General features: G+C 52.9%; 203 protein-coding genes, 12 tRNA genes, 7 rRNA genes, 2 pseudogenes and 2 riboswitches (2 of these 226 only partly in view). Of the genes and pseudogenes, 136 read left to right on the forward strand and 88 right to left on the reverse strand.

What is annotated here, in order from left to right; all coding sequences use genetic code 11:
• From wzzE to AL515_RS01765, 16 genes are all read left to right on the forward strand, one after another.
• Window positions 1-436, forward strand: partial view of an ECA polysaccharide chain length modulation protein gene (wzzE, locus tag AL515_RS01690; protein ID WP_048214060.1) — the final stretch only. Its footprint begins 611 nt before the window's first position; 436 of the gene's 1,047 nt are visible here — the last part of the coding sequence; its start codon lies off the left edge, out of view; its stop codon occupies window positions 434-436.
• 55 nt (window positions 437-491) lie between these two features.
• Window positions 492-1,622, forward strand: a complete 1,131-nt coding sequence (gene wecB / locus AL515_RS01695) for a non-hydrolyzing UDP-N-acetylglucosamine 2-epimerase (RefSeq protein ID WP_048214061.1) — start codon at window positions 492-494, stop codon at window positions 1,620-1,622.
• A complete protein-coding gene (gene wecC / locus AL515_RS01700) occupies window positions 1,619-2,881 on the forward strand; it encodes a UDP-N-acetyl-D-mannosamine dehydrogenase (protein WP_048214062.1) in 1,263 nt (420 codons plus the stop codon). The genes wecB and wecC overlap by 4 nt, the downstream gene beginning before the upstream one ends.
• The gene (gene rffG / locus AL515_RS01705; RefSeq protein ID WP_061066912.1) at window positions 2,881-3,948 is read left to right on the forward strand and encodes a dTDP-glucose 4,6-dehydratase; all 1,068 of its coding nucleotides are present in this window, start codon (window positions 2,881-2,883) and stop codon (window positions 3,946-3,948) included. The genes wecC and rffG overlap by 1 nt, the downstream gene beginning before the upstream one ends.
• Before the next feature lie 33 nt (window positions 3,949-3,981).
• Window positions 3,982-4,863, forward strand: a complete 882-nt coding sequence (rfbA, locus tag AL515_RS01710; protein ID WP_048214064.1) for a glucose-1-phosphate thymidylyltransferase RfbA — start codon at window positions 3,982-3,984, stop codon at window positions 4,861-4,863.
• Window positions 4,841-5,518 carry a dTDP-4-amino-4,6-dideoxy-D-galactose acyltransferase gene (gene rffC / locus AL515_RS01715; protein ID WP_048214065.1) on the forward strand — a complete coding sequence of 226 codons (678 nt, stop codon included), beginning with the start codon at window positions 4,841-4,843 and terminating at the stop codon, window positions 5,516-5,518. The genes rfbA and rffC overlap by 23 nt, the downstream gene beginning before the upstream one ends.
• A gap of 4 nt (window positions 5,519-5,522) precedes the next feature.
• The gene (gene rffA / locus AL515_RS01720; protein ID WP_048214066.1) at window positions 5,523-6,653 is read left to right on the forward strand and encodes a dTDP-4-amino-4,6-dideoxygalactose transaminase; all 1,131 of its coding nucleotides are present in this window, start codon (window positions 5,523-5,525) and stop codon (window positions 6,651-6,653) included.
• A 1-nt stretch (window position 6,654) separates the two neighbouring features.
• A complete protein-coding gene (gene wzxE / locus AL515_RS01725) occupies window positions 6,655-7,905 on the forward strand; it encodes a lipid III flippase WzxE (RefSeq protein WP_061066913.1) in 1,251 nt (416 codons plus the stop codon).
• Window positions 7,902-8,981 (forward strand): TDP-N-acetylfucosamine:lipid II N-acetylfucosaminyltransferase, encoded by a 1,080-nt coding sequence (locus AL515_RS01730; RefSeq protein WP_061066914.1) that lies wholly within the window; start codon window positions 7,902-7,904, stop codon window positions 8,979-8,981. Before wzxE ends, AL515_RS01730 begins: the two co-directional genes overlap by 4 nt.
• Window positions 8,978-10,333 carry an ECA oligosaccharide polymerase gene (gene wzyE / locus AL515_RS01735; protein ID WP_048214069.1) on the forward strand — a complete coding sequence of 452 codons (1,356 nt, stop codon included), beginning with the start codon at window positions 8,978-8,980 and terminating at the stop codon, window positions 10,331-10,333. Before AL515_RS01730 ends, wzyE begins: the two co-directional genes overlap by 4 nt.
• A complete protein-coding gene (wecG, locus tag AL515_RS01740) occupies window positions 10,333-11,073 on the forward strand; it encodes a lipopolysaccharide N-acetylmannosaminouronosyltransferase (RefSeq protein WP_048214070.1) in 741 nt (246 codons plus the stop codon). The genes wzyE and wecG overlap by 1 nt, the downstream gene beginning before the upstream one ends.
• 278 nt (window positions 11,074-11,351) lie before the next feature.
• Window positions 11,352-12,737 carry a bifunctional threonine/serine APC transporter ThrP gene (gene thrP, locus AL515_RS01745; RefSeq protein WP_105242128.1) on the forward strand — a complete coding sequence of 462 codons (1,386 nt, stop codon included), beginning with the start codon at window positions 11,352-11,354 and terminating at the stop codon, window positions 12,735-12,737.
• Window positions 12,738-12,839: 102 nt separating this feature from the next.
• Window positions 12,840-12,916 (forward strand) — tRNA-Arg (locus AL515_RS01750).
• 56 nt (window positions 12,917-12,972) lie between these two features.
• A tRNA-His gene (locus AL515_RS01755) sits at window positions 12,973-13,048 on the forward strand.
• Window positions 13,049-13,068: 20 nt separating this feature from the next.
• A tRNA-Leu gene (locus AL515_RS01760) sits at window positions 13,069-13,154 on the forward strand.
• A 41-nt stretch (window positions 13,155-13,195) separates the two neighbouring features.
• Window positions 13,196-13,272, forward strand: a tRNA-Pro gene (locus AL515_RS01765).
• 456 nt (window positions 13,273-13,728) lie between these two features.
• Here the strand turns inward: AL515_RS01765 and hemY are convergent.
• The 4 genes from hemY to hemC are packed head-to-tail and all read right to left on the reverse strand — an operon-like array spanning window position 13,729 to window position 17,812.
• Window positions 13,729-14,928 carry a protoheme IX biogenesis protein HemY gene (gene hemY / locus AL515_RS01770; protein ID WP_061066915.1) on the reverse strand — a complete coding sequence of 400 codons (1,200 nt, stop codon included), beginning with the start codon at window positions 14,926-14,928 and terminating at the stop codon, window positions 13,729-13,731.
• 2 nt (window positions 14,929-14,930) lie between these two features.
• Window positions 14,931-16,112, reverse strand: coding sequence for a uroporphyrinogen-III C-methyltransferase (gene hemX, locus AL515_RS01775; protein WP_048214073.1), 1,182 nt, complete (start codon window positions 16,110-16,112; stop codon window positions 14,931-14,933).
• 21 nt (window positions 16,113-16,133) lie between these two features.
• Window positions 16,134-16,874: a uroporphyrinogen-III synthase gene (hemD, locus tag AL515_RS01780; protein WP_061066916.1), complete on the reverse strand. Its 741-nt coding sequence runs from the start codon at window positions 16,872-16,874 to the stop codon at window positions 16,134-16,136.
• A complete protein-coding gene (gene hemC, locus AL515_RS01785; protein WP_061068786.1) occupies window positions 16,871-17,812 on the reverse strand; it encodes a hydroxymethylbilane synthase in 942 nt (313 codons plus the stop codon). Before hemC ends, hemD begins: the two co-directional genes overlap by 4 nt.
• Before the next feature lie 389 nt (window positions 17,813-18,201).
• On the opposite strand from hemC, the gene cyaA reads away from it, so the two are divergent.
• Entirely contained in the window at window positions 18,202-20,748 is a 2,547-nt protein-coding gene (gene cyaA / locus AL515_RS01790; RefSeq protein ID WP_048214075.1) for a class I adenylate cyclase, read from the forward strand.
• Window positions 20,749-20,794: 46 nt separating this feature from the next.
• On the opposite strand, the gene cyaY is transcribed toward cyaA, so the two are convergent.
• The gene (gene cyaY / locus AL515_RS01795) at window positions 20,795-21,115 is read right to left on the reverse strand and encodes an iron donor protein CyaY (protein ID WP_003828967.1); all 321 of its coding nucleotides are present in this window, start codon (window positions 21,113-21,115) and stop codon (window positions 20,795-20,797) included.
• A 137-nt stretch (window positions 21,116-21,252) separates the two neighbouring features.
• On the opposite strand from cyaY, the gene lptM reads away from it, so the two are divergent.
• The 8 genes from lptM (at window position 21,253) to corA (ending at window position 28,173) form a co-directional block, all read left to right on the forward strand.
• The gene (gene lptM / locus AL515_RS01800) at window positions 21,253-21,456 is read left to right on the forward strand and encodes an LPS translocon maturation chaperone LptM (RefSeq protein WP_005133315.1); all 204 of its coding nucleotides are present in this window, start codon (window positions 21,253-21,255) and stop codon (window positions 21,454-21,456) included.
• A 36-nt stretch (window positions 21,457-21,492) separates the two neighbouring features.
• Window positions 21,493-22,317 carry a diaminopimelate epimerase gene (gene dapF / locus AL515_RS01805; protein WP_005133314.1) on the forward strand — a complete coding sequence of 275 codons (825 nt, stop codon included), beginning with the start codon at window positions 21,493-21,495 and terminating at the stop codon, window positions 22,315-22,317.
• Window positions 22,314-23,021 (forward strand): DUF484 domain-containing protein, encoded by a 708-nt coding sequence (locus AL515_RS01810; RefSeq protein ID WP_061066917.1) that lies wholly within the window; start codon window positions 22,314-22,316, stop codon window positions 23,019-23,021. Before dapF ends, AL515_RS01810 begins: the two co-directional genes overlap by 4 nt.
• Complete coding sequence (gene xerC, locus AL515_RS01815; protein ID WP_061066918.1) at window positions 23,018-23,920, forward strand: tyrosine recombinase XerC; 903 nt, start codon at window positions 23,018-23,020, stop codon at window positions 23,918-23,920. Before AL515_RS01810 ends, xerC begins: the two co-directional genes overlap by 4 nt.
• Window positions 23,920-24,636, forward strand: a complete 717-nt coding sequence (gene yigB, locus AL515_RS01820) for a 5-amino-6-(5-phospho-D-ribitylamino)uracil phosphatase YigB (RefSeq protein WP_061066919.1) — start codon at window positions 23,920-23,922, stop codon at window positions 24,634-24,636. The genes xerC and yigB overlap by 1 nt, the downstream gene beginning before the upstream one ends.
• A 64-nt stretch (window positions 24,637-24,700) precedes the next feature.
• Complete coding sequence (gene uvrD, locus AL515_RS01825) at window positions 24,701-26,863, forward strand: DNA helicase II (RefSeq protein WP_061066920.1); 2,163 nt, start codon at window positions 24,701-24,703, stop codon at window positions 26,861-26,863.
• 148 nt (window positions 26,864-27,011) lie between these two features.
• The gene (ysgD, locus tag AL515_RS23735) at window positions 27,012-27,068 is read left to right on the forward strand and encodes a YsgD/CorL family protein (RefSeq protein ID WP_212723238.1); all 57 of its coding nucleotides are present in this window, start codon (window positions 27,012-27,014) and stop codon (window positions 27,066-27,068) included.
• Between the two features lie 154 nt (window positions 27,069-27,222).
• Window positions 27,223-28,173, forward strand: coding sequence for a magnesium/cobalt transporter CorA (gene corA, locus AL515_RS01830; protein ID WP_003017920.1), 951 nt, complete (start codon window positions 27,223-27,225; stop codon window positions 28,171-28,173).
• A gap of 73 nt (window positions 28,174-28,246) precedes the next feature.
• Here the strand turns inward: corA and rarD are convergent, their stop codons facing one another.
• Together rarD and yigI are read right to left on the reverse strand one after the other, a co-directional pair.
• The gene (gene rarD, locus AL515_RS01835; protein WP_003841213.1) at window positions 28,247-29,140 is read right to left on the reverse strand and encodes an EamA family transporter RarD; all 894 of its coding nucleotides are present in this window, start codon (window positions 29,138-29,140) and stop codon (window positions 28,247-28,249) included.
• Between the two features lie 51 nt (window positions 29,141-29,191).
• Complete coding sequence (gene yigI, locus AL515_RS01840; protein WP_003017917.1) at window positions 29,192-29,659, reverse strand: acyl-CoA thioesterase YigI; 468 nt, start codon at window positions 29,657-29,659, stop codon at window positions 29,192-29,194.
• A gap of 289 nt (window positions 29,660-29,948) precedes the next feature.
• Here yigI and pldA point away from each other — a divergent pair, with 289 nt between their 5' ends.
• The 3 genes from pldA (at window position 29,949) to rhtC (ending at window position 33,420) form a co-directional block, all read left to right on the forward strand.
• The gene (pldA, locus tag AL515_RS01845; RefSeq protein ID WP_061066921.1) at window positions 29,949-30,818 is read left to right on the forward strand and encodes a phospholipase A; all 870 of its coding nucleotides are present in this window, start codon (window positions 29,949-29,951) and stop codon (window positions 30,816-30,818) included.
• An 88-nt stretch (window positions 30,819-30,906) separates the two neighbouring features.
• Complete coding sequence (recQ, locus tag AL515_RS01850; RefSeq protein ID WP_061066922.1) at window positions 30,907-32,736, forward strand: ATP-dependent DNA helicase RecQ; 1,830 nt, start codon at window positions 30,907-30,909, stop codon at window positions 32,734-32,736.
• A gap of 63 nt (window positions 32,737-32,799) precedes the next feature.
• Window positions 32,800-33,420 (forward strand): threonine export protein RhtC, encoded by a 621-nt coding sequence (rhtC, locus tag AL515_RS01855; RefSeq protein ID WP_016155134.1) that lies wholly within the window; start codon window positions 32,800-32,802, stop codon window positions 33,418-33,420.
• 38 nt (window positions 33,421-33,458) lie between these two features.
• Here rhtC and AL515_RS01860 read toward each other — a convergent pair whose 3' ends face one another.
• Together AL515_RS01860 and rhtB are read right to left on the reverse strand one after the other, a co-directional pair.
• On the reverse strand, window positions 33,459-34,331 hold the full coding sequence (locus AL515_RS01860) for an Rpn family recombination-promoting nuclease/putative transposase (RefSeq protein ID WP_061066923.1): 873 nt from the start codon (window positions 34,329-34,331) through the stop codon (window positions 33,459-33,461).
• 162 nt (window positions 34,332-34,493) lie between these two features.
• Window positions 34,494-35,114 (reverse strand): homoserine/homoserine lactone efflux protein, encoded by a 621-nt coding sequence (gene rhtB / locus AL515_RS01865; RefSeq protein WP_003828938.1) that lies wholly within the window; start codon window positions 35,112-35,114, stop codon window positions 34,494-34,496.
• A gap of 110 nt (window positions 35,115-35,224) precedes the next feature.
• Here rhtB and pldB point away from each other — a divergent pair, with 110 nt between their 5' ends.
• From pldB to AL515_RS01880, 3 genes are all read left to right on the forward strand, one after another.
• Entirely contained in the window at window positions 35,225-36,241 is a 1,017-nt protein-coding gene (gene pldB, locus AL515_RS01870; RefSeq protein ID WP_061066924.1) for a lysophospholipase L2, read from the forward strand.
• Between the two features lie 15 nt (window positions 36,242-36,256).
• Complete coding sequence (yigL, locus tag AL515_RS01875) at window positions 36,257-37,057, forward strand: sugar/pyridoxal phosphate phosphatase YigL (RefSeq protein WP_061066925.1); 801 nt, start codon at window positions 36,257-36,259, stop codon at window positions 37,055-37,057.
• 75 nt (window positions 37,058-37,132) lie between these two features.
• Window positions 37,133-38,032 (forward strand): carboxylate/amino acid/amine transporter, encoded by a 900-nt coding sequence (locus tag AL515_RS01880; protein WP_003017909.1) that lies wholly within the window; start codon window positions 37,133-37,135, stop codon window positions 38,030-38,032.
• Here the strand turns inward: AL515_RS01880 and metR are convergent.
• Window positions 37,920-38,873, reverse strand: coding sequence for an HTH-type transcriptional regulator MetR (metR, locus tag AL515_RS01885; protein ID WP_061066926.1), 954 nt, complete (start codon window positions 38,871-38,873; stop codon window positions 37,920-37,922). The genes AL515_RS01880 and metR overlap by 113 nt on opposite strands.
• Before the next feature lie 235 nt (window positions 38,874-39,108).
• Between metR and metE the strand changes: the two genes are divergently transcribed.
• On the forward strand, window positions 39,109-41,370 hold the full coding sequence (metE, locus tag AL515_RS01890) for a 5-methyltetrahydropteroyltriglutamate--homocysteine S-methyltransferase (protein WP_061066927.1): 2,262 nt from the start codon (window positions 39,109-39,111) through the stop codon (window positions 41,368-41,370).
• A 54-nt stretch (window positions 41,371-41,424) separates the two neighbouring features.
• Here metE and AL515_RS01895 read toward each other — a convergent pair whose 3' ends face one another.
• Window positions 41,425-42,231, reverse strand: a complete 807-nt coding sequence (locus AL515_RS01895) for a dienelactone hydrolase family protein (protein WP_048214087.1) — start codon at window positions 42,229-42,231, stop codon at window positions 41,425-41,427.
• 265 nt (window positions 42,232-42,496) lie between these two features.
• Between AL515_RS01895 and udp the strand changes: the two genes are divergently transcribed.
• The 9 genes from udp to tatD all read left to right on the forward strand — a co-directional run bounded on the left by udp (window position 42,497) and on the right by tatD (window position 50,438).
• Window positions 42,497-43,258 carry a uridine phosphorylase gene (gene udp, locus AL515_RS01900; RefSeq protein WP_003017903.1) on the forward strand — a complete coding sequence of 254 codons (762 nt, stop codon included), beginning with the start codon at window positions 42,497-42,499 and terminating at the stop codon, window positions 43,256-43,258.
• A 158-nt stretch (window positions 43,259-43,416) separates the two neighbouring features.
• A complete protein-coding gene (gene rmuC / locus AL515_RS01905; RefSeq protein WP_233605626.1) occupies window positions 43,417-44,829 on the forward strand; it encodes a DNA recombination protein RmuC in 1,413 nt (470 codons plus the stop codon).
• 94 nt (window positions 44,830-44,923) lie between these two features.
• Entirely contained in the window at window positions 44,924-45,679 is a 756-nt protein-coding gene (gene ubiE / locus AL515_RS01910) for a bifunctional demethylmenaquinone methyltransferase/2-methoxy-6-polyprenyl-1,4-benzoquinol methylase UbiE (protein WP_003017897.1), read from the forward strand.
• 13 nt (window positions 45,680-45,692) lie between these two features.
• The gene (gene ubiJ / locus AL515_RS01915; RefSeq protein WP_061066929.1) at window positions 45,693-46,298 is read left to right on the forward strand and encodes a ubiquinone biosynthesis protein UbiJ; all 606 of its coding nucleotides are present in this window, start codon (window positions 45,693-45,695) and stop codon (window positions 46,296-46,298) included.
• Window positions 46,295-47,935 (forward strand): ubiquinone biosynthesis regulatory protein kinase UbiB, encoded by a 1,641-nt coding sequence (ubiB, locus tag AL515_RS01920; protein WP_061066930.1) that lies wholly within the window; start codon window positions 46,295-46,297, stop codon window positions 47,933-47,935. The genes ubiJ and ubiB overlap by 4 nt, the downstream gene beginning before the upstream one ends.
• 78 nt (window positions 47,936-48,013) lie before the next feature.
• Window positions 48,014-48,268: a Sec-independent protein translocase subunit TatA gene (gene tatA / locus AL515_RS01925; protein WP_003017888.1), complete on the forward strand. Its 255-nt coding sequence runs from the start codon at window positions 48,014-48,016 to the stop codon at window positions 48,266-48,268.
• Between the two features lie 3 nt (window positions 48,269-48,271).
• Complete coding sequence (gene tatB, locus AL515_RS01930) at window positions 48,272-48,820, forward strand: Sec-independent protein translocase protein TatB (protein WP_061066931.1); 549 nt, start codon at window positions 48,272-48,274, stop codon at window positions 48,818-48,820.
• Between the two features lie 2 nt (window positions 48,821-48,822).
• Window positions 48,823-49,614, forward strand: coding sequence for a Sec-independent protein translocase subunit TatC (tatC, locus tag AL515_RS01935; protein WP_048214092.1), 792 nt, complete (start codon window positions 48,823-48,825; stop codon window positions 49,612-49,614).
• A gap of 41 nt (window positions 49,615-49,655) precedes the next feature.
• On the forward strand, window positions 49,656-50,438 hold the full coding sequence (gene tatD / locus AL515_RS01940; protein WP_061066932.1) for a 3'-5' ssDNA/RNA exonuclease TatD: 783 nt from the start codon (window positions 49,656-49,658) through the stop codon (window positions 50,436-50,438).
• Between the two features lie 10 nt (window positions 50,439-50,448).
• On the opposite strand, the gene rfaH is transcribed toward tatD, so the two are convergent.
• The gene (gene rfaH / locus AL515_RS01945) at window positions 50,449-50,937 is read right to left on the reverse strand and encodes a transcription/translation regulatory transformer protein RfaH (protein ID WP_005133248.1); all 489 of its coding nucleotides are present in this window, start codon (window positions 50,935-50,937) and stop codon (window positions 50,449-50,451) included.
• A gap of 166 nt (window positions 50,938-51,103) precedes the next feature.
• Here rfaH and ubiD point away from each other — a divergent pair, with 166 nt between their 5' ends.
• The 4 genes from ubiD to AL515_RS01965 all read left to right on the forward strand — a co-directional run bounded on the left by ubiD (window position 51,104) and on the right by AL515_RS01965 (window position 55,474).
• Window positions 51,104-52,597 carry a 4-hydroxy-3-polyprenylbenzoate decarboxylase gene (gene ubiD / locus AL515_RS01950; protein ID WP_040230095.1) on the forward strand — a complete coding sequence of 498 codons (1,494 nt, stop codon included), beginning with the start codon at window positions 51,104-51,106 and terminating at the stop codon, window positions 52,595-52,597.
• A gap of 40 nt (window positions 52,598-52,637) precedes the next feature.
• A complete protein-coding gene (fre, locus tag AL515_RS01955; RefSeq protein ID WP_048214095.1) occupies window positions 52,638-53,339 on the forward strand; it encodes an NAD(P)H-flavin reductase in 702 nt (233 codons plus the stop codon).
• A 229-nt stretch (window positions 53,340-53,568) separates the two neighbouring features.
• Window positions 53,569-54,477: an ROK family protein gene (locus tag AL515_RS01960; RefSeq protein WP_061066933.1), complete on the forward strand. Its 909-nt coding sequence runs from the start codon at window positions 53,569-53,571 to the stop codon at window positions 54,475-54,477.
• Window positions 54,478-54,493: 16 nt separating this feature from the next.
• Entirely contained in the window at window positions 54,494-55,474 is a 981-nt protein-coding gene (locus tag AL515_RS01965) for a LacI family DNA-binding transcriptional regulator (RefSeq protein WP_061066934.1), read from the forward strand.
• A gap of 178 nt (window positions 55,475-55,652) precedes the next feature.
• On the opposite strand, the gene fadA is transcribed toward AL515_RS01965, so the two are convergent.
• Window positions 55,653-56,816 carry an acetyl-CoA C-acyltransferase FadA gene (gene fadA / locus AL515_RS01970; protein ID WP_061066935.1) on the reverse strand — a complete coding sequence of 388 codons (1,164 nt, stop codon included), beginning with the start codon at window positions 56,814-56,816 and terminating at the stop codon, window positions 55,653-55,655.
• A gap of 9 nt (window positions 56,817-56,825) precedes the next feature.
• Complete coding sequence (fadB, locus tag AL515_RS01975) at window positions 56,826-59,015, reverse strand: fatty acid oxidation complex subunit alpha FadB (protein WP_061066936.1); 2,190 nt, start codon at window positions 59,013-59,015, stop codon at window positions 56,826-56,828.
• A gap of 189 nt (window positions 59,016-59,204) precedes the next feature.
• Here fadB and pepQ point away from each other — a divergent pair, with 189 nt between their 5' ends.
• The 9 genes from pepQ to rrf (AL515_RS02020) all read left to right on the forward strand — a co-directional run bounded on the left by pepQ (window position 59,205) and on the right by rrf (AL515_RS02020) (window position 68,765).
• Window positions 59,205-60,536, forward strand: a complete 1,332-nt coding sequence (pepQ, locus tag AL515_RS01980) for a Xaa-Pro dipeptidase (RefSeq protein WP_061066937.1) — start codon at window positions 59,205-59,207, stop codon at window positions 60,534-60,536.
• Entirely contained in the window at window positions 60,536-61,150 is a 615-nt protein-coding gene (locus tag AL515_RS01985; protein WP_048214101.1) for an IMPACT family protein, read from the forward strand. Before pepQ ends, AL515_RS01985 begins: the two co-directional genes overlap by 1 nt.
• Window positions 61,151-61,188: 38 nt before the next feature.
• Window positions 61,189-62,640 carry a Trk system potassium transporter TrkH gene (gene trkH / locus AL515_RS01990; protein WP_003017848.1) on the forward strand — a complete coding sequence of 484 codons (1,452 nt, stop codon included), beginning with the start codon at window positions 61,189-61,191 and terminating at the stop codon, window positions 62,638-62,640.
• A gap of 11 nt (window positions 62,641-62,651) precedes the next feature.
• Window positions 62,652-63,197, forward strand: coding sequence for a menaquinone-dependent protoporphyrinogen IX dehydrogenase (hemG, locus tag AL515_RS01995; RefSeq protein ID WP_005133225.1), 546 nt, complete (start codon window positions 62,652-62,654; stop codon window positions 63,195-63,197).
• A 375-nt stretch (window positions 63,198-63,572) separates the two neighbouring features.
• Window positions 63,573-65,114: ribosomal RNA gene (locus AL515_RS02000) — 16S ribosomal RNA — on the forward strand.
• A gap of 71 nt (window positions 65,115-65,185) precedes the next feature.
• Window positions 65,186-65,262: transfer RNA gene (locus AL515_RS02005), tRNA-Ile, on the forward strand.
• A gap of 105 nt (window positions 65,263-65,367) precedes the next feature.
• Window positions 65,368-65,443, forward strand: a tRNA-Ala gene (locus AL515_RS02010).
• A 206-nt stretch (window positions 65,444-65,649) separates the two neighbouring features.
• Window positions 65,650-68,556: ribosomal RNA gene (locus AL515_RS02015) — 23S ribosomal RNA — on the forward strand.
• 93 nt (window positions 68,557-68,649) lie between these two features.
• A 5S ribosomal RNA gene (gene rrf / locus AL515_RS02020) occupies window positions 68,650-68,765 on the forward strand.
• The 16S, 23S and 5S rRNA genes sit together here with 2 tRNA genes alongside, the layout of an rRNA operon.
• 147 nt (window positions 68,766-68,912) lie before the next feature.
• On the opposite strand, the gene mobB is transcribed toward rrf (AL515_RS02020), so the two are convergent.
• Both mobB and mobA read right to left on the reverse strand, forming a co-directional pair.
• Entirely contained in the window at window positions 68,913-69,422 is a 510-nt protein-coding gene (gene mobB, locus AL515_RS02025; RefSeq protein WP_061066938.1) for a molybdopterin-guanine dinucleotide biosynthesis protein MobB, read from the reverse strand.
• On the reverse strand, window positions 69,419-69,946 hold the full coding sequence (gene mobA / locus AL515_RS02030; RefSeq protein WP_230320601.1) for a molybdenum cofactor guanylyltransferase MobA: 528 nt from the start codon (window positions 69,944-69,946) through the stop codon (window positions 69,419-69,421). The genes mobB and mobA overlap by 4 nt, the downstream gene beginning before the upstream one ends.
• A gap of 126 nt (window positions 69,947-70,072) precedes the next feature.
• Here mobA and AL515_RS02035 point away from each other — a divergent pair, with 126 nt between their 5' ends.
• The 3 genes from AL515_RS02035 to dsbA all read left to right on the forward strand — a co-directional run bounded on the left by AL515_RS02035 (window position 70,073) and on the right by dsbA (window position 72,045).
• Complete coding sequence (locus AL515_RS02035) at window positions 70,073-70,342, forward strand: YihD family protein (protein ID WP_003028616.1); 270 nt, start codon at window positions 70,073-70,075, stop codon at window positions 70,340-70,342.
• Window positions 70,343-70,418: 76 nt separating this feature from the next.
• Complete coding sequence (locus AL515_RS02040) at window positions 70,419-71,405, forward strand: serine/threonine protein kinase (protein WP_105242130.1); 987 nt, start codon at window positions 70,419-70,421, stop codon at window positions 71,403-71,405.
• 16 nt (window positions 71,406-71,421) lie between these two features.
• Entirely contained in the window at window positions 71,422-72,045 is a 624-nt protein-coding gene (gene dsbA / locus AL515_RS02045; protein WP_061066939.1) for a thiol:disulfide interchange protein DsbA, read from the forward strand.
• 13 nt (window positions 72,046-72,058) lie between these two features.
• Here the strand turns inward: dsbA and AL515_RS02050 are convergent, their stop codons facing one another.
• Window positions 72,059-72,922, reverse strand: a complete 864-nt coding sequence (locus AL515_RS02050; RefSeq protein ID WP_225807937.1) for an acyltransferase — start codon at window positions 72,920-72,922, stop codon at window positions 72,059-72,061.
• On the opposite strand from AL515_RS02050, the gene AL515_RS23740 reads away from it, so the two are divergent.
• The 3 genes from AL515_RS23740 (at window position 72,807) to AL515_RS24045 (ending at window position 76,359) form a co-directional block, all read left to right on the forward strand.
• A complete protein-coding gene (locus AL515_RS23740; protein ID WP_225807950.1) occupies window positions 72,807-73,052 on the forward strand; it encodes a hypothetical protein in 246 nt (81 codons plus the stop codon). The two genes, AL515_RS02050 and AL515_RS23740, sit on opposite strands and share 116 nt — an antisense overlap.
• 306 nt (window positions 73,053-73,358) lie before the next feature.
• Complete coding sequence (gene polA / locus AL515_RS02055; RefSeq protein WP_061066941.1) at window positions 73,359-76,145, forward strand: DNA polymerase I; 2,787 nt, start codon at window positions 73,359-73,361, stop codon at window positions 76,143-76,145.
• Window positions 76,146-76,311: 166 nt separating this feature from the next.
• On the forward strand, window positions 76,312-76,359 hold the full coding sequence (locus AL515_RS24045; protein WP_071892919.1) for a spot 42 RNA, inhibition of DNA synthesis: 48 nt from the start codon (window positions 76,312-76,314) through the stop codon (window positions 76,357-76,359).
• Between the two features lie 119 nt (window positions 76,360-76,478).
• Here AL515_RS24045 and yihA read toward each other — a convergent pair whose 3' ends face one another.
• On the reverse strand, window positions 76,479-77,111 hold the full coding sequence (gene yihA / locus AL515_RS02060) for a ribosome biogenesis GTP-binding protein YihA/YsxC (RefSeq protein ID WP_003840416.1): 633 nt from the start codon (window positions 77,109-77,111) through the stop codon (window positions 76,479-76,481).
• Between the two features lie 209 nt (window positions 77,112-77,320).
• On the opposite strand from yihA, the pseudogene AL515_RS23745 reads away from it, so the two are divergent.
• The 3 genes and pseudogenes from AL515_RS23745 to hemN all read left to right on the forward strand — a co-directional run bounded on the left by AL515_RS23745 (window position 77,321) and on the right by hemN (window position 79,747).
• A pseudogene (locus AL515_RS23745) lies at window positions 77,321-77,506 on the forward strand (hypothetical protein).
• Between the two features lie 169 nt (window positions 77,507-77,675).
• Entirely contained in the window at window positions 77,676-78,185 is a 510-nt protein-coding gene (gene yihI, locus AL515_RS02065) for a Der GTPase-activating protein YihI (protein ID WP_239505706.1), read from the forward strand.
• 188 nt (window positions 78,186-78,373) lie between these two features.
• Window positions 78,374-79,747, forward strand: a complete 1,374-nt coding sequence (gene hemN / locus AL515_RS02070; RefSeq protein ID WP_061066942.1) for an oxygen-independent coproporphyrinogen III oxidase — start codon at window positions 78,374-78,376, stop codon at window positions 79,745-79,747.
• A gap of 90 nt (window positions 79,748-79,837) precedes the next feature.
• Here the strand turns inward: hemN and AL515_RS02075 are convergent, their stop codons facing one another.
• From AL515_RS02075 to glnA, 4 genes are all read right to left on the reverse strand, one after another.
• The gene (locus tag AL515_RS02075) at window positions 79,838-79,948 is read right to left on the reverse strand and encodes a YshB family small membrane protein (protein ID WP_086523820.1); all 111 of its coding nucleotides are present in this window, start codon (window positions 79,946-79,948) and stop codon (window positions 79,838-79,840) included.
• 112 nt (window positions 79,949-80,060) lie between these two features.
• Window positions 80,061-81,470 carry a nitrogen regulation protein NR(I) gene (gene glnG, locus AL515_RS02080; protein WP_048214050.1) on the reverse strand — a complete coding sequence of 470 codons (1,410 nt, stop codon included), beginning with the start codon at window positions 81,468-81,470 and terminating at the stop codon, window positions 80,061-80,063.
• A gap of 10 nt (window positions 81,471-81,480) precedes the next feature.
• Complete coding sequence (gene glnL / locus AL515_RS02085; RefSeq protein ID WP_061066943.1) at window positions 81,481-82,530, reverse strand: nitrogen regulation protein NR(II); 1,050 nt, start codon at window positions 82,528-82,530, stop codon at window positions 81,481-81,483.
• A 299-nt stretch (window positions 82,531-82,829) separates the two neighbouring features.
• Window positions 82,830-84,239 (reverse strand): glutamate--ammonia ligase, encoded by a 1,410-nt coding sequence (glnA, locus tag AL515_RS02095; protein WP_003028638.1) that lies wholly within the window; start codon window positions 84,237-84,239, stop codon window positions 82,830-82,832.
• Between the two features lie 379 nt (window positions 84,240-84,618).
• On the opposite strand from glnA, the gene typA reads away from it, so the two are divergent.
• Entirely contained in the window at window positions 84,619-86,442 is a 1,824-nt protein-coding gene (gene typA / locus AL515_RS02105) for a ribosome-dependent GTPase TypA (RefSeq protein WP_003028641.1), read from the forward strand.
• Window positions 86,443-86,512: 70 nt separating this feature from the next.
• Here the strand turns inward: typA and ompL are convergent, their stop codons facing one another.
• The 8 genes from ompL to yihU all read right to left on the reverse strand — a co-directional run bounded on the left by ompL (window position 86,513) and on the right by yihU (window position 96,152).
• Window positions 86,513-87,205, reverse strand: a complete 693-nt coding sequence (gene ompL / locus AL515_RS02110) for a porin OmpL (RefSeq protein ID WP_061066944.1) — start codon at window positions 87,203-87,205, stop codon at window positions 86,513-86,515.
• A gap of 66 nt (window positions 87,206-87,271) precedes the next feature.
• Window positions 87,272-88,693 (reverse strand): MFS transporter, encoded by a 1,422-nt coding sequence (locus AL515_RS02115; RefSeq protein ID WP_061066945.1) that lies wholly within the window; start codon window positions 88,691-88,693, stop codon window positions 87,272-87,274.
• 46 nt (window positions 88,694-88,739) lie between these two features.
• Window positions 88,740-90,122 (reverse strand): MFS transporter, encoded by a 1,383-nt coding sequence (locus AL515_RS02120; RefSeq protein ID WP_003028647.1) that lies wholly within the window; start codon window positions 90,120-90,122, stop codon window positions 88,740-88,742.
• Between the two features lie 45 nt (window positions 90,123-90,167).
• Window positions 90,168-92,204: an alpha-glucosidase gene (locus tag AL515_RS02125; RefSeq protein WP_061066946.1), complete on the reverse strand. Its 2,037-nt coding sequence runs from the start codon at window positions 92,202-92,204 to the stop codon at window positions 90,168-90,170.
• 48 nt (window positions 92,205-92,252) lie between these two features.
• On the reverse strand, window positions 92,253-93,095 hold the full coding sequence (locus AL515_RS02130) for an aldose-1-epimerase (protein WP_061066947.1): 843 nt from the start codon (window positions 93,093-93,095) through the stop codon (window positions 92,253-92,255).
• Window positions 93,096-93,113: 18 nt separating this feature from the next.
• Window positions 93,114-94,355 carry a sulfoquinovose isomerase gene (yihS, locus tag AL515_RS02135; RefSeq protein WP_061066948.1) on the reverse strand — a complete coding sequence of 414 codons (1,242 nt, stop codon included), beginning with the start codon at window positions 94,353-94,355 and terminating at the stop codon, window positions 93,114-93,116.
• Window positions 94,356-94,369: 14 nt separating this feature from the next.
• On the reverse strand, window positions 94,370-95,245 hold the full coding sequence (gene yihT / locus AL515_RS02140; protein WP_003028656.1) for a sulfofructosephosphate aldolase: 876 nt from the start codon (window positions 95,243-95,245) through the stop codon (window positions 94,370-94,372).
• Window positions 95,246-95,255: 10 nt separating this feature from the next.
• Window positions 95,256-96,152, reverse strand: a complete 897-nt coding sequence (gene yihU / locus AL515_RS02145) for a sulfolactaldehyde 3-reductase (RefSeq protein ID WP_061066949.1) — start codon at window positions 96,150-96,152, stop codon at window positions 95,256-95,258.
• 166 nt (window positions 96,153-96,318) lie between these two features.
• Here yihU and AL515_RS02150 point away from each other — a divergent pair, with 166 nt between their 5' ends.
• From AL515_RS02150 to fabY, 6 genes are all read left to right on the forward strand, one after another.
• A complete protein-coding gene (locus tag AL515_RS02150; protein WP_061066950.1) occupies window positions 96,319-97,215 on the forward strand; it encodes a sugar kinase in 897 nt (298 codons plus the stop codon).
• A 33-nt stretch (window positions 97,216-97,248) separates the two neighbouring features.
• A complete protein-coding gene (locus tag AL515_RS02155) occupies window positions 97,249-98,052 on the forward strand; it encodes a DeoR/GlpR family DNA-binding transcription regulator (protein ID WP_003847907.1) in 804 nt (267 codons plus the stop codon).
• Between the two features lie 105 nt (window positions 98,053-98,157).
• Window positions 98,158-98,757, forward strand: a complete 600-nt coding sequence (yihX, locus tag AL515_RS02160; protein WP_048214033.1) for a glucose-1-phosphatase — start codon at window positions 98,158-98,160, stop codon at window positions 98,755-98,757.
• Window positions 98,751-99,623: a virulence factor BrkB family protein gene (locus AL515_RS02165; RefSeq protein WP_048214032.1), complete on the forward strand. Its 873-nt coding sequence runs from the start codon at window positions 98,751-98,753 to the stop codon at window positions 99,621-99,623. Before yihX ends, AL515_RS02165 begins: the two co-directional genes overlap by 7 nt.
• Entirely contained in the window at window positions 99,620-100,057 is a 438-nt protein-coding gene (dtd, locus tag AL515_RS02170; protein ID WP_003028671.1) for a D-aminoacyl-tRNA deacylase, read from the forward strand. Before AL515_RS02165 ends, dtd begins: the two co-directional genes overlap by 4 nt.
• A gap of 44 nt (window positions 100,058-100,101) precedes the next feature.
• Window positions 100,102-101,043, forward strand: a complete 942-nt coding sequence (gene fabY, locus AL515_RS02175; RefSeq protein ID WP_048214031.1) for a fatty acid biosynthesis protein FabY — start codon at window positions 100,102-100,104, stop codon at window positions 101,041-101,043.
• Between the two features lie 11 nt (window positions 101,044-101,054).
• Here the strand turns inward: fabY and AL515_RS02180 are convergent, their stop codons facing one another.
• The 3 genes from AL515_RS02180 to AL515_RS02190 form a co-directional block, all read right to left on the reverse strand.
• Window positions 101,055-101,501, reverse strand: a complete 447-nt coding sequence (locus AL515_RS02180; protein ID WP_048214030.1) for a helix-turn-helix domain-containing protein — start codon at window positions 101,499-101,501, stop codon at window positions 101,055-101,057.
• Window positions 101,498-101,809 (reverse strand): type II toxin-antitoxin system HigB family toxin, encoded by a 312-nt coding sequence (locus AL515_RS02185; protein ID WP_061066951.1) that lies wholly within the window; start codon window positions 101,807-101,809, stop codon window positions 101,498-101,500. Before AL515_RS02185 ends, AL515_RS02180 begins: the two co-directional genes overlap by 4 nt.
• A gap of 85 nt (window positions 101,810-101,894) precedes the next feature.
• A complete protein-coding gene (locus tag AL515_RS02190) occupies window positions 101,895-102,824 on the reverse strand; it encodes an alpha/beta hydrolase (protein WP_061066952.1) in 930 nt (309 codons plus the stop codon).
• Window positions 102,825-103,028: 204 nt separating this feature from the next.
• Here AL515_RS02190 and AL515_RS02195 point away from each other — a divergent pair, with 204 nt between their 5' ends.
• Entirely contained in the window at window positions 103,029-103,271 is a 243-nt protein-coding gene (locus AL515_RS02195) for a CopG family transcriptional regulator (RefSeq protein ID WP_043018956.1), read from the forward strand.
• Entirely contained in the window at window positions 103,271-103,645 is a 375-nt protein-coding gene (locus AL515_RS02200; protein WP_061066953.1) for a type II toxin-antitoxin system VapC family toxin, read from the forward strand. Before AL515_RS02195 ends, AL515_RS02200 begins: the two co-directional genes overlap by 1 nt.
• Window positions 103,646-103,681: 36 nt before the next feature.
• On the opposite strand, the gene fdhE is transcribed toward AL515_RS02200, so the two are convergent.
• The 4 genes from fdhE to fdnG are packed head-to-tail and all read right to left on the reverse strand — an operon-like array spanning window position 103,682 to window position 109,205.
• On the reverse strand, window positions 103,682-104,611 hold the full coding sequence (gene fdhE, locus AL515_RS02205) for a formate dehydrogenase accessory protein FdhE (protein WP_061066954.1): 930 nt from the start codon (window positions 104,609-104,611) through the stop codon (window positions 103,682-103,684).
• Complete coding sequence (gene fdoI / locus AL515_RS02210) at window positions 104,608-105,243, reverse strand: formate dehydrogenase cytochrome b556 subunit (protein ID WP_061066955.1); 636 nt, start codon at window positions 105,241-105,243, stop codon at window positions 104,608-104,610. The genes fdhE and fdoI overlap by 4 nt, the downstream gene beginning before the upstream one ends.
• Window positions 105,240-106,142 carry a formate dehydrogenase O subunit beta gene (gene fdoH, locus AL515_RS02215; RefSeq protein WP_003028691.1) on the reverse strand — a complete coding sequence of 301 codons (903 nt, stop codon included), beginning with the start codon at window positions 106,140-106,142 and terminating at the stop codon, window positions 105,240-105,242. Before fdoH ends, fdoI begins: the two co-directional genes overlap by 4 nt.
• A gap of 12 nt (window positions 106,143-106,154) precedes the next feature.
• The gene (fdnG, locus tag AL515_RS02220; protein ID WP_105242133.1) at window positions 106,155-109,205 is read right to left on the reverse strand and encodes a formate dehydrogenase-N subunit alpha; all 3,051 of its coding nucleotides are present in this window, start codon (window positions 109,203-109,205) and stop codon (window positions 106,155-106,157) included.
• 194 nt (window positions 109,206-109,399) lie between these two features.
• On the opposite strand from fdnG, the gene fdhD reads away from it, so the two are divergent.
• Both fdhD and AL515_RS02230 read left to right on the forward strand, forming a co-directional pair.
• Complete coding sequence (gene fdhD, locus AL515_RS02225; RefSeq protein WP_071887305.1) at window positions 109,400-110,236, forward strand: formate dehydrogenase accessory sulfurtransferase FdhD; 837 nt, start codon at window positions 109,400-109,402, stop codon at window positions 110,234-110,236.
• A gap of 128 nt (window positions 110,237-110,364) precedes the next feature.
• Window positions 110,365-110,577, forward strand: a complete 213-nt coding sequence (locus tag AL515_RS02230; RefSeq protein WP_003825262.1) for a DUF1471 domain-containing protein — start codon at window positions 110,365-110,367, stop codon at window positions 110,575-110,577.
• A gap of 42 nt (window positions 110,578-110,619) precedes the next feature.
• Here the strand turns inward: AL515_RS02230 and AL515_RS02235 are convergent, their stop codons facing one another.
• On the reverse strand, window positions 110,620-110,943 hold the full coding sequence (locus AL515_RS02235; protein WP_061066958.1) for an AzlD domain-containing protein: 324 nt from the start codon (window positions 110,941-110,943) through the stop codon (window positions 110,620-110,622).
• A complete protein-coding gene (locus tag AL515_RS02240) occupies window positions 110,943-111,602 on the reverse strand; it encodes an AzlC family ABC transporter permease (RefSeq protein WP_048214023.1) in 660 nt (219 codons plus the stop codon). Before AL515_RS02240 ends, AL515_RS02235 begins: the two co-directional genes overlap by 1 nt.
• 101 nt (window positions 111,603-111,703) lie before the next feature.
• Between AL515_RS02240 and AL515_RS02245 the strand changes: the two genes are divergently transcribed.
• Window positions 111,704-112,252 (forward strand): helix-turn-helix domain-containing protein, encoded by a 549-nt coding sequence (locus AL515_RS02245; protein ID WP_003028726.1) that lies wholly within the window; start codon window positions 111,704-111,706, stop codon window positions 112,250-112,252.
• 84 nt (window positions 112,253-112,336) lie between these two features.
• Here AL515_RS02245 and rhaM read toward each other — a convergent pair whose 3' ends face one another.
• The 5 genes from rhaM to rhaB form a co-directional block, all read right to left on the reverse strand.
• A complete protein-coding gene (gene rhaM / locus AL515_RS02250) occupies window positions 112,337-112,651 on the reverse strand; it encodes an L-rhamnose mutarotase (protein WP_061066959.1) in 315 nt (104 codons plus the stop codon).
• Window positions 112,648-113,796 carry a lactaldehyde reductase gene (gene fucO / locus AL515_RS02255; protein WP_061066960.1) on the reverse strand — a complete coding sequence of 383 codons (1,149 nt, stop codon included), beginning with the start codon at window positions 113,794-113,796 and terminating at the stop codon, window positions 112,648-112,650. The genes rhaM and fucO overlap by 4 nt, the downstream gene beginning before the upstream one ends.
• Window positions 113,797-113,807: 11 nt before the next feature.
• Window positions 113,808-114,632, reverse strand: a complete 825-nt coding sequence (rhaD, locus tag AL515_RS02260; RefSeq protein ID WP_061066961.1) for a rhamnulose-1-phosphate aldolase — start codon at window positions 114,630-114,632, stop codon at window positions 113,808-113,810.
• A 143-nt stretch (window positions 114,633-114,775) separates the two neighbouring features.
• The gene (gene rhaA / locus AL515_RS02265; RefSeq protein WP_061066962.1) at window positions 114,776-116,035 is read right to left on the reverse strand and encodes an L-rhamnose isomerase; all 1,260 of its coding nucleotides are present in this window, start codon (window positions 116,033-116,035) and stop codon (window positions 114,776-114,778) included.
• On the reverse strand, window positions 116,032-117,501 hold the full coding sequence (gene rhaB / locus AL515_RS02270; protein WP_061066963.1) for a rhamnulokinase: 1,470 nt from the start codon (window positions 117,499-117,501) through the stop codon (window positions 116,032-116,034). The genes rhaA and rhaB overlap by 4 nt, the downstream gene beginning before the upstream one ends.
• Before the next feature lie 303 nt (window positions 117,502-117,804).
• Between rhaB and rhaS the strand changes: the two genes are divergently transcribed.
• Window positions 117,805-118,653 carry an HTH-type transcriptional activator RhaS gene (gene rhaS / locus AL515_RS02275; protein ID WP_048214016.1) on the forward strand — a complete coding sequence of 283 codons (849 nt, stop codon included), beginning with the start codon at window positions 117,805-117,807 and terminating at the stop codon, window positions 118,651-118,653.
• A 152-nt stretch (window positions 118,654-118,805) separates the two neighbouring features.
• Window positions 118,806-119,654 (forward strand): HTH-type transcriptional activator RhaR, encoded by an 849-nt coding sequence (gene rhaR / locus AL515_RS02280; protein WP_048214015.1) that lies wholly within the window; start codon window positions 118,806-118,808, stop codon window positions 119,652-119,654.
• Here the strand turns inward: rhaR and rhaT are convergent.
• Window positions 119,651-120,685, reverse strand: a complete 1,035-nt coding sequence (gene rhaT, locus AL515_RS02285) for an L-rhamnose/proton symporter RhaT (RefSeq protein ID WP_061066964.1) — start codon at window positions 120,683-120,685, stop codon at window positions 119,651-119,653. The two genes, rhaR and rhaT, sit on opposite strands and share 4 nt — an antisense overlap.
• A gap of 289 nt (window positions 120,686-120,974) precedes the next feature.
• On the opposite strand from rhaT, the gene sodA reads away from it, so the two are divergent.
• Together sodA and kdgT are read left to right on the forward strand one after the other, a co-directional pair.
• Window positions 120,975-121,595, forward strand: coding sequence for a superoxide dismutase [Mn] (gene sodA / locus AL515_RS02290; RefSeq protein WP_005121766.1), 621 nt, complete (start codon window positions 120,975-120,977; stop codon window positions 121,593-121,595).
• Window positions 121,596-121,831: 236 nt separating this feature from the next.
• Window positions 121,832-122,815: a 2-keto-3-deoxygluconate transporter gene (gene kdgT, locus AL515_RS02295; RefSeq protein WP_048214013.1), complete on the forward strand. Its 984-nt coding sequence runs from the start codon at window positions 121,832-121,834 to the stop codon at window positions 122,813-122,815.
• Window positions 122,816-122,857: 42 nt separating this feature from the next.
• Here the strand turns inward: kdgT and AL515_RS02300 are convergent, their stop codons facing one another.
• Complete coding sequence (locus tag AL515_RS02300; RefSeq protein WP_061066965.1) at window positions 122,858-123,754, reverse strand: dihydrodipicolinate synthase family protein; 897 nt, start codon at window positions 123,752-123,754, stop codon at window positions 122,858-122,860.
• A gap of 152 nt (window positions 123,755-123,906) precedes the next feature.
• On the opposite strand from AL515_RS02300, the gene yiiM reads away from it, so the two are divergent.
• On the forward strand, window positions 123,907-124,581 hold the full coding sequence (yiiM, locus tag AL515_RS02305; RefSeq protein ID WP_048214011.1) for a 6-hydroxyaminopurine reductase: 675 nt from the start codon (window positions 123,907-123,909) through the stop codon (window positions 124,579-124,581).
• Window positions 124,582-124,642: 61 nt separating this feature from the next.
• Here yiiM and cpxA read toward each other — a convergent pair whose 3' ends face one another.
• Both cpxA and cpxR read right to left on the reverse strand, forming a co-directional pair.
• Complete coding sequence (gene cpxA / locus AL515_RS02310; RefSeq protein ID WP_003840485.1) at window positions 124,643-126,016, reverse strand: envelope stress sensor histidine kinase CpxA; 1,374 nt, start codon at window positions 126,014-126,016, stop codon at window positions 124,643-124,645.
• Window positions 126,013-126,711, reverse strand: coding sequence for an envelope stress response regulator transcription factor CpxR (gene cpxR, locus AL515_RS02315; RefSeq protein WP_048214010.1), 699 nt, complete (start codon window positions 126,709-126,711; stop codon window positions 126,013-126,015). The genes cpxA and cpxR overlap by 4 nt, the downstream gene beginning before the upstream one ends.
• 150 nt (window positions 126,712-126,861) lie before the next feature.
• On the opposite strand from cpxR, the gene cpxP reads away from it, so the two are divergent.
• From cpxP to AL515_RS02350, 7 genes are all read left to right on the forward strand, one after another.
• Entirely contained in the window at window positions 126,862-127,362 is a 501-nt protein-coding gene (gene cpxP / locus AL515_RS02320) for a cell-envelope stress modulator CpxP (protein ID WP_005121753.1), read from the forward strand.
• A 147-nt stretch (window positions 127,363-127,509) separates the two neighbouring features.
• On the forward strand, window positions 127,510-128,412 hold the full coding sequence (gene fieF / locus AL515_RS02325; protein ID WP_048214007.1) for a CDF family cation-efflux transporter FieF: 903 nt from the start codon (window positions 127,510-127,512) through the stop codon (window positions 128,410-128,412).
• A gap of 184 nt (window positions 128,413-128,596) precedes the next feature.
• The gene (pfkA, locus tag AL515_RS02330; RefSeq protein WP_003028778.1) at window positions 128,597-129,559 is read left to right on the forward strand and encodes a 6-phosphofructokinase; all 963 of its coding nucleotides are present in this window, start codon (window positions 128,597-128,599) and stop codon (window positions 129,557-129,559) included.
• Between the two features lie 203 nt (window positions 129,560-129,762).
• Window positions 129,763-130,752, forward strand: a complete 990-nt coding sequence (gene sbp / locus AL515_RS02335) for a sulfate/thiosulfate ABC transporter substrate-binding protein Sbp (RefSeq protein WP_048214006.1) — start codon at window positions 129,763-129,765, stop codon at window positions 130,750-130,752.
• Between the two features lie 104 nt (window positions 130,753-130,856).
• The gene (locus AL515_RS02340; protein WP_048214005.1) at window positions 130,857-131,606 is read left to right on the forward strand and encodes a CDP-diacylglycerol diphosphatase; all 750 of its coding nucleotides are present in this window, start codon (window positions 130,857-130,859) and stop codon (window positions 131,604-131,606) included.
• Between the two features lie 73 nt (window positions 131,607-131,679).
• A complete protein-coding gene (locus AL515_RS02345; protein ID WP_061066966.1) occupies window positions 131,680-132,984 on the forward strand; it encodes an SLC13 family permease in 1,305 nt (434 codons plus the stop codon).
• Window positions 132,985-133,097: 113 nt separating this feature from the next.
• Complete coding sequence (locus AL515_RS02350; RefSeq protein ID WP_061066967.1) at window positions 133,098-134,570, forward strand: DASS family sodium-coupled anion symporter; 1,473 nt, start codon at window positions 133,098-133,100, stop codon at window positions 134,568-134,570.
• Window positions 134,571-134,611: 41 nt separating this feature from the next.
• On the opposite strand, the gene tpiA is transcribed toward AL515_RS02350, so the two are convergent.
• Window positions 134,612-135,379: a triose-phosphate isomerase gene (tpiA, locus tag AL515_RS02355; protein WP_003028783.1), complete on the reverse strand. Its 768-nt coding sequence runs from the start codon at window positions 135,377-135,379 to the stop codon at window positions 134,612-134,614.
• Between the two features lie 111 nt (window positions 135,380-135,490).
• Window positions 135,491-136,087, reverse strand: coding sequence for a YiiQ family protein (locus AL515_RS02360; protein ID WP_061066968.1), 597 nt, complete (start codon window positions 136,085-136,087; stop codon window positions 135,491-135,493).
• A gap of 100 nt (window positions 136,088-136,187) precedes the next feature.
• On the opposite strand from AL515_RS02360, the gene AL515_RS02365 reads away from it, so the two are divergent.
• Window positions 136,188-136,616 (forward strand): DUF805 domain-containing protein, encoded by a 429-nt coding sequence (locus AL515_RS02365; protein ID WP_005121733.1) that lies wholly within the window; start codon window positions 136,188-136,190, stop codon window positions 136,614-136,616.
• A 33-nt stretch (window positions 136,617-136,649) separates the two neighbouring features.
• Here the strand turns inward: AL515_RS02365 and fpr are convergent, their stop codons facing one another.
• The 4 genes from fpr to AL515_RS02385 form a co-directional block, all read right to left on the reverse strand.
• Entirely contained in the window at window positions 136,650-137,396 is a 747-nt protein-coding gene (gene fpr, locus AL515_RS02370) for a ferredoxin--NADP(+) reductase (protein ID WP_061066969.1), read from the reverse strand.
• 95 nt (window positions 137,397-137,491) lie between these two features.
• A complete protein-coding gene (glpX, locus tag AL515_RS02375) occupies window positions 137,492-138,502 on the reverse strand; it encodes a class II fructose-bisphosphatase (RefSeq protein WP_061066970.1) in 1,011 nt (336 codons plus the stop codon).
• 135 nt (window positions 138,503-138,637) lie between these two features.
• The gene (gene glpK, locus AL515_RS02380; protein ID WP_048213999.1) at window positions 138,638-140,146 is read right to left on the reverse strand and encodes a glycerol kinase GlpK; all 1,509 of its coding nucleotides are present in this window, start codon (window positions 140,144-140,146) and stop codon (window positions 138,638-138,640) included.
• Between the two features lie 21 nt (window positions 140,147-140,167).
• Entirely contained in the window at window positions 140,168-141,013 is an 846-nt protein-coding gene (locus AL515_RS02385) for an MIP/aquaporin family protein (protein ID WP_048213998.1), read from the reverse strand.
• A gap of 426 nt (window positions 141,014-141,439) precedes the next feature.
• On the opposite strand from AL515_RS02385, the gene zapB reads away from it, so the two are divergent.
• Window positions 141,440-141,685 (forward strand): septal ring assembly protein ZapB, encoded by a 246-nt coding sequence (zapB, locus tag AL515_RS02390; RefSeq protein WP_088732415.1) that lies wholly within the window; start codon window positions 141,440-141,442, stop codon window positions 141,683-141,685.
• Window positions 141,686-141,887: 202 nt separating this feature from the next.
• Here zapB and AL515_RS02395 read toward each other — a convergent pair whose 3' ends face one another.
• From AL515_RS02395 to priA, 8 genes are all read right to left on the reverse strand, one after another.
• Window positions 141,888-142,631 (reverse strand): SDR family NAD(P)-dependent oxidoreductase, encoded by a 744-nt coding sequence (locus AL515_RS02395; protein ID WP_061066971.1) that lies wholly within the window; start codon window positions 142,629-142,631, stop codon window positions 141,888-141,890.
• Between the two features lie 159 nt (window positions 142,632-142,790).
• Window positions 142,791-143,276, reverse strand: a complete 486-nt coding sequence (rraA, locus tag AL515_RS02400) for a ribonuclease E activity regulator RraA (RefSeq protein ID WP_008787034.1) — start codon at window positions 143,274-143,276, stop codon at window positions 142,791-142,793.
• A gap of 92 nt (window positions 143,277-143,368) precedes the next feature.
• Window positions 143,369-144,298, reverse strand: coding sequence for a 1,4-dihydroxy-2-naphthoate polyprenyltransferase (gene menA / locus AL515_RS02405; protein WP_061066972.1), 930 nt, complete (start codon window positions 144,296-144,298; stop codon window positions 143,369-143,371).
• A 67-nt stretch (window positions 144,299-144,365) separates the two neighbouring features.
• A complete protein-coding gene (gene hslU, locus AL515_RS02410) occupies window positions 144,366-145,697 on the reverse strand; it encodes an HslU--HslV peptidase ATPase subunit (RefSeq protein ID WP_003028803.1) in 1,332 nt (443 codons plus the stop codon).
• Window positions 145,698-145,706: 9 nt separating this feature from the next.
• Entirely contained in the window at window positions 145,707-146,237 is a 531-nt protein-coding gene (gene hslV / locus AL515_RS02415; RefSeq protein WP_003028805.1) for an ATP-dependent protease subunit HslV, read from the reverse strand.
• A gap of 92 nt (window positions 146,238-146,329) precedes the next feature.
• Complete coding sequence (ftsN, locus tag AL515_RS02420) at window positions 146,330-147,304, reverse strand: cell division protein FtsN (RefSeq protein WP_071887306.1); 975 nt, start codon at window positions 147,302-147,304, stop codon at window positions 146,330-146,332.
• A gap of 93 nt (window positions 147,305-147,397) precedes the next feature.
• Window positions 147,398-148,423, reverse strand: a complete 1,026-nt coding sequence (gene cytR / locus AL515_RS02430; RefSeq protein WP_003825179.1) for a DNA-binding transcriptional regulator CytR — start codon at window positions 148,421-148,423, stop codon at window positions 147,398-147,400.
• A 156-nt stretch (window positions 148,424-148,579) separates the two neighbouring features.
• Window positions 148,580-150,778 carry a primosomal protein N' gene (gene priA / locus AL515_RS02435; RefSeq protein WP_061066974.1) on the reverse strand — a complete coding sequence of 733 codons (2,199 nt, stop codon included), beginning with the start codon at window positions 150,776-150,778 and terminating at the stop codon, window positions 148,580-148,582.
• A gap of 204 nt (window positions 150,779-150,982) precedes the next feature.
• Here priA and rpmE point away from each other — a divergent pair, with 204 nt between their 5' ends.
• From rpmE to AL515_RS02450, 3 genes are all read left to right on the forward strand, one after another.
• Entirely contained in the window at window positions 150,983-151,195 is a 213-nt protein-coding gene (gene rpmE, locus AL515_RS02440) for a 50S ribosomal protein L31 (protein WP_003028810.1), read from the forward strand.
• A gap of 339 nt (window positions 151,196-151,534) precedes the next feature.
• The gene (locus tag AL515_RS02445) at window positions 151,535-152,215 is read left to right on the forward strand and encodes an oligogalacturonate-specific porin KdgM family protein (RefSeq protein ID WP_061066975.1); all 681 of its coding nucleotides are present in this window, start codon (window positions 151,535-151,537) and stop codon (window positions 152,213-152,215) included.
• Window positions 152,216-152,304: 89 nt separating this feature from the next.
• The gene (locus AL515_RS02450) at window positions 152,305-153,729 is read left to right on the forward strand and encodes an MFS transporter (protein ID WP_061066976.1); all 1,425 of its coding nucleotides are present in this window, start codon (window positions 152,305-152,307) and stop codon (window positions 153,727-153,729) included.
• Between the two features lie 59 nt (window positions 153,730-153,788).
• On the opposite strand, the gene metJ is transcribed toward AL515_RS02450, so the two are convergent.
• Window positions 153,789-154,106 (reverse strand): met regulon transcriptional regulator MetJ, encoded by a 318-nt coding sequence (gene metJ, locus AL515_RS02455; RefSeq protein WP_048213988.1) that lies wholly within the window; start codon window positions 154,104-154,106, stop codon window positions 153,789-153,791.
• A 265-nt stretch (window positions 154,107-154,371) separates the two neighbouring features.
• Between metJ and metB the strand changes: the two genes are divergently transcribed.
• Complete coding sequence (metB, locus tag AL515_RS02460; protein WP_005121701.1) at window positions 154,372-155,532, forward strand: cystathionine gamma-synthase; 1,161 nt, start codon at window positions 154,372-154,374, stop codon at window positions 155,530-155,532.
• Between the two features lie 2 nt (window positions 155,533-155,534).
• On the forward strand, window positions 155,535-157,967 hold the full coding sequence (gene metL / locus AL515_RS02465) for a bifunctional aspartate kinase/homoserine dehydrogenase II (protein ID WP_048213987.1): 2,433 nt from the start codon (window positions 155,535-155,537) through the stop codon (window positions 157,965-157,967).
• Window positions 157,968-157,993: 26 nt separating this feature from the next.
• On the opposite strand, the gene AL515_RS02470 is transcribed toward metL, so the two are convergent.
• Complete coding sequence (locus AL515_RS02470) at window positions 157,994-159,166, reverse strand: hypothetical protein (protein WP_061068787.1); 1,173 nt, start codon at window positions 159,164-159,166, stop codon at window positions 157,994-157,996.
• Window positions 159,167-159,299: 133 nt separating this feature from the next.
• Here AL515_RS02470 and AL515_RS02475 point away from each other — a divergent pair, with 133 nt between their 5' ends.
• Window positions 159,300-160,856, forward strand: coding sequence for a bifunctional metallophosphatase/5'-nucleotidase (locus AL515_RS02475; protein WP_061066977.1), 1,557 nt, complete (start codon window positions 159,300-159,302; stop codon window positions 160,854-160,856).
• A gap of 38 nt (window positions 160,857-160,894) precedes the next feature.
• Here the strand turns inward: AL515_RS02475 and AL515_RS02480 are convergent, their stop codons facing one another.
• Window positions 160,895-161,272 carry a carboxymuconolactone decarboxylase family protein gene (locus AL515_RS02480; RefSeq protein ID WP_048213984.1) on the reverse strand — a complete coding sequence of 126 codons (378 nt, stop codon included), beginning with the start codon at window positions 161,270-161,272 and terminating at the stop codon, window positions 160,895-160,897.
• 89 nt (window positions 161,273-161,361) lie between these two features.
• Here AL515_RS02480 and AL515_RS02485 point away from each other — a divergent pair, with 89 nt between their 5' ends.
• From AL515_RS02485 to katG, 3 genes are all read left to right on the forward strand, one after another.
• Complete coding sequence (locus AL515_RS02485; protein ID WP_061066978.1) at window positions 161,362-162,270, forward strand: LysR family transcriptional regulator; 909 nt, start codon at window positions 161,362-161,364, stop codon at window positions 162,268-162,270.
• Window positions 162,271-162,427: 157 nt separating this feature from the next.
• A complete protein-coding gene (gene metF, locus AL515_RS02490) occupies window positions 162,428-163,315 on the forward strand; it encodes a methylenetetrahydrofolate reductase (protein WP_005121692.1) in 888 nt (295 codons plus the stop codon).
• A 168-nt stretch (window positions 163,316-163,483) separates the two neighbouring features.
• Window positions 163,484-165,664 carry a catalase/peroxidase HPI gene (gene katG, locus AL515_RS02495; RefSeq protein WP_061066979.1) on the forward strand — a complete coding sequence of 727 codons (2,181 nt, stop codon included), beginning with the start codon at window positions 163,484-163,486 and terminating at the stop codon, window positions 165,662-165,664.
• An 85-nt stretch (window positions 165,665-165,749) separates the two neighbouring features.
• Here the strand turns inward: katG and gldA are convergent, their stop codons facing one another.
• The 6 genes from gldA to argE all read right to left on the reverse strand — a co-directional run bounded on the left by gldA (window position 165,750) and on the right by argE (window position 174,698).
• On the reverse strand, window positions 165,750-166,853 hold the full coding sequence (gldA, locus tag AL515_RS02500; protein ID WP_061066980.1) for a bifunctional L-1,2-propanediol dehydrogenase/glycerol dehydrogenase: 1,104 nt from the start codon (window positions 166,851-166,853) through the stop codon (window positions 165,750-165,752).
• A 12-nt stretch (window positions 166,854-166,865) separates the two neighbouring features.
• A complete protein-coding gene (gene fsa, locus AL515_RS02505; protein WP_061066981.1) occupies window positions 166,866-167,528 on the reverse strand; it encodes a fructose-6-phosphate aldolase in 663 nt (220 codons plus the stop codon).
• 247 nt (window positions 167,529-167,775) lie between these two features.
• Window positions 167,776-168,624: an AraC family transcriptional regulator gene (locus AL515_RS02510; RefSeq protein ID WP_061066982.1), complete on the reverse strand. Its 849-nt coding sequence runs from the start codon at window positions 168,622-168,624 to the stop codon at window positions 167,776-167,778.
• Between the two features lie 85 nt (window positions 168,625-168,709).
• Window positions 168,710-170,443 carry a phosphoethanolamine transferase CptA gene (locus tag AL515_RS02515; protein ID WP_061066983.1) on the reverse strand — a complete coding sequence of 578 codons (1,734 nt, stop codon included), beginning with the start codon at window positions 170,441-170,443 and terminating at the stop codon, window positions 168,710-168,712.
• 209 nt (window positions 170,444-170,652) lie between these two features.
• Window positions 170,653-173,304, reverse strand: coding sequence for a phosphoenolpyruvate carboxylase (gene ppc, locus AL515_RS02520; protein ID WP_048213977.1), 2,652 nt, complete (start codon window positions 173,302-173,304; stop codon window positions 170,653-170,655).
• A 242-nt stretch (window positions 173,305-173,546) separates the two neighbouring features.
• Window positions 173,547-174,698 (reverse strand): acetylornithine deacetylase, encoded by a 1,152-nt coding sequence (gene argE, locus AL515_RS02525; protein WP_061066984.1) that lies wholly within the window; start codon window positions 174,696-174,698, stop codon window positions 173,547-173,549.
• A 155-nt stretch (window positions 174,699-174,853) separates the two neighbouring features.
• On the opposite strand from argE, the gene argC reads away from it, so the two are divergent.
• The 4 genes from argC (at window position 174,854) to oxyR (ending at window position 179,326) form a co-directional block, all read left to right on the forward strand.
• Window positions 174,854-175,858, forward strand: coding sequence for an N-acetyl-gamma-glutamyl-phosphate reductase (gene argC / locus AL515_RS02530; protein WP_061066985.1), 1,005 nt, complete (start codon window positions 174,854-174,856; stop codon window positions 175,856-175,858).
• 10 nt (window positions 175,859-175,868) lie between these two features.
• Window positions 175,869-176,642, forward strand: coding sequence for an acetylglutamate kinase (gene argB, locus AL515_RS02535; RefSeq protein ID WP_048213974.1), 774 nt, complete (start codon window positions 175,869-175,871; stop codon window positions 176,640-176,642).
• Between the two features lie 108 nt (window positions 176,643-176,750).
• Window positions 176,751-178,124: an argininosuccinate lyase gene (gene argH / locus AL515_RS02540; protein ID WP_048213973.1), complete on the forward strand. Its 1,374-nt coding sequence runs from the start codon at window positions 176,751-176,753 to the stop codon at window positions 178,122-178,124.
• A gap of 284 nt (window positions 178,125-178,408) precedes the next feature.
• A complete protein-coding gene (gene oxyR / locus AL515_RS02545; protein WP_003028858.1) occupies window positions 178,409-179,326 on the forward strand; it encodes a DNA-binding transcriptional regulator OxyR in 918 nt (305 codons plus the stop codon).
• Here the strand turns inward: oxyR and sthA are convergent.
• Window positions 179,309-180,709: a Si-specific NAD(P)(+) transhydrogenase gene (gene sthA / locus AL515_RS02550; protein WP_040233022.1), complete on the reverse strand. Its 1,401-nt coding sequence runs from the start codon at window positions 180,707-180,709 to the stop codon at window positions 179,309-179,311. The genes oxyR and sthA overlap by 18 nt on opposite strands.
• A gap of 191 nt (window positions 180,710-180,900) precedes the next feature.
• Between sthA and fabR the strand changes: the two genes are divergently transcribed.
• Both fabR and AL515_RS02560 read left to right on the forward strand, forming a co-directional pair.
• Entirely contained in the window at window positions 180,901-181,536 is a 636-nt protein-coding gene (fabR, locus tag AL515_RS02555) for an HTH-type transcriptional repressor FabR (protein WP_003028862.1), read from the forward strand.
• 15 nt (window positions 181,537-181,551) lie between these two features.
• Window positions 181,552-181,911 carry a YijD family membrane protein gene (locus tag AL515_RS02560; RefSeq protein WP_003028863.1) on the forward strand — a complete coding sequence of 120 codons (360 nt, stop codon included), beginning with the start codon at window positions 181,552-181,554 and terminating at the stop codon, window positions 181,909-181,911.
• An 82-nt stretch (window positions 181,912-181,993) separates the two neighbouring features.
• Here the strand turns inward: AL515_RS02560 and trmA are convergent, their stop codons facing one another.
• On the reverse strand, window positions 181,994-183,094 hold the full coding sequence (gene trmA, locus AL515_RS02565; RefSeq protein WP_048213972.1) for a tRNA (uridine(54)-C5)-methyltransferase TrmA: 1,101 nt from the start codon (window positions 183,092-183,094) through the stop codon (window positions 181,994-181,996).
• 115 nt (window positions 183,095-183,209) lie between these two features.
• Window positions 183,210-183,406: riboswitch (cobalamin riboswitch) on the forward strand.
• 64 nt (window positions 183,407-183,470) lie between these two features.
• Between trmA and btuB the strand changes: the two genes are divergently transcribed.
• The 9 genes from btuB (at window position 183,471) to birA (ending at window position 193,855) form a co-directional block, all read left to right on the forward strand.
• Complete coding sequence (gene btuB, locus AL515_RS02570; RefSeq protein ID WP_061066986.1) at window positions 183,471-185,309, forward strand: TonB-dependent vitamin B12 receptor BtuB; 1,839 nt, start codon at window positions 183,471-183,473, stop codon at window positions 185,307-185,309.
• Complete coding sequence (gene murI, locus AL515_RS02575) at window positions 185,254-186,105, forward strand: glutamate racemase (RefSeq protein WP_048213970.1); 852 nt, start codon at window positions 185,254-185,256, stop codon at window positions 186,103-186,105. The genes btuB and murI overlap by 56 nt, the downstream gene beginning before the upstream one ends.
• A 355-nt stretch (window positions 186,106-186,460) precedes the next feature.
• Window positions 186,461-188,002 (forward strand): 16S ribosomal RNA (locus tag AL515_RS02580).
• 71 nt (window positions 188,003-188,073) lie between these two features.
• Window positions 188,074-188,150 (forward strand) — tRNA-Ile (locus AL515_RS02585).
• 108 nt (window positions 188,151-188,258) lie between these two features.
• Window positions 188,259-188,334 (forward strand) — tRNA-Ala (locus tag AL515_RS02590).
• 206 nt (window positions 188,335-188,540) lie between these two features.
• Window positions 188,541-191,447 (forward strand): 23S ribosomal RNA (locus tag AL515_RS02595).
• Between the two features lie 93 nt (window positions 191,448-191,540).
• Window positions 191,541-191,656: ribosomal RNA gene (gene rrf, locus AL515_RS02600) — 5S ribosomal RNA — on the forward strand.
• A gap of 211 nt (window positions 191,657-191,867) precedes the next feature.
• Window positions 191,868-192,896 carry a UDP-N-acetylmuramate dehydrogenase gene (gene murB / locus AL515_RS02605; RefSeq protein WP_061066987.1) on the forward strand — a complete coding sequence of 343 codons (1,029 nt, stop codon included), beginning with the start codon at window positions 191,868-191,870 and terminating at the stop codon, window positions 192,894-192,896.
• A complete protein-coding gene (gene birA / locus AL515_RS02610) occupies window positions 192,893-193,855 on the forward strand; it encodes a bifunctional biotin--[acetyl-CoA-carboxylase] ligase/biotin operon repressor BirA (protein WP_061066988.1) in 963 nt (320 codons plus the stop codon). Before murB ends, birA begins: the two co-directional genes overlap by 4 nt.
• A gap of 35 nt (window positions 193,856-193,890) precedes the next feature.
• Here the strand turns inward: birA and coaA are convergent, their stop codons facing one another.
• Together coaA and AL515_RS23750 are read right to left on the reverse strand one after the other, a co-directional pair.
• The gene (coaA, locus tag AL515_RS02615; RefSeq protein ID WP_043018507.1) at window positions 193,891-194,841 is read right to left on the reverse strand and encodes a type I pantothenate kinase; all 951 of its coding nucleotides are present in this window, start codon (window positions 194,839-194,841) and stop codon (window positions 193,891-193,893) included.
• Window positions 194,842-195,131: 290 nt separating this feature from the next.
• Window positions 195,132-195,212 (reverse strand): annotated as a pseudogene (locus tag AL515_RS23750) (hypothetical protein); the annotation flags it as partial.
• Window positions 195,213-195,231: 19 nt separating this feature from the next.
• Between AL515_RS23750 and AL515_RS02620 the strand changes: the two are divergent.
• From AL515_RS02620 to rpoC, 13 genes are all read left to right on the forward strand, one after another.
• A tRNA-Thr gene (locus tag AL515_RS02620) sits at window positions 195,232-195,307 on the forward strand.
• Window positions 195,308-195,315: 8 nt separating this feature from the next.
• Window positions 195,316-195,400, forward strand: a tRNA-Tyr gene (locus AL515_RS02625).
• A gap of 115 nt (window positions 195,401-195,515) precedes the next feature.
• Window positions 195,516-195,590: transfer RNA gene (locus AL515_RS02630), tRNA-Gly, on the forward strand.
• Window positions 195,591-195,595: 5 nt separating this feature from the next.
• A tRNA-Thr gene (locus AL515_RS02635) sits at window positions 195,596-195,671 on the forward strand.
• A 118-nt stretch (window positions 195,672-195,789) separates the two neighbouring features.
• Window positions 195,790-196,974: an elongation factor Tu gene (gene tuf, locus AL515_RS02640; RefSeq protein ID WP_003031109.1), complete on the forward strand. Its 1,185-nt coding sequence runs from the start codon at window positions 195,790-195,792 to the stop codon at window positions 196,972-196,974.
• A gap of 230 nt (window positions 196,975-197,204) precedes the next feature.
• The gene (gene secE, locus AL515_RS02645; protein ID WP_003033128.1) at window positions 197,205-197,588 is read left to right on the forward strand and encodes a preprotein translocase subunit SecE; all 384 of its coding nucleotides are present in this window, start codon (window positions 197,205-197,207) and stop codon (window positions 197,586-197,588) included.
• Between the two features lies 1 nt (window position 197,589).
• The gene (nusG, locus tag AL515_RS02650) at window positions 197,590-198,135 is read left to right on the forward strand and encodes a transcription termination/antitermination protein NusG (RefSeq protein WP_003033125.1); all 546 of its coding nucleotides are present in this window, start codon (window positions 197,590-197,592) and stop codon (window positions 198,133-198,135) included.
• A gap of 155 nt (window positions 198,136-198,290) precedes the next feature.
• Window positions 198,291-198,719, forward strand: coding sequence for a 50S ribosomal protein L11 (gene rplK / locus AL515_RS02655; protein ID WP_003033122.1), 429 nt, complete (start codon window positions 198,291-198,293; stop codon window positions 198,717-198,719).
• Between the two features lie 3 nt (window positions 198,720-198,722).
• The gene (gene rplA, locus AL515_RS02660; RefSeq protein ID WP_005132897.1) at window positions 198,723-199,430 is read left to right on the forward strand and encodes a 50S ribosomal protein L1; all 708 of its coding nucleotides are present in this window, start codon (window positions 198,723-198,725) and stop codon (window positions 199,428-199,430) included.
• A 418-nt stretch (window positions 199,431-199,848) separates the two neighbouring features.
• On the forward strand, window positions 199,849-200,346 hold the full coding sequence (rplJ, locus tag AL515_RS02670; RefSeq protein ID WP_005132895.1) for a 50S ribosomal protein L10: 498 nt from the start codon (window positions 199,849-199,851) through the stop codon (window positions 200,344-200,346).
• Window positions 200,347-200,412: 66 nt separating this feature from the next.
• Entirely contained in the window at window positions 200,413-200,778 is a 366-nt protein-coding gene (rplL, locus tag AL515_RS02675; RefSeq protein ID WP_000028882.1) for a 50S ribosomal protein L7/L12, read from the forward strand.
• A gap of 320 nt (window positions 200,779-201,098) precedes the next feature.
• Window positions 201,099-205,127: a DNA-directed RNA polymerase subunit beta gene (rpoB, locus tag AL515_RS02680; protein ID WP_003033111.1), complete on the forward strand. Its 4,029-nt coding sequence runs from the start codon at window positions 201,099-201,101 to the stop codon at window positions 205,125-205,127.
• 76 nt (window positions 205,128-205,203) lie between these two features.
• Window positions 205,204-209,427 (forward strand): DNA-directed RNA polymerase subunit beta', encoded by a 4,224-nt coding sequence (gene rpoC, locus AL515_RS02685; RefSeq protein WP_003033107.1) that lies wholly within the window; start codon window positions 205,204-205,206, stop codon window positions 209,425-209,427.
• Window positions 209,428-209,543: 116 nt separating this feature from the next.
• On the opposite strand, the gene AL515_RS02690 is transcribed toward rpoC, so the two are convergent.
• Both AL515_RS02690 and AL515_RS02695 read right to left on the reverse strand, forming a co-directional pair.
• Window positions 209,544-209,861 carry a PTS lactose/cellobiose transporter subunit IIA gene (locus AL515_RS02690; RefSeq protein ID WP_003033104.1) on the reverse strand — a complete coding sequence of 106 codons (318 nt, stop codon included), beginning with the start codon at window positions 209,859-209,861 and terminating at the stop codon, window positions 209,544-209,546.
• 4 nt (window positions 209,862-209,865) lie between these two features.
• Window positions 209,866-210,171, reverse strand: coding sequence for a PTS sugar transporter subunit IIB (locus AL515_RS02695; RefSeq protein WP_061066989.1), 306 nt, complete (start codon window positions 210,169-210,171; stop codon window positions 209,866-209,868).
• Window positions 210,172-211,264: 1,093 nt separating this feature from the next.
• Here AL515_RS02695 and cspE point away from each other — a divergent pair.
• Window positions 211,265-211,477, forward strand: a complete 213-nt coding sequence (gene cspE / locus AL515_RS02700; protein WP_048214120.1) for a transcription antiterminator/RNA stability regulator CspE — start codon at window positions 211,265-211,267, stop codon at window positions 211,475-211,477.
• A gap of 119 nt (window positions 211,478-211,596) precedes the next feature.
• On the opposite strand, the gene thiH is transcribed toward cspE, so the two are convergent.
• From thiH to AL515_RS02735, 7 genes are all read right to left on the reverse strand, one after another.
• Window positions 211,597-212,730 (reverse strand): 2-iminoacetate synthase ThiH, encoded by a 1,134-nt coding sequence (gene thiH, locus AL515_RS02705; RefSeq protein WP_061066990.1) that lies wholly within the window; start codon window positions 212,728-212,730, stop codon window positions 211,597-211,599.
• Complete coding sequence (thiG, locus tag AL515_RS02710) at window positions 212,727-213,497, reverse strand: thiazole synthase (RefSeq protein ID WP_061066991.1); 771 nt, start codon at window positions 213,495-213,497, stop codon at window positions 212,727-212,729. Before thiG ends, thiH begins: the two co-directional genes overlap by 4 nt.
• A gap of 1 nt (window position 213,498) precedes the next feature.
• Window positions 213,499-213,699 carry a sulfur carrier protein ThiS gene (gene thiS / locus AL515_RS02715; protein ID WP_003033088.1) on the reverse strand — a complete coding sequence of 67 codons (201 nt, stop codon included), beginning with the start codon at window positions 213,697-213,699 and terminating at the stop codon, window positions 213,499-213,501.
• On the reverse strand, window positions 213,680-214,438 hold the full coding sequence (locus AL515_RS02720; RefSeq protein WP_061066992.1) for a HesA/MoeB/ThiF family protein: 759 nt from the start codon (window positions 214,436-214,438) through the stop codon (window positions 213,680-213,682). Before AL515_RS02720 ends, thiS begins: the two co-directional genes overlap by 20 nt.
• Complete coding sequence (gene thiE / locus AL515_RS02725; RefSeq protein ID WP_061066993.1) at window positions 214,431-215,066, reverse strand: thiamine phosphate synthase; 636 nt, start codon at window positions 215,064-215,066, stop codon at window positions 214,431-214,433. The genes AL515_RS02720 and thiE overlap by 8 nt, the downstream gene beginning before the upstream one ends.
• Window positions 215,066-216,964 (reverse strand): phosphomethylpyrimidine synthase ThiC, encoded by a 1,899-nt coding sequence (thiC, locus tag AL515_RS02730; RefSeq protein ID WP_003842020.1) that lies wholly within the window; start codon window positions 216,962-216,964, stop codon window positions 215,066-215,068. The genes thiE and thiC overlap by 1 nt, the downstream gene beginning before the upstream one ends.
• An 82-nt stretch (window positions 216,965-217,046) precedes the next feature.
• Window positions 217,047-217,169: riboswitch (TPP riboswitch) on the reverse strand.
• Between the two features lie 51 nt (window positions 217,170-217,220).
• Entirely contained in the window at window positions 217,221-217,709 is a 489-nt protein-coding gene (locus tag AL515_RS02735) for an Rsd/AlgQ family anti-sigma factor (protein WP_005132871.1), read from the reverse strand.
• A gap of 96 nt (window positions 217,710-217,805) precedes the next feature.
• Between AL515_RS02735 and nudC the strand changes: the two genes are divergently transcribed.
• The 6 genes from nudC (at window position 217,806) to AL515_RS02765 (ending at window position 222,171) form a co-directional block, all read left to right on the forward strand.
• Window positions 217,806-218,579 carry an NAD(+) diphosphatase gene (gene nudC / locus AL515_RS02740; RefSeq protein WP_061066994.1) on the forward strand — a complete coding sequence of 258 codons (774 nt, stop codon included), beginning with the start codon at window positions 217,806-217,808 and terminating at the stop codon, window positions 218,577-218,579.
• Between the two features lie 50 nt (window positions 218,580-218,629).
• A complete protein-coding gene (gene hemE, locus AL515_RS02745) occupies window positions 218,630-219,694 on the forward strand; it encodes a uroporphyrinogen decarboxylase (RefSeq protein WP_057064651.1) in 1,065 nt (354 codons plus the stop codon).
• A gap of 9 nt (window positions 219,695-219,703) precedes the next feature.
• Window positions 219,704-220,384, forward strand: a complete 681-nt coding sequence (gene nfi, locus AL515_RS02750; protein WP_061066995.1) for a deoxyribonuclease V — start codon at window positions 219,704-219,706, stop codon at window positions 220,382-220,384.
• A 33-nt stretch (window positions 220,385-220,417) separates the two neighbouring features.
• Complete coding sequence (locus tag AL515_RS02755; RefSeq protein WP_003842015.1) at window positions 220,418-221,008, forward strand: YjaG family protein; 591 nt, start codon at window positions 220,418-220,420, stop codon at window positions 221,006-221,008.
• 186 nt (window positions 221,009-221,194) lie between these two features.
• Window positions 221,195-221,467 (forward strand): nucleoid-associated protein HU-alpha, encoded by a 273-nt coding sequence (hupA, locus tag AL515_RS02760; RefSeq protein WP_001044509.1) that lies wholly within the window; start codon window positions 221,195-221,197, stop codon window positions 221,465-221,467.
• Between the two features lie 11 nt (window positions 221,468-221,478).
• Window positions 221,479-222,171, forward strand: coding sequence for a DUF1481 domain-containing protein (locus AL515_RS02765; RefSeq protein WP_061068788.1), 693 nt, complete (start codon window positions 221,479-221,481; stop codon window positions 222,169-222,171).
• A gap of 61 nt (window positions 222,172-222,232) precedes the next feature.
• Here the strand turns inward: AL515_RS02765 and zraP are convergent, their stop codons facing one another.
• Together zraP and AL515_RS02775 are read right to left on the reverse strand one after the other, a co-directional pair.
• Window positions 222,233-222,676 (reverse strand): zinc resistance sensor/chaperone ZraP, encoded by a 444-nt coding sequence (zraP, locus tag AL515_RS02770; RefSeq protein WP_061066996.1) that lies wholly within the window; start codon window positions 222,674-222,676, stop codon window positions 222,233-222,235.
• Between the two features lie 18 nt (window positions 222,677-222,694).
• Window positions 222,695-222,883, reverse strand: a complete 189-nt coding sequence (locus AL515_RS02775) for a hypothetical protein (RefSeq protein ID WP_061066997.1) — start codon at window positions 222,881-222,883, stop codon at window positions 222,695-222,697.
• Between the two features lie 57 nt (window positions 222,884-222,940).
• Between AL515_RS02775 and zraS the strand changes: the two genes are divergently transcribed.
• On the forward strand, window positions 222,941-224,326 hold the full coding sequence (gene zraS, locus AL515_RS02780; RefSeq protein WP_061066998.1) for a two-component system sensor histidine kinase ZraS: 1,386 nt from the start codon (window positions 222,941-222,943) through the stop codon (window positions 224,324-224,326).
• A gap of 5 nt (window positions 224,327-224,331) precedes the next feature.
• Window positions 224,332-225,657: a sigma-54-dependent response regulator transcription factor ZraR gene (gene zraR, locus AL515_RS02785; protein ID WP_061066999.1), complete on the forward strand. Its 1,326-nt coding sequence runs from the start codon at window positions 224,332-224,334 to the stop codon at window positions 225,655-225,657.
• Here zraR and purD read toward each other — a convergent pair.
• Both purD and purH read right to left on the reverse strand, forming a co-directional pair.
• Window positions 225,654-226,943 (reverse strand): phosphoribosylamine--glycine ligase, encoded by a 1,290-nt coding sequence (gene purD / locus AL515_RS02790; protein ID WP_061067000.1) that lies wholly within the window; start codon window positions 226,941-226,943, stop codon window positions 225,654-225,656. The genes zraR and purD overlap by 4 nt on opposite strands.
• Before the next feature lie 15 nt (window positions 226,944-226,958).
• A complete protein-coding gene (gene purH / locus AL515_RS02795; protein WP_061067001.1) occupies window positions 226,959-228,548 on the reverse strand; it encodes a bifunctional phosphoribosylaminoimidazolecarboxamide formyltransferase/IMP cyclohydrolase in 1,590 nt (529 codons plus the stop codon).
• A 622-nt stretch (window positions 228,549-229,170) separates the two neighbouring features.
• Between purH and AL515_RS02805 the strand changes: the two genes are divergently transcribed.
• A 16S ribosomal RNA gene (locus AL515_RS02805) occupies window positions 229,171-230,686 on the forward strand; it runs 26 nt beyond the window's last position.

Here is a 230,686-nt window from a genome sequence, read left to right on the forward strand (position 1 = left end):
AATGAAAGCGCAGGTCAAACGGCAGGAAGAGGTAGCAAAATCGATTTTCTCTCGCCGTGTTCATAACATTGAACAAGCGCTCAAAATTGCTGAGCAGCATAATATTTCGCGTACTTCTACTGATGTCCCTGCTGAAGAGTTGCCTGATTCTGAGTTGTTTTTACTCGGACGCCCTATGCTGCAGGCGCGACTCGAAAACCTGCAATCTGTTGGCCCAGATTTTGATATGGACTATTTTCAAAACAGAGCCATGCTGAACACGCTGAACGTAGGACCGACCCTGGATCCGCGTTTTCAGACCTATCGTTATTTGCGGACGCCGGAAGAACCGGTAAAACGTGATAGCCCACGTCGTGCCTTCCTGATGATTATGTGGGGCATCGTTGGGGCCCTGATCGGTGCTGGTGTCGCGTTAACCCGTCGCCGTTCGATTTAGCAATACCGTTGCAGTGAGGGGCTGGGCTCTCACTGCCAATCCGAAGAGAATCGATGTGAAAGTACTGACTGTATTTGGTACGCGACCGGAGGCCATTAAGATGGCTCCTCTGGTTCATGCGCTGGCTAAAGATCCTGATTTCGACGCGAAAGTTTGCGTCACTGCACAGCATCGGGAGATGCTCGATCAGGTATTGCACCTCTTTTCCATCGTACCTGACTACGATCTCAATATTATGCAGCCAGGTCAGGGACTGACAGAAATTACCTGTCGAATTCTGGAAGGATTAAAGCCAATCCTCGCTGAGTTCAAACCTGATGTGGTGCTAGTCCACGGTGATACAACAACAACCCTTGCGACCAGCCTGGCCGCGTTTTATCAGCGTATTCCGGTGGGGCATGTTGAGGCTGGGTTGCGAACTGGCGATCTCTATTCTCCCTGGCCGGAAGAGGCAAACCGTACACTGACCGGGCGCCTGGCAATGTATCACTTTTCCCCAACTGAAAATTCACGCCAAAACCTGTTGCGTGAAACCATTCCGGATGACCGTATTTTTGTCACGGGGAACACGGTTATTGATGCGTTGATCTGGGTTCGCGATCGTGTACTCGGAAATGAAGCACTGCGCGCTGAACTGGCTGAGCGCTATCCTTTCCTGGATGCGGATAAGAAGATGATCCTGGTAACCGGTCATCGTCGGGAAAGCTTTGGTCGCGGCTTTGAGCAAATCTGCCATGCACTGGCGGAAATTGCCGCGGCTAATCAGAATGTACAGATTGTCTATCCCGTACACCTGAACCCCAACGTTAGCGAGCCGGTAAATCGTATTTTGGGTCATGTTGAGAACGTGATTCTGATTGAGCCACAGGACTATCTGCCATTCGTCTGGCTGATGAATCATGCCTGGCTTATCCTTACCGATTCCGGCGGGATTCAGGAGGAAGCCCCTTCTCTGGGCAAACCTGTGTTGGTGATGCGAGAAACAACGGAGCGGCCAGAAGCCATTACCGCAGGCACAGTACGTCTGGTTGGGACTGACCCTCAGCGTATTGTGGCAGAAGTCACGCGCTTGCTGCATGACGAAAATGAATATCAGACCATGAGCCGCGCCCATAATCCGTATGGTGATGGGCAGGCGTGTGGCCGCATTTTACACGCGTTAAAAAATAATCGGATATCGCTATGAGTTTTACGACCATTTCTGTCATTGGGCTGGGTTATATCGGACTGCCGACGGCGGCCGCTTTTGCTTCCCGTCAAAAACATGTTATTGGCGTAGATGTAAATCAACATGCGGTGGATACCATTAACCGCGGTGAAATCCACATCGTTGAACCTGATTTGGGTGCTGTGGTGAAAACAGCAGTCGAAAATGGCTTTCTGCGTGCGGTTACGACACCTGTTGAAGCAGACGCTTATCTGATTGCTGTGCCGACCCCCTTCAAGGGGGAGCATGAACCCGATATGGTCTATGTTGAAGCCGCAGCGAAGTCGCTTGCGCCGGTGCTGAAAAAAGGGGCGTTGGTGATCCTTGAATCGACGTCACCCGTCGGGGCAACGGAGCAGATGGCAGCATGGCTTGCAGAAATGCGCCCTGATCTGACTTTCCCGCAGCAGGCGGGGGAACAGGCTGACGTGAACATTGCTTATTGTCCGGAGCGCGTGCTGCCAGGCCAGGTGATGGTTGAACTGATTAAAAATGACCGTGTGATTGGCGGAATGACCCCCGTTTGTTCTATGCGCGCCAGCGAACTGTACAACATCTTCCTCGAAGGTGAATGTGTGGTGACTAACGCCCGCACTGCAGAAATGTGCAAGTTGACCGAAAACAGCTTCCGCGATGTCAATATCGCCTTTGCTAATGAACTGTCGCTGATTTGCGCCGATCAGGGGATTAACGTCTGGGAACTGATCCGTCTGGCGAACCGTCACCCGCGGGTTAACATTTTGCAGCCTGGACCTGGTGTTGGCGGGCACTGTATCGCGGTCGACCCGTGGTTTATTGTGGCGCAGAACCCGCAGCAGGCGAGATTGATCCGCACCGCGCGCGAGGTAAATGATAGTAAGCCTCATTGGGTTGTCGATCGGGTAAAAGCCGCTGTAGCGGATTGTCTGACGGAGACCAATAAACGTGCCAGCGACGTAAAAATTGCCTGTTTTGGTCTGGCGTTCAAACCGAATATTGATGATTTACGTGAAAGCCCGGCAATGGGGGTGGCGCAAAGTATCGCACGCTGGCACAGCGGCGAGACGCTGGTGGTTGAACCGAATATCCATCAGTTGCCGAAAAAACTGGATGGCCTGTGCCAACTGGCGAAACTGGACGATGCGCTGGCAAGCGCCGATGTGCTGGTGATGCTGGTTGACCATAATGAATTTAAAGCGATTAAAGGCGATGCGGTTCACCAGCAATATGTGGTTGATACCAAAGGAGTCTGGCGCTAATGAAACGAATTCTGGTTACCGGTGGTGCAGGATTTATTGGCTCAGCGGTTGTGCGTCACATCATTAATGAGACTCGGGATGCCGTGGTAGTGGTTGATAAGTTAACCTATGCCGGAAACCTGATGTCGCTGGCGCCGGTTGCACAGAATGCCCGTTTTGCCTTTGAACACGTTGATATCTGCGATCGCCTGGCGCTCGACAACGTGTTTCAACAGTATCAGCCGGATTGCGTGATGCACCTGGCGGCAGAAAGTCATGTTGATCGTTCTATCGATGGCCCCGCCGCATTTATTGAAACCAATATTGTCGGAACCTACACGTTGCTGGAAGCCGCTCGCGCATACTGGAATGTGTTAGCCGATGATAAAAAGCAGGCGTTTCGTTTCCACCATATATCAACCGATGAGGTGTACGGCGACCTGCATTCTACGGATGATTTCTTTACCGAAACGACGCCGTATGCACCGAGTAGTCCTTATTCCGCGTCAAAGGCCAGCAGCGATCATCTGGTACGTGCCTGGCTACGTACGTACGGGCTGCCAACGTTAATGACTAACTGCTCCAACAATTATGGGCCCTACCATTTCCCGGAAAAACTGATCCCGCTGATGATTCTCAATGCACTGGCGGGAAAACCTCTGCCGGTGTACGGCAACGGACAGCAGATTCGTGACTGGCTGTATGTGGAAGATCATGCCCGGGCGCTCTATTGCGTCGCGACTACAGGCGCGGTTGGCGAGACCTATAATATTGGTGGTCATAACGAGCGTAAAAACCTGGACGTGGTCGAAACGATTTGCAGCTTGTTGGAAGAACTGGCGCCGCAAAAACCAAAAGGTGTTATGCGGTATCGTGAATTGATCACTTATGTTGAAGATCGCCCAGGCCATGATCTGCGCTATGCCATTGATGCGTCGAAAATTGCGCGTGAACTTGGCTGGGTGCCGCAGGAAACGTTTGAAAGTGGCATGCGTAAAACCGTGCAATGGTATCTGGCAAATGAGACCTGGTGGAAACCCGTGCAGGATGGCAGCTACCAGGGTGAGCGTTTGGGCCTGAAGGGCTAACAGCCTGGTTTTGGCGCCCGGAGGAGGGATCATATGAAAGGTATCATTCTGGCAGGTGGCTCAGGCACTCGCCTGTACCCCATTACGCGCGGCGTATCGAAGCAGCTATTGCCTATTTACGATAAGCCCATGATCTATTACCCGCTATCGGTACTGATGCTGGCGGGAATTCGCGAGATCCTCATTATTACCACACCGGAAGATAAAGGGTATTTCCAGCGTTTGCTGGGAGATGGCTCTGAGTTCGGTATTGAATTGCATTATGCAGAGCAGCCCAGCCCGGATGGTTTAGCACAGGCATTCATCATTGGTGAAACGTTCCTTAACGGCGAACCATCATGTCTGGTGCTTGGGGACAATATCTTCTTTGGTCAGGGATTTAGTCCAAAACTACGCCACGTCGCTGCCAGAACACAAGGTGCGACGGTATTTGGCTATCAGGTGATGGATCCTGAGCGTTTCGGTGTGGTTGAGTTTGATGACAATTTTCGCGCAGTCTCGCTGGAAGAGAAGCCGAAAGAACCAAAATCAAACTGGGCGGTGACAGGACTCTATTTCTACGACAGTAAGGTAGTGGAATACGCAAAGCGCGTGAAACCTTCTGAGCGTGGGGAACTGGAAATTACCTCCATTAACCAGATGTACCTTGACGATGGCAATCTGACCGTTGAATTGCTTGGCCGTGGCTTTGCCTGGCTGGATACCGGTACGCACGACAGTCTGATTGAAGCGAGCACGTTTGTGCAGACGGTGGAGAAACGTCAGGGCTTTAAAATCGCCTGCCTGGAAGAGATAGCATGGCGTAATGGCTGGCTGGATGATGAAGGTGTTAGACGTGCCGCCAGTTCACTGGCCAAAACGGGTTATGGTCAATATTTGCTGGAGCTGCTCCGTGCCCGTCCGCGCCAGTATTGAGTCTCTGGATTGGGAAAATACGTTCTTTGGCGTGAATAGCGCCATCGTACGGTTTGACCCGCACGCACCGATCCTGACAGCAGAAGTCTTACAGCGCTGGGAACGGGTGCAGGCAAAAATTCCTGCTGCAAATACGTATGAATTAGATGCTTTACAGCAGTTGGGCTTTTCACTGGTCGAAGGTGAGATGGACTTTGTTCTGCCGGTAACGTGCGCCCGTGAAAATCCCGGTGCACAGGTGGCGCAAGCTGCGGATATTCCGCTGCTGCGTCGACTGGCAGGAGAGGCGTTCGCCCAAAGTCGTTTCCGCGCGCCGTGGTATCCCGTGGAGGCCAGTGCGCGTTTTTATGCACAGTGGATAGAAAACGCTGTGCTGGGCACGTTCGATCATCAGTGCCTCATTTTTCGTACACAGACAGGTGGGATTCGCGGTTATGTCTCACTACGTGACGTCAATGATACTGATGCACGTATTGGCTTACTGGCTGGTCGTGGTGCGGGTGCCGAACTCATGCAGGCTGCGCTTTGCTGGGCACAGGCTCGCGGTAAAACAACATTGCGGGTGGCGACCCAGATGGGCAACACCGCCGCGCTTAAACGTTATATACAGAGCGGTGCAAATGTGGAAAGCACCGCGTACTGGTTATACAGGTGACAAAATGATTCCATTTAACGCACCGCCGGTGGTGGGAACCGAGCTTGAATACATGCAGTCAGCGATGAGCAGCGGCAAGCTGTGTGGCGATGGTGGTTTTACCCGCCGTTGCCAGCAATGGCTGGAGCAGCATTTTGGCAGTGAGAAGGTGCTGCTGACGCCTTCCTGTACCGCATCACTGGAGATGGCGGCATTATTGCTGGACATCCAGCCCGGCGATGAAGTCATCATGCCCAGCTACACATTTGTATCTACCGCGAACGCATTCGTGCTGCGTGGCGCAAAAATCGTCTTTGTCGATATCCGCCCGGATACCATGAACATTGATGAAACGCTGATTGAAGCGGCGATCACCGAGAAAACCCGCGCTATTGTGCCGGTGCACTACGCCGGGGTTGCCTGTGAAATGGATACCATTATGGCGTTGGCGTCACAATACAACCTGTTCGTGGTAGAAGATGCTGCTCAGGGCGTAATGTCGACCTACAAAGGCCGTGCGCTGGGGACCATTGGGCATATTGGCTGCTTTAGCTTCCATGAAACCAAAAACTATACCGCAGGCGGTGAAGGCGGGGCGACGCTGATCAACGACCGTAAATTAGTTGAACGTGCAGAAATCATCCGTGAAAAGGGGACGAATCGCAGTCAATTTTTCCGCGGTCAGGTTGATAAATATACCTGGCGTGATATTGGCTCCAGCTATTTGATGTCCGATCTCCAGGCTGCCTATCTGTGGGCGCAACTGGAAGCGGCAGAGCGTATTAATCATCAGCGCCTGGTGCTGTGGCAGAATTATTATGATGCCCTCGAACCGCTGGCGCGTGCCGGGCGTATTGATTTACCCGCCATCCCGGAAGGTTGTGCGCAGAACGCCCATATGTTTTATATCAAGCTGCGTGATATTGACGATCGCACGGCGTTGATTAACTTCCTGAAAGAAGCCGAAATTATGGCGGTATTCCATTATATCCCGCTGCATGATTGTCCGGCTGGCGATAAATTTGGCGTGTTTTCCGGAGTCGATCGTTACACCACCAAAGAGAGTGAACGTCTGCTGCGTCTGCCGCTGTTTTATAACCTGTCGCTGGTGAACCAGCGCACAGTGATTACGACCTTACTCAACTACTTCTCCTGATATGTCGCTGGCTAAAGCGTCCTTGTGGACGGCTACCAGTACGCTGGTAAAAATTGGTGCGGGTTTGTTGGTGGTAAAACTGCTGGCGGTCTCTTTCGGCCCTGCGGGTGTGGGCCAGGCGGGAAACTTCCGTCAGATGGTCACCGTGCTTGGCGTGTTGGCGGGCGCCGGGATTTTCAACGGCGTCACGAAATACGTTGCGCAGCACCATGATGACCCGGCGCGGTTGCGTAAGGTGGTGGGGACATCGTCCGCAATGGTGTTGGGATTCTCTACGCTGATGGCGGCGATTTTTTTGCTGGCAGCAGCGCCTATCAGTCAGGGATTGTTTGGTCATACGCATTTTCAGGGGCTGGTACGCCTGGTTGCGCTGGTACAGATGGGGATTGCCTGGGCGAACCTGTTGCTGGCGTTGATGAAAGGATTCCGCGATGCCGCAGGTAATGCGCTATCGCTGATTATTGGCAGCCTGGTCGGCGTCGTGGCCTACTACGGCTGCTATCGGTTGGGCGGATACGAAGGTGCTTTGCTGGGGCTGGCGCTGGTGCCAGCGCTGGTGGTGGTGCCCGCCATGCTTATGCTGATCAAGCGTGGAACCCTCCCTGTGCAATACCTGAAACCTTCCTGGGATAACGGGCTGGCAGGGAAACTTAGCAAGTTTACGTTGATGGCGCTCATTACCTCTGTGACGCTGCCCGTGGCGTATGTGATGATGCGAAACCTATTGGCGGCGCAATACAGCTGGGATGACGTGGGGATTTGGCAGGGGGTGAGCAGTATCTCTGATGCGTACCTGCAATTTATTACCGCTTCATTCAGTGTGTATCTGTTGCCAACACTGTCTCGCCTGACTGAAAAGCGCGACATCACGCGTGAAGTTATCAAATCGCTGAAATTTGTATTACCGGCAGTTGCCGCCGCGAGTTTTACCGTCTGGCTGTTACGTGATTTTGCTATCTGGCTGCTTTTCTCCTCTAAATTCAACGCCATGCGTGATTTGTTTGCCTGGCAACTGGTGGGGGATGTACTGAAAGTGGGTGCCTACGTATTTGGCTATCTGGTGATCGCGAAGGCCTCGCTGCGGTTTTATATTCTGGCCGAAATTAGCCAGTTCATTTTGTTGACGGCATTTGCCCACTGGTTGATCCCCGCGCACGGTGCTCTGGGCGCGGCACAGGCCTATATGGCAACGTACATCGTCTATTTTTCTCTTTGTTGTGGCGTGTTTTTACTCTGGCGTAGGCGGGTATGACTGTACTGATTCACGTTCTGGGATCGGATATCCCTCACCATAACCAAACCGTGCTGCGGTTCTTCAACGACGCGTTGGCTGCAACAAGTGAGCACGCGCGCGTGTTTATGGTTGCCGGTCAGGATACGGGATTTAGCGAGAGCTACCCGGCGTTATCACTGAGTTTCTACGGTGGAAAAAAGGTGCTGGCAGAGGCCGTTATCGCCAAAGCTAAGACGTATCGCCAGCAGCGTTTCTTCTTTCATGGGCAGTTCAATACTAGTCTGTGGCTGGCATTGCTGAGCGGGGGGATTAAGCCTGAGCAGTTTTACTGGCATATTTGGGGTGCCGATCTGTATGAAGTCTCCAGTGGGCTGAAATTCCGTCTGTTTTACCCGATTCGCCGAATGGCACAAAACCGCGTGGGTTGTGTCTTTGCCACGCGAGGCGATCTGAGCTATTTCGCTGAGCTGCATCCGCGTGTTCGCGGGGAATTGCTCTATTTCCCAACCCGTATGGATCCGTCGCTGAACAATATGAGCAATGAGCGCCAGCGACGCGGGAAAATGACGATCCTGGTCGGAAACTCTGGCGATCGCAGTAATGAGCATATTGCCGCGCTGCGTGCTGTCCATCAGCAGTTCGGCGACACGGTTAACGTGATTGTGCCAATGGGTTACCCGGCAAATAATGCAGGCTATATTGAAGAAGTGCGCCAGGCGGGTCTGGCGTTATTTAGCGCCGATAACCTGCAAATTCTCAGTGAAAAGCTGGAGTTTGATGCCTATCTGGCGCTACTGCGTCAGTGCGATCTGGGTTACTTTATTTTTGCCCGTCAGCAGGGGATTGGTACATTGTGTCTGCTGATTCAGGCGGGGATCCCGTGCGTGCTCAATCGTGAAAACCCATTCTGGCAGGATATGGCAGAGCAAAACATCCCGGTTCTGTTTACGACAGATGTACTCAATGAAGGTATCGTACGCGAGGCGCAGCGCCAACTGGCATCGGTTGATAAAAGTGCAATTACTTTCTTTAGCCCGAATTATCTGCAACCGTGGCATAACGCGCTGCGCATTGCCTCAGGAGAAACCGTATGAGTCTGATGCAATTCAGCGGTCTGCTGGTGGTGTGGCTGCTCTCGACTTTGTTTATCGCCACGCTGACCTGGTTTGAATTCCGACGCGTGCGGTTTAACTTCAATGTCTTTTTCTCATTGCTGTTCTTATTGACGTTTTTCTTTGGTTTTCCGTTGACCAGCGTGCTGGTATTTCGCTTTGATGTGGCGGTGGCCCCGCCGGAAATTTTGCTGCAGGCGTTGCTGTCCGCTGCCTGCTTCTACGCAGTGTACTATGTGACCTATAAAACACGCCTGCGGAAACGGAGCCCGGAGAGAACGCGCAAACCGCTGTTTACCATCAATCGCGTTGAAGCACATTTGACCTGGATTATCCTGATGGCGATTGCGCTGGTGAGCGTGGGCATTTTCTTTATGCACAACGGTTTCCTGCTGTTCAGGTTGCAATCCTATAGCCAGATTTTCTCCAGTGAAGTCTCCGGGGTGGCTCTGAAACGCTTCTTCTACTTCTTCATTCCGGCGATGCTGGTGGTCTACTTCCTGCGTCAGGACAGCAAAGCGTGGTTGTTCTTCCTGGTGAGCACCGTTGCATTTGGGTTGCTGACGTACATGATTGTTGGCGGAACCCGCGCCAATATTATTATCGCGTTTGCCATTTTCCTGTTTATCGGCATTATTCGCGGCTGGATTTCGCTGTGGATGCTGGCCGCGGCGGGCGTCCTGGGTATTGTCGGGATGTTCTGGCTGGCGCTGAAGCGCTACGGGATGAACGTCAGCGGTGATGAGGCGTTCTATACTTTCCTGTACCTCACGCGCGATACCTTCTCGCCGTGGGAGAATCTGGCGCTATTGCTGCAAAATTACCACAATATTGAGTTTCAGGGACTGGCGCCGATCGTCCGTGATTTCTACGTCTTTATACCGTCCTGGCTGTGGCCGGGACGACCTGGCATTGTTCTCAACTCAGCGAACTATTTTACCTGGGAAGTGCTGAACAACCACTCGGGCCTGGCTATCTCCCCGACGTTAATTGGTTCGCTGGTGGTGATGGGCGGGGCGCTGTTTATACCGTTAGGCGCGATTGTCGTCGGCCTAATTATTAAATGGTTCGACTGGTTGTATGAATTAGGCAACCGGGAAACTAATCGCTATAAGTCGGCGATTTTGCACAGTTTCTGTTTCGGTGCCATTTTTAATATGATCGTTTTGGCACGTGAAGGGTTAGATTCGTTTGTCTCGCGAGTGGTTTTTTTCCTCGTGATTTTCGGCGTCTGTCTGTTGGTGGCAAAATTGTTGTACTGGCTGTTTGATAGTGCGGGACTCATCCATAAACGAATAAAGTCGGTGCCCCGGACACAGGTTGAAGGATCGTAATGACAGATAACACAACTGCGCCGCTGTATTCACTGCGCGGATTAGAACTGATTGGCTGGCGCGATATGCAACATGCGCTGAATTACCTGTTTGCCGGGGGACGTCTCAGGCAGGGGACGCTGGTAGCAATTAACGCTGAAAAAATGCTGACAGCGGAGGATAACCCAGAGGTTCGGACGTTGATCGAGGCCGCTGAGTTTAAATATGCGGATGGGATCAGCGTGGTGCGTTCCGTGTGTAAAAAATTCCCGCAGGCGCAGGTATCACGTGTGGCGGGGGCCGATCTCTGGGAAGCGCTGATGGCTCGCGCCGGGAAGGAAGGAACGCCCGTATTCCTGGTGGGCGGTAAGCCTGATGTTCTGGCACAAACAGAGGCAAAACTGCGCGCACAATGGCACGTCAATATTGTTGGCAGTCAGGACGGCTATTTTACCGCCGATCAGCGTCAGGCGCTGTTTGAGCGTATTCATGCCAGCGGCGCACAACTTGTTACCGTGGCGATGGGTTCGCCGAAACAAGAAATTTTTATGCGCGACTGTCGCCAGGTCCATCCGCATGCGCTGTATATGGGCGTGGGCGGCACCTACGATGTGTTTACCGGGCACGTAAAGCGCGCGCCCAAATTCTGGCAGAGCCTGGGATTGGAGTGGCTGTATCGCTTGCTGCTGCAACCGAGTCGTATCACCCGCCAACTTCGTTTATTACGTTATCTCCGCTGGCACTATACCGGCAATCTCTGACATCACCTCTGCGTTGTTCAGTAGCGCGTTATGCTAAACGCGCTACTTATTCACAACATAATCGCTGCTTTCTCGCACAATCTATTCATTTTTTGAATGCTTTAATTGCCATTTAGGCGATTTTAAGAAACCATTCGCAACAATCATTGCAGTGCCGTGGTGTTTTTGGCGCCAACCGTAAAGTGGTCGGTGCTGAATGGCCTGTTATGGCAAAAAACGATGTACCCATAACGATAACCGGTAATACCGGAAACGATGCAAACACAACAAGAGGATCTATGGCCGAGAACAAACCTGAGCTACAGCGTGGGCTGGAGGCTCGTCACATCGAATTAATTGCCCTTGGGGGCACCATTGGCGTCGGACTGTTTATGGGGGCTGCCAGTACCCTGAAATGGGCGGGACCGTCGGTTCTTCTGGCGTATATCGTCGCTGGGTTGTTCGTCTTCTTCATCATGCGTTCCATGGGGGAGATGTTGTTCCTGGAGCCGGTCACCGGCTCATTCGCCGTTTACGCTCACCGCTACATGAGCCCCTTCTTTGGCTATCTTACCGCATGGTCATACTGGTTTATGTGGATGGCGGTGGGGATCTCGGAGATTACCGCCATTGGGGTCTACGTGCAGTTCTGGTTCCCGGAAATGGCGCAATGGATACCCGCACTGATTGCTGTTGGACTGGTTGCGTTAGCAAACCTGGCAGCAGTTCGCTTGTATGGTGAAATCGAATTCTGGTTTGCCATGATCAAAGTGACCACCATCATTGTGATGATTGTCATTGGCGTAGGGGTTATTTTCTTCGGCTTTGGTAACGGTGGTCAGGCGATCGGCTTTGGCAATTTGACCGAGCATGGCGGTTTCTTCGCGGGGGGCTGGAAAGGGTTCCTGACAGCATTGTGTATTGTTGTTGCTTCCTATCAGGGCGTGGAGCTGATCGGCATCACGGCTGGTGAAGCGAAAAATCCACAGGTCACACTGCGTAGCGCGGTAGGTAAAGTGCTGTGGCGTATCCTGATTTTCTACGTGGGGGCGATTTTTGTTATCGTCACTATCTTCCCGTGGAATGAGATTGGCAGTAACGGCAGCCCGTTCGTTCTCACTTTTGCCAGGATTGGTATTACAGCGGCCGCTGGGATTATCAACTTTGTGGTCCTGACGGCGGCGCTATCTGGCTGTAACAGCGGGATGTACAGCTGTGGCCGTATGCTCTATGCGCTGGCAAAGAATCGCCAACTACCCGCCGCTGTTGGAAAAGTTTCGCGTCATGGCGTACCGGTTGCCGGCGTGGCCATTTCTATCGCCATCCTGCTGATTGGTTCGTGCCTGAACTACATCATTCCCAACCCGCAGCGTGTATTCGTTTATGTTTATAGCGCCAGCGTACTGCCGGGGATGGTGCCATGGTTTGTGATCCTGATAAGCCAACTGCGTTTCCGTCAGGCCCATAAGGCGGCGATCGCCAGTCATCCTTTCCGCTCGATTTTGTTCCCGTGGGCGAATTATTTGACGATGGCGTTCCTGATTTGCGTATTAATCGGCATGTACTTTAATGAAGATACCCGAATGTCGCTGTTTGTTGGCATCGGCTTCTTACTGGCGGTGACGCTCATTTATAAGGTTTTTGGCCTGAATCGTCATGGCATAGCCCAAAAATTGCAGGAATAAGCGACAAAACGCACAAAGCGTGACCAAACGATAATTTATTTTAAAAAAGCACTAGACAGCAGACCGAGACCTCCGTAATATCCAGCCCCGCAACGGCGCTAAGCGCCCGTAGCTCAGCTGGATAGAGCGCTGCCCTCCGGAGGCAGAGGTCTCAGGTTCGAATCCTGTCGGGCGCACCATTTAGTAAGGTGCCGGAGCTGCGGTGGTTTTAATACCGCGTAAAAGATTTGCAGTGGTGGCTATAGCTCAGTTGGTAGAGCCCTGGATTGTGATTCCAGTTGTCGTGGGTTCGAATCCCATTAGCCACCCCATTAATTTAAAGTTGTGAAATGCGAAGGTGGCGGAATTGGTAGACGCGCTAGCTTCAGGTGTTAGTGTCCTTAGGATGTGGGGGTTCGAGTCCCCCCCCTCGCACCACGACTTAAAGAATTGAACTAAAAATTCAAAAAGCAGTAAAACGGCGAGTAGCGCAGCTTGGTAGCGCAACTGGTTTGGGACCAGTGGGTCGGAGGTTCGAATCCTCTCTCGCCGACCAATTTTGAACCCCGCTTCGGCGGGGTTTTTTGTTTTCTGTTCTTCGCTTTTGTACCTCTTCTCCCCCAAATGTCATGAAGTCCTAAAAAGCCGCAATCCCTGGTTTTTACAGTGCAATCACCGCATACGCTGTGTAATAATATGCGTGTAGATGCTCATTCCATCTCTTATGTTCGCCATCAGGCCTCATAAACTCAGGAATGATGCAGAGCCGTTTACGGTGCTTATCGTCCACTGACAGATGTCGCTTTAGCTTCATCAAACACCATGGACATAACGTTGAGTGAAGCACCCATTTATGTTGTCATACAGACCTGTTTAACGCCTGCTCCTTACCGAGCGGGCGTTTTTTTATGCATAAACAAAATCCTTCGAGCTGCTTCTCGAATGATTTTGCGTATACGAGATGAATAATATGTAGGCCCGGTAAGCGAACGCGCCACCGGGCATTCAGGAGTTACTGCGGGGGATTGTTGTTCTGCAGTGTCAACATCAGGCCATCACGACGCAGGGTGGCGGCTTCTTCCGGCTGATGCAGCCTGTCCAGTGCGTCGGCAAGCCAGGCGTAGTCGTATGCATCCGGGCGTTGTTTAAGCGCGGCACGGAAGGCGAGCGTAGCTTCCTGCCATTCACCGTGCTTCATCAATGACTGACCAAGCGTACTCCACAGCAGTGGGCGGTCGCCCACCACTTTAATTTGCTGGCGCAGTACTTTTTCTATCTGTTCCGGGTTGTTGGTTTTCAGACGTGGGATCGGCAGCACCAGGCGGTCGTCATACTGACGTTTCAGACCATCGATGATGATTTGCTGTGCCGTATCGTGATCGTCACACTCAATCAGATGTTCTGCCATCGCCACCTGCAGGGCAACCTGATGACGAGTCTTACGGCTCTGGTTTTTCCACCATGCGCGTAATCCCTCGCTGCCCTGAACGGCGCGAACCTGATCCATCAGACCCACCCATGCCTGCTGTTCCAGCATCGCACGGTGTTCTTCATCACCCACATGCGCTTTCGCCATTGATGGAATGATATCCAGCAAAGAACTCCATGCGCCGGTGCGAATATAAGCCTGTTCAGCCAGGCGCAAGACTTCCGGATGACGTGGCGTCACTTCCAGCAGTTTGTCTACGCTGTGGCGTGCGGCATGGTTTTCATTACGCGCCAGCTGCAAACGAACACGGGCGATTTCGACTGGGATCGTATCATTTCCGGCGAGTTCGGCTGCGCGTTCAAGGTGTTGATTAGCGCGAGCTTCATCACCACGCTGCTGAGCCGCTTCTGCCGCCAACAGGTAATTCACCACCGGCTGTTCTGCGTGATCGGCATTTTTTGACATCAGCTTTTCAACCTGCTGATAGTCGCCTTCTGCCAGTTTAAGCAGCGCCTGCTCGGTCTGTTTACGCGCACGACGGCGTTTACGCCCCACGAACCAGCCGCGGGTATGCGCACCAGTACGGAATATACGGCGCAGCAGCCACTCAATCGCAAAAAGAATGACCATCGCGACGATCAGAATGATCACCAGACCCGTCACGCTGGTTTCGATGTTGTAGTTATCCGTCTGGATCAGCACGTAGCCCTGATGACCGGCTATCATCGGACCGACGACGATCCCGGCGATCAACAGCACAAAGAGCAACAATACTTTTAGCATCATTATTCTCCTTGCGGCGCGGCTGCCGGAGCATCTGCCTGAGGTACTGGTGCAGGTGCGGCTTCAGCCGGTGATGTGGATGGCTGGGCCAGCAAATTACGCACGCGAGTCTGCATTAGCTTCTCAAGAATAACCTGGCTCTGAAGTGTTTCCGGTACGTCCATGCTGATGCTTTGCTGGCTCAGTTGATCGACCTCTTCAAGGAACGCTTTTGTCGCCGCATCGTCAGTGTCGTAATAGGCGCGAACCCACGTGGAGACATTTTCCAGCGCCTGGCGGTATGTTTCTTCCTGATGGCGAGGTACGGCTTGCGCCGCCACTAGCAGGCGTGAACGGATGTTCTCACGTAAGTAAACATCCTGGTTTGGCGCCAGTAGCGGGACGGCGGTTTCATCACGACGGCGAATGGTGATAAAACTGTCCATAAAGTTCTGCCAGCTTTTTTGCAGATTGACGCGCCATTCGCTAATGGAACTGGAAAGCTCGCTGCTGTCAGAATCCATCGGTGAATCATCGGTATCGTTATCAGCCAGACGCAGGTTATCAATTTGGTTAGCGAGCTGGTTTACCTTGAGGATAATGCCATCATAGTCGACCTGAGTTACCGCAGAGAGGCTGGCGATATCGTCGGTAATCGCGCGACGAGCGGCAATTAAACTGGGGTCATTCATGTCAGCCAGGCTGGCGTCGGCGCTTTTCAGCAACGCTGCGGCGGTGGTAACGTCCTGATCGCTCCATAATTTACGCCCCGCCAGTTTCACCAGAAAATCGGCCTGCGCCAGTAGCCATGTTTTGGCATCGCTTCCGGAGATAGTGGCGATTTTTTGCTGAACCTCATCAAGCTGTTTGGCCAGCGCAGTCTGCTGGCGATTGGCTTCATCCAGCTGTGTTGCCTGCTGCTTAATAATGCCTTCCAACTCGGTCTTTTGGGTTTCTTGCGCTTTTTGCAGCGCCATGAGCTGGTTTGCCAGCGCATCACTGGTTGCTGTCTGCGTAGTGGCCTGCTGTTTTCCCCAGCCATACAGCCCCACACCTGCCGCCAGCGCAATAGCAATCGCCACCGCGCTCAGAATCAGCGCCGTGCTGTTCTTACTCTTTTTTTCAGTATTGACTGGCTGTGATGTGGTTTCCACGGCCTCCCTGGTCTCTTCAACCACGGCGGAGGTTTTTTCTTGTTCCGTCATTATGGCATCCCATTATGAGAGTTATTGTAATGCGCGTAGCAGCGCATCGTTGTCAGCGTTATCAGCGACCTTAATATCTTGCCAGCCCAGTTCCCGGGCGAGGTGCGCCAGACGCTCACTGACGACCAGCAGCCGACAGCGTAGTAACCAGTGCTCACGATACCATTGCGGAATGAGCGACCAGAGCTGTTGTAGCATCTCTCCGCTGGTGACAACCAGCGTGGTCACGCCGCGAGATTGCCAGCGCATCGCTTCCTCTGCGCCATCGTAATGTTTTGCACTGCGTTGATAACATTCACAAAAATCGACATCAGCTCCGCGTGCTGTCAGGGTTTCACCTATTAGCTCGCGGCCACCGTTGCCGCGTAATATCAGTGCGCGTTTTCCCGCAATATTTTGTAATTCAGGTAATTGTAGCAAGACTTCGCTGATTTCCCGATCCAGAGGGTAGTGAATATTGCATCCGCTCACGGTGTGTAACGCCAGCGCCGTTGTACGGCCGATGGCAAAATAGTGCGGGAGAGTGGACCAACTTACCCCTTGCCGCTGAAGCTCGGCATCGGCAAAGGTGACGGCGTGCTGCGAGAGTGCGAAGACCAGATCGTTTTCGGTGAGCGCCGAAAGACGGGGGGCAAGTGTTGGCAGTTCCCGGCCCGGCGCGAACTCAATAAGCGGAAAGCTCCAGGCCACCTGCCCCAGTGTGCGCAGACGGCTCACTAACTCTTCCCCAGAGGGAGACGGGCGGGTGACCAGAATACTCATGCGGGGGCATCTCCGTTATAAACTTCAGCCAGAATGGCGCGAGCACCGTTTTCCAGCAGTTCTTCTGCCAGAGATATACCCATTTTTTCCGCATCCTGCGCGGTGCCGCGACGTTCTCCGCATACCATCTGCGAACCGTCAGGCGCGCCAACCAGCGCTCGTAGCCAAATCTCACCGTTGATGAGTTCGGCATAACTGCCGATGGGCACCTGACATCCCCCTTCCAGGCGGGTGTTCATGGCACGTTCGGCTTTGACGCGTAGCGCAGTTTCTTCATGGTTGAGCGGCGCTAACAGCGCCTGAGTGCGCATGTCATCCAGTCGACATTCTATGCCAACTGCGCCTTGTCCGACCGCAGGCAGGGAGACTTCTGGCGGCAGAGCAGTACGGATTCGCGACTCCAGTCCTAAGCGTTTTAATCCGGCGACCGCCAGAATAATCGCGTCGTAGTCGCCGTTATCCAGTTTGCTCAGGCGAGTGCCTACGTTGCCGCGCAGCGAACGGATGATGAGGTCCGGACGACGCTTCGCCAACTGGCACTGGCGACGTAAGCTGGACGTTCCAACGATGCTACCTGCCGGGAGTTCATCCAGCGTGTTGTACTTATTGGAGACAAAAGCATCACGCGGATCTTCACGCTCGCAAATGGTGACCAGTCCAAGACCGTCAGGGAATTCAACCGGCACATCCTTCATGGAGTGCACGGCGATATCGGCGCGTTTTTCCAGTAGTGCGACTTCCAGCTCTTTAACAAACAAACCTTTACCCCCGACTTTTGCCAGTGGGGTATCCAGAATCACGTCGCCACGGGTCACCATGGGAACCAGTTCCACGATCAGACCGGGGTGGTTTGCCATTAAGGCGTCTTTGACATAATGTGCCTGCCAGAGCGCAAGGGGGCTTTGGCGTGTGGCAATTCTCAAAACATTGTCTAACATGCTTGTTACCGTCATTATCAATCATTGACCATCCTAACATCCTTATCAAAGGGATGTCAGCGTTACGCTCAAACGTAAGTGAGAGGAAAAGGCGCTGCATCATCACTGGCAGTGATTAATGACGAGAAACCTCCCGACCGTATGAAGGAATTTACACGTAACGAACGGTGCTACACTTGTAAGTAGCGCATCTTTCTTTACGGTCAATGAGCAAGGTGTTAAATTGATCACGTTTTAGACCATTTTTTCATCTGTAACTAATAAAAGTGCAGGTGAAAAAGGTAACGGTTATTTTTGACATACGGTTTATCCGGATTGATAACGAGGGTGGTGAGCGTTTGCGCCGCCGCTATCGACACCATGACGGATGCAACATCAGGCGATACGTCTTGTACCTCTATATTGAGACTCTGAAACAGAGACTGGATGCCATAAATCAACTGCGTGTGGATCGCGCGCTTGCTGCCATGGGACCTGCCTTCCAGCAGGTATACAGTCTGCTGCCGACATTATTGCACTACCACCACCCACTGATGCCGGGTTACCTCGATGGTAACGTTCCCAAAGGCATATGCTTTTACACGCCTGATGAAACCCAACGCCACTACCTGAATGAGCTGGAACTGTACCGCGGTATGTCACCGCAGGATCCCCCAAAGGGCGAACTGCCGATCACTGGCGTTTACTCGATGGGCAGTACCTCTTCGGTAGGGCAAAGCTGTTCGTCTGACCTTGATATCTGGGTCTGCCATCAATCCTGGCTGGATAGCGAAGAGCGCCAGTTGCTGCAGCGTAAATGTAGCCTGCTGGAAAGTTGGGCCGCGTCGCTGGGCGTGGAAGTCAGTTTCTTCCTGATTGACGAAAACCGTTTCCGTCACAATGAAAGCGGCAGTCTGGGTGGTGAGGACTGTGGCTCGACGCAGCATATTCTGCTGCTTGATGAATTCTATCGCACCGCTGTGCGCCTCGCGGGTAAACGTATTCTGTGGAATATGGTGCCGGGCGACGAAGAAGAGCATTACGACGATTACGTCATGACGCTCTACGCACAAGGGGTGCTAACGCCAAACGAATGGTTGGATCTCGGCGGGCTCAGTTCGCTCTCTGCCGAAGAGTATTTTGGCGCCAGCCTCTGGCAGTTGTACAAGAGTATCGACTCCCCGTACAAAGCGGTGCTGAAAACGCTGCTGCTGGAAGCCTATTCCTGGGAATACCCCAATCCACGCCTGTTGGCGAAAGACATTAAACAGCGCCTGCACGACGGCGAGATTGTCTCTTTTGGTCTCGACCCATACTGCATGATGCTGGAGCGCGTGACCGAATACCTCACGGCGATCGAAGACCCGACGCGTCTGGATTTAGTGCGTCGATGTTTCTACTTAAAAGTCTGTGAGAAACTGAGCCGTGAACGCGCCTGCGTGGGCTGGCGTCGTGAAGTATTAAGTCAGTTAGTGACAGAGTGGGGTTGGGATGAAGCCCGTCTGACCATGCTGGATAATCGCGCTAACTGGAAAATTGACCAGGTACGCGAAGCGCACAACGAACTGCTCGACGCAATGATGCAGAGCTATCGTAATTTGATCCGTTTTGCGCGCCGTAACAATCTTAGCGTCAGCGCCAGCCCGCAGGATATCGGCGTGCTGACCCGTAAGCTGTATGCTGCGTTTGAAGCGTTGCCGGGTAAGGTCACGCTGGTGAACCCGCAGATATCTCCGGATCTCTCGGAACCGAATCTGACCTTTATCCATGTACCGCCGGGTCGTGCCAACCGTTCGGGTTGGTATCTTTACAACCGTGCGCCTAACATGGATTCGATCATCAGCCATCAGCCGCTGGAATATAACCGTTACCTCAATAAGCTGGTAGCGTGGGCGTGGTTTAACGGTCTGCTGACCTCGCGTACGCATTTGTTTATTAAGGGTAACGGTATTGTCGACTTGCCGAAGCTGCAGGAGATGGTCGCTGATGTGTCGCACCACTTCCCGCTGCGTCTGCCGGCACCGACGCCAAAAGCGCTATACAGCCCGTGCGAAATTCGTCATCTGGCGATTATCGTTAACCTCGAATATGACCCGACGGCGGCGTTTCGCAATCAGGTGGTGCATTTTGATTTCCGTAAGCTGGATGTCTTCAGCTTTGGCGAAGAGCAAAATTGTCTGGTGGGTAGCGTAGACCTGCTGTATCGCAACTCGTGGAATGAAGTGCGAACCCTGCACTTCAACGGCGAGCAGGCGATGATTGAAGCGTTAAAAACGATTCTGGGCAAAATGCATCAGGATGCCGCACCGCCGGATAGCGTCGAGGTCTTCTGCTATAGCCAGCATCTGCGCGGTTTAATTCGTACTCGCGTACAGCAACTGGTGTCTGAGTGCATCGAATTACGCCTGTCCAGTACGCGCCAGGAAACCGGACGCTTTAAAGCACTGCGTGTTTCCGGCCAGACATGGGGACTGTTCTTCGAACGCCTGAACGTCTCGGTGCAGAAGCTGGAAAACGCGATTGAATTCTATGGCGCGATTTCACACAACAAACTGCATGGGCTTTCCGTTCAGGTTGAAACCAACCATGTGAAACTCCCGTCGGTGGTGGACGGATTTGCCAGTGAAGGGATCATTCAGTTCTTTTTCGAAGAAACGGGTGATGAGCAGGGCTTTAACATCTACATTCTGGACGAGAGTAACCGGGTCGAGGTGTATCACCACTGTGAAGGTAGCAAAGAGGAACTGGTACGCGACGTCAGCCGTTTCTATTCATCGTCGCACGATCGCTTCACTTACGGCTCCAGTTTTATCAACTTTAACCTGCCGCAGTTTTATCAGATTGTGAAAACTGACGGGCGCGCGCAGGTGATCCCGTTCCGCACCCAGCCGATTAGTCCAGTCCCGCAAACCAGTCAGGATAACGACACGCCGCTGTTGCAGCAGTATTTTTCGTGAACATGATGCCGGATGCCGGTGTAAACACCTTATCCGGCAATCACACTTAGCGGAAGCTCACCTCTTCACCTGCCTGCTGCGTTGCCGCCTGTTCCAGCAGATCCCAGAACGTTTCGCCGCTGCGATCGCAGATCCACTCGTCGCCTTTCAGATCAAAGTGGTAGCCGCCCTGTTTGGTCGCCAGCCACACCTGGTGCAGCGGCTCCTGACGGTTAATGATAATTTTACTGCCGTTTTCGAAGCTGATGGTCAGCACGCCGCCGTTGATTTCACAATCGATATCGCTGTCGCCGTCCCAGTCGTCCAGGCGTTCTTCAATGGTCATCCACAGGGTGTCGGCAAGGCGATGAAATTCACTGTCGTTCATTTTTTTATCCTGTTTTTCGTGATGGTCGCAGTATAACGCGGAATAAATCACGTTGCAGTTTTTAGCCAAACTCTTGCTTTTACGCCTTCTCCTGCGATGATAGAAAACAGAAAGCATGAACTTACAGGCAATCCATAATGAAAAACGTGTTTCAGGCACTCGCTGTACTTTTTACACTGTTCAGCCTGACGGGCTGTGGTCTGAAGGGACCTCTCTATTTCCCGCCAGCAGACAAAAACGCGCCGCCTCCGACGAAGAGCATTCAGTCACCAGCACAATCTACGACGCCAGATAAAAACGATCGTGGAATCAGTGATGGACCTTCTCAGGTGAATTACTGACGGTAAGTTTCTGTACCCGCGTGAACGGAGTAAACAATGCAATTCTCTAAAATGCATGGCCTTGGCAACGATTTTATGGTCGTCGACGCGGTAACGCAGAATGTCTTTTTCTCACCCGAGCTGATCCGCCGCCTGGCCGACAGACATCTCGGCGTTGGATTTGATCAACTGCTGGTGGTTGAGCCTCCATACGATCCGGAGCTGGATTTCCACTACCGTATTTTTAATGCCGACGGCAGTGAAGTGTCACAGTGTGGCAATGGCGCCCGCTGTTTTGCCCGCTTTGTTCGCCTGAAAGGGCTGACCAATAAGCGCGATATTCGCGTCAGTACCGCGAATGGCCGGATGGTATTAAGCGTAACGGATGATGAGCTGGTGCGGGTCAACATGGGTGAACCCAACTTTGAACCCTCGCAGGTCCCTTTTCGTGCCAATAAAGCAGAGAAGACCTATATTATGCGAGTGGCCGAGCAGACAGTATTGTGCGGCGTGGTTTCAATGGGGAATCCGCACTGCGTGATTCAGGTTGATGATGTTGATACGGCCACGGTAGAAACACTGGGACCGGTTCTGGAAAGCCACGAGCGCTTCCCTGAACGCGCCAATATCGGCTTCATGCAAGTGGTCAAGCGTGAGCATATTCGACTGCGTGTTTATGAGCGCGGAGCGGGTGAAACGCAGGCCTGCGGCAGCGGGGCGTGCGCCGCTGTTGCGGTTGGTATTCAGCAGGGCCTGCTGGCAGATGAAGTGAGGGTGGAATTACCGGGCGGTCGACTTGATATCGCCTGGAAAGGTCCGGGTCATCCGTTATATATGACTGGCCCGGCGGCACATGTCTACGACGGATTTATTCACTTATGAAGCAACCAGGGGAAGAACTACAGGAAACGCTCATGGAACTGGACGACCGGGCGGTCGTCGATTATCTGCAACGTAATCCTGAGTTTTTTATCCGTAATGCTCAAGCGGTTGAAGCGATGCGCGTCCCGCACCCGGTGCGGGGCACGGTCTCTTTAGTTGAATGGCATATGGCTCGGGCACGCAATCATATCAACGTGCTGGAAGAGAACATGGCGCTGTTGATGGAACAAGCGAATGCCAACGAAAGCCTGTTCTATCGACTGTTAAATCTGCAAGGACGACTGGTGTCCGCGAACAGTCTCGACGACATGCTGATGCGACTTCATCGCTGGGCGCGTGAGTTAGGGCTGGCGGGAGCGACGGTTCGTCTGTTCCCGGATCGCTGGCGACTTGGCGCGCCATCAAAATTCACCCATCTGGCATTAAGCCGTCAGGCTTTTGAACCGTTGCGTATCCAGCGTCTGGGTCAGTCGCAGCACTATCTTGGGCCGCTTAATGGTCCGGAATTGCTGGTGATGATGCCGGAGGCGAAAGCCATAGGCTCAGTCGCGATGTCGATGCTCGGGCAGGATGGATCCCTTGGCGTGATGCTGTTCAGCAGTCGTGATGTTAATCATTACCAGCAGGGGCAAGGCACGCAATTGCTGCAGGAAATCTCGCTGATGTTGCCGGAGCTGCTGGAGCGCTGGATTGAACGCGTATGACCGATTCACCCCTTTCTCAGGATGTGGCGCGCTTTTTGCGCTATCTGGGCGTTGAGCGCCAGCTTAGCCCGATCACATTGCTTAATTATCAGCGTCAGCTTGATGCCATCATCGCGTTAGCCGGTGAAACCGGTCTGCAAAGCTGGCAGCAGTGTGATGCGCTCATGGTTCGTAGTTTTGCCGTGCGCAGCCGCCGTAAAGGGCTGGGACCGGCGAGTCTGGCTTTGCGCCTGTCTGCACTGCGCAGTTTCTTCGACTGGATGGTCAGTCAGGGCGAGCTGAACGCCAATCCGGCAAAAAGCGTTTCCGCACCCAAAGCGCCGCGTCATCTGCCTAAAAATATCGACGTCGACGACGTTAATCGCCTGCTGGATATCGATCTCAACGATCCCCTCGCCGTGCGCGACCGTGCGATGCTGGAAGTGATGTACGGTGCCGGGCTGCGTTTATCTGAACTGGTTGGGCTGGATATTAAACATCTCGATCTCGACACCGGCGAAGTGTGGGTGATGGGCAAGGGCAGTAAAGAGCGCCGCCTGCCGATTGGCCGCAATGCGGTGGCGTGGATTGAGCACTGGCTGGATCTGCGCGGACTCTTTGGTTGCGATGACGATGCGCTATTTCTGTCAAAACTGGGCAAACGCATCTCTGCGCGGAACGTGCAGAAACGCTTTGCTGAATGGGGTATCAAGCAGGGGCTGAACAGCCACGTACATCCCCACAAATTACGCCACTCCTTTGCGACGCATATGCTGGAGTCGAGCGGCGATCTGCGCGGAGTGCAGGAGTTATTGGGTCATGCCAATCTCTCCACAACCCAAATCTATACCCATCTTGATTTTCAACACCTGGCTTCAGTGTACGATGCGGCGCATCCGCGCGCCAAACGGGGGAAATAATGCGTTTTTACCGGCCTTTGGGGCGCATTTCTGCGCTCACCTTTGACCTTGATGACACCCTTTACGATAACCGTCCCGTTATCACACGCACCGAGCAGGAAGCGCTCGCGTTTGTACAGAATTACCATCCGGCGCTGAGTTCGCTGCAAAATAGCGACCTCCAGCGCTTACGTCAGGCCGTTCGCGACGCCGAGCCGGAAATCTACCACGATGTTACCCAATGGCGTCACCGTGCCGTAGAGCGCGCTATGCTGGAAGCGGGTTTGTCAGCGGCAGAAGCCAGAATGGGGGCGAATGCGGCAATGATGAATTTTGCCAAATGGCGTAGCCGCATTGAAGTCCCGCAGGCGACGCATGACACGCTGAAGGCGCTGGCTCGCAAATGGCCGCTGGTGGCGATCACCAACGGTAACGCGCAGCCGGAACTGTTTGGCCTGGGTGATTACTTTGAGTTTGTGCTGCGCGCCGGTCCCGATGGGCGATCAAAACCGTTCAGCGACATGTACACGCTGGCGGCGGAAAAACTGAAAATGCCTGTAGGTGAGATCCTGCATGTGGGTGATGACCTGACGACAGACGTCGCGGGTGCCATCCGTTGTGGTATGCAGGCCTGCTGGATCAAACCGGAAAATGCCGACCTGATGCACACCGCAGACAGTCGTTTGCTTCCGCATATCGAAATTTCACAGTTGGCATCTCTGACCTCGCTGATATAATCACCAACAACTCTGTATAAATTCCCAGGGGTCCGGCTGGGCCCTGTTGATTCCGGCGGTGCCAATGGACGTTTCTTACCTGCTCGATAGCCTCAATGACGAACAGCGCCAGGCTGTGGCCGCGCCACGCAGCAACATGTTGGTTCTGGCAGGCGCGGGGAGTGGTAAAACGCGCGTGCTTGTGCACCGTATCGCCTGGTTACTGACGGTAGAGAACAACTCGCCGTACTCGATTATGGCGGTAACCTTTACCAACAAAGCGGCGGCGGAAATGCGCCACCGTATTGGTCAGATCATGGGAACCAGCCAGGGCGGTATGTGGGTGGGTACGTTCCACGGTCTGGCGCACCGTCTGCTGCGCGCGCACCATATGGATGCCAACCTGCCGCAGGATTTCCAGATCCTCGACAGCGAAGACCAACTGCGTCTGCTCAAGCGCCTGATCAAGGCGATGAACCTGGATGAGAAGCAGTGGCCGCCGCGTCAGGCGATGTGGTTTATCAATAGCCAGAAAGACGAAGGGCTGCGTCCGCACCACCTGCAAAGCTACGGTAACCCGGTTGAACAAACCTGGCAGAAAGTGTATCAGGCTTACCAGGAAGCGTGTGACCGCGCCGGGTTGGTGGATTTCGCCGAGCTGCTGCTGCGCGCCCATGAACTGTGGCTCAACAAGCCGCATATCCTGCAGCACTATCGCGAACGCTTTACTAATATCCTGGTGGACGAATTCCAGGATACCAACAACATTCAATACGCCTGGATCCGCCTGCTGGCGGGCGATACCGGTAAAGTGATGATCGTGGGTGATGACGACCAGTCGATCTACGGCTGGCGCGGAGCGCAGGTGGAAAACATCCAGCGCTTCCTCACCGATTTCCCGGGCGCAGAAACCATTCGCCTCGAGCAGAATTACCGCTCGACCAACAATATCCTCAGCGCAGCTAACGCCCTGATTGAGAACAACAACGGGCGTCTGGGTAAAAAGCTGTGGACCGACGGAGTCGACGGTGAACCGATCTCGCTGTACTGCGCGTTCAACGAACTCGATGAAGCGCGCTTTGTGGTCAATCGTATCAAGACCTGGCAGGACAACGGTGGTGCGCTTGAACAATGCGCTATTCTGTACCGCAGCAACGCCCAGTCGCGCGTACTGGAAGAGGCGTTGTTACAGGCCAGCATGCCGTACCGTATTTATGGCGGGATGCGCTTCTTCGAACGCCAGGAAATCAAAGATGCTCTCTCCTACCTGCGCCTGATCGCTAGCCGTAATGATGACGCGGCGTTTGAGCGCGTAGTAAATACGCCGACGCGCGGGATTGGCGATCGTACTTTAGATGTGGTGCGCCAGACCTCCCGTGACCGCCAGCTAACGTTGTGGCAGGCTTGTCGTGAGCTGTTGCAGGAAAAAGCCCTCGCGGGACGCGCTGCCAGCGCCTTACAGCGTTTTATGGAGCTGATTGACGCCCTGGCGCAGGAGACCGCCGATATGCCGCTGCACGTGCAGACTGACCGGGTGATTAAAGACTCCGGGCTGCGCATGATGTACGAGCAGGAAAAAGGCGAGAAGGGCCAGACGCGTATCGAAAACTTAGACGAACTGGTGACGGCAACGCGGCAGTTCAGCTACAACGAGGAAGATGAAGACTTAATGCCGCTGCAGGCGTTCCTGTCTCACGCCGCGCTGGAGGCGGGCGAAGGGCAGGCGGATACCTGGCAGGACGCGGTACAGCTGATGACCCTGCACTCGGCGAAAGGTCTGGAGTTCCCGCAGGTGTTTATCGTCGGCATGGAAGAAGGCATGTTCCCCAGCCAGATGTCGCTGGACGAAGGCGGACGTCTCGAAGAGGAACGCCGCCTGGCCTACGTCGGCGTGACCCGCGCAATGCAAAAGCTGACGCTGACCTACGCCGAAACGCGTCGTCTGTACGGCAAAGAGGTTTACCATCGCCCGTCGCGCTTTATTGGTGAACTGCCGGAAACGTGTGTTGAAGAGGTACGTCTGCGCGCCACGGTCAGCCGTCCGGTGAGCCATCAGCGAATGGGCACGCCAATGGCGGAAAATGATACCGGCTATAAGCTTGGCCAGCGGGTGCGCCATGCCAAGTTTGGCGAGGGCACCATTGTCAATCTGGAAGGCAGCGGCGAGCACAGTCGTTTGCAGGTCGCGTTCCAGGGGCAGGGAATTAAATGGCTGGTGGCGGCCTATGCCCGACTGGAAACGGTATAACTTTCAGAAAAATATCATTATTTTGTAACGATCTGCTAGCCTTACTGATGAGCAGGTAATTTATCCAGGCTAGCGTTTCGTTGCGTGTTGACGTCAAAATTTTGCTGGCGTAACATGCGCGCACGATTACGCTAAGAGGACATTCGCCTTGGACACACCCAGTAGATACTGGCTCATTATCCTGTCATCCAGGATCAACTCCTAAGGCTATCCCTTTTTGCTGATAGCCTTCGCGGTTGTCAGCGACCTTCTGTTTTTTCCCGTCGCGCTGAGTCAGGCTGTTTAATGGTCTGAAACCCAATTTGTTTCTGTGTGCCCTCCGAACTGTCCGATAATTTTTTGCATTGGGAGTCCCGGTCATGCTGAGCGCATTTCAACTGGAAAACAATCGTTTAACTCGCCTTGAGGCAGACGAGATCGAGCACCTGGCCAGTTCGGTTTGGGTCGATTTAGTCGAGCCGGATGACGAAGAACGAAACCGTGTGCAAAAGGACTTGGGCCAGAATCTGGCTACGCGCCCTGAACTGGAAGACATCGAAGCATCCGCGCGTTTTTTTGAAGACGAAGACGGTCTGCACATTCACTCCTTCTTCTTTTATGAAGACGCCGACGATCACGCGGGTAACTCAACCGTCGCATTTACTATTCGCGAAGGCCGTCTGTTTACCCTGCGCGAGCGCGAATTGCCGGCCTTTCGCCTGTACCGCATGCGTGCGCGTAACCAGGCTATGGTGGATGGCAATGCCTACGAGCTGTTGCTCGACCTGTTCGAAACCAAAATTGAACAGCTGGCGGATGAGATCGAAAACATCTACAGCGACCTGGAAAAACTCAGCCGTGTGATCATGGAAGGGCGTCAGGGCGATGAATATGACGAAGCGCTGTCGACGCTGGCGGAACTGGAAGATATCGGCTGGAAGGTACGTCTGTGTCTGATGGATACCCAGCGCGCACTGAATTTCCTGGTGCGTAAAGCGCGGTTGCCGGGCAGTCAGCTGGAGCAGGCGCGTGAGATCCTGCGCGATATCGAATCTCTGCTGCCGCACAATGAATCGCTGTTCCAGAAGGTTAACTTCCTGATGCAGGCGGCGATGGGCTTTATTAACATTGAGCAGAACCGCATCATCAAGATCTTCTCGGTGGTCTCCGTGGTGTTCCTGCCGCCGACGCTGGTGGCTTCAAGCTACGGGATGAACTTTGAATTCATGCCGGAACTGCACTGGAGCTTTGGTTATCCTGGGGCGATTGTCTTTATGATGCTCGCCGGTCTGGCGCCGTATCTGTACTTTAAGCGGAAGAACTGGCTGTAATGGCGGTGACTTATCCGGCCTACGGTGATGTGCTTTTGTAGGCCGGATAAGCGAAGCGCCATCCGGCAATCCCCTAGCTCCGACGAACCCGTCGTTGCGTATAAATCGCATCCATCACGAAAATCGCCAGCGCGACCCAGATAAACGCAAATGTGACCATTTTATCCGCACCCGGTACTTCACCGTAGAACGTTACCGCCAGCAGGAACATCAGCGTAGGGCCAATGTACTGGAAAAAACCCAGCGTCGACAGACGCAGGCGGGTTGCCGCGCCGGTAAAGCACAGCAGCGGTATGGTGGTCACGACACCCGCAGCAATCAGCAGCAGATTGAGCGACATCGGGTTTTGCCCCATATGGCTGGTTGGGCTGTCCGCAATACCAAACAGATAGATGGCTGCAACGGGTAAAAGCCACAGGGTTTCGATCAGCATGCCGGTTTGTGCTTCGACCGCAATCTTCTTGCGCACCAGACCATAGAAAGCAAAGCTGAACGCCAGTCCCAGCGCGATTATTGGCAGCGATCCAAAGGTCCACAGCTGTACCAGCACGCCGCAGGCGGCTAATAGTACCGCCAGCCACTGCATGCGACGAAAGCGTTCGCCGAGGAAAAGCATTCCCAGCACAATATTCACCAGTGGGTTAATAAAATAGCCGAGGCTGGCTTCCAGCATATGGTGATTATTGACCGCCCAAATGAACAGCAGCCAGTTTCCGCCGATGAGCACCGCCGAGAGCGCCAGCAGGAAGATCTTCTTTGGTGTTTGGAGCAATGTTTTGACACCCGACCACTGGCGGCTGATGCTCATCAGCACCACCATGAAGAAAAATGACCAGATGACGCGGTGCGTCAGGATCTCATCTGCCGGGACATAGTAAATCAGCTTGAAGTAGGCAGGAGCGATACCCCAAATAAAATAAGCAGCAAGAGCGAGTAACACGCCCTGCCGCGTTTGTTTAGCATCCATCGGGAAAACTCATTGCAGAAATGTAACAGCAGTTTACCTTTTTTTGGCTGCTTACCCCACCATATAAGTGGCGGTTGCGCTGGCAATATAAAGCTGTTCTTCGTTATGCAGTTCCACGCGTGCAACGGCGACTTTATTACCCGCCCGCAGCAGGCTGCTGGTGGCGGTAAAGCGGTTCCCTCTACCAGGGCGCAGGTAATCAACGCGCAAATCGATGGTTCCCATGCGTGACATCCGCTGACGCAGTTCGTCTTCGCTGATCGTTTCATGGCGAGTCAGCGTACTCCCAACGCACACCAGTCCGGCGGCGACGTCCAGCGCCGAGGCGATCACGCCGCCATGCAAAATGCTTTGCGCCCAGTTGCCGACCATCATCGGTTGGTTATTAAAGGCTAATTGAGCAAATTCTTTCTCATAGCGTTCAAGCTCCAGTCCCAGCGCCCGGTTAAACGGCATATGATAGACAAACATTTCACCCACTAACTTCAGCGCTTCCTCAGCAGTAAGTACGGCAGACATACGATCTCTATATCTCAATGGTTAATTAAATGTTGATATTATGCTTATTATTTGTTGTTTTCTACTTTAGGACGGGATGATTAACGAGGAACTCGCTAAGTATGTATACCCGTCATACTTCAAGTTGCATGTGCGTTGGCAGCGTCTGCTCACCCCAGTCACTTACTTTAGTAAGCTCCTGGGGTTTACAGACTTGCCGCCTTCCTGCAATTTGAATTATTTAGGGTATAGAATACTTGTCAGAAAATTATACAATTCATCAATATTTTGGTTCAGGAGAACAGTACTGATGCGGGCGATTCTGGGATGGTTACTACCAGCAGTCATGCTGCCGTTGACCGCGTATGCGCAGGAAGCGACAGTGAAAGAGATTCATGATGCACCAGCAGTGAGAGGCAGTATTATCGCCAACATGCTGGAGGAGCATGACAACCCTTTCACGCTTTATCCCTATGACACCAACTATCTTATCTACACCAATACCAGCGACATGAACAAAGAGGCGATCAGCAGCTATAGCTGGTCCGAAAATGCGCGCAAAGATGAGGTTAAGTTTCAGCTAAGCCTGGCGTTTCCGCTCTGGCGCGGGATATTAGGCCCAAATTCGGTACTCGGTGGTTCCTATACCCAGAAGTCCTGGTGGCAGCTTTCGAATAGTGAAGAGTCTTCACCGTTTCGCGAAACCAACTACGAACCGCAATTGTTCCTCGGTTTCGCCACCGACTATCGCTTTGCCGGTTGGACGCTTCGTGATGTCGAAATGGGTTATAACCATGACTCCAACGGCCGCTCCGATCCCACTTCACGTAGCTGGAACCGTCTTTATACTCGTCTGATGGCTGAAAATGGTAACTGGCTGGTGGAAGTTAAGCCGTGGTACGTCATCGGCAGCACTGACGATAACCCGGATATCACAAAATATATGGGCTACTATCAGCTGAAAATGGGTTATCACCTGGGTGACGCGGTCATCAGTGTGAAAGGCCAGTACAACTGGAATACCGGCTACGGTGGCGCAGAGCTGGGAGCCAGTTACCCCATCACGAAGCATGTGCGTCTTTACACCCAGGTTTACAGCGGTTACGGCGAATCGTTGATTGACTATAACTTCAATCAGACCCGTGTTGGTGTGGGCGTGATGCTTAACGATATCTTCTGACAGGTATTGAGAGTATTTTAATCATTGCAGTTTCTCTCTCAGGCGCTGAAAATAGCGCCTGTTTTTATTTCAGGCTAATGGGGTTAATGTGGCGCAGGCGGAAGTGTTGAATCTGGAAATGGGCGCTAAACAGGTTTTGCAGGAAACCTTTGGCTACCAACAGTTTCGCCCGGGTCAGGAAGAAATCATTGATACCGTAATCTCCGGTCGCGACTGCCTGGTCGTTATGCCGACCGGTGGCGGTAAATCCCTGTGCTATCAGATTCCCGCATTATTGCTCAATGGGCTCACCGTTGTTGTTTCTCCGCTGATTTCTCTGATGAAAGATCAGGTCGATCAACTGCTGGCCAACGGCGTGGCCGCAGCATGCCTTAACTCCACTCAAAGTCGCGAGCAGCAGCTTGAGGTGATGGCAGGCTGTCGCAGCGGACAGATTCGCCTGTTGTACATTGCGCCTGAGCGCCTGATGCTGGATAACTTCCTTGAGCATCTGGCGCACTGGAATCCGGTGCTGCTGGCGGTAGATGAAGCGCACTGTATTTCGCAATGGGGACATGATTTCCGCCCGGAATACGCGGCGCTGGGCCAGTTACGTCAGCGTTTCCCAACCCTGCCGTTTGTGGCGCTGACCGCGACCGCGGATGAAACCACCCGGCTGGATATTGTGCGTCTGCTGGGACTCAACGACCCGTTAATTCAGATCAGCAGCTTTGACCGCCCGAACATTCGCTACATGTTGATGGAGAAGTTTAAGCCGCTCGATCAGCTGATGCGCTACGTGCAAGAGCAGCGCGGTAAGTCCGGCATTATCTACTGTAACAGTCGCGCTAAAGTAGAAGACACCGCCGCGCGTCTGCAAAGCCGGGGCATCAGTGCCGGGGCTTATCATGCCGGGCTGGAAAATACCGTACGCGCTGACGTGCAGGAGAAATTTCAGCGCGACGACCTGCAAATCGTGGTGGCGACCGTGGCGTTCGGTATGGGGATCAACAAACCCAACGTACGCTTCGTGGTGCATTTTGATATTCCGCGCAACATCGAGTCCTATTACCAGGAAACCGGCCGCGCCGGGCGTGACGGCCTGCCTGCGGAAGCAATGCTGTTTTACGATCCGGCTGATATGGCATGGCTACGCCGTTGTCTCGAAGAAAAGCCCGCCGGACAACTGCTGGATATCGAGCGCCATAAGCTCAATGCGATGGGGGCGTTTGCCGAGGCGCAAACCTGTCGTCGCCTGGTGCTGCTGAATTATTTTGGCGAAGGGCGTCAGGAGCCGTGCGGTAACTGCGATATCTGTCTTGACCCGCCAAAACAGTACGACGGACTCATGGATGCGCGCAAAGCGCTGTCGACGATTTACCGTGTGAATCAACGCTTTGGTATGGGTTATGTCGTTGAGGTTCTGCGTGGCGCGAATAACCAGCGTATTCGCGAGCTGGCCCATGACAAGCTGCCGGTCTACGGCATTGGTCGTGAGCAAAGCCATGAACACTGGGTGAGCGTTATTCGCCAGCTTATTCATCTTGGACTGGTGACGCAGAATATTGCTCATCACTCCGCGTTACAGTTAACCGAAGCCGCGCGTCCGGTGCTGCGCGGTGAAGTTCCACTACAGCTTGCGGTGCCGCGTATTGTGGCGCTGAAACCGCGCGCGATGCAGAAATCCTTCGGCGGTAATTACGATCGCAAACTGTTCGCCAAATTGCGTAAGCTGCGTAAAGCCATTGCCGATGAAGAGAACATCCCACCGTACGTGGTGTTCAACGACGCCACGCTGATTGAAATGGCGGAGCAGATGCCAGTTTCAGCGAGCGAAATGCTGAGCGTCAACGGTGTGGGGATGCGTAAACTTGAGCGTTTCGGTAAAGAGTTTATGGCGCTTATTCGCGCACACGTTGATGGTGACGACGAAGAGTAGTCAGCCGGGCAAAAAAGTGCCAGGATGGTGACTCACTGAACTATTCCCCCGCGAGTCATTTTTATGTTAACGCTATTTTTCACCGTTGCGTTGGTGCACATCGTTGCGCTGATGAGTCCCGGTCCCGATTTCTTTTTTGTTTCTCAAACTGCGGTTAGCCGTTCGCGCAAAGAAGCGATGATGGGCGTGCTGGGTATTACCTGTGGCGTCATGGTCTGGGCTGGCGTGGCACTGCTCGGCCTGCATCTGATTATCGAAAAAATGGCCTGGCTGCACACCATTATTATGGTAGGTGGGGGGCTGTATCTGTGCTGGATGGGCTACCAGATGCTGCGCGGCGCATTTAAAAAACAGGATGTTGCGACCCCGACACCACAGGTTGAGCTGGCGCAGAGCGGACGCAGCTTCTTGAAAGGTCTGCTGACCAATCTGGCGAACCCTAAAGCCATTATCTATTTTGGCTCCGTCTTCTCGTTATTTGTTGGCGACAACGTGGGAACGGGCGCGCGTTGGGGGATTTTTGCTCTGATTATCGTGGAAACGCTGGCGTGGTTTACCGTGGTCGCCAGCCTGTTTGCGCTGCCGAAAATGCGTCGTGGCTATCAGCGTCTGGCGAAGTGGATTGATGGTTTTGCTGGCGCGTTGTTCGCGGGTTTCGGCATCCACCTGATTATTTCGCGCTAAGTTTGTTACCCGCCTGGGAGCCCCAGGCGGAGTACGGTTTATTGCGCAAGCTTCTGTAATTCATCCTTCGAAAGGCCGGTCATTTCCATAATCGCATCGGTATCCAGACCTCGCTTGAGCATTGCTTTTGCTACATCAGTGAGGGCAATGCGTTTGCCCTCTTCACGTAGTTGATCCGCCATTGTCATCAGTTTGTCTCCATGCTGCGGCACACGCTGTGCCAGCTTATACAGTAATGTCTGAACATCTTGTGTATTCCCTGCTTGCACCATGTAGTTTACCAGCACGGTTATTTGTTGTCCGCTCATCTTCTCCAGCATAAACAGGCGGGTAAGTTTATCCAGCAGCTGTGCCATGTCGCGCTGGCGAATATGCTTTTGCACTAATGTCAGCGCCGCCATACTGCGATGCTGCATGATTTCATCATCTGGAATAACCGTCACATCCACCAACGGAAACGGTGTGCTGTAAAGTTGAAGGGCGGTTCCCGAATCCTCAAAGTGATCCAGCCAGTTCATTGAGCCTTGCCATGGGCTTTGCTTGCCATGGTAAAAGAGCACTGGAATCACCAGCGGTAGAGTGTCGTTTCCAGCCTCAAGATGACGCTGCATCGCTGCGATAGCGTAGCGCATCAGGCGAAATGACATATGCTTGTCAGGTGAGCTTTGATGCTCGATGAGCACATGTACATAGCCATGCCCGCTGGTGGTTTCCAGTGAGTAGAGAATATCGCTGAAATAGGGGCGCAGATCGTCCTCCACAAAACTGCCTGATTCCAGACGGAGCGTTTCCAGTTTGCAGATTTTAATTAACGAAGGCGGAAGATGAAGTTCAATAAAGTCCCGCGCGGTTTCCACGCGGGAGAGGAAGGTCTTAAATACTGCGTCATGGGGTGTCGTTGCTTCCGCCATCGTCCATCATCCGTGAGAAGTGAGAGTGGCGGCATTCTGACTCTGGTATTCAACACCTAACAGCGCAGAATAAAAGACTTTTCCTCCTTTGCGGCTAAGTATGGAAAGTCATATTCAGACGCTCATACTGTTAGCATTTCTTTGCGAGTGCCGTTCCATTTGCTAGGCATGCCTTGCCGATGCCAGCAGGGCGCCTATCAGCATAAACAGTGAACCGAACACTTTGTTCAGCGCCTTCATTTGCTTTGGCCCTTTAATCCAGCCAGCAATGCGCGTGGCCAGCGTCGCGTAACCGATCATCACAATGATATCGACCACAATGGTCGTGACGCCAAGCACCACGTACTGCATCAGCTGCGGTTCCTGCGGCAGGATAAACTGCGGGAACAGGGCGGCAAGAAAAACAATGCTCTTGGGGTTGGTCAGATTCACAAAGACCGCGCGTTTGAACAGGCGGCTGCGCGATTGTGTATTCGCCATGGTGTTCAGATCGATAGCACCCGCCGCGCGCCATTGTTGAATACCCAGCCAAATCAGATAGGCCGCTCCCGCCCACTTCAGCACCTCAAACGCGATCACCGAACGTGAAAATAGCGTTCCCAGCCCCACGCCTACCAAAACGATATGAATGCCCAGCCCGGTCTGTAAACCCGCAATCGACGCGCTGGCACCGCGATAACCATGGCTGATGGCGGTGGTCATAGTGTTGATTGCGCCAGAGCCTGGAGACAAGCTCAAAATAATAGAGGTCAGCAGGTAGGCGAACCACCATTCAAAGGTCATGAGAAACTCCCGGATTGTCTATTTTTATGCCACAATACGCTACTGCCGTTAGGTTGTGTCAGCGACGGCGAAAAAAACGATTTTACTTGGTCAGCGAGGCTGGATACCCGATGTTTCAGCAGCAAAAAGACTGGGAAACAAGAGAAAACGCGTTTGCTGCTTTTTCCATGGGGCCACTGACAGATTTCTGGCGTCAGCGGGAAGAAGCGGAATTTACGGGCGTGGATGATATCCCCGTACATTTTGTGCGTTTTCATGCAGAAAAAAACGATCGCGTCATCGTCGTCTGTCCTGGACGCATTGAAAGCTACGTGAAATATGCTGAACTGGCGTATGACCTGTTTCATTCTGGTTTTGACGTGCTCATTATCGATCACCGTGGTCAGGGGCGTTCCGGGCGAATGCTTTCTGATCCACATCGCGGTCATGTCGATAACTTTAATGACTATGTCGACGATCTAACCGCCTTCTGGCAGCAGGAAGTGCTACCCGGTCCGTGGAGAAAACGCTATATACTGGCGCATTCTATGGGCGGAGCGATTGCCACATTGTTCCTGCAGCGCCACCCGAATCAGTGTGATGCCATCGCGCTTTGCGCGCCAATGTTTGGTATTGTGATGCGCTTTCCCGACTGGATGGTGCGCCACATTCTTGACTGGGCTGAAGGGCATCCGCGCATCCGTGAAGGCTATGCGATGGGAACCGGTCGCTGGCGGGCGCTGCCATTCGGTATGAATGCGCTCACGCATAGTCGACAGCGCTATCGGCGTAACCTACGCTTCTACGCAGATGATCCGCGGTTACGTGTGGGTGGCCCTACCTATCACTGGGTGCGTGAAGGCATTCAGGCGGGCGAACAGGTTCTGGCTGGCGCGGGAGACGACGCGACGCCGACGCTGCTGATTCAGGCTGAAGAAGAGCGTGTAGTGGATAACCGCATGCACGATCGTTTTTGTGAACTCCGCGCTGCAGCAGGCCATCCGGTAGAAGGAGGTCAGCCGCTTGTCATAAAAGGCGCGTACCATGAGATCCTTTTCGAAAAGGACGCAATGCGCTCAGTCGCGCTTAACGCTATTGTTGATTTTTTCAACAGGCATAACTCATCCAGCGGAACTCGCTTTTCCTAGAGGTTTAATTTTCTTATGTATCAGGTTGTTGCGTCTGATTTAGACGGTACGCTGCTTTCTCCCGACCATACTTTGTCCCCTTATGCCAAAGAGACGCTAAAACTACTGACGGCTCGCGGTGTTCACTTCGTGTTTGCCACCGGTCGTCATCATGTTGATGTGGGGCAAATTCGCGATAACCTCGGCATTAAAACCTACATGATCACCTCCAACGGCGCGCGGGTGCATGATTCTGACGGGAATCTGGTGTTTTCCCATAACCTGGATCGCGACATTGCCAGCGACCTGTTTGGCGTAGTGAATGCAAACCCGGACATCGTGACCAACGTTTATCGCGATGATGAATGGTTTATGAATCGTCATCGTCCGGACGAAATGCGATTCTTCAAAGAAGCAGTGTTTAACTATTCCCTGTTTGAACCTGCATTACTGGAGCCTGAAGGCGTCAGCAAAGTGTTCTTCACCACCGACTCTCACGAAAGACTGCTACCGCTGGAGCAGGCGATTAACGCCCGCTGGGGCGATCGCGTCAACGTCAGCTTCTCTACGCTTACCTGTCTGGAAGTCATGGCGGGCGGCGTGTCGAAAGGTCATGCGCTGGAAGCGGTAGCGAAAGCGATGGGCTACAGCCTGAAAGACTGCATCGCTTTTGGCGATGGGATGAACGATGCGGAAATGCTCTCTATGGCGGGCAAAGGCTGCATCATGGGCAACGCCCACCAGCGCCTGAAGGATCTGCACCCAGAACTGGAAGTCATTGGTCTTAATGCTGACGATGCCGTGCCGCACTACCTGCGCGATCTCTTTTTAAAGTAATTGTTCTTTAGTTGACCAGTTGTCAACTAAACTCTCCGCTACAATGGATGTTCCCTGTTCTAAGAGGCATCCATTGTGGCGCTACTCATCATTACCACTATTTTGTGGGCCTTTTCCTTCAGCCTGTTTGGCGAATACCTTGCCGGTCATGTCGATAGCTATTTTGCAGTGCTGGTGCGCGTTGGACTCGCGGCGCTGGTGTTCCTGCCTTTTTTACGCACCCGCGGGCACAGCGTAAAAACGATCGCGCTGTATATGCTGGTGGGGGCCATGCAGCTTGGCATTATGTATATGCTGAGTTTTCACGCCTATCTGTACCTGACGGTTTCAGAACTGCTGCTTTTCACCGTGCTGACGCCGCTCTATATCACGCTGATTTATGACCTGATGAGCGGGCGCCGTTTGCGTTGGAGTTATGCCTTTAGTGCGTTACTGGCGGTGATTGGCGCGGGGATCATTCGTTACGATCAGGTGACCAGCCACTTCTGGACCGGTCTGTTGCTGGTGCAGTTGTCCAATATCAGCTTTGCTATTGGTATGGTGGGCTATAAACGTCTGATGGAAACGCGGCCAATGCCGCAGCACAACGCCTTTGCCTGGTTTTATATGGGCGCCTTTATGGTGGCTGTAGTGGCCTGGTTCATGCTGGGCAATGCGCAGAAAATGCCTGCAACCACGCTACAGTGGGGAATTCTGGTCTTTCTTGGCGTGGCGGCATCCGGTATTGGTTACTTTATGTGGAACTACGGTGCGACCCAGGTGGATGCCGGTACGTTGGGCATCATGAACAATATGCATGTGCCGGCCGGGCTGTTGGTCAACCTGGCCATCTGGCATCAACAGCCTCACTGGCCTAGCTTCATCATTGGCGCGGCTGTGATAGTGGCCTCACTGTGGGTACATCGAAAGTGGGTCGTTCCGCACTCCGCACAAACGGCAGATGATCGCAGGCGTGATTCCGCGCTGAGCGAATAAACGCTTCTGTTACCGGCTGGCGCTGCTCGCCATCACGCACGGCGGCGTACAGTCGGCTCCACAATCCATCGCCCAGGGTTTTGGTCACTACCAGGCCCTGGCGTTCAAAACTCTCCACCACCCAATGCGGCAACGCCGCGATGCCCATTCTGGCTGCAACCATCTGAATCAGCAGCAGGGTATTATCCACGCTCTTCAGCGACGGGCTAACGCCTGCGGGCTGCAGGAAATGCCGCCATACATCCAGTCGACTCCGTTGCACTGGGTAAATGAGCAGTGTCTCGCTGGCCAAATCTTCCGGCGTGATTTGCGTTTTGCTGGCCAACGGATGGTCAGGCGCCAGTACCAGGCGGACTTCAAAATCAAACATCGGTGAGTAGTACAATCCGCTGCGCGGCAGGATGTCGGAGGTTAACACCAGATCCAGCTCATCCTGCTGTAGCGCTGGTTGCGGATCGAACGTCACGCCGGATTTAAAGTCCATCTCCACCTGCGGCCAGTTGGCACGAAAATTCTCCAGCGCGGGCGTCAGCCATTGAATACAACTGTGACATTCAATCGCGATTCGCAGCCGGGTTTGCTGCGGTTCGTTGCAAGCCTGCAGCGCACGACCAATTTGCGGCAATACCTGATTGGCTAACTGCAGCAGGATTTCTCCCTGCGGCGTAAAGCGCAGAGGCTGGCTTTTACGGATAAAAAGTCGAAAGCCAAGGCGCTGCTCCAGATCGCTGAACTGGTGAGAAAGAGCGGATTGGGTCTGATGCAACGTCGCCGCGGCGGCTGCCAGCGAACCACTATTCCGCAACGCCTGGAGCGTTTTCAGGTGTTTAATCTCGATCATGAAAGTCCTTCACTTCGGCATGAACAAATTGCGCTTGAGGAATATACAGTAACTGCCAATTATGGATGTGTAAACATCTGGACGGCTAAAATCCTTCGTCTTTTAAATTTATGGTGCGTTGGCTTCGTTTCCCCACCCCAGTCACTTACTTCAGTAAGCTCCTGGGGATGAGTAAACTTGCCGCCTTCCCTAAATTCAAAATCCATAGGATTTACATATAATTAGAGGAAGAAAAATGACAATATTGAATCACACCCTCGGTTTCCCTCGCGTTGGCCTGCGTCGCGAGTTGAAGAAAGCGCAAGAAAGCTACTGGGCGGGAAATTCCTCCCGTGAAGAGTTGCTGACCGTTGGCCGCGAGCTGCGTGCCCGCCACTGGGATCAGCAGAAGCAGGCGGGTGTTGACCTGCTGCCGGTGGGTGATTTTGCCTGGTACGATCACGTGCTGACCACCAGTCTGCTGCTCGGCAACGTTCCGGCTCGTCATCAGAATAAAGACGGCTTGGTGGATATCGATACCTTATTCCGCATTGGCCGTGGCCGCGCACCGACCGGTGAGCCAGCGGCGGCGGCAGAAATGACCAAATGGTTTAACACCAACTATCACTACATGGTGCCAGAGTTCACCAAAGGTCAGCAGTTCAAACTGACCTGGACGCAACTGCTGGATGAAGTGGACGAAGCGCTGGCGCTCGGGCACAAGGTGAAACCTGTGCTGCTGGGGCCGGTAACTTATCTGTGGCTGGGGAAAGTGAAAGGCGAACAGTTTGACCGCCTGAGCTTGTTGAACGACATTCTGCCGGTTTACCAGCAGGTGCTGGGCGAGCTGGCAAAACGCGGTATTGAGTGGGTGCAAATCGATGAACCGGCGCTGGTGCTGGAGCTGCCGCAAGCGTGGCTGGATGCCTTTAAACCGGCTTATGATGCCCTGCAGGGCCAGGTGAAACTGCTGCTGACCACCTATTTCGAAGGCGTAACGCCAAACCTGGATACCATTACCGCGCTGCCGGTGCAGGGGCTGCACGTTGACTTCGTGCATGGCAAAGATGATGTCGCCGAGCTGCACAATCGTCTGCCCGCCGACTGGCTGCTGTCAGCGGGCCTGGTGAACGGGCGCAACGTCTGGCGCGCCGATCTCAGCGAAAAATACGCGCAAATTAAAGATATCGTCGGGAAGCGTGACCTGTGGGTGGCTTCTTCCTGCTCCCTGCTGCACAGCCCCATCGATCTCAGCGTGGAAACCCGCCTTGATGCAGAAGTGAAGAGCTGGTTTGCCTTCGCCCTGCAAAAATGCGGCGAGCTGGCGCTGCTGCGTGATGCGTTGAACAGCGGTGATACGGCGGCAATTGTCGAGTGGAGCGCACCGATTCAGTCTCGTCGTCACTCTACCCGTGTACACAACGCCGCAGTAGAAAAACGTCTGGCGGCGATCACTGCCCAGGACAGCCAGCGCGCCAACGCTTATCCGGTTCGCGCCGAGGCGCAACGTGCCCGCTTTAATCTGCCAGCATGGCCGACCACAACTATTGGCTCATTCCCGCAAACCACGGAAATTCGTGGCCTGCGCCTGGACTTCAAAAAGGGCAACCTGGATGCTGGTAACTATCGCACTGGAATTGCGGAACATATTAAACAGGCGATTGTTGAACAGGAGCGTCTGGGTCTCGACGTGCTGGTACACGGTGAAGCCGAACGTAACGACATGGTGGAATACTTTGGCGAGCATCTGGACGGGTTCGTCTTTACCCAGAACGGTTGGGTGCAGAGCTATGGCTCCCGTTGCGTGAAGCCACCGGTAGTCATTGGCGACGTCAGCCGCCCGGAAGCGATCACCGTGGAGTGGGCGAAGTATGCCCAGTCGCTGACCGACAAACCGGTAAAAGGTATGCTGACCGGTCCGGTGACCATTCTTTGCTGGTCATTCCCGCGTGAAGACGTGACGCGTGAAACCATCGCGAAGCAGATTGCGCTGGCGTTGCGTGATGAAGTTGCGGATCTGGAAGCGGCGGGGATCGGCATCATCCAGATTGATGAGCCGGCACTGCGTGAAGGTTTACCGCTGCGTCGCAGCGACTGGGCGGCGTATCTGGAGTGGGGCGTGGAAGCCTTCCGCATTAACGCGGCAGTGGCGAAGGATGAAACCCAGATCCACACCCACATGTGTTACTGCGAGTTCAACGACATCATGGACTCCATTGCGGCGCTGGACGCGGACGTGATCACCATCGAAACCTCGCGCTCTGATATGGAGTTGCTGGAGTCGTTCGAAGAGTTCGACTATCCGAACGAAATCGGGCCGGGCGTTTACGATATTCACTCGCCGAACGTTCCGAGCGTGGAATGGATTGAAGCCCTGTTGAAGAAAGCCGAGCAGCGTATTCCGGCTGAGCGTCTGTGGGTGAACCCGGACTGCGGTCTGAAAACGCGCGGCTGGCCGGAGACCCGCGCGGCGCTGGCAAACATGGTTAAAGCGGCGCAGAATCTGCGTCAGGCGTAAAAACAAAACGGAGGCTGATGCCTCCGTTTTGTTTATTGGTTTGCCTGGCGGGAATTATTTCTTCCCACCGTATTGCGCGAACCACTCCAGCATTCTCTGCCAGCCGTCTTTCGCGGACTCTTCGTGATAGCTCGGGCGATAATCGGCGTTAAACGCATGCCCGGCATCGGGATAGACCACGATTTCCGCTTTCGCATTGGCGGCGCGCAGCGCCTGACGCATTGTTTCAACGGTATCTTGCGGAATGCTGGTATCCTGGCCGCCATAAAGTCCCAAAACGGGGGCGTTAAGATCGGTTGCGATATCAACGGGATGTTTCGGCGAGTTGAGGGTTTTATCACCCACCAGTTTGCCATACCACGCCACCGCCGCTTTTAACTGCGGATTATGTGCGGCATACAACCAGGTGATGCGTCCACCCCAGCAAAATCCGGTGATCATCAGTTGGTGCGCATCTCCCCCGTTGCGGGAGGCCCAGCTGGCGACGTGATCCAAATCGGCCAGTACCTGAGAGTCAGGCACTTTGGCGACGAGGCCGCTTAGAAGCGTCGGGATATCGGCAAAGTCATTGGGATCGCCTTCGCGAAAATAGAGTTCGGGTGCGATAGCCAGATATCCTTCCAGCGCCAGTCGACGGCAAACATCACGAATGTGCTCATGAATACCAAAAATCTCCTGCACGACAATGATGACGGGCAGCGGACCATCGGTCTGTTGCGGCCGTGCGTAATACGCAGGCATATCATCGCCTTGTGAAGGTATGGACGTTACACCGGCGATAATCGCGTTATCCGGAGTGTGAACCGTGGTAGACGTCGGTGGAGATACAGCAGGTGCAAAGCCAGATTGTCGTGTTGTCATGGTATTCTCCGTACCCTTAAATATTCAGCCAAAAAGCGCATTGTTAACTATAGACACATGCAACGAACCACATTGCCTTAAACGGGCTATCTTTTGTGCAGGGCTTCCTTACATCGCATCGTTTATGTGATATGCATCACTATTTGATGGTAATTGAATGCAATTGATTTACATCAGAGTGATGACTGTCACGAAAATATGTTCATGCCTTCGGTAAAGTGTGTTTTTGCTTCTTCTGACAAAACCGATTCACAGAGGAGTTTTTATGTCTAAGTCTGATGTTTTTCATCTCGGCCTCACTAAGAGCGATTTACAAGGGGCTACGCTTGCTATCGTCCCTGGCGACCCGGAGCGTGTGGAAAAGATCGCCGCGCTGATGGATAAGCCGGTTAAGCTGGCATCTCATCGCGAGTTCACTACCTGGCGTGCTGAGCTGGATGGTAAAGCCGTGATCGTTTGCTCTACCGGTATCGGCGGCCCGTCAACCTCTATCGCCGTAGAAGAACTGGCACAGCTGGGCATTCGTACCTTCCTGCGTATCGGTACGACTGGCGCTATCCAGCCGCATATCAACGTGGGTGACGTACTGGTCACCACGGCGTCTGTCCGTCTGGACGGCGCAAGCCTGCACTTCGCGCCAATGGAGTTCCCGGCTGTTGCAGACTTCGAGTGCACCACCGCGCTGGTGGAAGCGGCGAAATCTATCGGCGCTACTACCCACGTTGGCGTTACCGCGTCTTCTGATACCTTTTACCCGGGCCAGGAGCGTTACGACACCTTCTCTGGTCGCGTCGTGAGCCGTTTCAAAGGCTCAATGGAAGAGTGGCAGTCTATGGGCGTTATGAACTACGAAATGGAATCTGCCACGCTGCTGACCATGTGCGCAAGCCAGGGTCTGCGTGCCGGTATGGTCGCGGGTGTTATCGTGAACCGTACTCAGCAAGAGATCCCTAATGCGGAAACGATGAAACAAACAGAAAGCCACGCGGTGAAAATCGTGGTAGAAGCCGCACGTCGTTTACTGTAATTCTCCCGTCTATTCAAAAAGGCCGACGCGTTCGGCCTTTTTATTTTGCGTAGTACCTCGCAGGAAATTCCTTTTAAACTGGACGTTTATACAGCACAATTCTATTTTGTGCGGGTAAGTCGTTGCTGTAAGGGGGTGTTGTGGATATTCCAATTTTGATGAGTGCCGTGCTGGCATTAGCTGCAGGGCTGCTGGTGGGTTGGCTGGCGACAAAAGCGCACGCCGACAGGATCCGTGCCGATCTCATCGAAGAACGACGAGAACTGGATATCGCGCTAAGCGCCGCCCGGCAACAACTCTCACAGGAAGCCCACTGGCGTGATGAGTGCGAACTGCTGAATAACGAACTCCGCAGCCTGCACAGTATCAATACCTCACTGGAGGCCGATCTCCGTGAAGTCACTACCCGGCTGGAAGCAACGCAACAGCATGCGGAAGATAAAATTCGCCAGATGATCAACAGCGAACAGCGCCTGAGCGAACAGTTTGAGAATCTGGCGAACCGTATTTTCGAGCACAGCAATCGCCGCGTAGATGAGCAAAATCGCCAAAGCCTGAACAGCCTGCTGGCACCGCTTCGCGAACAACTGGACGGTTTTCGCCGCCAGGTTCAGGATAGCTTTGGTAAAGAGGCTCAGGAGCGCCATACCCTGGCGCACGAAATTCGTAATCTCCAGCAACTGAACGCGCAGATGGCACAGGAAGCGGTAAACCTGACGCGGGCATTAAAAGGCGATAACAAAACGCAGGGAAACTGGGGAGAGGTCGTACTCACGCGGGTGCTTGAGGCTTCCGGTCTGCGCGAAGGCTATGAATACGAAACCCAGGTTAGCATCGAGAATGATGTGCGCTCGCGGATGCAACCGGACGTTATTGTCCGATTACCACAGGGCAAAGATGTGGTGATCGACGCGAAAATGACGCTGGTTGCCTATGAACGCTATTTTAACGCTGAAGATGAATTCACCCGTGAGAGTGCGTTGCAGGAGCATATCGCCTCCGTGCGAAACCATATTCGTCTGCTGGGGCGCAAAGATTATCAACAGCTTCCGGGGCTGCGTACGCTTGACTATGTGCTGATGTTTATCCCCGTTGAGCCTGCTTTTTTACTGGCGCTCGACAGGCAGCCCGAACTGATTACCGAAGCGCTTAGAAATAACATTATGCTGGTCAGTCCCACTACGCTGTTGGTGGCATTGCGTACGATTGCCAATCTGTGGCGCTACGAGCATCAGAGTCGTAATGCGCAACAAATTGCCGATCGGGCCAGTAAACTTTATGACAAGATGCGATTGTTTGTGGATGATATGTCGGCAATCGGCCAAAGCCTGGATAAAGCCCAGGATAACTACCGACAGGCGATGAAAAAACTCTCTTCAGGCCGTGGAAATGTCTTATCGCAGGCGGAAGCCTTCCGTGGCTTAGGGGTGGAAATTAAGCGTGAGATTAATCCTGAGCTGGCTGAACAAGCCACTACCCAGGATGAAGAGTACCGTTTGCGCTCGGTCCCTGAGACGCAACAAGATGAGCCTTACCCCGATGATGAAACGGTAAATCAGCAATCAAGCTAGTCCATTTGGGGTAGTTGAACCCGGCAGAAGGGTAGGGCAAATTGGCCCAATCTGTTACACTTCTCGAACATTTTTTGAATGAGCAGGCACTGAGATGGTGGATAATTCACAAGAAACGACGCACTTTGGCTTTCAGACCGTCGCTAAAGAGCAGAAAGCTGACATGGTGGCCCACGTTTTTCATTCTGTGGCCTCTAAATATGACGTTATGAATGACTTAATGTCATTCGGCATTCATCGTTTGTGGAAGCGCTTCACCATTGACTGCAGTGGCGTGCGTCGCGGACAAACCGTTCTCGATTTGGCTGGCGGTACCGGCGATCTGACGGCGAAATTCTCTCGCATGGTAGGCGAAACCGGCAAAGTTGTGCTGGCGGATATCAATGACTCAATGCTCAAAATGGGTCGCGAAAAGCTGCGCAATATTGGTGTGGTGGGTAACGTTGAGTACGTTCAGGCGAATGCGGAAGCACTACCTTTCCCTGACAACACGTTTGACTGCATCACCATCTCTTTCGGTCTGCGCAACGTTACGGATAAAGACAAAGCATTACGCTCTATGTATCGCGTGTTGAAGCCGGGCGGACGTCTACTGGTGCTGGAATTCTCCAAGCCGATTATCGAACCTCTGAGCAAAGCCTACGACGCATACTCTTTCCACGTTCTGCCGCGCATTGGCTCCATGGTAGCAAGCGATGCAGACAGTTATCGCTATCTGGCGGAATCCATCCGCATGCATCCCGATCAGGACACCTTAAAAGCAATGATGCAAGATGCCGGGTTCGAAAGCGTTGATTACTACAACCTGACGGCAGGTGTCGTTGCGCTGCATCGTGGCTACAAGTTCTGACAGGAGATTGGGGATGCCTTTAAAACCCTTAGTGACCGCAGGCGTTGAAAATCTGCTCAACACCTTTCTGTACCGTTCTCCTGCGCTGAAATCGGCCCGAACGCGTTTGCAGAGTAAGGTGCTGCGTTTTGACCTGAAAGGATTTTCGACGTCGCTAGTCCTGGTATTCAGTGAGCGCCAGGTCGATGTGCTGGGGGCATGGGAAGGCGAAGCCGATTGCACCGTGATTACACATGCCAGCGTGTTACCGAAACTACGCGATCGGCAGCAACTCACCACGCTTATTCGCAGCGGCGAACTGGAAGTGCAGGGCGATATTCAGGTGGTGCAGAACTTTGTGGCTCTGGCTGACCTGGCGGAATTCGACCCTGCAGAGCTATTAGCTCCTTATACCGGTGATATCGTCGCGGAAGGTGTTAGCAAAGTCCTGCGCGGTGGCGCGAAGTTCCTGCGTCATGGCATTCAACGTCAGCAACGTTATGTTGCTGAAGCGATCACCGAAGAGTGGCGTATGGCCCCTGGCCTGCTTGAAGTTGCATGGTTTGCGGAAGAAACGGCAGCGGTTGAGCGCGCGGTTGAATCTCTGGCCAGACGGCTGGAAAAACTGGAGGCCAAATGACGCCAGGTGAAGTACGGCGCCTTTATTTCATCATTCGCACTTTTTTAAGCTACGGTCTTGATGAACTCATCCCCAAAATGCGAATCACGCTGCCGCTTCGGTTGTGGCGTTACTCGTTGTTCTGGATGCCCAACCGACATAAAGACAAACCGCTGGGAGAAAGGCTGAGACTGGCTTTACAGGAACTCGGCCCGGTATGGATCAAGTTTGGGCAGATGCTCTCCACCCGTCGTGACCTTTTCCCTCCGCACATCGCCGATCAGCTTGCGCTATTGCAGGATCGTGTTGCCCCGTTCGATGGGCTTAGAGCGAAAAAACAAATCGAAGAGGCCATGGGCGGGCTGCCCGTCGAGGAATGGTTTGATGATTTTGAAATCACGCCGCTGGCATCTGCGTCTGTTGCTCAGGTTCATACCGCGCGACTGAAGTCGAATGGCAAAGAGGTGGTGATCAAAGTTATTCGTCCGGATATCCTGCCGGTAATCAAAGCCGATTTAAAACTGATCTATCGCCTTGCTCGTTGGGTTCCTCGCCTGCTGCCGGATGGTCGTCGTCTGAGACCAACAGAAGTCGTCCGTGAATATGAAAAAACGTTGATTGATGAGCTGAACCTGCTGCGTGAGTCGGCAAACGCCATTCAACTGCGGCGTAATTTTGAAGACAGCCCAATGTTGTACATCCCGGAAGTGTACTCAGACTATTGCAGTCAGAACATGATGGTGATGGAGCGCATTTACGGTATCCCGGTTTCAGATGTCACCACGCTTGAGAAGAACGGCACCAATATGAAACTGTTGGCCGAGCGTGGTGTTCAGGTCTTTTTTACTCAGGTTTTCCGCGACAGCTTTTTCCATGCGGACATGCACCCGGGCAACATTTTCGTCAGCTATGAGCACCCTGAAAACCCGAAATACATTGGTATTGATTGTGGGATTGTGGGCTCTTTAAACAAAGAAGATAAGCGTTACCTGGCTGAAAACTTCATTGCGTTCTTTAACCGCGATTACCGCAAAGTTGCTGAACTGCACGTGGATTCTGGATGGGTTCCACCGGATACCAACGTTGAAGAGTTCGAATTCGCCATTCGTACCGTGTGTGAGCCGATCTTCGAAAAGCCGCTAGCAGAGATCTCCTTTGGTCACGTGCTGTTGAATCTGTTCAATACGGCACGTCGATTTAATATGGAAGTCCAGCCTCAACTGGTGCTGTTACAGAAGACGCTGTTGTACGTTGAGGGTGTTGGCCGACAGCTCTATCCTCAGTTGGATCTGTGGAAAACGGCCAAACCTTTCCTTGAATCCTGGATTAAAGATCAGGTCGGTATTCCGGCGCTTGTCAGGGCATTTAAAGAAAAAGCACCGTTCTGGGTCGAAAAAATGCCAGAAATACCTGAACTGGTGTATGACAGTTTGCGCCAGGGCAAATATTTACAGCACAGTGTTGATAAGATTGCGCGCGAGCTTCATGCGAATCACGTACGTCAGGGACAATCCCGTTATTTATTGGGTATTGGCGCAACGTTGCTGTTAAGTGGGACATTCCTGCTGGTAAGCCGCCCTGAGTGGGGGCTTATGCCGGGCTGGTTAATCGCGGGTGGTGTTATCGCCTGGCTGATCGGCTGGCGCAAAATGCGCTGATTTTTTCATCGCCCAAGGCAGGTCGTGTAACGTATACTACGGCCTTATTAATTCATCATCTATGACAGAGGAACATGTATGGGTGGTATCAGTATTTGGCAGTTGTTGATCATTGCCGTCATCGTTGTACTGCTATTTGGCACCAAGAAACTCGGCTCCATCGGTTCCGACCTTGGCGCGTCTATTAAAGGCTTCAAGAAAGCGATGGGTGATGATGAACCTAAGCAGGATAAAACCAGCCAGGACGCTGATTTTACCGCTAAATCCATCACCGATAAGCAGGGTGAAGTGAAGAAAGAAGACGCCAAAAGCCAAGATAAAGAGCAGGTATAATCCGTGTTTGATATCGGTTTTAGCGAACTGTTATTGGTGTTCGTTATCGGCCTCATCGTACTGGGGCCACAACGATTGCCAGTGGCAGTAAAAACGGTCGCGGGCTGGGTCCGTGCGCTGCGCTCTCTTGCAACTACTGTGCAGAATGAACTGACCCAGGAGCTTAAGCTTCAGGAGTTTCAGGACAGCCTGAAGAAAGTAGAGAAAGCGAGCCTGACAAATTTGACGCCGGAGCTGAAAGCATCGATGGATGAGCTGCGTGAAGCGGCTGAGTCGATGAAGCGTTCTTACAGCGTGCACGATCCTGAGAAAGCGAGCGATGAAGCGCACACTATCCATAACCCTGTAGTGAAAGGAAGTGAAGCGCAGCACGAGGGGGTTACCCCTGCTACTGCTGAAGCACAGGCCAGTTCGCCGGAGCAAAAACCGGAATCCACGGGTGCTGACACGCCGGAGTTGAAGGACACTGTTTCCGTTACGTCGATGGACGCGGAAAAGAAACCTGCTGCACCTGCTGTCGAATCCTCACCCTCGTCGAGTGATAAACCGTAAACATGTCTGTAGAAGATACTCAACCGCTCATCACGCATCTTATTGAGCTGCGTAAGCGACTCCTGAACTGCATTATTGCGGTTATGGTGATCTTTCTGGCGTTGGTTTATTTTGCCAACGACATTTACCATATGGTTGCGGCACCGCTGATTAAGCAAATGCCGCAGGGCGCAACGATGATCGCCACCGATGTGGCTTCACCGTTCTTTACCCCGATAAAGCTAACCTTTATGGTGTCGCTGATCCTGTCGGCACCAGTGATCCTGTACCAGGTATGGGCATTTATTGCGCCTGCTTTGTATAAGCATGAACGTCGCCTTGTCGTGCCGCTGCTGGTCTCAAGTTCGCTGTTGTTCTATATCGGGATGGCATTCGCCTATTTTGTCGTCTTCCCGTTGGCGTTTGGCTTCCTTGCCAACACAGCTCCGCAAGGCGTGCAGGTTTCGACAGACATTGCCAGTTATCTCAGCTTTGTCATGGCGCTGTTTATGGCGTTTGGTGTCTCTTTTGAGGTTCCTGTCGCCATTGTATTGTTGTGCTGGATGGGCATTACGACACCTGAGGACCTACGTAAGAAACGTCCTTACGTAGTTGTCGGGGCATTTGTCGTGGGGATGTTACTGACTCCACCAGATGTCTTCTCGCAAACGCTGTTGGCGATACCGATGTACTGCCTGTTCGAAGTGGGTGTTTTCTTCTCTCGTTTTTATGTCGGCAAGCGACGTACGCGAGACGAAGACAACGAGGCTGAGAATGCGAAAGAAGCCGAAGCCACCGAGAAAACCGAAGAGTAAATTCAGCCGCCCGTAAGGGCGGTTGTCATATGGGAGGAAGCATGTTTGATATTGGCGTTAATCTAACCAGTTCACAATTTGCGAGAGACAGGGATGAGGTTGTGGCGCGCGCCTTTGCTGCGGGTGTAAACGGCATGCTTCTGACCGGAACAAACCTGCATGAAAGCCAGCAGGCGCTAAAGTTGGCACAGCATTATCCACATTGCTGGTCCACAGCTGGCGTCCACCCGCATGACAGTAGCCAATGGCAATCCTCAACAGAGGCGGAAATTATTGCACTGGCGAACCAGTCCGAAGTGGTCGCCATTGGTGAGTGTGGCCTGGATTTCAATCGTAATTACTCCACTGCGCAGGAACAGGAACGGGCTTTTGAGGCGCAATTGCGTATTGCCGCCGAATTGCAGATGCCTGTTTTCATGCATTGTCGGGATGCCCACGAACGTTTTCTGACGCTGCTGGAACCCTGGCTGGACAGCCTCCCCGGCGCAGTGCTGCACTGTTTCACTGGCTCGCGCCGGGAGATGCAGGACTGCGTGGACAGAGGGCTTTATATCGGGATTACCGGATGGGTCTGCGATGAGCGTCGGGGTATGGAACTACGGGAGCTACTGCCGTTTATCCCGGTGGAAAGGCTGCTGATAGAAACAGACGCGCCCTATTTACTCCCACGCGATCTGGCCCCGAAGCCGACTTCCCGACGCAATGAACCTGCACACCTGCCGCATATTCTTGAGCGTATTGCGCACTGGCGCGGGGAAGATCCTCAGTGGCTATCAACGGCGATTGATGCCAACGTCAGAACGTTATTCGAAGTGACCTTCTGAGTCAGTCTGTTTATATTTTTCGAAAGCCGGTGTTTTTCACGCTCTGCTTAACCTCTTTATTCAACAGGTTAAGCAGGAGCATGGAACGTGCTTCGCCGTCGGGTTCGGTGAAAATCGCCTTCAACCCTTCAAATGCCCCTTCAGTGATAATGACGCAGTCTCCAGGATGCGGCGTTTCCGGGTCAACAATTCCTTCGGGCTTGTAGATAGAAAGCTGGTGAATGACGGGAGAGGGGACGGTGGCTGGTGTCGCTCCAAAACGTACAAAATGGCTAACGCCACGTGTCGCATTGATGGTCGTGGTGTGGATCACTTCCGGATCGAACTCGACAAACATGTAATTAGGGAAAAGTGGCTCACTGACTGTGGTACGTTTACCACGCACCATTTTTTCCAGGGTGATCATTGGCGTCAAACAGTTTACTGCTTGTCTTTCCAGGTGTTCCTGGGCACGTTGAAGTTGCCCGCGTTTGCAGTACAGTAAATACCAGGCTTGCATAATAACTCTTATCCGCTTGTTCTGAGCGCAAGCATAGCAAAAGTCATTATACACTTCATCTTTCAAGCCTCATCGGTGTTGGTTGCCAGAGTTCACGCTAATTTAACAAAAATACAGCATCACAATGATGAACGCCGTATAATGAGGCGCTTACACAGAGGCCATAATGGACGCCATGAAATATCACGATTTACGCGACTTCCTGACGCAGCTTGAACAGCAGGGCGAGCTCAAACGCATTACGCTTCCAGTGGATCCCCATCTGGAGATCACTGAAATTGCCGATCGCACCTTGCGTGCCGGTGGGCCTGCGCTGCTGTTTGAGAATCCAAAAGGCTATTCAATGCCGGTGCTGTGCAATCTGTTTGGCACGCCGAAGCGTGTCGCCATGGGGATGGGGCAAGAAGATGTCTCAGCACTACGGGAAGTTGGTAAGCTGTTGGCGTTTTTGAAAGAGCCGGAGCCGCCGAAAGGATTCCGCGATCTGTTTGATAAGCTGCCACAGTTCAAGCAGGTGCTGAACATGCCGACCAAACGGCTACGCGGTGCGCCTTGTCAGCAAAAAATTTCTTCAGGCGATGACGTTGATTTAAACCGCATTCCGATTATGACCTGCTGGCCGGAAGATGCAGCGCCACTGATTACATGGGGACTCACCGTCACGCGTGGTCCGCATAAAGAGCGACAGAATCTGGGTATTTATCGCCAACAGTTGATTGGCAAAAATAAGCTCATTATGCGTTGGCTTTCACATCGTGGCGGCGCGCTGGATTATCAGGAGTGGTGCGCTGCACACCCTGGTGAGCGTTTCCCAGTCTCCGTTGCGTTAGGGGCAGACCCGGCGACCATTCTGGGCGCGGTGACCCCTGTACCTGATACATTATCAGAGTACGCCTTCGCCGGGCTGCTGCGTGGCACCAAGACCGAAGTCGTCAAATGCATCTCCAACGATCTCGAAGTACCCGCCAGCGCTGAAATCGTACTGGAAGGTTATATCGAGCCGGGTGAACTGGCACCGGAAGGACCGTATGGCGATCATACGGGTTATTACAATGAAGTGGATAGCTTCCCGGTTTTCACCGTCACCCACATTACCCAACGTGAAGATGCGATTTATCACTCCACCTACACCGGACGCCCACCAGATGAGCCAGCGGTTCTCGGTGTGGCGCTGAATGAGGTCTTTGTTCCTATTCTGCAAAAGCAGTTCCCGGAAATCGTCGACTTTTATCTGCCGCCGGAAGGTTGTTCTTATCGACTGGCCGTGGTGACGATGAAAAAACAGTACGCGGGTCATGCCAAACGCGTCATGATGGGCGTTTGGTCATTTTTGCGTCAGTTTATGTACACCAAATTTGTTATTGTCTGCGATGATGATGTCAACGCACGTGACTGGAACGATGTGATTTGGGCAATTACTACCCGTATGGACCCGGCCCGGGATACGGTACTGGTAGAGAATACGCCGATTGATTACCTGGATTTTGCCTCGCCGGTTTCCGGCCTTGGTTCAAAAATGGGGCTGGATGCCACAAATAAATGGCCGGGTGAGACCCAACGAGAGTGGGGACGCCCGATTAAAAAAGATCCTGAAGTGACTGCGCGTATTGACGCAATTTGGGATGAATTAGCCATCTTTAATGACGGCAAAAGCGCCTGAGGCGCGATCGTTTTGCCTATTGATCCGACAGAGAGAGCGCATGACAACCTTAAGCTGTAAAGTGACCTCGGTAGAAGCTATCACTGACACCGTATATCGCGTACGTTTAGTGCCGGACGCGGCGTTTTCCTTTCGTGCAGGTCAGTATTTAATGGTCGTGATGGACGAACGTGATAAACGCCCGTTCTCCATGGCATCTACGCCGGATGAGCATGGGTTCATTGAGCTGCACGTGGGTGCTTCTGAGCTAAATCTTTATGCCATGGCTGTTATGGACCGAATTCTGAAAGATCGGGAAATTAAGGTCGATATCCCGCACGGTGAAGCCTGGCTGCGGGATGATGAGAATCGTCCGCTGATCCTGATTGCCGGAGGTACAGGGTTCTCTTACGTGCGTTCTATTCTGCTTACCGCGCTGGCGCGCAATCCAAACCGCGATATCACTATTTACTGGGGCGGGCGCGAAGAGAAGCATCTCTACGATCTCTCAGAGCTGGAAGCATTGTCGGTGAATCACCCGAACCTGCGCGTTGAGCCGGTGGTAGAGCAGCCTGAAGACGGCTGGCGTGGTCGTACGGGAACCGTATTAACGGCAGTATTACAGGATTACGGCACTCTGGCGGAACATGATATTTATATCGCCGGGCGTTTCGAGATGGCTAAAATCGCGCGCGACCTGTTCTGCAATGAACGTAGTGCGCGTGAAGATCGCCTGTTTGGCGACGCTTTCGCGTTCATTTAAGCGCTGTGCGCCGGATCCCTTCCGGCGCATCCATTACCAACCTTACTTCTTCTAACTGGGTGCAAACCCGGTCTTGTTGTTTCTCTTTTTCAGCATATTTTTTAGTAAACATGTTTTTTCTATCTATTAATCATAAAACTGAGTTTTTGTGACGGGTTTCATTTTGTTTAGTAAACAAAATGGGCAAGCTGTATCGCATCACATTGCGGGACGTCAGCGAGGGAAAACCATGAGGCTCGGACTGGATATCGGCGGGACTAAAATTGAAGCGGTGGTGATTGATAACGCAGGTGAAATTGTTTTCTGCGAGCGAAGTGCGACACCAAAGCAGAGTTACGGTGATTTTTTCCAGGCTGTGACCGAGATGATTGCTAAGGCGAGACAGGCCGTTAATCAGCCTTTATCGGTGGGTATCGGGGTGCCCGGCGCGGTGGATAGCGAAGGTTTGATTAAGAATTCCAACATCCTGGTGCTGAATCAGCAGGCTTTTTCGCAAGATCTTGAGCGTGCATTAGGAATGCCAGTACCCGTAACTAATGACGCCAACTGCTTCACACTGTCGGAAGCGATGGACGGTAGCGGACGGGGCTATCCTGTCGTATTTGGCGTGATCCTCGGTACCGGTTGCGGCGGTGGACTATGCATCGATAACCGTTTGATCTCTGGACCTAACGCCTGTGCAGGAGAGTGGGGACATAATGCATTGCCGCGCTACCACGAATCTCGGGATGGGGCTGAAGTGACATGCTATTGCGGACAGGTGAACTGTATTGAGAGCTTTATTTCCGGCAGCGGCCTGGAGCGTCAGTATATGAATCACACCGCGCAACATGCAGGTGTGCCACAAATTATGCAACGGGTAGAATCGGGTGATACGGTAGCCTGTTTGTTATGGGAACGCTATTGCGATCAGCTGGCGCGTGCGTTGGCGGGGGTTGTGAATACGCTCGATCCCGATGTTATCGTGCTGGGGGGCGGGGTATCTAATATCGCTTTACTGTACACAGGCTTGCAGGCGCGAGTGGCACAATACGTGTTTGGTAAACAGTGCCGTACGCCGATCGTTCAGGCCCGACACGGCGACAGTAGCGGCGTACGCGGCGCGGCCTGGCTGGGAGCACAACAGGCCACCGTGTAGAATTAATGAGAGTGAAATGACGAAACCTGTACGAATCAGAGATATTGCCGAAGCCTGCGGCGTTTCAGTTGGCGCTGTATCCCGTGCACTAAAAGGGCAGCCAGGGCTACGTGAAGATACCCGGCTGCGCATTATTTCTGTCGCGCAGCAGCAGGGCTATGATTTTTCCCGTCTGCGCAGTGACAAGCTCAAGCGAGTCCTGTTTTTGCTTCACCGCCAGCACAATATCAGCCGGGCATTGCCGTTTTACTCGCAGCTGCTGCTGGGTATCGATGATGCCTGCCGGGATCAGGGTATTGCGCTGAGTTTTCTCTCTATAGGCCCAGGTGATGCAGTGAGTGAGCAGGTGATGCTGCACCAGCCGGATGCGCTGATCTGCGCCGGTTTTTTTGAGCCTGAATTACTTGGCTTGCTGCAACAGATGAAATTGCCGTTGGTGCTGGTGGATCTGTGGGCTCCAGGTTTGCCATGCGTCAATCCGGACAATACCCAGGGCGGCTATCTGGCCACGCAACATCTGATTGCACAAGGGCGCAGCCGTATCGCTTTTCTTGCCAGTTCGCTTGCGCACTACAGCATCCGTCAGCGCGAGAAGGGCTACCGTCAGGCATTGTATGAAGCCCGTTTGCTGATGCCGCCAGAGTATGAAGCCATTGCGCCGCCACTGCTGGATACCGAGCAATCTTTGGTGGAGGCGGTTAATGAATTGCTCAGTCTGCCAGAGCCGCCCGACGCTATTTTTGCCTATAACGACGCGGCAGCGCTGGTTGTTCAGCGGGTGTGTGCGCAGCAGGATATACGTATCCCGGAAGATCTCGCGCTGGTGGGGTTTGATGATATCGATGCTGCGGCCTGGTCACATCCGCCGCTGACCACTATTGCGGTTGATAAAAAGCAACTGGGGCGTGAAGCGCTGCGTTTATTGCTGGAAGAGAAACTGGAAGAGAATCTGCTGTTGCCGGTGCAATTAGTGGTGCGTGGTAGTTCAGGTAAATAAAAAACCCGCCCCTGACAGGCGGGAAGAACGGCAACTAAACCTTTCCCCGTCATAATTCACTCTGCCTCTTTGTTGGCTGCCTTTGCTCACCCCGGTCACATAGTTATCTATGCTCCCGGGGATTCGCTCAGTTGCCGCCGCGATGCAGCGAGAATTATTTAGGGGAATTTATCTTTGATTAAACTCGCTCAAATACCGTCGCGATGCCCTGACCTAACCCGATACACATCGTTGCCAGACCAAACTGCACGTCTTTGCGTTCCATCAGGTTGAGCAGGGTGGTGCTGATACGCGCCCCGGAGCAACCCAGTGGGTGGCCCAGGGCGATCGCGCCGCCGTTGAGGTTGATCTTCTCGTCGATCTGCTCCATCAGCCCCAGATCTTTAATGCACGGCAGGATCTGGGCGGCAAAGGCTTCGTTCATCTCAAACAAGCCGATGTCGCTGGTGGAGAGTCCCGCTTTTTTCAGCGCCAGTTTTGAGGCCGGAACCGGACCGTAACCCATGATTGACGGGTCGCAGCCAACAACAGCCATCGAACGAATACGGGCACGCGGCGTCAGACCCAGCTCACGGGCGCGACTTTCACTCATGACCAGCATTGCCGCTGCTCCGTCGGAGAGCGCGGAGGAGGTACCGGCAGTGACCGTTCCGCTCACCGGATCGAACGCCGGGCGCAGGGTGGATAGCGCTTCGACAGTGGTTTCCGGACGAATAACCTCATCATAGTTAAACTGTTTCAGCACACCGTCGGCATCATGACCGCCGGTCGGGATGATTTCGTTTTTAAATGCGCCAGACTGTGTTGCAGCCCAGGCGCGAGCATGTGAACGTGCGGCGAAGGCATCCTGCATTTCACGACTGATACCGTGCATACGCGAGAGCATTTCTGCCGTCAGCCCCATCATCCCCGCAGCTTTTGCTACGTTGCGGCTCATGCCTGGATGGAAATCAACGCCGTGGCTCATTGGTACATGGCCCATATGCTCCACGCCACCAATCAGGCACGCCTGAGCATCGCCGGTCATGATCATACGTGCCGCATCGTGCAGCGCCTGCATCGAGGAACCGCACAGGCGGTTGACGGTGACCGCCGGAACGGAGTGCGGAATTTCTGCCAGCAGCGCGGCGTTACGGGCAATGTTGAAACCCTGCTCCAGCGTTTGCTGCACACAGCCCCAGTAAATGTCATCCAGCGCGGTTGGCTCCAGCGCCGGATTACGCGCCAGCAGGCTACGCATTAAATGTGCGGAGAGATCTTCTGCCCGCACGTTACGAAACGCGCCCCCTTTCGAACGGCCCATCGGGGTACGGATCGCATCAACAATTACAACCTGTTCCATTGTGACTCCTTAAGCCGTTTTCAGGCTGCCAACCGGGCGGGCAGGCTCAACCTGGGGATAATACGGTTCGTTATGGCGCGCTTTGTCACGCAGACCGGCCGGAACTTCATACAGCGGGCCAAGGTGCTGATACTGTTGAGCCATATCGAGATACTTCGCGCTGCCGAGCGTATCCAGCCAGCGGAACGCGCCGCCGTGGAACGGAGGGAAGCCCAGGCCATACACCAGCGCCATATCGGCTTCTGCCGGGCTGGCGATAATGCCTTCTTCCAGACAACGTACCACTTCGTTGACCATTGGGATCATCATGCGGGCGATAATTTCTTCATCGCTAAAGTCGCGCTTCGGCTGGCTGATATCTGCCAGCAAACCGTCAACGGTGGCATCCTCTTCTTTTTTCGGCTTGCCCTTGTTGTCTTCTTTATAACGCCAGAATCCAAGACCGTTTTTCTGTCCGAAACGGTTAGCATCAAACAGGGCGTCTATCGCGTCGCGATAATCTTTCTGCATACGCTGAGGGAAGCCTGCGGACATCACTGCCTGCGCGTGATGTGCGGTATCAATTCCCACCACGTCCAGCAGATAAGCTGGGCCCATCGGCCAGCCAAACTGTTTTTCCATGACTTTGTCGACTTTGCGGAAATCCGCCCCATCGCGCAGCAGCTGGCTGAAACCGGCAAAATACGGGAACAGCACGCGGTTCACGAAGAAACCGGGGCAATCGTTGACCACAATTGGCGTTTTGCCCATCTGGCTTGCCCAGGCGACAACTTTGGCGATGGTTTCATCCGAGCTTTTCTCGCCGCGAATGATCTCAACCAGCGGCATACGGTGCACCGGGTTAAAGAAGTGCATCCCACAGAAGTTTTCCGGGCGCTTGAGCGCGCTGGCCAGTTCGTTGATTGGGATGGTGGAGGTATTCGACGCCAGTACCGTATCCGGGCGAACTTTGTCTTCAGTCTCCGCCAGCACCGCTTTTTTCACTTTCGGGTTTTCTACGACCGCTTCAACCACCACATCCACACGCTCAAAACCGCTATAGTCGAGGGTTGGATGAATAGTGGAAATCACGCCCGCCATTTTCAGACCGTCAATTTTGCCGCGCTCAAGCTGTTTGTTCAGTAGCTTGGCCGCTTCGGTCATTCCGAGCGTTAATGATTTGTCGTTGATATCTTTCATCACAACCGGCACGCCTTTCCAGGCTGACTGGTAAGCGATGCCGCCGCCCATAATGCCTGCACCCAGCACTGCCGCTTGCTTTGGTGCTTCAATATTTTTGGTGAGCTTTTTGGCTTTGGCTTTCACGAACTGATCGTTCAGGAAGATCCCAACCAGCGCGCGAGCTTCACTGGTGTGCGCCAGTGGCACAAAGCTTTTATTTTCCAGATTCAGCGCTTCTTCACGGCCAAAACGAGCCGCTGCTTCAATGGTTTTTACCGCGGTAATCGGTGCGGGATAATGCTTACCTGCCGTCTGCGCCACCATGCCTTTGGCGATGGTAAAGCTCATAGCCGCTTCAATTTTGCTGAGTTTCAACGGCTCCAGCTTCGGCTGACGTTTGGCTTTCCAGTCAAGGTCGCCGTTAATCGCCTGACGTAATACGGCAATCGCGCCATCAAGCAGTTTGTCTTGCTTCACCACGCCATCGACCAGGCCGATTTTTAGCGCCTGGTCAGCGCCAACATCTTTACCTGCAGCAATGATTTCCAGCGCGCTGTCCGCGCCCAGCATACGTGGCATACGCACGGAACCGCCAAAGCCCGGCATAATGCCCAGTTTGGTTTCCGGCAGGCCAATGCGCAGGTCTGGTGTTGCCAGACGATAATCGGTTGCCAGGACACACTCGCAGCCACCGCCCAGCGCGTAACCGTTTACCGCAGAGAGGGTCGGAACAGGCAGATCTTCGAGGCGGTTAAAGACGCTGTTGGCAAAATGCAGCCACTGGCTTAACTGTTCTTCAGGCACGAGGAACAGTGAAAGGAATTCGGTGATATCGGCACCAACAATAAAGGCTGCTTTGTTAGAACGCAGCAGCAGCCCTTTTAAATTCGGTTGTTTTTCCAGCACATCAAGCGCATGGCCCAGGCTGGCAACGGTGGCCGTGTCGAGTTTATTGACCGAACCAGGGGCATCGAACACCAGTTCGGCGATGCCATCTTCCAGCCAGTCGAGGTACAGGGTGTCGCCTTTGTAAAGCATGTCAGTCTCCTGAATCCGCAAGGTGATCTGGTCATACCAGATGAATCGAAGTGTGTATTTTGTGTTAATAAAATGCAAATAAATGATTAAAGAAATGACGATTTGATCACGCTCGGCAGAAATCACGCACTCACAAGGCGATGTGCTAAGATGCGGAGACTTGAGGTCAAAAAAACAGAAGGATAGAAAATGGAATCACTGGCCGCTCTCTATAAAAATCATATCGTTACCCTACAAGAACGGACGCGCGACGCACTGGAACGCTTTAAGCTGGATGCGTTACTTATTCACTCAGGTGAGCTGATTAACGTCTTTCTCGACGATCATCCATATCCGTTTAAGGTTAATCCGCAGTTCAAAGCCTGGGTGCCTGTAACGCAGGTTCCTAACTGCTGGTTGCTGGTGGATGGCGTGAACAAGCCGAAACTGTGGTTCTACCTGCCGGTCGATTACTGGCACAACGTTGAGCCGCTGCCGACCTCCTTCTGGACGGAAGAAATTGAGATCATCGCGCTGCCAAAAGCGGATGGTATTGGTAGTCAACTGCCTGCTGCTCGCGGCAATATCGGTTACATTGGTCCGGTTCCGGAACGCGCACTGCAGCTGGATATCGCGGCCAGCAACATCAACCCGAAAGGGGTGATCGACTACCTGCACTATTACCGCGCCTATAAAACAGATTACGAACTGGCCTGTATGCGCGAAGCGCAGAAAATGGCGGTGAATGGACACCGTGCCGCGGAAGAAGCGTTCCGTTCCGGAATGAGCGAGTTTGACATCAACCTCGCTTACCTGACGGCTACCGGTCATCGTGACACCGACGTGCCGTACAGCAATATCGTTGCACTTAACGAGCATGCTTCGGTTCTGCATTACACCAAGCTGGATCATCAGGCTCCGTCTGAAATCCGCAGCTTCCTGCTGGACGCGGGTGCGGAATATAACGGCTATGCGGCAGACCTGACGCGTACCTGGTCGGCGAAAAGCGACAACGACTATGCGCATCTGGTGAAAGATGTGAATGACGAGCAACTGGCGCTTATTGCCACGATGAAAGCAGGCACCAGCTATGTGGATTACCACATTCAGTTCCATCAGCGCATCGCGAAACTGCTGCGTAAGCATCAAATCATCACCGATATGAGTGAAGAGGCGATGGTAGAAAACGATCTTACCGGGCCGTTTATGCCGCACGGCATTGGTCACCCGCTGGGTCTGCAGGTGCATGATGTTGCTGGCTTTATGCAGGATGACAGCGGTACCCACCTGGCCGCGCCGTCGAAGTATCCTTATCTGCGTTGCACCCGCGTTTTGCAACCGGGCATGGTTCTGACCATCGAACCGGGCATCTACTTTATTGAATCGCTGTTGGCACCGTGGCGTGAAGGGCAATTCAGCAAACACTTCAACTGGCAGAAAATCGAAGCCCTGAAGCCGTTCGGCGGGATTCGTATTGAAGACAACGTGGTGGTCCACGAGAGCAATATTGAAAACATGACCCGGGATTTGAAACTGGCGTAATGGACAGTTGGTTAATCCCTGCGGCACCGGTTAGCGTCGTTGAAGAGATCAAAAAAAGCCGCTTCATTACGTTGCTCGCCCATACGGACGGTGTAGAAGCGGCGAAAGCGTTTGTTGAGTCAGTCAGAGCGGAACACCCGGATGCACGTCATCATTGTGTGGCGTGGGTGGCGGGTGCGCCCAATGACTCGCAACAGCTGGGATTTTCAGACGATGGCGAACCGGCGGGTACCGCAGGCAAACCGATGCTCGCTCAACTGATGGGGAGCGGCGTTGGTGAGATTACTGCGGTGGTGGTGCGCTACTACGGCGGTATCCTTCTCGGTACGGGGGGGTTGGTAAAAGCCTACGGTGGTGGTGTGAATCAGGCGCTGCGCCAGTTAACGACACAGCGCAAGACGCCATTAACCGAATATACTTTGCAGTGTGAGTACGGCCAACTGGCAGGCATTGAAACACTGTTGGGGCAGTTTGACGGTAAAATCGTTTTCAGTGATTACCAGGCATTCGTTCTGCTTCGGGTAGCACTTCCTTATGCGAAAGTGGATGAATTTTCAGCAAAGCTGGCGGATTTTAGTCGTGGTTCATTGCAATTGTTATCGATTGCAGAATAATCCCCACCTCATTTTAAAGAACTAAGGAAGCGGCAGAGATGCATTTTCGCGCCATCACCCGAATCGTTGGACTACTGGTCATCTTATTTTCGGGAACGATGATCATCCCCGGACTGGTAGCACTTATCTACCGTGATGGTGCGGGTCGTGCATTTACCCAAACTTTCTTCGTTGCTCTGGCTATCGGCTCCATGCTGTGGTGGCCAAACCGTAAAGAGAAGGGCGAACTGAAATCCCGTGAAGGGTTTTTGATCGTCGTCTTATTCTGGACCGTGCTGGGGAGCGTGGGTGCGTTGCCGTTCATTTTTGCGGAAAGTCCTAACCTCACGATCACCGATGCTTTTTTTGAATCCTTTTCCGGGTTAACAACCACAGGTGCGACGACGCTGGTGGGGCTGGATTCACTGCCGCATGCCATTCTCTTTTATCGCCAGATGCTGCAATGGTTCGGCGGGATGGGGATCATCGTGCTGGCGGTGGCTATCCTGCCTATTCTTGGCGTGGGTGGCATGCAGCTCTATCGTGCAGAAATGCCGGGGCCGCTGAAAGATAACAAAATGCGCCCACGTATTGCCGAAACGGCGAAAACCTTGTGGCTCATCTATGTGCTATTGACGGTTGCGTGTGCGCTGGCGCTGTGGTTTGCCGGCATGCCTGCCTTTGACGCCATTGGGCACAGCTTCGCCACCATTGCTATCGGCGGCTTTTCCACACACGATGCCAGTGTGGGGTATTTCGACAGCCCCACGATTAACACGATTATTGCTATCTTCCTGCTGATCTCCGGTTGTAACTATGGCCTGCACTTCTCTTTATTAAGCGGGCGTAGTCTGAAGGTCTACTGGCGCGATCCGGAATTCCGCATGTTTATCGGGGTGCAGCTAACGCTGGTGGCCGTCTGTACGCTGGTGTTGTGGATACATAATACCTATGGGTCGGCGCTCACGACGATCAACCAGGCATTTTTCCAGGTGGTATCGATGGCGACGACCGCCGGATTTACTACGGACAGTATTGCTCGCTGGCCGTTGTTCCTGCCGGTGCTGCTACTGTGTTCTGCGTTTATTGGTGGCTGTGCCGGGTCAACGGGCGGTGGTTTGAAGGTGATTCGTATCTTGTTACTGTTCAAACAGGGTAACCGCGAACTGAAGCGACTGGTTCACCCCAATGCGGTCTATAGCATTAAGTTGGGCAACCGAGCGTTGCCGGAACGAATCCTTGAAGCGGTATGGGGCTTCTTTTCTGCCTATGCGCTGGTCTTTATTATCAGTATGCTGGCAATTATTGCGACCGGTGTGGATGACTTCTCTGCGTTTGCCTCAGTTGTGGCGACGCTGAATAACCTCGGGCCTGGGCTGGGGGTTGTTGCCGACAATTTTGCCAGCATGAACCCGGTGGCGAAATGGATCCTGATTGCCAACATGCTGTTTGGTCGTCTGGAGGTCTTTACTCTGCTGGTGCTCTTTACCCCTACTTTCTGGCGTGAATAATGGAGTAACACGTGAAAACACTGATTCTTTTTTCTTCCCGGGACGGACAAACGCGCGAAATCGCTGAGTATCTGGCTTCTGAACTTAAAGAGCTGGGTGTCTGGGCAGATGTCATGAATTTGCATCGTACCGAAGAGCCTGAGTGGAAAAATTATGACAGTGTGGTGATTGGCGCATCAATTCGCTATGGCCATTACCATTCTGCATTTCAGGAATTTGTGAAAAAGCATGCCACGCAGCTGAATACGATGCCGAGTGCGTTTTACTCTGTAAACCTGGTTGCCCGTAAACCGGAGAAACGCACACCGCAAACTAATAGCTATGCGCGTAAGTTTCTGATGAGTTCACCGTGGCGACCAGACCACAGTGCAGTCATTGCGGGTGCTTTGTTGTATCCCCGCTATCGCTGGTATGACCGCGTCATGATCCAACTGATTATGAAGATGTCAGGTGGTGAAACGGATACGAAGAAAGAAGTGATCTATACCGACTGGGAACAGGTGGCGGGATTTGCCCGGGAAATTGCCCAATTAACCAACAAAACGTTGTTAAAATAAACGCAAAGAATAAAAAACACGCACTTGGAAAATTATTTTAAATTTCCCCTTGTCAGTCTGAAATAACTCCCTATAATGCGCCTCCACTGACACGGAACAACGGCACGCAAGCCGCCGGGTCAGCGGGGTTCCACTGAGAACTCCGGCGAAGAAAGCGAAATTAAATGCTTGACTTCGTAGCGGGATGGCGTAATATGCACACCCCGCGCCGCTGAGAAAAAGCGAAGCGGCACTGCTCTTTAACAATTTATCAGACAATCTGTGTGGGCACTCGAAGATACGGATTCTTAACGTCGCAAGACGAAAAATGAATACCAAGTCTCTGAGTGAACATACGTAATTCATTACGAAGTTTAATTCACGAGCATCAAACTTAAATTGAAGAGTTTGATCATGGCTCAGATTGAACGCTGGCGGCAGGCCTAACACATGCAAGTCGAACGGTAGCACAGAGGAGCTTGCTCCTTGGGTGACGAGTGGCGGACGGGTGAGTAATGTCTGGGAAACTGCCCGATGGAGGGGGATAACTACTGGAAACGGTAGCTAATACCGCATAATGTCGCAAGACCAAAGAGGGGGACCTTCGGGCCTCTTGCCATCGGATGTGCCCAGATGGGATTAGCTAGTAGGTGGGGTAACGGCTCACCTAGGCGACGATCCCTAGCTGGTCTGAGAGGATGACCAGCCACACTGGAACTGAGACACGGTCCAGACTCCTACGGGAGGCAGCAGTGGGGAATATTGCACAATGGGCGCAAGCCTGATGCAGCCATGCCGCGTGTATGAAGAAGGCCTTCGGGTTGTAAAGTACTTTCAGCGAGGAGGAAGGCGTTGTGGTTAATAACCGCAGCGATTGACGTTACTCGCAGAAGAAGCACCGGCTAACTCCGTGCCAGCAGCCGCGGTAATACGGAGGGTGCAAGCGTTAATCGGAATTACTGGGCGTAAAGCGCACGCAGGCGGTCTGTCAAGTCGGATGTGAAATCCCCGGGCTCAACCTGGGAACTGCATCCGAAACTGGCAGGCTAGAGTCTTGTAGAGGGGGGTAGAATTCCAGGTGTAGCGGTGAAATGCGTAGAGATCTGGAGGAATACCGGTGGCGAAGGCGGCCCCCTGGACAAAGACTGACGCTCAGGTGCGAAAGCGTGGGGAGCAAACAGGATTAGATACCCTGGTAGTCCACGCCGTAAACGATGTCGACTTGGAGGTTGTGCCCTTGAGGCGTGGCTTCCGGAGCTAACGCGTTAAGTCGACCGCCTGGGGAGTACGGCCGCAAGGTTAAAACTCAAATGAATTGACGGGGGCCCGCACAAGCGGTGGAGCATGTGGTTTAATTCGATGCAACGCGAAGAACCTTACCTACTCTTGACATCCAGAGAACTTGGCAGAGATGCTTTGGTGCCTTCGGGAACTCTGAGACAGGTGCTGCATGGCTGTCGTCAGCTCGTGTTGTGAAATGTTGGGTTAAGTCCCGCAACGAGCGCAACCCTTATCCTTTGTTGCCAGCGGTCCGGCCGGGAACTCAAAGGAGACTGCCAGTGATAAACTGGAGGAAGGTGGGGATGACGTCAAGTCATCATGGCCCTTACGAGTAGGGCTACACACGTGCTACAATGGCGCATACAAAGAGAAGCGACCTCGCGAGAGCAAGCGGACCTCATAAAGTGCGTCGTAGTCCGGATTGGAGTCTGCAACTCGACTCCATGAAGTCGGAATCGCTAGTAATCGTGGATCAGAATGCCACGGTGAATACGTTCCCGGGCCTTGTACACACCGCCCGTCACACCATGGGAGTGGGTTGCAAAAGAAGTAGGTAGCTTAACCTTCGGGAGGGCGCTTACCACTTTGTGATTCATGACTGGGGTGAAGTCGTAACAAGGTAACCGTAGGGGAACCTGCGGTTGGATCACCTCCTTACCTTAAAGAAGCGTTCTTTGAAGTGCTCACACAGATTGTCTGATGAAAATTAGCAGTAAGAAAATCTCTGCAGGCTTGTAGCTCAGGTGGTTAGAGCGCACCCCTGATAAGGGTGAGGTCGGTGGTTCAAGTCCACTCAGGCCTACCAAATTCTTTCTGATACCGCGTTGTGAAACGACTCGCATACTTCAGTATGCTTCGCCGCTCCACGCCTTGTCTCAGCAAGAATTAAGGTGAATGAGATAACTACGATGGGGCTATAGCTCAGCTGGGAGAGCGCCTGCTTTGCACGCAGGAGGTCTGCGGTTCGATCCCGCATAGCTCCACCATCTTTACTGCAAAAACACAAGAAAACTTCAGAGTGTACCTGAAAAGGTTCACTGCGAAGTTTTGCTCTTTAAAAATCTGGATCAAGCTGAAAATTGAAACGACACACTGTTTCATTTCTCCGTAATAAGAAATGAAAAATGGTGTGTTCGAGTCTCTCAAATTTTCGCAACACGGTGGTGTTTTACGAAACATCTTCGGGTTGTGAGGTTAAGCGACTAAGCGTACACGGTGGATGCCCTGGCAGTCAGAGGCGATGAAGGACGTGCTAATCTGCGATAAGCGTCGGTAAGGTGATATGAACCGTTATAACCGGCGATTTCCGAATGGGGAAACCCAGTGTGATTCGTCACACTATCATTACGTGAATACATAGCGTAATGAAGCGAACCGGGGGAACTGAAACATCTAAGTACCCCGAGGAAAAGAAATCAACCGAGATTCCCCCAGTAGCGGCGAGCGAACGGGGAGCAGCCCAGAGTCTGAATCAGCTTGTGTGTTAGTGGAACGGTCTGGAAAGTCCGACGGTACAGGGTGATAGTCCCGTACACCAAAATGCACAGGTTGTGAACTCGAAGAGTAGGGCGGGACACGTGGTATCCTGTCTGAATATGGGGGGACCATCCTCCAAGGCTAAATACTCCTGACTGACCGATAGTGAACCAGTACCGTGAGGGAAAGGCGAAAAGAACCCCGGCGAGGGGAGTGAAAAAGAACCTGAAACCGTGTACGTACAAGCAGTGGGAGCCTACTTGTTAGGTGACTGCGTACCTTTTGTATAATGGGTCAGCGACTTATATTCTGTAGCAAGGTTAACCGAATAGGGGAGCCGAAGGGAAACCGAGTCTTAACTGGGCGTTAAGTTGCAGGGTATAGACCCGAAACCCGGTGATCTAGCCATGGGCAGGTTGAAGGTTGGGTAACACTAACTGGAGGACCGAACCGACTAATGTTGAAAAATTAGCGGATGACTTGTGGCTGGGGGTGAAAGGCCAATCAAACCGGGAGATAGCTGGTTCTCCCCGAAAGCTATTTAGGTAGCGCCTCGTGAACTCATCTTCGGGGGTAGAGCACTGTTTCGGCTAGGGGGTCATCCCGACTTACCAACCCGATGCAAACTGCGAATACCGAAGAATGTTATCACGGGAGACACACGGCGGGTGCTAACGTCCGTCGTGAAGAGGGAAACAACCCAGACCGCCAGCTAAGGTCCCAAAGTCACAGTTAAGTGGGAAACGATGTGGGAAGGCACAGACAGCCAGGATGTTGGCTTAGAAGCAGCCATCATTTAAAGAAAGCGTAATAGCTCACTGGTCGAGTCGGCCTGCGCGGAAGATGTAACGGGGCTAAACTGTGCACCGAAGCTGCGGCAGCGACACTATGTGTTGTTGGGTAGGGGAGCGTTCTGTAAGCCGTTGAAGGTGTGTCGTGAGGCATGCTGGAGGTATCAGAAGTGCGAATGCTGACATAAGTAACGATAATGCGGGTGAAAAACCCGCACGCCGGAAGACCAAGGGTTCCTGTCCAACGTTAATCGGGGCAGGGTGAGTCGACCCCTAAGGCGAGGCCGAAAGGCGTAGTCGATGGGAAACAGGTTAATATTCCTGTACTTGGTGTTACTGCGAAGGGGGGACGGAGAAGGCTATGTTAGCCGGGCGACGGTTGTCCCGGTTTAAGCATGTAGGCGGAACGATTAGGTAAATCCGGTCGTTTATTAACGCTGAGGTGTGATGACGAGGCACTACGGTGCTGAAGTAACAAATGCCCTGCTTCCAGGAAAAGCCTCTAAGCATCAGGTAACACGAAATCGTACCCCAAACCGACACAGGTGGTCAGGTAGAGAATACCAAGGCGCTTGAGAGAACTCGGGTGAAGGAACTAGGCAAAATGGTGCCGTAACTTCGGGAGAAGGCACGCTGATATGTAGGTGAAGTGATTTACTCATGGAGCTGAAATCAGTCGAAGATACCAGCTGGCTGCAACTGTTTATTAAAAACACAGCACTGTGCAAACACGAAAGTGGACGTATACGGTGTGACGCCTGCCCGGTGCCGGAAGGTTAATTGATGGGGTTATCCGTAAGGAGAAGCTCTTGATCGAAGCCCCGGTAAACGGCGGCCGTAACTATAACGGTCCTAAGGTAGCGAAATTCCTTGTCGGGTAAGTTCCGACCTGCACGAATGGCGTAATGATGGCCAGGCTGTCTCCACCCGAGACTCAGTGAAATTGAACTCGCTGTGAAGATGCAGTGTACCCGCGGCAAGACGGAAAGACCCCGTGAACCTTTACTATAGCTTGACACTGAACACTGGTCCTTGATGTGTAGGATAGGTGGGAGGCTTTGAAGTGTGGACGCCAGTCTGCATGGAGCCAACCTTGAAATACCACCCTTTAATGGCTGGTGTTCTAACGTGGACCCGTAATCCGGGTTGCGGACAGTGTCTGGTGGGTAGTTTGACTGGGGCGGTCTCCTCCTAAAGAGTAACGGAGGAGCACGAAGGTTAGCTAATCCTGGTCGGACATCAGGAGGTTAGTGCAAAGGCATAAGCTAGCTTGACTGCGAGAGTGACGGCTCGAGCAGGTGCGAAAGCAGGTCTTAGTGATCCGGTGGTTCTGAATGGAAGGGCCATCGCTCAACGGATAAAAGGTACTCCGGGGATAACAGGCTGATACCGCCCAAGAGTTCATATCGACGGCGGTGTTTGGCACCTCGATGTCGGCTCATCACATCCTGGGGCTGAAGTAGGTCCCAAGGGTATGGCTGTTCGCCATTTAAAGTGGTACGCGAGCTGGGTTTAGAACGTCGTGAGACAGTTCGGTCCCTATCTGCCGTGGGCGCTGGAGAATTGAGGGGGGCTGCTCCTAGTACGAGAGGACCGGAGTGGACGCATCACTGGTGTTCGGGTTGTCATGCCAATGGCATTGCCCGGTAGCTAAATGCGGAAGAGATAAGTGCTGAAAGCATCTAAGCACGAAACTTGCCCCGAGATGAGTTCTCCCTGAGACTATAAGTCTCCTGAAGGAACGTTGAAGACGACGACGTTGATAGGCTGGGTGTGTAAGTGTAGCGATACATTGAGCTAACCAGTACTAATGAACCGTGAGGCTTAACCTTACAACGCCGAAGGTGTTTTGGCGAAGAGACATCGATATTCAGCTTGATTACAGATTACATCGACATGCTAAAGCGTGTTGATAACAGAATTTGCCTGGCGGCTGTAGCGCGGTGGTCCCACCTGACCCCATGCCGAACTCAGAAGTGAAACGCCGTAGCGCCGATGGTAGTGTGGGGTCTCCCCATGCGAGAGTAGGGAACTGCCAGGCATCAAATAAGTGAAGAAGCCCATCCTGACGGATGGGCTTTTTTGCGTCTGTATTCCCGGATAACCAGGCTGTTGTAGGCCTGATAAGCGCAGCGCCGTCAGGCACGCCCGGCGCACATTGCCGGATGGCGGTTTCGCCTTATCCGACCTACGGGTGGGTACGCAGCCAACTAACAATAAACTCGACGATGCTGTTTAGATCATTGAGGTCCAGAACCGGCACACCTACATCCAGCGCAGCGTCGCTGGCCACCGCAATAGTGTGCTCATCAATAGACAACTCAGCAATGCTGTGCCCTGCCGCTTCACGAAACAGCAATATCTTCGCGACAGGTTCATGCTTAAAGCCTTCAACAAGCACCATATCTAACGTCGAAGCATCCATCCGGCTAACCAGATAGGCCAGGTCCAGTTCGGGCTTTTCAGGTGTTTCAACCATTAACGCCCAACGTTGCTTACTGGCAACCAGCGTTTGCGCCGCTCCGGCTTTACGTAGCTCATAGCTATCTTTACCGGGCTTGTCGACATCCATCTTGTGATGAGTATGCTTAATCAATCCGGGACGAATGCCTCTGGCGCACAGTTCCGGAATCAATTTTTTCAACAGCGTGGTTTTTCCCGTGCCGCTCCATGCCGCAATGGCGAGTAATGGGATCATGATTTTTCCTGCCATTTTGCGAGCTCTTCGGGGGTGTTCACGTTTACGAACGCATCTTTATGATCGCTGAAATCGACAGCATGACCGCCAGCCAGACGCATAAAGACCATAACGCGTCTTTCACCGGACTGAAGATAATCCTGCAGCAAAGGCTGCATAGAGCGGTGCATCAGCGCAATGGTTGGGTGATCTCTTTCACCATCATGCACCCAGACAACTGGTGCAGCTTTGCGCTGCTCTTTTAAACGAGCGACCAGATCGTGAGGAATATAGGGCATATCACACGGGCAGAACAAAAACCATTCCCCCGTTTGCTGCAGGAATACCGATAGCATCCCGGCCAGTGGGCCAGGGAAATCGGCCAATGAATCGGGAATAACTTTCAGGCCGCTTTGCTGGTATATATCCCTGTGGCGATTGGCATTAACCACCACGGTTTCGACCTGCAAAGCGAGAATGTCGGCCACATGTCGCCAAAGAGGTTTACCGTCCAGCTCAAGCAAACCTTTATCGGTTCCGCCCATCCGTCTGGCCTTACCGCCAGCCAGCACAACCCCTGTTATTGCACTATCCAGAATCACTGATATCGCCTCTTTTAATGTGGGATTGACCCTGCTAACGTATCCGTATTGAGCCTAAGGAGCACAACCATGAAATGTAAACGTCTGAATGAAGTTATTGAACTCCTCCAGCCAGCCTGGCAGAAAGAACCCGATCTAAACCTGATGCAATTTTTACAGAAACTGGCGCAAGAGTCAGGTTTTGACGGCGAACTGGCGGATTTAACTGATGACATTCTGATCTATCACCTGAAAATGCGTGACTCGGCGAAAGATGCGGTCATTCCAGGTATTCAGAAAGATTATGAAGAAGATTTTAAAACTGCACTACTCCGCGCACGTGGCGTAATTAAAGAGTAAAAGCTTGTAATCGCCGCCACCGAAAGCGCTGCGAAATGATATCCTGAATCATTCGTAGTATTTTCCGGATGATGGGATGAACGACAACGCTTTTAATTTCCAGACGCTACACCCGGATACCATCATGGATGCACTGTTTGAGCAGGGGATCCGGGTGGACTCCGGGCTTACCCCGCTTAACAGCTATGAAAACCGTGTCTATCAGTTTCAGGACGAAGACCGTCGACGCTTTGTCGTTAAGTTTTATCGCCCTGAACGTTGGTCTGTCGATCAGATCCAGGAAGAGCATCAGTTTGCTCTGGAACTGGTAAGCGATGAAGTCCCGGTAGCTGCGCCGCTAGTACTAAACGGCCAAACGCTGTTAAGCCATCAGGGTTTCCATTATGCGATCTTCCCCAGCGTCGGTGGACGCCAGTTTGAAGCCGACAACATCGATCAGATGGAGGCGGTGGGGCGCTATCTCGGGCGTATGCACCAGACCGGATGCAAGCGTACTTTTGCCTTCCGCCCAACGATCGGCCTTGAAGAATACCTGAATGAGCCGCGTAAAGTTTTTGAACACGCACAGCTAATCCCATCAGGGCAAAAAGCGGCCTTCCTGAAGGCAACGGATGCGCTTATCGCGATCGTTACCGAACGCTGGCATACGCGTTTTACCACGTTACGCCTGCACGGTGATTGTCATGCCGGTAATATTCTGTGGAGCGATGGCCCGATGTTTGTCGATTTAGATGATGCCCGCAACGGTCCGGCTATTCAGGATTTATGGATGCTCCTCAATGGCGATAAAGCTGAACAACGTATGCAGCTTGAAACCATTATCGAGGCTTATGAAGAGTTTAGTGAGTTCGACATCTCTGAAATCGGACTGATAGAACCTTTACGCGCTATGCGTTTAGTTTATTATCTTGCCTGGCTAATTCGACGTTGGGCTGACCCTGCATTTCCAAAAAACTTCCCGTGGTTAACCGGGGAAGATTACTGGCATCGTCAGACCGCGACCTTTATTGAGCAGGCAAAAATTCTGCAAGAGCCCCCCTTACAATTAACGCCAATGTATTAATCGGAGAAACTTGAACATGAAAAAAATATGGCTGGCGCTGGCTGGTATGGTCTTAGCTTTTAGCGCATCTGCAGCGCAGTTCCAGGATGGCAAACAATACATCACTCTGGAAAAGCCAGTTGCGGGTGAACCGCAAGTGTTGGAGTTCTTCTCCTTCTACTGCCCGCACTGCTACCAGTTTGAAGAAGTGCTTCACGTCTCTGATAACGTGAAGAAAAAGCTGCCGGAAGGCACCAAGATGACCAAATACCACGTCGAATTTCTGGGGCCTTTGGGTAAAGATCTGACGCAGGCATGGGCGGTTGCTATGGCGCTGGGCGTTGAAGATCAGGTCACTGTTCCGCTGTTTGAAGGGGTTCAGAAAACTCAGACCGTTCAATCTGTTGCAGATATCCGCAAAGTGTTTGCCGACGCAGGTATTAAAGGCGAAGACTATGATGCGGCATGGAACAGCTTCGTGGTGAAATCACTCGTGGCGCAGCAGGAAAAAGCGGCGGCTGACTTGCAGCTGCAGGGCGTGCCGGCGATGTTTGTTAATGGCAAATATCAGGTCAACCCGCAGGGTATGGACACCAGCAGCATGGATATCTTCGTACAACAGTATGCGGATACCGTGAAGTACCTGGTTGGTCAGAAGTAAAAGCAAAAGCCGGTCACTGACCGGCTTTTTTATTTGAGGCTTTAATCGCGTCGAGCTGCGCGTCTTTCTCACTCCATAGCGTATTTAGCCATAGCTGAAACCGACGCTTGAATCCCTTATCGTTCACGTAATCACCGTGCAACTCTTCATGAATTGGCTCCAGATTCACCCGCACGACAATCCGCGTTAACTTACCGCTCAGCATGTCGTAGAACGGTCGACTGCTGTTTTCCGGATAGCACAACGTGACGTTCAACATTTTATCGAACTGTGAACCCAGTACATTCAATGCCATTGCAATACCGGCCGCCTTGGGAGGAAGCAGGTTTTGATAGGGTGAACGGGTTTGCTCGCGTTTTTCTTTGGTAAACCGTGAACCCTCAACAAAATTCACAATGGTTGTTGGATGCGCACGAAATTTCTCGCAGGAACGACGCGTTGTTTCGACATCTTTACCGCGCTGTTCCGGGTGGCGAAGCAGATAACCACGCGAATAGCGTTTCATAAACGGCATATCCAGCGCCCAGCAGGCCAGGCCAATAAAGGGTACCCAGGCTAACTGCTGCTTGAGGAAGTATTTATTCATCGGGATGTGCTTACGGAATAGAACGCAAAGCACAACGATATCAGCCCAGCTGTAATGGTTACAAATGAGCAGATACCAATTTTTCTTGCTAAGACCTTCCAGCCCCTCGATATCCCACTTTAATCGTGGATTAAGGTGCAGCAGTAGCGCCAGACCTTCACACCAGCAATACATCATGAAATTACAGAAGACAGAAACCTTGCGCCAGACGACAGGAATGGGCAAAAGGAGTTTTACAACCCCTGCAAGGATGATCGGCACAGAACAAAAAATCGTGACCAATATGGTCAATACGATACTCAGCAACAGCGTTATCGCAGCGAGTATTCTCGTCATAATTAAATTATTCAAAAGGTTAGCCATAGATAGTGCGCTAAATGAGGCGCAAGGGGCTGATTTTATCAGAAAACGAACCAAATGATGGATCTTCGCTGAATAGAAAAAACAGGAATATCTATCCACATCAGGATATAAGCTTTAAAAATGGAATAAAATGCTGTGTCTTTATTTAATGCTTTGAAATTTATATAAAAATATTATGAAGTGATAATTTTGTTGCTACATTTAAAGAGCTGAAAATTATTTATTCACAAAGTTATCCACAGCACGCTTTGCGAGCAACGCAGAAGATCTGCAAAAGATTTTCGACAAATGCGGCGAAAAACTCATGTTTTCATCCTGTCTGTGGCATCCTTTACCCATAATCTGATAAACAGGCACGGACATTATGGTTCAGATCCCAGAAAACCCACTTATCCTTGTAGACGGTTCATCTTACCTGTATCGCGCATACCACGCGTTCCCGCCGCTGACGAACAGCGCAGGAGAGCCTACTGGTGCGATGTACGGCGTCCTCAATATGTTGCGTAGCTTGATTCTGCAATATCAACCTACGCATGCAGCGGTGGTATTCGACGCTAAGGGTAAAACCTTCCGTGATGAATTATTCGAACACTATAAGTCGCACCGCCCGCCAATGCCGGACGATTTACGTGCGCAGATTGAACCTCTGCATGCGATGGTAAAAGCGATGGGGCTGCCATTGCTGGCGGTTTCAGGCGTGGAAGCGGACGATGTCATCGGTACGCTGGCACGTGAGGCAGAGAAGGTGGGGCGTCCGGTGCTGATTAGCACCGGCGATAAAGATATGGCTCAACTGGTGACGCCGAACATCACCCTCATCAACACTATGACTAATACGATCCTTGGTCCGGATGAGGTCGTAAATAAGTACGGTGTTCCGCCTGAATTGATCATCGATTTCCTGGCGCTGATGGGGGACTCCTCAGATAACATTCCAGGTGTACCAGGCGTGGGTGAAAAAACGGCTCAGGCGTTGCTGCAGGGGCTGGGTGGGTTGGATACTCTCTATGCGGAATCCGACAAAATAGCAGGGCTGAGCTTCCGTGGTGCCAAAACCATGGCAGGCAAACTCGAGCAGAATAAAGAAGTGGCGTATCTCTCGTATAAGCTGGCTACCATCAAAACGGATGTTGAGCTGGAATTAACCTGCGAGCAGCTGGAAGTGCGCCAACCAGCAGCAGAAGAACTGCTGGGCTTGTTTAAACAGTATGAATTCAAGCGTTGGGTTACTGACGTTGAAGCCGGTAAATGGCTACAGGCGAAAGGGACGAAACCGGCAGCTAAACCGCAGGAGACCATCGTTGTCGATGAAACGCCTGAGGAACCTGCCACGGTGCTTTCCTACGACAATTATGTGACGATTCTGGACGAAGCAACGCTGGAAGAGTGGATTGCAAAGCTGAAGAAAGCGCCCGTCTTTGCCTTTGATACTGAAACTGACAGCCTGGACAACATCTCCGCGAATCTGGTTGGCCTGTCTTTTGCCATTGAGCCAGGTGTGGCTGCGTATGTTCCTGTCGCTCATGATTACCTGGATGCCCCCGATCAGATCTCTCGCGACCGCGCGCTGGCGCTCCTGAAGCCGCTGCTGGAAGATGAGAACGCGCATAAAGTTGGGCAAAACCTGAAGTACGATCGCGGTATCCTGGCGAACTATGGCATCGAGCTTCGCGGCATCACCTTTGACACCATGCTCGAATCCTACATTCTTAACAGTGTTGCAGGCCGACACGATATGGACAGCCTGTCAGATCGCTGGCTGAAACATAAAACCATCACCTTTGAAGAGATTGCCGGGAAAGGTAAAAACCAGCTGACCTTTAACCAGATAGCACTGGAAGAGGCCGGGCGCTATGCCGCAGAAGATGCCGATGTTACGCTTCAGTTGCATCTGAAAATGTGGCCAGAACTGCAGAAGCACAAAGGGCCGCTAAATGTTTTCGAAAATATTGATATGCCGCTGGTCCCGGTTCTGTCCCGCGTTGAGCGCAATGGTGTGAAAATCGATCCGGCTGTTCTGCACAAGCATTCAGAAGAGCTGACGCTGCGTTTGAACGAGCTGGAGCAAAAAGCGCACGAGATTGCCGGAGAAGCGTTTAACCTTTCTTCTACCAAGCAGCTGCAAACTATCTTGTTTGAAAAGCAAGGTATTAAGCCGCTGAAGAAAACCCCTGGCGGCGCGCCATCAACGTCAGAAGAGGTGCTGGAAGAGCTCGCGCTGGATTATCCGTTGCCGAAAGTTATCCTGGAATATCGTGGGTTAGCAAAACTGAAGTCGACCTACACGGATAAGCTTCCGTTGATGATCAACCCAAAAACCGGACGCGTACATACCTCCTATCATCAGGCGGTTACGGCGACCGGACGTTTGTCTTCAACCGATCCTAACCTGCAAAACATCCCGGTACGTAACGATGAAGGTCGTCGTATTCGCCAGGCATTTATCGCACCAGAAGACTACGTGATTGTCTCTGCGGACTACTCGCAGATCGAGCTGCGTATTATGGCGCATCTCTCGCGCGATAAAGGCCTGCTTACCGCGTTTGCCGAAGGGAAAGATATTCACCGTGCAACGGCGGCAGAAGTTTTTGGTTTACCGCTTGATTCTGTGACCAGCGAGCAACGTCGTAGCGCAAAAGCCATTAACTTTGGTCTGATCTATGGCATGAGCGCCTTCGGTCTGGCGCGTCAGCTGAATATTCCGCGTAAAGAAGCACAGAAGTACATGGATCTCTACTTCGAACGCTACCCAGGCGTGTTGGAATATATGGAACGCACCCGCGCGCAGGCGAAAGAGCAGGGCTATGTAGAAACGCTGGAAGGTCGCCGTCTCTATTTACCGGATATTAAATCCAGTAATGGCGCTCGTCGCGCCGGTGCAGAACGCGCGGCAATTAACGCCCCGATGCAGGGTACTGCCGCAGACATTATCAAACGAGCGATGATTGCGGTGGACAGATGGCTGCAAACCGAGCAACCGCGTGTGCGTATGATCATGCAGGTGCACGATGAACTGGTGTTTGAAGTGCATAAAGATGACCTCGAAAGCGTCTCGAAAAAGATCCATCAGCTGATGGAAAACGAGACGCAAATTGATGTGCCATTGCTGGTGGAAGTTGGTAGTGGTGAAAACTGGGATCAGGCGCACTAAGGGTTTACTGAATAACGGCTCTTTTTCGTAACTAAGCAACATAAGATAGAGCTTTTTGTGATGTCCATTAGAATTCCCTATGTAAGGAATGAAAAAAAATTACAAAAAGTGCTTTCTGAGCTGCTCAAAAAAGAGTAAAGTTATTCACGTAGGGTACAGAGGTAAGATGTTCTATCTTTCAGACCTTTTACTTCACGTAATCGGATTTGGCTGAATATTTTAGCCGCCCCAGTCAGTAATGACTGGGGCGTTTTTTATTGTGCGAAAGAAAAGTTTTGTACACGCTGTAGGCCGGATAAGACGCGCAGCGGCGCCATCCGGCAATACGGTGGGTTATTCCCCGTCCTGCATCTCTTCAATCGGCGCCAGCTCACTAAACCAGCTATCCAGCTTCTGCCGCAGTTTGTCCACACCCAGCTTTTTCAGTGATGAAAATGCTTCTACCTGCACATCACCGTTAAATGCCAGTACGGCTTCACGTACCATATTCAGCTGCGCTTTGCGCGCGCCGCTGGCCAGCTTGTCTGCTTTAGTCAGCAGCACCAGAACCTGAACGTTGCTCTCCACAGCCCACAGGATCATCTGCTGGTCGAGATCTTTTAGCGGGTGGCGAATATCCATCAGTACCACCAGACCTTGCAGGCTCTGGCGTTTTTCCAGGTATTCGGCCAGTGCGCGCTGCCATTTACGTTTCATCTCTTCCGGGACTTCGGCATAACCATAACCAGGCAGGTCGACCAGGCGTTTACCGTCCACAACTTCAAACAGGTTGATGAGCTGAGTACGGCCTGGAGTTTTAGATGTACGCGCCAGACCCTTTTGATTGGTCAGGGTATTTAGCGCACTGGATTTGCCTGCGTTGGAACGGCCAGCAAAAGCCACTTCTATACCGGTGTCGGAAGGTAAGTGGCGAATATCAGGCGCACTCATCACAAAGTGCGTCTGTTGATAATTCAAGTTAGTCAAAGCAGTCCTCTCCATCAATCAGGGCTTTGCAGCGATTATACCTGAACCCCAGCAAAAGGCTGGTTTTTCGACGAGTGGGCTGTGTGAGTAAAAACCCCGCGCTTTGTGAGACATTGCCGACAGTTTCTATACGAGATGGCAGAGTAAAAAATGACAGAACTAAAATAAATCATAGAGTTACATTTGGGCGCTATTCTTAAAATCAGAAATTGTTACCCAGGTTACTTGTACGTTTAAACCAAAACGGTAAAGTAGCGTCCATAGCGAGGAAGCTGACAGGATAAACGACTCAGGATGAGGGTCAGGAGCGCCAGGAGGCGAAGACACAGGATTGTCAGGAAGACAAACGTCCGGAGACGTTAGTAAAAGGAAATGGAAACAACACGGAATGTTAGAGGCTAAGGGAAAAACAGGGTGTGTTGATAGCCAACAGGGATAGTAGAGCCCGTAAGGGTTGAGAGTCAGGAAAAAAGGCGACAGATTACTCTGTCGCCTTTTTTCTTTATTTCTGCTAGATTCCGGCGCAATTATATACTGAATAAATACAGCCAAAGACGAATCATGATGAAACCAACTTCTACACCACGCGGTAAAGGTCCTGCAAAAGCGCGTCGTAAAACACGCGAAGAAATTAACCAGGAAGCTCGCGACCGTAAGCGCCAGAAAAAACACCGTGGTCATGCGGCGGGTAGCCGTGCGTCCGGTAGCGAAGGCGGTTCTGGTGGCGGAAACCAAAACAAGCAAAAAGATCCTCGTATTGGCAGCAAAAACCCCATTCCATTGGGCGTGACCGAAAAAGTCACCAAACAGCACAAACCGAAGAGTGAGAAACCTATGCTTTCACCACAGGCTGAGTTGGATTTACTGGAAACGGATGAGCGCCTGGATGCGCTGCTGGAGCGTCTTGAAGCAGGAGAAACCCTGAGCGCGGAAGATCAGGCCTGGGTTGATGCCAAGCTGGACCGCATCGATGAGCTGATGCAAAAGCTGGGTCTTTCTTACGATGACGAGGAAGAAGAGGAAGAGGAAGAAAAGCAGGAAGACATGATGCGCCTGCTGAAAGGCGGCAACTAACGGTTTTACACCGTGGGTCTTCCCGTCCTGCTTATAACCCTTCCGGTTATATGTTATCTGGTGTGGTTATTCGTTAAACTACAGCGGTTGTCGCGGCGACAGAAGTGGCTGCGCAACCGGCTCATCACCCGCACTGGGGTTAAGCCGGTACGCCGTACCCGCCAGAGACGCCATCGGAAGGAGTGAGCATGTCAGAGCAGCTAATAGACTGGGACCTGGCCCTGATCCAGAAATATAACTATTCCGGGCCACGATATACCTCGTACCCGACCGCGCTGGAGTTTTCTGAAGACTACGGCACAGAAGCATTTCTAAAGGCCGTGGCGCGTTATCCTGAGCGTCCGCTCTCGCTATACGTTCACATCCCGTTCTGCCACAAACTGTGCTACTTCTGTGGCTGCAACAAGATTGTGACTCGCCAGCAGCATAAAGCCGATCAATACCTCGATGCCCTGGAACAAGAAATCATTCACCGCGCTCCGCTGTTCGTCGGACGCCATGTCAGCCAACTGCATTGGGGCGGCGGTACGCCAACTTACTTAAATAAAGCGCAAATCAGCCGTTTGATGTCGCTGCTGCGTGGTAATTTCAACTTTAACGATGACGCCGAAATCTCGATCGAAGTTGATCCGCGCGAAATTGAGCTGGGTGTACTTGATCATTTACGTGCTGAAGGTTTTAACCGCCTGAGCATGGGGGTACAGGACTTCAACAAAGAAGTTCAGCGCCTGGTGAACCGTGAGCAGGATGAGGAGTTTATCTTTGCGCTGCTGAATCATGCGCGGGAGATTGGCTTTACCTCTACAAATATTGATCTGATTTATGGCCTGCCAAAACAGACGCCGGAAAGCTTCGCTTTCACCCTGAAACGCGTGTCTGAGCTGAATCCAGACCGTCTGAGCGTCTTTAACTACGCGCACCTGCCAACGCTGTTTGCTGCCCAACGCAAGATTAAAGATGCTGACCTGCCCAGCGCGCAGCAGAAGCTGGATATTCTGCAGGAGACCATCTCTTCACTGACCGAAACGGGTTATCAGTTCATTGGGATGGATCACTTTGCCCGCCCGGATGATGAACTGGCCATTGCTCAACGCAAAGGTGTGCTGCACCGTAATTTCCAGGGTTATACCACCCAGGGCGATACTGATTTACTGGGGATGGGCGTATCGGCTATCAGCATGATTGGCGACAGCTACGCGCAGAACCAGAAAGAGCTGAAGCACTATTACCAGCAGGTCGACGAGCAAGGGAACGCACTGTGGCGCGGAATTACGCTGACCCGCGACGACTGCATTCGTCGGGATGTTATTAAGCTTTTGATCTGCAACTTCCGCCTCGACTATGCCGCCGTGGAACAGCAATGGGATCTCAACTTCGCTGATTATTTTGCCGAAGACCTGAAACTGCTGGCACCACTGGCGAAAGATGGGCTGGTGGATGTGGATGAGAAGGGGATTCAGGTTACGCCGAAGGGGCGCCTGCTGATCCGTAATATTTGCATGTGCTTTGATGCATATCTGCGCCAGAAAGCGCGGATGCAGCAGTTCTCCCGCGTCATTTAACCGGGTTGCCCGGTGGCGCTAACGCTTACCGGGCCTACACGTCGCGATAATCTGTAGGCCGGATAAGCGTTAGCGCCATCCGGCGCGCCTTCAGCTAAACAGCCCAACCAGCGCCGCACACAGCACTGCGGCAACCGCAGTTTGTGGCGTGTGGCTGTCGACTGAGCCGCTCGATAGCAGATTAATGATTGATTCCAGCATGATGACTTCCCCCCGTTTGCCGGGCACGATCATACTTAACTCATCGGAACAGTAAAGCGCAAAATAGCAGCAGTTTGCGCTCAATGATCAATCTTTACACAGTGACGAATCGTCACTCCATTCCGAGTTCTTTTAACTTACGCGTCAAGGTATTACGGCCCCAGCCAAGCAGGCGTGCGGCTTCCTGTTTGTGCCCCTGGGTATGACGTAGCGCGGTGGTCAACAGCGTGCGCTCCATCTCCGGTTGAGCCTCTGACAGCAAGTTTTGATGACCGGAACGCAAGGCCCGGTCTGCCCACTGTGCCAACAGGGTTGCCCAGCTGTCCGGCTGCATGTGTGAAGGCGCATTGGGCACGCTGGCTTCAAACAGTTCGGCCGGTAAGTCCTGAATCAGCACTTCCTGCCCGGCGGCCATGACGGTTAACCAGCGGCAGGTGTTCTCAAGCTGACGCACGTTACCCGGCCAGGCCAGACGGGTCAGCGCCGCCTCGGTTTCCGGGTGTAATTGTTTGGCTTCAACGCCCAGTTCGCGCGCGGCCTCCTGCAGGAAATGACGTGCCAGACGGGGGATATCTTCCCGACGTTCACGCAGCGGCGGCAGATGCACGCGGATGACGTTCAGACGATGGAATAAGTCTTCGCGGAATTTGCCTTCCTGTACGCGCAGTTCCAGATTCTGGTGCGTGGCGGCGATGATACGTACGTCCACCTTCACGGGCGCATAGCCGCCAACGCGATAAAATTGCCCGTCGGCTAATACGCGCAGTAAACGCGTTTGCACGTCCAGCGGCATATCACCTATTTCATCGAGAAATAGCGTACCGCCGTCAGCCTGTTCAAAGCGCCCCTGGCGAATCGTATTTGCCCCGGTAAACGCCCCTTTTTCATGGCCAAACAGCTCAGACTCGATCAAATCTTTCGGAATAGCCGCCATGTTCAGCGCGATAAAGGGCGCTTTGACGCGCGGGCTATGACGATGCAACGCATGGGCGACCAGCTCTTTACCGGTCCCGGACTCTCCGTTAATCAATACGCTGATTGACGACCGGGACAGTCGGCCAATTATGCGAAAGACATCCTGCATTGCCGGCGCTTCGCCGATGATGTCAGTTGTTGGGCCGTTGATCTGAATATTGCGCGGTTGCTGCTGTTCCTGATAATGGCTGATGGCACGTTCGACCAGCGCCACGGCTTCATCGATATCAAAAGGTTTGGGCAGATAATCAAACGCCCCTTGCTGGTAGGCGCTGACGGCAGCATCCAGATCGGAGTGTGCGGTCATTATGATGACCGGAAGCATCGGATGCCGCTGTTTAATCTGTTTTAACAGCGTCAGACCGTCCATGCCCGGCATGCGAATATCCGACAACAGTACGTCAGGCGTTTTGCTGGCCAGCGCGTCCAGCACCTCTTTACCACTTTCAAATGTGGTACAGCTTAGCCCTGCCCCTGCGAGCGCACGTTCAAGCACCCAACGGATGGAACTATCGTCATCAACGACCCAGACTATTCCTCGTTGCATAAACGTCACCTTATTTCCTGATAGGCAGGTAAACCGAGAACTCGGTATGACCCGGCCAACTGGTAAATTCAATTTTGCCGGAATGTTGATCAATTAAATTGCGGGCGATGGATAATCCAAGCCCGGTGCCGCCTTCGCGACCGCTGACCATTGGGTAGAACAGCGTGTCCTGCAAATGCGAGGGAATACCCGGACCGTTGTCCTCAACATCAATCCGTGCCGCCAGGCGATAACGTACGCCGTGCAGCGTGAGCTGAAACGCGGTGCGGGTACGCAGAATGATCTCACCGCCTTCCGCTCCCAGCGCCTGCAAAGCATTACGCACGATGTTTAACAGAACCTGCTCGATCTGGTCCGGGTCGTGCAGTAATTCGGGCAGACTCGGGTCGTAATCACGAATCAGCGTGACGTTTTCCGGGAGCTCCATTGAGACCAGCGCCACCACGCGCTCCGCCACCTTGTGAATACTTTCCGTGACATGCATGCCAGGCTGTTGTGGTCCCAGCAGACGGTCGACCAGATTACGCAGGCGGTCGGCCTGCTCAATAATGACTTTGGTATATTCGGTCAGCGCCGGGTCCGGAAGCGCTTTGCTGAGTAGCTGCGCTGCGCCGCGTAATCCACCTAAAGGGTTCTTGATTTCGTGCGCCAGACCGCGCACCAGATCGCGGGCGGCAATCTGCTGGGCGTGCTGGAGCTGCTCCTGACTCAGACGGCGCTGGTTATCCATTGGCGCCATCTCCAGCAGGATAAGGCCATCAGGCAGCCTCTGAGCGGTCACTGAGAGGATATGTGAGTGGCTGTCCATCACCAGCGTCACTTCGTTATCCGTAAAGCCCTGGCCTGCTTCCAGGCTCTCTCGCATCAGTCCGATGTTTAAGGAGAAATAACTCAACAGATCGGGAAGCGGTGTCCCAAACAGTTTGCGGGAGCTTTGGGCGAGCAGCTGCTGTGCCGCTGGGTTGGCGTAATGTACCGCCAGCTCATCGTCGACGAGCAAAATGCTGTTGATTAAAGAATTGAGGATCTGCCCAGCATCGGGCAGCGTGCCGGTTGCCATTCAGCAGTCTCCTGAAAAGTATTGCACCAATTTAGTGCATTATAGCTTTTTACATCAAAAAAGCGCGAAAAAGCAGGTTGTTAGTGGAGAAAAAAGCCCATCCTGGGATGGGCTAAAAGTTCCACGGCAACTAAAACCTTCGTCTTTCTCCCGACAGCTGTGTTGGCTGCTTTCGCTCACCCCAGTCACTTACTTATGTAAGCTCCCGGGGATTCACTCAATTGCTGCCTTGCTGTAGCAAGAAATCCATTGGTTATTACATTCTCTGCACGTTTTTATGTGAGAGTGTAAAAGTTAAATTAAACGCTGTAGTACAGCTCAAACTCTACCGGGTGCGGAGTCATACGCACACGGTCATCTTCTTCGCGACGCAGCGTAATGTACGCATCAATCGCTTCATTGGTGAACACGCCGCCTGCAGTCAGGAACTCACGGTCCAGATCCAGTTCTTTCAGTGCTTCTTCCAGAGAACCTGCAACCTGTGGGATCTCTTTCGCTTCTTCCGGCGGCAGGTCATACAGGTTTTTGTCCATGGCTTCGCCCGGGTGGATCTTGTTCTTGATACCGTCAAGACCAGCCATCAGCAGCGCTGCGAAGCACAGGTACGGGTTAGCAGCCGGGTCCGGGAAACGCACTTCAATACGACGCGCTTTCGGGGAAGCAACAACCGGAATACGGATAGAAGCAGAACGGTTACGGGCAGAGTAAGCCAGCATTACCGGCGCTTCGTAGCCTGGGACCAGACGCTTGTAGGAGTTGGTGGTCGGGTTAGCCAGGGCATTGATCGCTTTAGCGTGTTTGATTACGCCGCCGATGTAGAACAGCGCCTGCTCAGACAGACCCGCATATTTGTCGCCAGAGAACAGGTTTACGCCGTTCTTGGACAGGGACATGTGGCAGTGCATACCGGAGCCGTTATCACCGAACATCGGTTTTGGCATAAAGGTCGCGGTTTTACCGAAACGGTGCGCAACGTTGTGCACAACGTATTTGTAGATCTGAATTTCGTCCGCTTTTTTGGTCATGGTGTTAAAGCGGGTCGCGATTTCGTTCTGGCCAGCGGTCGCCACTTCGTGGTGATGCGCTTCAACAACCAGGCCCATTTCTTCCATGATCAGACACATGGTAGAACGGATGTCCTGAGAAGAATCTACCGGAGGAACCGGGAAGTAACCGCCTTTCACGCCAGGACGGTGACCTTTGTTACCACCTTCGTATTTGGTGGAGGAGTTCCATGCGCCTTCGATGTCATCGATAGCCACGTGAGAACCGGAGATAGATGCGCCGAAGCGGATGTCGTCAAACAGGAAGAACTCTGGCTCTGGCCCGAACAGAACGGTGTCTGCGATGCCGGTAGAACGCAGATACTCTTCAGCGCGTTTTGCGATGGAGCGCGGGTCGCGGTCATAGCCCTGCAGCGTACCGGGTTCCAGGATATCGCAACGGATGATCAGGGTAGACTCTTCATAGAACGGGTCGATGAGTGCAGTAGACGCATCTGGCATCAGAACCATGTCTGATTCGTTAATGCCTTTCCAGCCACCGATTGAGGAGCCGTCAAACATTTTGCCTTCTTCAAAGAATTCGGCATTTACCTGATGAGCAGGAATAGTGACGTGCTGTTCTTTACCTTTGGTATCAGTGAAGCGTAAATCAACAAACTTCACTTCGTGTTCGTTCAGCATCGTCAAAACGTGTTCAGCGGACATACTTACTCTCCCGGATTGGTCATGGTCGTCGTGGTAACGAAGTCTTCAATTCTGCAAAAATTGGCCGTGTCGCCGTAAAAAATATAAAGCGAAATCTGTGCCAACTTTTAAATTGCCCCTAAAAGGCGTTATCATGCGCACTATCGTGCAAAGGGGCTGCACCATGAAGGTTGTATTGCACCATTATAGTGCTTTAATGTGAACATTAAGCACCATATTGGTGCAAAGCATGTCAGATTACCCCTTTTAACGCTCCGTGAATGTGATCACAAAGAAACTCTGCAATACTTGTTTGCGGAGGATGTTTGTGATCCTGTTTTGTACTGCGATTAATCCGTGTACAATAACGCGCTATTTCTAAAATGCCTGAGGCAAAGTTGTGATCGAAAATTTGCGTAACATCGCCATCATCGCGCACGTAGACCATGGTAAAACGACCCTGGTAGACAAGCTGCTCCAACAATCCGGTACGTTCGATGCACGTGCTGAAACCCAAGAGCGCGTGATGGACTCCAACGATTTGGAGAAAGAGCGTGGGATTACCATCCTCGCTAAAAACACCGCTATCAAATGGAATGACTACCGTATCAACATCGTTGATACCCCGGGGCACGCCGACTTCGGTGGTGAAGTTGAACGTGTAATGTCCATGGTCGACTCCGTGCTGCTGGTGGTGGATGCAATGGATGGTCCGATGCCGCAGACGCGCTTCGTGACCAAAAAAGCCTTTGCCCATGGCCTGAAGCCAATTGTTGTTATCAACAAAGTTGACCGTCCTGGCGCGCGTCCTGACTGGGTTGTTGATCAGGTATTCGACCTGTTCGTTAACCTCGACGCTACCGACGAACAGCTGGACTTCCCGATCGTTTACGCTTCCGCGCTGAACGGTATCGCAGGTCTGGATCACGAAGATATGGCTGAAGACATGACTCCGCTGTATCAGACTATTGTTGATCGTGTACCGGCTCCGAACGTAGACCTTGATGGCCCGCTGCAGATGCAAATCTCTCAGCTGGACTACAACAACTACGTTGGCGTAATCGGCATCGGCCGCATTAAACGCGGTAAAGTTAAACCGAACCAGCAGATCACTATCATTGATAGCGAAGGCAAAACCCGTAACGGTAAAGTCGGTAAAGTTCTGACTCATCTGGGTCTGGAACGTATCGAGAGCGATATTGCTGAAGCCGGCGATATCATCGCGATCACCGGTCTGGGTGAACTGAACATCTCCGACACCATCTGCGATCCGCAGAACGTCGAAGCGCTGCCGGCTCTGTCCGTTGATGAACCGACCGTAACCATGTTCTTCTGCGTAAACACCTCTCCGTTCTGTGGTAAAGAAGGTAAATATGTTACCTCTCGTCAGATCCTTGACCGCCTGAACAAAGAGCTGGTGCACAACGTTGCGCTGCGCGTTGAAGAAACCGAAGATGCGGATGCGTTCCGTGTATCCGGTCGTGGTGAGCTGCACCTGTCTGTTCTGATTGAAAACATGCGTCGTGAAGGTTTCGAAATGGCGGTTTCCCGTCCGAAAGTTATCTTCCGCGAAATCGATGGCCGTAAACAAGAGCCGTTCGAAAACGTAACGCTGGACGTCGAAGAGCAGCATCAGGGTTCTGTCATGCAGGCTCTGGGTGAGCGTAAAGGCGACCTGAAAAACATGAATCCAGATGGCAAAGGCCGCGTACGTCTTGACTACGTGATCCCAAGCCGTGGTCTGATCGGCTTCCGTTCAGAATTCATGACCATGACTTCCGGTACCGGTCTGCTGTACTCCACCTTCAGCCACTACGACGATGTTCGTGCGGGTGATGTGGGTCAGCGTCAGAACGGCGTACTGATCTCCAACGGCCAGGGTAAAGCAGTTGCGTTCGCACTGTTCAGCCTGCAGGACCGCGGTAAGCTGTTCCTGGGTCACGGTGCTGAAGTTTACGAAGGCCAGATCATCGGTATTCACAGCCGCTCTAACGACCTGACTGTAAACTGCCTGACCGGTAAGAAACTGACCAACATGCGTGCGTCCGGTACTGACGAAGCAACGGTTCTGGTTCCGCCGGTTAAGATGACTCTGGAGCAGGCTCTGGAATTCATCGATGACGACGAACTGGTAGAAGTTACCCCAACCTCTATCCGTATTCGTAAGCGTCACCTGACTGAAAACGATCGTCGCCGTGCAATGCGTGGCGCGAAAGAAGAGTAATTAACGCTCTTTCTCAGGTAAGCACAAAAAAGCCGCTGATTATCAGCGGCTTTTTTTATCATCAGCAGCATCAGAAGAAATACTTTGCCCCAACACGAATCTGGTTTTGTTCGCGATGATAGGGTTCAACATTGCGATCTAACCAGCGTAATTCCAGGTAGGGCAACCAGTGTTCATTGAGCCGATATTTAAAGGTATTGGTAATTTCCCAGTGATGATCTTTTCCGTTGCTGCTATTGAAGTCATTGACTCGCATAAAATAGTGCGGTTCAAAGGTATAGGAAAATTTATCGGTAATGGCAAAGTTCCAGTAGTTACCTATTTCATAGGTATCATTATTATCCAGGTCGCCGTTCAGGTCGGTTGAACTGTAGTTATTATGGTTATATCGATTACGCACGGTAAGATTAAACCATGGTGTAAATTTATAGTTAACATCCAGATAAACAGCACCGCCAGAACCAATACTCTTATCGTTTATTAGCCCGCCAGGTTGGATTGTTAATTTATCTGTCGGTTTAAATAACGGATACCAGCCCTCTATTTCGTTATAGCCGTGTTTTAGCTCATCCTTGCGTTGCATCGTGTAGGTATTGGTGAGCATGATACCTGCGCCCATATCAGAGTTATAGCCGACGCGCATCATGACCTCTATTTGATCTGACGCCAGGTTATATGCTTCGCGGTTTTCTACATAGGCTCCAGCGAAAGCAGAGGTTGATACCACAGAGGATAAGAAAATTATTGTCGTTAATTTTTTCATGATAAATCCATTTTTTAAGCGTAGGGAGGCCGCCATCCCTTGAGATGGAATAGGCGGCTATTATTTTTATACGTTTACAGCAGAGGTATTCTTTTTATTGGTAACCGGGTCCGGTTGGATGTTGTTTTTCTTCCGTTGGCTGATTTCCTCAATAATAAAAGCAAAACGTGTTTCGTTGAGTTTATAAAAGAAGCCCATTGTGAGTGCTGCAATAATTGCAAGTCCGCAAGGCCAGAGAAAAATGAGTTGACGCAAACCAAGCAAGGTTGCATCGCTCTGGGCAATGTTGGGGATATAACCGATTTGCGTCAGCATAATACCCGGCAGGAAGCCTGCGAGCGCCGCGGAAATTTTGCGCGAAAAGGTATAACCCGTATATACCGAGCCTTCCGCACGGATCCCCGTCTTCCATTCGCCATAATCGACCGTATCCGGAACCAGCGCCCAGTTCAGGCTGTTAACAAAAGCGGTTCCGAAGAAGGCCATGCAAGAAAACATCACGAATAAAAATGACGTGCTGCCCCAGAAAAAGTTCAGCACATCGCCGATTGCCCATAGCGCCAGACCGCCGAGGTAAACCTGTTTTTTACCGAAGCGTTTTACAGCTGTGGGAACCAGCAGTACCCCAAGCAGAATGCACCCCATGCTGAAGAAACCCATCCACGACAGCAGATGTATATCGTTGAGCACGTACTGGGTGTAATACACCTGAATCGCCAGCTTAATGTTGAATGCTGCCAGCGTGCACAGGTTGGCGACACACAGCACCAGCAGCGGAGGGTTACGGAAAATGGCGCAGAACGATTTGAGAATACTGGGTTTATGGTGATCCGGTACGATTTCGATATAGCGTTCCTTCACACCGCTAAAGCACCACCACATACTGAACAATCCGCAGACGGAGAAGATCAGTGCGGCAATCAGATACCCCAGCGAAGGCGAACTGACAAATAGCGCCTGAATCGGCATAAAGCCAACGGTACACAGTAACAGGCCTACGGTAGCGCCGCCCTGACGCCAGGCGGCGAGCTGAGCGCGTTCATGTGGATTTTTAGTAATTGCAGGCACCATCGCGCCGTAGGAACAGTTCATCAGGCTATAGAACAGGCCGAACAGCATGAACAACACCGTTGCCAGCCCCGTTTTCACCGTTAGCGTAAAGCCTGTCGCTAAAAACTGCGCGCTGGCGACGACGGCGACAGGAAATGACGCATACAAAATAAAGGGTCTGAATTTCCCCTTTGCGCCAATATTACGCCTTGAGTCCAGCAACACGCCGGTCAGAATATCGGTGAAGGCGGTGAAGAACTTCGCTACTAAAAAGATAATCCCACCGTACCAGGCCGGCATCCCTAGTTCATCGGTATAAAATTTAAGCAGATACAGCGTGCCGATACACAGCATCAAATTTGAGCCGAAGTCACCCACTCCGTAGGCGAATTTTTCACGCAGGCTCAGTTTTAGCGTTAGCGGATCATGAAAAGACATAATCGCTCCTCAATAGCGCCCCGTAGAGCGCTATTCATTATTATTATCAAACGGTTTGTTTACGCGCTTCTATCTCTTCAACGATACGGACATACATCTTCTCGTTAAGGTTGTAGAAACAGCCCATAGCTACAATGGTGATCACCGCCAACGCGCAGGGATAAATAAAGATCAGCTGACGCAATCCTTCGACCGTACTGGCAGATTGCACCACGTTGGGGACATAGCCGATTTGCGTTAGCATCCAGCCGGGGAAGAATCCCGCCAGCGCTTGTGACACTTTACGAAAGAAAGTGAAGCCGGTGTATACCGTTCCTTCCGAACGAACGCCGGTACGCCATTCGCCATATTCCACCGTGTCAGAGACCAGTGCCCAGTTCAGGCTGTTGACGAATGCTGAGCCGAAGAACGCCAGGCACGAGAAAGCGACAAAGCTGACGGAACCGCCGCCAAAGAAGTAGTTCAGCAGATCGCCCGCGACCCAAATCAACAAACCGCCGATGTAGACCTTTTTCTTGCCGAAACGTCTGACCATTCCCGGCATCAAGAAGACACCGATGAAGATACAGCCCATGCTGAAAAAGCCCATCCACGAAAGGAGGATCGGGTCGTTCAGTACGTACTGGGTGTAATAGACCTGAATCGCCAGCTTGACGTTAAACGCGCCAAGTGTGCAAAGGTTGGCAACGCACAGAATAAACAGCGGGCGGTTACCTGCGATGGCGCGGAAGGATTGCAGCAATCCCGGTTTTTGCGCGGCATCAACGGGTTTCACTTCTACGTAGCGTTCTTTTACCCCGGCATAGCACAGCCACATGAACAGCAGGCCGAACAGAGAGAACAAGGTGGCGGCGAAGATATAGCCCAACTGAGAGTTGCCTTCGATCAGGTTCATTACTGGAACAAAGCCGACGGTGCACAGCAGCAAGCCAAGAGTGGCTCCGCCCTGTCGCCAGGCAGCCAGCGAGGCGCGTTCGTCCGGGTTTTTGGTGATCGCGGGGACCATCGCACCGTAAGAGCAGTTCATCATACTGAAGAACAGTCCGTACAGCATAAACAGTACCGTTGCCATCACCGTTTTACCGGTGACTTCAAATGGTGTACCGACAAAGTTCGCAATCGCCAGCAGCGTCACCGGAAACGCGGCATACAGAACGAACGGGCGGAATTTGCCTTTCGGGCCGATTTTGCGGCGCGAGTCGAGCATAATCCCAGTCCCCATATCGGTAAACGCGGTAAAAAACTTGGCGATAAGGAAAATGATACCGCCATAAGTTCCAGGTAAACCAAGAACATCGGTATAAAACTTGAGTAAATAGAGCGTACCTATGTCCAGCAGGATATTGGAACCTAAATCACCCATCCCATAGGCGAGTTTTTCTTTGAACGGCAAGCGTAGGGTTGCCGGATTAGAAGAGGTCTGACTCATTATTATTCTCCATGTGCCCGCGAGTTTCCCCGCGGGCGAGCCGTATTAGATGTTGCGTAAAGTGGCAAACAGTGACGCCCATTCACTCTTCGCGCGATAAAACACCGGAGGCTTGCCAATAGGCGCATCCACGGTAATTTCACCGCCCTGGTAAGTTTCCCCGGTCCAGACATTTATCCAGCTATCTTCCGGCAGATACAGGGTCCAGTCGGACTTGCCTTGTTCGTGAACCGGCGCAACCAGCAGATCTTGTCCCAGCAGATACTGATATTTCAGGGTATAGGTCCGCGCATCGTCTTCGTAATGCAGGAACAGCGGGCGCATCACCGGCAGACCGGTAGCGCTGTTTTGCGCGACGGCCTGTTTGAGATACGGTTTCAGGGTGGTAAACACGGTGGTCATTCGTGCAAAGTGGGCGATGGTTTCAGCATCACCATCAAACTGCCAGTTATCGCCTGGGCGGTTACCTTCGTGGGTGCGCATCATCGGCGTGAAGGCGCTGAAGTCACACCAGCGCAGCAGCAGTTCTTTGCTGCGTTTCATGTCAAACAGGGTGGTGTAGCCGCCGATATCGCTGTGGTGCAGACCGTGACCGGTCATCGCCAGCGACAGCGCCGCAGGAACGACGGAAGCCAGACCGTCGTCAAGGCTCCAGTCCACGTTCTGATCGCCCGCCCACATCATGGTGGAGTATTTCTGGCTACCGGTGTAACCCGCACGCATAAAGAACAGGATCTCGCCGAGTTTGCCGGTCTCCTGTAGCGCTTCGTAGTTACATTTCGCCCACAGTGCGGGCCAGGCGTTGTGCATGATCTCGGCGCTGACGCCGTTGTGCAGATACGTATCTGTCGGCAGGTATTCGCCAAAATCTGCCATCCAGCCGCCACAGCCCAGTTCGATCATGTTTTTCTTGATGACCTCTTTGAACCAGTCGTAGGCTTCCGGGTTGGTCAGATCGACCACGCCGCCGTAAAACTCGCCAAACTCTACGAGGTAATCGCCGCCGGATGCATCTTTCGCCAGGTAACCGTGTTTGGCCGCTTCGGCACAGAGATCTTTATCGCTGGCAACATACGGGTTGATGTAGGAGAGGAACTGCACGCCTTCTTCTTTCCACTGCTTAATACGGCTATCCAACTGCGGATAATTGTCGCTGTTCCATTTCCAGTTCCACATCACGCGCTTGCCAAAGGAGGTCATACGGATGCCAGACCAGTCCTGCGCCCAGATGCCGTTTACTTTCACGCCTGCGTTACGCATGGTGTCCAGTTTGCTCTGGCAAACCTCAGTACCGCCCTGAATACCGAGCGTGACGCCATCGTAGATCCAGTCCGGCAGCTCCGGCTGGCGTCCTAACAGTGCAGTCAATTTTTCCAGCAGAGAGATGTAGGTATCAGCGCATTCAAAACGCAGGGTGGTTTTGTCCTCCCACAGCGCCAGTTCGTGATACTCCGGCGCGCTGAAGTCGAAATTCATATAGCAACTGTTATCAACGTGGCAGTAGTACTTCTGCGTGCTGACGAAGGTCGGTTGCGGGAAGAAGGTCCAGTAGTAGTCGCCGCCGGCGTTCTCTTTGCAATCTGCCTGCCAGGTGACATAGCTGTTTTTATTACGGCCCACGCCCTGTTCGCTGGTCCACAGCGGGAAAGGTTTACCGCGTAAGTCGAAGTAAGAGAACTGTTCGCCGCAGCCGTAGATATGATCGTCTGGATTAGCGGCCAGTCGCAGCCAAATGCGGTTATGGTTGAGATCGCCGTTGTGCAGATCCAGCTTCAGGCGACCCTGTTCATCGGTGGAAATATGCAGCGTGGCGTTGATGGTATCACCGCGGCTGAAATGCACCCGCCAGCCGTCAGGCGACTCGCTGACCGTGGCGTCAGTCAGGGCAATTTTCTCATTGAGCTTGTCTTTAATGCTGAAGTTGCCGCGAAACATGTCAATGTCGGCAACGCCAGCGCCGATCCACAGGCAGGGCGTTTCTGTGCTGTGGCGTAAAATCAGGCGCTGGTGGTACGTTAAAGCAAATCCATCAGGTAATGATGTGAGTTCTAAGGCGGTTGACCGTCGTTGTAGCGAATTCATTATTGTCTCCGTAAAAATAGGGTAATTCGGTAATTTGTCGGAAATCTGTTATTCACTGCCGATTAAAAAATGCATCTGATGTTGTTCTCCGGGCGCGAGATGAATCAGGCTAATTCCGGAGTTAAAGGCGTCTGGCGGGCAGGTCATCGGTTCAACCGCCAGGCCACGCCGTGCTAATTTTTCGCCGGTATACACTTGCAACCAGGGCTGGTGGCTGCGTAAAAAAGTGGACATGTTTTGCGATGGGCTGGTCATCCTGACTTCCCACTCATCGTCAGGTGGCAGAGTCCTGAACGTATGGTCGATAGCGGTCTGCGCAATGCGTTGCGGCGTGGTGAAATATCGTTCATCACATGTTTCTTCACTCACCGGGAGTGTTAATTCACAGTCATCAATGGGTTGCAGATTGCAGGTCAAGTAGGGATGTGCTCCCGCGCCATACGGCGCGATTTCGTCCCCCACATTCTGTGTGTGGATAAAAACGTGCAGTCCACGGGTTGCCTCCAGTCGGTAAATCACCTCTGAAACCAGCGCAAAGGGATAACCATAAGAAGGCGGCAGAAAAATCGTCAGCGACACTTCCGATGCCGACTGCTGGGTAATCTGCCAGTCCCGCCAGGCCAGTAACCCATGAATGGCGGTATGTGAAACTGAGTCGTTAACGGCAAGCTGGTAATCCTTGCCGTTATAGTGATAGCTGCCGTCTACAACGCGGTTTGGCCAGGGGATTAACACTTTCCCTAAGTGTGCCAGCGGCATTTCTTCCGGTTTGTGGGGAATAACGATATGACGCCCACGGTGCGTCAATTTCGCTAGCCCAGCGCCAACCGTGACGATTTTCGCCTGATAGTGTCCGGCCTGAAGATGAATGGTTTTTCCACCGCTATGCATGGCAGCCCACCTTGTTACTTATTTAGCGTTGATATCCAGCAGACCGGCGGCAACAGCCGGAGCAAGGCCCGGAGCCAGCGGCAGACGCGGGATCACCAGGCAGTGCAGCAGGTGATAAATGTCCTGCTTGCCGTCCCAGACTTTGGTGGTCACCTTGTTATCGGTGTCCAGCTCCTGCCACCATGAACCGGTCTCGTAATCCATCAGGTAGGTGATGCAGTAATCCCACCATTTCTGGTACCAGGCTTCGTACTGGCTGTCGCCTGTGAGGGTGTACAGGGCGTAGGCGGTGCCCATCGCTTCGACTATCGGCCAGCGCACTCTTTCGCGAACGATCGGTGTGCCGTCCCAATCCACCGAATAGACAAAACCGTCTGCGCCGTCCGGTGCCCAGGCGTCGCGGATAGTGGCGTGGAAAAGTCCTTTTGCATCTTCCAGCAGCCAGGCAGGAGGCGTTTCGAAGCGAGCTTCCAGCGCGGCATGTAGATGCAGCATCAGGCGGCCCCACTCGATCCAGTGACCCGGCGTGCCACCGTAGGCGCGAAAACGGTGAGCTGGGTTGTCCTTGTTGTAATCGCGGATTGGATTCCACTGTGAATCGAAGTGCTCGTTGACGCGGTACTCCCCGCTACGGGCCACGTCGTGAATAATCACCGAAGCGATACGCAGTGCGCGATCGAGCCATTTACGGTCATGAGTAACGTCATACACGATCAGGAAAGCCTCGACCGCGTGCATGTTAGCGTTGCCGCCGCGATAATCTTCTGTCTGGCTGAAGGCTTCGTCCCAGGACTCCAGGCACATTTGTTCGTCTTCGCTCCAGAAGTACTTCTCTATCACCTCGATGGCATCATCCAGCAATTTTCTGGCCTGTGGATGACCGGTAGTGACCGCGCTTGCCGCGCCAAGTAAAACGAAGAAATGCTGATAACCCTGTTTGGAGGCATCCATCACGCCTTCGTCATTGACGCAGGCGTACCAACCGCCATAGCGTGTGTCGCGTAGCGCGCCGTTCAGTGCCTTAATGCCGTGGTCGACGAGTTGATATGCACCAGGGCGACCCATGGAGGCGGCAACGGAATAGACGTGCAGCATGCGGGCGGTGATCCACAGATGTGTTCCCATATCCGCTCTGACCTGACCACTGTTTCCTAACCAACCAAACCCGGTGGGCACCGCTGCGTTCTTACCAAAGTTAAAGATGCGATCGGTTTCTTGTTCCAGCCAGCGGTTGTGGCTTAGGGTGTTAAACCATTTCATGCTTTGATCCTCTATTAGCGGCGGGCCATCATTTCGTCGACGATATCGCCCAGACGCTGCAACTTCGGTGCGGAAACATCACGCAGCATCAGTTCGGTATCCGGCAGGCCCACAACGGATGACCAGACCGCACGCCCGGCCAGGAAGCCGGATGCGCCTGCGGTCATTGCTACGCTGACCGCGCGTGGGAACAGTTTTTCATCCACACCAGAGGAGAGAATGACCCACGGCATGTTGATGTTTTCATTCAGGCGCTGAGAGGCGCTAAGCAATTCCTGTTGGGTTCCTTTGCCGTACAGCGGCATTTCGACCTTGTAGAGATCGGCACCGCTATCGCCCAGCTCTTTCGCGGCATCGATGATGGCCTGTTCACGGCAGAACTTATCGCCACGACGCGGTGGGCGAACAACCGGCTCGATGATGCTCAGCAGCCCATTGGAATGGCATAGCTCATTGAATTCTTTCACCATGTCCAGACGCTGTTGGGCATCTTCATCGCTACGCCACAGCACCAGCAGTTTGAGAGCCTTGGCACCATCTTGCTTCACAGCCTGCGGGTTGATTTTTTTATCAATCACTACGCTATCGACCGGAATTCCGTTACCCGGAATAAACTCATCAGCGGCCACAATCATGGCGCAGCTTTTGGCTACCGCGTTTTGCTCTACAACCTGGCGGTAGCAGAACTGCTGATCGACCAGAATGGCGGAGGCATAGGGGGACAGGATCTTTGCCGCATTGACTTTGAAATCGGTCAGCACGCTGTCATTGACCGGGGATTTTGCACCCGCTGCGGCAAACATTAAGCGCATGGCTTCGCGCTGATCGACTGCCAGCATGGCAAAACCGCCGGAAGCGCGGGTAATATCTTTCAGGGTGTACTTCGTCATTGTTCAGTCCTTACTTATCTGTGTGTTTATTTAGCCCGGCGGATGCGCGAACCTGTTCAAGAATGGCCGTCCAGTCTTCCCGGCCACGGCCAGCGGTGCGTGCCTGGTTATAGACTTCGCGGGATGCGGCACCGAGCGGCATCGGCACATGTAGTTGGTTGGCAACGTCCAGCGCGATGCCAAGATCCTTGTGAGCTAAATCGATCATGAAGGCCGGGGAAAGATCGCCTTTCAGCACTTTGTTCGGCCATGATGTAGTGAAGTGGCCTTTCCCGGCGGGAGTGCCGCTCATGACTTGCAAGGCCACATCGAAGGAGAGGCCGAGCGCTTCGCACAACACGGCGGCTTCGGCAGACAGGGCGTTTAACGCGATGCTCATGTAGTTATTGATGAGCTTGACGCGAATGCCCATACCGGGACCGCCTGCGTTGATCAATTCATTACCCATCGCCATCAGAACCGGTGTGGCGCGTTCTACCTGCTCCGCCGTGCCACCCGCCAGCAATAACAGCGTTCCCGCGATAGCGTGATCGGAGGTACGTCCAACCGGGCAATCCATCATGTCGAAGCCTTTGGCACGCATATCGGCGATCAGTTTGTCGGTTTGCAGTGGGTGAATAGTCGACATATCAATCACTAATGCCTGTGGGGAAAGGCTTTCACAGATACCCTGCTCGCCGAACAGTACGCTGCGCACCAGATCGCCGTTTGGCAGCATTGTGATAACAAATTCTGCCCCTTTTGCTGCCTGAGCCGGGCTGTTGGCAGGTTGGGCTCCTTTTTCCACCAGGCGCTGAACGGCATCCGGGTTAACGTCAAAGACGCTGAGTTGATGACCCTGCTTCAGCAAGTTGCTCGCCATGGGTGAACCCATCTGACCTAATCCGATAAATGCTATAACTGCCATAACGTTCTCCTGAGACGTGGATGTCATTTTTTGTCATTTAAGGTCGTTTGTTTTTGTCTGTTTTTGATCGTATTTGTAATTTATGGTCAAAAAATTGACAGCCGTCACTTTTTAAACATTTTGTGAAATTAAAATGATCCCATCTTGAAACGCCTAAGGAATGACCATGATTCATGTTGCTTGTGTGGGTATTACCGTGATGGATCGCATCTATTACGTAGAAGGTTTACCGACTGAAGGAGGTAAATATGTGGCGAAGCGCTATACCGAAGTGGGCGGCGGGCCTGCTGCAACGGCCGCAGTGGCTGCAGCGAAGCTGGGCGCGCAGGTGGACTTTATTGGCCGTGTGGGCGATGACGACACCGGAAACAGCCTGCTGGCGGAGCTGGAATCCCTGGGGGTAAACACCCGCTACACCCGGCGCTATACGGGGGCAAAGTCTTCACAATCGGCGATTATGGTGGATGCGCAAGGGGAGCGTATTATCGTTAACTACCCCAGCCCGGACTTACTGCATGACGCTGACTGGCTCAACGAGATCGATTTTTCGCAGTGGGATGTGGTTCTGGCGGATGTTCGCTGGCACGAAGGCGCCAGGCAGGCGTTCATGCTGGCGCGTCGGGCGGGAGTGATGACGGTACTGGATGGTGACGTCACGCCACAAGATATCAGTGAGCTGGTGGCGTTGAGCGATCATGCGGCGTTCTCTGAACCGGGTCTGGCGCGTTTAACCGGGATAACCGATCCTGTCGTTGGACTAAAAAAATCGCAAACGCTCACAAATGGTCATGTTTATGTGACGCGTGGCAGTGAGGGCTGTGACTGGATAAAAAATAATACGTTGCAGCATCAATCTGGATTTAAAGTCGATGTTGTGGATACTACGGGAGCTGGGGATGTTTTCCACGGTGCGCTTGCATTCAGCCTGGCGGGTGGTGATGCCCCGGAAGACGCGGTCAGGTTCGCCAGTGGGGTTGCTGCGCTAAAATGCACGCGTCCGGGAGGAAGGGCTGGAATCCCTGACTGTGATCAAACCCGATCTTTTCTGTCACTTTTTGTATAAAATGCCAGGGCAATGGTTTTTCGAGGAAATTTCATGAGTCTTACCGAACTGACCGGTAACCCGCGGCACGATCAGCTGTTGATGCTGATTAGCGAGCGCGGTTATATGAATATCGACGAGCTGGCCAGCCTGCTGGACGTGTCCACGCAGACCGTGCGTCGTGATATTCGTAAACTCAGCGAGCAGGGATTAATTACGCGTCATCATGGTGGGGCGGGCAGAGCCTCCAGCGTGGTGAATACGGCGTTTGAGCAGCGTGAAGTCTCGTGGACGGAAGAGAAGAAAGCCATCGCGGAGGCGGTGGCTGACTATATTCCTGACGGTTCGACGGTGTTTATTACCATAGGCACCACCGTGGAGCAGGTGGCCCGCGCGCTGTTAAACCATAACCATTTGCGCATCATCACCAACAGCCTGCGCGTGGCGCATATTCTGTATAACAATCCGCGTTTTGAAGTCATGGTGCCGGGGGGAACGTTACGCCCGCACAACAGCGGCATCATTGGTCCTTCTGCCTCGGCATTTGTCGCTGATTTTCGGGCCGACTACCTGGTTACCAGCGTTGGCGCGATTGAAAGTGACGGCGCGCTGCTGGAGTTTGATGTTAACGAGGCCAGCGTAGTGAAAACGATGATGTCCCATTCAAGACACATTCTGCTGGCAGCGGATCATACGAAATATACGGCTTCTGCCGCGGTAGAAATTGGTAACGTGTCTCAGGTGACTGCGCTGTTTACTGATGAATACCCAGGTCCGGCATTGCACAATTTACTCCAGTCACAGCAGGTAGAAATTGTGCAGGTGAGTCCTTCACAGGATGATGCTCTGGCCGTGTAATTCTTCCCAATGATGGCCCGATAACTTCGCCGCCATCACTCTCGCATAGTCAAACTTCTCCTTTCCCGCTACAGTTATTCATCCACGGCGAATAAGGAGAAGGGCATGCTCTATATCTTTGATTTGGGTAATGTGATTGTCGATATCGACTTCAACCGCGTGTTGGGCACATGGAGCGATCTAAGTCGTGTACCGTTGGCTTCGCTAAAGCAAAGTTTCACCATGGGGGAGGCTTTTCACCAGCACGAGCGAGGCGAAATAACGGATGAAGCCTTTGCCGAGGCGCTATGTCACGAGATGGCGCTGCCGCTAAGTTACGAGCAGTTCTCTCACGGCTGGCAGGCCGTGTTTGTCGCCTTGCGCCCTGAGGTTATCGACATCATGCATAAGCTGCGTGAGCAGGGGCATCGTGTCGTTGTGTTATCAAATACTAACCGCCTGCACACCACGTTTTGGCCGGATGAATACCCCGAGATCCGTCAGGCTGCTGACCATATTTATCTTTCCCAGGACCTGGGCATGCGTAAACCGGAAGCGCGAATTTACCAGCACGTCCTGCAGTCTGAAGGTTTTTCTGCGCAGGATGCGGTCTTTTTTGACGATAACGCCGATAATATTGAAGGGGCTAACCGGTTAGGGATCACCAGTATCCAGGTCGTCGATAAAAAGACGATTCCTGACTATTTCGCGACGTTGTTATGCTAAAAAATGTTCGGCAACAGGCCAGGCATCATACGCGTCCTGTACGAGACTGGTTGAAGCTACTATGGCAGCGGATTGATGAGGACAACATGACGACGCTGGCAGGGAATCTTGCCTACGTTTCATTGCTCTCATTAGTGCCGCTTATTGCCGTCGTATTTGCGCTTTTCGCCGCATTTCCGATGTTTTCCGACGTCAGTGTCCAGTTACGTCATTTTATTTTCGCAAACTTTATCCCGGCGACGGGAGACGTCATTCAACGTTATATCGAACAGTTTGTCGCCAATTCGAACAAAATGACGGCAGTCGGGGCATGCGGGCTGATTGTCACAGCATTATTGCTGATGTATGCCATTGATAACGCGCTGAATACTATCTGGCGCAGCAGGCGCACGCGTCCCAAAGTTTACTCTTTCGCCGTCTACTGGATGATTTTAACGCTGGGGCCGCTGCTGGCGGGAGCCAGTCTGGCGATCAGCTCTTATCTGTTGTCATTGCGCTGGGCCAGCGATCTTAACACGGTGATTGATAACGTCCTGCGTATTTTCCCGCTGGTGCTTTCCTGGCTCTCGTTCTGGCTGCTTTACAGCATCGTACCGACTACGCGTGTACCCAACCGTGATGCGGTTATTGGTGCCTTTGTGGCCGCCGTGTTGTTCGAAGCCGGGAAGAAAGGATTTGCGCTCTACATCACGATGTTCCCGTCTTATCAGCTCATTTACGGCGTCCTGGCGGTGATCCCCATTTTATTCGTCTGGGTTTACTGGACGTGGTGTATCGTCTTGCTAGGCGCGGAAATAACTGTCACTCTCGGGGAATACCGCAAACTTAAACAAGCCGCAGAACAAGAAGAAGCAGAGCAACCATGATTGCATTAATTCAGCGCGTAACCCGTGCCAGCGTCACCGTGGAGGGCGAGGTGACGGGTGAAATTGGCCCAGGACTTTTGGTCCTGTTAGGTGTCGAAAGGGATGATGACGAACAGAAAGCGAACCGCCTGTGCGAGCGCGTACTCGGCTATCGAATCTTTAGCGATGCCGAAGGCAAAATGAACCTCAACGTGCAGCAGTCAGGCGGCAGCGTGCTGGTGGTTTCACAGTTTACGCTGGCGGCAGATACCGAACGCGGCATGCGCCCGGGGTTTTCGAAAGGCGCAGCACCCGAGCGGGCAGAAGCGCTGTATGAGTACTTTGTTGAGCGTTGCCGCCAACAGGAAATGAATACGCAAACCGGGCGATTCGCTGCTGATATGCAGGTTTCGCTGGTTAATGATGGCCCCGTGACGTTCTGGTTACAAGTATGAACCAGCTACCGGTATGGCCGCGGGTAACAAGAGAGAATACAACTATGTATCACCTTCGAGTACCACAAACAGAAGAAGAATTGGAGCGCTACTACCAGTTTCGCTGGGAGATGCTGCGTAAACCATTGCACCAGCCAAAAGGCTCCGAACGGGATGCCTGGGACGCGATGGCGCATCACCAGATGGTGGTGGACGAAGAGGGGAATCTGGTTGCGGTAGGGCGTTTGTATATCAATGCGGATAACGAAGCCTCCATACGTTTTATGGCCGTAGATCCCTCCGTGCAAGAGAAAGGGTTGGGCACGCTGATGGCGATGACTCTGGAGTCTGTGGCACGTCAGGAAGGGGTAAAGCGCGTCACCTGTAGCGCCCGTGAAGATGCGGTCGAATTTTTCGCCAAGCTCGGTTTTGTGAGCCAGGGGGAAATCACCACACCGCAAACCACGCCGGTGCGCCACTTTTTGATGATTAAGCCCATTGCGACGCTGGACGATATTCTCCATCGCGGTGACTGGTGCGGACAGCTACAGCAAGCCTGGTACGAACATATTCCATTGAGTGAGAAAATGGGCGTGCGTATTCAGCAGTACACCGGGCAGAAATTTATTACCACGATGCCCGAGACGGGCAATCAGAATCCGCACCACACGCTGTTTGCCGGAAGCCTGTTTTCACTGGCGACGCTAACGGGCTGGGGACTTATCTGGCTGATGCTGCGTGAGCGTCATCTGGGGGGAACGATTATCCTCGCCGACGCGCATATCCGATACAGCAGGCCAATCACCGGGAAACCAACTGCTATTGCCGATCTGGGCTCGCTGAGCGGTGACCTTGATCGTCTGGCAAGAGGCCGCAAGGCGCGCGTGCAGATGCAGGTCGGGGTATTTGGCGATGACACGGCGGGCGTCGTGTTTGAAGGTACTTACATTGTGCTACCTGCGAAACCGTTTGGCGCATATGAAGAAGGCGGTAACGAGGAAGAGTAGGGGGATACCCTCTACTCGATAAATGCATCTGCCGGAAGTTTAAAGCGTTCTGCAAGCGCTTTAATATGGCTTACAGTCAGTGCTCTACGGCCATTTAGGATGTTGCTGACGTTCGATTTAGAACCAAGTTCGTTGGCGAGGTCGGTGGCTTTTAATCCGTACTGATCCATGAGCGTACGCAATACGGAAACGCCAGGGGGAATTTGTTTCAGGTGTTGATTGAGCGCTCTGAATTCTGGTGCATGTTTTTCGTATTCACTGATTCGGGCACTAAGTAATTCAAATAGTGGGTTTTCAAGATCGTCGTGGTCAACCAGAAACTCTACTAGCGCTAGTGCCCTTCGATACTCCGTTTCATTGCGTTCTTCCCCCAAAAGAGGGATCGTTTTTACAGCACAACTGAAGGTATCAACGATCTTTTTTGCGCTGGCTGCGTCCATATGACGATGAGATCTCATTCTTTATGGCCCCGATAATATTCTGTCAGTTTGTCATATTCGGCGTGGAGAACGATATGCTTCACAAATACCTTATGTAACCTGAAATCTATGTAGGCAATGAGTCTCAGGTTGTTACCAGAAACATCAATTACCCACCATTTATTCCTGTACTTAAAATTATCAAGAGAAGGAATATACTGTTTCATCTCTTCAGGGTGATAGAATGTTTTTTTCTCCAAAACATTCAGCAACTCAGAGAGAGCAAGCCCATGGTTTGGATACATGAGCATACCCTCATTGAATGGTTTTCGGCTGATAACATGCACGATGTAGTTCCATTACATAGTTTTCAACCTGAAAACAATCTAACGCAATGCCATCATGTTTTCAAGTTGAAAACAACATTGAATATTAAGAAATTATCTCCGCTGATGGGCTTTTAACACGCCAGGCCACGTCGCGCATTGCGTTTCGCGCTGTCTGGCTTACGCCTCCTAACTGAAAAAATCCGTGGATAACGCCGGGATAGCGCTGACAGGTGCAGTCCACACCTTGCTTCTGGAGCTGGTGAAACAGAGCCTCTCCTTCATCGCACAGTGGGTCAAATTCAGCAGTAATGATGTGCGTGGGCGGTAAACCGTTGAAGTCTTTGCGCCAGAGTGGGCTGACTTCGGGATGTAATGGATCGGTTTTCGGCATATACATTTCGTAGCCCGAAAGCAGTGTGTCGCGAGTGATAATGTAATCCCGTCCATTATGGTCATAGCTCGCAAAGCTGGCGGTTGCGTCCAGCATTGGGTAGATCAGCATAAGCTGCGTAGGTTGCCATTGCCTGGTAGCTTTCAGGCGTAGTGCGGTGACCAGCGCCAGGTGTCCACCTGCGCTGTCGCCAGCAAGCGTAATTTTGTCCCGGTCTACTCCCAGTTTCTGGGCATACTTCCAGATAATGTTGGCCCCGGTTTCAGCATCGTTATGTGCTGCCGGGAAGGTATGCTCTGGTGCGAGGCGATACTGTACCGCAATGACCCGACAACCGCTGTACCAGGCGAGTTGCCTTAGCTGGTTATCATGTGTGGCAAATCCACCGCTGACAAAGCAGCCGCCGTGATAATAGATAACGCAGGGGAGATTTCCCGTGCTGCCCCGCGGCGAAATAACGCGAAATGCCATGGCATCGAGTTCAATATCTTCAACCTGTACGCGGGTTTCAGTTTCTCCGGCCAGCGCTGTACTGGCAATATAGGCCGCTCTCCGGTCATCAATATTCTGCTCACGGGAAGAAGGGCGTCCCGCCGCGATAAATGCCTCAACCAACTGTGCAATCCCACTTTCCAGTGCCATTTTCACTTCCCTTTATCTGTATGGATATACAGGTTTATAACCTGGATTACTAAGAATGAAAATGGGAAAAATAGGGGGGGTATGATTCTGGAAAGCGGCTCGCAAAAGTAAAAATCGTTCGCGTGGAGGCTATTTTCTCGCATTTTTCAGGTGTATGTTGTGTGGAAATTAATCGCTGATGATATACTGGAGGTATATATGAGTATGATGGCTGGGATGGATATGGGCAGAATTTTACTCGATTTATCAGATGAAGTGATTAAACGTCTTGATGATCTCAAGGTGCAGCGCAACCTGCCGCGAGCAGAACTTTTGCGGGAGGCCGTTGAACAGTATCTTGAGAGGCAGGATCAGGCTGAAACCACAATTTCACGTGCTCTTGGGCTGTGGCAAGGCTGTGAGGAAGATGGCGTTGAGTACCAACGCAAACTTCGTGAGGAATGGTAATGGTCAAAGGATCCGCACTTTTTGACACCAACATCCTCATCGACCTGTTTAGTGGACGGAGTGAAGCAAAGCAAGCGATAGAAACATGGCCGCCGCAGAATGCAATCAGCCTCATTACATGGATGGAGGTGATGGTGGGTGCAAAAAAATACCATCAGGAAGCCCGTACTCGTGTTGCGCTAGGTGCTTTTAACGTGATCGGCGTTTCACAGGATATTGCTGAACGAAGCGTGAGTATCAGACAGGAATATGGGATGAAATTGCCGGATGCCATTATTTTGGCAACAGCACAGATTCATCGTCTTACGCTGGTTACGCGAAATACTAAGGATTTTGCAGGCCTACCCGGTGTGGTCACACCGTATACATTATAACCCGGGCGACTTACGCCGCCCGGTAGTGCGAAGAACTTACTCCCCTTCACCCGGGAACAGGAACGGGTTGATGGAGCTGCGGGCAAAGCCCTCTTGCTCCATGTGCGCGTCCAGCATCAGTGAAGCGAGATCGTCGGCCACGGCTTCGACTTTCGGGTCTTTTTCCTGATAGAGAATCTTCAGGTAAGTCCCGCAGTCGCCGCAGCTTTCAGCTTTGATTGCCGCCTGTTCGTTATCCAGTGACCAGTAGTTCAAATCACGGCTCTGCTCGCAGTTGCTGCACTTCACGCGCACCACGTGCCACTCGGTTTCGCACAGGTTGCAGTGCAGATAACGCAGACCCTGGGTGGTACCGATTTGCACCATGCTGGAGACCGGCATTGAACCACACACCGGGCAGTACTGACGCTGTTCACCGTATTCCGCACGGGCTTTGCCGGGGATCAGGCTTGCCATCTGCGCCCAGTAGAGCGACAGGGCAGCCCAAATGAACGGTGCTTTGTCGCTGCTGACGGAGGAAAAATCAGAGGCAAACAGCGCGCTGGCCATCAGCTCCAGTTCCTGCTCTGAGGCTTTTTCCAGATTCTCGATCACGGCGAGCGCCGGACCGCTCATCTCTGGCTTCAGCTCAGCAATCAACGACTGCAGCAGCTTTTGCCAGTGCTTGTCGCGTGGCAGGACGTGGATATCCAGCGGCGGTTTGCCCTGATCGTTCGCTTCTTTGATGCGCGCGGTCAGATCCATCTGCAGCGGATGGTCGTACAGCACCACTTCCTGCGCGTGGGCGATCAGCGCGGCAAAGCGCAGGTAATCGCCCAGCGGGTTGTTCTCGGCCAGCTCGCGCAGGCGCTCAGCGCGGCGGTTATACAAATTTTTGAGTCTGGGGAATAATAACGGCGGAATCATATCCGCCGTGCGTTTCTCGCTCTTCTCCAGCTCATCTTGCGGGATTATGCGAATACTCATTCAGATGACTTTTCCTGTTTCTGGCGGACTTCACGGTACCAGCGCGGGTGATGTTTCTTCGCCCATGAACTGGTAACCCATCCTTCCACCATCGCGGTAATGGTGCCTTTCACCCAAAGGGCGGCGTAAATGTGCACCATGATAACCACAATTAACGCTACTGCGGCAAATGAATGCAGCATTAACGCGAATCGGATCACCGGGATTGAGAAAGCAGGTGCAAAATACGGACGCCAGATGACCACTCCGCTCACCAGCAACAGGACCAGGAAGATAATCGCCGCCCAGAATACGCATTTCTGGCCGAAGTTATAACGTCCCGTGTCACCTACTTCCTCGTTGACGACAATCTTACGAATATTCTTCGCCCAAAAGATATCATCCCGATTGATTAGATTGTGGTGCCAGTAACGGAAAAACATGATGATAAACGAGGCAAACATGATCACGCCGACAAACGGGTGCACAATTCGCGCCAGTTGCGGGGTGCCCATGATGTGCATCAGCCAGTTAAAAGACGGGAAGAGAAAGCCCATCCCGCTCACTGCCGCCAGAATGAAGCAGAAGGCGGTTACCCAGTGGTTGATGCGTTCCGGCGCCGTGTAGCGCACGATGGTGTCACGTCGTTTCATTTGCGCACCTCGTCTTTTTCTTCATGCAGGTTGTCTTCTTCCTCTTCCGCGCGGTTCGGGCCTACACCGACGTAATGGAAGATACTGGCCGCAAATGTCGCTGCAAAGCCGACGGCTGCGAGAGGTTTCCAGATGCCTTTCCAGAATTTCACGGTGGCGCTGATTTCCGGGTTCTCCGGCAGGCCGTGGTACAGATTCGGCTTGTCAGCATGGTGCAATACGTACATGACGTGAGTACCGCCAACGCCTGCTGGATCGTACAGACCCGCGTTTTCGTAACCACGCGTTTTCAGCTCCGCCACACGCTCGCCAGCCAGCGTTTTCATCGACTCTTTGGTGCCGAAATGAATGGCGCCTGTTGGGCAGGTCTTCACGCAGGCCGGTTCTTGCCCGACCACAACACGGTCAACGCACAGCGTACATTTGTAGACGCGGTTGTCTTCCGGATTGAGGCGCGGTACGTCGAACGGGCAGCCCGCGATGCAGTAGCCACAGCCGATGCACTGCTCGGACTGGAAGTCGACGATACCGTTGGCATACTGAATGATTGCGCCTTCAGCCGGACACGCCTTCAGGCAGCCCGGATCGGCGCAGTGCATACAGCCATCCTTGCGGATAAGCCACTCCAGTTTGTCGTTTTGTTCCACTTCCGAGAAGCGCATCACCGTCCAGGATTTGGCGGTCAAATCAGCCGGGTTGTCGTACACCCCAACGTTGTTGCCCACTTCATCACGGATGTCGTTCCATTCAGAACACGCCACCTGACACGCTTTACAGCCGATACAGGTGGTGACGTCGATAAGCTTCGCCACCTCTTCCTGATGGTCCCGCGCCTGAGGCGCGGGGGTGAAACCGTTAGTGGCGGAACGACGAATGATGTCTTGCGATTGATAAGCCATAGGTCGTCTCCGTTACACCTTTTCCACGTTCACGAGGAAGGACTTAAATTCCGGCGTCTGCGTGTTCGCATCACCGACGAATGGCGTTAACGTGTTAGCGATAAAGCCTTTTTTCGCCACACCTTCGTAGCCCCAGTGAATCGGAATACCGATGGTATCGATATCCTTACCGTTGGCCTTCAGCGTGCGAATACGTTTGGTCACCACTGCTTTGGCTTTAATGTAGCCGCGGTTAGAGGAGACTTTGACGGTATCGCCATGAGAGATGCCGAGCTTATTCGCCAGCTTCTCGCCGATTTCCACAAACTGTTCTGGCTGTGCGATGGCATTGAGCAGCGCATGCTTGGTCCAGTAGTGGAAGTGCTCGGTCAGACGGTAGGTCGTACCGACGTACGGGAATTTATCCGCTTTACCCAGCGCTTCCGCGTCATCTTTGAAGATACGCGCGGCAGGGTTTGAGATAACGTTCGGGTGCAGCGGGTTAGTCCCCAGCGGCGTTTCAAACGGCTCGTAGTGTTCCGGGAACGGACCTTCCGCCATCTTATCGATAGCAAACAGACGTCCCATCCCTTCCGGCTGCATGATGAACGGCCCAACGTTACTGCCCGGTGCGGCGGCGCTGTAGTCCGGAATATCCATCCCGCTCCATTTCGCCCCATCCCATTTCAGGATCTGACGTTTTGGATCCCACGGATTCCCCTGCGGGTCAGCGGAGGCGCGGTTATACAGAATGCGTCGGTTGAGCGGCCACGCCCATGCCCAGCCCAGCGTGTTGCCAAGGCCTGATGGGTCGGCGTTATCGCGACGTGCCATCTGGTTGCCTTCCGGCGTCCAGCTACCGGCAAAAATCCAACAGCCGCTGGAGGTCGTGCCGTCGTCACGCAGTTGGGCGAACGAACTAAGCTGTTGGCCTTTCTTGACGATAACCGCGCCCGTTGCCGGGTCGGTAATATCGGCCAGCGCTTTACCGTTGCTCTCCATCGCCACTTCTTCCGAAGCCGGTTCGTGTGGTGTGGAGTAGTTCCAGGTCATGCTCAGCACCTGTTCCGGGTTCGCGCCACCCTGCTCGGCATACATCTTGCGCATGCGCAGGAAGATACCGGCGAGGATTTCACCATCGGTAACGGCAATCCCCGGGGCGTCCGCGCCTTTCCAGTGCCACTGCAACCAACGACCGGAGTTGACGATAGAACCGTTCTCCTCGGCGAAGCAGGTGGACGGCAGACGGAATACTTCGGTCTGGATTTTCGCCGGGTCCACATCGTTCGACTCACCGTGGTTCTGCCAGAAGGTAGACGTTTCGGTATTGAGCGGGTCGATGGTGACCAGGAATTTCAGTTTGGACAGTGAAGCCACAACCTTGTTTTTATTCGGGAATGACGCTACCGGGTTAAAGCCCTGGCAGATATAGCCATTCACTTTGCCCTGGTTCATCATCTCGAAGTATTGCAGAACGTCGTACCCTTTATCCCACTTCGGCAGCAAGTCGAAGCCCCAGCTGTTTTCCGCTGTCGCTTTATCGCCAAAGAAGGCTTTCATCATTGAGACGAAGAATTTCGGGTAGTTGCCCCAGTAGTTCACCTGACCTTCCAGCAACGGTTTTGGCGTGTTGGCGGCAAGGTAGGTTTGCAGGTCAGTTTGTTTCTCGCTGGGCAGGGTCATATAGCCCGGCAGGCTTTGTGATAGCAGGCCTAAGTCGGTCAGCCCCTGAATGTTGGAGTGACCGCGCAGGGCGTTAACGCCGCCGCCTGCCATCCCCATGTTGCCAAGCAGCAACTGGATCATCGCCATGGTACGGATGTTCTGCGCACCTACGGAGTGTTGTGTCCAGCCAAGGGCGTACAGGAACGACGCGGTTTTATCTTTGGCACTGGTTTCTGCGATGTACTCACAGACCTTCAGGAAGTCAGCCTTTGGCGTACCGCAGATATTTTCTACAACGTCCGGCGTATAGCGGGAGACGTGCTGTTTCAGCAGGTTCCATACGCAGCGCGGGTGTTGCAGGGTGACATCGCGTTTGGCGAAGCCTTTTTCATCCAGCTCGTAGTTCCAGCTGGTTTTGTCATACTTGCGTTTGTCCGCGTCGTAGCCAGTGAACAGGCCATCTTCGAAACCGTAATCCTCACGCACGATCAGGCTGGCGTTGGTATAGGCTTCAGTGTATTCGCGGTTGAATTTTTCGTTGTTCAGCAGGTACAACAAGACGCCTGACAAGAAGGCAATGTCAGTACCGGAACGAATCGGCGCATAGAAATCAGCTACCGCTGCGGTTCGCGTAAAGCGAGGATCGATAACAATCAGCTTCGCGCCGTTGTGTATTTTGGCTTCCATCGCCCAGCGGAACCCGACCGGGTGAGCTTCAGCGGCGTTACCGCCCATCACCACAACGAGGTTGGCGTTTTTAATGTCGACCCAGTGGTTGGTCATCGCACCGCGACCAAATGTTGGAGCAAGACTTGCTACCGTTGGTCCGTGTCAGACGCGTGCCTGGTTGTCGACCGCGAGCATACCGAGCGCGCGGGAGAATTTTTGCGTTAAATAGCCGGTTTCGTTACTGGAAGCGGAAGCACACAGCATCCCGGTGGAAAGCCAGCGGTTAACGGTTACGCCTTCGGCGTTTTGTGCAACGTAGTTTGCGTCGCGGTCTTCTTTCATCAGCTTAGCGATGCGGTCAAATGCCTCATCCCAGCTAATCTGTTGCCACTTATCAGAGCCTGGTGCGCGGTATTCCGGGAATTTCAGGCGGCTTTCGGAGTGGATGAAGTCCACAAGTCCTGCCCCTTTCGGGCACAGCGCGCCACGGTTTACCGGGTGATCCGGGTCCCCTTCAATATGGAAGATGGATGCTTTGGCGTTTTTTGCTCCGTCACCGAGACTGTACATTAACAGTCCACAGCCAACGGAACAGTAAGTGCAGGTGTTACGGGTTTCGCGGGTGCGCAGCAGTTTATATTGCCGTGTTTCCGCGAGCGCTACGCCGGGTGCAAAACCCAGTGCCGCTGCCGTGGTGCCTGCCATACCGCCAGCGCAGATCTTAAAGAACTGCCTTCTGCTGACCTGCATGGTTCGCTCCTTGTTTCGACATTGTCACGTTCCCTTCACTTTTCCGTTACTCGAGCGCGAGGGAAGTGGTTGTTATTTTTCTTTGCGGACGGGACCGCAAAGGTCCAGAATTGGGTGAATTTCCCTCCGTCCAGGAGGGGTTTGTAAAGAATACCACAATGTTGGTATGTGTGTTCCAATATGGTTAAAAGAAAGTGAATAAGATTATTCGAGAAAACATCAAAAATGTGACGACTTTGACAGGATCGCGCCAGTTGACTCTCTGGAAACGCGAGGATTTGCAACATCCTCAGCCAGATGAGGTCGCTGAAGAAGTGCCGGTTGCGCTGGTTTACAACGGGATTTCGCACGTGGTGATGATGGCGTCACCGAAAGATCTTGAGCACTTTGCGCTGGGCTTTTCACTTTCTGAAGGCATTATTGAACGCCCGCAGGATATCTACGCAATGGAAGTGGTGCCTTCCTGTAACGGATTAGAAGTGCAGGTTGAGCTGTCCAGTCGTCGATTTATGGGGCTGAAGGAGCGACGTCGTGCACTGGCCGGTCGTACCGGTTGTGGCGTTTGCGGCGTTGAACAACTCAATGACATTGGCAAGCCGGTCCAGCCGCTGCCGTTTACCCAGACATTCGATCTGGCGAATCTCGATCACTCTTTACGACATCTCAATGATTTTCAACCCGTGGGGCAACTGACAGGCTGCACGCACGCGGCTGCCTGGGTACAGCCGTCAGGCCATCTGGCGGGTGGACATGAAGATGTTGGGCGTCATGTGGCGCTGGATAAACTGCTGGGACGACGTGCTATCGAAGGGGAAGCCTGGCGGACGGGCGCAGTATTAGTCTCCAGCCGCGCCAGCTACGAGATGGTGCAAAAGTCGGCGATGTGTGGCGTGGAGATCCTGTTTGCTGTCTCAGCCGCGACAACGCTTGCCGTAGAAGTTGCCGAACGTTGTAACCTGACGCTGGTGGGTTTTTGCAAACCGGGCAGGGCGACGATCTACACCCATCCGCAGCGGTTGATCGCTGAGTAATAATTGTTCAGTTAATTTGAATAATATAGGCAAATCCTTCCGCTTTTAGTTGCGTGATATGAAGGCTACTATTTATCACATCAAGGCACGGTGCCTTACTCAAACAACTAAGTGAAAGGGTTTATATCATGAAAAGCATCAAAACTTTTGTCGCAGTTATCGCTCTGGCTACGTCTTTCGGTTCTTTCGCTGCTCAGACAGTTACCGCAACCGGTTCTACGCTGGAAAGCGCTGAAGCAAAAATTGCCGCTCAGGCTGAACGCGCAGGTGCCAGCGATTACAAAATCACTCAGGCATACACCGGTAACCGCGTGCACATGACTGCTGAACTGCTGAAATAAGAGACCTTAGTATTGTCGAAAGAGCGCCCTTGGGGCGCTTTTTTAGTTTATACCCGCCATTCTCAGCAGTGCGGTTACCACTGCTGCAGCGATAATCACCACAATCAATGGCGTCTTACGCCAGGCGAGAAACACCGCAAAAGCCACGCCCAGCACGCGCGCCATGCCGGCAAAGTGTTCGCCTTCGTAAAAGGTGGTTGCCAGCGCAACGGAAAACAGTAGCACCGTTGCAGCATCAGAAAGCAACGCCTGTGAACGTTCAGAAAAGGCTAAACGGCCTCCCAGTTTTGCTCCCCCCAAACGCATTAAATAGGTTCCCAGAGATAACACGGCGATACCGACGATAAACAGCGTCATGTTGCCCATTATTTTTTCCTCGTCAGTAAGCCAAACAGTGAAAGCAGTACCGGCAAGCCTACCGGTGCGAAAGGTACGGAAGCGAGTGACAATGCGGCCCCGCTACAGGCACGGATGAGCGTGGTGCGGTTTTTAAAAGCTGGAACCACTAAGGCCAACAAAATGGCAGGGAAAACGGCATCCAGACCAATGGTTTCCGGGGCAGGGAGCAGTTTGCCGACGCCCGCGCCGATCAGTGTGCCAATCGGCCAGAAAATGGCGACGCCCAGACCGCATAACCAGTAGGCGGCTTTACGTTGTTCCGGTGTTTTCTGCGACAGGCCGAACACCACGCTTTCATCGTTCATGATATGACAGCCTAGAAAGCTGGCGGCGCGAGTGCCGACCAGATCGCGTACCGTCACGCCAAACGGTACATGTCGGGCATTCACCAGTAACCCGGCCGCCGCTGCCGCTAACGGATTTCCGCCGCTGGCGATAATACCGATAAACATAAATTCAGAAGCTCCGGCCAGTACTGTAATCGAGAGTACAAAGGGCACCCAAATCGGGAAGCCGTAAGCCATTGCCAGCGAACCGTAGGACATGCCTACCACGCCGACGGCCAGGCACACTAAAAATATCGCTTTAATCGTGTCGCCTTTGAGGCTGGAAAAATAATGTTTCATACCGTTTTAGCCATATCGAACGAGTTTCCATTATAATGAACACAATCAGTTTGATTTACAAGTCGAACGATTCGTTCGATATAAAGAACATGGAGTCGAGAATGACCCAACCCATCAGTATGATCGCGAAAAGTCTGGTGCGTGAACGTCAGCGCACCGGTTTATCGCTGGCAGAAATTGCCCGTCGCGCGGGAATTGCAAAATCGACACTCTCGCAGCTGGAAGCGGGAAATGGTAATCCTAGCCTGGAAACGCTGTGGTCGCTGTGTGTGGCGCTGGATATCCCCTTTGCCCGATTACTGGAACCGCAGGAGCAAAAAACGCAGGTGATTCGCCGTGGCGAAGGGACAAAAGTCGTGGCTGAGCAGGCCCACTATCAGGCTATTTTACTGGCAGCCTGCCCACCGGGCGCGCGGCGGGATATCTATCTGCTGCTGACGCAACCGGGCGCAGATCGTATTTCACAACCGCATCCACCGGGATCGGTTGAACATATTATCGTGACGCAGGGTAAGGCGATGGTGGGGTTGACGGAAGCGCCGGAGGAGTTAGGCGAGGGCGACTATATTTGCTACCCCGCTGACCAGGCGCATATCTTTAAAGCACTGGAGCCTGACACCCAGGCGATTCTGGTTTCTGAGCAGAATTGAAACTGCCGGATGGCGCTATCGCTTATCCGACCAGGAAAAAATAGAACCGTAGGCCCGGTAAGCTTGCGCCACCGGGCACACGACTTATGGCAAATAAAACACTTCTTTTAACTCTGCGCTGACCGGGCTGTTGTCTGGGTTGGCCGGCATTACGTCACGCATATGTTTCCACCAACGCTGGCAAACGTCGGTACTGGCAACGGCATTCCAGCGCTCCTCGGACTCAATCTCAACGGTGGCGAACAGCAGATTGCGCTCCTCGTCGAGATAAATCGCGTAGTGATGGGCGCCGTGTTCTTTCAGCACTGCTTCCAGTTCTGGCCAGATGGGGTTATGACGACGCTGGTACTCAACGTGCGCGTCGGCATTCACCTGCATCACAAAGGCCTTGCGGATCATAACGCCTCCAGATACAGCTCGCGGACCTCGTCGCGGCTGGCGGTGCGCGGGTTGCACGGCGCACACGGATCGGCGAGCGCTTTATCCAGCCAGCCTTCAATATCTTCTTTCGTCACGCCAAGCGAACTAAAGCCCGCAGGAATACCGACACGCTTGCTGAGTGCACGAATCGCGTTGATGGCCTCCATACTTGCCGCTTCATCGCTCATGTCACGGGTATCGACGCCCATCGCTTGCGCCACGCGGGCAAAGCGCGCCACGGCGTTCGGGCGGTTAAAGTTTTCGATTACCGGCAGCAGGATGGCGTTGCAGACGCCGTGTGGCAGATTATGGGTTGCGCCCGGCTGGTGCGCCAGCGCATGCACCAGACCGAGACCAGCGCTGTTAAATGCCATCCCCGCCAGATACTGACCAAACGCCATTTGTTCACGGGCGTCGAGGTTATGACCGTCGTCGACCGCTTTCGGTAGCCACAGGTTGATCAGGCGAATCGCTTCCAGCGCGTTAGCGTCGGTGAGCGGATGCGCGCCAACGGAAACATAGGCTTCTACCGCATGGGTCAGGGCGTCCATGCCGGTTGCGGCGGTGACGGATGCCGGAATTTCCAGCATGACGCTGGCATCATCCACGGCGATATCCGGGATGATATTCGGGTCGATGATCACCTCTTTAACTTTGCGAGCTGAGTCGATAATGACCGCATTACTGGTCATCTCTGCTGCCGTTCCGGCGGTGGTATTGATGGCGACCAGCGGTACGCCAGCATTTTTTACCTTGCCTACGCCGGAATAGGCGGTAGAAGGGCCGGGGTTGGCGGTCAGGATCTTCACCGCTTTAGCGGTATCGATCGGGCTACCGCCACCGAAGGCAATAATGTAGTGACATTCTGCGTCCTGATACGCCGCGAAACCTTTCTGCACCAGCTCTTCCGTCGGGTTTGGAAACACCTCATCAAACAGGTGGTAAGACATCTGATGTTCATCCAGCGCCGCAAACAGGCTATCCAACAGGCCGAGTTTTACCAGTTGACCATCGGTGACGATCAGCGCTTTGCCCCATTGCTTATTCGCCACGAGGTTCACCATATCGGCAATCGCGCCGGCGCCATGCAGGCTAATTTTTGGCAGTGCCAACATAAAGCTCATCATTATTCTCCTTACAATGCCAGTGCGCTGGCCAGCGGCGTCACGCCGAAGCGTTTGCCAAGTGCGATCAGCTCTTCACGCGTAATGGTCTGCTTCATACCGCCCATCGAGTAAATCTTGACCAGAACCTCAGCGGACTTCTCTGCGGTATCGATCAAACCGAACGCTTCGTCGAGGGTAGGTCCGCTGCCGAACACGCCGTGGAACGGCCACAGTACCAGCGAGTGTTTCTGCATTTCTTCGGCGGTGGCCTGACCGATTTCATCGGTACCTGGCACCATCCACGGCAGAATACCGACGCCATCCGGGAACACCACCAGACACTCGGTGCTGCCTTCCCACAGTTTGCGGGTCATCAGCGCGGTATTGTTTTCCAGTACGTAGGTCAGGGCGATCAGGTTGGTGGCATGGCAGTGCATGATCACGCGGTCTTTGCCATTGGTGGCTTTAATGCGCGCGCAGTGGGATAGGAAGTGGGCGGGCAGTTCGGAAGTCGGTACGGCTTCGTGGGTCAGACCCCACAGAATGTGATAACCCGCGCCATCGCTATCGATTTTCACCACGCCCAGATTTGCGGCCGGGTCGAGTTGGACGTTGCGGAAAAATTTCCCCGAACCGGTGACGATAAACGGCGTATTCGCCAGCAGCGGCATCGGCTGACTCAGCGCGATATAGCGTGGTTTTTCGTGGAAATCGGCGCTAAATGGCGCAATATCTGCCTCATCCAGGCGCAGTGTCAGGTTGCCGCCGTTGCGTTCGTCCCAACCTTTCAGCCAGGCATCGGAAGTGGCTTTAATCATCCCCCGGACGAACCAGGAAGTGGTAATGTTTTGCATGTTCGGTGTTCCCATTTATTGCCCGAACGTTATCGGGTCTTACGTAGGCCGGATAAGCGAAGCGCCATCCGGCAATCGTGTTTCATTTATTGCCGGATGGCGACGCGGGGCGTCTTATCCGGCCTACAAGCCTGGCGTCACAGTTAGCCACGTTTGCTCAAAATCTCTTTTTCATAAGCGCGCACACTTTCCAGCCACTGGCTGCCCGCTGGCGTGTCGTGACGCTGGCAATACATCTCCCAGACGGCCTGCCACGGCAGCGATTTTTGCTCTTCCAGCAGAGCCAGACGTGCGGTGTAGTCGCCGCTGGCTTCAAGCTGGCGCAGTTGCCCGGTCGGTTCTAGCAGCGCGCGCAGCAGGGCTTTTTTCATATTGCGGGTGCCGATCACCCACGCGGCGATGCGGTTGATGGAGGCGTCGAAGAAGTCGAGGCCGATGTGTACGCGGTCAAACAGGTTGTGGCGCACGATCTCGCTGGCAATCGCCTGCGTTTCATCATCCAGCAGCACCACGTGATCGCTGTCCCAACGCACCGGACGGCTGACATGCAGCAGCAGGCGCGGCACGTACAGCATGGCGGCGGAGATCTTGTCGGAAATCACTTCGGTCGGGTGGAAGTGACCCGCATCCAGGCACAGCGCCGTCTGGCGGCTGGTGGCATAACCCATATAGAACTCGTTAGAGCCGACGGTGTAGCTTTCTGCACCAATACCAAACAGTTTGCTCTCGACGGCATCGATATGGTGCGCCGGGTCGAGTTTCTCGCTGATCACTTCGTCCAGCGCGTCCAGCAGACGCTGGCGCGGCGCTAAACGATCAACGGTGATGTCTTTCATGCCATCCGGGATCCAGATGTTCATCACTGATGGCGTACCCAACTGCTCGCCAAAATACGCCGAGACGCGACGGCTGGCTTTGCAGTGGTCAATCCAGAACTGGCGAATGGTGTCATCGGCGTGGGCCAGCGTGAAACCGTCGGCACTCAGCGGATGTGAGAAGCAGGACGGGTTGAAATCCAGCCCTAGCTGGTTCGCTTTCGCCCACTCAACCCAGTTTTTGAAGTGTTCAGGTTTGATTTGGTCGCGGGCAACTGGCGTATCAGACTCCAGATAGATCGCATGCAAATTCAGACGTTTTGGACCCGGGATCAGGCTCAGCGCCTGCTCCAGATCGGCACGCAGTTCGCTGGCGTTACGCGCTTTGCCCGGATAGTTACCGGTTGCCTGAATTCCACCCGTGAGCGAACCTTCCGGGTTTTCGAATCCGGCTACGTCGTCGCCCTGCCAGCAGTGCATGGAGACCGGCAGACGATCGAGCTGGCGTAATGCTTCCTCGACATCAATACCTACCGCTGCGAAACGCAGTTTTGCCAGTTCCCAGGCTTGTTCAAGTTGAGTGGTCATGCGCAAAGCTCCTTTGTCTGTCGTAATGGTTGAAACTGCGCTTTGTGGCGGGCAATTTCACTTTCAGGATTGGGGATGAAGGTGGTCAGGTCGTAGTTGGCACGCACCACCTGACGGAAATCATCGACGTTGTTAAGCTCGTCCAGCGTCATCAACTGGACGCCAATATTGCCGAGCGTGGAGGCCTCAATAGGCCCGGATATGACGCGAATACCGCAGGCGTCCGCGCAAAGCTGGTTGAGTAATGCGTTCTGGCACCCACCGCCGACGATGTGCAGTTGGTGAAATGCTTCGCCGCGAAGCTCAGCCAGTTCCTGCAGGATATCGGCGTACAGCAACGCCAGACTGTCGAAAATACAGCGCGCCAGTTCGGCGTTTTGCTGAGGAACGGGCTGGCCTGATTCACGACAGGCCGCCTGAATTTCCGCACTCATATCGTCAGGATTGATAAAGCGCTCGTCGTTGGGGTTAATCAGAAACTGGCAGGCCGGCAGCGCCTGGGTTTGAGCGATAAGGGCAGGCAGGTCGGTTATCTGCCGCTCTTTTAACACGCGCTGAAGTAGCCACAGCCCCATGATGTTTTTCAGCACGCGGTAGCGCCCTTCCGCGCCCCCTTCGTTGGTGATGTTCGCCGCCAGTGCCGCATCGTTGGCATATGGGGTTCGGCTTTCAAACCCCATCAGTGACCAGGTACCGGAAGAGAGATAGGCACTATTTTTATCGGCCAGCGGTGATGCGATCACTGCGCTGGCGGTGTCGTGGCTGGCGACGGCAACCACCGGGATTTGATTTTTCTGTGGACAAATCCAGTAACCAATTACGTTCCCCGGATGCGTGGGGCGGCCAAACCACGTTGTGTCGGCACCGCTCCAGGCCAGCAGGGTTTCGTCCCAGTCGTCGGTGTTGATATTGACTAACTGGGTGGTGGTGGCGTTGGTGTATTCCCAGTTCAGTTCGCCGGTCAGGCGATAGCTGAAGTAATCGGGGATCAGCAGGGCATGCGCCACCTGGGGGATGAGTTCCGGTTGCTGCTCGACCAGCGCGCGGAGCTGATACAGGGTATTAAAGGGCAGAAACTGAATGCCGCTACGGTGATAGATGTCACTTTTACCTGGCTGCGTCATGGCCCGCGACATAATGCCGTTCGTGCGGCTATCGCGATAAGAGACTGGCAACCCAACGCGCTGACCGTTTTTATCGATCAGGACATAATCCACGCCCCAGGTATCAATGCCGATGCTGTCGATCCGAATGCCTTGATCGCAGACTTTCTTCAGCCCCAGACGAATGTCGTTTTCCAGGCTATCGATGTCCCAGGTGTCAAAACCGTCTGTTTTTTGCAGACAGTTAACAAAGCGGTGGATTTCACGCAGTGTCAGGGTACGGTGTTTACTGTCGTAACGCGCCAGCATTACGCGTCCACTGGATGCACCGAGATCAACAGCGACACAATGGCGAAGAGTCATAGCGAGGTCCTTCTGAGTTTCATTGCACTCAGTCTAAGAACCCGTGAAATGGCGTACCTTCTTGTTAGTGACAGCGACAATACGCGGCTGGCAGCATGGCAAAGGTGAACGTGATAGCGTTCACAGTTTCTACTAATGGGGACGGTTTCACCTGATGTGACCCCTTCCGCAATTCCCGATCTTTCCCGCTATTTCTTGAAGAATTGACCGTGTTTACGCACTTTGGCGTCAAAAATTTAAGGTGAGGGTGATAACCCTTAATTACTATTCAGCCATGTTCATTTGATCGGGGGGGATGTCATTATGACCGTATTGCATTGCGTGGATTTTTTTCCGACAGGTAAAGCGCCCGTGGCGATTGAGCCCCGGCTTCCTCAGCCTGCCTTTCCAGAACATCATCATGATTTTCATGAAATTGTAGTGGTTGAACATGGTACGGGAATTCATGTGTTCAATGGACAGCCTTATACCATTAGCGGGGGAACGGTGTGTTTTGTCCGCGATCATGACAGACACTTATATGAACATACTGACAACCTGTGTCTGACCAATATTCTGTATCGTTCCCCGGATGCGTTTCAGTTTTTGGCCGGGCTGAATCAGTTGTTACCCCAGGAGCTGAATGGGCAATATCCGTCACACTGGCGGGTGAATCAGAGCGTGTTGCAGCAGGTTCGGCATCTGGTGGGGCAAATGGAAAATCTTGGAGAGGCAATGGATACGCCAACGGCGGCAAATCGTGAGATCTTGTTCATGCAGCTGTTGGTGCTGTTGCGTAAAAGCAGCCTGATGGAAGCGGCAACAGATAATGATGCGCGACTGAACCAACTACTGGCATGGCTGGAGGATAACTTTGCCGACGAAGTGTGCTGGGAAGCTGTAGCCGAGCAGTTTTCGCTCTCTTTACGGACTTTGCACCGCCAGCTTAAACAACAGACCGGGCTGACGCCACAGCGCTATCTCAACCGCCTACGGCTTATCAAAGCCCGCCATTTGCTACGTCACAGTGATGACAGCGTGACGGACATCGCTTATCGTTGTGGGTTCGGTGACAGTAACCATTTTTCGACGCTGTTTCGCCGGGAGTTTAACTGGTCGCCGCGCGATATCCGACAGGGACGCGATGTCATTACTGGAAGCAGCCTCCAGTAACGCGAAAGCTATCAACGTTTTTTGCCGTCCGTTTGCTGATAATCATACCCTTTTATGCCGGATGGCGGCTGTGCCTTGTCCGGCCTACGTGGATGCCTTGTAGACCGGATAAACGTAGCGCATCCGGCAAGCGTTCAGGTTGAGGTGATGTGATGGTGAATCATCTGGTCCTTCTGAAATCAGACTTTTTTGCGAATGACCACCAGGCCGTCGCGGTGGCCGATCGTTACCCACAGGATGTGTTTGCCGAACATACTCATGAGTTTTGCGAGCTGGTGATGGTATGGCGCGGCAATGGCCTGCATGTTCTCAACGATCGCCCGTACCGGATAACCCGCGGCGATCTGTTTTATATCCGTGCCGAAGACAAACACTCCTACACCTCAGTTAACGATCTCGTCCTGCAAAATATCATTTACTGCCCGGAACGGCTGACGCTGAATGTCGGCTGGGAAAGCGCGATCCCAGGATTTAACGGCTCGCCGCGACAGCCCCACTGGCGGCTTGGCAGCGCGGGTATGTCCCAGGCCCGGCAGATAATTAGTCAGCTTGAACATGAGAGTAATCAGCGTGACCCGCTGGCTTTTGAAATGGCCGAGTTGCTGTTTGGGCAACTGGTGACTCATTTCAAACGGCACCGCTATGCCACGGATACGCTGCCAGCGACATCAAGTGAAACGTTGTTGGATAAGCTGATTACCGCGTTGGCCGGGAGTCATGAACATGCCTTTGCGCTGGATAAATTCTGTGAGCAGGAACAGTGCAGTGAGCGAGTTTTGCGTCAGCAGTTTCGCAGCCAGACAGGGATGACCATCAATCAGTATCTCCGCCAGGTACGGGTTTGCCATGCTCAGTATCTGCTTAAGCACAGTAGACTGATGATCAGTGAAATTTCTATGCGCTGCGGCTTTGAGGACAGTAACTACTTTTCGGTGGTATTTACGCGGGAAACCGGGATGACGCCGAGCCAGTGGCGTCATCTCAGTAGCCCGAATGATTAACTGGCCATCCCCAGACCGACAATATTTGCCGCGAGAATAATGACCACGCAGCCGAGACTCAGTACGCTGACCGGACGGCGGCCCGCGTTTTTCCACTCTTTCAGCACCAGACCAACAATACCGCCGCACAGGACATAGAAGCTCATGTGCAGCATCCAACTGACATAATCATACTGCGCCGGAATGCGAGCGTGGCCCCAGGCGTAGAAGAAGAATTGCAGATACCACATCAGGCCACCGAGCGCGGACAGTAGCACGTTGGTGATGATCAGCGGTTTGGCTAACGAGAAGTCGGCTTTTATCGAAAGATCTTTCACTTTTGCCAAACGAATAAAACAGAAGCCCAGGTTGACTAAAGCACCGCCGCCCATGATGACGACATAGCTTGGTAGCGCGACATACAGCGGATCAACACCCAGCGCGGCAGCTGCATCGTGCATGGGTTTCGCCGCGTTCATCGCAAAGGACATCCCGGCAGAGAAAATGCCGCACATTACCGCCAGCACCAGCCCCTTCTTCAGGTTGAACTCTTCTGCTTTGATGCCCATTTTACGTTCTTTCAACTGTCCTGCGCGGGTCACAATGCCCACGCCAATCAGCGCGACCAATACGCCCAGTAGCGTCATGCGCCCGCCATCGGTGCTGATCAGCACATCAAAGTTACCGTTGATGATAGGGGTCATTAGCGTGCCGACAATCAGGGTAATACCAATCGCAATACCAATCCCCATCGACATGCCGAGATAGCGCATGGTCAGGCCATAGTTGATATTACCGATCCCCCACATCGCGCCAAACAGAAATACCGGTGCCAGCGTGGAGAGGCTAAAAGAACTGAAGTAGGCCCAGAAGTTGGGAAGCAACATGGCGCTGATGGTCCATGGCAGGATAAGCCAGGAGACGACCCCGCCAACCGACCACATTGTTTCCCATGACCAATGTTTAACTTGTTTGAACGGGGCATAGAAACAGGCTGCGCTGGCTGCACCTATCAAATGCCAAAGAATACCCATCGTAATCGCGTTACTCATGACTGAATCCTCGTTATTTTTTATCGTCGGTCATAACCCCTCCGACACAACGAGTTTAAAAATTACGCAGATGATTAACCTTTTGACGATTGCCGCCTTTGTCCTCTTGTTGGCAATCATCACGTTAACTGGGTGATTTGGCTCACATCTTCAGTAATGGTGATGAATAATTAAGACCCTGTAAAAAGTACGGCATTGATAATCATTTTCAATATCATTTAATTAACTATAATGACCCAACTGCTTACGCGGCGTTAACACTGGCCGCCCGACAATACTGGAGATGATTATGAGTTATACACTGCCATCCCTGCCGTACGCTTATGATGCCCTTGAACCGCACTTCGATAAGCAGACGATGGAAATCCACCATACCAAACACCACCAGGCTTACGTAAACAACGCTAATGCTGCGCTGGAAAGCCTGCCTGAATTCGCGAGCCTGTCTGCTGAAGAGTTGATCACCAAACTGGATCAGCTGCCTGCGGATAAGAAAACCGTTCTGCGTAACAACGCTGGCGGTCACGCTAACCACAGCCTGTTCTGGAAAGGCCTGAAAACCGGTACCACGCTGCAGGGCGACCTGAAAGCGGCTATCGAACGTGACTTCGGTTCCGTTGACAACTTCAAAGCTGAATTTGAAAAAGCAGCAGCCACTCGTTTCGGTTCCGGCTGGGCGTGGCTGGTTCTGAAAGGTGACAAACTGGCTGTTGTTTCCACCGCTAACCAGGATTCCCCGCTGATGGGTGAAGCTATCTCTGGCGCTTCCGGCTTCCCGATCGTGGGCCTGGACGTTTGGGAACACGCTTACTACCTGAAATTCCAGAACCGTCGCCCGGACTACATCAAAGCGTTCTGGGACGTGGTGAACTGGGACGAAGCTGCTGCACGTTTCGCCGCGAAAAAATAAGTTCGACGCGTTAACTAAGCCCCTGCAAGCGATGCCTGCGGGGGCTTTTTTGTGATCAAAATCAATATAAAAACAATGATCCATTTAAATTGAAACAAGGTTTTATTATGCGAGTGGGATCACTTTTATAGTTTCTGCGAATGTCTATCTTCTTTTCATCAAGACGGGCGCATCTCAAAAGCAAGATGCAGTCGCCCATAAAAATTGCCCCATTTTTATGTCTACAGGTGATGGAAATGCAGATCAAACGTACGATAGAGAAAATCCCAGGCGGTATGATGTTGGTGCCGCTGTTTCTGGGCGCGTTGTGTCACACCTTTTCCCCCGGCGCCGGGAAATACTTCGGCTCATTTACCAACGGTATGATCACCGGTACGGTGCCGATTCTGGCAGTCTGGTTCTTTTGCATGGGGGCATCGATTAAGCTGAGCGCTACCGGAACCGTACTGCGTAAATCCGGCACGTTAGTGATAACCAAGATCCTGGTCGCATGGGTGGTAGCGGCGATTGCATCGCGCATTCTTCCTGAACATGGCGTGGAAGTGGGGTTCTTTGCCGGATTGTCCACGCTGGCGCTGGTGGCCGCAATGGATATGACTAACGGCGGGCTGTATGCCTCGATTATGCAGCAGTACGGCACCAAAGAAGAGGCTGGGGCGTTTGTCCTGATGTCGCTGGAGTCTGGCCCGTTGATGACCATGGTGATTCTGGGAACCGCCGGGATTGCTTCGTTTGAACCGCATGTATTTGTAGGGGCGGTATTGCCGTTCCTGATTGGTTTTGCGCTGGGTAATCTGGATCCTGAGCTGCGGGAATTCTTCAGTAAGGCCGTGCAGACGCTGATCCCTTTCTTCGCCTTCGCATTAGGTAACACCATTGATTTGAGCGTGATTGCACAGACCGGCGTACTGGGTATTCTGCTGGGCGTGGCGGTGATTATAATCACCGGTATCCCGCTGATTATTGCCGATAAACTGATTGGCGGCGGCGATGGTACGGCGGGAATTGCGGCGTCCAGTTCTGCTGGCGCGGCCGTTGCCACGCCGGTGCTGATTGCGGAAATGGTTCCGGCGTTCAAACCCATGGCGCCGGCGGCAACCTCTCTGGTGGCGACGTCAGTGATTGTAACCTCCATCCTCGTGCCGATTATCACCTCCATCTGGTCGAAAAGAGCCAAAGCCAGAGCGGCGGCAATCGATATACGCAACGCGGTGAAGTAACGTGATTAAGCCGGATGGTTTGCACCATCCGGCTTAACCGTTTTAACCCTTGATTACAAACACCTCATCAATTGTTCGACACTCACTTTCATTCAACTCCCCGCCTGCATTACGTGAAACCCCGGTGCAATAGCCAAACTTACGCGATACCACGGTTTTGATGGTGGTGACGAAATCCTCACCGATGGCGTAGATGGACATGTAGGTGCCAATCTGGTCCTGAATATCGCGAAGTGCAGCCAGATCCCCCTGCTTGAAGGCTTCTCGTGCGCTGACAAACAGCTCCGGCATGACGTTGTTTAATCCTGAAATAACCCCTGCGCCGCCTGCCAGCAGGTTAGGAATATAGTATTCGTCATAGCCGGATAGCACGGCAAAATCTTCGCGTACGGCGCGGGTGGTCTGGATCATGCTGCGGGTGTGGGACTGGCAGTCGACGGTATCTTTGATGCCTGCGAAGTTGGGGAACTCAGAGGCAAGGGTGGCAACCAGTTCAGGCGTTAAGTCGCAACCGGTTCGCGCCGGGAAGTTATAGGCAAACCATTTGCCGCTGAGTTTCTGCCCCAATTGACGGAAGTAGCTCAGGAGCTGTTTCGCCGTTTGCCCGTAATAGTAAGGTGGTAGGATCATCACGGCATCGTAACCGGCGCGATACGCTTCCTGTGCCATCAACAGCACATCGTTCTGGCAAGTGGATGAGACGTTGGCGACCATCTTCAGCGAGCTCATGGCACGGGCTTCACGGATCAGCAACAGCCTTTCCTCGAGCGTAAAGGAGGCAAATTCCCCGATGCTGCCCATCAACAAAATCACGTCGATGTTGGCCTCTGTAAGGCGTTTGAGATGCTGGCTCAGACCGTTAAGATCGATCTTGCCGTCATTGTCCATTGGCGTAATGGAAGGACACCAGACGCCAGCAAATTGCGATTGACCAGTCACGTTGTCGACTCCTTATTTGAAATGATGTTTCAAAACCAGCTTACATTGATAGCATGTGTCCCTAACTTTCATGTGAACCGTGCTCTCATTTTGAGCGACTGGGGTAAAATAAATGTGGTGTAATGGGAGAAATTTATCGGGAGAGGGAACAGATGCGATATCCGGTCGATGTTTTTACAGGCAAGATTCGGGACTACACGGGAAGCCGTCCCAGCGCGATTGCTAAAGTTCAGGTTGATGGCGAGTTGATGCTGACCGATCTGGGGCTCACGGGCGATGAACAGGCGGAGACTAAAATTCACGGCGGGCCGGATCGCGCGTTGTGCCACTATCCGCGTGAACACTATCAGCACTGGATACAAGAATTCCCTGAACAGGCGGAGTTATTTGTCGCCCCCGCCTTTGGGGAGAACCTCTCAACGCTTGGGCTGACAGAAGAGAATGTCTATATCGGCGATATTTTCCAGTGGGGCGAGGCGTTGATTCAGGTCACGCAGCCACGTTCACCGTGTTTTAAGCTGAATTTCCATTTTGGCATTAGCGATATGGCAAGTCAGATGCAGGCCTCGGGGAAGATAGGCTGGCTGTACAGTGTTATCGCGCCGGGCATGGTGTCGGCGGATGCGCCGCTGGTACTGGCATCGCGCGTGAGCGATGTCAGTCTGCGGGAGGCGATTGCTATTGCCTGGCATATGCCGTTTGATGATTCGCAATATCACCGTTTACTGTCGGCTGCAGGGCTATCGAAAAGCTGGACCAGAACGATGCAAAAACGCCGTTTAAGCGGCAAGATCGAGGACAATTCCCGCCGTTTGTGGGGGAAATAATTCCCCCTGTCCGTGGAGGCCGGATGAGGCATTACGCCGCCATCCGGCAACACAGAGAGACTCAGGAACGCTTATACAACGGTAACCAAATTACCAGCCGTAAACCACCCAGCGGGCTGTCTTCGGCCTTCACCCAGCCACGATGCTGCTGGATTGCGGTTTCAACAATCGCCAGACCCAGACCTGTTCCGCCAGACTCGCGATCGCGCGCCTCATCGGTACGATAGAACGGACGGAAAATCTGTTCTCTGTCTTCAGGGCTTACGCCTGGGCCATCGTCGTCCACGGTGATGGTAATCCCGTCGATATCCACCGCAAAGCCCACTTCGATCTTCGTATGTGAATAGCGTAGGGCATTGCGCACAATGTTTTCCAGCGCACTTTCCAGTGCGTTCGGGTTGCCATACAGCGGCCATGGTCCCGGCGGGAAATTCACTGTCAGCGATTTACCCATCTGCTCCGCTTCAAAGGCGGCGTTATCCAGCACTTCGCCCCACAGCTGATTAGCTTTCACCGTTTCACTGACCAGTGCGTTTTTCTGCTGATTACGTGACATCACCAGCAGGTCGTTGATCATGCTGTCCAGCCGGTGCGCTTCTGTTTCAATGCGCTCCAGCTCTTTGCTCTCACCGCTACGACGGCGCAGCAGCGCAGTCCCCAATTGCAAACGTGTTAGTGGCGTTCTCAACTCGTGAGAGATGTCCGACAGCAGGCGTTGCTGCGTGGTCATCATGCGTTCCAGCGCGGTCACCATCTGGTTAAAACTGGCACCTGCCGCCAGAAATTCCTGCGGGCCGGCTTCCAGTTCCGGATGCTGACGCAGGTTACCCTGTGCCACCTCATCCGCAGCATTTTTCAGCTTACGCGCCGGTTTCGCCAGGCTCCATGCCAGCCAAAGCAGCAGCGGCGAGCTGACGAGCATGGTGACGATCAGCAGCAACAGTGGCCGGTCAAACAACAGGTTGATGAAATCAGACTGTGAACTGCTGGCTGGTCGAATGAGATACAGCTGGTAGTTATCTTCCCCGTCTCTGACGGAGAAAGGCCCGACCATCTCAACGCGACCGTATTTTTTCTTCTGCGGATGGTCAGCGTTATCAGCCTGACCAATAAAGTTGCGAATGATCTGCATTTCGTTGCGTTCTGCGCCGATCACACGTCCTTCTGTAGTGACAAGCAATAACCGCTGTCCTGGCGGCGCCCACTTGTCGATAGCACGGAACAGGCGACGCCACCACATCAGATCGTTGGGTGGGTCGTTCGCCAGCTCAGCTTCAACGTGTTGCTCGATCATCAACCCCTGGCGCTGCTCGCTGTCCAGTAGCTCGGTCATCTGGCGTGAGTCGAGCTTGGGCAGCATCAGTACCAACATCAACACCAGCGCCAGCGTTAACCAGAAGATGGCAAAGATGCGTGCGGTTAAGCTTCCTATCATGAAGCGGAGACCATCAGGTAGCCGCGACCACGCAGGGTTTTAAACCAGGGGTGCCCGTCTTTCCGCTCTGGCAGCTTACGGCGCAGGTTCGAGATGTGCATGTCGATCGCGCGGTCAAACGGCGTCAGGCGTTTGCCCAGCACTTCCTGACTCAGGTGTTCACGAGAAACTACCTGGCCGAGATGCTGTGCCAGTAAATAAAGCAGGGTGAATTCGGTGCCGGTTAACTCCAGGGTTTGCCCATCAAAACTGGCTTCCTGGCGACCCGGATTCAGACTTAACGCATCCACTTCCAGCGTCGGCGAGCCATTGTCGCTGGTCTGCTGTTGTTCGCTCCAGTGAGAGCGGCGCAGAATAGCGCGGATACGCGCGACCAGTTCGCGGTCATTAAACGGTTTGGGTAAATAGTCGTCCGCGCCCAGCTCAAGGCCGAGTACGCGATCCAATTCGCTGCCGCGAGCGGTCAGCATGATTACGGGCGTCTGGTGTGTCTGGCGAAGCGCTTTCAGTGTATCGATGCCGTTTTTCTTCGGCATCATGACGTCGAGCAAAAGTAAATCGATGCTGTCATCCAGAAGCTCAAGTGCCTGCTCCCCATCATGGGCAACCAGCACATCGAAACCTTCCATTTCGAGCAACTCCTTTAACAGGGAAGTCAGCTCTCGGTCATCATCAACTAACAGGATTTTATTCATTGTTTACGTACCTCCGAGGCAGAAATTACGTCATCAGGCGTCGCTAATCTATGACTTTACGTTGTTTTACACCCCCTGACGCATGTTTGCAGCCCGAATCGTAAACTGTCTCTCGTTGAATCGCGACAGAAAAGATTTTGGGAGCAAGTGATGGGCAAAGTTACCGCTGCCGTCATGGCCTCAACGCTGGCACTCAGTACTTTGAGCCATGCAGCTGAAGTCGTCACAGGCGATCACTGGCACCTGGGTGAAGGCTCCTCGCAGCGCAGCGTACAGAGCCACATGTTTGACGGTATCAGTTTAACCGAACATCAACGTCAACAGATGCGAGATTTAATGCAGCAGGCAAGACACGAACAGCCTCCTGTTAATGTTAGCGAAATGGAGACAATGCATCGTCTTGTCACCGCAGAGAAATTTGATGAAAGCGCTGTGCGCGCTCAGGCAGAAAAAATGGCACAAGAACAGGTTGCCCGCCAGGTTGAAATAGCCAGGGTCCGCAACCAGATGTATCGCCTGTTAACGCCCGAGCAGCAAGCGGTTTTAAATGAGAAACATGAACAACGAATGGAGCAACTGCGCGACGTAGCGCACTGGAAACAAAGCTCATCGTTAAATTTATTGAGTAGTAGCAACTCACGTTCCCAGTAGTAACCCTGTTTTCCTTGCCATAGACACCATCCCTGTCTTCCCCCACATGATGTGGGGGTTTTTTTTGCCCAAAATTTGTCACTCGGTAATTGCCTGACTGTTTTACTTCATCCGTTATACTAGCGGCATATCCTGGCAGGAGTGTTTATGAATCAAACCTATGGGCGGCTGGTTAGCCGGGCGGCAATCGCGGCTACCGTGATGGCATCGCTGTTACTTTTGATCAAAATTTTTGCGTGGTGGTACACCGGATCGGTCAGTATTCTGGCTGCACTGGTGGATTCTCTGGTGGACATCGCGGCGTCGTTAACCAACCTGTTGGTGGTGCGCTATTCGTTGCAACCGGCCGATGATGAACATACGTTCGGACACGGAAAAGCGGAATCGCTGGCGGCGCTGGCGCAAAGCATGTTTATTTCCGGTTCGGCGCTGTTTTTATTCCTGACCGGGATTCAGCATCTCATCCAACCGACGCCGATGAAAGATCCTGGCGTTGGGGTGGTGGTCACCATCATTGCGTTAGTGTGTACAATCATTCTGGTCACGTTTCAGCGCTGGGTGGTGAAACGTACGCAAAGTCAGGCTGTACGGGCAGATATGCTTCATTATCAGTCTGATGTTATGATGAACGGTGCGATTCTCGTGGCGCTTGGACTGGCCTGGTACGGTTGGCATCGTGCGGATGCCTTGTTTGCGCTCGGGATTGGCATCTATATTTTATATAGTGCATTACGCATGGGGTATGAGGCAGTGCAATCCTTGTTGGATCGCGCCTTACCCGATGAGGAACGTCAGGAAATTATTGATATAGTGACGTCATGGCCCGGTGTCAGCGGCGCTCACGATCTTCGCACGCGGCAGTCAGGGCCGACCCGCTTTATTCAGATTCATTTGGAAATGGAAGATAATCTGCCGCTCGTTCAGGCGCATTTAGTGGCTGAGCAGGTGGAGCAGGCAATTTTACGGCGTTTCCCGGGATCGGATGTGATTATTCACCAGGATCCCTGTTCAGTCGTACCCAAGGAAGGCAAGATGTTTGAGCTTTCATAATTCGTTGTAAAAAAGTGAGCCGGGCCAGCATTTTGTGTATAAATTACCACCATTTGGCCTGACCTGAATCAATTCAGCAGGAAGTGATTGTTATACTATCTGCATATTCGTTGGATCGTTTCGATATGCGGAATCGACTTCCGGCAGCAGATTTCATTTTGCATTCCAAAGTTCAGAGGTAGTCATGATTAAGAAAATCGGTGTGTTGACAAGCGGCGGTGATGCGCCGGGCATGAACGCAGCAATCCGTGGTGTTGTACGTGCAGCGTTAACGGAAGGACTGGAAGTCATGGGGATCCATGATGGCTACCTGGGTTTGTATGAAGACCGTATGGTCCAGCTTGACCGCTACAGCGTGTCCGACATGATCAACCGTGGTGGTACTTTCCTCGGTTCTGCTCGCTTCCCGGAATTCCGCGACGAAAATGTGCGTGCAGTGGCTATCGAAAATCTGAAGAAACGTGGCATCGATGCATTAGTTGTTATTGGTGGTGACGGTTCTTACATGGGTGCAAAACGCCTGACTGAAATGGGCTTCCCGTGCATCGGCTTGCCGGGCACTATCGACAACGATATTAAAGGCACTGATTACACCATCGGTTACTTCACCGCATTGGGTACCGTCGTCGAAGCGATTGACCGTCTGCGTGATACTTCTTCTTCTCACCAGCGTATCTCCATCGTTGAAGTGATGGGGCGTTACTGCGGCGACCTGACCCTGGCTGCAGCAATTGCCGGTGGCTGTGAATTTGTCGTGGTTCCGGAAGTTGAATTTAGCCGTGATGATCTGGTTGCTGAAATCAAAGCCGGTATCGCAAAAGGTAAAAAACACGCCATCGTCGCGATCACTGAGCACATGTGTGATGTTGATGAACTGGCACATTACATTGAGAAAGAAACGGGCCGTGAAACGCGTTCTACCGTACTGGGTCATATCCAGCGTGGTGGTTCTCCGGTTCCTTACGATCGTATTCTGGCGTCCCGTATGGGCGCATATGCTATTGAACTGCTGCTGGCAGGTCATGGCGGTCGCTGTGTCGGTATTCAGAACGAGCAGCTGGTTCACCACGACATCATCGACGCTATCGAAAACATGAAGCGTCCGTTCAAAGGTGACTGGCTGGACTGCGCGAAAAAACTGTACTGATTGTTTTTGGTTGCCCGGTGGCGCTTCGCTTACCGGGCCTACAACGTGTACTCTTGTAGGCCGGATAAGGCGTAAGCCGTCATCCGGTACAACCTTCCTCATTTATTCCCCAGAGTTATAGCAAATCTTTTTTTATTCTTTAATGTTTGGATGCCTTTCTGGCACGCTTTGCTCATCACAACATCACATAAGAGAGCTGGGCGATGAACAAATGGGGCGTAGGGTTAACATTATTGCTGGCATCGACCAGCGTACTGGCAAAGGATATTCAGTTACTTAACGTATCGTATGATCCAACGCGTGAACTGTACGAGCAGTACAATAAAGCCTTCAGCGCGCACTGGAAGCAGGAAACGGGCGACAACGTCGTGATCCGCCAGTCGCATGGTGGTTCGGGTAAACAGGCGACTTCCGTCATCAACGGCATTGAAGCCGATGTCGTGACGCTGGCACTGGCATACGACGTGGATGCCATTGCTGAACGTGGTCGAATTGATAAAAACTGGATTACGCGCCTGCCGGACAACTCCGCGCCTTACACCTCCACCATCGTGTTCCTGGTCCGCAAAGGCAACCCCAAACAAATTCATGACTGGAACGATTTGATCAAACCGGGCGTGTCAGTGATTACACCAAACCCGAAAAGCTCAGGCGGCGCACGCTGGAACTATCTGGCGGCATGGGGCTATGCCCTGCACCACAACAACAACGATCAGGCCAAAGCGCAGGACTTCGTCAAAGCACTGTTTAAAAACGTTGAAGTGCTGGATTCCGGTGCGCGTGGTTCAACCAATACCTTCGTAGAACGCGGTATCGGTGATGTGCTGATCGCCTGGGAAAACGAAGCGCTGCTGGCAACGAACGAACTGGGTAAAGATAAATTCGAGATAGTGACGCCGAGTGAATCTATTCTCGCGGAGCCGACCGTTTCCGTCGTCGATAAAGTGGTGGAAAAGAAAGACACCAAAGCGGTGGCAGAGGCTTATCTGAAGTATCTCTACTCTCCGGAAGGTCAGGAAATTGCAGCGAAAAACTACTATCGTCCACGTGATGCAGACGTCGCGAAGAAATACGAAAATGCATTTCCGAAGCTGAAGCTGTTCACCATCGACGAAGAGTTTGGCGGCTGGACGAAAGCGCAGAAAGAGCACTTTTCTAACGGCGGTACGTTCGACCAGATCAGCAAACGCTAAATAAGTCTGTGATTTACCGACCCGGTGGCTTAGCGCGACCGGGTTTTTTATTTGTCATCGTTTTGCGTTACTCTTGCGCCTCAATGGGATACAGGGAACGCGTAATGAAAAAAGCAGGTTATCTTTTACTGGCGGTTATGGTGGTTGCCGCCGCTGCGGGCGTTGGGTACTGGAAATTTAGCGGTAACCCGGACGCGTTACGCCAGATAGTCCTTGAACAATGCCTGCCACATCAATTGCAGCAGCACGATCCCGCGCCGTGTACTGAAGTTAAACCCGATGCCGGATATGTGGTATTCAAAGACCGAAACGGTCCGCTGCAATATCTGTTGATGCCCACTTACCGTATCAATGGTACGGAAAGCCCACTGCTGTTGAAATCAGGCACGCCGAACTTTTTCTGGTTGGCCTGGCAGGCGCGCAGCTTTATGAGCCAAAAATACGGGCACGAAATCCCTGACAAAGCGGTCTCGCTGACCATTAACTCGCGTAGCGGACGTACGCAAAATCATTTGCATATTCATATCTCCTGTCTGCGAACCGACGTCAGAACGCAACTGGATGATAATATAGCGGAAATCAGCACTCGCTGGTTGCCATTGCCCGGCGGATTGCGTGGGCATGAATATCTGGCGCGCCGCGTCACGGAAAATGAACTGGCGCAACGCAGCCCGTTTATGATGCTGGCAGAGGAGGTGCCGGATGCGCGCGAGCATATGGGCCGCTACGCCCTGGCAATGGTGCGTCAAAGCGACGAATCCTTTGTTCTGCTGGCGACCCAGCGCAATCTGCTGGCGCTCAATCTCGCCTCCGCTGAGGAAATTCAGGATCATCAATGTGATATTCTGCGTTAACCCCACCTAATCTGGCGTTTACTCCGCATGCCTGTCCCCGTATTCTTGTTGAAAAAAACAACAGGAGACAGGCATGTCGCTTTGGCTTACACACCCTCTGTTTATCCCCTCTCTGGTGGTTGGCATCACCATTCTGCTCTGGGCTACGTCGCTGCTGCCGGAGTTTATAACGGCGCTGCTGTTCTTTTCCGTGGCGATGGTGGCCAAAATCGCGCCACCGGATGTCATCTTTGGTGGCTTTGCCTCATCGGCGTTCTGGCTGGTTTTCAGTGGTTTTGTGCTGGGTATCGCGATTCGTAAAACGGGGCTGGCGGACAGGGCGGCGAGGGCATTGTCGTCAAGGCTGACAGACTCCTGGCCATTAATGGTCGCAAGCGTAGTGCTATTGAGTTACGCGCTGGCGTTCGTCATGCCGTCCAACATGGGACGTATTGCGCTGCTGATGCCGATTGTGGCGGCGATGGCGAAACGGGCTGGAATTAACGACGGCACGCGCGCCTGGTATGGTCTGGCGCTGGCTGTCGGGTTTGGGACGTTCCAGCTTTCCGCCACGATCTTACCTGCTAACGTACCAAACCTGGTGATGAGTGGCGCTGCGGAAGGCTCTTACGGCATCCACCTCAATTATCTTCCCTATTTGCTGCTGCATACGCCCGTGTTGGGTTGGCTAAAAGGCGCGGTACTTATTGGTCTTATCTGCTGGCTGTTTCCCGGCCAACCTCATGCTCCGCGCGATCTGACGCCACCTGAGCCAATGAGTCGTGATGAAAAACGTCTGGCCTGGATGTTAGCGGTGGTGCTGTTTCTGTGGGTCAGCGAAAGCTGGCATGGTGTGGGGCCGGCATGGACCGGGCTGGTGGCGGCGGTGATTACGCTGTTGCCGCGCGTAGGATTTATTAATGGCGAAGAATTTTCCAGTGGGGTGAATATCCGTACCTGCATTTACGTGGCGGGTATTCTGGGGCTGGCCATCACCGTGACACAGACCGGTATCGGTAGCGCGGTAGGCGAGGCGCTGTTACAGGTGATGCCGCTGGATGCGGACAAACCGTTTACCAGCTTCCTTGCATTGACCGGCATTACCACCGCGCTCAATTTCATCATGACGGCGAACGGCGTTCCGGCACTGTATACCACACTGGCACAAAGCTTTTCAGATGCGACCGGTTTCCCGCTACTCTCGGTGATTATGATTCAGGTACTGGGCTATTCCACACCGCTATTGCCGTATCAGGCTTCACCGATCGTGGTGGCGATGGCGCTTGGGAAAGTACCTGCAAGAGCTGGAATGCTGCTGTGTATCGCGCTGGCGGCGGCAACGTATCTGATACTGCTGCCGCTGGATTATCTGTGGTTTAGCGTGTTGGGGAAATTATAGTTGCATCAGAATGTTAATTTTTTGTTTTGTGAGTGGGTGAATTGTATTATGCGCGCCGATATTGGTTAATACCTGAGCGCATAATTGCGTGCTGGAAACTCAAGGATTGATTCATGGACAGATTGACCCCCATCCGCTGTTGGCCTGCCATCATCTCGATTGTTATTACGCTGACCATCTGGTTTGTTATCCCATGTCCAGCAGATGTCACCCCCGAGGCGTGGCATCTGCTGGCGTTATTTATCGGTACTATCGCGGCAATTATTGGTAAAGCGATGCCTATCGGCGCGATTGCGATTGTGGCAATTATGCTGGTAGCCATGACCGGCGTGACGCATCCCGGTAAACCCACCGCGGCGCTGAGCGATGCGTTAAGTGGTTTCTCCAACCAGCTTATCTGGCTGATCGGCATCTCGATTATGTTGTCGCAAAGCCTGTTGAAAACGGGGCTGGGCGCGCGTATCGGCTATGGGTTTATTGCTTTGTTTGGCAAAAGAACGTTGGGTATCGCGTGGGCGCTAACGCTGGCAGAAACGCTGATCGCACCCGTTACGCCAAGCAATACCGCACGCGGCGGCGGTATTATTCACCCAGTGATGCGGGCGATTGCGGAAAGTCTGGGTTCTCAACCCGGTGACAAAGAGAACGGTGCTACAGGTCGTTATCTGGCTCTGGTGAACTACAACATTAACCCGATCAGTTCGGCAATGTTTATTACCGCTACCGCGCCAAACCCGCTTATTGTGAGTTTCTTGACCAAAGGGACGGATGGGGTGCTGAATATGACCTGGGGAATGTGGGCGATTGCGGCGCTTCTTCCTGCCGTTGTCTCACTGGTCGTGATGCCTATTGTCATCTGGTGGCTCTATCCGCCCGCTATTACACGCACGCCGAATGCGCCAGAGTTTGCCCGGGAAAAGCTGGGGGCACTCGGTCCGTTGTCGCTGGCTGAAAAAATCACCCTCGCGGTTTTCGCTTTGCTGCTCTGCCTGTGGGCAGGTGTTCCTGCCATGCTGATGGGCAGTACCTGGGCCGTTAACCCCACCAGCGCGGCGCTCATTGGCTTGTCTGTTCTGTTAGTGACAGGGGTATTGAGTTGGGACGATATCCTTAAATGCCGCGGTGCATGGGATACGATAGTCTGGTTTGCCGCACTGGTTATGATGGCGGATTTCCTGAGCAAACTGGGTCTGGTGGGGTGGCTGGCGACGAGTGTTGGTAGCGCAATTGACCATCTCGGCGTGCACTGGAGTATCGCCACGCTGCTGCTGATCCTGCTTTATGTCTATTCACACTACTTTTTCGCCAGTACCACTGCACATATCACGGCCATGTTCGCGGCTTTCTTTGCTGCCGGATTAGGCCTCGGTGCTCCACCGGCGCTGCTCGGTCTGATGCTGGGCTTCTCCTCCTCCTTGATGATGTCACTGACGCACTATGGCACGGGTACTGCGCCTATTATCTTTGGTTCGGGCTATGTCACGCTGGCGGAGTGGTGGAAAACGGGGCTGGTGATGAGTGTGGTCAACCTGACCATCTGGGGTGTTACGGGGGCCTTCTGGTGGCACTGGCTGGGATACTGGTAAAGCGGGTATAAGAAGGGGAGCGATGCTCCCCTTTTAACAACTTAGGCCTGTTTAGCGGCTTCTGCTGCTTTAACGATGACTGCGAAGGCGTCTGCTTTCAGAGAAGCACCGCCAACCAGCGCACCGTCGATGTCCGGCTGAGCGAACAGTTCTGCGGCGTTTGCTGCGTTTACAGAACCGCCGTACTGGATGATAACTTGCTCAGCGATTTTCGCATCAGCTTTAGCAATGTGGTCACGGATGAATTTGTGGACTGCCTGAGCCTGAGCAGGCGTTGCAGATTTACCGGTACCGATAGCCCATACAGGTTCGTAAGCGATAACCACGCCTTCGAATGCTGCTGCGCCCTGAGTTTTCAGCACTGCGTCGATCTGACGTGCACAAACTTCTTCAGTTTTGCCCGCTTCGTTTTCCGCTTCGGTTTCACCGATGCACAGAACCGGGGTCAGACCCTGTTCTTTCAGCACAGCGAATTTCTTCGCGATCAGCTCGTCAGACTCTTTGTGGTAAGTACGACGCTCAGAGTGACCGATAATGATGTACTGCGCGCCGATATCTTTCAGCATTTCAGCAGAAGTTTCACCGGTGAATGCGCCAGACAGGTTCAGGTCAACGTTCTGCGCGCCCAGAATGATGTGGCTACCGGCAGCGGCGTGTTTCGCCAGGTCGATATACATTTCCGGCGGAGCGATTGCTACTGCACAGCCAGCAACGCCAGCCAGTTCTTTACGCAGGTTTGCAACCAGTTCGTTTACCATGTGGCGGCTGCCGTTCAGTTTCCAGTTACCCATCACTAAAGGATGTCGCATTTCATTTCTCCACGCTTGTCAGCGAATTAAGGAAGATGGCCGCCCGTCAGGGCAGCATGGTCTGTGAAACAGTATAGAGATTCATCTGCGGAAAGGCTTTGCTTTTTGTCATCAATTCGCCTTCTCAAGACTTTCTGATAGTGCCAGCTTAATCGGTTCAACAGCGAAGGTCAGCCCCTTTTCGCCGTTATCTGCAACAACATAGCGGATTGCGCCTTCCGTTTCGGCGTAATAGTGCTTACCTTTGCCGGCAGCGAGCAGTTTTTGCAGCTTTTTCTGACTCTGTTCTTTCGTCAACAGCGGCGCGACGGTGCGAATGACGGCGGTCATGTATTCCAGCGCTTTCGCTTTGGCCGCCTTTTGTTCTGGCCCCTGAATCGGCAGCCAGGTTATCTGCATACTTTTGATTTTTAAGGTGCCGCGCTCAAGGGCGGAGGACGCATACAGGTTTTCATTAATTTTACTGGCCGCGCGGGTGAGATTTGCCCGATCGCGGCTGCTGTCGATGGCACGGAACTCATTCAGAATAAGCTTCGGATTCTGCGTATTAAAGTTTTCGCGAAACTGGCTAATCGACAGGTCAAAGGTCGGCGCACCCGCCAGTAAATAGGGGGCCGTGGTTGCCGTCGATGGCTCTTCCGCCAGCGCCGCTGTATTCACGGACATGGCTGAAAACAATAATAAAAACAGTGTAAATCCTTGCTTCATCAATCGTACCTTTCATTCTCACTGCTCACGATTAAAACGGTAACCGTCGGGCTTGTCAAAAGGGTAAACTGTTCTGGAAGGAAATAATAAAGGAACTTACATGACCATACAGCAGTGGTTATTCTCATTTAAAGGGCGTCTTGGACGCCGTGATTTCTGGATTTGGATAGGCTTGTGGATAGTCGGGATGCTGGTTCTGTTCTCGCTGGCGAGTAAACAATTGCTCGATATCCAGACGGCGGCATTTTGTCTGGTTTGTCTGCTGTGGCCGACGGCTGCAGTCACAGTAAAACGTCTGCATGATCGGGGTCGCTCCGGCGCGTGGGCGTTCCTGATGATTCTTGCATGGATGCTGCTGGCCGGAAACTGGGCAGTATTGCCCGGTGTCTGGCAATGGGCGGTAGGCCGCTTTGTTCCAACGTTGATTCTGGTGGGTATGCTTATCGATCTGGGCGCGTTCGTTGGCACCCAGGACGCAAATAAATACGGTAAGGACACGCAGGACGTAAAATACAGAGCTGACTCGTAGGCCGGATAAGCGTGAGCGCCATCCGGCAAGACCTCACCAGTAATGCTCAGCGGTCATATGGCCCGGTCGACGGCGCAGGTGTTTGGTCATTTGCCGGGTTTCTTTCAGCAACTGCTGCGTGTCGCGTACCATTTGCGGGTTTCCGCACAGCATCACATGACTGGTCGCTCTATCCATGGGTAGCCCAACAGCAGCTTCCAGCGCGCCGCTCTCAATCAACGCCGGAACTCGCCCGGTTAATGAACCTGCGGCGGTTTCACGGCTCACAACCGTCTGGATACGTAATTTACCTTCGTAGCGTTTTTCCAGGTCCTGCATTAACGGCAGATAGCTTAAATCGGCGGCATAGCGGGCGGCATGGACCAGCACCAGATTCTTAAAACGGTCCAGATCTTTGCCCAACTGCAGAATCGATAAATATGGGCCGATAGCGGTACCGGTTGCCAGCATCCATAGCGTGTCACAATCGGGGACTTCATCCAGCACGAAGAAACCGGCGGCTTCACTCACCACCTGGACTTCGTCGCCAGGTTTCAGTGCGGCCAGACGGGGGCTGAGTTTTCCGTCAGGAACCGTCACCAGATAGAACTCTAAATCGGGGTTATCAGGCGCATTCACGTAGGAATAGGCACGCTGGACGCGCTCGCCGTCGATTTCGAGGCCGAGCTTGGTAAACTGACCTGCGGTGAAGGGAAGAACCGGAGCTCGCACGGTCAAACTAAATAAGGCATCGGTCCAGTTCTGTACCTTCGTGACTTTGCCTGTTACCCAATCTGCCATGGTTTTCTCCTGTCTGCTGTGATTGCCTTATCTTCGTTCGTTGCACGAAAGATTTCCAGCCCAGATGGGCTGGAAGGCTCTATTGATCAAATCAATTACAGGATATGCGTCTGTACATCCGGATCTTTGCGATCGAGGTAGTGGATGGACTGAATACGACGGATCGTACGTGATTTCCCACGGATCAGCAGTGTTTCGGTGGTGGCAATATTACCTTTGCGGCTAATCCCTTCCAGCAGATCGCCTTTGGTTATCCCGGTCGCGGAGAAAATAACGTTGTCGCTGCGGGCCATTTCATCCAGACGCAGCGCTTTACCTGCCTCAATACCCATCGCGGCGCAGCGAGCCAGCTCCTGTTCGCCGATACGACGGTTCTCTTCGCTGTCGCCTTTGACGTCATGGCGAGCCAGCAGGCGGCCTTGCATGTCGCCATCCAGAGCGCGGATAACGGCTGCAGAGACGACACCTTCCGGCGCGCCACCAATGCCGTACAGCACGTCAACTTCGCTGTCTGGCATGCAGGTCAGAATTGAGGCCGCCACGTCGCCGTCAGGAATGGCGAAGACGCGTACGCCCAGTTTTGTCATCCCGGCAATAACCTCGTCATGGCGTGGTTTTGCCAGGATGGTAACGGTCAGTTCGCTGAGCGGTTTGTTGAGCGCGGTAGCAATGTTACGCAAGTTGGCTTCCAGCGACAGGTTCAGGTCGATGGACCCTTTTGCGCCTGGGCCGACAATCAGCTTTTCCATGTACATATCCGGCGCGTTCAGGAAGCAGCCTTTATCGCCAACGGCCAGTACGGCCAGCGCGTTGGCCTGACCCATGGCCGTCATGCGTGTGCCTTCGATAGGATCGACGGCGATGTCGACCGCATCACCAAGACCGGTCCCGACTTTTTCACCGATAAACAGCATCGGCGCTTCATCAATCTCACCCTCGCCAATCACGATGGTGCCGTCGATGTTGACCTGGTTGAGCATAATACGCATGGCGTTCACCGCCGCGCCGTCGGCGGTATTTTTATCGCCGCGGCCCAGCCATTTATAGCCAGCCAGCGCGGCCGCTTCGGTCACGCGTGAAAATTCAATGGCAAGTTCTCGTCTCATTGCAAACTCGTAGCTGAAAGGAATGGCGCGAAGTGTAGCACAGGGGAGGGGACGAGATTATTGATGTGTGTGCGGGGTTGCCCCCGCACGAAGAGATTGCCGGATAAGCCAAAGTTGCCATCCGGCAATGACGTATTACTCGTCGTGATCTTCCCACGCCAGAGCGCGTTTGACCGCTTTTTTCCAGCCGCTGTAACGGAAGTTACGTTCGGTGGTTTCGATGCCAGGGCGGAACTCACGCTCAATGACCGCTTTTTCCTGCAGCTCATCCAGATTCTGCCAGAAGCCGACAGCCAGACCGGCCAGATATGCTGCGCCTAATGCGGTGACTTCGCGGACTTCCGGACGCTCTACGCGGGTACCCAGAATGTCAGACTGGAACTGCATCAGGAAGTTGTTGGCGACCGCACCGCCGTCAACGCGCAGGGCGTGCAGACGAATACCGGAGTCAGCTTGCATCGCTTCCAGAACATCACGCGTCTGATAAGCGATAGACTCAAGCGTTGCACGGATGATGTGGTTGGAGTTTACGCCACGGGTCAGGCCGAAGATGGCGCCGCGTGCATACGGGTCCCAGTACGGTGCACCCAAACCGGTGAACGCCGGAACAACATATACGCCGTTGGTGTCTTTCACTTTGGTGGCGAAATACTCAGAGTCGAATGCATCGCTGATGAGTTTCATTTCATCGCGCAGCCACTGGATGGATGCGCCAGCCATAAATACCGCACCTTCCAGCGCGTAGTTCACTTCCCCGGTCGGTCCGCAGGCGATAGTGGTCAGAAGTCCATTTTCTGACTTAACGGCTTTCTCGCCAGTATTCATCAGCATGAAGCAGCCAGTACCGTAGGTGTTCTTCGCCATCCCTTCTTTCACGCACAACTGGCCGAATAGTGCAGCCTGCTGGTCACCCGCGATACCGGAGATAGGAATACGTGTGCCGCCTTTACCACCGATGTTGGTCTGGCCATAGACTTCAGAAGAACGACGCACTTCTGGCAGCATGGCACGCGGAATGTCCAGCGCATCCAGCATCGTGTCATCCCAGTCCAGGGAGTGGATGTTGAACAGCATGGTACGCGAGGCGTTGGTGTAATCCGTGACGTGTACGCGTCCCTGAGTCATTTTCCAGATAAGCCAGGTGTCAACGGTACCGAACAGCAGTTCGCCGCGACGAGCGCGCTCACGCGAGCCTTCTACGTGGTCGAGGATCCACTTCACCTTGGTACCGGAGAAGTACGGGTCAATCACCAGGCCGGTGTTGTTACGGATGTATTCTTCCATGCCATCGCGCTTGAGCTTTTCGCAGATATCTGCGGTACGACGACACTGCCACACAATGGCGTTATAGATTGGTTTACCGGTCTCACGCTCCCAGACGATGGTGGTCTCACGCTGGTTGGTAATACCGATCGCTGCAATTTCATCGGAACTGATATCGGCTTTCGCCAGAACTTCAACCAGCGTAGAGCTTTGGGTTGCCCAAATTTCCATTGGGTCGTGTTCTACCCAACCTGCTTTCGGGTAGATTTGTTCGAATTCGCGCTGTGAAACGGCAACGATATTCGCATCGTGGTCCATTACGACCGCGCGGGAGCTGGTGGTGCCCTGGTCGAGCGCAACGATATATTTTTTTTCAGTCATAATTTTTGTCCCGTAGTCACATTACAGCGAAGCTTTTTGTTGAGTGTTAGCCGCCGCGTCTTTTTCTTCAATCGCGCAGACATCGCACGGTAAATGGCGACCAATCAGTTTGCGATATGCCCATGCGCCCAAAATCGCGCCGGTAATCGGGCCAAACACCGGAACCAGGAAGTAAGGGATATCGCGACCACCTGTGAAGGCAATCTCACCCCATCCGGCCATCCAGGCGAAGAGTTTCGGTCCGAAGTCACGTGCCGGGTTCATCGCAAAACCGGTCAGTGGGCCCATGGATGCACCAATAACGGCAATCAGTAAGCCGATCAGCAGCGGTGCCAGTGGACCACGCGGTACACCATTACCATCATCGGTCAGTGCCAGAATCAGCCCCATTAGAATAGCGGTAATGACCATTTCAACCGCGAAGGCCTGCACAAAATTGATATGCGGGTTTGGATAGGTGGAGAAAGTACCTGCCAGATTGAGGCTTTCTACACTACCGCGCACGATATGGTTCGTTTGTTCGAAATCGATGAAAAGATTGTAATAAAGCCCGTAAACCAGTGCCGCTGCGCAAAAGGCGCCGGCAATTTGCGAAATAATAAAAGGAACGACTTTGCGTTTGTCAAAACACGCAAACAGCCATAGTGCGATTGTGACTGCTGGATTCAGGTGTGCGCCAGAAACGCCTGCGGTCAGATAGATAGCCATGGCTACCCCCAGACCCCAGATGATACTGATTTCCCACTGACCAAAAGTAGCCCCGGCCACTTTGAGTGCAGCGACACAACCCACACCGAAGAAAATCAACAACCCGGTACCGAGGAATTCAGCAATGCACTGGCCTTTCAAGGTTGATGTTTGACTCATAATCGGATCCTGAAGAGTTTAATGTTTATTGTATGCGAGAAGGTCACTGACATCCCCGGAGCCGGTAGGCACACTGTTAATTTATCGTTAACGCTCAAAAACGAGAAATATCGAAATTAAAATGTGTGTACTCCATCAACAAAATGAGCGTTTTCGCGCCATTGCGCGGTATTTGTTATACAAAAATAGTGTGAGCTGAATCATTTCACCGATCATCCTGTTAACACTTAAGAGTTATGACAGTTGTGTCACCAGGACAAAGATTAAAAGTGTTGCAAACCGCGATCTGCGCGGGATGCCGCTGGACAGGGATGGCGCGGCTTCATACAATCGGTGTTAAGTAGTGTGCGCTCGTTTTTATTAAGGCGTCGCCGGTTATCGGGACGAGGATTTTTATCCATCAACGCCTTGCAATTCAGGAGAGGTATGACGATGTCATTAGAAGTGTTTGAGAAACTGGAAGCAAAAGTACAGCAGGCGATTGATACCATCACGCTGTTGCAGATGGAAATCGAAGAGCTGAAAGAAAAGAACAACTCACTGTCGCAGGAAGTTCAGACTGCACAGCAGCAGCGTGAAGAGCTGGAGCGTGAGAACAACAACCTGAAAGAACAGCAGAACGGCTGGCAGGATCGTCTGCATGCCCTTTTAGGTCGTATGGAAGAAGTCTAATTACGCTTCATCTTTCGTGCCGTAGCTGCGTTGGCTGCGCTCAGTTACCCCAGTCACGTAGTTTACTACGCTCCTGGGGATACCTTCGTTTGCCGCCTTGCTACAACACGAAATCTATTGCGTAATCGTTCCTGTGTAGGCCGGATAAGGCGTAAGCCGTCATCCGGCAATACAATCGTTTTACCGTAACACAACGTTAATTTCAGGCATTCAAACCCCCATCTACGTCCAGACCAGTGCCGGAAATCTGCCCAGCCGCTGGGCTTGCCAGAAACGTCACCGCCGCTGCAACATCCTCCGGTGTACCGTAATGCCCTGTCGCAATAAGCTGCCGTTGGGATTCTGCCTGCTCGCCATCTGCCGGGTTCATATCACTGTCAGTTGGGCCGGGATGAACAAGATTAACGGTAATACCCCGTGGGCCGAGATCGCGAGCCAGGCCACGGGTTAGCGAGTTGAGCGCTGATTTAGTCATCGCGTAGACAGCAATTCCCGGCTGGGCGACGCGGTTGGCAAGACAACTGCCAATATTGATGATTCGCCCACCTTCAGGGAGATGCGGCAGCGCGGCCTGTATGGCAACCACCACGCCACGGATATTCACGTTAATCAATGCGTCGATGTCCTCCAGTGACAGCGACTCCAGCGGGCCGCCACGTGCGATCCCTGCGTTGTTGACCAGAATATCCAGTCCTCCGAGTGACTGTACAGTGCGGTGTACGGCGTTCTGAATCGCCTGAGCGTCTGCACTGTTTGCCTGAATCGCCTCACCATGGCGGCCAAGCGCTGTAATTTCATCGGCAACGGCCTGGGCTTTCTCCGCAGATTTTTCATAGGTTATAACAACATCAGCACCGGCTTTCGCCAGCGACAGTGCAATGGCGCGCCCTAATCCACGACTGGCTCCGGTGACCAGCGCTTTTTTACCTGTCAGATCGATATGCATGATGACCTCGTGATGAGAGTGATGAGATTCATCATTAGGTATAGAGAGAGTTTTTTCTTCGTCAATGCGCAGGATAGGGGAATCGGAAGGGTGGTGTGGCAAAAAAAAGCCAGTCAGTTGTTTAACCGACTGGCATCACACCAAATTGCGGTGTTTTCTTTACTCGATATCGAGCGGGTCTTCGGAGAGGATTATCCCGGTGTTGTCGGCGTACAGGTGGTCGCCAGAGAAGAACGTTACGCCGCCAAAGTTGACGCGCACATCGCTTTCCCCGATACCTTCTCCTGAAGCACCGACCGGAATGGCAGCAATCGCCTGAATGCCGATATCCAGTTCTTCCAGATCGTCTACCTGACGGACTGAGCCGTAGATGACCAGACCTTCCCATTCATTCTGTACGGCCAGTCGAGCCAGTTCGGCATCGACCAGCGCACGACGGACAGAACCGCCGCCATCGACCAACAGAATGCGACCACGGCCATTTTGTTCGAGCAGATCGTACAGCAACCCGTTGTCCTCGAAACATTTTACCGTGATGATTTGTCCGCCAAACGACGACCGTCCTCCAAAGTTAGAGAACAGTGGTTCCACGACGTTGACATCTTCCTGATAGATGTCACAAAGCTCGGATGTATCGTATTTCATAGGCTCAACGTTCAGTTGCTGCGAGAATTTTTAGTATATCGCGCTATGTGTACTGTTGGCAAAATCATCAATTGTTAATTGATATTTGTCAGTTAAAGAGACCACTGACTTAAGAAAATTCCAACGACAAACAGCAGGTTAGTTAACAATGCCGCTTTTACGGTGCGTTCCAGCATCGGGCGCATTGCCGCTGGATCCATCTCACGCATCACGTATCGCGCCTGCTTAATCAGTAGCGGAGCGGCGAGGATAAACAGCCATCCCCACAGGCTTTGCAGTGAAAACAGGTTAAACAGCGCCAGGCAGACCAGCGTCCCCATCAGCAGACAGGCGTGGTAGCGGCGGGCATTGACGGCGCCTAAACGCACCACCAGCGTATTCTTGCCGTTCTCTCTGTCGCTGTTGATATCGCGCAGGTTGTTGACGTTGAGCACGGCAGTTGCCAGCAGGCCGCAGGCGGTTGCCGGCAGGATTAACGCCGGAATCAGCGTATGCGCCTGCAGATACCAGCTTCCCATAACGCTCAGCCAGCCGAAGAACACCAGCACGGAAATATCACCGAGGCCGATGTAGCCGTAAGGGCGATTACCTACGGTGTAAGTGATCGCGGCGATAATCGACAGGCTGCCGAGAATCAGGAAGCCGACAAAATCCGCTAGTGTGTGACAGGCCACCGCCACCAGCGCCAGACCGGACAGGCAGATTAAGACCACGGTGACAATCAGCGCACGCTTCATCTCCTGCTGGGTAATAACGCCTTTTTGCATGCCACGCAGCGGTCCGATGCGGTCGGGCTTGTCACTGCCTTTGACGGCATCGCCATAGTCGTTCGCGAGATTGGACAGGATTTGCAGCAGTCCTGCAGTAATCAATGCCAGCAGAGCGACCAGCGGATCAAAGAACCCTTGCCACCATGCTAATGCCGTACCGACGATGATCGCCGCGAAGGCGAGCGGTAAGGTCTTAGGTCGTAAACTTTCCAGCCAGGCTTGTGAGCGGCTAATTTGTTGTTGTTCAGTCATATTTAGCGCCAATAAAAATGGGGCTTTATCAGCCCCATCAACAGTGATGAAAATGCATTGAACGCGATTATAGGATAAAACGGCTCAGATCTTCATCTGCGACCAGCGCATCCAAATGTTTGCTCACATATTCGGCATCAATTGTGATGCTTTGGCCGTTCAAATCGCTCGCATCATAGGAAATATCTTCCATCAGACGCTCAAGAACGGTATGCAGGCGACGCGCACCGATGTTTTCGGTGGTTTCGTTAACCTGCCAGGCCGCTTCGGCAATGCGTTTAATACCGGATTCAGTGAAGTTGATGTCCACACCTTCAGTCGCCATCAGCGCTTTGTACTGCACGGTGATAGAGGCATTCGGTTCGGTAAGGATACGCTCAAAATCGCTGGTGGTCAGCGCCTGAAGTTCCACACGAATCGGCAGGCGACCCTGCAGTTCCGGGATCAGGTCGGACGGTTTCGCCACCTGGAATGCGCCAGAGGCGATAAACAGGATGTGATCGGTTTTCACCATGCCGTGCTTGGTAGAGACGGTGCAGCCTTCAACCAGCGGCAGCAGGTCGCGCTGTACGCCTTCGCGGGACACGTCCGGGCCGGAGGATTCGCCGCGTTTACAGATTTTGTCGATTTCGTCGATAAACACGATCCCGTGCTGCTCAACGGCGTCGATAGCTTCCTGTTTCAGCTCTTCCGGATTGACCAGTTTGGCCGCTTCTTCTTCAATCAGCAGCTTCATTGCGTCTTTGATTTTCAGCTTACGCGGTTTTTGCTTCTGACCGCCCAGGTTCTGGAACATGGACTGCAGCTGGCTGGTCATCTCTTCCATTCCCGGAGGCGCCATAATTTCAACGCCCATCGGTGCGGCCGCGAGATCGATTTCGATCTCTTTGTCATCCAGTTGGCCTTCACGCAGTTTTTTACGGAACGCCTGACGCGCTGCAGAAGGTTCCTGCGGCTGCTCTGACTGTCCCCAGTTATTTTTAGCCGGTGGGATCAGCACATCGAGAATGCGCTCTTCCGCCATCTCTTCAGCGCGGAAGCGGTTTTTCTCGATCGCCTGAACGCGAACCATTTTGATGGCGGCATCGGTCAGATCGCGGATGATCGAGTCAACTTCTTTACCTACATAGCCAACTTCGGTGAATTTCGTTGCTTCAACTTTGATGAACGGCGCGTTGGCCAGTTTTGCCAGGCGACGGGCGATTTCGGTTTTACCGACGCCGGTCGGGCCAATCATCAGAATGTTTTTCGGTGTGACTTCATGGCGCAGTTCTTCGTTGAGCTGCATGCGGCGCCAGCGGTTACGCAGGGCAATCGCCACGGAACGCTTAGCGTTATCCTGGCCGATGATGTGTTTGTTCAGTTCGCTGACAATTTCGCGTGGGGTCATTTCAGACATGGGGGATCCTTACGCTTTGGAGTTCAATTCTTCGATGGTATGGAAGTGGTTGGTATAAATGCAGATATCCCCTGCAATATCCAACGCTTTCTCAGCAATTTCGCGTGCGCCAAGCTCGGTGTTTTCCAGCAGAGCGCGTGCTGCAGCCTGGGCGTAGGGACCGCCGGAGCCGATGGCAATCAGATCGTTTTCTGGCTGAATGACGTCACCGTTACCGGTGATGATGAGCGATGCTGTTTCATCTGCAACGGCCAGCAACGCTTCGAGTTTGCGCAGCATACGGTCGGTACGCCAGTCTTTAGCCAGCTCAACGGCGGCCTTAACCAGGTGACCCTGGTGCATTTCCAGTTTACGTTCAAACAGTTCAAACAGCGTGAATGCATCCGCAGTCCCGCCCGCAAAGCCCGCAATGACTTTGTCGTTGTACAGACGGCGGACTTTTTTCACGTTGCCTTTCATTACGGTGTTACCCAGTGTGGCCTGACCATCACCGGCGATTACCACATGGCCGTTACGGCGTACGCTTACTATTGTTGTCACGAGCAGACCCCTTGGTTACAAATGCAGAATACAGGCCCCGCACAGTTGTACGGGGCGTAATGCAAGTATAGATGGGGGAGATTTTGGGGGTTTCAACCCCCAGTGGCGAGTCGAATGCAGTTTGTGTGGCCGGCAACTTTCAGGCGGCTGATGGTATTGTCGGCATTTTCCTTGCCTTTCACCGGGCCAATCACCACGCGATTCCAGCCGTTGTTGGTGGTAATGCGGGAGTTGAAGCCTTCAAAAGCCAGCTGCGCCCGCACGGTTTCTGCTTGCTCTGCGCCTTTAAATGACCCGCACTGCACCATCCAGCGGCGTTCGTCTTTTTTCTCCGCCGTCTGTTTTGGCGGCTGCGTTTCATTCGTTATTGGCGCGGCCGGCTGCGTTTTCGGCTGCGCGGCGGTGGTGTGCGCAGGCGTCTGCAACAGATCCTGATACGGCTGCTGGGTCACTGGTTTTGGCTGCGCTTTCGGCTGTTGTACCGGTGCGGCTTGTGCCGTACGCGTTTGTGGCTGCTGGTAAGGCTGTTCCGTCGCCCGTGGGCGCGGCTGCTGAGCCTGCTGCTGCGTGTTGGCCCATTGCTGTTGCTGCACCTGGCGTTGGCGCTGCAGCGTTTGCTGGCGCTGTTCAGGCGTTTGTTCGTTCCACGGTACTTCGTTGAGCTGTGTCGGCTGTTGACGCATATCAGCCTGCATTTGCGCCAGCAACTGGCGCTGCTCATTGGTCAACTGATCGGCGTTAAGCACTTCGCCACCCGCAGAGGGTTCGGTAGGTGCACGCACGCCAGGCTGACGGCTTTCCAGCTCTTTGATATAGCGCCAGCGTTCTTCCGGTTTAGGCGGGATGCCATTACCGGTGACTTTCTGGCTTTGCAGCGTCTCGGACTCTTCTTTCTTGTGATGCGTAATGAAGTACAGACCACCGATAAAGGTCACGAGTACGGCTGCAGCAATAGCGACCATCGCGGGGGATACCGCTGGCGTACTGCGTTGCTTTTTCCGTGATGTGCTCTTTTTGCGCCGCGAAGGTGCCGGTTGGCCGCGACGTACATAATCTCGTTGTGCCACTATCGTTTCGCTGTATTTATTCGTTCGTCAGCCCGCCATGTTACTTAAGCGACGGGCCTTTGACCAGACAGGGGAGTCCGAAAGCACTTTACTTTACGTCAGTGCCCGGGTAGTACCCCGAATAATTAGCTCGCAGTCCAGTAAACGTGAGCCACTGCTGACGCTCTGCCCTTGTAATTGATCGAGCAGTAACAGCATAGCTTCACGTCCGATATCGAAACGCGGTTGTGCGACGGTTGTCAGGGGTGGATCACAAAATTCCGTCAGTGAAATATTATCGAAGCCAATGATAGATAAATCATCCGGTACTTTTAAGCCCTGACGTTTGGCGTAAGAGAGTGCGCCAAGCGCCATCACATCGCTGTGACAAAAGACCGCGGTCGGAGGTTGCGGTAGCTCAAGCAGCTGTTTTAACGCGTTGGCGCCCGCTTCATAGGTGAAATCACCGCGCGCGATGAAGTGTGGATCGACGGTAATTCCACTGCGGCGTAGTGCCTGAACATAGCCTTGCAGGCGGTAGTGGCACAGCGGCATATCCTCTGGCCCGGCAATACAACCAATGCGCTTATGCCCCAGTTCCAGCAGATAATTCATCGCGTTAAAGGCGGCAGTGAGGTTATCAATGTGCACGGTGGGCAGTTCCAGCTCTGGCGCGAACTCGTTGGACATGACCATCGGCGGCAAGTTGCGTTGCTCTTCCACGCTGGCATCAAACGGCAGGCGCGAGCTGAGCAGCACCATGCCATCGATCTGCTTGGTGATTATGAGATTGAGGAAGGTCTTTTCCTGCTGGTTCTGGTGCGCGCAATCGCCGATCAGCACCAGATATCCCTGTTCTGCGGCGGTCACTTCTATGCCGCGAATCACTTCGCTAAAAAAGGGATCGCAGATATCCGGCACAATCACCAGAATGGTACGTGACTCATTACGCTTAACATTGCGTCCCATTGATTGGGGTAAATATCCCACTTCCAGCGCGGCCTGCTCAACCTTGTTACGGGTTGACTGTGAGACTTTGTCCGGGTTCATTAATGCGCGGGATACGGTTGCCGTTGAGACTTTCGCCTTCAGAGCAACATCTTTCATCGTAGCGGCGGCAACCTGCTTATTCGGTTTCACTCTTTCTCCTCGCCAGAGGGCTGCTGGCACAGACTCGTCCCTGGGTAACCTTCATCTGAAACATTTTTATCAGATAGTTAATGGAAGCGGTTACAGAATTTTCATAAAAAGTGTGATGGATGTTTAATTTTACGATCCGCCTCGCATCATGAGGCATTATCCCTCGATGGGATCGACATCCAGCACCCATTTAACCTTACGTGCATCGGGTAACGTATTGATCAGCGCCAGCGTGCCGCTGACGATATGTTGCAGGCGAATTCTCGACGGGTGCTGCAACAAAATTTGCCATCGATAGCGACCGCCGCGTTTGGGCGCCAGGGCGGGAACCGGGCCGAGCACCCACAGCTTGTCATCAGACAGCGGACTGGCCTGAATCAGATTTCGTAACTGCTGTAAGAACATTGGCGCATGCTGGTTATTATGATCTTCTGCCCGCACGATCACATGGCTGGTCCACGGTGGAAGCTGGAGCGTTTGTCGCTCGGCCAGCGCCTGTTCGGCAAATGCGTCATAACCTTTATACAGCAAGGTTTGTAGCAACGGATGTTCAGGATGGTGCGTTTGCAGCACCACTTCGCCTTGTTTCCCGGCGCGCCCAGCTCGTCCGGAAACCTGGGTATAAAGTTGGGCGAAACGTTCAGCCGAACGGAAATCGGCAGAGAATAGCGCCCCGTCAACATCCAGCAGTGCAACCAGCGTGACATCCGGAAAGTGGTGGCCTTTGGCCAGCATTTGTGTGCCGATAAGAATGCGAGCGCCGCCGCGATGCACTTCCGCCAGATGCTGCTCCAGCGAGCCTTTACGGCTGGTTGTGTCGCGATCGATGCGTGAAATCGGCACACCGGGGAAAAACGGTGCCAGAGCCTGCTCAAGCTGTTCGGTGCCAAGTCCAACCGGAACCATATGCGTCGAGCCGCAGGAAGGACACTGACGCGGTATTGGGCGCTGGCTGTCGCAGTGGTGGCAGCGTAAATGGTGCTGTGCCTGATGCAGGGTATAGTAGTGATCGCAGCGCGGACATTCGGCAATCCAGCCGCAGTCGTGGCACAGCAGCGCAGGCGCAAAACCACGGCGGTTCAAAAACAGAATTACCTGGTTATCTGCTTGCAGATGCTGACGCATACGGGCGATAAGCGCAGGGGCGAGCCCGGCCTGTACCTGCTGACCTTTCAGATCCAGCACGTGCTGAGTGGCTGGGCGTGCATTCCCGGCGCGTCGCGTCAGGCGCAGCATGCGGTATTTTTTCTGCCGCACGTTGCACAGCGTTTCCAGCGCCGGGGTGGCTGAGCCGAGAATTATAGGAATTTGTTCGCTATGGGCGCGATAAACCGCGAGGTCGCGCGCGTGATAGCGCCAGCCTTCCTGCTGTTTATAAGAGCTGTCGTGCTCTTCGTCGATGACAATCACGCCGAGGTTTTTAAACGGCGTAAACAGCGAGGAGCGCGTACCGATAACTATCGCCGCTTCGCCATTCTTTGCTTTCAGCCAGGCTGAAAGACGTTCGCTGTCGTTCAATCCGGAGTGCAGGACTTCGACCGGCGCATTAAAGCGTTCACGAAAACGGGCAATAGTTTGCGGCGTCAGGCCAATCTCCGGCACCATTACCAGCGCCTGTTTGCCCTGGGCAAGGACATTTTCCAGTACGCTTAGATAGACCTCTGTTTTGCCCGACCCTGTCACGCCCGCTAATAGCCAGGCGCTAAAGCTGTCCGACGCGCTATGAATCGCGCCAACAGCGGTGGCTTGCTCGGTATTCAGCCGCAGACGCTCACCGGAAACGGCGTAGTGCGTACGCCAGTCGCTAAAGCCTGGCGTTTCACTCGCCAGGGAGCACAGACCTTTTTTCCGCAACGCCTGTAATGCGGCGTCATTAAATTCCAGTTCAGCGACCTGGTCACGCCATATTTTTCCCTGGCGTAGCGCAGCCAGCGCCTGCTGCTGTTTGGGAGAGCGCTTCAGGCTGTTCAGATCAATAACCTGGCCTTCTTCAGTGGCAAACCAGTACCACATGGGCGCGTTAGTCGCCGGACGTCCCTGGCGCAGTAAAATTGGCAGAGCGTGAAACAGTACGTCACCGATAGGATGATGATAATAATCCGCCGCCCACAACAGCAGACGCCAGACAGAGGTCGAGTAGACCGGTTCGCTGTCCAGCACTTCGAGAACGGCTTTCAATTCGCTCCGCGGCAGTTCACTGTGCTCGCTGACGGAAAGGACGATACCCACGCGCTCTTGCTGCTTGCCAAAAGGCACGCGTACACGACACCCGGCTTTGGCGCTCATGCCTTCCGGCAGGAGGTAGTCAAAAGTACGAGGTAGCGGAACGGGTAAGGCAACGTGCGCAACGGGCATTGAATCATCCTGACTTGAAATCTGGCGGGTTAGTATACACATTAGTGGAGGGTAGAATGCGGATCAGTTTGCATGAGCAGGTTAATTTCTGTATGATTCGCCGCCTTTGATACAAATTTGTATCACTGACCTATACTATTAACATCGCGTGGTGTCTGGCGTTAGGGCTGGAAGAGCGACGCGGCCTTAAACCGAGGTTTTCCCATGAAAAAAGATATTCACCCGAAATACGAAGAAATTACTGCAAACTGCTCTTGCGGTAACGTCATTAAAATCCGCTCTACTGTCGGTCACGATCTGAACCTCGACGTGTGCAGCAAGTGCCACCCGTTCTATACTGGCAAGCAGCGTGATGTTGCTACCGGTGGCCGTGTTGATCGCTTCAACAAGCGTTTCAGCATCCCGGGCAGCAAATAAGTTCCTGCTGTCAGAAAAAAGCGCCTTATGGCGCTTTTTTTGTATCTGTACTTGATAATAAAACTTACATTGATGTATTGAATGATGTTTCACTTTTAATAAATGAAACAGTGTTTTTATTTTTTAAGATAAAATATTCGCACTAGTGATCTTCGTCATTTTTATCTTCTGTTCTTTGCCACTCATGCCAATTCCTGGCAAAATCTCAAAGGTTTATCCCCTCTTTCTAAAATACACTTTCGCGGAAATATAAAATTATTCTTACGACTCTATTGCTTTCCTGTTTATAGCCCGGAATGTGATGGTGAATTTCTTTATTTAGTGTGAAAAGGGATTGTCATGAAATTTAAATCTACCTTGTTACTTATTCCATTATTATCTGCGGCCGCGCAGGCGGGTTATGTTGATTACCGCCATGAATATTATGATGACGGGCGAAATTACGATCGTGTTTATATGTCTCATCGTTTTGCTACAGGTTTTGGTGTAGCGGTAGAGGCCATTTCACGTTCTGAAGATACGCAATCGAACGATGCGTGGAATAATATGGAAAGTAACGGTAACGAGTATACGGCAAGTTACCAGTTTACCTGGCGGGATCTCATCTGGCAGCCAGGTATTGCGATCGAAACGGGCGATAACATCACGATTTATAAACCTTATATCCGCGTGCAGTACAACATCAACGACAGCTGGTGGACCGCGTTCCGCTATCGTCAGGAGTACATGCGCAGAAACACTGACGGCAAAGATGACCGCATGGTCTATCGTCCGGAAGCCTGGCTTGGTTATAACGTCAATAACTGGATGTTTGAGCTAAACGGCATTTATAAAATTGCCGATAGCGAAGATTTATATAACAACCGGAAAGATGATTATGAATATAACTTCCGTGTCGCTTATAAAATAGATTCCTGGGTTCCATTTATTGAAATTGGTAATGTTTCTTCGGGTTATGACACCACCACGACTGACGATCGCCAGACCCGCTATCGTGTCGGCCTCGGTTATAACTTCTGATTGTTAATACTCTGCGTATTGGTTTATTACGTTGAACACCAGGATATACGCATAGTTTGCGTGAATAATATGTCTAAGGAGTTAACATCATGTCTAATGATGGAACTATGATTGGAAGTCATCAAAGTATTGCCGTCAGGCCTTTCGGATTAAGAGATAAATTTGGTTATTTGTGTGGCGACCTCGGAACCTGTTTTATTCTTGGGTTAGTAAATAGTTTTTTAATGATTTATTACACTAACGTCCTCGGCATTTCAGGAGTTATTGTCGGCTCGCTCTATTTTGTGACTAAGCTCTTTGATGCGTTTGTCGATGTTGGTGTAGGGCGCTTATGCGATACCTCTAAATTGACGGTACATGGACGATTTAATCCGTGGGTGCGCCGTATGAAGTACCCGTTCTGCATCATTGCGGTGGTCCTGTTCCTGCCGTTTGTGAATGATTTTTCTTATACGGCGAAAATTATCTATATCTGCTGTTCCTATTTTGTTTACGGTTCACTGTTATCGACAGTCAGCATTCCATATGGCGCCATGTCTGCGGCGATTAGCTCGAACCCGGAAGATCGGGTGTCACTGTCAACCTGGCGCAGCGTGGGTTCCGCCATCGGCGGTGGAGCAACCGGCTTTTTTATCCCGATTCTGATGTACACCACCCTGGTGGACGGAAGTCAGGTGATTTCCGGGCAACATTTTTTCTGGATTGCTATTGGTTGTGCCGTACTGGGCTTTATCTTTTTAACGTTGACCTGTCAGTTAACAACAGAACGTGTGCGCGTGGAGCGAAAAGAGAGTATGCCCGTATCGGTGCTGCTGAAGGGATTGTTACGCAATAAAGCACTGATCGTTTTAGTTGTGGTGGATCTGCTGATTGTGATTAACCAGGGGTTGTCAGGTACCAACATGACTTACCTGTTTAATGACTACTTCCACAACAAAGAGGCCATGTCCGTGGCGTTGCTATTTACCTTCGGCTCTCTGGTTTTGCTGGCACCCTCGGCATCCTGGCTGACGAAGCGGTTTGGCAAAAAAGAGGCCAGCGTCGGCGCATTGCTCTTTGCGGTGGCGATGTATCTGATTATGTACTTCATCCATATTACGGACGCGAAAGTCTATTTGGTTTTCCTGTTCCTGGCGACGCTGGGGGCAGGGCTATTCAACCTGATGATTTGGGCGTTTATGACTGATGTTTGTGATTATCATCAGTATGTCACCGGCGATCGTGAGGATGGTACGGTTTACGGTGTGAACTTCTTTGCCCGCAAGGTGGGTCAGGCGTGTGCAGGGGCGATTGGTGGCTTTATGCTGGCCATCATTGGTTATCAATCTTCGTCAACGGGCGGTGCAGTGCAAACCAGCATTGTGCAGGAAAATATTTATACGATGGCAAATCTCTTGCCGGCTTTGTGCCTGTTTTTGGCGGCGGTTATTCTGATTTATTGCTATCCATTGAACCGCAGAGAAACGCTCAAAATGGAAGAAACATTGAATAAAATCAATGGTATTAGAAAATAACGTTGTGAGAAACGGCGGGGTTATCCCGCCTTTTCTCTTTTTTTCTAACCGTCAGCCGATCAGTACTCCCACGTCTCCGGGTCGATCCCCAGTTCACGCATGATGATCTTCGCCTCTTCCGGGATCTCATCACTGCGTTCTTTGCGCAGATCCTCGTCGTTTGGCAACGGTTGTCCGGTAAAGGCGTGCAGAAACGCTTCACACAGCAGTTCGCTGTTGGTGGCGTGGCGCAGGTTATTGACCTGACGACGCGTGCGTTCATCGGTAAGGATTTTTAACACCTTCAGAGGAATGGAAACCGTAATTTTTTTGACTTGCTCACTCTTCTTACCGTGCTCAGCGTATGGGCTGATATATTCGCCGCTCCATTCAGCCATGAGATACCTAATCCTCTTTGTCATTAATATTGAGGCCAGAACCTGAGCCCGGACCATAATTGCGCGTAGTTTATCGTAGTGGCGCGGCCCTGACACGAAGTTAGCCGACGCAAATGTACGCTAATGCATATAATTTTAACGGCTATTTCCTGTTTGCTCAATCTATACGCAAAGAAGTTTAGATGTCCAGATGTATTGACGGCTATTGTAACAATGATTACTCTGGTGTCTGACTTTTCACCGACTCAGCCAGGATCTCCTCAATATGACGCGTAAACAGGCCACCATTGCAGTGCGTAGCGGATTAAATGACGACGAGCAGTACGGTTGCGTTGTCCCGCCGATTCACCTCTCCAGTACCTATAATTTCACCGGTTTTAATGAGCCTCGTGCTCATGACTATTCACGCCGTGGCAACCCAACGCGTGATGTGGTTCAGCGTGCGCTGGCGGAGTTGGAGGGGGGCGCTGGTGCAGTGCTGACCAATACCGGCATGTCGGCGATTCATCTGGTCACCACGGTGTTTCTGAAGCCTGGCGATCTGCTGGTCGCACCGCACGACTGTTACGGTGGTAGTTACCGCCTGTTTGACAGTCTGGCAAAACGTGGCTGTTATCGTGTGCTGTTTGTCGATCAGGGTGATGATCAGGCGCTGAAAGCGGCGCTGGCAGAAAAACCGAAGCTGGTGCTGGTCGAAAGTCCAAGCAACCCGCTGCTGCGCGTGGTAGATATTGCAAAAATCTGCCAACTGGCACGTGAGGCTGGTGCGGTGAGCGTTGTCGACAACACTTTTTTAAGTCCTGCACTGCAAAATCCACTGGCATTGGGCGCCGATCTGGTGTTGCATTCATGCACGAAATATTTAAACGGTCACTCAGACGTGGTGGCTGGTGTTGTTATAGCCAAAGATCCGGAAACGGTCACTGAACTGGCATGGTGGGCGAATAATATTGGCGTGACCGGCGGCGCATTTGATAGTTATCTGCTGTTGCGCGGCCTGCGTACTCTGTCACCGCGTATGGAAGTGGCACAACGTAATGCTCAGGCTATTGTGGACTACCTGCAAACCCAGCCGCTGGTGAAGAAACTGTATCATCCGTCACTGCCGGATAATCAGGGGCATGAGATTGCCGCGCGTCAGCAAAAAGGGTTTGGCGCGATGTTGAGTTTTGAACTGGATGGCGACGAGCAAACATTGCGTCGCTTCCTGAGCGGGTTGTCATTGTTTACGCTGGCGGAATCATTAGGGGGCGTTGAAAGTCTGATCTCCCACGCCGCGACCATGACACATGCGGGTATGGCGCCAGAAGCGCGTGCTGCTGCCGGAATTTCGGAAACGTTGTTGCGTATCTCCACCGGTATTGAAGATGGCGAAGATTTAATTGCCGACCTGGAAAATGGCTTCCGGGCTGCAAACAAGGGGTAAACATGAGTGTGATTGCGCAGGCAGGGGCGAAGGGTCGTCAACTGCACAAATTTGGTGGTAGTAGTCTGGCAGACGTGAAATGTTATTTGCGTGTCGCAGGTATTATGGCGGAGTACTCGCAGCCTGACGATATGATGGTTGTTTCCGCCGCGGGCAGTACCACTAACCAGTTGATTAGCTGGCTGAAGTTAAGCCAGACCGATCGTCTTTCTGCGCATCAGGTTCAACAGGCGTTACGTCGCTATCAAAGCGAGCTTATCAGCGGTTTGTTACCTCCTGAGGTGGCGGATGGGTTGATCGGCGCGTTTATTCACGATCTGGAACGCCTGGCCGGGTTACTCGACAGCGGTGTAAACGATGCCGTTTATGCTGAAGTCGTCGGGCATGGCGAGGTGTGGTCCGCGCGTTTGATGTCCGCTGTCCTTAATCAACAGGGGCTGGAATCGGCCTGGCTGGATGCGCGTGAGTTTTTACGTGCTGAACGCGGCGCTCAGCCGCAGGTGGATGAAGGTCTTTCTTACCCATTACTGCAGCAACTGCTGGCGCAGCATCCGGGTAAGCGCCTGGTGGTGACTGGTTTTATCAGCCGTAGCAATGCGGGTGAAACGGTCCTGCTGGGGCGTAACGGCTCTGACTACTCGGCGACGCAGGTTGGTGCGCTGGCGGGCGTTTCTCGTGTCACCATCTGGAGCGATGTCGCCGGGGTTTATAGTGCGGACCCACGTAAAGTCAAAGATGCCTGTTTGCTACCGCTGCTGCGTCTTGATGAGGCCAGCGAGCTGGCGCGTCTGGCGGCTCCGGTTCTGCATGCCCGCACCTTACAGCCGGTTTCGGGTAGCGATATCGACCTCCAGCTGCGCTGTAGCTACACGCCGGATCAGGGATCAACGCGGATTGAGCGAGTACTGGCTTCTGGTACCGGGGCGCGCATCGTGACCAGCCATGACGACGTCTGTCTGATTGAGTTTCAGGTTCCCACCGGCCAGGACTTTAAGCTGGCCTACAAAGAAGTCGACCAGATTTTAAAACGCACCCAGGTGCGTCCGCTGGCGGTGGGCGTGCATCCTGACCGTCAGTTGCTGCAATTTTGTTATACCTCCGAAGTCGCTGACGGCGCACTGAAAATTCTTGATGAAGCCGGTTTGCCGGGCGAGCTGCGTCTGCGCCAGGGGCTGGCGCTGGTGGCGATGGTTGGGGCAGGTGTAACGCGCAATCCGCTGCATTGCCACCGTTTCTGGCAACAGTTAAAAGGCCAGCCAGTCGAGTTTACCTGGCAGTCGGAAGAGGGGATCAGTCTGGTTGCGGTACTGCGTACCGGCCCGACCGAAAGCCTGATTCAGGGTTTGCATCAGTCTATTTTCCGCGCAGAAAAACGTATTGGTCTGGTGCTGTTCGGCAAGGGGAATATTGGTTCACGCTGGCTGGAACTGTTTGCCCGCGAACAAACAACGCTTTCCGCGCGTACCGGGTTTGAATTCGTGCTGGCAGGCGTGGTGGATAGCCGCCGCAGCCTGCTGAACTATGAAGGGCTGGATGCCAGCCGTGCCCTGGCCTTCTTCGACGACGAAGCGGTAGAGCAGGATGAAGAGGCGCTATTCCTGTGGATGCGCGCCCACCCGTATGATGATTTAGTGGTGCTGGATGTGACGGCCAGTGAACAATTGGCCGATCAGTATCTGGACTTCGCCAGCCATGGTTTCCATGTCATTAGCGCCAATAAACTGGCGGGGGCGAGTACCAGTGATAAGTATCGCCAAATTCATGATGCTTTCGAAAAAACCGGTCGCCATTGGCTGTATAACGCCACCGTGGGCGCAGGTTTGCCGATCAACCATACTGTGCGCGATCTGATTGATAGTGGCGATACGATTCTGTCGATCAGCGGGATCTTCTCCGGCACGTTATCCTGGCTGTTTCTGCAATTTGATGGCACGGTCCCGTTCACCGATCTGGTGGATCAGGCCTGGCAGCAAGGGCTAACTGAACCGGACCCGCGCGTCGATCTTTCTGGCAAAGATGTGATGCGTAAGCTGGTGATCCTGGCGCGTGAAGCAGGTTACGATATTGAGCCGGACCAGGTTCGCGTTGAGTCACTGGTGCCTGCGCACTGCGAAGAAGGCTCCATTGACCATTTCTTTGAAAATGGCGATGAGTTGAATGAACAGATGGTGCAACGTCTGGAAGCTGCACGTGAAATGGGGCTGGTGTTGCGCTACGTGGCGCGTTTTGACGCCAATGGTAAAGCGCGTGTGGGTGTTGAAGCGGTCCGCGCTGAACACCCGCTGGCAGCGCTGTTGCCGTGCGATAACGTATTCGCCATAGAGAGCCGCTGGTATCGCGATAACCCGCTGGTGATCCGTGGACCGGGCGCGGGCCGTGACGTCACCGCTGGGGCGATTCAGTCTGACATCAACCGTTTGGCGCAGTTGCTGTAGTTTGCGTTGCCGGATGGCGCTTACGCTTATCCGGCCTGGCGATGACACAAACCGTAGGCCCGGTAAGCGGCAGCGCCACCGGGCAAATCCAGGATGTTGTATTTCTCCGTCAGCGTCCTTATCGTCTGAAACCCAGAATGGGCAGAGTAACGTGGGCTTTGCTGAAATTCCGTCTGTTGCTGCAACCAGTTGAGAAAATGATGACTTGCCGCCAGGGTTATTGACGCTCCTTTTTCAACCTGACCCTCTGTTAACAAACACACCATTTTACGCGTGTCGCCTTGTTGCCAAATTTGCCACTGGTTTTGCCACCATCCCTGATAACTTTTGCCCAGTAACTGCCAGGGCCTGGTGTGTTGATCGTCGCTGATTTCTTCATCCACAAACCAAAGCGAGGCGTGATGTTCGCGAAATTGTTCCGCCCATGCGGTAATCACTGCGCCGCGCAGAAAGCATTCGTGGGCAATAATGTGCGTTTTTACCGCAGGCCAGAGGTGGCTCAGGACGCGGAAATGCCCATGCGCGGTAATGACCGGGCGTAAAATTGCGCCGCTGGCGTTACGTTTGAGCATCGCGCTGCCGTACTGAATTTCGTCAAATTGGCTGCGGCGTAAAAACTGCGTTTCTCGCTGACTGACTCGTTCCACAATATCATCATGACTCACCACTGGCTCAGTGCTGCCGCGCCAGCGGTAACGCAATGAAGCCCCGGCAGGATGAGGTGTGAAATTGCTGGAAATATGCAGAATATTACCGCGAATAGCGTCAAAACTGAGCAACACATAGAGTTGCTGATCTGCACTGGCACCCTGAAAAGGTACGATCAGAGAGACTGTTGCGATTTGTTCGGGCGGTTGGATGGCGACAAGCGGTTGCTGCTTTGGTGTCCAGACCTTTTTGCAGCTCCGGCACTGAACGCGCTGGCTGCCCTGGGGATTTCGGCCATAGCGTATCGTTTCTCGCTGGTAACAACGTGGGCAAAAATGACCGCTTTGGGCGGCAAAATCCGTTAAATATGCTGACAACCACCTACCAAACTGTTCCTCATTAAACAGCGGGGGATAGCTGCCGCATGCCCGGCAATGCAGTGCGGCATAACCCAGCCGATACTCTGGCCAGCTGTAATCTGCTGAGCTCGCCAGTCCCAGATTTTGGCAGCCAAAGGATTTACAGCAATTGATAGTGAACGGAGATGTCATCGTATTACCAACGATTTTTAATGGTCGTTGATTTTGACCCGCGACTATCATCGGTGGATGTGAGTTTTCTCACATAAAAAACCCTTTCAGAACGTAACGTAGCGATTCTTTATATGACTGAAAGGGATTGATTATGAAGTTAAAAATGCTTGCTGTTGGTGTTCTGGTATCGTTGCCGCTCTGGGCGAGTGCCAAAGATGTCACAATTATTTATACCAACGATCTTCACGCCCACGTTGAACCTTATAAAGTCCCATGGATTGCTAATGGCACGCGTGACATTGGCGGTTGGGCCAATATCACGACGATGGTGAAGCAGGAGAAAGCGAAAAACAGCGCCACCTGGTTTTTTGATGCGGGTGATTATTTTACCGGGCCGTATATCAGCAGCCTGACCAAGGGCAAGGCGATTATCGATATCATGAACACCATGAATTTTGATGCTGTCACCATGGGTAATCATGAATTCGATCACGGTTGGGACAATACGCTGTTGCAACTGAGTCAGGCGAAATTCCCCATCGTGCAGGGTAATATCTTTTATCAGAACAGCAGCAAAATGTTCTGGGATAAGCCTTACACCATTATTGAAAAAGATGGCGTGAAGATTGGCGTGATTGGCCTGCACGGCGTGTTTGCTTTTGATGATACGGTTTCTGCGGCGACACGTATTGGTATCGAAGCGCGTGATGAAGTGAAGTGGTTGCAACGCTATATCGATGAGCTTAAAGGCAAAGTCGATCTCACCGTGGCGCTGATCCATGAAGGCACGCCAGCGCGTCAGTCCAGTCTGGGCGGCACCGATGTGCGCCGTGCGCTGGATAAAGACATCCAGACCGCAGGCCAGGTGCAGGGGCTGGATATCCTGATCACCGGTCATGCGCATGTGGGCACGCCGGAGCCGATTAAAGTCGGTAATACCCTGATCCTTTCCACCGACAGCGGGGGTATTGATGTGGGTAAACTGGTGCTGGATTATCAGCAGAAACCGCATCAATTTACCGTGAAGAATTTCGAGCTAAAGACCATTTTTGCGGATGAATGGCAACCAGACCCGCAGACGAAACAGGTCATCGATGGCTGGAATAAAAAGCTTGATAAGGTGGTACAACAAACGGTTGCAAACTCTCCGGTTGAGCTGACGCGTGCTTACGGTGAATCTTCTTCGTTGGGCAATCTGGCGGCGGATGCGCTGCTGGTGGCGGCAGGTAAAGATACCCAGTTAGCGCTTACTAACTCAGGCGGCATCCGTAATGAAGTCCCCGCAGGAGCCATCACCATGGGGGCGGTCATTAGCACTTTCCCGTTCCCGAACGAGCTGGCCACAATGGATCTCACCGGTAAGCAGTTGCGTAGTTTGATGGAGCACGGTGCGAGTTTAAGTAACGGTGTTTTGCAGGTATCTAAAGGCCTGGAGATGAAGTATGACAGCAGTAAACCGGTCGGTCAGCGAGTCACCGTATTGACGTTAAACGGCCAACCCATTGAAGACGCCACCATCTATCACATTGCCACCAATAGCTTCCTGGCGGACGGTGGTGATGGTTTTGCCGCATTTACCGAAGGTAAAGCGCGAAATACATCCGGAGGCTACTACATCTCTAATGCGGTTGTTGATTATTTCAAAGCGGGAAATCCGCTGACGGATGAGCAACTCAAAGGCATGCGTGTGGCAGATGTGAAACCGTAGCGAGCTCAGGCCAGCAGACAATCCGCTGGCCTGTTGTTTTAGCCTCTGTGAGAGGCAAACACCTCTTTCGCGGCAAACAAACCATTGAGTGCCGCGGGGAAGCCAGCATATACGGCCATCTGCATAATCACTTCAACGATCTCATCCTGCGTTAAACCCACGTGTAATGCCGCGCCAATATGTACTTTCAGTTGCGGTGTGGCGTTACCCAGCGCAGTTAATGCCGCGACGGTAGCTATTTCTCTACTGCGTAAATCCAGCCCCGGTCTTGAATAGATGTCGCCAAAAGGAAATTCAATCAGGTATTGGGCGAAGTCTGGCGCAATGTCCTGCAGACTTTCGATGACTGCATCGCCCCCTTTGCCATCTACTTTTTGCAACATCTCCTGGCCGGTAATAAAGCGTTCTGAAAGCATCATTTCTTCCTCTATCGTGTGGTCTGTGGCGTGAGGATAGAGCGCGCAGAATGATTGGGATAATACCGTTTCCGTGATACTTTTTTGGTATGACAATATCGCCCCTGCACTCTCTGGATATCCGTCTGCTGCGCTACTTCACCGTAGTGGCCGAAGAGAACAACATGAGTCGTGCGGCGCAACGTCTTTTTATGTCGCAGCCGCCGCTAAGCCGTCATATTCGCCAGCTTGAAGAACGCCTGGGGGTGACGCTTTTTGTCCGTCATACCCGTGGGCTTACGCTGACGGAGGACGGCCAGCGCGTACTTGAAATGGTGCGTCCGCTGCTGGCGCTACAGGACAAGACCTATATTGCATTGAGCCAGTTGGCGCAGATGGAGGTGCAACCTCTGCGTTTAGGATTAAGCACGGCGTTTGAACAGGGCGTTTTTGTGGCGCTTGAATCAACGCTAAATGCTCGTGTAAAAATGCTGCGTGTCATGCGTCACGGCTCACCTGAACTTGTTCGTCAGGTAAGGCGAGGCAAACTGGATGCGGCGCTGGTGGCTTTGCCTATTGAGGCATCTGGGCTTACCGTCACCCCTTTAGCCTGGCAAGAGCCGATAATTGCTGCATTACCCTCCTTTTGGTCAGAGGCTTGTACGGCTTCTCTTTCCTTATCGGCACTCAACCACCGACCGTTGTTCTGGTTCCAGCGGGAACGTAACCCGGCTTTCTTTGACTATACCCGGCAGATTTTCCACCGCGCTGGTTACTCTCCTTCCTGTCTTGAAGAACCACTGGAGCATGATGTGCTGCTTGCGCGGATTGCCCAGGGCGATGGTTTAAGTTTGCTCCCGGCTTCATTTGCTGCTATCCAGCGCCAGGGCGTGGTATTCCATCCACTGAGCGATGCTGAGCTGTGTATCCGTGCCGGGTTAGTGATGTTGCCTGAAAATGAGAGCCGGTTGCAGTGGGTGCAAGAACTCATGACGCAATCCCTCATCAATTCAGACTGATGTGAATTTTTTTCACGTTGGCTGAGTATTCCTCACCTTTAGCGATGATTTTTGTGTTGACGCCAGCATGCTTTTCCGTCATTTTTACATCTAGACGTCTAAACGTATAGCAGTTTACAACACAACATATAACGACAAAAGATTGATGAGGTAAGGTATGAGCTTTTTTCACGCCAACCAGCGGGAAGCCCTGAATCAGAGCCTGGCAGAAGTTGCCGGTCAGATTAACGTTTCATTTGAGTTTTTCCCGCCGCGCACCAGTGAAATGGAGCAAACCCTGTGGAACTCCATCGATCGCCTGAGCAGCCTGAAGCCGAAGTTTGTTTCAGTCACTTACGGTGCAAACTCTGGTGAGCGCGACCGTACGCACAGCATTATTAAGGGTATTAAGGATCGCACGGGTCTTGAAGCGGCGCCGCACCTGACCTGCATTGATGCGACCCGTGATGAGCTGCGTACCATTGCTCAGGACTACTGGAACAACGGTATTCGGCATATTGTGGCCCTGCGTGGTGACCTGCCGCCGGGAAGCGGTAAACCGGATATGTATGCTTCTGACCTGGTGACGCTGCTGAAAGACGTTGCTGACTTTGATATCTCCGTTGCGGCTTACCCGGAAGTGCACCCGGAAGCAAAGAGTGCTCAGGCTGATTTGCTGAACCTGAAGCGTAAGGTTGATGCCGGTGCGAACCGCGCGATCACCCAGTTCTTCTTCGATGTAGAAAGCTATCTGCGTTTTCGCGATCGCTGCGTGTCTGCGGGTATCGATGTGGAAATTATTCCGGGTATCCTGCCAGTCTCCAACTTTAAGCAGGCGAAAAAATTTGCCGACATGACCAATGTTCGTATCCCTTCCTGGATGTCGACAATGTTTGATGGTCTGGATGATGATGCCGAAACCCGCAAGCTGGTAGGGGCGAATATCGCCATGGACATGGTGAAGATCCTCAGTCGCGAGGGGGTGAAAGATTTTCACTTCTATACGCTCAACCGCGCTGAGATGAGCTACGCTATTTGTCACACACTGGGTGTAAGACCGAATTAAACAGATGCCCCAGCCCTCTACGGAGGGCTTTTTATTGATCATTTTGATCTACATCTCTGTAACGTAAAATATAAAAGGAATTAGCTATCGAATCTGTGGGTTATTTCGACTATATCTTATCTCTGGTGGTGTATATCGTAGTCAGAACACTGTAAAGGGAGCATATAGATGAGCATGTCCGACGATAGCCAAAACGCATCAACTGCCGGTAAGTGTCCTTTTCATCAGGGCGGTCACGACCAGAGCGCGGGAGCAGGAACGAACAACCGCGACTGGTGGCCTAATCAACTCCGTGTAGATTTGCTGAACCAACATTCCAACCGTTCGAACCCGCTGGGCGAGGACTTCAACTACCGCAAAGAATTTAGCAAACTCGACTATTCTGCCCTGAAAGGGGATCTCAGAGCCCTTCTGTCCGAATCTCAACCGTGGTGGCCTGCTGACTGGGGTACCTATGCCGGTTTATTCATCCGTATGGCATGGCACGGTGCAGGGACCTATCGCTCCATCGATGGACGCGGTGGCGCGGGTCGCGGACAGCAGCGTTTTGCACCACTGAATTCCTGGCCGGACAACGTTAGCCTTGATAAGGCGCGTCGTCTGCTGTGGCCAATCAAGCAGAAATATGGTCAGAAAATTTCCTGGGCCGACCTGTTTATCCTCGCGGGTAACGTGGCGCTGGAAAACTCAGGTTTCCGTACCTTCGGTTTTGGCGCAGGGCGTGAAGACGTCTGGGAACCGGATCTGGACGTAAACTGGGGTGATGAGAAAGCCTGGCTGACTCACCGCCATCCTGAAGAGTTGGCAAAAGCGCCGCTGGGCGCAACCGAAATGGGCCTTATCTATGTGAACCCGGAAGGGCCGGACCATAGCGGCGAACCGCTTTCTGCGGCAGCGGCTATTCGCGCGACCTTCGGTAACATGGGAATGAACGACGAAGAAACTGTCGCGCTGATTGGTGGTGGTCATACGTTGGGCAAAACCCACGGTGCAGCACCAGCATCCCATGTTGGTCCTGATCCGGAATCTGCACCAATTGAAGCGCAGGGCCTGGGCTGGGCCAGCAGCTACGGCAGCGGCTCGGGTGCAGATGCCATCACTTCTGGTCTGGAAGTTGTCTGGACGCAGACTCCGACCCAGTGGAGCAACTATTTCTTCGAGAACCTGTTCAAATATGAGTGGGTGCAAACTCGCAGCCCGGCAGGCGCTATTCAGTTTGAAGCGGTTGACGCACCGGAGATTATCCCCGATCCGTTTGATCCGTCGAAAAAACGCAAGCCAACAATGCTGGTCACCGACCTGACCTTGCGCTTTGATCCTGAGTTCGAGAAGATCTCTCGTCGTTTCCTTAACGATCCGCAGGCGTTCAACGAAGCCTTTGCCCGTGCGTGGTTTAAACTGACGCACCGTGATATGGGGCCGAAAGCGCGTTACATCGGACCGGAAGTACCGCAAGAAGATCTGATTTGGCAGGATCCACTGCCGCATGCGTTCTTCAACCCAAGCGAAGAAGACATTCTTAACCTGAAGGCGACCATTGCAGCTTCCGGACTTTCTGTCAGTGAGCTGGTATCGGTGGCGTGGGCTTCCGCATCGACTTTCCGTGGTGGTGACAAACGTGGTGGCGCTAACGGTGCGCGTCTGGCGCTGGATCCACAGCGCGGCTGGGATGTGAATGCCACCGCAGCACGCGTTCTGCCTGTGCTGGAAGGTATTTATAAATCTGCTCATACCGCCTCGTTGGCCGATATTATCGTGCTGGCCGGTGTGGTCGGTGTCGAGAAAGCGGCAAGCGCGGCGGGTGTTAACATCACTGTACCTTTTGTTCCGGGCCGCGTAGATGCGCGTCAGGACCAAACCGATATCGAGATGTTTGAGCTGCTGGAGCCTATTGCAGATGGTTTCCGTAACTATCGTGCCCGTCCTGACGTGTCGACCACCGAGTCGCTGCTGATCGATAAAGCGCAGCAGCTGACCCTGACAGCACCGGAAATGACCGTGCTGGTGGGCGGGATGCGCGTACTGGGTGCCAACTTTGATGGTAGCCAGCATGGCGTCTTTACCGATCGTCCTGGCGTACTCAGCACTGACTTCTTCGTCAATCTGCTGGATATGCGTCATGAGTGGAAGGCGGTTGATGAGTCAAAAGAGCTGTTTGAAGGCCGTGATCGTCTGAGCGGCGAAGTAAAATACACCGCAACCCGCGCCGATCTGGTATTTGGTTCTAACTCTGTACTGCGCGCAGTGGCTGAAGTTTATGCCTGCAGCGATGCCCACGAGAAGTTCGTGAGAGATTTCGTGGCCGCATGGGTGAAAGTGATGAACCTGGATCGTTTCGATCTGCTGTAACAGACGATGCCGGATGCCGCTTGTGCGGGTCCGGCATCGTAGGAATAAAAAAATCCCCGCATTTGCGGGGATTTTTATTGGCAGGTTATTCCCACTCTTGCAGATACCGCTGGCCATACTGATCGGCCACCAGCAGCGCAGCGTAAACCTGATCCGGCGTGGCGCCGCCCGGCATGTTGTGGATAGTTTCGCCTTCGGCACAAGCCGCTTCTGCCACAATACGCATTTTCGCCGGGATATCCTGTTTGATGTCCAGTTGCGCCAGGGTAATCGGCAAGCCAACGGAATGGCACAGCGCTGCCACGGTTTCGATTTCGTCTACCGGCGCGTTTTCCAGCACCAGTTGCGTCAGCGTGCCGAAAGCCACCTTCTCACCGTGGTAGTAGTGATGCGCATCCGGGATTGCCGTCAGACCGTTATGAATGGCGTGTGCCGCAGCCAGGCCGCCGCTTTCAAAACCGACGCCGCTCAGATAGGTGTTAGCTTCAATTACACGCTCCAGTGCAGGCGTGACCACGTGCTGCTCGGCGGCCAGCATCGCTTTTTCACCTTCTTCGATCAGCGTATTGAAGCACAGCTCAGCCAGTGCCAGCGCCGCCTGAGTGCATTGACCACCCGCCATGGTTGTTGCGCCGCTGCGTGAGCAGGCGCGTGCTTCAAACCAGGTTGCCAGCGCATCGCCGATACCTGCTGCCAGCAGACGCGCCGGTGCGCCCGCGACAATTTTGGTATCAACAATGACCCTGTCCGGGTTGTTCGGCAGCAGCAAATAGCGATCGAATTCACCGGCATCGGTGTAAATGACGGACAGCGCGCTACATGGCGCATCGGTAGAGGCGATGGTTGGCGCAATGGCGACAGGCACGCTCATAAAGTGCGCCAGCGCTTTGGCGGTATCCAGCGTTTTACCGCCGCCAATACCGAGCACGGCACCGCATTGCGCTTTTTCTGCCACGCCACGCAGGCGGTCGATTTCGTTTTGCGAACATTCGCCGCCAAATGGTGCAATTTCCAGCGCCAATCCGGCGTCATGGAAGCTTTTTTCCAGCGCAGGTTGGGCAAAGCCTAAGACAAACTTGTCCCCAACGACCAGCCAGCGCTCTGCCAGTGGTTTGAGGTAGCTGCCAAGACGGGTAATAACATCAGCACCCTGGATGTACTTACCAGGTGATTGAATAATGCGATCCATACTTTATTTCCCTCACAGGTTGATGTGACCAAATGCGTTGTTCCAGTCCTGCTCAAACTTCTCTATCGCTGACTCTACCGCAGGGGTATTGAGCATTTGTTGCGCTACGTCTAATGGCAGGGTGATTGCTTCACATCCTGCCAGCAAGCAATCCAGCGCCTGACGTGGAGTTTTAAAGCTGGCCGCCAACACCATGCTGTTCGGTGTATGCAGTTCCAGTAACGTTTGCAGTTCCTGTACTGTGCGAATTCCGTCGCCGCCCTGCGCGTCGATACGGTTAACGTAAGGCGCGATATATTTCGCTCCTGCCAGCGCAGCCAGTAGCCCCTGAGAAGCACTGTATACCGCGGTGCCCAGTGTGGTGATACCCTCTTTTTTCAGCATTTTGATCGCGGCCAGACCTTCAGCCGTGACGGGAATCTTCACCACCAGACCGGGCACGGCGTTGCTCAGGCGTCTGGCTTCTTCCACCATGCCTTGTGCATCCCGGCTCATGGTCTGGGCAAACAGAATGCCCTCTTCGCCAATGGCGTTCTGCAGGCGTGGCAGTACATCCCAGATGGATTCTTTGCTTGCTGCCACAATGCTTGGGTTGGTGGTGACGCCCGCGATAGGGAAGATGCGGGCCAGACGTTCGACTTCCGCGACGTTGGCGGTATCAAGATAAAGTTCCATACAAAAACACCCTCTATGTTTTCCGTTAGCTGCCCGTTGCCGGGTTGCTTTGCTATGCACAGGATAAGAGTGTTTCGTCACGCGGCGCTATCTGACAAATCTGCCAAAAGCTGGATAAATGTAATATGTCTATAAAAGTGAGAGATACTTCACATGTAAGTGATATGTGCTGGTATATGTTTTTTGATAATACAAAAATCCAGTAAATGTTACCTTTGTCTCCGTTTTCTGTCCCAGTATGCGATGATTACTGGTCAGTTTTTTTCTCCGACAACTGGCTGTGATACTGCCGACGATACTCTGACGGCGAACGTTCAGTATTCTTGCGAAACAGGCGGCAGAAGTAGTTGCTGTCAATAAACCCACAGGTGTGCGCCACGTCTTTGATCTTCAGCTCGTAACCCTTGAGCAACGTTTTTGCGTGTTCCAGTCGCGTGTGGTTCAGGTATTCGTTAAACCCGATAGCGCCCGTTTTTTGAAACAGGTGGGAGAGGTAGTTGGGTGAAATGTAAAACGCCTGTGCGACGGATTCACGGGTGAGCGGCGAAGCGTAGCGTTCGTCAATATAGCTGCGAATGGCGTCGAAAAGCGCCTGACTACGTGATGCGGTTTGGATCTGGCTGCCGAGCAGATCGCGACAGTGACTCAGCAAGCTTGCAACGATTAGCCTGGCTGTTTGCTGCTCCTGCGGCTGCATTTGCATCTCATGGAGCGTTTGCAGCAGAAAAGAGCCAATACGCGGCCCACGCCGAGCGACGTTCTGGTGGGTAAGGTTTTGATATTGCTTGCCGTCCCATTGGACGATGCTGAAACCCAGTTGCTGTTTGCCGAACAGAATGCTGAGTGTCGTGACCGGTGTGACCCACTGCGGAATATTCCAGCCGCCAGCCGGAACAAACAAGACATCGCCGGGGGTAAGCACCTTATCGATGCCAGAATCCGCAAATTCACCTTCCAGCACGATTTCCAGTCGCGGAAAATCGACCTTATACGCCAGTTCTGGCGTTGCGGCGTTGGTGCTGGCGAAATAAATCTGCCGCAGCGGCGTGGGGCCGTTAATCAGGCGGGAAAGTAGGTGGCTGATGTTGTGATACATGTGAATCCCTGACAGATCGTGGACAGGGAAACAGTAACCGTCATCATAAAAAAAGGCCACTCTTAAAGAGTGGCCTGAGAGGGCATTACTGATTCCCGATTTGATCACCGTAAGGCAGGGAGTCGTAATCAATCAGGGCGTTTTTCTTGTACGGATTACCAATCCAGCGGGTCGTCTCTTTGAACTCCGGGCTGGTAATAGAACGGGTCGGATCGAAACCGTCGTACGTAAAGCCGGCCAAATCTGACCAGGTATGGATAAGTTCAGAGCTGCTGTACTTGCGATTAACGTCCTGTGAGAAGTCGCGTGGGTGCGCAGCCTGCCATTTTTCAGACGTCCACAGCAGGAACGGTACCGTATACATATGGCGCGTTGGGCTATCTTCGTTACGACCCTGCGTTTTATGTGGCGGCGTGTCATACACTTCTTCACCATGGTCAGAGAAGTAGAGCAGGAAGCCGTTTGGATCAGTTGCTTTGTAGTCTTTGATCAGGCTGGCAATGATATGGTCGTTATAGACGTTGGCATTGTCATAATCGTTATATGACTCCAGTTCATCACTGCTCAGACCTGCAGGTACGTTCTCGGTATTACCGTCAAACTTGCCCTGGCCTTCCGGATAGCGGAATTTGTATTTAATGTGCGTACCCAGCAAGTGAACGATGATGAACTTTTTCGGAGCCGGGTCGGCCATGACTTCTTTAAACGGCGCCAGTACGTTGCTGTCATATTCACGCGCACTTTGGGTACGCTGCTGGTTCATATAGAACTGCTTGTCTGTCTGCCGGGAAAATACGGTCAGCATGGTGTTACGGGCGGTCATTGTTTGCTGGTTGGTGATCCAGAAGGTTTTATAACCCGCCTGTTTCATCATATTCATCAACGACGGCTGCGTCAGATATAAATCCGGGTTCTTCTCGTTCGCGAAGGTCAGCGCCTGTTGCAGGATTTCAATCGTGTACGGACGTGAGGTCACGACATTATTGAAAACGGTGAAGTTTGGATCGGATTTATGCAGCGCATCCAGTTCCGGCGTGGTTTCACGTGGGTAGCCGTACAGGCTCATGCGGCCACGTTGAGTTGACTCGCCAATCACCAGCACCAGCGTACGCGGAGCATCACCAGAATTGTCTTTAAAGTTAGCCAGTGGTGGCAGTGCGTTGTTCTCATTCAGCAGGCTATTTAATGCGGTCAATTGTTGACGGTATTGATAATAACCAGAGATGAACTGCCATGGCGCGGCAGGCTCCATGCGCGATGCAAGGCCGCCCAGCGTTTTCTCAAAAGGCTTATGCTTGATAAACGTATTGACGGTCATTGGGTGCAGAATTAAACCGTACAACAGCGCAAATGACACCAGATAACGCCATGGCGAAGGAATATGAACCGGGCGTAAACGCGTCCACAGCAGGATTGCGGTTGCTGTGTAGGCCAGTGCGATAAGTACGATCTTGAGACTGAAATATTGGCTCAGATATTCGCGGGCTTCGTTGGCGTTGGTTTCAAACATGACGAACAGAACGCTTTGTGAGAATTCTTGTCCGTAAATAACATAATAACTCAGCGCGGCCAATGAAGCAGCCCAGAGTGCCACACCAATAACGGCAGCGATAATGCGAATACGGTTCGGGAATAAGAATACCGGAATCAACCACAATGAGCTGAACAGTATTGAGTCGCGTAATCCGTTAGTTCCGCTATAGCCAGTAAAATAAATAATGGCCTGGAGTAAGGTAGAGAAGAACCAAAAATAGAGGAGTGCCCAACCCAGGGCTTTCCAGCTAAATTTGGGTTTAGACTGGAGTTGTAAGGATTGCATAGTGTGAGCCTGTCTTTAATCGTAGCGCCAACGTTAGCGGCTAAACATTAAGAGGATCTGAAGCAATGCGAGTCGAAAATCGCGTTCTGCTAACAAATATCCATTGGATGTATAAAATGCAGACAGGAATATATTAAAAATGAGATGGTTATGACAGCAGTATTTTATATCACCCTCGCGCAATAGCACGAGGGTGACAGGCATAAAAATTAGCCGGTGTTACGCATGCCGGCAGCAACGCCAGCAATTGTCACCATCAGCGCTTGTTCGACGCGTGGGTCTGGTGCATGACCTTGCTCTTCTGCCTGGCGCGAACGATATAATAATTCGGCCTGTAAGACGTTCAGTGGGTCAGTATAAATATTCCTTAACTGAATAGACTCGGCAATCCATGGTAGATCGGCCATCAAATGTGAGTCATTGGCGATTGCCAACACCACATTGATATCGGCTTCCAGACGCTGACGCAGTTCTTCACCCAATGGCCAAAGCTCTTTTTTGACCAGGCGCTGATCGTAGTACTCCGCCAGCCACAGGTCAGCTTTTGAGAACACCATCTCCAGCATGCCAAGACGCGTGGAGAAGAATGGCCAGTCACGGCACATTGCTTCAAGCTCGCTTTGCTTACCGTCTTCAACCACTTTTTGCAGTGCCGTACCCGCACCCAGCCAGGCCGGAAGCATCAGGCGGTTCTGCGTCCAGGCGAAGATCCACGGAATAGCACGCAGAGACTCTACGCCACCGGTCGGGCGACGTTTTGCCGGACGTGAGCCGAGTGGTAACTTGCCCAGTTCCTGCTCTGGTGTTGCGGAACGGAAGTAAGGTACAAAGTCTTTGTTTTCACGAACATATCCACGATAGAGATCGCAGGAGATATCTGAAAGCTCATCCATGATATGACGCCAGTTATCTTTTGGCTCCGGCGGCGGTAACAGGTTAGCCTCCAGAATTGCGGCAGTGTACAGCGACAGGCTGCTGATGGTGACTTCCGGCAGGCCGTACTTAAAGCGGATCATCTCACCTTGTTCTGTCACGCGCAGGCCGCCTTTCAGGCTGCCTGGCGGTTGAGAGAGCAGTGCCGCATGGGCAGGCGCGCCGCCGCGACCAATGGAGCCGCCGCGACCGTGGAACAGCGTCAGTTCGATACCGGCTTTTTCGCAGGTTTTGATCAGCGCGTCCTGTGCCTGGTATTGCGCCCAGGAGGCCGCCATCACGCCCGCATCTTTTGCGGAGTCAGAGTAGCCAATCATGACCATCTGTTTGCCCTGAATAAAGCCGCGATACCAGTCGATATTCAGTAGCTGGCTCATGACATCATCGGCGTTGTTCAGGTCGTCCAGCGTCTCAAACAGCGGGGCAACAGGCATAGCAAAACCAATGCCGGATTCTTTCAGCAGTAAATGCACCGCCAGTACGTCAGACGGTGTTTTCGCCATTGAGATAACATAGGCAGCAATGGAGCCATAAGGCGCTTCGGCAATCACCCGGCAGGTATCGAGCACTTCACGGGTATCGTTGCTCGGTTCCCAGTGACGCGGCAGCAGCGGACGCTTGGAATTCAGCTCGCGGATCAGGAACGCTTGTTTATCCGCTTCTGACCAGTTTTCGTAGTCGCCAATTCCCAGATAGCGGGTCAGTTCGCCCAGTGCTTCGGTATGACGAGTGCTTTCCTGACGAATATCAATGCGTACCAGCGGTACGCCAAAACATTTCACGCGCCTAAGGGTGTCGAGCAACTCGCCATTGGCGATGATGCCCATACCACAGGCCTGTAGAGACTGGTAACACGCGTATAGCGGCTCCCAAAGCTGTTCGTTTTGGGTTAGCAGGCCAACAGGTTTTGGCAGTTTTTCGCCTTTCAGACGCGCTTCCAGCCAGGCCTGAGTTGCCATCAGACGTGAACGCAGCATTTTCATCAGATAGCGATAAGGTTCTGCCGCACCTTCTTCACCGACCAGCGCCATCAGTTCCGGAGTGGCTTCAACCATCGACAGTTCAGAAATCAAAAACTGGATGTCTTTCAGGAACAGGTCAGTGGCTTTCCAACGGCTAAGCAGCAGCACATGGCGGGTGATATCTGCGGTGACATTCGGGTTACCATCACGGTCGCCGCCCATCCAGGAGGTAAAACGTACCGGAACAAAATCGACAGGTAGCTTATAGCCCAGATGTTCTTCCAGCTGTTCATTTAGCTCGCGCAGGTAGTTGGGTACGCCTTCCCACAGGCTGTTTTCAACCACTGCGAAGCCCCATTTGGCTTCATCAACCGGGCTTGGTCGTAGTTTACGGATTTCATCCGTATGCCAGGACTGAGCAATCAACTGACGCAGACGACGCATCAGCTGGTGGCGCTCGTAATCGACGATGTCTTTATTATCAAGCTGTTTGAGGCATGCGTTTACTTCACCCATTTTATGAATCAAGGTGCGGCGGGTGATTTCGGTTGGGTGCGCGGTCAACACCAGCTCCAGAGACAGCGATTCCACGGCTTTCTTGATGGTGGTTTCATCGAGGTTGGGCTGGTCTTTCAATTTACGCAGGGTGCGAGCAATCACTTCCGGGTTGCTGGCAGCTTCGCCTTTTGGCGAAATACTATGGTACTGCTCGGCGGTATTGGCCAGATTCAGGAACTGGCTAAATGCGCGGGCAACGGGCAGCAGCTCGTCGTTAGACAGATTTTGCAGTGTGGTGAGCAGTTCCTGGCGATTAACTTCATTGCCAGCGCGGGATGACTTGGACAACTTACGGATTGTTTCTACGCGGTCGAGAATGTTCTCTCCCAGCGCGTCCTTGATGGTCTCTCCCAGCACTTTGCCGAGCATACTGACATTACTACGCAACGCGGAATATTGTTCGTTCATATTTACCCAGACACCCCATCTTGAAATTATTAGCCCTGTATTTTTCGGGCTTAACTTTTTAGCCGTCTTTTATAAAGCCACGTAAAACTCGTGGCGTCAATTGCTGCGAAATCGGTTCAGCAAACGAAAAAATGGCGGCAATTTACGTTATTTAATTCACATCGAACCAAATAAGCGTTGCTTATGGAAATGTTAAGAAATCGCCCCAATTACCCCTAAAGGGTTATCAGGGCAACAAGCCGCTAATGCCAGCAGAAATGGTGCACAACCTGGGTGATTAATTCGCGGGTTGGCTTAATAAAGCGTGTTTCCAGATATTCATCCGGCTGATGTGCCTGATTAATAGAACCGGGACCCAATACCAGCGTCGGACACAGCGTCTGGATAAAGGGCGCTTCGGTGCAGTAGTTCACTACTTCAGTCTGTGCGCCCAGCAGTTTCTCAACCACCTCGACCAGCTGATGGTCCGGCGGACACTCATAGCCAGGAATGGGCGGATGCAGTTCCGATACCGTCAGGCGACCCGGCCAACGTTCACTGACCGGGGCCAGCGCATCGTTGAGTAGCCCATTCAGATCGTTAAGCGTCATGCCGGGTAGTGGGCGAATATCCATATGCAGTTCGCAGCAGGCGCAGATACGGTTAGCAGCATCGCCGCCATGAATATGACCCAGATTTAACGTGGGGTACGGCACGGTAAAGGCGTCATGGTGATAGCGTTCTTTCAGGTCATCGCGCAGCTTCATGATATGGCCGATGGCATCATGCATCAGTTCAATCGCATTCACGCCGCGTGCCGGATCGCTTGAGTGACCCGACTGACCCAAAATTCGAATTGCGTTGGAGATATGGCCTTTGTGCGCGCGAACGGGCTGCAGAGATGTCGGTTCGCCAATGATTGCACAGTCCGGGCGGAGCGAGGTCGTTTCAGAAAAGTAACGTGCGCCGGCCATACTGGTTTCTTCATCAGCGGTAGCCAGAATGTAGAGTGGTTTTTTCAGTTTCGTTACATCTACACCGCGCAGTGCATCGAGAATAAAGGCGAAAAAGCCTTTCATATCCGCCGTACCCAGACCGTAAAGCTTATTGTCGTGTTCGGTGAGGGTGAAGGGATCGCGTGTCCAACGGCCATCGTCAAAAGGTACGGTATCGGTATGGCCTGCCAACAACAGGCCGCCAGCACCGTGCCCGACACTCGCCAGCATGTTGAATTTATTGCGCGTACCAGGAACAGGCTGAACTTCAACATTGAAGCCTAAATCTTTAAACCAGTTCGCCAGCAGAGTGATTAAACCTGCATTGCTTTGATCGAGCGCTTCTTCGGTTGCGCTAATCGACGGTGTGGCAATCAGAGCGCGGTAAATCTCGATAAATGGCGGTAAATTGTTTTTCATTGTTGACACACCTCGGGTCATGATAGTATCAATATTCATGCAGTATTTGTGAATAAAAATACAATAACGTTGAGCGTAATAAAACCCACCAAGTGTAAGGTGAGGTGATAAAGGCTTATACCTGGCAACCGAATCTAAGAAGGTGAACAGCTCCGATGTTGAATACGCTGATTGTGGGCGCGAGTGGCTACGCTGGCGCAGAGCTTGTGACCTATGTAAATCGCCATCCTGATATGACCATAACCGCTTTGACCGTCTCAGCGCAAAGCAATGATGCAGGAAAATTAATCTCCGATTTACATCCGCAGCTAAAAGGCATTGTCGATTTGCCGTTACAGCCAATGTCCGATATCAGCGAGTTTAGCGCAGGGGTGGACGTTGTGTTTCTCGCGACGGCTCATGAGGTCAGTCATGATCTGGCACCGCAGTTTCTGCGTGCCGGGTGTGTGGTGTTTGACCTCTCAGGCGCGTTTCGCGTAAACGACGGCGCATTTTATGAGAAATACTATGGCTTTACCCATCAGCATCCTGAACTGCTGGAACAGGCGGTATACGGTCTGGCTGAGTGGAGCGCAGACAGACTGAAAGACGCGAATTTGATTGCTGTGCCGGGTTGTTACCCGACGGCAGCACAATTGTCGCTGAAACCACTGATTGATGCCGGGCTGTTGGATCTCCGTCAGTGGCCGGTGATTAACGCCACCAGTGGGGTGAGCGGTGCGGGCCGTAAGGCCGCTATTTCGAACAGCTTTTGTGAAGTGAGCCTGCAACCATATGGCGTGTTTACTCACCGCCATCAGCCGGAAATCGCGACTCACCTGGGTACGGAGGTGATCTTCACTCCACATCTGGGCAATTTCCCACGTGGGATCCTGGAAACCATTACCTGCCGTCTGAATGCGGGTGTAACTCAGGCTCAGGTAGCGCAGACGCTGCAACAGGCGTATGGCGATAAACCGCTGGTGCGTCTGTATGACAAAGGGGTTCCGGCGCTGAAGAATGTGGTTGGATTACCGTTCTGCGATATCGGGTTTGCCGTACAGGGTGAACACCTGATCGTCGTGGCGACGGAAGACAACTTATTGAAAGGCGCGGCGGCACAGGCGATGCAGTGCGCAAATATTCGTTTTGGCTTTGCCCAAACGCAGTCTCTTATTTAAGGGTGCAACAATGAATCCATTAATTATCAAGCTGGGCGGCGTTTTACTGGATAGCGAAGAGGCGCTGGAGCGTCTGTTTACCGCGCTGGTAAATTATCGCGAGTCGCATCAGCGTCCGCTGGTCATTGTGCACGGTGGTGGCTGTGTCGTCGACGAGCTGATGAAACAACTCAATCTGCCGGTGAAAAAGAAAAATGGTCTGCGTGTTACGCCAGCCGATCAAATCGACATCATCACAGGGGCACTGGCGGGAACCGCGAATAAAACTTTACTGGCCTGGGCGAAGAAACATCAAATTGCCTCTGTGGGTCTGTATCTTGGCGATGGCGACAGTGTAAAAGTGACGCCACTCGATAAAGAGTTGGGTCACGTTGGACTGGCGCAGCCGGGTTCGCCTAAGCTGATTAACACGCTGCTGGAAAGCGGTTTTCTGCCGGTAGTGAGCTCTATTGGCGTTACTGAGGATGGGCTGTTGATGAACGTTAATGCCGATCAGGCGGCGACGGCGCTGGCGGCAACGCTGGGTGCGGATCTGATCCTGCTTTCTGATGTGAGCGGTATTCTGGATGGCAAAGGCCAGCGTATTGCCGAAATGACCGCGACGAAAGCGGAACAGTTGATTGAACAGGGCATTATTACCGATGGCATGATCGTGAAGGTCAATGCGGCGCTGGATGCTGCGCGTACGCTGGGCCGCCCGGTAGATATCGCTTCCTGGCGTCATGCTGAGCAACTCCCGGCGCTGTTTAACGGCACGCCGATTGGTACGCGTATTCTGGCTTAACTATTAATGTGCCGGATGGCGGCTTCGCCTTATCCGGCCTGGATGGGTTTTGTAGGCCCGGTAAGCGCAGCGCCTCCGGGCAAAAATATCATATTAAGGAAATTCGTTATGGCACTTTGGGGTGGGCGTTTTACACAGGCAGCAGATCAGCGGTTCAAACAGTTCAACGACTCGTTGCGTTTTGACTACCGCCTGGCAGAGCAGGATATTGTCGGCTCTGTGGCCTGGTCCAAAGCGCTGGTAACCGTCGGCGTACTGACTGCTGATGAACAACTGCAGCTGGAAGAAGCGTTGAATAATCTGCTGGAAGAGGTTCGCGCGAATCCGCAGCAGATCCTGCAAAGCGATGCGGAAGATATTCACAGCTGGGTGGAAGGCAAGCTGATTGATAAAGTCGGGCAGTTAGGTAAAAAACTGCACACCGGGCGTAGCCGTAATGACCAGGTGGCAACTGATCTTAAACTGTGGTGCAAAGACACGGTCATGGAACTGCTGTCTGCTAATCGTCAGTTGCAAAGCGCGTTGGTCGACACCGCGCAAGATAATCAGGACGCGGTTATGCCGGGTTACACACACTTGCAACGTGCACAGCCGGTGACGTTTGCTCACTGGTGTCTGGCTTATGTCGAAATGCTGGCACGTGACGAGAGCCGTCTGCAGGACGCGCTTAAGCGTCTGGACGTTAGTCCGTTAGGCTGCGGCGCGCTGGCGGGTACGGCGTATGAAATCGATCGCGAGCAACTGGCGGGCTGGTTGGGCTTTGCCTCGGCGACCCGCAACAGCCTGGACAGCGTTTCTGATCGTGACCATGTACTGGAGTTGCTCTCTGATGCCTCTATCGGCATGGTGCATCTGTCGCGTTTTGCTGAAGATCTGATTTTCTTTAACACCGGTGAAGCGGGCTTTGTCGAGCTGTCCGATCGTGTGACCTCAGGTTCATCTCTGATGCCGCAGAAGAAAAACCCGGATGCATTAGAGCTGATCCGTGGCAAATGCGGTCGCGTGCAGGGTGCGCTGACCGGCATGATGATGACGTTAAAAGGCCTCCCGCTGGCATACAACAAAGATATGCAGGAAGACAAAGAAGGGCTGTTCGACGCGCTCGACACCTGGCTGGACTGTCTGCATATGGCCGCGCTGGTGCTGGATGGCATCCAGGTGAAACGTCCGCGTTGTCAGGAAGCGGCGCAGCAGGGTTATGCCAACGCCACTGAATTGGCGGATTATCTGGTTGCCAAAGGTGTTCCGTTCCGCGAAGCACACCATATCGTAGGTGAGACGGTGGTTGAGGCGATTCGTCAGGGTAAACCGCTGGAAGCGCTGTCGCTTGCTGACTTGCAAAAGTTCAGCAGCGTCATTGGCGATGATGTCTATCCGATACTCTCACTGCAATCCTGTCTGGATAAGCGTGCGGCGAAAGGCGGCGTATCGCCGCAGCAGGTCGCGCAGGCAATCGACGATGCAAAGGCGCGTCTCGCATAACCTTTGTTGTTGTAGGCCTGATAAGCGTAGCGTCATCAGGCAAAAAGTTATCAGAGCCTGGCATTAAGCCGGGCTTTTTTATGCAAAAAAATGCGGACCAGAGGTCCGCAAAAGTTCACGTTGGCTTTAGTTATTTCGAGTATGAGAACGGACAGGCGCTTCAAGGGTTAAAGGGTACCGTTCCGTTTCTGTGGTGCATTATTAAACAGAAAGCTTGATAGGGATAATCGTTCGTTGCTATGCTACCTATCGCCATGAACTATCGTGGCGATGGAGGATGAATAATGAATATTCGTGATCTTGAATACCTGGTGGCGCTAGCCGAGCATCGTCACTTCCGGCGAGCGGCGGACTCCTGCCACGTCAGCCAGCCAACGCTTAGCGGGCAAATCCGCAAACTGGAAGATGAGCTTGGCGTTATGCTGCTGGAGCGTACGAGTCGTAAAGTGCTGTTCACTCAGGCAGGTTTACTGCTGGTGGATCAGGCGCGTACCGTGCTGCGCGAGGTCAAAGTGCTCAAGGAAATGGCAAGCCAACAAGGCGAGACAATGTCAGGCCCGCTGCACATTGGTTTGATCCCAACGGTGGGGCCATACCTGTTGCCGCATATTATCCCTATGTTGCACCAGACCTTCCCGAAACTGGAAATGTACCTGCATGAAGCGCAGACGCATCAGCTGTTAGCGCAACTGGATAGCGGTAAGCTCGACTGCGTGATTCTGGCGTTGGTGAAAGAGAGTGAGGCGTTCATCGAAGTACCGCTATTTGATGAGCCTATGCTGCTGGCGATCTATGAAGATCATCCGTGGGCAAACCGTGACTGTGTACCGATGTCCGATCTGGCGGGTGAAAAACTGCTGATGCTGGAAGATGGGCACTGCCTGCGCGATCAGGCAATGGGCTTCTGCTTTGAAGCGGGTGCTGATGAAGATACCCATTTTCGGGCAACCAGTCTGGAAACGCTGCGTAACATGGTGGCGGCTGGAAGCGGGATTACCTTACTGCCTGCGCTGGCTGTTCCGCCGGAGCGTAAGCGTGATGGTGTCGTTTATCTGCCATGCATTAAACCCGAACCGCGTCGTACGATTGGTCTGGTGTACCGTCCTGGTTCGCCGCTGCGCAGCCGTTATGAACAGCTGGCAGAGGCCATCCGGGGATCAATGGATGGCCATTTCGACAGTGCGTTAAAACAGGCGGTTTAAGCCATTTAGCGCCGCTACCCGATAGGCTTCTGCCATGGTTGGGTAGTTAAAGGTGGTGTTAACGAAGTACTCGATGGTGTTACCACCACCTTTTTGCTCCATGATCGCCTGACCGATATGAATAATTTCGGCTGCGCGTTCCCCAAAGCAGTGGATCCCCAAAATCTCTTTGGTCTCGCGATGGAACAAAATCTTCAGCGTTCCGACACTCATACCGACGATTTGCGCCCGCGCCAGATGTTTAAACTGGGCGCGACCGACTTCGTATGGGACTTTCATTGCCGTTAGCTGCTGTTCGGTTTTACCGACGGAGCTGATTTCCGGAATGGTATAAATCCCGGTCGGGATATCTTCGATCAGATGCGCGGTGGCTTCGCCTTTGACCAGTGCCTGGGCGGCGATACGCCCCTGATCGTAAGCTGCAGATGCCAGGCTTGGGTAACCGATCACATCGCCAACGGCATAGACGTGCGGCAGCGCGGTCTGATACATGCTATTTACTTTTAGCTGCCCGCGACTGTCGGTTTTCAGACCAATATTTTCCAGTGCCAGCGAATCGGTATTACCGGTACGGCCATTGGCGTACAGCAGACAGTCTGCTTTCAGCTTTTTACCGGATTTCAGGTGCATGATGACGCCGTCATCACAGCCTTCAATCCGCTCATACTCTTCATTGTGGCGAATGACCACGCCGCTGTTCCAGAAGTGGTATGAGAGCGAATCGGACATCTCTTGATCGAGGAATGCCAGCAGGCGATCGCGGGTGTTGATTAAATCAACTTTTACGTCCATTCCACGGAAGATCGACGCATATTCACAGCCAATCACGCCTGCGCCATAAATCAGAACATGGCGAGGTTCGTGATGCAGGCTGAGGATAGAATCACTGTCGTAAACGCGTGGGTGCGAAAAATCGACGTCAGTTGGGTGATAAGGGCGTGAGCCACAGGCAATAACAAACTTATCTGCGGTGAGTGTTTCCACTGTACCGTCGTGGCATTCCAGGGCGATCGTGTGTTCATCAACAAAACGGGCATTGCCCTGCAAAATTTCGCAGTGGTTACGCTCGTAAAATCCTTGCCGCATACGCGTTTGCTGATTAATGACGTTATCAGCGTGGTTGAGAATATCGGCGAAAGAAGAACGAAGAAGTCGGGAATGGTCGCTATAAAGTGGGTTCTGATTGAATTCGATAATACGGCTGACTGCGTGGCGGAGCGCTTTCGACGGGATTGTGCCCCAATGGGTACAGCCTCCGCCGACGTTATGATAGCGCTCAATTACCGCGACGCGCGCTCCTTGCTTAACCAGACCCATTGCAGCGCCTTCGCCGCCGGGACCGGAACCTATTACTATTGCATCGTAATCGTAGGAATGTGACATGGTCAGGCTTACCTGTTCTTATACATAAAAGCAACAGAATAGTAACATCGTTGTCGGGATAACCCAATTATCGTTGTGCTTTTTTGCGAAGTCGAAGCACAAACTGCGCGTAAACAATCATTCACAAAGCCATGCCAACCGCCTAATCTCTGGTATAGTGCCAGCAAGGTATGTGGAAGGATTCAGACATCGTGATGGGCGTTAGAGCGCAACAAAAAGAGAAAACCCGGCGTTCGCTGGTAGAAGCCGCATTTAGTCAACTCAGCGCTGAGCGTAGTTTTGCCAGCCTCAGTTTACGCGAAGTCGCTCGTGAAGCGGGCATTGCGCCAACCTCGTTTTATCGCCATTTCCGCGATGTGGATGAACTCGGTCTGACGATGGTGGACGAGAGTGGTCTGATGCTGCGCCAGTTGATGCGCCAGGCGCGTCAGCGCATCGCTAAAGGCGGGAGTGTGATCCGCACCTCGGTCTCAACATTTATGGAGTTCATCGGCAACAATCCTAACGCCTTCCGTTTATTATTGCGCGAGCGTTCGGGGACTTCCGCAGCGTTTCGTGCAGCGGTCGCACGTGAAATTCAGCACTTCATTGCGGAACTTGCGGACTATCTGGAACTCGAAAACCATATGCCTCGTGCGTTTACTGAAGCGCAAGCCGAAGCCATGGTAACCATTGTTTTCAGCGCCGGGGCAGAAGCACTGGATGTTGGCGCTGAACAGCGTCGGCAGCTGGAAGAGCGGCTGGTATTGCAACTGCGCATGATCGCGAAAGGCGCATTTTATTGGTACCGCCGTGAACAAGAGAAGATGACGCACCACTCCGAGTAACGAGAAGGACAAGCAATGAAACAGTCAGGTCAAGATAAAGGTACGCTGCTGCTGGCGCTGGTTGCTGGCTTATCGATCAATGGCACATTTGCGGCGCTGTTTAGCTCCATTGTGCCATTCTCAGTATTCCCGATTATTTCGCTGGTGCTGACGGTTTATTGTCTGCATCAACGCTATCAGAACCGCACTATGCCTGTGGGGCTACCGGGCCTGGCTGCCGCCTGTTTTATTCTCGGCGTTCTGTTGTACAGCACCGTGGTACGTGCTGAATATCCGGATATTGGCTCTAACTTCTTCCCGGCGGTACTGTCGGTGATTCTGGTGTTCTGGATCGGCTTTAAAGTGCGTAACCGTAAACAGGAAATTGTGGAGTAACCGTTGTCGCTGTAGGCCGGATAAGGCAAAGCCGCCATCCGGCAATCTGAACCGGTAGTGCTTATCCGGCCTCCGTTCAGTCTTACTTCTTCGTTAACAGTACTCCGCACTCCATATGGTGCGTATACGGGAATTGATCGAACAGCGCCAGACGTGAAACATTGTGCGTCTGGCTTAATGTTTCCAGGTTCTTACACAGCGTCTCCGGGTTGCAGGAGATGTACAGAATCCGCGGATACGCCTGCACCATTTTTTCCGTTTCGCTGTCCAGCCCGCTGCGCGGTGGGTCAACGAAAATGGTTTCACACTGGTAACTCTTCAGATCGATTCCCTGCAAACGGTTGAACTCGCGAACACCGTTCATCGCCTGAGTAAACTCTTCGGCCGCCATACGAATAATTTGCACGTTATCAATATGGTTAGCCGCAATGTTGTACTGGGCTGCAGCAACGGAAGGTTTGGCGATTTCGGTGGCCAGTACGCGGTTGAAGTTTTGCGCCAGAGCTAACGAGAAGTTGCCATTACCGCAGTACAGCTCAAGCAGGTCGCCTTTTGATCCTCTGGTGACATCAATTGCCCATTCCAGCATCTGGATATTCATGGCGGCATTCGGCTGGGTAAAACTGTTCTCAACCTGGCGGTAGATAATCTCTTTACCTGCAACCGGCAAGCGTTCGTCAATGTAGTCCTGGTCCAGCTCAATTTTGGTTTTGGTGGCCCGGCCAATCAAATGCACGTTCAGGTTTTGCGCCCGCAGCGCATCCCGCAGCGCTTCGGCTTCCTTACGCCATTCATCATCCAGCTTTTTATGGTACAGCATCGATACCACCGCCTGATCGCTCAGGGTGGTGAGGTAATCAATCTGAAACAGTTTGTGGCGCAGGACGTGGTTGTTGCGTACACCTGCAATCATTGCCGTCATCAGCGTATTGATAAGCTCGCTGGCCGCCGGAAAGCTGTCGACGCGAATACGGTTTTTTGTTTGGCTGTCGAACATGATGTGGTACAGGTCGTCCCCGTCATGCCACAGACGGAACTCGGCACGCATACGGTAATGGCTAACCGGTGAGCGGAACACTTCCGGAGCCTGTGCATAAAATGGCGTCATTAAGCTCTGCAGACGCACCACTTTCTCAGCTAACTGGGCGTCGTACTGTTCTGTCGGAAGGTGTTCGGGGGTCATGATGCGTCCTGAAAAATAAAAGTACGCGGGGATTGTAGGGATTGCTCATCAGATGTCCAGTTATTGATGATTTCCGATATTGTGATATCCGGTCTGGACACCAGGTTGTAACAAACTGTAGCATCCGTTTTCCGGTCCTGTGAGTTAAAAGGGAATCCAGTGTAAATCTGGAGCTGACGCGCAGCGGTAAGGAAAGGTGAAATGAGAGCGTAAAGCAGACACTGCCTGTGGGTGGGAAGTCCTCATTTCTTTTTATTCGGTATCCTGAATAACCTTCCAAGCCCGAAGACCTGCCGGCTAACGTCGCATCTGGTTTTCACTATCGCGTACTATCGGTGGACCTGCGGCATCCTTCTTATATTGTGGATGCTTTACAATGATTAAAAAATCGTTGCTGTTGACGGCGCTTTCCGTCGCGGCATCTTCTGGTTGGGCGCAGGATGCTAGCCCAGATACTCTCGTCGTTACTGCCAACCGTTTTCAGCAGCCCCTAAGTGCAGTACTTGCACCCATCACCGTCGTTACACGTCAGGACATCGATCGCTGGCAATCTACCTCGGTAAACGATGTATTGCGTCGTTTGCCTGGTGTTGATATCGCACAAAGCGGCGGTATGGGGCAAAACTCGTCTATTTTTATTCGCGGTACTAACTCCAGCCATGTTCTGGTGTTGATAGATGGTGTGCGTCTTAATTTAGCGGGAGTTAGCGGCTCGGCCGATCTTAGCCAGTTCCCGGTATCGCTGGTGCAACGTATTGAGTATATCCGCGGGCCGCGTTCCGCTATATATGGTTCGGATGCGATTGGCGGCGTGGTGAATATCATTACTACGCGCGAAAAACCAGGGACGGAACTGACTGCCGGCGTGGGAAGCAATGGGTATCAAAATTACGATATCGCAACCCAACAACAGCTTGGCGAAAATACGCGTGTCACGTTGATGGGCGATTATGCCTACACCAAAGGCTTCGATGTCGTGGCCTACGGTAGCACTGGCGCACAGGCTCAACCGGATAAAGACGGTTTCTTAAGCAAGACGCTGTATGGCGCACTGGAGCACAACTTCTCCGAGACATGGAGCGGGTTTGTTCGTGGTTATGGTTATGATAACCGCACAGATTATGACTCGTATTATTCTCCTGGCTCGGCGCTACTTGATACCCGACAGCTGTATAGCCAGAGCTGGGACGCTGGGTTACGTTTTAATGGCGAGCTGATTCAGTCACAACTGGTTTCGAGCTACAGCCACAGTAAAGACTACAACTATGATCCGAACTATGGCCGCTATGATTCCTCGGCCACGTTAGATGATATGAAGCAGTATAATGTTCAGTGGTCAAACAGCATAGTTGTTGGCCACGGTAACATTGGTGCAGGCGTGGACTGGCAAAAGCAAACTACGGAACCAGGCACTGGGTATGTTACGGACGGTTACGACCAACGTAATACTGGCCTTTATTTGACGGGATTGCAGCAGCTTGGTGACTTCACCTTCGAAGGTGCAGCACGTAGTGATGATAACTCTGAGTTTGGTCGTCATGGTACATGGCAAACCAGTGCCGGATGGGAGTTTATCGAAGGCTATCGTTTCATTGCCTCCTATGGCACATCTTACAAAGCGCCAAATTTGGGTCAGTTGCATGGCTATTACGGCAATGCAAACCTTGATCCCGAAGAGAGTAAGCAGTGGGAAGGGGCGTTTGAAGGGATAACATCAGGGGTTAACTGGCGCGTGTCAGGGTATCGCAACGATATCGATGACATGATCGACTACAACACCCACACTCAAAAGTACTACAACGAAGGCAAAGCGCGTATTAAAGGTATCGAAGCGACTGCAAACTTCGACACCGGGCCGTTGGCGCATACGCTTAGCTACGACTACGTAGATTCGCGTAATGCGATTACCAACGAGCCACTGGCTCGTCGTTCTAAACAGCAGGTGAAATACCAGCTCGACTGGCAGGTCTATGATTTTGATTGGGGCCTGACATATCAATATCTGGGGACGCGATACGATACGGACTACGTTACTTATCAACCGGTAAAAATGGGCGGTGTGAGTTTGTGGGATTTGGCAGTGTCATATCCGATCACCTCACAACTGACAGTTCGTGGTAAAATCGCCAACCTGTTCGATAAAGATTACGAGACAGTTTATGGCTACCCAACTGCAGGACGGGAATACACCTTGTCTGGCAGCTACACCTTCTGATTCACGTCCCACCGTGCTGGTGTTTGATTCCGGCGTCGGTGGGTTGTCGGTCTACAATGAGATCCGGAATCTCCTGCCGGATCTCCACTATATATATGCTTTCGATAACGTCGCCTTTCCTTATGGTGAGAAAAGCGAAGAGTTTATCGTTGAGCGTGTTGTTGAGATTGTGACTGCAGTTCAGCAACGATATCCCCTCGCACTTGCGGTTATCGCATGCAATACCGCCAGCACGGTGTCACTCCCGGCATTACGTGAAAAGTTCGCTTTTCCGGTTGTCGGTGTGGTGCCTGCGATTAAACCCGCGGCGCGGCTCACGGCGAATGGTATTGTAGGGCTACTGGCGACGCGCGCGACGGTGAAACGCTCGTACACACACGAATTGATTGCGCGCTTTGCTAACGAGTGTCAGATAGCGATGTTGGGATCCGCTGAGTTGGTGGAGCTGGCAGAAGCGAAGCTGCACGGCGAAACAGTTTCTCTGGAAGAGCTGCGCCGTATTCTGAGACCGTGGCTGCGGATGTCGGAACCTCCTGATACGGTGGTCCTTGGATGCACCCATTTCCCTCTATTACAGGAAGAGCTTTTACAGGTCCTGCCCGAGGGGACGAGGCTGGTGGATTCTGGTGCTGCGATTGCGCGTCGAACGGCCTGGTTATTAGAACACGAAGCGCCAGATGCAAAATCGGCCGATGAGAATGTGGCATTTTGCATGGCAATGACAACAGAGGCTGAACAATTATTGCCAGTGTTGCAGCGCTATGGCTTCAAAACGCTCGAAAAACTGGCAATTTAGTCTGTTTTGGTGAAAAAATACGCAATCGGAGAATTATTTTAAATTTCCCCTTGTCAGCCTGAAATAACTCCCTATAATGCGCCTCCACTGACACGGAACAACGGATTACACGCCGCCGGGTCAGCGGAGAAAAGCAAAAATAAATGCTTGACTCTGAATGAGGAAAACGTAATATACGCCACCTCGCGACAGAGCGCTAAAGCGCGTCGCAACTGCTCTTTAACAATTTATCAGACAATCTGTGTGGGCACTCGAAGATACGGATTCTTAACGTCGCAAGACGAAAAATGAATACCAAGTCTCTGAGTGAACATACGTAATTCATTACGAAGTTTAATTCACGAGCATCAAACTTAAATTGAAGAGTTTGATCATGGCTCAGATTGAACGCTGGCGGCAGGCCTAACACATGCAAGTCGAACGGTAGCACAGAGGAGCTTGCTCCTTGGGTGACGAGTGGCGGACGGGTGAGTAATGTCTGGGAAACTGCCCGATGGAGGGGGATAACTACTGGAAACGGTAGCTAATACCGCATAATGTCGCAAGACCAAAGAGGGGGACCTTCGGGCCTCTTGCCATCGGATGTGCCCAGATGGGATTAGCTAGTAGGTGGGGTAACGGCTCACCTAGGCGACGATCCCTAGCTGGTCTGAGAGGATGACCAGCCACACTGGAACTGAGACACGGTCCAGACTCCTACGGGAGGCAGCAGTGGGGAATATTGCACAATGGGCGCAAGCCTGATGCAGCCATGCCGCGTGTATGAAGAAGGCCTTCGGGTTGTAAAGTACTTTCAGCGAGGAGGAAGGCATTAAGGTTAATAACCTTAGTGATTGACGTTACTCGCAGAAGAAGCACCGGCTAACTCCGTGCCAGCAGCCGCGGTAATACGGAGGGTGCAAGCGTTAATCGGAATTACTGGGCGTAAAGCGCACGCAGGCGGTCTGTCAAGTCGGATGTGAAATCCCCGGGCTCAACCTGGGAACTGCATCCGAAACTGGCAGGCTAGAGTCTTGTAGAGGGGGGTAGAATTCCAGGTGTAGCGGTGAAATGCGTAGAGATCTGGAGGAATACCGGTGGCGAAGGCGGCCCCCTGGACAAAGACTGACGCTCAGGTGCGAAAGCGTGGGGAGCAAACAGGATTAGATACCCTGGTAGTCCACGCCGTAAACGATGTCGACTTGGAGGTTGTGCCCTTGAGGCGTGGCTTCCGGAGCTAACGCGTTAAGTCGACCGCCTGGGGAGTACGGCCGCAAGGTTAAAACTCAAATGAATTGACGGGGGCCCGCACAAGCGGTGGAGCATGTGGTTTAATTCGATGCAACGCGAAGAACCTTACCTACTCTTGACATCCACGGAACTTGCCAGAGATGGCTTGGTGCCTTCGGGAACCGTGAGACAGGTGCTGCATGGCTGTCGTCAGCTCGTGTTGTGAAATGTTGGGTTAAGTCCCGCAACGAGCGCAACCCTTATCCTTTGTTGCCAGCGATTCGGTCGGGAACTCAAAGGAGACTGCCAGTGATAAACTGGAGGAAGGTGGGGATGACGTCAAGTCATCATGGCCCTTACGAGTAGGGCTACACACGTGCTACAATGGCGCATACAAAGAGAAGCGACCTCGCGAGAGCAAGCGGACCTCATAAAGTGCGTCGTAGTCCGGATTGGAGTCTGCAACTCGACTCCATGAAGTCGGAATCGCTAGTAATCGTGGATCAGAATGCCACGGTGAATACGTTCCCGGGCCTTGTACACACCGCCCGTCACACCATGGGAGTGGGTTGCAAAAGAAGTAGGTAGCTTAACCTTCGGGAGGGCGCTTACCACTTTGTGATTCATGACTGGGGTGAAGTCGTAACAAGGTAACCGTAGGGGAACCTGCGGTTGGATCACCTCCTTACCTTAAAGAAACGTTCTTTGTAGTGCTCACACAGATTGTCTGATGAAAATTAGCAGTAAGAAAATCTCTGCAGGCTTGTAGCTCAGGTGGTTAGAGCGCACCCCTGATAAGGGTGAGGTCGGTGGTTCAAGTCCACTCAGGCCTACCAAATTCGCCTCCGTGCTGTGTTACGGCGATGCTCGCATACTTCAGTATGCTTCGCACCACCGCGCCTTGCCCGGAAACGAATTAGGGTACAGAGACTAGCATTTACGATGGGGTTATAGCTCAGCTGGGAGAGCGCCTGCTTTGCACGCAGGAGGTCTGCGGTTCGATCCCGCATAGCTCCACCATCTTTACTGCAAAAACACAAGAAAACTTCAGAGTGTACCTGAAAAGGTTCACTGCGAAGTTTTGCTCTTTAAAAATCTGGATCAAGCTGAAAATTGAAACGACACACTGTTTCATTTCTCCGTAATAAGAAATGAAAAGCGGTGTGTTCGAGTCTCTCAAATTTTCGCAACACGGTGATGTTTTACGAAACATCTTCGGGTTGTGAGGTTAAGCGACTAAGCGTACACGGTGGATGCCCTGGCAGTCAGAGGCGATGAAGGACGTGCTAATCTGCGATAAGCGTCGGTGAGGTGATATGAACCGTTATAACCGGCGATTTCCGAATGGGGAAACCCAGTGTGTTTCGACACACTATCATTACGTGAATCCATAGCGTAATGAAGCGAACCGGGGGAACTGAAACATCTAAGTACCCCGAGGAAAAGAAATCAACCGAGATTCCCCCAGTAGCGGCGAGCGAACGGGGAGCAGCCCAGAGTCTGAATCAGCTTGTGTGTTAGTGGAACGGTCTGGAAAGTCCGACGGTACAGGGTGATAGTCCCGTACACCAAAATGCACAGGTTGTGAACTCGAAGAGTAGGGCGGGACACGTGGTATCCTGTCTGAATATGGGGGGACCATCCTCCAAGGCTAAATACTCCTGACTGACCGATAGTGAACCAGTACCGTGAGGGAAAGGCGAAAAGAACCCCGGCGAGGGGAGTGAAAAAGAACCTGAAACCGTGTACGTACAAGCAGTGGGAGCCTCTTTATGGGGTGACTGCGTACCTTTTGTATAATGGGTCAGCGACTTATATTCTGTAGCAAGGTTAACCGAATAGGGGAGCCGAAGGGAAACCGAGTCTTAACTGGGCGTTAAGTTGCAGGGTATAGACCCGAAACCCGGTGATCTAGCCATGGGCAGGTTGAAGGTTGGGTAACACTAACTGGAGGACCGAACCGACTAATGTTGAAAAATTAGCGGATGACTTGTGGCTGGGGGTGAAAGGCCAATCAAACCGGGAGATAGCTGGTTCTCCCCGAAAGCTATTTAGGTAGCGCCTCGTGAATTCATCTTCGGGGGTAGAGCACTGTTTCGGCTAGGGGGTCATCCCGACTTACCAACCCGATGCAAACTGCGAATACCGAAGAATGTTATCACGGGAGACACACGGCGGGTGCTAACGTCCGTCGTGAAGAGGGAAACAACCCAGACCGCCAGCTAAGGTCCCAAAGTCACAGTTAAGTGGGAAACGATGTGGGAAGGCACAGACAGCCAGGATGTTGGCTTAGAAGCAGCCATCATTTAAAGAAAGCGTAATAGCTCACTGGTCGAGTCGGCCTGCGCGGAAGATGTAACGGGGCTAAACTGTGCACCGAAGCTGCGGCAGCGACACTATGTGTTGTTGGGTAGGGGAGCGTTCTGTAAGCCGTTGAAGGTGTGTCGTGAGGCATGCTGGAGGTATCAGAAGTGCGAATGCTGACATAAGTAACGATAATGCGGGTGAAAAACCCGCACGCCGGAAGACCAAGGGTTCCTGTCCAACGTTAATCGGGGCAGGGTGAGTCGACCCCTAAGGCGAGGCCGAAAGGCGTAGTCGATGGGAAACAGGTTAATATTCCTGTACTTGGTGTTACTGCGAAGGGGGGACGGAGAAGGCTATGTTAGCCGGGCGACGGTTGTCCCGGTTTAAGCATGTAGGCGGAGGTTCCAGGTAAATCCGGTACCTTTTTAACGCTGAGGTGTGATGACGAGGCACTACGGTGCTGAAGTAACAAATGCCCTGCTTCCAGGAAAAGCCTCTAAGCATCAGGTAACACGAAATCGTACCCCAAACCGACACAGGTGGTCAGGTAGAGAATACCAAGGCGCTTGAGAGAACTCGGGTGAAGGAACTAGGCAAAATGGTGCCGTAACTTCGGGAGAAGGCACGCTGATATGTAGGTGAAGTGATTTACTCATGGAGCTGAAATCAGTCGAAGATACCAGCTGGCTGCAACTGTTTATTAAAAACACAGCACTGTGCAAACACGAAAGTGGACGTATACGGTGTGACGCCTGCCCGGTGCCGGAAGGTTAATTGATGGGGTTATCCGTAAGGAGAAGCTCTTGATCGAAGCCCCGGTAAACGGCGGCCGTAACTATAACGGTCCTAAGGTAGCGAAATTCCTTGTCGGGTAAGTTCCGACCTGCACGAATGGCGTAATGATGGCCAGGCTGTCTCCACCCGAGACTCAGTGAAATTGAACTCGCTGTGAAGATGCAGTGTACCCGCGGCAAGACGGAAAGACCCCGTGAACCTTTACTATAGCTTGACACTGAACACTGGTCCTTGATGTGTAGGATAGGTGGGAGGCTTTGAAGTGTGGACGCCAGTCTGCATGGAGCCAACCTTGAAATACCACCCTTTAATGGCTGGTGTTCTAACGTGGACCCGTAATCCGGGTTGCGGACAGTGTCTGGTGGGTAGTTTGACTGGGGCGGTCTCCTCCTAAAGAGTAACGGAGGAGCACGAAGGTTAGCTAATCCTGGTCGGACATCAGGAGGTTAGTGCAAAGGCATAAGCTAGCTTGACTGCGAGAGTGACGGCTCGAGCAGGTGCGAAAGCAGGTCTTAGTGATCCGGTGGTTCTGAATGGAAGGGCCATCGCTCAACGGATAAAAGGTACTCCGGGGATAACAGGCTGATACCGCCCAAGAGTTCATATCGACGGCGGTGTTTGGCACCTCGATGTCGGCTCATCACATCCTGGGGCTGAAGTAGGTCCCAAGGGTATGGCTGTTCGCCATTTAAAGTGGTACGCGAGCTGGGTTTAGAACGTCGTGAGACAGTTCGGTCCCTATCTGCCGTGGGCGCTGGAGAATTGAGGGGGGCTGCTCCTAGTACGAGAGGACCGGAGTGGACGCATCACTGGTGTTCGGGTTGTCATGCCAATGGCATTGCCCGGTAGCTAAATGCGGAAGAGATAAGTGCTGAAAGCATCTAAGCACGAAACTTGCCCCGAGATGAGTTCTCCCTGAGACTATAAGTCTCCTGAAGGAACGTTAAAGACGATGACGTTGATAGGTCGGGTGTGTAAGTGTAGCGATACATTGAGCTAACCGATACTAATGAACCGTGAGGCTTAACCTTACAACGCCGAAGATGTTTTGGCGAAGAGACATCAGATTCAGCTTGATTACAGATGACATCAGAACGCAGAAGCGGTCTGATAAACAGAATTTGCCTGGCGGCTGTAGCGCGGTGGTCCCACCTGACCCCATGCCGAACTCAGAAGTGAAACGCCGTAGCGCCGATGGTAGTGTGGGGTCTCCCCATGCGAGAGTAGGGAACTGCCAGGCATCAAATAAAGTGAAGAAGCCCATCCTGACGGATGGGCTTTTTTACGTCTGTATTTCCGGATAACCAGGCTGTTGTAGGCCTGATAAGCGCAGCGCATCAGGCAGATCGCAGCACCATCGGGTGCAAAGCAATATCCTGAGCCTCCATAACACAAGCCATCCTGCGGTATATGCGGTAAACTAGGCGCGATTTTGCATCAGGAAAGCGTCTATGAATCACTCCCTTAAAGCCTGGAACACCTTCGGTATCGATCAGCAAACGAATGAACTTGTCTGCGCCGAAAATGAACAACAATTACTGAATGCCTGGCAATCAGCCAATGCATCGCATCATCCAGTACTGATTCTGGGCGAAGGGAGTAACGTCCTGTTTCTTGATACCTTCCAGGGAACGGTGATCGTCAACCGTATCAAAGGTATAGAGGTTACAGAGAAGCCTGACGCGTGGTACCTACACGTTGGGGCTGGTGAGAACTGGCATCATCTGGTACAGCATACATTGCAGCTTGGCATGCCTGGACTGGAAAACCTGGCGCTTATTCCCGGCTGTGTTGGCTCATCGCCAATCCAGAATATTGGTGCTTATGGTGTGGAACTTCAGCGTGTTTGCGAATATGTGGACTGCATTGAACTGGCTACCGGTAAGCATCTGCGTGTAAGTGCCACAGAATGCCGATTTGGATACCGCGACAGCATCTTCAAGCATGAGTACCAGGATCGTTTCGCGATTGTAGCCGTTGGGCTGCGTTTACCTAAACAGTGGCAGCCCGTCCTCACTTACGGTGACCTGACGCGCCTGGATCCTTCAACGGTAACGCCTCAGCAGGTTTTTGATTCTGTTTGTCATATGCGCACCACAAAGCTGCCCGATCCAAAAGTAAACGGTAATGCGGGGAGTTTCTTTAAAAATCCGGTTGTCAGTTCGAATATCGCACAGGAACTTCTGGCGAAATTTCCGATTGCGCCTCATTATCCGCAGGCTGATGGTTCTGTGAAACTGGCTGCTGGCTGGCTTATCGATCAATGCCAGCTTAAAGGCATGCGCATTGGTGGCGCAGCGGTACATCAGCAGCAGGCACTGGTGCTGATCAATGCAGATAATGCGACGAGTCAGGATGTAGTGCAACTTGCACACCATGTGCGCCAAAAAGTCGGTGAGAAATTTAATGTCTGGCTCGAACCAGAGGTCCGGTTTATTGGTCCGCAGGGTGAGGTGAATGCCGTGGAGATCGTTGCATGAAGGATAATACCGTCCCCCTGACGCTTATTTCATTATTAGCCGATGGCGAATTTCACTCCGGTGAGCAACTCGGTGAAACGCTGGGAATGAGCCGTGCGGCAATCAATAAGCATGTCCAGACGCTACGTGACTGGGGTGTTGATGTATTTACTGTCCCTGGTAAAGGATACAGCTTACCGGAGCCTATCCAACTATTAGATGCCTCACTTATTCATTCTCAACTGGATGGTGGAAATATCACTGTCCTGCCGGTTATCGACTCAACCAATCAGTACCTGATGGACCGAATAGGTCAGCTGGAGTCAGGGGATGCCTGCGTCGCTGAATATCAGCAGGCCGGGCGCGGCCGCCGTGGACGTAAATGGTTCTCTCCCTTTGGCGCTAACCTATACCTCTCGATGTTCTGGCGGCTGGAACAAGGGCCGGCCGCTGCAATTGGTCTGAGTCTGGTGATTGGTATCGTCATGGCTGAGGTTTTACGCGATCTGGGTGCGGATAAAGTACGTGTTAAATGGCCTAATGATCTCTATTTGCTCGATCGTAAACTGGCAGGGATCCTGGTTGAACTGACCGGTAAGACGGGTGATGCCGCACAAATCGTTATTGGTGCCGGAATTAACATGTCTATGCGCCGGGTCGAAGAGAATGTGGTTAATCAGGGGTGGATTAACCTACAGGAAGCAGGCATAAACATTGACCGCAATACTCTTGCGGCTCGACTGATCCGCGAGCTTCGTGCTGCACTGATACTGTTTGAGCAAGAGGGGTTAGTGCCTTATTTATCACGCTGGAAGGCACTTGATAACTTTATCAACCGCCCGGTTAAACTCATTATTGGCGATAAAGAAATATTTGGTGTCTCGCGGGGAATAGATACTCAAGGTGCACTATTGCTGGAGCAGAATGGTGAGATAAAGCCATGGATGGGTGGGGAAATATCGCTCAGAAGCGCTGAATAATAAAAAGAAGGGGAGCATCGGCTCCCCTTTTTTATTTATTTTCTTAACCTGACTTGCTCAACGGCATGATTGGCACTTTTAGTCATTATCAAGCTGGCTCTTTCACGCGTTGGTAAAATATTTTGCTTTAAATTCAGCCAGTTGATTTCTTTCCATAGCGATGTGGCAGTGTTGATAGCCTCATCTTCTGATAATTTTGCATAGTTATGGAAATAAGAGTCCGGGTTGGTAAACGCCCCTTCACGGAATTTCAGAAAACGGTTGATATACCACGTCTGGAGTAATTCTTCTGGCGCATCAACATAAATAGAAAAGTCGACAAAGTCAGAAACAAATACATGATGTGGATCGTGAGGATAGTCCATCCCGCTTTGTAATACATTTAGCCCTTCGAGTATTAATATGTCGGGCTGGGCAACGGTTTTGTCACCATCAGGGATCACATCATAGATCAGATGAGAATAGACCGGCGCTGTGACGTTAGGGACGCCTGACTTCAGGTCGGAAACAAATTTTACCAGACGGTGCATATCATAAGACTGAGGGAAGCCTTTCTTCTTCATGAGCCCGCGTTCTTTCAACACCTGGTTTGGGTGAAGAAACCCATCGGTCGTAATCAGCTCAACTTTGCGGTGCTCTGGCCAGCGGCTAAGCAGTGCCTGCAAAACGCGCGCTGTCGTACTTTTACCGACAGCGACGCTGCCAGCAATACTAATGATATAAGGAATACGCTCGCCATTCGTGCCTAAAAATTGCTCCAGCACTGCCTGACGTCGCAGGTTCGAACTGATGTAAAAATTTAGCAAACGCGATAGAGGCAAATAAATCTCGGCAACTTCTTCCAGCGATAAGTCTTCGTTAATGCCTTTAAGACGAGCAATCTCTTCCTCGGTCAGGGTCATCGGCACTGAATCACGAAGCGCAGCCCACTGGTTGCGATCAAACTGTAGGTAAGGCGACGTTAACGCTTGCTCTTTTATACTCATACGCATGGTCTGGCTGTCATTGCTATATCAGGTCAGTGATAAAAAACGAAATCATCCCCGGCACGCAATGGCACGCACATTTCAGTTAATTTGGACAATGGGCAGGAGGGTAACACCAGATGAGGGGGAATAATAAGAAAAAATCGTCCCCTGAAAAGCATTGTGACGAGTATTCCAGATGTATAAAGATGTGCTTTCTCTCTGTCTGGACGTGAATAACGGAGCAAAACTCTCTCCGGTTATAACGCTCAACGTTGGAAATTTGTTCAATTCAGATAAGAAATAGATTATTTATCGGACGTATAGTGCAAAATGTGAGCGGAAGAACATTTTATGCAATTTTTTAGTTGCATGAGCACGCAGGTATCCATAGAATGCGCGCTACTTGATGCCGACTTAGCTCAGTAGGTAGAGCAACTGACTTGTAATCAGTAGGTCACCAGTTCGATTCCGGTAGTCGGCACCATCAAGTCCGGTGGGGTTCCCGAGCGGCCAAAGGGAGCAGACTGTAAATCTGCCGTCACAGACTTCGAAGGTTCGAATCCTTCCCCCACCACCACTTTCTGGCAGCGTTATCGCCGCCTGAGTTGGTTAAAAAATTTAATCAGCTCAAACATAAAAGAGAGAAATCTCTTTTTTGTTACAGAAAGAACTGGGTAGCCGAGTTTCAGGATGCGGGCATCGTATAATGGCTATTACCTCAGCCTTCCAAGCTGATGATGCGGGTTCGATTCCCGCTGCCCGCTCCAGACGTGCTGATATGGCTCAGTTGGTAGAGCGCACCCTTGGTAAGGGTGAGGTCCCCAGTTCGACTCTGGGTATCAGCACCACTTCACTTCTCCCTCCCGTTTCTCTCTGTTTACTTTTAAAAGCATTCAACAGCTCAGGTATATTGCCTGGTTGATGTGGTGATATCACCGATTTATCCGTGTCTTAGAGGGACAATCGATGTCTAAAGAAAAATTTGAACGTACTAAACCGCACGTTAACGTCGGTACTATCGGCCACGTTGACCATGGTAAAACAACGCTGACCGCTGCAATCACTACCGTTCTGGCTAAAACCTACGGCGGTGCTGCTCGCGCATTCGATCAGATCGATAACGCGCCGGAAGAAAAAGCACGTGGTATCACCATCAACACTTCTCACGTTGAATATGACACCCCGACTCGCCACTACGCGCACGTAGACTGCCCGGGCCACGCCGACTATGTTAAAAACATGATCACCGGTGCTGCTCAGATGGATGGCGCGATCCTGGTTGTTGCTGCGACTGACGGCCCGATGCCGCAGACTCGTGAGCACATCCTGCTGGGTCGTCAGGTAGGCGTTCCGTACATCATCGTGTTCCTGAACAAATGCGACATGGTTGATGACGAAGAGCTGCTGGAACTGGTAGAAATGGAAGTTCGTGAACTTCTGTCTCAGTACGATTTCCCGGGCGACGATACGCCGATCGTTCGTGGTTCTGCTCTGAAAGCGCTGGAAGGCGAAGCAGAGTGGGAAGCGAAAATCATCGAACTGGCTGGCTTCCTGGATTCTTACATCCCGGAACCAGAACGTGCTATCGATAAGCCGTTCCTGCTGCCAATCGAAGACGTATTCTCCATCTCCGGTCGTGGTACCGTTGTTACCGGTCGTGTAGAACGCGGTATCATCAAAGTTGGTGAAGAAGTTGAAATCGTTGGTATCAAAGAGACTGCCAAGTCTACCTGTACTGGCGTTGAAATGTTCCGCAAACTGCTGGACGAAGGCCGTGCTGGTGAGAACGTTGGTGTTCTGCTGCGTGGTATCAAACGTGAAGAAATCGAACGTGGTCAGGTACTGGCTAAGCCGGGCTCTATCAAGCCGCACACCAAGTTCGAATCTGAAGTGTACATTCTGTCCAAAGACGAAGGCGGCCGTCATACTCCGTTCTTCAAAGGCTACCGTCCGCAGTTCTACTTCCGTACTACTGACGTGACGGGTACCATCGAACTGCCGGAAGGCGTAGAGATGGTAATGCCGGGCGACAACATCAAAATGGTTGTTACCCTGATCCACCCAATCGCGATGGATGACGGTCTGCGTTTCGCAATCCGTGAAGGCGGCCGTACTGTAGGTGCGGGCGTTGTTGCCAAAGTAATGAGCTAATTGCCGAATAACATTTGACGCAATGCGCAATAAAAGGGCATCATTTGATGCCCTTTTTGCACGCTTTCACACCAGAACCTGGCTCATCAGTGATTTTTTTTGTCATAATCATTGCTGAGACAGGCTCTGAAGAGGGCGTTTAGTCCGAAACGCACCAGAGCATTTCGGTTTGGATCGCCTCGCTTACGCGGGGTGAAAATGTTTGTAGAATACTTCTGACAGGTTGGTTTATGAGTGCGAATACCGAAGCTCAAGGAAGCGGGCGCGGCCTGGAAGCGATGAAGTGGGTTGTTGTCGCTGTATTGCTGCTTGTAGCTATCGTTGGCAACTACCTCTATCGTGACATGATGCTGCCGCTGCGTGCGCTGGCCGTAGTGATTCTGATTGCCGCAGCGGGTGGTGTCGCGCTGTTGACAACAAAAGGTAAAGCGACCGTTGCTTTTGCCCGTGAAGCGAGAACCGAAGTCCGTAAGGTCATTTGGCCAACTCGCCAGGAAACGCTGCACACCACGCTGATCGTTGCTGCGGTCACTGCGGTAATGTCACTGATCCTGTGGGGACTGGATGGTATTCTGGTTCGCCTGGTATCCTTTATCACTGGCCTGAGGTTCTAAGATGTCTGAAGCCCCTAAAAAGCGCTGGTACGTCGTTCAGGCGTTTTCCGGTTTTGAAGGCCGCGTAGCCACATCGCTGCGCGAATATATCAAGTTACAAAATATGGAAGAGCTGTTTGGCGAAGTCATGGTGCCGACCGAAGAAGTGGTCGAAATCCGTGGAGGCCAGCGTCGCAAGAGCGAACGTAAATTCTTCCCGGGCTATGTACTGGTCCAGATGGTGATGAATGATGCAAGCTGGCACCTGGTGCGCAGTGTGCCGCGTGTGATGGGCTTTATCGGCGGTACATCTGACCGTCCGGCGCCGATCAGCGACAAAGAAGTTGATGCGATCATGAACCGTCTGCAGCAGGTTGGCGATAAGCCGCGTCCGAAAACGATGTTTGAACCAGGTGAAATGGTTCGCGTTAGCGACGGTCCGTTTGCTGACTTTAACGGCGTCGTTGAAGAAGTGGACTACGAGAAGTCTCGTCTGAAAGTTTCCGTATCTATCTTCGGTCGTGCGACTCCGGTTGAACTGGACTTCGCTCAGGTTGAAAAAGCCTAATACGCCGATCAAAAAAGCGACGATTTAATCGTTGCAAAAGGCGCGAGATTGGAATACAATTTCGCGCCTTTTGCTTTTATGGATCCTATCCGTAAAACGAATTTAATCACGGGGAGCCTCCTTGAGGCGCTATAACCCAATCAGAGGAATTTAGAATGGCTAAGAAAGTCCAAGCCTATGTCAAGCTGCAGGTTGCAGCTGGTATGGCTAACCCGAGTCCGCCGGTAGGTCCAGCACTGGGTCAACAAGGCGTGAACATCATGGAATTCTGCAAAGCGTTCAACGCTAAGACTGATTCCATGGAAAAAGGTCTGCCGATCCCGGTTGTTATCACCGTTTACGCTGACCGTTCTTTCACTTTCGTTACCAAAACGCCTCCGGCAGCAGTTCTGCTGAAGAAAGCGGCTGGTATCAAGTCTGGTTCCGGCAAGCCGAACAAAGACAAAGTGGGTAAAATTTCCCGCGCTCAGCTGCAGGAAATCGCGCAGACCAAAGCTGCCGACATGACTGGTTCCGACATTGAAGCGATGACTCGCTCCATTGAAGGTACTGCACGTTCCATGGGCCTGGTAGTGGAGGACTAAGAAATGGCTAAACTGACCAAGCGCATGTCCGTGATCCGTGACAAAGTTGATGCTACTAAGCAGTACGACATCAACGAAGCTATCGCTCTGCTGAAAGAGCTGGCCACTGCTAAATTCGTAGAAAGCGTGGACGTTGCTGTTAACCTCGGCATCGACGCTCGTAAATCTGACCAGAACGTACGTGGTGCAACTGTACTGCCGCACGGTACTGGCCGTTCCGTTCGCGTAGCCGTATTTACCCAGGGCGCAAACGCTGAAGCTGCTAAAGCTGCAGGCGCTGAGCTGGTAGGTATGGAAGATCTGGCTGACCAGATCAAGAAAGGCGAAATGAACTTTGACGTTGTTATTGCTTCCCCGGATGCAATGCGCGTTGTTGGCCAGCTGGGTCAGGTTCTGGGTCCGCGCGGCCTGATGCCAAACCCGAAAGTTGGTACTGTAACCCCGAACGTTGCTGAAGCTGTTAAGAACGCTAAAGCGGGTCAGGTTCGTTACCGTAACGACAAAAACGGCATCATCCACACCACCATCGGTAAAGTGGATTTTGACGCTGACAAACTGAAAGAAAACCTGGAAGCTCTGCTGGTTGCGCTGAAAAAAGCAAAACCGACTCAGGCAAAAGGCGTGTACATCAAGAAAGTTAGCATCTCCACCACCATGGGTGCTGGTGTTGCCGTTGATCAGTCCGGTCTGACTGCGACTGTGGCGAACTAATATTCGCCTTTACGTGGGCGGTGATTTTGTCTACAATCTTACCCCCACGTTTCTGTTGAAATAAACAGAACTCTATGCGAGTCATTTGAATTGTAGCAAGGCAGCAATTGAGTGAATCGCTGGGAGTGTAGTTAACTACATGACCGGTGTGAACGAGAGCAGCTAACGCAGCTACGGTTCAAAGGGCGAAGTCATAGACAAGATTTGTTCGTTGGAGCCTGGCCTATCCAGGCCTCCGTCGAAGACCGCAGGTGTTTCGTCAGAAACTTAATGCCCTGCGTAGACGGTGACAGAACGCTAAGATTATTTCTGATACTCTGGCTTGTTTCTGCTCACCGTATTTAGACGCTCTCTCCGTTGGGGAGAGTGAAGTGAGTTCCGGAACATGAGTTCCGGCAAACATCCAGGAGCAAAGCTAATGGCTTTAAATCTTCAAGACAAACAAGCGATTGTTGCTGAAGTCAGCGAAGTAGCCAAAGGCGCGCTGTCTGCAGTAGTTGCGGATTCCCGTGGCGTAACTGTAGATAAAATGACTGAACTGCGTAAAGCAGGTCGTGAAGCTGGCGTATACATGCGTGTTGTTCGTAACACCCTGCTGCGCCGCGTCGTTGAAGGTACTCAGTTCGAGTGCCTGAAAGACACGTTTGTTGGTCCGACCCTGATTGCATACTCTATGGAACACCCGGGCGCTGCTGCTCGTCTGTTCAAAGAGTTCGCGAAAGCGAATGCAAAATTTGAGGTCAAAGCCGCAGCCTTTGAAGGTGAGTTGATCACGGCATCGAACATCGATCGCCTGGCAACCCTGCCGACCTACGAAGAAGCAATTGCACGCCTGATGGCAACCATGAAAGAAGCTTCGGCTGGCAAACTGGTTCGTACTCTGGCTGCTGTACGCGATGCGAAAGAAGCTGCTTAATCGCAGTTATCTTTCTCAAGCATCTGCTTACGTATAAACTTATTCTGATTTTCAGGAACAATTTAAATGTCTATCACTAAAGATCAAATCATTGAAGCAGTATCCGCTATGTCCGTAATGGACGTTGTAGAACTGATTTCTGCAATGGAAGAAAAATTCGGTGTTTCTGCTGCTGCTGCTGTAGCTGTAGCTGCGGGCCCGGCTGAAGCTGCTGAAGAAAAAACTGAATTCGACGTAATTCTGAAAGCTGCTGGCGCTAACAAAGTTGCTGTTATCAAAGCAGTACGTGGCGCAACTGGCCTGGGTCTGAAAGAAGCTAAAGACCTGGTAGAATCTGCACCGGCTGCGCTGAAAGAAGGCGTGAGCAAAGACGACGCAGAAGCACTGAAAAAATCTCTGGAAGAAGCTGGCGCTGAAGTTGAAGTTAAATAAGCCAACTTTTCTGGTTGCAGCCTAAGAAATTAGGCTGATGGCTGGTGACTTTTTAGTCACCAGCCTTTTTGCGCTGTAAGGCGCCAGTAGCATTTCACACTGTTTGACTACTGCTGTGCCTTTCAATGCTTGTTTCTATCGACGCCTTAATATACTGCGACAGAGCGTCAGTTCTGTGTAAATCGCAATGAAATGGTTTAAGCGTGATAGCAACAGGCATTGCGGAAAGTATTCGATTTTCCGGTCAACAAAATAGTGTTGCACAAACTGTCCCTTCGTCGGACAGATGGGTCGACTTGTCAGCGAGCTGAGGAACCCTAATGGTTTACTCCTATACCGAGAAAAAACGTATTCGTAAGGATTTTGGTAAACGTCCACAAGTACTGGACATACCTTATCTCCTTTCTATCCAGCTTGACTCGTTTCAGAAGTTCATCGAGCAAGATCCTGAAGGGCAGTATGGTCTGGAAGCAGCTTTCCGTTCCGTTTTCCCGATTCAGAGCTACAGCGGTAATTCCGAGCTGCAATACGTCAGCTACCGCCTTGGCGAACCGGTGTTTGACGTTCAGGAATGTCAGATCCGTGGCGTGACCTATTCCGCACCGCTGCGCGTAAAACTGCGTCTGGTGATCTACGAGCGCGAAGCGCCGGAAGGCACCGTAAAAGACATTAAAGAACAAGAAGTCTACATGGGCGAAATTCCGCTCATGACTGACAACGGTACCTTTGTTATCAACGGTACTGAGCGTGTTATCGTTTCTCAGCTGCACCGTAGTCCTGGCGTCTTCTTTGACTCCGACAAAGGTAAAACCCACTCTTCGGGTAAAGTGCTGTATAACGCGCGCATCATTCCTTACCGTGGTTCCTGGCTGGACTTCGAATTCGATCCGAAGGACAACCTGTTCGTACGTATTGACCGTCGCCGTAAACTGCCTGCGACCATTATCCTGCGTGCGCTGAACTACACCACTGAGCAGATCCTTGACCTGTTCTTTGAGAAAGTTGTTTTCGAAATTCGTGACAACAAGCTGCAGATGGAACTGGTGCCGGAACGCCTGCGTGGTGAAACCGCCTCCTTTGACATCGAAGCTAACGGCAAAGTGTACGTCGAAAAAGGCCGTCGCATCACTGCGCGCCACATTCGCCAACTGGAAAAAGACGATATCAAACATATCGAAGTTCCGGTTGAATACATTGCTGGTAAAGTTGCGGCTAAAGACTACGTTGACGAATCTACTGGCGAGCTGATCTGCGCAGCTAACATGGAGCTGAGCCTGGATCTGCTGGCTAAGCTGAGCCAGTCTGGCCACAAACGTATCGAAACGCTGTTCACTAACGATCTGGACCACGGTCCGTACATTTCTGAAACTGTACGCGTCGACCCAACTAACGATCGTCTGAGCGCGCTGGTAGAAATCTACCGCATGATGCGCCCTGGTGAGCCGCCGACTCGTGAAGCTGCTGAAAGCCTGTTTGAGAACCTGTTCTTCTCCGAAGACCGCTATGACCTGTCTGCGGTTGGTCGTATGAAGTTCAACCGTTCTCTGCTGCGCGACGAAATCGAAGGTTCCGGTATCCTGAGCAAAGACGACATCATCGAAGTGATGAAGAAGCTCATCGATATCCGTAACGGTAAAGGCGAAGTCGATGATATCGACCACCTCGGCAACCGTCGTATCCGTTCCGTAGGCGAAATGGCGGAAAACCAGTTCCGCGTTGGCCTGGTGCGTGTTGAGCGTGCGGTGAAAGAGCGTCTGTCTCTGGGCGATCTGGATACCCTGATGCCTCAGGATATGATCAACGCCAAGCCGATTTCTGCAGCAGTGAAAGAGTTCTTTGGTTCCAGCCAGCTGTCTCAGTTTATGGACCAGAACAACCCGCTGTCTGAGATTACGCACAAACGTCGTATCTCTGCACTCGGCCCAGGCGGTCTGACCCGTGAGCGTGCAGGCTTCGAAGTTCGAGACGTACACCCGACTCACTACGGTCGCGTATGTCCAATCGAAACGCCTGAAGGTCCGAACATCGGTCTGATCAACTCCCTGTCCGTGTATGCACAGACTAACGAATACGGTTTCCTTGAGACGCCGTACCGTAAAGTGACCGACGGTGTTGTAACTGACGAAATCCACTACCTGTCTGCTATTGAAGAAGGCAACTACGTTATCGCTCAGGCGAACTCCAACCTGGATGACGAAGGGCACTTTGTAGAAGATCTGGTTACCTGCCGTAGCAAAGGCGAATCCAGCTTGTTCAGCCGTGATCAGGTTGACTACATGGACGTATCCACCCAGCAGGTGGTATCCGTCGGTGCGTCCCTGATCCCGTTCCTGGAACACGATGACGCCAACCGTGCATTGATGGGTGCGAACATGCAACGTCAGGCGGTTCCAACTCTGCGCGCTGATAAGCCGCTGGTTGGTACCGGTATGGAACGTGCTGTTGCCGTTGACTCCGGTGTTACTGCTGTTGCTAAACGTGGCGGTACTGTTCAGTACGTGGATGCTTCCCGTATCGTTATCAAAGTTAACGAAGACGAGATGTACCCGGGCGAAGCAGGTATCGACATTTATAACCTGACCAAATACACCCGTTCTAACCAGAACACCTGTATCAACCAGATGCCTTGCGTATCTCTGGGCGAGCCGGTTGAACGTGGTGATGTGCTGGCAGACGGTCCGTCCACCGACCTCGGTGAACTGGCGCTGGGTCAGAACATGCGCGTGGCATTCATGCCATGGAATGGTTACAACTTCGAAGACTCCATCCTCGTATCCGAGCGTGTTGTCCAGGAAGACCGTTTCACCACCATCCACATTCAGGAACTGGCATGTGTGTCCCGTGACACCAAGCTGGGGCCAGAAGAGATCACCGCTGACATCCCGAACGTGGGTGAAGCTGCGCTCTCCAAACTGGATGAATCCGGTATCGTTTATATCGGTGCGGAAGTGACCGGTGGCGACATTCTGGTTGGTAAGGTAACGCCGAAAGGTGAAACCCAGCTGACGCCAGAAGAGAAGCTGCTGCGTGCGATCTTCGGTGAGAAAGCGTCTGACGTTAAAGACTCTTCTCTGCGCGTGCCAAACGGTGTTTCCGGTACGATTATCGACGTTCAGGTCTTTACTCGCGATGGCGTAGAAAAAGACAAACGTGCGCTGGAAATCGAAGAGATGCAGCTGAAGCAGGCGAAAAAAGACCTGTCTGAAGAACTGCAGATCCTCGAAGCTGGCCTGTTCAGCCGTATCTACGCTGTGCTGGTTTCCGGTGGTGTTGAAGCTGAGAAGCTCGACAAACTGCCGCGCGACCGCTGGTTAGAACTCGGCCTGACCGACGAAGAAAAACAGAATCAGCTGGAACAACTGGCTGAGCAGTACGACGAACTGAAACACGAATTCGAGAAAAAACTCGAAGCGAAACGCCGTAAAATCACTCAGGGCGACGATCTGGCACCGGGCGTGCTGAAGATTGTTAAGGTTTATCTGGCGGTTAAACGTCGGATCCAGCCTGGTGATAAGATGGCAGGTCGTCACGGTAACAAGGGTGTAATCTCTAAGATCAACCCGATCGAAGATATGCCACACGATGCTAACGGTACGCCGGTAGATATCGTACTGAACCCGCTGGGCGTACCATCGCGTATGAACATCGGTCAGATCCTTGAAACCCACCTGGGTATGGCTGCAAAAGGTATCGGCGATAAGATCAACGCCATGCTGAAACAGCAGCAGGAAGTCGCGAAACTGCGCGAATTCATCCAGCGTGCTTACGATCTGGGTTCAGATGTTCGTCAGAAAGTTGACCTGAATACCTTCAGTGATGAAGAAGTTCTGCGTCTGGCTGAAAACCTGAAAAAAGGTATGCCGATCGCAACGCCGGTATTCGACGGTGCGAAAGAGTCTGAAATCAAGGAACTGTTACAGCTGGGTGGCCTGCCGACTTCCGGTCAGATCACACTGTTCGACGGTCGTACCGGTGAGCAGTTCGAGCGCCAGGTTACCGTTGGCTACATGTACATGCTGAAACTGAACCACTTGGTTGATGACAAGATGCATGCGCGTTCTACCGGTTCTTACAGCCTGGTTACTCAGCAGCCGCTGGGTGGTAAGGCGCAGTTCGGTGGTCAGCGCTTCGGGGAGATGGAAGTGTGGGCGCTTGAAGCATACGGCGCGGCATACACCCTGCAGGAAATGCTCACCGTTAAGTCTGATGACGTGAACGGCCGTACTAAGATGTATAAAAACATCGTGGACGGCAACCATCAGATGGAACCAGGCATGCCGGAATCCTTCAACGTATTGTTGAAAGAGATTCGTTCGCTGGGTATCAACATCGAGCTGGAAGACGAGTAACTCTCGATCAAACAGGTCACTGGTGCTGGCGTAACAGCCAGCGCCAGATTGTGCTAACTCCGACGGGAGCAAATCCGTGAAAGATTTATTAAAGTTTCTGAAAGCGCAGACTAAAACCGAAGAGTTTGATGCGATCAAAATTGCTCTGGCCTCGCCAGACATGATCCGTTCATGGTCTTTCGGTGAAGTTAAGAAGCCGGAAACCATCAACTACCGTACGTTCAAACCTGAACGTGACGGCCTTTTCTGCGCCCGTATCTTTGGGCCGGTAAAAGACTACGAGTGCCTGTGCGGTAAGTACAAGCGCCTGAAACACCGTGGTGTGATCTGTGAGAAGTGCGGCGTTGAAGTGACCCAGACCAAAGTACGCCGTGAGCGTATGGGCCACATCGAGCTGGCGTCTCCGACCGCTCACATCTGGTTCCTGAAATCTCTGCCGTCCCGTATCGGTTTGCTGCTCGATATGCCGCTGCGTGATATCGAACGTGTACTGTACTTCGAATCTTATGTGGTTATCGAAGGCGGTATGACTAATCTGGAACGTCAACAGATCCTGACTGAAGAGCAGTATCTGGACGCGCTGGAAGAGTTCGGTGACGAATTCGACGCGAAGATGGGTGCGGAAGCAATCCAGGCCCTGCTGAAGAGCATGGATCTGGAGCAAGAGTGTGAAACTCTGCGCGAAGAGCTGAACGAAACTAACTCCGAAACCAAGCGTAAGAAGCTGACCAAGCGTATCAAACTGCTGGAAGCCTTCGTACAGTCTGGCAACAAGCCAGAGTGGATGATCCTGACCGTTCTGCCGGTTCTGCCGCCAGATCTGCGTCCGCTGGTTCCGCTGGATGGTGGTCGTTTCGCAACGTCGGATCTGAACGATCTGTATCGTCGCGTCATTAACCGTAACAACCGTCTGAAGCGTCTGCTGGATCTGGCTGCGCCGGACATCATCGTACGTAACGAAAAACGTATGCTGCAGGAAGCGGTTGACGCCCTGCTGGATAACGGTCGTCGCGGTCGTGCGATCACCGGTTCTAACAAACGTCCTCTGAAATCTTTGGCTGACATGATCAAAGGTAAACAGGGTCGTTTCCGTCAGAACCTGCTCGGTAAGCGTGTTGACTACTCCGGTCGTTCTGTAATCACCGTAGGTCCATACCTGCGTCTGCATCAGTGCGGTCTGCCGAAGAAAATGGCACTGGAACTGTTCAAACCGTTCATTTACGGCAAGCTGGAACTGCGTGGCCTGGCCACCACCATCAAAGCCGCTAAGAAAATGGTTGAGCGTGAAGAAGCTGTCGTTTGGGATATCCTGGACGAAGTTATCCGCGAACACCCGGTACTGCTGAACCGTGCACCAACACTGCACCGTCTGGGTATCCAGGCATTTGAACCGGTACTGATCGAAGGTAAAGCTATCCAGCTGCACCCGCTGGTTTGTGCGGCATATAACGCCGACTTCGATGGTGACCAGATGGCTGTTCACGTACCGCTGACGCTGGAAGCCCAGCTCGAAGCGCGTGCGCTGATGATGTCTACTAACAACATCCTGTCTCCGGCGAACGGCGAACCTATCATCGTTCCGTCTCAGGACGTTGTATTGGGTCTGTACTACATGACCCGTGACTGTGTTAACGCCAAAGGCGAAGGCATGGTGCTGACTGGCCCGAAAGAAGCTGAGCGTATCTATCGCGCAGGTCTGGCCTCTCTGCATGCGCGCGTTAAAGTGCGTATCACTGAATATGAAAAAGATGAAAACGGCGAATTCGTTGCGCACACCAGCCTGAAAGACACGACCGTAGGTCGCGCCATTCTGTGGATGATCGTACCGAAAGGTCTGCCTTTCTCCATCGTCAACCAGGCGCTGGGCAAGAAAGCAATCTCCAAAATGCTGAACACCTGTTACCGCATTCTGGGCCTGAAGCCGACCGTTATCTTCGCTGACCAGACAATGTATACCGGCTTTGCTTATGCAGCGCGTTCCGGTGCATCTGTTGGTATTGATGACATGGTCATCCCAGAGAAGAAACACGAGATCATCTCTGAAGCAGAAGCTGAAGTTGCTGAGATCCAGGAGCAGTTCCAGTCTGGTCTGGTAACCGCGGGCGAACGCTATAACAAAGTTATCGATATCTGGGCTGCGGCGAACGATCGTGTATCCAAAGCGATGATGGATAACCTGCAAACCGAAACCGTTATTAACCGTGACGGCGTAGAAGAGCAGCAGGTTTCCTTCAACAGCATCTACATGATGGCCGACTCCGGTGCGCGTGGTTCTGCAGCACAGATTCGTCAGCTGGCCGGTATGCGTGGTCTGATGGCGAAGCCAGATGGCTCCATCATCGAAACGCCAATCACCGCGAACTTCCGTGAAGGTCTGAACGTACTCCAGTACTTCATCTCTACTCACGGTGCGCGTAAAGGTCTGGCGGATACCGCACTGAAAACAGCGAACTCCGGTTATCTGACTCGTCGTCTGGTTGACGTCGCGCAGGACCTGGTGGTTACTGAAGACGATTGTGGCACGCTGGAAGGCATCACCATGACCCCGGTTATCGAGGGTGGTGACGTTAAAGAGCCGCTGCGCGATCGCGTTCTGGGTCGTGTGACTGCTGAAGACGTGCTGAAGCCGGGTACGGCGGACATTCTGGTTCCACGCAACACGCTGCTGCACGAACAGTGGTGTGATCTGCTGGAAGAGAACTCCGTTGACTCCGTCAAAGTACGTTCCGTCGTATCTTGTGACACCGACTTTGGTGTATGTGCGCACTGCTACGGTCGTGACCTGGCGCGTGGCCACATCATCAACAAAGGTGAAGCAATCGGCGTTATCGCGGCACAGTCCATCGGTGAACCGGGTACACAGCTGACGATGCGTACGTTCCACATCGGTGGTGCGGCATCTCGTGCGGCTGCTGAATCCAGCATCCAGGTGAAAAACAAAGGTAGCATCCGTCTGAGCAATGCGAAGTCGGTTGTGAACTCCAGCGGCAAACTGGTTATCACCTCACGTAACACCGAACTGAAACTGATCGACGAATTCGGCCGTACCAAAGAAAGCTATAAAGTGCCTTACGGCTCCGTTATGGCGAAAGGTGATGGCGAACAGGTTGCTGGCGGCGAAACCGTAGCAAACTGGGATCCGCACACCATGCCGGTTATCACCGAAGTGAGTGGTTTTGTCCGCTTCACTGACATGATCGACGGCCAGACCATTACTCGTCAGACCGACGAGCTGACCGGTCTGTCTTCTCTGGTGGTTCTGGATTCTGCAGAGCGTACTGCGGGCGGTAAAGACCTGCGTCCGGCACTGAAAATTGTTGATGCTCAGGGCAACGACGTTCTGATCCCAGGCACCGATATGCCTGCTCAGTACTTCCTGCCGGGTAAAGCGATTGTTCAGCTGGAAGATGGCGTACAGATCAGTTCTGGTGACACCCTGGCGCGTGTTCCGCAGGAATCCGGCGGTACCAAGGATATCACCGGTGGTCTGCCGCGCGTTGCGGACCTGTTCGAAGCACGTCGTCCGAAAGAGCCGGCAATCCTGGCTGAAATCAGCGGCATCATTTCCTTCGGTAAAGAAACCAAAGGTAAACGTCGTCTGGTTATCACCCCGGTAGACGGTAGCGAACCGTACGAAGAGATGATTCCGAAATGGCGTCAGCTCAACGTGTTCGAAGGTGAACGTGTAGAACGTGGTGACGTTGTTTCCGACGGTCCGGAAGCGCCGCACGATATCCTGCGTCTGCGTGGTGTGCATGCTGTAACTCGTTATATCGTTAACGAAGTTCAGGACGTATACCGTCTGCAGGGTGTTAAGATTAACGATAAACACATCGAAGTTATCGTTCGTCAGATGCTGCGTAAAGCCACCATCGAAAGCGCTGGTAGCTCCGACTTCCTGGAAGGCGAGCAGGTTGAATACTCCCGCGTCAAGATCGCTAACCGCGAGCTGGAAGCGAACGGCAAAGTGGGTGCAACGTTCTCCCGCGATCTGCTGGGTATCACCAAAGCGTCTCTGGCAACCGAGTCCTTCATCTCTGCAGCATCGTTCCAGGAAACCACGCGTGTCCTGACCGAAGCCGCTGTTGCAGGTAAACGTGATGAACTGCGCGGTCTGAAAGAGAACGTAATCGTGGGGCGTCTGATCCCGGCAGGTACCGGTTACGCGTACCACCAGGATCGTATGCGCCGTCGCGCAGCGGGCGAACTGCCAGCTGCTCCGCAGGTGACTGCTGAAGATGCGTCTGCCAGCCTGGCAGAACTGCTGAACGCAGGCCTGGGCGGTTCTGACAACGATTAATCGTTGCCGACCATAATAAAAAACCCGCTTCGGCGGGTTTTTTTATGTCTGTGTTTATGCCTGATGGCGCTGTGCTTATCAGGCCTACGAGGCGACGAAGCTATCCGGCAATGTCATTAATTTACCGGCGGTAAGCGCCGATAAAGCTCAATCATATCTCCCGCCAAATCCTGAATCACCATCGCGTTCATTAGGTGATCCTGCGAATGGACGGTGATGAGATTAACCGGAAGCTTGCCGGTACCTTCGTCAATTCCGATCAGCTGGGTCTGAATTTTATGCGCTTGTTTAACGTACTCGCGTGATTCCGTCATCGCTTGTTCTGCACCGGAGAAATCACCTTTACGCGCCAGTTGCAATGCCGTCAGGGCCTGGCTGCGTGCAGCGCCAGCGTTTACCAATAACTCCATGATGATCGTTTCTAACTCTTCCATACCATCACTCCAGTAGTTTCAGCGCCTTGTCCAGTACGGCATCACCTTTCATCATGCCGTAATCCATCATGTCGATAACGGCGACCTTTTTGCCTAGTGGGTCGGCGATCGCCTGTAGCTTGGCTTGTTCATACTTAACCTGTGGACCGAGCAAAACGATATCCGCTGTAGCGATATTCTCTGCAAACTCGGCCACCGGGACGGCTTTGATAGTGACGTCGACGCCTTTTTTCTGGGCGGCATCTTTCATCCTTTGCACCAGCATGCTGGTGGACATTCCGGCGGCACAGCATAAAACGATGTTTTTCATAAGCAGTCTCGATCAACATGTGTGAGTTGATAATTATCGCGAGCCAGCTATAGCAACAACTGCTTTGCAACGATTGTGTGCAAGGCATCACAAAGAAAGCCGCTTTTTCTGAAACCGGTTACAAAAAGAGGTCAAACCCTGCGATCTGGACCGGGGCCAGCGGCTTTTTGACTCGCTTATCACATGCTGGAATATATAATTACTGTCAATAAAGACATGTTATAAAAAACAGTATTGACAGCGTTTTTTAAACCCGTATGTTAATACTTAACAGCGGAGAAATTGTCATTTGCTGTTAACGTAGTAAGTGTTAGTAGAGCTCGATTGGGGTTTGCGATAAAGGCCACGAAGTATTTTTTGTATGGGATAGTCGATGCTGAACACGCTATTTTTTCACTTCGACAATGCTTTCAGGCCACGTAGTTGATATATCTAATCGCAAAAAATCAGTAAAGCGCGACGATGTAACGCCATGATTTAATAGTAATTATTCGTGATTTCTGCTTTTTTGGTTATCACGAGGGAAATAAGGCAACGCATCAAAGAGTATATGTCGCGAGGGGAAGTGTACTTGTTTAGGTCACCAGCCTTGAGTTCTATTATCAAGCGGGTGGAATGTGTTTAACGGTAAATAGAGGAAAGCTTTAGTTAGTATCAATATCCAATATTATCTGTAGTAAACGTGTACATTTTAAAGTAGTACCATCAGCAGTATTAAATCGTTAAGTTTATTAATGTTAAATTTGAAGTGTGTAGTAACGTAAAGCCCTGACTGCAATAGTCGGGGCTTTTGTTCATTGTAGATCAAGCTGTTATCCAGGATGCTTAGCCGCGTTGGTTCAATATTGCATCACTCAGTGGGTATTAAAAAAATTAATGCTTGCTTAATGATTAGAAGTAGGTCTACTATAGCGGCATCGGTTTGGAACACAGACCTTATGCAAGCAGTTTTAGTAAAGCAGTTCTCAGTTCAAGCGTTATCCTCAGATACTCTTCTTCATGAGCCTCCTCCCTAAGTGCCCCATAAGTTAATTTCTGCAAAACAGGCCATCTTCGCTGCATAAGCGGCTCAAAAACATGAAAGGAAGTATCTATGTCTAACAAAATGACTGGTTTAGTAAAATGGTTTAACCCTGAGAAAGGCTTTGGCTTTATCACCCCTCAGGACGGTAGCAAGGATGTGTTTGTGCATTTCTCCGCTATCCAGAGCAACGATTTTAAAACCTTAGACGAAGGTCAAAAAGTGGAGTTCTCTGTTGAGAACGGCGCTAAAGGTCCGTCTGCTGTTAACGTTATCGCGCTGTAATCGCCGATAATTTCACGAACACTTACGATAGCGATGAAGGCCAGAGCCTGAGCAGTTAAGTGCCAGTGAAGAAAAAACCCGCGAAAGCGGGTTTTTTTGTTTATGCGATAGCGTTGGACTTAGGGCATCTGGGCGGCGCGTCCCAGATAGCTGTCCCAGTCTTTCCACACGGGCTGTAATCCCTGCGCCATCAGTGCTTCAGCAACGGCTTCCGGGCGACGATCGTCGTGCGGGGAGAACTGTTCCAGTTCGGGGTGGTTATCGGCATAACCGCCGGGCTGGGTTTTAGAGAAGGCGCTGACGTTGTTGATCGCCAACGGGATCACATGGTCACGAAACCATGGCGACTCGCGGGTGGAGAGCGACAGCTCAATGTCCGGCGACAGCAAGCGAAATGCACAAATGGTTTGCACCAGCTGGCGTTCATCCATGATTGATGCGGGCTCAACGCCTCCGGTACATGGACGCAGGCGCGGGAAGGAGATGGAGTAGCGACTCTGCCAGTAATGCTGCTGCATCCACAGCAGATGTTCAGCTACCATATAGCAGTCCACCCGCCAGCTGTCGGACAAACCAATCAACGCGCCAAGACCGATTTTGTCGATCCCTGCGCGGCCCAGCCTGTCCGGCGTTTCCAGCCGCCAGAAGAAATCCTGCTTTTTCCCCTTCAGATGGTGGCGGGCGTAAATTCCCTCATGATAGCTCTCCTGATACACCATCACGCCATCCAGCCCCAGCGTCTTCAGCTCCGCATATTCAGCCTCTGACAGCGGCTGTACTTCCATCTGTAAAGAGGCAAACTGGCGGCGAATGGTAGGCAAATGGCGACGAAAGTAATCCATCCCCACTTTGGCCTGATGTTCACCGGTGACCAGTAGCAGATGCTCAAAGCCCAGCTCACGGATAGCCGCACACTCACGTTGTATCTCATCTTCGTCCAGCGTTTTGCGTTTGATACGGTTGCTCATCGAAAAACCGCAGTAGGTGCAGTCGTTGGCACATAGGTTGGAGAGATACAACGGCACGTAAAAGCTCACCGTGTTGCCAAAACGCTGGCGGGTGAGCTTTTGCGCCCGCTGTGCCAGCGGCTCCAGATAGTCGGCGGCGGCAGGGGAGAGCAGCGCCATCAAATCATCGCGGCTAAGCTGTGAAGCGTTGAGGGCGCGTTCCACGTCAGCGGCGGTTTTCCCGTTGATGCGCAGACGGATGTCGTCCCAGTCAAGCTGTCGCCATCGGTCGGTGAAGGTTTTCATGCGAAAGCCTCCAGGAATCCGGTTAACGGGCTGGTGGCCTGCGCGAGCGAACTTTTGCTGCCGGGGACGGCCTGGCGCGCCAGAAGGCCCGCTTCAACTGCCAGACGGAAAGCGGTGCCCATCGTGACCGGGCAGTCCGCCACGGCAATCGCCGTGTTGACCAGCACCGCGTCAGCGCCCATTTCCAGCGCCTGCGCTGCGTGGCTGGGCACGCCGATACCCGCATCGACCACCACCGGCACGGTCGCCTGCTGGATAATAATCTCCAGCATCGCTTTGGTTTCCAGCCCCTGGTTCGAGCCGATAGGCGCGCCGAGCGGCATCACCGCCGCGCAGCCGACCTCTTCCAGCCGCTTGCACAGTACTGGATCCGCGCCGCAGTAGGGCAGCACCACAAAGCCCTGTTTTACCAGCGCTTCGGCGGCCTTCAGCGTTTCAATCGGATCCGGCAATAGCCAGCGGGCATCCGGGTGGATTTCTAATTTCAGCCAGTTTGTGCCCAGCGCTTCACGCGCCAGTTGGGCGGCGAAAATCGCCTCTTCAGCGGTTTTGGCTCCCGAGGTGTTGGGCAGCAGCGTCACGCCCGCGTCGATAAGCGGGGCCAGAATGGCATCGTTATGCTGGCGCAAATCCACGCGCTTCATGGCCAGCGTGACCAGCTGGCTGCCGGAGGCGCGAATCGCCTCGACCATCAGCTGCGATGAGGCAAATTTTCCGGTACCGGTGAACAGATGTGAATCAAACGTTTTGTCGGCAATACGTAACATATCAACCCCCTGCAATAACCTGAAAAAGCAGGATCTGGTCGCCTTCCTGCACGATTTGCTGCTGCCACTGTTCGCGCGGCAGGATCTGCTGATTGAGCGCCAGCGCCGCGCCCGGTTTAAGCTGATTAAGCTCGGTGAGCAGCCCGCTGACGGTTTGTCCCTCGGCGCACTGCATCGGCTCATCATTGAACTGAATCTGCATGTTGCCCTCCACATACCGGGCAGCCATTGGCCCGACGCAGCGCAAGGCTGCGCCACTGGCTGGTTTTACCGTCAAACAGGCGTAACTCGCCGCTGGGCGTCGTAATGCCGCTAAGCAGTTTGATGGCTTCCAGCGCCTGCAAGGTGCCCATCACGCCGACAACCGGGCCGACGATACCGGCGGTACGGCAGTTGCGTTCGGGTTCGACATCATCCGGCCACAGGCAGCGGTAACAACCTTGCTCCCACGGTGGCGTGAGTACCATCAACTGGCCGCCGAAACCGACGGCGCTGGCGGTAACCAAAGGCGTATTCAGCGCCACGCAGGCGGCGTTAATTTCCTGACGCGTGGCCATGTTGTCGGTACAGTCGAGCACCACGTCGGCACGCGCTACCGCATGCCGGAGCGCATCGCCCGTCAGCCTCTGTTCAAGGACGACCAGCTCGCTGTCCGGGTTAAGACGCGCCAGATGGCGTTCCGCTGCCTGCGCTTTCGGGCGAGCAATGTCGTCGGTGGTGAACAATATTTGCCGTTGCAGATTGCTCAGATGAACGTCGTCATCGTCCGCCAGCGTCAGCGTACCGACGCCCGCTCCCGCCAGATACAGCGCGGCAGGCGAGCCTAATCCGCCCAGACCGACAATCAGCACATGGCTGTCGAGTAGCTTTTGTTGGCCCTCAATCGCGATATCGCCGAGCAGGATCTGCCGGCTGTAACGCATAAAGTCGCGGTCATTCATCGCCGACTCCTGCTATGTCGAGCAGTTGCGCCGTGGCTGCCTGCCAGTCGGCCGCCAGGGTGATAGCGCTGACCACGGCAATGCTGCCGACGCCGGTCGCCAGCACCGACGGGGCGCGCTCAAGGCTGATACCGCCAATCGCCACGGTCGGGTAATCTGCCAGTCGTTCAATATGACCTGCCAGCTGAGTCAGCCCCTGCGGGGCGGAAGGCATCTGCTTGGTTTGCGTGGAGAAGACGTGGCCGAGCGCGATATAAGAAGGCTTAGCGGCGAGCGCGACGTCGATCTCCATATCATCGTGGGTGGAAACCCCCAGGCGTAAGCCCGCCGCCTGAATGGCCTTCAGGTCGGTGGTTTCGAGATCTTCCTGGCCCAGATGCACGCCGTAGGCGTTGTGCTTAATCGCCAGCCGCCAATAGTCGTTAATAAACAGGCGGGCGTCATAGCGACGCCCCAGCGCGATGGCGGCGATAACGTCGGCTTCCACCTCTTCATCGCGTTTATCTTTGATACGCAACTGGATCGTGCGCACGCCCGCTGCCAGCAGGCGTTCAATCCATTGCACGCTGTCCACCACCGGGTAAAGCCCGAGGCGGAACGGCACGGTCGGGAAATCAGGCTGGTACATTATGCCTCCTCTTTTTTGAGGTAGATTTCACCGCCTTTGGCGCGGAAGTTCTCCGACATATCTGCCATTCCCACTTCAATAGTCTGCGCGGCGGCGTAGTCGCGTACTTCCTGGCTGATTTTCATCGAGCAGAACTTCGGCCCGCACATGGAGCAGAAGTGGGCGACTTTGCCGGACTCCTGCGGCAGGGTTTCATCGTGATAAGCGCGAGCGGTGAACGGGTCGAGCGCGAGGTTAAACTGGTCTTCCCAGCGGAATTCAAAGCGCGCTTTCGACATCGCGTTATCGCGGATCTGCGCGCCCGGATGGCCTTTGGCCAAATCCGCGGCGTGAGCGGCAATTTTGTAGGTAATCAGCCCCTGCTTCACGTCTTCTTTGTTCGGCAGGCCGAGGTGCTCTTTTGGCGTGACGTAGCACAGCATCGCGCAGCCAAACCAGCCGATCATCGCCGCGCCAATGCCTGAGGTGAAGTGGTCATAGCCCGGCGCGATATCTGTCGTCAACGGCCCTAAGGTGTAGAACGGCGCTTCGTGGCAGCTCTCCAGCTCTTCGGTCATGTTGCGCTGGATCATATGCATCGGCACATGCCCCGGGCCTTCAATCATCACCTGCACGTCGTATTCCCAGGCGATTTTGGTCAGCTCGCCCAGCGTATGCAGTTCGGAGAACTGAGCTTCGTCGTTGGCATCCTGAATCGAACCCGGACGCAGGCCGTCGCCGAGAGAGAGCGAGACGTCGTAGGCGGCGCAAATTTCGCAAATCTCACGGAAATGTTCAAACAGGAAGTTCTCTTTGTGATGCGAGAGGCACCATTTCGCCATGATAGAACCGCCGCGCGAGACAATACCGGTCAGGCGTTTGGCAGTCATCGGCACGTAGCGCAGCAGCACGCCAGCATGAATGGTGAAGTAGTCCACGCCCTGTTCGGCCTGCTCCAGCAGCGTGTCACGGAATGCTTCCCAGGTGAGATCTTCGGCGATCCCGTTGACCTTCTCCAGCGCCTGGTAGATCGGTACGGTGCCGATCGGCACCGGGCTGTTACGCAGGATCCACTCGCGGGTTTCGTGAATATAGCGGCCGGTCGACAGGTCCATCACCGTATCCGCGCCCCAGCGGGTAGACCACACCAGTTTTTCGACCTCTTCTTCGATAGAAGAAGTGACCGCCGAGTTACCGATGTTGGCATTCACCTTCACCAGGAAGTTGCGGCCGATGATCATCGGCTCGGATTCCGGGTGGTTGATATTGGCAGGAATAATCGCCCGGCCCGCAGCGACTTCATCACGCACGAATTCCGGCGTGATATTTTCCGGCAGGCGAGCGCCAAAGTTCATCCCCGGATGCTGGTGGCGCAGTACTTCACTACGAATACGCTCGCGGCCCATGTTTTCACGGATGGCGATAAACTCCATCTCCGGCGTGACAATCCCCTGACGGGCGTAGTGCAATTGGGTCACGCGCTTACCGGCTTTGGCGCGTTTCGGCGTCAGCAGGCCGCTGAAACGCAGCTCGTCCAGGCCATCGTCGGCCAGGCGCTCTTTGGTGTAAGCGGAGCTGCGGTCGTCTAATTCTTCGCTGTCGTTACGCGCCGCAATCCACGGCTGGCGCAGTTTCGCCAGGCCCTGCTGGACGTTAATCTCCACGTCAGGATCGCCATACGGCCCGGAGGTGTCGTACACCGGCACGGCTTCGTTGTCTTCAAATTGCGGATTGTCTTTGCTGCCGCCAATTAGCGTCGGGCTCAGCTGGATTTCGCGCATCGGGATGCGGATATCCGGCTGCGAACCGGTAATATAAATGCGTTTTGAGTTAGGGAAGGCGGTCCCTTCCAGGGTATCGATAAAGTGTTGGGCTTGCGCGCGCTGTTCGCGGCGTGATGGTTTAGTAGTGGCAGACATAGCTCATTCCAAAAAAGTAAGGACGTGGCTTGTCAGACGACGGATGAAGCAAGAGAGAGACGATCGCCCAAAGACGAACGGTTGTAGATTGACTCTTGTTCCCTTCGCAGGTCTTAACCTGATCAGGTTCCGCGGATCCCGAATTAACGGTCTCAGCCTTTTCCACTCATACTGTTGTGGAAAATAAGCACTCCGACAAGAAGTAACCTCTATCTTAGAGGTAATGAATGTAAACTACGCGTTAATGCGACAAATCTCAAGCAGGACGTTTGAGAGTGCCACTCTCGTGCATCGCATCAAATACCAGCATGATCAGCTTATCTTCGAGCACGAACCGGGCTTCCAGCGCCTCGCCGATATCTGATAAAGCCTGTTGAAATTCAAGGAAGTTATCATGATCAATGGCGGTCTCCAGACTGGTGTCATAGTAGTCCATGATCAGTTGTGTGTTGGCTTCCAGCAGTGGCCAAATTTTTGTGGCTTTTAAAAGCTGCCCGTTCCCTTCCAATTTATGGAGAATACGTTCATAAATACTGAAGTGTCCGGTGGAGAGGTAATCGACCAGGCTCTGACAAAAATCATCCAGCGCTTTTTCATTGAGCCGCATGTACGATTCTTTGCCAGGCTTAATGCCAACCAGATTGTAGTAAGCCACGAGCAGGTGCTTACGTACATGTAGCCAGCGATCAACCAGTTTATTACTTCCTCCGACGTGCTCCGTCAGGCTTTCCAGCTGGTTTAGCATGATTGACTCCGCAAGATGGTGTTTAGGAACTGCTCACCCGTAAATGTAAAAATAATGTAAACAACATGCCTGTGAAGCAAAGGTTGCGCAAGAGATATGGATCGTATAATTGAAAAATTAGATAGCGGCTGGTGGATTGTCAGTCATGAGCAAAAGTTATGGTTGCCTCATGGCGAACTGCCTCACGGCGACGCGGCACGTTTTGATTTGATCGGGCAGCGCGCACTTTCTATCGGCGAATGGGAAGGGGAGACGGTCTGGCTGGTGCAGCAGCAACGTCGCCACGATATGGGGTCGGTACGCCAGGTCATTGACCAGGATGTTGGCCTGTTTCAACTGGCCGGACGCGGCGTACAGCTGGCCGAGTTTTACCGCTCGCATAAATTCTGCGGCTACTGTGGGCACACGATGTACCCGAGTAAAACGGAATGGGCGATGCTGTGCAGCCACTGCCGGGAACGCTACTACCCGCAAATTGCCCCCTGCATTATCGTCGCCATTCGCCGAGATGATTCCATCCTGCTTGCCCAACATGTTCGCCATCGTAACGGCGTACATACCGTGCTGGCGGGTTTTGTCGAAGTGGGCGAAACCCTCGAGCAGGCGGTGGCGCGTGAAGTCATGGAAGAGAGTGGCATCAAGGTGAAAAACCTGCGCTATGTCACTTCTCAGCCGTGGCCGTTCCCGCAGTCTTTGATGACCGCATTTATGGCAGAGTATGATAGCGGCGAGATTGTTATCGACCCGAAAGAACTGCTGGAAGCGAACTGGTATCGCTACGATGATTTACCGCTGCTTCCCCCGCCAGGCACCGTCGCGCGGCGATTGATTGAAGACACTGTGGCGATGTGTCGGGCTGAGTACGAGTAAAGAACGAGTGATGATACACTGATGGACTGACGCAATAAGGAACTGCAAAAATGACCGAACTGAAGAACGATCGTTATCTGCGTGCGCTGCTGCGCCAGCCCGTTGATGTCACTCCGGTATGGATGATGCGCCAGGCGGGCCGCTATCTACCGGAATATAAAGCCACGCGCGCCGAGGCGGGCGATTTTATGGCGCTGTGCAAAAATGCCGAGCTGGCCTGCGAAGTTACGCTGCAGCCGCTGCGTCGTTATAAGCTTGATGCCGCGATCCTCTTCTCGGATATCCTGACGATTCCCGATGCGATGGGGCTTGGGCTCTATTTTGAAGCAGGAGAAGGTCCACGCTTCACCTCCCCGATTACCAGCAAGGCTGACGTCGACAAACTGCCGATCCCGGACCCGGAAGATGGGCTGGGTTACGTGATGAATGCGGTGCGCACAATTCGCCGTGAACTGAAAGGCGAAGTGCCGCTGATCGGCTTCTCCGGTAGCCCGTGGACGCTGGCAACCTACATGGTTGAAGGCGGCAGCAGCAAAGCCTTCACCGTGATTAAAAAGATGATGTATGCCGACCCTAAAGCGCTGCATCTGCTGCTTGATAAGCTGGCGAAGAGCGTCACGCTGTACCTGAACGCGCAGATCAAAGCGGGCGCGCAGTCGGTGATGATTTTCGATACCTGGGGCGGTGTGCTGACCGGTCGCGACTATCAGCAGTTCTCCCTGTACTACATGCACAAAATCGTTGATGGCCTGCTGCGCGAGAACGACGGTCGTCGTGTACCGGTGACCCTGTTTACCAAAGGCGGCGGTCAGTGGCTGGAAGCGATGGCGGAAACCGGCTGTGATGCGTTAGGTCTCGACTGGACCACTGACATTGCCGATGCGCGTCGTCGTGTAGGTCATAAAGTGGCGCTACAGGGCAATATGGATCCGTCCATGCTGTATGCACCGCCAGCCCGCATCGAAGAAGAGGTGGCGACAATTCTGGCCGGATTCGGTCAGGGCGAAGGGCATGTCTTTAACCTGGGCCACGGCATTCATCAGGACGTCCCGCCAGAACATGCGGGTGTCTTTGTGGAGGCGGTACATCGGTTGTCCGAACAGTACCACCGCTAAGGAGTCATTATGGATCTCGCGTCATTACGCGCGCAGCAGCTTGAACTGGCCTCTTCAGTGATCCGCGAGGATCGTCTGAAGAACGATCCGCCTGATCTGATCGGCGGGGCGGACGTTGGGTTTGAGCAGGGTGGCGAAGTGACGCGAGCCGCGATGGTCTTACTGAAGTATCCCACGCTTGAACTGGTTGAATACAAGGTGGCGCGTATCGCCACCACCATGCCCTACATTCCCGGTTTTCTCTCCTTTCGTGAAACCCCCGCGCTGATGGCCGCCTGGCAATTGCTCTCGCACAAGCCAGATCTGCTGTTCGTTGACGGGCACGGCATTTCGCACCCGCGTCGCCTGGGCGTAGCCAGTCATTTTGGTCTGCTGGTGGATGTCCCGACGATTGGCGTGGCGAAAAAACGGTTGTGCGGCAAGTTTGAGCCGCTCGCTGCCGAATCCGGCGCGTTAGCACCATTGCTGGATAAAGGCGAACAGCTGGCGTGGGTCTGGCGCAGCAAAGCGCGCTGTAACCCGTTGTTTATCTCTACGGGTCACCGCGTGAGTATGGACAGCGCACTGGCGTGGGTACAACGCTGTATGAACGGCTATCGTCTGCCGGAACCAACGCGCTGGGCAGATGCGGTGGCATCCGAACGCCCGGCTTTTACGCGGCTTGCAGCAAAAGCGCCCCATATCGGGTAAACTGCGGCTAATTTCCGTATTTGAGAACTCATCATGTTACAAAATCCGATTCACCTGCGTCTGGAGAAGCTGGAAAGCTGGCAGCACGTCACGTTTATGGCCTGTCTGTGCGAACGCATGTACCCGAATTACGCCATGTTCTGCAAGCAAACTGAATTTGGCGATGGGCAGATTTACCGCCGAATTCTGGATTTGATTTGGGAAGCGCTGACGGTTAAAGACGCGAAAATCAATTTCGACAGCCAGCTGGAAAAGTTTGAAGAGGCCATTCCTTCTGCAGACGATTACGATCTGTACGGCGTTTACCCGGCGATTGATGCCTGCGTGGCATTAAGCGAACTGATGCATTCACGTCTTAGCGGTGAAACGCTGGAGCATGCAATCGAAGTTAGTAAGGCTTCGATTACGACGGTTGCGATGCTGGAAATGACCCAGGCTGGTCGCGAAATGACCGATGAAGAGCTCAAAGAGAACCCTGCCGTTGAGCAAGAATGGGATATTCAGTGGGAAATTTTCCGACTTTTAGCCGACTGTGAAGAACGCGATATTGAGCTGATAAAAGGGCTGCGTGCAGACCTGCGCGAGGCTGGCGAGAGCAATATTGGTATAAATTTTCAGCAATGACACCACAAAACGTGATTTAACGCCTGATTTGTCGTGCCTGAAGGCTTCCCATCCGCCCCCGGTCTGGTCTACATTTGGGGGGCGAAAAAAAGTGGCTATCGGTGCGTGTATGCAGGAGAGTGCTTTTCTGGCATTTCCGTCGCACTCGATGCTTAGCAAGCGATAAACACATTGTAAGGATAACTTATGAACAAGACTCAACTGATTGATGTAATTGCAGACAAAGCAGAACTGTCTAAAACACAGGCTAAAGCTGCTCTGGAATCCACTCTGGCTGCTATTACTGAGTCTCTGAAAGAAGGCGATGCTGTACAACTGGTTGGTTTCGGTACCTTCAAAGTGAACCACCGTGCTGAGCGCACTGGCCGCAACCCGCAGACCGGTAAAGAAATCAAAATCGCCGCAGCTAACGTACCGGCATTTGTTTCTGGTAAAGCACTGAAAGACGCGGTTAAGTAATTCGCGTGGCAGTGAACAGTTTTAACGAAGGGGCGGTTTCGCCCCTTTTGTCCATCTGGCGTCATACGCTCTGGCTTTCAGGTGTGCTGTTGCTGTCGGCCTGTAGTCGTCATTCCGAGCTTCCTCCGTTCACGGCCAGCGGTTATGTTGGCGAGCAGGGGGCAGTACGCGTCTGGCGTAAAGATTCCAGTGACGATGTTCACTTGCTCTCGGTATTGAGTCCGTGGCGTAACGGCGATACCACCACCAGTGAATACCGCTGGCAGGGAGATACGCTCTCTCTGATAGAACTCAATGTTTACAGTAAACCGCCGGAACATATTCGTATCCGCTTCGATGACCGCGGCGAACTGAGTTTCATGCAACGTGAAGTCGCCGGGCAAAAGCAGCAGCTTTCCAGCGATCAAATTGCGTTGTACCGCTATCGTGCCGATCAAATCCGCAAGACCAGCGATGCGCTGCGTCAGGGACGGGTGATATTGCGTCAGGGACGTTGGCATGCGGATAACACGGTCACAACCTGTGAAGGTGAAACGCTGAAGCCAGACCTGGAGTCGTGGGCGATAAACCATATCGAGCGCCGCCAGAAACATTCATCCGTAGAGGTGAGTGTGGCATGGCTGGAAGCGCCCGAAGGGTCGCAGCTACTGCTAGTCGCCAATGAAGATTTTTGTCACTGGCAGCCTACAGCCAAAACTTTCTGAAAACCTGAAGACAGGTAGTCAGCAGACCTGATCCGTATGGCGTCATCAGGCATCACGTCTTTTACCAGTGACCCATTCCCATATGGCCGCCGCCGCGATGGTTACCGCCACCGCCGCATCCGCCGTAGCCCATTCCCGCGCCACGTGGCACGCCAGCCTGCGCCATTGCGACATCGCGTTTAACGCGCTGCTCGTCCAGAGACTGATTCAACGCCTCCATCTCTTTTGCAACGGCATTAATTTTTGCCGTGTCCGGCGAGCTGGCCGTTAATAGTGCATTGTACTCATAACGTTTGGATGTCAGCTGTTGGCGCAACGCGCTGGTCTGGGAGTAGTAATCATCATAGATTTTCTGCGCGGCAGCCTGCTGCTCAGCGGTCATTGGGGTACCGACCCGTTGCTGCATTCCATCACCGTATCCCCAGTGATTCTGCGCCAGTACCGGGGTGGAGCCCAGTGCGATAAGAGAAAGTGCAATCAGTGCCAGTTTGTTGTTCCGTTTCATCGTTCGTTCTCCTGTTGGTTAGCTTACATTCCCTTTTGCATCTTCCGTGCCAAAGCGGCAATCCCAGCCCTGCGGGCGTTGTACCCACCGTCTTTGCAGGGAAACGAGTAAAAATGACTCGCCAGAACGCGCCAGCGAGTCATTTTTACCCGGTACTTTCAGCTGTTTGTGTCTGAGGGCAGGGTTATCAGGGGGAAAAAATGGCATGATTTCTGCTGTATACCTGCAACGATGAAAGGAACAAGCGGGGTGAAGGGAGAGCGTATGCGTCTTTATAAGGATACGGTGGCAAAGTGGTTGAGCCGACTCTTGCTGGCGGCAATCCTGATTTTGGTTGGCTGGTTTTCGGTTATGACCATTCGGGACTATGGGCGGGAAAGCGGTGCTGCACGGCAAACGCTACTGGAAAAAGGCAGTGTGCTCATTCGCGCTCTGGAATCTGGTACGCGTGTAGGCATGGGGATGCGCATGCATCATGCCCAGCAGCAGACGCTGCTGGAACAAATGGCCGTACAGCCGGGCGTATTATGGTTTGCCGTTGTGGATGAGCATGGCGTCATTATGACTCACAGCAATTCGGCGATGGTCGGGAAAACGCTCTATTCTCCGGATGTCCTGCGGCAGCTTAATCCCGGAGAACAAGAAAGCTGGCGAAATATTGACATTCAAGTGAGGGACGGTGAAAACACGCCGGCTCTGGAAATTTATCGCCAGTTTCAGCCGACGTATGGTCCAGGACGTCATGGCATGGCGAGTTGCGCCAGTAATGACGGGCGGCTTAACATCCCTGCACAAACCATTTTTATCGCCTTTGATGCCAGCGATCTGGCGGCGACTCAGGCAAGAGAGTGGCGTAACACACTGATAGTCCTCTGTGCGCTGGCGGCTGTGTTGCTGGCCACCGTACTGACGTTCTTCTGGTATCAGCGCTATCAGCGTTCGTACAAAGAACTTCAGGATGCGATGAAGCGTAAAGAAAAACTGTTAGCGCTCGGGCATCTTGCGGCTGGAGTGGCGCATGAAATTCGTAACCCGCTTTCATCGATCAAAGGTCTGGCGAAGTATTTTGCCGAGCGAACCCCGGCAGGAGGCGAGTCGCATGAGCTGGCACAGGTGATGGCAAAAGAGGCGGATCGTTTAAATCGGGTGGTGAGCGAGTTGCTGGAGCTGGTGAAGCCAGCGCATCTGACGCTGCAACAGGTGGATCTCAACGAGGTCATCACCCACTCATTGCATCTGGTGAGTCAGGATGCTCAAAGTCGGGAGATTCAATTACGGTTTACGATAAATCCTGCACTACCAACCATTCAGGCCGATCCTGACCGGCTAACGCAGGTCCTGCTGAATCTGTATCTGAACGCCATTCATGCGATTGGCCACCAGGGCACGATCACGGTTGAAGCGAATGAAAGCAGCGCTGAGCGCGTTAAAATTGTGGTAGCTGATAGCGGAAAGGGAATTGCAGCGGAACAGCTGGAGGCCATTTTTACGCCTTACTTCACGACTAAAGCTGACGGAACCGGCCTCGGGCTGGCGGTTGTGCAGAACATAGTCGAACAGCACGGTGGTACCATTCAGGTGGCAAGCGTTGAGGGTAAAGGTGCGACCTTTACTCTTTGGCTGCCGACCAAAGCGAAACAACAGGATTAACAAGGATGACGCGCGGAAAAATCAATATTCTGGTAGTAGATGACGATATCAGCCACTGCACTATTTTACAGGCGCTGCTGCGCGGCTGGGGTTATGAGGTCGCGCTGGCCTATAGCGGGCGAGCGGCGCTGGAACAGGTGCGCGAACGCGTATTTGATTTAGTGCTGTGTGATGTACGCATGGCGGAGATGGACGGCATCGCAACGCTCAAAGAGATCAAGGCGCTGAATCCGGCGATTCCGGTCTTGATCATGACGGCGTTCTCCAGCGTAGAGACCGCCGTTGAGGCGCTTAAAACCGGGGCGCTGGACTATTTAATCAAGCCGCTGGATTTTGACCGTCTGCAGGAGACGCTGGAAAAGGCGCTGGCGCATACGCGGGAAATGGGCGCTGAACTGCCATCGGCGTCGGCGGTACAGTTTGGCATGATTGGCAGCAGTCCGGTGATGCAGAAGTTGCTCAATGAAATCGCGATGGTTGCGCCCTCAGATGCGACAGTGCTCATTCACGGAGACTCCGGCACGGGGAAAGAGTTGGTGGCCCGGGCGCTGCATGCCAGCAGCGCCCGTCGCGATAAACCGCTGGTGACGCTCAACTGCGCGGCGCTTAATGAATCGCTGCTGGAGTCCGAACTTTTTGGTCACGAGAAAGGGGCGTTTACCGGGGCGGATAAACGCCGGGAAGGGCGCTTTGTGGAGGCCGATGGCGGCACGTTATTTCTTGATGAAATTGGCGATATCTCACCGCTGATGCAGGTGCGTTTGCTGCGGGCGATCCAGGAGCGAGAAGTACAGCGGGTTGGCAGCAACCAGACTATTGCGGTTGATGTCCGGCTGATCGCCGCCACGCATCGAGATCTGGCGGAGGAAGTCAGTGCCGGGCGCTTTCGCCAGGATCTCTATTATCGTCTGAACGTCGTCACCATTGAAATGCCAGCATTGCGCCAGCGCCGGGAAGATATTCCGCTGTTAGCCGAACATTTTCTCCAGCGTTTTGCCGCGCGTAACCGTAAAGCGGTGAAAGGTTTTACTCCGCAGGCGATGGATCTGCTGATCCACTACGACTGGCCGGGCAATATTCGTGAGCTGGAAAATGCGATTGAGCGCTCGGTGGTGCTGCTGACGGGGGAATATATTTCCGAACGTGAACTGCCGATGGCGATTGCCGCGACGCCGATAAAAACGGAATTCAGTGGCGAGATCCAACCGCTGGTGGATGTCGAAAAGGAGGTGATTCTGGCGGCGCTTGAAAAAACGGGCGGCAATAAAACGGAAGCCGCCCGTCAGTTAGGCATTACGCGTAAAACGCTGTTGGCGAAAATTTCGCGTTAGCGTTGCTCGCGTTCAATGGCGCGCCAGCCGATGTCGTTACGGCTGAAGCTGCCATCCCAGCGGATGTCGGTCATCAGGGCGTAAGCGCGTTTCTGCGCGTCTGCCACGGTATTGCCCAGCGCGGTGGCGCACAGCACGCGACCGCCGTTGGTCAGCACGCGATCGTCAGCAGACAGTTTGGTGCCCGCGTGGAACACTTTACCGTCAGAGACGTCTTCCAGCGGCAGACCGTGGATCTCATCGCCGGTATTGTAATTGCCCGGATAACCTCCGGCGGCAATGACCACACCCAGCGAAGCGCGCTCGTCCCACTCGGAGGTTTTCTCATCCAGCTTGCCGTCACAGGCGGCGAGGCAAAGATCCACCAGATCCGATTTCATGCGCAGCATGATCGGCTGGGTTTCCGGATCGCCGAAGCGGCAGTTAAACTCGATAACCTTCGGATTGCCCTGCTTATCGATCATCAGACCCGCATACAGGAAACCGGTGTAGGTGTTACCTTCCGCCGCCATGCCTTTCACGGTTGGCCAGATGATGCGTTCCATGGTGCGCTGGTGCACTTCATCGGTCACTACCGGAGCAGGGGAGTAGGCACCCATCCCGCCGGTGTTCGGGCCGGTATCGCCGTTACCCACGCGTTTGTGGTCCTGGCTGGTGGCCATCGGCAGCACGTGCTCGCCGTCGACCATCACGATAAAGCTCGCTTCTTCGCCGTCGAGGAACTCTTCGATAACGATGCGGTGGCCCGCGTCGCCAAACGCGTTACCGGCCAGCATGTCATGCACGGCGGCTTCCGCTTCCTCCAGCGTCATCGCCACGATAACGCCTTTCCCGGCAGCCAGGCCATCGGCTTTGATAACGATCGGCGCGCCTTTCTCGCGCAGGTAAGCCAGCGCAGGTTCGATTTCGGTGAAGTTCTGGTACTCCGCCGTTGGGATGTTATGACGGGCGAGGAAATCTTTGGTGAACGCTTTGGAGCCTTCCAGCTGCGCGGCACCTTCCGTTGGGCCGAAGATTTTCAGACCGGCGGCGCGGAATGCATCAACCACGCCAATCACCAGCGGCGCTTCCGGGCCAACAATGGTCAGATCGATCTTCTCGTTCTGGGCAAAGTCCAGCAGAGCCGGGATATCGGTTACGCCGATGGCCACGTTTTGCAACGCGGGCTCCAGTGCGGTACCGGCGTTACCCGGTGCGACAAAAACGGTATCAACCAGCGGGGACTGCGCGGCTTTCCAGGCCAGCGCGTGTTCGCGCCCGCCGTTGCCAATCACTAATACTTTCATCGTCTGCTCCGTGGATTAATGGCGGAAGTGGCGCATGTCGGTAAATACCATCGCAATGCCGTGTTCATTGGCGGCGGCAATCACTTCGTCATCGCGGATAGAACCGCCCGGCTGGATCACGCAGGTCACGCCCGCGGCAGCAGCGGCATCAATCCCGTCGCGGAACGGGAAGAACGCGTCGGAAGCCATAGAGGAACCTTTCACTTCCAGGCCTTCGTCGGCGGCTTTAATCCCGGCGATTTTGGCGGAGTAAACGCGGCTCATCTGGCCTGCGCCAATACCGATGGTCATATTGCCTTTGGCATAAACGATGGCGTTGGATTTAACGAACTTCGCCACTTTCCAGCAGAACAGCGCATCACGCAGCTCTTGCTCGGTCGGCTGGCGCTTGGTTACCACGCGCAGTTCAGCTTCGCTCACCATACCGAGGTCGCGGTCCTGAACCAGCAGGCCGCCGTTCACGCGTTTGAAGTCAAGGCCCGGAACGCGCTGCGCCCATTGGCCGCAGACCAGCACCCGAACGTTCTGCTTGGCTGCGGTAATTTTCAGAGCTTCTTCGGTGGCGGATGGCGCGATGATCACTTCCACGAACTGGCGGGAGATGATCGCCTGCGCGGTTTCAGCATCCAGCTCGCGGTTAAAGGCGATGATGCCGCCGAATGCTGAGGTCGGGTCGGTTTTGTAAGCACGATCGTAAGCGTCAAGAATAGAGGTGCTTACCGCTACACCGCACGGGTTGGCGTGCTTAACGATCACACAGGCCGGTTCGCTGAACTCTTTCACGCACTCCAGTGCCGCATCGGTATCAGCGATGTTGTTGTAGGAAAGCGCTTTACCCTGAACCTGCTGCGCGGTGGCAACGGACGCTTCTTTAACATTCTCTTCTATATAGAAGGCAGCCTGCTGGTGGCTGTTCTCGCCGTAGCGCATATCCTGCTTCTTAATGAAGTTCAGGTTCAGCGTACGCGGGAAGCGACCGGCGGCTTCTTTGCTTTCGCCGTGGTAAGCCGGAACCATGCTGCCGAAGTAGTTGGCGATCATGCTGTCGTAAGCGGCAGTGTGTTCGAAGGCTTTAATCGCGAGATCGAAACGGGTGTCGAGGGTCAGAGAACCGTCGTTGGCATCCATCTCTTTAATAATGGCGTCGTAGTCGCTGCTCTTCACAACGATAGCTACATCTTTATGGTTCTTGGCAGCGGAGCGCACCATGGTCGGGCCGCCGATATCAATGTTCTCTACGGCATCTTCCAGAGAACAGCCTTCGCGGGCGACGGTCTCGGCGAATGGATACAGGTTAACAACCACCATATCGATAGGCGCGATACCATGTTGTTCCATTATTCCGTCATCATGACCGCGACGACCAAGAATGCCACCGTGGACTTTCGGATGCAGGGTCTTCACGCGTCCATCCATCATTTCCGGGAAGCCGGTGTAATCGGAAACTTCGGTCACTGGCAGACCTTTCTCCGCTAAAAGGCGCGCAGTGCCACCTGTAGACAGCAACTCCACACCACGTGCGGAAAGTGCCTGAGCGAATTCGATGATACCGGCCTTGTCAGAAACACTGAGCAGAGCGCGGCGGACTGGACGACGTTGTTGCATGGTAAATCCCCTGGATTTGACTATTACAGAGAGCGTTAGGTGAATTCTTGGCTAAAAACTCAGCTAACGCCCCTTACGGGGCATCCTTGTTGTGCGGGGGCATTGTAACGAAAACGTTTGCGCAACGCTCGCGAATTTTTCTCTTTACCTCAATTCCATTATTTCATCTCTATAGATGAGGGATAAAACCAGGTGACTCTCGAAAGAGAACCTTATTTTTGTGGATAACTCTGTGTGTAAATGGGTATAAGACGGGGGTCTGCTGGGGATTGCAGCAGTCAGTCATTTTTCTGTCATTTAAGGGTTGCGGGCTGAGGGAAACTCCCTATAATGCGCCTCCATCGACACGGCGGATGTGAATCACTTCACACTAACTAGCCGGGTTGATTGAAGGGAAAAACCTGAAAATGAGGGTTGACTCTGAAAGAGGAAAGCGTAATATACGCCACCTCGCGACAGAGCGCTAAAGCGCGTCGCAACTGCTCTTTAACAATTTATCAGACAATCTGTGTGGGCACTCGAAGATACGGATTCTTAACGTCGCAAGACGAAAAATGAATACCAAGTCTCTGAGTGAACATACGTAATTCATTACGAAGTTTAATTCACGAGCATCAAACTTAAATTGAAGAGTTTGATCATGGCTCAGATTGAACGCTGGCGGCAGGCCTAACACATGCAAGTCGAACGGTAGCACAGAGGAGCTTGCTCCTTGGGTGACGAGTGGCGGACGGGTGAGTAATGTCTGGGAAACTGCCCGATGGAGGGGGATAACTACTGGAAACGGTAGCTAATACCGCATAATGTCGCAAGACCAAAGAGGGGGACCTTCGGGCCTCTTGCCATCGGATGTGCCCAGATGGGATTAGCTAGTAGGTGGGGTAACGGCTCACCTAGGCGACGATCCCTAGCTGGTCTGAGAGGATGACCAGCCACACTGGAACTGAGACACGGTCCAGACTCCTACGGGAGGCAGCAGTGGGGAATATTGCACAATGGGCGCAAGCCTGATGCAGCCATGCCGCGTGTATGAAGAAGGCCTTCGGGTTGTAAAGTACTTTCAGCGAGGAGGAAGGCGTTGTGGTTAATAACCGCAGCGATTGACGTTACTCGCAGAAGAAGCACCGGCTAACTCCGTGCCAGCAGCCGCGGTAATACGGAGGGTGCAAGCGTTAATCGGAATTACTGGGCGTAAAGCGCACGCAGGCGGTCTGTCAAGTCGGATGTGAAATCCCCGGGCTCAACCTGGGAACTGCATCCGAAACTGGCAGGCTAGAGTCTTGTAGAGGGGGGTAGAATTCCAGGTGTAGCGGTGAAATGCGTAGAGATCTGGAGGAATACCGGTGGCGAAGGCGGCCCCCTGGACAAAGACTGACGCTCAGGTGCGAAAGCGTGGGGAGCAAACAGGATTAGATACCCTGGTAGTCCACGCCGTAAACGATGTCGACTTGGAGGTTGTGCCCTTGAGGCGTGGCTTCCGGAGCTAACGCGTTAAGTCGACCGCCTGGGGAGTACGGCCGCAAGGTTAAAACTCAAATGAATTGACGGGGGCCCGCACAAGCGGTGGAGCATGTGGTTTAATTCGATGCAACGCGAAGAACCTTACCTACTCTTGACATCCACGGAACTTGCCAGAGATGGCTTGGTGCCTTCGGGAACCGTGAGACAGGTGCTGCATGGCTGTCGTCAGCTCGTGTTGTGAAATGTTGGGTTAAGTCCCGCAACGAGCGCAACCCTTATCCTTTGTTGCCAGCGGTCCGGCCGGGAACTCAAAGGAGACTGCCAGTGATAAACTGGAGGAAGGTGGGGATGACGTCAAGTCATCATGGCCCTTACGAGTAGGGCTACACACGTGCTACAATGGCGCATACAAAGAGAAGCGACCTCGCGAGAGCAAGCGGACCTCATAAAGTGCGTCGTAGTCCGGATTGGAGTCTGCAACTCGACTCCATGAAGTCGGAATCGCTAGTAATCGTGGATCAGAATGCCACGGTGAATACGTTCCCGGGCCTTGTACACACCGCCCGTCACACCATGGGAGTGGGTTGCAAAAGAAGTAGGTAGCTTAACCTTCGGGAGGGCGCTTACCACTTTGTGATTCATGACTGGGGTGAAGTCGTAACAAGGTAACCGTAGGG

It is taken from the genome of Citrobacter sp. FDAARGOS_156, assembly GCF_001559235.2.
Taxonomy (GTDB): domain Bacteria; phylum Pseudomonadota; class Gammaproteobacteria; order Enterobacterales; family Enterobacteriaceae; genus Citrobacter; species Citrobacter youngae.

What these genes read in the sequence shown, in the direction of transcription:
- AL515_RS02470 (WP_061068787.1), bottom strand. Translation starts at nt 159,166, where the DNA reads ATGACATCTCCGTTCACTATCAATTGCTGTAAATCCTTTGGCTGCCAA.
- rffG (WP_061066912.1), top strand. Translation starts at nt 2,881, where the DNA reads ATGAAACGAATTCTGGTTACCGGTGGTGCAGGATTTATTGGCTCAGCG.
- fdhE (WP_061066954.1), bottom strand. Translation starts at nt 104,611, where the DNA reads ATGAGTATTCGCATAATCCCGCAAGATGAGCTGGAGAAGAGCGAGAAA.
- AL515_RS02340 (WP_048214005.1), top strand. Translation starts at nt 130,857, where the DNA reads ATGAAAAAAGCAGGTTATCTTTTACTGGCGGTTATGGTGGTTGCCGCC.
- rpoB (WP_003033111.1), top strand. Translation starts at nt 201,099, where the DNA reads ATGGTTTACTCCTATACCGAGAAAAAACGTATTCGTAAGGATTTTGGT.
- AL515_RS23740 (WP_225807950.1), top strand. Translation starts at nt 72,807, where the DNA reads ATGAAATTACAGAAGACAGAAACCTTGCGCCAGACGACAGGAATGGGC.
- purH (WP_061067001.1), bottom strand. Translation starts at nt 228,548, where the DNA reads ATGCAACAACGTCGTCCAGTCCGCCGCGCTCTGCTCAGTGTTTCTGAC.
- rplL (WP_000028882.1), top strand. Translation starts at nt 200,413, where the DNA reads ATGTCTATCACTAAAGATCAAATCATTGAAGCAGTATCCGCTATGTCC.
- rhaR (WP_048214015.1), top strand. Translation starts at nt 118,806, where the DNA reads ATGGTGAATCATCTGGTCCTTCTGAAATCAGACTTTTTTGCGAATGAC.
- btuB (WP_061066986.1), top strand. Translation starts at nt 183,471, where the DNA reads ATGATTAAAAAATCGTTGCTGTTGACGGCGCTTTCCGTCGCGGCATCT.
- metL (WP_048213987.1), top strand. Translation starts at nt 155,535, where the DNA reads ATGAGTGTGATTGCGCAGGCAGGGGCGAAGGGTCGTCAACTGCACAAA.
- hemE (WP_057064651.1), top strand. Translation starts at nt 218,630, where the DNA reads ATGACCGAACTGAAGAACGATCGTTATCTGCGTGCGCTGCTGCGCCAG.
- AL515_RS01860 (WP_061066923.1), bottom strand. Translation starts at nt 34,331, where the DNA reads ATGGCGGAAGCAACGACACCCCATGACGCAGTATTTAAGACCTTCCTC.
- metF (WP_005121692.1), top strand. Translation starts at nt 162,428, where the DNA reads ATGAGCTTTTTTCACGCCAACCAGCGGGAAGCCCTGAATCAGAGCCTG.
- ubiD (WP_040230095.1), top strand. Translation starts at nt 51,104, where the DNA reads ATGGACGCCATGAAATATCACGATTTACGCGACTTCCTGACGCAGCTT.
- tpiA (WP_003028783.1), bottom strand. Translation starts at nt 135,379, where the DNA reads ATGCGACATCCTTTAGTGATGGGTAACTGGAAACTGAACGGCAGCCGC.
- AL515_RS02720 (WP_061066992.1), bottom strand. Translation starts at nt 214,438, where the DNA reads ATGAATGACCGCGACTTTATGCGTTACAGCCGGCAGATCCTGCTCGGC.
- hslU (WP_003028803.1), bottom strand. Translation starts at nt 145,697, where the DNA reads ATGTCTGAAATGACCCCACGCGAAATTGTCAGCGAACTGAACAAACAC.
- AL515_RS02755 (WP_003842015.1), top strand. Translation starts at nt 220,418, where the DNA reads ATGTTACAAAATCCGATTCACCTGCGTCTGGAGAAGCTGGAAAGCTGG.
- mobA (WP_230320601.1), bottom strand. Translation starts at nt 69,946, where the DNA reads ATGGGCGGAACCGATAAAGGTTTGCTTGAGCTGGACGGTAAACCTCTT.
- thiS (WP_003033088.1), bottom strand. Translation starts at nt 213,699, where the DNA reads ATGCAGATTCAGTTCAATGATGAGCCGATGCAGTGCGCCGAGGGACAA.
- rarD (WP_003841213.1), bottom strand. Translation starts at nt 29,140, where the DNA reads ATGGATGCTAAACAAACGCGGCAGGGCGTGTTACTCGCTCTTGCTGCT.
- rhaM (WP_061066959.1), bottom strand. Translation starts at nt 112,651, where the DNA reads ATGATCCGCAAGGCCTTTGTGATGCAGGTGAATGCCGACGCGCACGTT.
- tatC (WP_048214092.1), top strand. Translation starts at nt 48,823, where the DNA reads ATGTCTGTAGAAGATACTCAACCGCTCATCACGCATCTTATTGAGCTG.
- rraA (WP_008787034.1), bottom strand. Translation starts at nt 143,276, where the DNA reads ATGAAATACGATACATCCGAGCTTTGTGACATCTATCAGGAAGATGTC.
- AL515_RS02235 (WP_061066958.1), bottom strand. Translation starts at nt 110,943, where the DNA reads ATGGGCAACATGACGCTGTTTATCGTCGGTATCGCCGTGTTATCTCTG.
- argC (WP_061066985.1), top strand. Translation starts at nt 174,854, where the DNA reads ATGTTGAATACGCTGATTGTGGGCGCGAGTGGCTACGCTGGCGCAGAG.
- thiH (WP_061066990.1), bottom strand. Translation starts at nt 212,730, where the DNA reads ATGAAAACCTTCACCGACCGATGGCGACAGCTTGACTGGGACGACATC.
- ubiB (WP_061066930.1), top strand. Translation starts at nt 46,295, where the DNA reads ATGACGCCAGGTGAAGTACGGCGCCTTTATTTCATCATTCGCACTTTT.
- sbp (WP_048214006.1), top strand. Translation starts at nt 129,763, where the DNA reads ATGAACAAATGGGGCGTAGGGTTAACATTATTGCTGGCATCGACCAGC.
- AL515_RS02150 (WP_061066950.1), top strand. Translation starts at nt 96,319, where the DNA reads ATGATTCATGTTGCTTGTGTGGGTATTACCGTGATGGATCGCATCTAT.
- fucO (WP_061066960.1), bottom strand. Translation starts at nt 113,796, where the DNA reads ATGAGCTTTATGTTGGCACTGCCAAAAATTAGCCTGCATGGCGCCGGC.
- fadA (WP_061066935.1), bottom strand. Translation starts at nt 56,816, where the DNA reads ATGGAACAGGTTGTAATTGTTGATGCGATCCGTACCCCGATGGGCCGT.
- AL515_RS02035 (WP_003028616.1), top strand. Translation starts at nt 70,073, where the DNA reads ATGAAATGTAAACGTCTGAATGAAGTTATTGAACTCCTCCAGCCAGCC.
- yigL (WP_061066925.1), top strand. Translation starts at nt 36,257, where the DNA reads ATGTATCAGGTTGTTGCGTCTGATTTAGACGGTACGCTGCTTTCTCCC.
- ubiJ (WP_061066929.1), top strand. Translation starts at nt 45,693, where the DNA reads ATGCCTTTAAAACCCTTAGTGACCGCAGGCGTTGAAAATCTGCTCAAC.
- pldA (WP_061066921.1), top strand. Translation starts at nt 29,949, where the DNA reads ATGCGGGCGATTCTGGGATGGTTACTACCAGCAGTCATGCTGCCGTTG.
- AL515_RS02115 (WP_061066945.1), bottom strand. Translation starts at nt 88,693, where the DNA reads ATGTCTTTTCATGATCCGCTAACGCTAAAACTGAGCCTGCGTGAAAAA.
- katG (WP_061066979.1), top strand. Translation starts at nt 163,484, where the DNA reads ATGAGCATGTCCGACGATAGCCAAAACGCATCAACTGCCGGTAAGTGT.
- rhaA (WP_061066962.1), bottom strand. Translation starts at nt 116,035, where the DNA reads ATGACCACTCAACTTGAACAAGCCTGGGAACTGGCAAAACTGCGTTTC.
- hupA (WP_001044509.1), top strand. Translation starts at nt 221,195, where the DNA reads ATGAACAAGACTCAACTGATTGATGTAATTGCAGACAAAGCAGAACTG.
- tatD (WP_061066932.1), top strand. Translation starts at nt 49,656, where the DNA reads ATGTTTGATATTGGCGTTAATCTAACCAGTTCACAATTTGCGAGAGAC.
- rhaD (WP_061066961.1), bottom strand. Translation starts at nt 114,632, where the DNA reads ATGCAAAACATTACCACTTCCTGGTTCGTCCGGGGGATGATTAAAGCC.
- rhaB (WP_061066963.1), bottom strand. Translation starts at nt 117,501, where the DNA reads ATGACTCTTCGCCATTGTGTCGCTGTTGATCTCGGTGCATCCAGTGGA.
- corA (WP_003017920.1), top strand. Translation starts at nt 27,223, where the DNA reads ATGCTGAGCGCATTTCAACTGGAAAACAATCGTTTAACTCGCCTTGAG.
- yiiM (WP_048214011.1), top strand. Translation starts at nt 123,907, where the DNA reads ATGCGATATCCGGTCGATGTTTTTACAGGCAAGATTCGGGACTACACG.
- purD (WP_061067000.1), bottom strand. Translation starts at nt 226,943, where the DNA reads ATGAAAGTATTAGTGATTGGCAACGGCGGGCGCGAACACGCGCTGGCC.
- rplJ (WP_005132895.1), top strand. Translation starts at nt 199,849, where the DNA reads ATGGCTTTAAATCTTCAAGACAAACAAGCGATTGTTGCTGAAGTCAGC.
- AL515_RS02180 (WP_048214030.1), bottom strand. Translation starts at nt 101,501, where the DNA reads ATGAGATCTCATCGTCATATGGACGCAGCCAGCGCAAAAAAGATCGTT.
- uvrD (WP_061066920.1), top strand. Translation starts at nt 24,701, where the DNA reads ATGGACGTTTCTTACCTGCTCGATAGCCTCAATGACGAACAGCGCCAG.
- trmA (WP_048213972.1), bottom strand. Translation starts at nt 183,094, where the DNA reads ATGACCCCCGAACACCTTCCGACAGAACAGTACGACGCCCAGTTAGCT.
- pfkA (WP_003028778.1), top strand. Translation starts at nt 128,597, where the DNA reads ATGATTAAGAAAATCGGTGTGTTGACAAGCGGCGGTGATGCGCCGGGC.
- AL515_RS02195 (WP_043018956.1), top strand. Translation starts at nt 103,029, where the DNA reads ATGATGGCTGGGATGGATATGGGCAGAATTTTACTCGATTTATCAGAT.
- yihX (WP_048214033.1), top strand. Translation starts at nt 98,158, where the DNA reads ATGCTCTATATCTTTGATTTGGGTAATGTGATTGTCGATATCGACTTC.
- metR (WP_061066926.1), bottom strand. Translation starts at nt 38,873, where the DNA reads ATGATCGAGATTAAACACCTGAAAACGCTCCAGGCGTTGCGGAATAGT.
- AL515_RS02395 (WP_061066971.1), bottom strand. Translation starts at nt 142,631, where the DNA reads ATGCATATCGATCTGACAGGTAAAAAAGCGCTGGTCACCGGAGCCAGT.
- cpxP (WP_005121753.1), top strand. Translation starts at nt 126,862, where the DNA reads ATGGGCAAAGTTACCGCTGCCGTCATGGCCTCAACGCTGGCACTCAGT.
- fdoI (WP_061066955.1), bottom strand. Translation starts at nt 105,243, where the DNA reads ATGAAACGACGTGACACCATCGTGCGCTACACGGCGCCGGAACGCATC.
- argE (WP_061066984.1), bottom strand. Translation starts at nt 174,698, where the DNA reads ATGAAAAACAATTTACCGCCATTTATCGAGATTTACCGCGCTCTGATT.
- wecC (WP_048214062.1), top strand. Translation starts at nt 1,619, where the DNA reads ATGAGTTTTACGACCATTTCTGTCATTGGGCTGGGTTATATCGGACTG.
- metE (WP_061066927.1), top strand. Translation starts at nt 39,109, where the DNA reads ATGACAATATTGAATCACACCCTCGGTTTCCCTCGCGTTGGCCTGCGT.
- hemN (WP_061066942.1), top strand. Translation starts at nt 78,374, where the DNA reads ATGTCAGAGCAGCTAATAGACTGGGACCTGGCCCTGATCCAGAAATAT.
- fre (WP_048214095.1), top strand. Translation starts at nt 52,638, where the DNA reads ATGACAACCTTAAGCTGTAAAGTGACCTCGGTAGAAGCTATCACTGAC.
- zraS (WP_061066998.1), top strand. Translation starts at nt 222,941, where the DNA reads ATGCGTCTTTATAAGGATACGGTGGCAAAGTGGTTGAGCCGACTCTTG.
- thrP (WP_105242128.1), top strand. Translation starts at nt 11,352, where the DNA reads ATGGCCGAGAACAAACCTGAGCTACAGCGTGGGCTGGAGGCTCGTCAC.
- polA (WP_061066941.1), top strand. Translation starts at nt 73,359, where the DNA reads ATGGTTCAGATCCCAGAAAACCCACTTATCCTTGTAGACGGTTCATCT.
- AL515_RS01985 (WP_048214101.1), top strand. Translation starts at nt 60,536, where the DNA reads ATGGACAGTTGGTTAATCCCTGCGGCACCGGTTAGCGTCGTTGAAGAG.
- AL515_RS02240 (WP_048214023.1), bottom strand. Translation starts at nt 111,602, where the DNA reads ATGAAACATTATTTTTCCAGCCTCAAAGGCGACACGATTAAAGCGATA.
- AL515_RS01960 (WP_061066933.1), top strand. Translation starts at nt 53,569, where the DNA reads ATGAGGCTCGGACTGGATATCGGCGGGACTAAAATTGAAGCGGTGGTG.
- hemD (WP_061066916.1), bottom strand. Translation starts at nt 16,874, where the DNA reads ATGAGTATTCTGGTCACCCGCCCGTCTCCCTCTGGGGAAGAGTTAGTG.
- AL515_RS02040 (WP_105242130.1), top strand. Translation starts at nt 70,419, where the DNA reads ATGAACGACAACGCTTTTAATTTCCAGACGCTACACCCGGATACCATC.
- sodA (WP_005121766.1), top strand. Translation starts at nt 120,975, where the DNA reads ATGAGTTATACACTGCCATCCCTGCCGTACGCTTATGATGCCCTTGAA.
- ubiE (WP_003017897.1), top strand. Translation starts at nt 44,924, where the DNA reads ATGGTGGATAATTCACAAGAAACGACGCACTTTGGCTTTCAGACCGTC.
- rfaH (WP_005133248.1), bottom strand. Translation starts at nt 50,937, where the DNA reads ATGCAAGCCTGGTATTTACTGTACTGCAAACGCGGGCAACTTCAACGT.
- oxyR (WP_003028858.1), top strand. Translation starts at nt 178,409, where the DNA reads ATGAATATTCGTGATCTTGAATACCTGGTGGCGCTAGCCGAGCATCGT.
- gldA (WP_061066980.1), bottom strand. Translation starts at nt 166,853, where the DNA reads ATGGATCGCATTATTCAATCACCTGGTAAGTACATCCAGGGTGCTGAT.
- AL515_RS02445 (WP_061066975.1), top strand. Translation starts at nt 151,535, where the DNA reads ATGAAATTTAAATCTACCTTGTTACTTATTCCATTATTATCTGCGGCC.
- pepQ (WP_061066937.1), top strand. Translation starts at nt 59,205, where the DNA reads ATGGAATCACTGGCCGCTCTCTATAAAAATCATATCGTTACCCTACAA.
- AL515_RS02690 (WP_003033104.1), bottom strand. Translation starts at nt 209,861, where the DNA reads ATGGAAGAGTTAGAAACGATCATCATGGAGTTATTGGTAAACGCTGGC.
- fdoH (WP_003028691.1), bottom strand. Translation starts at nt 106,142, where the DNA reads ATGGCTTATCAATCGCAAGACATCATTCGTCGTTCCGCCACTAACGGT.
- tatA (WP_003017888.1), top strand. Translation starts at nt 48,014, where the DNA reads ATGGGTGGTATCAGTATTTGGCAGTTGTTGATCATTGCCGTCATCGTT.
- dtd (WP_003028671.1), top strand. Translation starts at nt 99,620, where the DNA reads ATGATTGCATTAATTCAGCGCGTAACCCGTGCCAGCGTCACCGTGGAG.
- yigI (WP_003017917.1), bottom strand. Translation starts at nt 29,659, where the DNA reads ATGTCTGCCGTACTTACTGCTGAGGAAGCGCTGAAGTTAGTGGGTGAA.
- pldB (WP_061066924.1), top strand. Translation starts at nt 35,225, where the DNA reads ATGTTTCAGCAGCAAAAAGACTGGGAAACAAGAGAAAACGCGTTTGCT.
- sthA (WP_040233022.1), bottom strand. Translation starts at nt 180,709, where the DNA reads ATGTCACATTCCTACGATTACGATGCAATAGTAATAGGTTCCGGTCCC.
- wecG (WP_048214070.1), top strand. Translation starts at nt 10,333, where the DNA reads ATGACAGATAACACAACTGCGCCGCTGTATTCACTGCGCGGATTAGAA.
- rplA (WP_005132897.1), top strand. Translation starts at nt 198,723, where the DNA reads ATGGCTAAACTGACCAAGCGCATGTCCGTGATCCGTGACAAAGTTGAT.
- fpr (WP_061066969.1), bottom strand. Translation starts at nt 137,396, where the DNA reads ATGGCAGATTGGGTAACAGGCAAAGTCACGAAGGTACAGAACTGGACC.
- rhaT (WP_061066964.1), bottom strand. Translation starts at nt 120,685, where the DNA reads ATGAGTAACGCGATTACGATGGGTATTCTTTGGCATTTGATAGGTGCA.
- glnL (WP_061066943.1), bottom strand. Translation starts at nt 82,530, where the DNA reads ATGGCAACCGGCACGCTGCCCGATGCTGGGCAGATCCTCAATTCTTTA.
- rffA (WP_048214066.1), top strand. Translation starts at nt 5,523, where the DNA reads ATGATTCCATTTAACGCACCGCCGGTGGTGGGAACCGAGCTTGAATAC.
- cyaY (WP_003828967.1), bottom strand. Translation starts at nt 21,115, where the DNA reads ATGAACGACAGTGAATTTCATCGCCTTGCCGACACCCTGTGGATGACC.
- secE (WP_003033128.1), top strand. Translation starts at nt 197,205, where the DNA reads ATGAGTGCGAATACCGAAGCTCAAGGAAGCGGGCGCGGCCTGGAAGCG.
- rplK (WP_003033122.1), top strand. Translation starts at nt 198,291, where the DNA reads ATGGCTAAGAAAGTCCAAGCCTATGTCAAGCTGCAGGTTGCAGCTGGT.
- AL515_RS01730 (WP_061066914.1), top strand. Translation starts at nt 7,902, where the DNA reads ATGACTGTACTGATTCACGTTCTGGGATCGGATATCCCTCACCATAAC.
- AL515_RS02485 (WP_061066978.1), top strand. Translation starts at nt 161,362, where the DNA reads ATGACAATATCGCCCCTGCACTCTCTGGATATCCGTCTGCTGCGCTAC.
- murI (WP_048213970.1), top strand. Translation starts at nt 185,254, where the DNA reads ATGGCTACCCAACTGCAGGACGGGAATACACCTTGTCTGGCAGCTACA.
- fsa (WP_061066981.1), bottom strand. Translation starts at nt 167,528, where the DNA reads ATGGAACTTTATCTTGATACCGCCAACGTCGCGGAAGTCGAACGTCTG.
- fadB (WP_061066936.1), bottom strand. Translation starts at nt 59,015, where the DNA reads ATGCTTTACAAAGGCGACACCCTGTACCTCGACTGGCTGGAAGATGGC.
- menA (WP_061066972.1), bottom strand. Translation starts at nt 144,298, where the DNA reads ATGACTGAACAACAACAAATTAGCCGCTCACAAGCCTGGCTGGAAAGT.
- AL515_RS02475 (WP_061066977.1), top strand. Translation starts at nt 159,300, where the DNA reads ATGAAGTTAAAAATGCTTGCTGTTGGTGTTCTGGTATCGTTGCCGCTC.
- wzyE (WP_048214069.1), top strand. Translation starts at nt 8,978, where the DNA reads ATGAGTCTGATGCAATTCAGCGGTCTGCTGGTGGTGTGGCTGCTCTCG.
- rhtB (WP_003828938.1), bottom strand. Translation starts at nt 35,114, where the DNA reads ATGACCTTTGAATGGTGGTTCGCCTACCTGCTGACCTCTATTATTTTG.
- yihI (WP_239505706.1), top strand. Translation starts at nt 77,676, where the DNA reads ATGAAACCAACTTCTACACCACGCGGTAAAGGTCCTGCAAAAGCGCGT.
- hemC (WP_061068786.1), bottom strand. Translation starts at nt 17,812, where the DNA reads ATGTTAGACAATGTTTTGAGAATTGCCACACGCCAAAGCCCCCTTGCG.
- murB (WP_061066987.1), top strand. Translation starts at nt 191,868, where the DNA reads ATGAATCACTCCCTTAAAGCCTGGAACACCTTCGGTATCGATCAGCAA.
- glnG (WP_048214050.1), bottom strand. Translation starts at nt 81,470, where the DNA reads ATGCAACGAGGAATAGTCTGGGTCGTTGATGACGATAGTTCCATCCGT.
- AL515_RS02190 (WP_061066952.1), bottom strand. Translation starts at nt 102,824, where the DNA reads ATGGCACTGGAAAGTGGGATTGCACAGTTGGTTGAGGCATTTATCGCG.
- glpK (WP_048213999.1), bottom strand. Translation starts at nt 140,146, where the DNA reads ATGACTGAAAAAAAATATATCGTTGCGCTCGACCAGGGCACCACCAGC.
- cpxR (WP_048214010.1), bottom strand. Translation starts at nt 126,711, where the DNA reads ATGAATAAAATCCTGTTAGTTGATGATGACCGAGAGCTGACTTCCCTG.
- cpxA (WP_003840485.1), bottom strand. Translation starts at nt 126,016, where the DNA reads ATGATAGGAAGCTTAACCGCACGCATCTTTGCCATCTTCTGGTTAACG.
- AL515_RS02200 (WP_061066953.1), top strand. Translation starts at nt 103,271, where the DNA reads ATGGTCAAAGGATCCGCACTTTTTGACACCAACATCCTCATCGACCTG.
- AL515_RS02775 (WP_061066997.1), bottom strand. Translation starts at nt 222,883, where the DNA reads ATGCCATTTTTTCCCCCTGATAACCCTGCCCTCAGACACAAACAGCTG.
- AL515_RS01810 (WP_061066917.1), top strand. Translation starts at nt 22,314, where the DNA reads ATGAAGCAACCAGGGGAAGAACTACAGGAAACGCTCATGGAACTGGAC.
- tuf (WP_003031109.1), top strand. Translation starts at nt 195,790, where the DNA reads ATGTCTAAAGAAAAATTTGAACGTACTAAACCGCACGTTAACGTCGGT.
- AL515_RS02560 (WP_003028863.1), top strand. Translation starts at nt 181,552, where the DNA reads ATGAAACAGTCAGGTCAAGATAAAGGTACGCTGCTGCTGGCGCTGGTT.
- AL515_RS02120 (WP_003028647.1), bottom strand. Translation starts at nt 90,122, where the DNA reads ATGAGTCAGACCTCTTCTAATCCGGCAACCCTACGCTTGCCGTTCAAA.
- thiG (WP_061066991.1), bottom strand. Translation starts at nt 213,497, where the DNA reads ATGTTACGTATTGCCGACAAAACGTTTGATTCACATCTGTTCACCGGT.
- priA (WP_061066974.1), bottom strand. Translation starts at nt 150,778, where the DNA reads ATGCCCGTTGCGCACGTTGCCTTACCCGTTCCGCTACCTCGTACTTTT.
- zraP (WP_061066996.1), bottom strand. Translation starts at nt 222,676, where the DNA reads ATGAAACGGAACAACAAACTGGCACTGATTGCACTTTCTCTTATCGCA.
- yigB (WP_061066919.1), top strand. Translation starts at nt 23,920, where the DNA reads ATGCGTTTTTACCGGCCTTTGGGGCGCATTTCTGCGCTCACCTTTGAC.
- glnA (WP_003028638.1), bottom strand. Translation starts at nt 84,239, where the DNA reads ATGTCCGCTGAACACGTTTTGACGATGCTGAACGAACACGAAGTGAAG.
- mobB (WP_061066938.1), bottom strand. Translation starts at nt 69,422, where the DNA reads ATGATCCCATTACTCGCCATTGCGGCATGGAGCGGCACGGGAAAAACC.
- wzxE (WP_061066913.1), top strand. Translation starts at nt 6,655, where the DNA reads ATGTCGCTGGCTAAAGCGTCCTTGTGGACGGCTACCAGTACGCTGGTA.
- kdgT (WP_048214013.1), top strand. Translation starts at nt 121,832, where the DNA reads ATGCAGATCAAACGTACGATAGAGAAAATCCCAGGCGGTATGATGTTG.
- rpmE (WP_003028810.1), top strand. Translation starts at nt 150,983, where the DNA reads ATGAAAAAAGATATTCACCCGAAATACGAAGAAATTACTGCAAACTGC.
- dapF (WP_005133314.1), top strand. Translation starts at nt 21,493, where the DNA reads ATGCAATTCTCTAAAATGCATGGCCTTGGCAACGATTTTATGGTCGTC.
- coaA (WP_043018507.1), bottom strand. Translation starts at nt 194,841, where the DNA reads ATGAGTATAAAAGAGCAAGCGTTAACGTCGCCTTACCTACAGTTTGAT.
- xerC (WP_061066918.1), top strand. Translation starts at nt 23,018, where the DNA reads ATGACCGATTCACCCCTTTCTCAGGATGTGGCGCGCTTTTTGCGCTAT.
- zapB (WP_088732415.1), top strand. Translation starts at nt 141,440, where the DNA reads ATGACGATGTCATTAGAAGTGTTTGAGAAACTGGAAGCAAAAGTACAG.
- AL515_RS02155 (WP_003847907.1), top strand. Translation starts at nt 97,249, where the DNA reads ATGAGTCTTACCGAACTGACCGGTAACCCGCGGCACGATCAGCTGTTG.
- AL515_RS02075 (WP_086523820.1), bottom strand. Translation starts at nt 79,948, where the DNA reads ATGCTGGAATCAATCATTAATCTGCTATCGAGCGGCTCAGTCGACAGC.
- AL515_RS02450 (WP_061066976.1), top strand. Translation starts at nt 152,305, where the DNA reads ATGTCTAATGATGGAACTATGATTGGAAGTCATCAAAGTATTGCCGTC.
- nfi (WP_061066995.1), top strand. Translation starts at nt 219,704, where the DNA reads ATGGATCTCGCGTCATTACGCGCGCAGCAGCTTGAACTGGCCTCTTCA.
- yihS (WP_061066948.1), bottom strand. Translation starts at nt 94,355, where the DNA reads ATGAAATGGTTTAACACCCTAAGCCACAACCGCTGGCTGGAACAAGAA.
- yihU (WP_061066949.1), bottom strand. Translation starts at nt 96,152, where the DNA reads ATGGCAGTTATAGCATTTATCGGATTAGGTCAGATGGGTTCACCCATG.
- AL515_RS01965 (WP_061066934.1), top strand. Translation starts at nt 54,494, where the DNA reads ATGACGAAACCTGTACGAATCAGAGATATTGCCGAAGCCTGCGGCGTT.
- nudC (WP_061066994.1), top strand. Translation starts at nt 217,806, where the DNA reads ATGGATCGTATAATTGAAAAATTAGATAGCGGCTGGTGGATTGTCAGT.
- AL515_RS02125 (WP_061066946.1), bottom strand. Translation starts at nt 92,204, where the DNA reads ATGAATTCGCTACAACGACGGTCAACCGCCTTAGAACTCACATCATTA.
- trkH (WP_003017848.1), top strand. Translation starts at nt 61,189, where the DNA reads ATGCATTTTCGCGCCATCACCCGAATCGTTGGACTACTGGTCATCTTA.
- ompL (WP_061066944.1), bottom strand. Translation starts at nt 87,205, where the DNA reads ATGAAAAAATTAACGACAATAATTTTCTTATCCTCTGTGGTATCAACC.
- thiE (WP_061066993.1), bottom strand. Translation starts at nt 215,066, where the DNA reads ATGTACCAGCCTGATTTCCCGACCGTGCCGTTCCGCCTCGGGCTTTAC.
- thiC (WP_003842020.1), bottom strand. Translation starts at nt 216,964, where the DNA reads ATGTCTGCCACTACTAAACCATCACGCCGCGAACAGCGCGCGCAAGCC.
- dsbA (WP_061066939.1), top strand. Translation starts at nt 71,422, where the DNA reads ATGAAAAAAATATGGCTGGCGCTGGCTGGTATGGTCTTAGCTTTTAGC.
- AL515_RS02510 (WP_061066982.1), bottom strand. Translation starts at nt 168,624, where the DNA reads ATGTATCACAACATCAGCCACCTACTTTCCCGCCTGATTAACGGCCCC.
- AL515_RS02245 (WP_003028726.1), top strand. Translation starts at nt 111,704, where the DNA reads ATGACCCAACCCATCAGTATGATCGCGAAAAGTCTGGTGCGTGAACGT.
- hemX (WP_048214073.1), bottom strand. Translation starts at nt 16,112, where the DNA reads ATGACGGAACAAGAAAAAACCTCCGCCGTGGTTGAAGAGACCAGGGAG.
- AL515_RS02515 (WP_061066983.1), bottom strand. Translation starts at nt 170,443, where the DNA reads ATGCAATCCTTACAACTCCAGTCTAAACCCAAATTTAGCTGGAAAGCC.
- AL515_RS02350 (WP_061066967.1), top strand. Translation starts at nt 133,098, where the DNA reads ATGGACAGATTGACCCCCATCCGCTGTTGGCCTGCCATCATCTCGATT.
- argH (WP_048213973.1), top strand. Translation starts at nt 176,751, where the DNA reads ATGGCACTTTGGGGTGGGCGTTTTACACAGGCAGCAGATCAGCGGTTC.
- cspE (WP_048214120.1), top strand. Translation starts at nt 211,265, where the DNA reads ATGTCTAACAAAATGACTGGTTTAGTAAAATGGTTTAACCCTGAGAAA.
- rhtC (WP_016155134.1), top strand. Translation starts at nt 32,800, where the DNA reads ATGTTAACGCTATTTTTCACCGTTGCGTTGGTGCACATCGTTGCGCTG.
- fabY (WP_048214031.1), top strand. Translation starts at nt 100,102, where the DNA reads ATGTATCACCTTCGAGTACCACAAACAGAAGAAGAATTGGAGCGCTAC.
- nusG (WP_003033125.1), top strand. Translation starts at nt 197,590, where the DNA reads ATGTCTGAAGCCCCTAAAAAGCGCTGGTACGTCGTTCAGGCGTTTTCC.
- yihT (WP_003028656.1), bottom strand. Translation starts at nt 95,245, where the DNA reads ATGACGAAGTACACCCTGAAAGATATTACCCGCGCTTCCGGCGGTTTT.
- rfbA (WP_048214064.1), top strand. Translation starts at nt 3,982, where the DNA reads ATGAAAGGTATCATTCTGGCAGGTGGCTCAGGCACTCGCCTGTACCCC.
- AL515_RS02385 (WP_048213998.1), bottom strand. Translation starts at nt 141,013, where the DNA reads ATGAGTCAAACATCAACCTTGAAAGGCCAGTGCATTGCTGAATTCCTC.
- AL515_RS02230 (WP_003825262.1), top strand. Translation starts at nt 110,365, where the DNA reads ATGAAAAGCATCAAAACTTTTGTCGCAGTTATCGCTCTGGCTACGTCT.
- AL515_RS02345 (WP_061066966.1), top strand. Translation starts at nt 131,680, where the DNA reads ATGTCGCTTTGGCTTACACACCCTCTGTTTATCCCCTCTCTGGTGGTT.
- AL515_RS02695 (WP_061066989.1), bottom strand. Translation starts at nt 210,171, where the DNA reads ATGAAAAACATCGTTTTATGCTGTGCCGCCGGAATGTCCACCAGCATG.
- AL515_RS02480 (WP_048213984.1), bottom strand. Translation starts at nt 161,272, where the DNA reads ATGCTTTCAGAACGCTTTATTACCGGCCAGGAGATGTTGCAAAAAGTA.
- AL515_RS01895 (WP_048214087.1), bottom strand. Translation starts at nt 42,231, where the DNA reads ATGACAACACGACAATCTGGCTTTGCACCTGCTGTATCTCCACCGACG.
- hemY (WP_061066915.1), bottom strand. Translation starts at nt 14,928, where the DNA reads ATGCTAAAAGTATTGTTGCTCTTTGTGCTGTTGATCGCCGGGATCGTC.
- birA (WP_061066988.1), top strand. Translation starts at nt 192,893, where the DNA reads ATGAAGGATAATACCGTCCCCCTGACGCTTATTTCATTATTAGCCGAT.
- metB (WP_005121701.1), top strand. Translation starts at nt 154,372, where the DNA reads ATGACGCGTAAACAGGCCACCATTGCAGTGCGTAGCGGATTAAATGAC.
- glpX (WP_061066970.1), bottom strand. Translation starts at nt 138,502, where the DNA reads ATGAGACGAGAACTTGCCATTGAATTTTCACGCGTGACCGAAGCGGCC.
- AL515_RS02165 (WP_048214032.1), top strand. Translation starts at nt 98,751, where the DNA reads ATGCTAAAAAATGTTCGGCAACAGGCCAGGCATCATACGCGTCCTGTA.
- AL515_RS02735 (WP_005132871.1), bottom strand. Translation starts at nt 217,709, where the DNA reads ATGCTAAACCAGCTGGAAAGCCTGACGGAGCACGTCGGAGGAAGTAAT.
- udp (WP_003017903.1), top strand. Translation starts at nt 42,497, where the DNA reads ATGTCTAAGTCTGATGTTTTTCATCTCGGCCTCACTAAGAGCGATTTA.
- AL515_RS02360 (WP_061066968.1), bottom strand. Translation starts at nt 136,087, where the DNA reads ATGAAGCAAGGATTTACACTGTTTTTATTATTGTTTTCAGCCATGTCC.
- AL515_RS02365 (WP_005121733.1), top strand. Translation starts at nt 136,188, where the DNA reads ATGACCATACAGCAGTGGTTATTCTCATTTAAAGGGCGTCTTGGACGC.
- rmuC (WP_233605626.1), top strand. Translation starts at nt 43,417, where the DNA reads ATGAGTGCCGTGCTGGCATTAGCTGCAGGGCTGCTGGTGGGTTGGCTG.
- metJ (WP_048213988.1), bottom strand. Translation starts at nt 154,106, where the DNA reads ATGGCTGAATGGAGCGGCGAATATATCAGCCCATACGCTGAGCACGGT.
- rhaS (WP_048214016.1), top strand. Translation starts at nt 117,805, where the DNA reads ATGACCGTATTGCATTGCGTGGATTTTTTTCCGACAGGTAAAGCGCCC.
- fieF (WP_048214007.1), top strand. Translation starts at nt 127,510, where the DNA reads ATGAATCAAACCTATGGGCGGCTGGTTAGCCGGGCGGCAATCGCGGCT.
- AL515_RS02130 (WP_061066947.1), bottom strand. Translation starts at nt 93,095, where the DNA reads ATGCATAGCGGTGGAAAAACCATTCATCTTCAGGCCGGACACTATCAG.
- argB (WP_048213974.1), top strand. Translation starts at nt 175,869, where the DNA reads ATGAATCCATTAATTATCAAGCTGGGCGGCGTTTTACTGGATAGCGAA.
- ppc (WP_048213977.1), bottom strand. Translation starts at nt 173,304, where the DNA reads ATGAACGAACAATATTCCGCGTTGCGTAGTAATGTCAGTATGCTCGGC.
- lptM (WP_005133315.1), top strand. Translation starts at nt 21,253, where the DNA reads ATGAAAAACGTGTTTCAGGCACTCGCTGTACTTTTTACACTGTTCAGC.
- zraR (WP_061066999.1), top strand. Translation starts at nt 224,332, where the DNA reads ATGACGCGCGGAAAAATCAATATTCTGGTAGTAGATGACGATATCAGC.